The organism is Dyella nitratireducens (assembly GCF_014642835.1).
GTDB classification, from domain to species: domain Bacteria; phylum Pseudomonadota; class Gammaproteobacteria; order Xanthomonadales; family Rhodanobacteraceae; genus Dyella_B; species Dyella_B nitratireducens.
Window position 1 is genome coordinate 622,211 of record NZ_BMJA01000001.1, and the last position, 164,904, is coordinate 787,114.

Below are 164,904 nucleotides of genomic sequence, written 5' to 3' on the forward strand. Positions count from 1 at the left end.
GTCGCGTTTCCGTTCCACCAAGGAAGTCAACGAAGCGCTCAAACGCCTGGCAGACGGCCAGATCGACGTGATCATCGGCACGCACAAGCTGCTGCAGTCGGATATCAAGTTCAAGAATCTGGGATTGGTGATCGTCGACGAGGAACAGCGCTTTGGCGTACGGCAAAAAGAGCAGCTGAAAAAGCTGCGTGCGGAAGTGGACCTGCTCACCATGACCGCCACGCCGATTCCCCGCACGTTGAACATGGCGATGAGCGGTCTGCGCGATCTCTCGCTGATCACCACGCCACCCGCGCATCGCATGGCGGTGCGCACCTTCGTATCCACCTGGGAGCCTGCGCTGATCCGCGAAGCCTTCCAGCGCGAGCTGCAGCGCGGCGGCCAGGTGTATTTCCTGCACAACGAAGTGGAAAGCATCGAGCGCACCGCGCGTGAAGTGCAGGAACTGGTTCCTGATGCGCGCATCGGCATCGCGCACGGCCAGATGCCGGAGCGCGAACTGGAACAGGTGATGGCGGATTTCCATCGCCAGCGCTTCAACGTGCTGATATGCACCACCATCATTGAAACCGGTATCGATATTCCGACCGCGAATACGATCATCATCGATCGCGCGGATCGTTTCGGTCTGGCGCAGTTGCATCAGTTGCGCGGTCGCGTAGGGCGTTCGCATCATCGTGCCTATGCGTATCTGATTGTGCCGGATCGCCGTGCCATCACTGCCGACGCGGAGAAACGCCTGGAGGCACTCGCTTCGCTGGAAGAACTCGGCGCCGGCTTTACGCTGGCCACGCATGACCTGGAAATCCGCGGTGCTGGCGAACTGCTCGGCGACGAGCAATCCGGCCAGATCCAGGAAATCGGCTTCGGTCTCTATACCGAATTGCTGGAACGTGCGGTACGCGCATTGAAATCCGGCAAGGTGCCCGACTTCGATCTTTCCAGCGAGCACGAAACTGAAGTGGAATTGCATCTGCCCGCGCTGATTCCCGACGACTATCTGCCCGACGTGCATGCACGTTTGACCCTGTACAAGCGCATCGCCAGCGCGCGTGATGACGAAAGGCTGCGCGAACTCCAAGTGGAAATGATCGATCGCTTCGGCTTGCTGCCCGATGTCGTGAAGAACCTGTTTGCCGTCGCCGGCCTGAAATTGATGGCCACGCCGCTGGGCATCCGCAAACTGGATCTTGGCGCCAGTGGTGGGCGCATCACTTTCCGTGACAAGCCCGACATCGATCCGATGGCGATCATTCGCCTGGTGCAGAACTACCCGCGCGTGTACAAGCTGGATGGGCAGGACAAGTTGAAGATCAATCTGGAGTTGCCCGGGGTCAGTGAGCGGGTTCGGGCGGCGCAGGATCTGCTTGGAAGACTTGGGGCTCGCAAGGCCGCGTAGGTTGGGGTGAAAACCCCAACATCGTTATTCAAACTGGCATGGCAATGTTGGGGTTTTCACCCCAACCTACGCGGCACGTGTGAGGTATTGGAGGCTGAACATCCGCTCCGGATCAAACCACACGTGCTGCACGGCCAACCCGGCTGTCGCCGCCATCGCTGCGAAATCCTGCAACGAATACTTGCAGCTGTATTCCACCAGCATGGCCTCTTCCTCGCGAAACAGCACCTGCAAGCGGCCTACGCGAACACGTTGATCGCGTTCGCTGAGAATGTGCGTCTCGATCCTTCCCGCCATCGCGTTGTAGCGCGCACGATGGCGGAAAGCGCTTAGATCAAAATTGCAGCCAAGTTCACGGTTCAGGCGCACCAGCATGTTGAGCGTGAATGCTGCGGTGACACCGGCGCGATCGTTGTACGCCGCCTCGATCGTTGCGCGATCTTTCTTCAAGTCCACGCCGACCAGGATGCCGCCGTTGTCGCCCATTTCTCCACGCATCTTGCGCAGCAACTGCGCGGCTTCGCGATCTTCGAAGTTGCCGATGGTGGAGCCGGGGAAGTACACCACGGTGCGGCGCGGCGCACGCGGCGGTACCGGCAACCGCAACGGGCGGGTGAAGTCCACCGCCAGTGGCTGGATCGGCAGGTGCGGAAAATAGCCGGCCATGCGTTCCATGCTGTGTCGCAAGGGTTCGGAGGACAGCTCGATCGGCACCCATGCCACCGGTGTGGCCAGATGCTCCAACAGCGAACGCGTTTTGATCGCATGGCCGCTGCCGTATTCGACCAGGCGCACGTCGGGGCCGAGCACCTCGGCAATGTCACCGGCGTGCTGATTCAGCAGTGCGATCTCGGCGCGGGTCAGGTAATACTCGGGTTGCTCGCAGATCTGTTCAAACAGGGCGGAGCCCCGTTCGTCATAGAACAACCAGGAAGGCAGGCGTTTGGGCTGCGAGCGCAGGCCACGCTGCACGACTTGCAGTAGCAAGTTATCGGGTGGGCGTTGTTCGTCACGTACTGCATAAGCTTGAACACTCATCGGTCCTGTCCCAGTCGAATGCCCGCGAATTGCCAGCGGGCATGGGGCGGAAAAAAATTGCGGTAACTGGCCCGAATGTGATCACGCGGCGTCGCACACGAGCCACCACGCAAGACCCATTGGCCATTCATGAATTTGCCGTTGTATTCGCCAAGCGCACCGGGCAAAGGCTTGAATCCTGGATAGCTGACGTAGGGTGAAGCGGTCCACTCCCACACATCGCCATACATCTGCAAGAGACCCTCGCCCAGCGGCACGGCGTTGGGTTGAAAACGGAGGCTTTCCTGGAAATTGCCGTGGATCGGCAACTGCGCCGCGGCGTCTTCCCACTCGGCTTCGGTAGGCAGGCGCGCACCGGCCCAGCGGGCAAACGCGTCCGCTTCGAAATAGCTGATGTGGCACACCGGCGCATGCGGGTCCAGCGGGTGTACACCGGCCAGCGTGAATTCGCTGGCCAGGTCTTCCTGCCAATACAGCGGCCGCTGCCAGCCTTCGCGCTGCACCTGCGCCCAGCCATCAGACAGCCACAAGCCTGCTTCTTGATAACCGCCGTCGCGCACGAAGGCGAGGTATTCGGCATTGGTTACCAGGCGATTGGCGAGCGCGTGTGAGGAAAGCCAGGTGGTATGACGCGGCGTTTCGTTGTCGTAGGCAAAACCATGGCCTTCGTGACCCATGTCGACCGGCCCTTCCCGCCCAGGCAAGAAACGCAGGGGCGAGGTTTTGCTTTGGTTTGGCGCCGACATGTTGCGATATGCCGGCAGCAGCGGATTACAGGACAACATGTGCTTGATGTCGGTAAGCAGCAGTTCCTGATGCTGTTGTTCGTGATGCAAACCAAGTTCGATGCGTGCGGCAAGTTCCGTCGTGACGCCACGCAGCAGGAGTTCGCCTACTGCTTCGTCGATGTTTGCGCGGTAATCGAAAATCTCATCGAGCGTCGGCCGCGACAACAGACCGCGCTGCGGACGCGCATGCATCGGCCCGACCGATTCGTAGTAGGAGTTGAACAGGTAATACCACTCAGGATTGAGTGACCGGTAGGCCAGGTCGTGACCCAGCACGAATTGCTCGAAGAACCAGGTGGTATGGGCCAGATGCCATTTGCCGGGACTGGCATCCGGCATCGATTGCACTTGCAGGTCTTCGCCGCTCAATCCCGTGCATAGCGCCAGCGTCTGCCGCCGTATGCGCATGAACCGCGCAACGGCATCCTCGGTATACACGGTGAATGTAGGCACATTCATGACGCATGCTCGATAGGGGCGAACGTGCTGCGAGACACCTTGTGGAGCGCGGTATAGCGGGCGATCATACAACCACCATGCCGCAGCGATTGTTCATATTCTGTGATGTGGACATGGCAGGAATATGGCTTGCACTCGGGCATCCCAGACAGCGTGAGGTGACTTCCATGAAAATCGTCATGTCTGCAGCAATGGCTTTGACGCTTGCCGCCATCGCAACGTCCGCATGGGCGCAATCGATGCCCGCACGCAACTCCCTACCCTATAAGGATTGCATTCGCACCGACCAGATCAACGAATGGCACGTCGTGGATCCGCAAACGGCGATCGTGCGTACCGGCCCATATCAGCGCTATCTGGTGAAATTGACCGCGAGCTGCGACAAATTGGGCATCGGCAATCCGGGCCTGATGTTTGTGCCCAGCCAATCCGACAAAGCCACGGCGCCGTTTCGCATCTGCGGCGGTGTAGGCGAAAAAGTGAGATCAAGATATCAGCCCGGCTGTGCGATCCAATCGGTCAGCCTGATCGATGAAGCAACCTTTGATGGTTATCGCAATCACGCCAAGTACCACAGCGTGACAACGCAACAGCCAAGCAAAAATCCGTGAGGCGCACAAAACAAAAAAGAGCCCGGCAGTGCCGGGCTCTTTAGTCTTCGCCTTGAGTCACATCACGATCACTGGGCCGGACCGACGTAGCGTGTCTGGTACGGATCCGTCGTAATCACTGTGGTGGTCACCACCGGCGGCGGCGCGGCCTGGTAAACCACCGTACCCGGCGTATAGACCACGGTCGGCGGGGGTGCGTAATACACCGGCGGGCCTGCTACGGCGCCAGCGACAACACCCGCTACCGCACCACCGATGATAGCGCCGGCAATCCAGCGGCCACCGCTCCAATAACCACCGCGATAGCAGCAGCCGCCACGGTAGTAGCCGCCACCGTGCCAACCATAACCACCATGCCAACCCGGGCCGCCCCAGGGATGCGCCGAAGCGCTGAGCGGCAATGCAGCCCCGGCTGCCGCCAAGGCCAAGCCAACCGCAACGAACTTGCCGACACTACGTTTGAACATGGCACACCTCCGTCTGTATGGTGTGAATGGTGGTCTTGAGGCGCTTAATCTGTACTGAAGGGTTTCATTTCTTAACGCGTGCGTTTTCCCACGGATTTACCTGCTCCTCAGCCGCGTGCGGACGCAACAGCCAGCAATCGTGAATATTTGCGCGCCGCGAAAAATCAAACGGAATGCTGCCTGCTCCCCACGCCTCAATCGCAAGGTGTGGCGACAGTGCTTCGTGATCGAGCGAGAAGCGGCGGAAGTTGTTGGAAAACAGAATCACGCCATCGTGCGTGAGACGATCCGCGCAAGCCAAGAGCAGCTTGACATGATCGCGTTGCACGTCGAAATCGTCGGCGCGCTTAGAGTTGGAGAAAGTCGGCGGATCGACATAGATCAAGCCGTAACGCTCGTGCGTGCGCTGCAGAAAACTGGTGGCATCCGCTTGCATCAAGCGATGTTTTTCGCCAGTGAACCCATTCAGCGCAAGATTGCGCGATGCCCATTCCAGATAAGTGCCCGACAGATCGACGCTGGTCGTATCACGCGCGCCACCGGCTGCTGCGTAGACACTGGCTGTGGCGGTATAGGCAAACAGATTGAGAAAACGCTTGCCTGCCGCCAGTTCGTGCACTTTCGCGCGAACCAGCCGATGGTCGAGAAACAGGCCGGTATCCAGGTAATCGTAGAGATTCACCAGGAATGTCAGGCCACCTTCTTCGACCTCGATGAATTCGCCGCGCTGATCGAACTGGCCGTACTTGGAACCACCTTTACCACGCTCGCGTGTCTTGATGGCGATGCGCGCGCGCGGTGTGTCGAAGACTTCGCCGGCCACGCGCGCAATCTCGCGTAGACGCATACGCGCCAGCTCGGCCGGCACATCCGCGGGTGCGCGGTATTCCTGGATATGCAAGTGCGTGCTGCCGGAGGTATCGGCATACACGTCGATCGCCGCTGCATATTCCGGCAGATCCTGATCGTACGCGCGCCAGGCATGAACGCCTTCGCGTTCCAGCCGTTTGCGCAGGTGCTTGACGTTCTTTTCCAGTCGGTTCTTCAGCATCTCTGCGCCAGGTGAAAGCGGCGGCCTTTCGCGCAACGTTTCGTTGCGTGGATGCAGTTCGAAGATCAACAGCACGGTTTCCAACGCGCCGTTGTAAAGCGCGTATTTCTTTTCCGCACGCAACGTCATGGTGCGGCCCAGCTCGGCATCGCCGGCAAGCACGGCCGCGCGCCAGCCGGTGAAATGATCGCGCAGGGTTTCGCCCAGGCTGCGGTATAGCTTAGGCAGGCTTTCGCGCTCACCCAATCGCTCGCCATACGGCGGATTGGTGATCACCAGCCCTTGCGCGAAGCCGGATGGCGGGCGCACGTGCTGCGCGTCATGGCGATCGAGCGTAAAGAACCCGGCCACACCGGCTTCCTGCGCGTTGCGCTTGGCCATCTGCACCATGCGCGCATCCGTGTCGGAACCGAAGAAGCAACTGCGCAGCGCAGGCAAGCCGGTTTCCGCGCGCTTGTTCGCTTCGTCGAGCAAGCTTCGCCACAGGGCGATGTCATGCTGCTTCCAGCCGAGAAAACCGTAATAGTCGCGGCGCAGGCCCGGCGCAACATCGGCCGCCATCAGCGCGCCTTCGATCAACAACGTGCCCGAGCCGCACATCGGATCAAGCAGCGCACCGCCTTGTGCGTAGATGGCCGGCCAGTCCGCACGCAACAGCATCGCTGCCGCGAGGTTTTCCTTGAGCGGCGCTTCGCCCTGGGTTTCCCGCCAGCCACGGCGGTGCAAAGGTGCGCCGGCGAGATCGATCGACACCGTTGCGCGATCACGCCGCAGGCGCAAATTGATGCGCACGTCGGGCTCTTCGGTATCCACGTCGGGACGCGCGTGGCCGCGCTGGCGAAACTGGTCGACCACCGCGTCCTTGACGCGTTGTGCCAGGTACTGGCTATGCGTCAGCTTGCTTTGTGCTGTATTGGCATCCACGGCCAGCGTTGCGTGCGGTGCGAGATGCTCTGGCCACTCGATGGCTTGCACACCGGCGTACAGCGCATCATCGGATGGTGCGTCGAATTCCGTCACTGGCAACAGAATGCGACTGGCCAGGCGCGACCACAGGCAGGCGCGATAGGCCGTTTCCAAACTGCCGGAAAAACGCACGCCAGCCAGCGCTTCGTGCACGTCAACGGCGCCGAGCGACATCAATTCGTCGCGCAGCAAGTATTCGAGCCCTTTCGGGCAAGTTGCAAAGAACTGCTTCAAGCTTGATTCGCCAACTGTTCCAAAAAGAAGCCGAACTGGCGGCTGATCGTATCGATGTGCGCGCTCAACCGATGGTCGTCATCCACGATCAGCAACGGCAATTCGCGCCTACCGGCGAACTCGTAGATTTCATCCAGCGGGCAGACGTCATCCCGCCAGCCGTGCATGATCAGTGTCGGCACGTCCAAGCGAACGTCAAAAGCGAGATCGTTACCGGGAATCAATGCCGGCGTGGCTAGCAGGAACAGCCCTGCCACCGGGACCTCCAGCGAGGCCAGGCCGGAGATGAAAGCCCCCATGCTGGACCCGACCAGCACCGGCGGAGCCTGGCAGGCGGCAATGCGTTGGTGCAAGCGAGCGATGCGCGGCTCGATCGACTCGGCGTGACCCAGTTTGTCGTCCTCGCGGTAGTCCGGTCGCTCGGTGGTCCAGCCCATCGATTCGGCGACCTTCGCCAGTACGCTGACCTTGATGGCATCCGGACCGGTGTCCGAACCATGGGAGAGGATGACGTGGCCGGGCATGGCGATCTCCGTATTTGCTCAGCGGGACGTGCATGATAGCTGCTTGGTGATGTGCCAGATGCGGCACGGTTGCAGGTTGGGTCACCCCAGACTTGATCCAGGGGCAACCCAACACTTCCACGCGACGTTGTTGGGTTACGCTGCGCCAACCCAACCTACGGCTCATGCCGATGCTGACCATCCATGACCAGCCCCTGCCCTATGTGGCCAAGCTGCCGGAACGCCCGGCGAGCCATGTCACATTGGTTGTTATTCATTGCACCGAATTGCCCGACTTGGCGACCGCGCGCGAATACGGGGAACGCGTGCTGTATGAAACCGGCACGGGCAATAGCGGCCACTACTACATCGATCGCGATGGCTCGGTATATCGCTATGTACCCGGCACCCGGGTGGCGCATCACGTACGCGGCTACAACCCGCAGTCGATCGGCATCGAGCTGGTAAATCGGGGGCGTTATCCAACCTGGTTCGACTCGCGTCACCAAACCATGACCGAGCCCTACACCGCGGCGCAGATCACCGCACTACGCGCGCTGCTGGCACAGTTGCGCACCGAATATCCCAACCTGCACGAGATCGCCGGGCATGAGGACTTGGACACCGCCCGCGTACCCGCGAGTAACGATCCTGGCCGGGAAGTACCACGCAAGCTCGATCCCGGTCCGCTGTTTCCATGGCCGGAAGTGCTCGTCGGCAGCGGTCTGCGACGGATCTACGCCGATCACTGAGGTTGCAGGACCACCCCGCTATAATTCCCGGCTGTTTACTTCAGGGGCCAAGCGCGATGTCGGATACACACGTCAAGGAACTGGTCGAGCTGCTGCAGCTCGAACGGCTGGAAGACAACCTCTTCCGCGGCCAGAGCCGTGATATCGGCACGCGCTTCGTGTTCGGCGGCCAGGTGCTTGGCCAGGCGTTGTCTGCTGCGCAGCAAACGGTGGATGCCTCGCGCGAGGCGCATTCGCTGCACGCGTATTTCCTGCGTGCAGGCGACATCGACGCACCGATCGTTTACAGCGTGGAACGCGCGCGCGACGGCGGCACGTTTTCCGCTCGCCGCATCGTGGCGATCCAGCACGGCCAGCCCATTCTCAACTGCGCGATCTCGTTCCAAGTACCGGAAAAAGGACTCGAACATCAATCCAGCATGCCGGAAGTACCGGACCCGGAGGATGTGGAGCCGATGCACCGCGTGCCGCCGGAAGAACTGGCCCGTCTGCCGGTGAAGCTGCAGCGCTGGCTCGGCAGCGATGGTCCGTTCGAATTCCGTCAGGTGTGGCCGCGTGATGAACTGCATCCGGCCAAACGGCCGCCGATCCAGCATATCTGGCTGCGACTCACCTCGCCAGTCGACGATTCGCCGGCGCTGCATCGGGCGCTGCTGGCCTATGCATCGGATTTCCACCTGATCGGCACCAGCACCTTGCCGCACGGCATTTCCTATCTCACCCCCAATCTGCAGATGGCCAGTCTGGACCACGCCATGTGGTTCCACCGCCCGTTCAGGGCGGACGAATGGCTGCTGTATTCGTTCGACAGCCCTACGGCGCAGGGCGCGCGTGGGCTGGCACGCGGGCAGATCTTCAGCCGTGACGGCGCGCTGGTGGCCTCTACCGCCCAAGAGGGCCTGATCCGGTTGCGCGACGAGTAAACTGACCCCATGCGTCTGCTCTACACCTCTCCCCGTCAAGAAAATATCGATCGCGTGGCGGCCCTCCTGGCCGAAAACGGCATCGAAACCACCATCACCAATCGTTCCAATTGGAACCGTCCCAGCTATCAGCGCTTCAGCTACTCCCAGCGCAACGAAAACCGGGATGCGTGGCCCCAGGTATGGGTCAGCAAAGCTGATGACTACACCAAGGCTCGCGAGCTGATGCGCGGGCTGGGCATCGAGCCGCAAGTGCGCCACGCCGAGGAGCTCAGGATTTCGCGCGATCCGGTGGCGTCCTTGTATGCGCGCCGTGAACATACCGTGGCAAGGGCGCGGCGCATCGTGCTGCTGGCGATCGTCGGCGTGTTCATGGTGCTGGCGCTGCATTACCTGCACGTCATTTAGCAGGTAGGTCGGGTTAGCGCAGCGTAACCCAACCATGTCGCCTCGAAGTGTTGGGTTACGCTGCGCCAACCCAACCTGCGACTCTGGCTAGACTCGCCAGTACATCTATTAAAAACCTTGCCAAAGCGGTCGGCGGCGGTCATAGAATCAGGCCATGCGCTCCGATCATGTCCGCCTGTTCCAGACGCTGCCGCACGCCTGCGGTTATTACCCAGGGCGCACGGCACAGAATCTGGTGATCGATCCAGCTGCCCCGCAGTTGGACCGTCTGTATGGCGCAGCGCTGGATCACGGCTTCCGTCGCGCCGGCGGGCATCTGTACTTTCCGCATTGCCCGAGCTGTCATGCATGCACGCCGTGCCGCATCGACGTGGCGAACTTCAAGCCGGACCGTTCGCAACGCCGTTGCTTGAAGCGCAACGACGACCTGATCGTGCGCGAGTGCATGGCCGGCTACAACAGCGAGCGCCATGCGCTGTATTCACGCTACCTGCGCACCCGCCATCCTGGCGGCGGCATGGATGAAGCCGAAGCAAGCGATTTCCGCCGCTTCCTCACTGCGCCGTGGAGCCCCACGGTGTTCCTGGAATTACACGAGGGCGAGCGTCTGCTGGCCGTGGCGGTGACGGATGTGTGCATCACCGGTATTTCAGCCGTCTATACGTTCTACGATCCTGACGAACACGAGCGCGGCTTGGGTACTTTCGCCATTCTGCAACAGATCGAGTTGGCCAAGCGCCGTGGCATTCCGTGGGTGTATCTAGGCTTCTGGATCGAGAACCACCCGAAGATGGATTACAAGCGGCGATTCAAGCCGCTGCAGGTACGCACAGCGGAAGGCTGGGTGGATTTGAAGCGGGATTGAACTATCTCGGCCCACATGATCGGAGCGCTCGTCATTCCGGCGAACGCCGGAATCCAATTAAACCCTTCGTGCGAAGCACACAAAACCTTTTTATGTTGAGTGCTGCGCACAGCATGTTTGTGCTGGATTCCGGCGTTCGCCGGCATGACGTTGGGGCAAGCTCAAGCTTTCTCGACAGTTGCCGCCTGCGGATACGGAAACAGCTTGACCAACGGCACCGACACCCCATCGTCACCCATCACACGGCAATGCGTGCGATCCAGTTCACGCGGGTCATCCACGCCACAGCTATGCGCAATGATGCCGACTTCATGCATCACATTGCGCGCGTAATTCGCCACGCGCTCGCTCTTGTCCATCACCACCAGACCACGCTGCAAACGTGGATTCTGCGTGGTGATGCCGGTGGGACACGTATTGCGATTGCACTGCAGCGACTGGATACACCCCAACGCCAGCATGAAGCCACGCGCCGAGTTCACGAAATCCGCGCCCATCGACAGCGCCCACGCGACATCGTACGCGGCGATGCACTTGCCCGAGCAGATCACCTTGATGCGATCGCGCAGACCGCGCTCGATCAGGAGATTCACCAGTTCCGGCAAAGCCTCGCGCAATGGCAGGCCGACACCTTCCATCAGCGTTTGCGGTGCGGCGCCAGTGCCGCCTTCTGAACCGTCGACGATAATGAAATCCGGTGCACTTTCGATGCCGCGCTTGGCCACTTCATCGCACAACTCGTCAATCCATCCCATGTCGCCAAACACCGCTTTGAAGCCGGTGGGCTTGCCGGTGAGATCGCGGATATGCCGGATCGAATCCATCAGCTCGCGTACGTTGCCGATATCCAGGTGGCGATTAGGGCTTTGCGAATCCGTACCCACCGGAATACCGCGAATCGCAGCGATTTCCGGCGTGACCTTGGCCGCGGGCAGCAAGCCGCCCATGCCGGGCTTGGCGCCTTGTCCCAGCTTGATGCTGACCATCTTCACCTGCTTGTGAGCGCAAATCGCCAGCAGCTTGTCATCGTCCAGCTTGCCATCTGGTGTGCGCACGCCGTATTTGGCCGTGCCGATTTCGAACACGATGTCGCAACCGCCTTCGAGGTGATACGGCGCCAGACCGCCCTCGCCCGTGTCCATCCAGATGCCGGCCTTGGCAGCGCCGATCGACAACGCACGCACGGCCGGTGCAGATAGCGCACCGAAACTCATCGCCGAGATATTGAAGAACGCCGCATGATCATAAGGCTCGCGCGCATACGGCCCGATGCGCACGGGCTGCGGTTTCACATGCGTCTGGCCCAATGCGGGAAACGCGGCATTGACGAAGAACGGCACACCTTCCAGATGCAGATCGCGTGTGGAACCGAAGGCATTGGTGTTCTCCGTGTTCTTCGCCGCGCGATACACCCACATGCGTTGTGCGCGATTGAACGGCATTTCTTCGCGATCACTGGAATACAGGTACTGGCGGAAGAATTCGCCCAGATGCAGAAACCAATAACGGAAGTGCCCAATCACCGGGTAATTGCGCAACACGGAGTTGTGCGTCTGGTGGCGGTCGACGAACCAGGTCACCAGCACCACCAGGATGGCGATCACCACCAGCAGCATGAATAGCACGGCAAAGGTTTCTACCAGCACGACCAGCCAATGCGAGAAGCCTGACGATTCCATCCCTTTTCTCCCAACTCGTTGCTATCGATACACCCTCCCTCGCAAGCGAGGGAGGACGCAAATCCCCTATAACTCGATCCGAATGGCTTTTGCCGCGCGAATCGCCTTGGCCGTGGCCGCGTCGATATCGTTATCGCGCGCCAGTGTGACCGCCATGCGGCGGCGGCCTTTCACTTCCGGCTTGCCGAAGATGCGCAGTTGCGTATCCGGTTCTGCCAGCGCCTCGTCAATACCGTGATAGCGCGGCGCACGGCCTTCGCCCTCCATCAATACCGCACACGAGGCCGAAGGCCCCAGCTGGCGGATGGCCGGAATGGGCAAGCCCAGAATCGCGCGCGCATGCAGCGCGAATTCCGATAGATCCTGGGAGATCAGCGTGACCAGCCCGGTGTCGTGCGGTCGCGGGCTGACTTCCGAAAAGATCACGCTATCGCCCTTGACGAAGAACTCCACGCCGAACACGCCCCAGCCGCCTAGCGCGCTGGTAATGGCTTCGGCCTGGCGCTGTGCGTCGGCCAGGGCAGCCTCGTTCATCGGTTGCGGTTGCCAGGATTCGCGGTAATCACCGTCTTCCTGCCGATGGCCGATCGGCGCGCAGAAGCAGGTACCGTCCCGGTGCCGCACGGTCAGCAACGTGATTTCGTAATCGAAGGGAACAAAACCCTCCACAATCACGCGCCCCTTGCCGGCACGACCGCCGGATTGGGCGTAATCCCAGGCCTGCTGCACACCTGCCACATCGCGCACCGTGCTCTGCCCTTTGCCGGATGAACTCATCACCGGCTTGATCACGAAGGGGTAGCCGATGGCAGCCACTGCCTCGCGATAGTCAGCATCGGTGTCGCAGAACCGGTAAGGTGACGTTGGCAAACCCAGCTGTTCGGCGGCAAGGCGGCGAATACCCTCGCGATCCATGGTCAGCCAGGCAGCGCGCGCGGTCGGAATGACTTTCAAGCCACCTTTCTCCAGCTCCACCAGGGTTGGCGTGTGGATGGCTTCGATTTCAGGGACGACCAAATCCGGCCTTTCCTGCTCGATCAGGCCGCGGAGGGCGTTGCCATCCAGCATATCGATCACGTGACTGCGGTGCGCCACCTGCATTGCCGGCGCATGCGCATAGCGATCCACCGCAATCACCTCCACGCCTAACCGCTGCAACTCAATCGCGACTTCCTTGCCAAGCTCGCCCGCACCCAGCAAAAGCACCTTCAAGGCATGATCGGAATAGGGCGTGCCGAAAGGCTTCATTTACGGTCTCCGGATAAAACGCCATTGTACGTGGATCGCCTTGCCGCACCGCAGATTGACAAGGTCCTGCCGCAGGTATTCAGTAGCTTCGACTCCGCTCCCCAACGGATCGCATATGCGCAGCAGGATCGCCCCGCTTTTGCTGGTGTCGATGTTGTGCCTTGCCCCTAGCCCTGCCAAGGCCGCTGTGGATGCTGCGTCCTCTGAAACCACCTGGATGACCGTACTGCTCAATGGCCACAAGATCGGTCACGAGGAAATCCAGCGCGAACAAGTCGGCAATACCGTTACCACTACCCAGACGCTGGTGATGACTATCGAGCGCAGCCACAAGGCGGTGCCGTACATCAACGTCAGCCGCAGCGTGGAAACCGCTGCCGGGGTGCCGATCAGCTTCACGATGACCAGCATGATGTCTGCCACCCAGACCAAGATGGAAGGCACGCGTCTGTCCGACGGCAGTCTTCAATTGGTCAATACCGCCGGTGGACAGACCCTCCGCTCGGTAACCACCTGGCCGGAGGGTGCGGTGCTGGTGGAAGGTCAACGCATGGCCATGCAAGCCGCGATCGCCCATCCCGGCAAGCAATACCACCTGGTGGTGTACAACCAGGCAAGCCAGGAACCAATGGACCTGCAAATGCAGGTGATCGGTAACGAACGCGTGGATCTGAGAAACCACGTGGAAACACTGAGCCACCAGCGCGAAATGCTGCGCGGAGCCGAAAACACTCAGACCGTCGATCTATGGTTGGATGCAGAAGGCAATATCCGCAAAGGCTCGCTGTTCATGTTGGGCAGGCCCATGGACATGATCGTCTGCAGCGAGGCTTGCGCCGAGGAACCCACGCAAAGCCTGGACATGATGAACTCGTCCGTGGTCGATTCTCCGCGCTACATCACACCGGACATGCTGTCGGATTTCCTCAGCTATCGCGTGCATGTCGCCAATCACGCCATCGCCATGCCGTTCGCCAGGACGGATGAGCAAACGGTTATCGATTTGGGCAATGGCGAATGGCGGATCAATGTGTATCGCGCCAAGCTCGATGGACAGAACCCGCCGACCCCCGCCGACACGCAACCCAATGCATGGCTGCAGTCAGATGCATCCGAAATCAGGCAGCTTGCCGCCATTGCTGCCGGCAATGCGCAGAGCAAACGCCACATCATGGGCAACCTCAGCGCCTTCGTCAGTCGCTATCTCTCGCAGAGTGGGCTGGATATCGGTTATGCCTCCGCCGTGGAAGTCGCACGGGATCGTCGCGGCGACTGCGCCGAATACGCCGTGCTGTTGGCTGCACTGGCACGCGCGGAAGATATTCCCGCCCGCGTCGTGGTGGGCATGCTCTACACCGACCGCTACGACAACAAGGACCGTGTATTCGTGCCGCATGCCTGGGTCACCGCCTGGATCGACGGTCGCTGGCGCAGTTTCGACCCTGCCACCACGCATTTCGACACCGGCCACATCGCCCTGGAGATCGGCGACGGCAATCCGTGGCATTACTTCAATGCCGCCGATGAGTTTGGCAGCATCCAGATCGACGCAGTGCAGACCTTCCCCGAAATTTATGATGCGCGCGGGATCAACGCCGCCGCGGGTAGCGGGGATGGTGGAACCCTCACTGGGACGCGATAAATCCCCTCACGCGGCCTGGACGAAGAACACAAGGCCACGGTGGACGGCATAGTGGTTCAGTGCGGAGAACGCGCAGATCGAATACGCATTGCGCCAAGCCTTGCATGCCAACGGCCAACTCAGGCTGGGCAAGGTAAAGCCGATGATGGACCACGAATCACACCGAATCCGGTTGCGTCTTCAGACCTGCCCCCAACGCCAACCAGCCAACGATAAACGCCACACCCCCGAACGGGGTCACGATGCCAGTCCATCGTGGCGCCCCTAGTGCCAAGGCATACAAGCTCCCGCTGAACATCACGATGCCAACCGCGAAAGCCCACGTTGCCACGCGGCGTGCCCTGCCTGGCCGACTCAGGGCGGCAGCGGCCAGCGCCAAGGCATGCCAGAAGTGGTATTGCACCGCTGTATGCCAGAGTTCGCGTTGTACTACATCCAACACGTCCTTCAGCGCATGCGCGCCGAAAGCACCCAGCAATACGGCGCTTGCTCCGGCAAGGCCAACAAGCATTCCGTCACGGGATCGGGCAAGTTGTCGCATCGACGCAGTTTCCAATGGCAAGGGAAGCGCTGAAACGGTGGCGCGTGGCGTATCCTGACCGGATTCCAGCGAAGGAATTCTTGCATGAAGCTCTCGCGTTTCGCCCGCCTGGCCTGCCTGCTTGTCGCCGGGATGCTGCTTGCGGCATGCCAGCACGAAGCTGCAACACCATGGCAGCTCACCGATATCTCCGGACACATGCCGGATCTCGCATTCCAGCTCACCGATGACCAGGGCAAGACCGTTACGGCAACGGATTATCAAGGGAAAGTCGCTCTGCTCTACTTTGGTTATACGCATTGCCCGGACGTGTGCCCGCTGACCCTTGCACATCTGCACGTGGTGATGCAGCGCCTTGGCAAAGTAGCGGATGGTGCGCAGATTCTGTTCGTGAGCGTGGATCCCGCACGCGACACGCCCGCGGCACTGCATGCGTACGCCACGGCATTTGATCCTCATGTGATAGGCCTGACCGGATCGCCTGCGGATATCGAAGCGCTTACCAAGCGCTATCGCGCAGCCTTCAGCCGCGAGCCCGGCAAAGAGGGCGGCAGCTACGACGTCAGCCATAGTTCGGGCATCTATATCTTCGACGCCCATGGCAAGGCTCGTCTGCTTGCCACGCCGACCGATTCGCAGGACAAGCTCGTGCATGATCTGCATCTGTTGCTAAGCCCTGGAGGCGCAACATGAAACGCTACCTGCTGTGGCTGGGGCTGACGGCATTGCTTGCGCCAGCAGTACAGGCAACGCAGGCCGATCAGATCAAGGCCAGCCATGCATGGATTCGCCTGTTGCCCGCCGATCTGCCGGCAGGCGGGTATGTGACGTTGGATAACCAAGGCTCATCCGCCGCCACACTGGTTTCCGTGCACAGCGCTGCGTACGCATCGGCCATGTTGCATCAGAGCACCACCGATCCGGCAGGCAATAGCGACATGCATATGCTCGACCGGCTGATTGTTCCCGCCCATGGACAAGTGTCGCTGGCGCCCGCCGGATACCATTTGATGCTGCAGCAGGCAACGCATGCCTTGAAGCCGGGCGATACAGTCGACATCACACTGGACTTCGCCGACGGTAGCCACCAGCGCGTACCCTTTCAGGTCCGTCCGGCCAACGCGACCGATTGAATGTCATGCGCGTCTTTGCAATTTCCGACCTGCATCTGGACTATGCGGCCAATCGCGAATGGCTGCAGCAATTGCCACAGCACGAATACAACGGTGATGTGCTGATTCTCGCCGGCGACGTGTCCGACCGCCTTAACCTGCTCGAGGATGCATTCAAGGCGTTGACCAAGCGTTTTGCCGCCGTATTGTTCGTGCCGGGCAACCACGACCTGTGGATCAATCGCGAGCGGCTGCCTGACTCTTTCGCAAAACTGGATGCCGTACTGGCGGCAACCCGGCAGCACGGTGTGCGCACGGACATTTATCGCGACGGCGAACTTGCCATCGTGCCACTGCTAGGCTGGTATGACTATTCCTTCGGTACAGCCGATGACTACCTCAAGGCCGCCTGGGCCGATTACCGCAATTGCCAGTGGCCTGGACACGATGACATCAGCTTGACGCGCTTCTTTACCGAACAGAATCCGTCGATGTCGTCATCCGCGTTGCAAGACGCGCAACAGATCATCACGTTTTCGCATTTTCTGCCGCGCATTGATGTGATGCCCGGGCGCATTCCGGAAAAACACAGGAAGATCTATCCGGTGCTAGGCACGACCATCCTGGAGTCGCAGCTTCGCGAGCTCGGCTCGCGTGTGCACGTCTATGGACACAGCCATGTGAACCGTCACGTGACGATCGATGGCGTTACCTATATCAACAATGCGTTTGGTTATCCCTCGGAAGCGCACTTTACGGCACGCCAGCTCGTGCACGTAAGCTGAGTCAGCTGCTCGCACCGCGCGTCGCAACATGTGCCAACGCCTGTGCTCGTGCCTGGCGGCGGATACGTCCACTACGCGATAGCCGCAGCCATTGCCGCATCGCCAGCAAGCCACCGATGGTTTCGATCGTTGCCGCTGGCACCCAGATAATGATGCCGCCGATCAGTTGCCCGGTGAATACATTGAAATTGAAAGCGCGGCCGCAGATTTCGAAGATCGGATAAAGATCGGATTTGGAGAAGGTGATGATGGCGCCGGCCAGAATCTGCGGCGCCATGGTGATGCCGGGCGACAGTACGCGTAGTCCTGGAATCATGCGCCCTGGTGGACGCGGCCGGTGATCGAGCACCAGCCACCAGTACACGAAGCCGCTGACGATCATTGACCAGTTCATGAAGCGATAGACGCGCCAATCGAGCATGGCCAGGGTCTGTGCCGAAGGAATCAGCCACACCAGCACGAAAGCCACGAACAAGACGGTGGCGACGGCAGGATTGAGCAGCACGGCACTAACCAATCGCCACGGCCACGTCTGCAAGGCTGGGCGCAGTGCATGGATACGCCACGGCATCGGCAAGCCGGCGCGCAGCACGGAGCCTGGGTAAGAGGCCATGATCATCAGCGGCGCGATGTGATGCAGCAGCAACTGCTGGATGCGATGCATGAAGAACTCATGCTCGGCATAGAAATCGAAATAGGTCTGCAGGCTGAGGTAGACGATTGCCATGCCGGTCCAGAACGCCAGCTTGCGTCCCGTGCTCACCGTCAGCTTGCGGCAACCTCGCCAATACAGCACGCAAGCGCACAGGAACGTGGCAAGGAAGACCCAGGAGAATTCCCAGGGAATGATCCATTTGAGCAAGCTGGCGATCATCGATTTTTACGTCACTCCCCGCCATGGTTGCCGCAAATGCTTTCGTTCCTCGGAGGCCGTCATTCCCGCGAAAGCGGGCGTGGCGGAACATGTGCTCACATCACAGCCTGATCCACCTAAAGCGTACTCGCGCCATGGGCGCCGCTACGCTGCGGCATATCCCCTCACCCCGTGCGCTGCCGCCGATTCCGTCGCGTGCGCTTCCAGCCATACAGCAATCCCACCAGCGTAATCAGCGCCGGCAGCATCACGATGTTGATCACCTTCAGCCGCGTGCCCAGCGCGTCGATTTCTGCGTTGAGCTGATGCTGAACGTCTCGCAGTTCCTTGCTGATCTCCAGCTGGCGCTGCAGGAATTGCTCAATTTCCTGCTTCTGCTCGGCACTAGTGGAGGTATCGCGCGTACCCTTGGCTGGCTGCAACTCTTCCAGGCGGCGCTTGGTGTCGGCCAATTCGCCTTCCAGCTCCCGCTCCTTCTGCAGAAATTTGCGGTCGGCTGCGCGCCGCAAGGCCTGTACGCGCGTAAACGGGCGCTGCGAGGTGGAACGGCCACGGATGGATAGCAGTGCAGACGAGCCGGTCAGGTTATCCACCATGTTGCTGATGAAATCACCGTTGTTCGCGAAGGCGCTAGGCATCGGCTGACCGAGACCGAAAAGGTTTTGCGCCTCCACCCACAAGCGATCCGTCAGCAGATCGGTATCGGCCACCAGGATCACCTCGGCGTTCGGCGCTGACTTGGCAATATGTCCAGGCTGCTTAGCTAATTCTGGAAACGCGCTAACGAATTGCCCGCGCAGGCGCGCGGTAATCACGTAGTTCTGGTTTTGTGGCTGATAGCCGTCCAGCAGGCTGGAGGGATTGGTGGTGGCTTCGATGACACGCTGCGTGGGCACCACTTCCGCATCCGAGGTGCTTTGCATCAATGGAATGAGGCGCGCATTCGCATCCGGCAACAGATCGAAGTGCCCGGAGCTGGAGACGTTGACGCGCTGCAGGCTGGCAGTGATCACGTCATCGCGGTTGAGTTCCGATGCTCCTAGACCAAGCATCGCCGGATGAGCCAGGTTCACTCCGGCCAGCTCGATCGGCAGGGCTCGCGCACGATCGAGCACCACCTGATCCGCATTGAACGACACACCCCAATCGGCAAACAATCGCGGCAAGTTGGAGCTGTGATTGTTGGTGGCGCTGGTCGGATCGTCCACCAGCGGCGTGGGATCGGATTCCGAAAAGGGATCGACGAACACTACCAGATGCCCACCGCCCAGCACGTACTGGTCGAGCGCGTACTGTACGTCGGCAGGCAAATTCTTGGGGTGGATCAGCAGTAGCACCTGGATGCTTTTGTCGATCCGCTTGAGCTTGTCTGTATGAATCATCTGCACGTCAAACAGCCGCTGCAGCTGGCTCATCACCTCCCAGGGCTGCGTACCCTGCGCAGGGTCACCCATGACCGGCAGATCGGTCATGACGCCAATACGCGGTTTTTCCGGTTCGCTCAACTGATACAGCAGCTTGGCAACATCGTATTCAAGGAACGTTTCACGATTCAGATCGAAGAAGGGAATCGAGAGGGTGCGGTCGATCTGCTTTCCCTGCTTCGTCTGGGGGTAATCAGCCAGGTAATCGGCCGCCGCCTCATTGGTGGGCGGACGCGTGGTGCCAACCACGCCGAAGAAAATGCGCTCGCCATTACTGCCACCGTTGACGGGGGTAAGGCCGTTGCCCTCCGCGCTGGCTTCGTCATCCGAATAAGGCACCGGATCGGCGATCTGTAGGCGGATGCGCCCGTGCGAACGAGCCACCATCTCCTGCAACATCTCCGCCACGCGCTGCTCGTAGCTGCGCAACTGCGGCATATCCTTGGTCGCGTGTTGCGAGAAGTACAAGGTGAGCCACAACGGGTGATGCACGTTATCGACAATCTGCCGCGTTCCCGGCGAGAGCGTGTACAAGCCATCCTGGGTGAGATCGAAGCGCTCCGGTGCCAGCCAGCGGCTGGTGACCAACGCAACACTGCAATACGCCACGATCAGTGCGACCAGCCCGCTGATCAGTACGGTGCGTCGACGTAAGGGAAGCCCCCGCATGTCAGTGGCTCCGCTTCATATCAAGCACCAGTACGCCGGCAGTCAGCCATGCTGCGATGGTAAGGATGAAATACAAGAGATCGCGTACGTCGAGCACGCCGCGCGCTATCGCTTCGTAATGCCGCAGCATCGACAAGTGCGCCACGCCATTTACCAACCTGCGCGGCAACGTGCCCTGGAAGAAATCCAATACCTGCGACTGTCCAGCAAGGATCAGCAGCACGCAAACGACGGCAGTAAGGATGAAAGCGACGACCTGGCTGCTGGTTACCGTTGACAGACACGCGCCAATCGCCAGGAACGCTCCCGCCATCAGCCAGCTGCCGATGTAACCGGCGATGATGATGCCGTTGTCCGGCGACCCCAGATAATTGACGGTGATCCAGATCGGGAACGTCAGCAGCAGGGCGAGGCCGATAAACAGCCATGCGGCCAGGAATTTACCCAGCATGGCCTGCCACAGATTGATCGGTAACGTGAGCAGCAACTCCAGTGTGCCGGACTTCGCCTCTTCAGCCCAAAGACGCATTGATACGGCCGGCACCAGAATCAGGTAGAGCCAGGGATGCATCACGAAAAACGGCTGCAGATCGGCAACGCTGCGGTCGTAGAAATCGCCGACGTAGAACGTGAGGATGCCCGAGAGCACCAAGAAGATCACCAGGAACACGTACGCTACTGGCGTTACGAAGTAGCTGCGCAATTCGCGGCGCGTTACCGCCATGAGCGGATTCATGGCGATGCTCCGGTTTCGGTGCCTAACGTGATCTGGCGGAAGACTTCATCCAGACGCCCACGTTCGAGCTGGATTTCGGAAATCTCCAGCCCTTGCTGGCGCAGCAAGGTTTCGACCGGTTCCAGAATCCGCTCGCCGGGCTTCGGAAAAACCGTGATACGGCCATCCAAAGCATCTACCTCAATACCTGCCACCTGAGGTAGGCGCCCGAGCATTTCTTGCGATACGCCGCTGCCCGGCGCACTGAAGGAGACCGCGCCGTGATAACGCGAACGCGCTTCCAGCTCGGCGGGCGTAGCATCGGCGCGCAGTTGCCCACCTGCGATGATCACCACGCGATTGCATAGCGCATGCACTTCCTCGAGCAAGTGCGTGGAAATCAAAATGGTGCGCTCTCGCGCCATCGCGTCGATCAGCCGGCGCACCGCATGTTTCTGGTTAGGGTCGAGGCCGTCGGTGGGTTCGTCCAGCATCAACACCGGCGGATCGTGCAGGATGGCCTGCGCAAGGCCCACGCGGCGGCGCAAGCCCTTGGACAAGGTATCCACGCTGACGCTCAACGCATCTTCCAGTTGCAAGTGACTGACCACTTCGTCGAAACGACGCCGCCCAACATCGGAGCGCAACCCGCGCATGCGCATGATGAACACCAGGAATTCGCGCACTGTCATCTCACCGTAGCTGGGCGCACCTTCCGGCAAATAGCCGAGGGCGCGCTTGGCTTTCAGCGGTTCCTTGATCACATCGTGGCCACAGACACGCGCGGTACCTGCACTGGGCGCAAGGAAGCCGGCGATCATGCGCATCGCCGTGGTCTTGCCTGCACCATTCGGACCCAAAAGGCCCAGCACCTGTCCAGGTTCGGCATAGATGCTGAGCGCATCTACCGCAGTCAAATGGCCATAGCGCTTGGTGAGCTTATCGGTCTCGATCATGTTTGCTCGCGAAAGGAACCGCAACGCAATGTACCGCAAGCGCGTCACAAAGTTCGCCGACTCATACAAAGCGGCGTGACCGAAACGAAAAAGCCCTCCGCAAGGGAGGGCTTTTTCTGCATCGTGGAATGCGCTGCTTACTTCGCCGCGCTGCTTGCCGGAGCCGGTGCAGTGCTGCTCGAAGCCGGCTGCGGATTGTTACTCAGCACGCCTGGCTGCTTCATGCCGCCCTGCTGTTCCGGAGTCTGCGCCGGCGCGGCGCCACCGGTTACACCTTCGATGTCGCCCACCGGCAGGTAGACTTCGTACTGGGCGTAGGTGGTGATGTTGCCGGAATTGTCCTTCACCTCAGGCTGCGCTTCGATGTCGTAGCTGCGATCGGTGATTTCGTTGAACTTCAGGCCGTGCGTCTGCGCATAAGCCTCCAGCTGCTCGCGGGTGTTCTTCACGCCGACGATGGTGCCGTTCCACTTCGCCATCAGCGTGGGCTTGCCGAAGGCCAGCATGGCGCGCACGTTGCTGTCGATCACCAGGCGGCCATTGCGATCCTTATCACCAGGATTCAGCGCAGGCGCATTGGCCGGAGTGGCGCTGGTGCTGGCGGAAGCCACCTGGCTTGCCAGCGACGGCGGGGTTTCCGGTGCCAGCTGGTAGCTCTGGCCATTGACGTTGAGGTTGGCGTTGTCGATCGGCATCGCCACGTCAAACGAATAGGTCTGATCGCCGAAGTTCGTGGTGTAGACGATGCGTGGACCCGTAATGTTCACGCCCAGCTTCTTAGCCGCCGCCTTGATCTCGTTCTCGGCAGCCGGCACGGCATCGTTCATGGCGTCGATCAGGCCACCCTTGAGGTTGATCTGGGTGGACACCAGCAGCACTGGCGTGGCCTTGGGCTGCTCCATGTACGGAATCAGATCGCTGTAGTCGACATTCGGCACGCTGGCCAACGCGTTCTGCAGGTTGTTCAAGCTGTACTGGATGAAGGCGTCGGGCTGGCCGTGGATGTACAGATTGGAGTAGCGATCCAACAGGTTGAAACCGTAGCCCACGTCATACGACCAGGTGATCTTGGTCAGCTTGCCGGTGTTGCCCTGGCGTAGCAGATCGAGGGTGAAGTGCTTGTCGCTACCGCGCCAAGCGTTGTCCACATTCCAGGTGATCTCGGCGCTGTTGACGGTGCTGTCGATCTTGTTGAATGCCGGCGTGGCGTTGGCAATGGTCAGCTTGCCGTCGCCCACCTTCAGATCCTGGCTGCTCCAGCTGATTTCGGAACCCGGGCCGAAGGCGCTGCCGGAAAGGGTGTACTGGGTCCTCGGATCGTACGCACGCAACACGCCGTAGTCCGGGAAAGTACGGAAGTTGGACACCATGTCGTAGACCTGGCGCAAGTCCTTGCTCACCACCAATGATCGTTCAACGTGGCCACTGCCGGGCATGATGATGCCCACCACGACGCCGACAACGACGACGATGATGAGGGCAACGATGAATTCCAGAACACGCGTCATTCCAGGTTTCTCCGAGACGTCTCTCTAAGCTGCGGTGGAAACGCAGGTCGGAACGGACCGCCTTCGGGTGGTCTTCCAACGAGGGAAACCGCATCAGGACGGGGGATCGACCAGCGCCAGGATGCTCTGATTGATTCAGCGTAGGCATCACCGGCCCTGTCTGTTCGCAGGCCACAGGGCCGTTGCGAAGGCAGACTGTCTGTCGAGCCGGCGGACCGAAGGCATGCGAACAGACAGGGGGTGGTGATGCCTGCGTGGAATCAATCAGAGCATCCTTAAGCTGCCGATGGTACTTGCTCGCGCGAAGGAACGCTACGGGCCGACACGGCCCGTATCCGCGTTGCGAAGCAGCATTTTCCGACGGCCTAAAGTCATCGGCAGATCAGACGATACCCAGTTCCAATGCCTTGAGTACCGCGCGTGTGCGATCGCGCACGCCAAGCTTAGAAAGAATGTTGGAGACGTGATTCTTCACGGTGCCCTCCGCCACCTTGAGCGAATTGGCAATTTCCTTATTGCTGTAGCCGCCGGACAGCAGGCGCAGAATCTCCGTTTCGCGTTCGGTCAACGGGTCGGGCTGCTCCAGGCTGGTGAACTGATTGTGGATGCGCCCCACACCGGCCAGGAGCCGCTGGGTAACCATCGGCGCGACCAGTGAGCCACCGCTGGCAACGGTGCGCACGGCTTCTACCAGCTGTTCCAGCGACACATCCTTCAGCAGATAGCCGCGCGCGCCGGCCTTCAAGCCCTGGAGCACAAGCTGATCATCATCGAAGGTGGTGAGGATGATGGTGGGCGGCAATTCGTTGCGTGCCGAAAGCGCCTGCAACACTTCCAGGCCGCTCATGTTGGGCATGCGCAGGTCTAGCAGCACGACGTCAGGCTTGATGCGCGGAATATCCTGCACGGCCTGCACGCCATCCGCACACTCGGCCACCACGCGAATGTCCTCGGCCAGATCGAGCAGGGAACGCACACCCTGGCGCACCAGGTTCTGGTCGTCGACGAGACAAACGGAAATCATTGCGGATCCTCGCAGCAGAGATGGCTTGTCAGAGCCTGTTTACGATCCATGCGTAGTGCGCGTTGCCTCTGCGCGGTCGTCAGGTGGCGGTGCGTGGCGCAGCGCCAGACTGGCTGTCTGGTCAAGCCGCGCGTCGCTGCCTGACGACCGCGCAGAGGCAACCCTTGGGCCGGCAGTTCTCGGCGCGTGCTGCGCAGGGATCGTAAACAGGCTCTAAGCCTTATGAAATTCTGGCAAGTCATCAGGTAAGGCTCAATGCAGGGGGTTCGAACCGGGACGGCGTGTGGGCGAGCACCGAGGGTTCCCCCAGTGGAAGACGGATGCTGAGGGCAAAACCCTGCCCCACCCCGCTCTCCATGGTGACGTTGCCGCCAAATTCGGCCAGGCGCTCGCGCATGCCCGACAACCCATTGCCTGGCGTGATGTCGCCGGCGCCGCGGCCATCGTCCCGCGCGCACAGGCTGAGCAGGGTCTCGTCCTCATAAGTAAAGGTGAGCCACAAGTTGCGGGCACCGGCATGGCGTGCCGTGTTGGTGATGATCTCCTGCACACAGCGCAGCAGCACCTGCGCACGGCGCGGATCCTCCACGCTGAAGCGTGGCGGGATGGTCAGGTGAACGTGCAGGCTTGGCACGCCGTCGATCAGGCTTTGCAGGGCCTGGGTCAGGTCAATGGCATCGTCCTGACGCAACTCGCTCACCGCCTCACGCACGTCGGTCAGCAGCAGGCGCGCCGTGCTTTGCGCCTTGCGCACGTGCACGGCAGCCGATTCATTGCTGAGATGGCTGGCCACTTCCAGATTGAGACTCAGCGCAGTGAGGTGATGGCCGATCAGGTCGTGCAGCTCGCGCGCAATGCGCATGCGCTCGGCGATGCGTGTGGATTCGGCCAGCAATGCGCGGGTGGCGCGCAACTCGGAGTTGAGCCGCCGCTGCACTTCGCGCTCTTCCGCCTGCTGGCTGGCCACGGTTGACACCACGAACACCAGGCCGGAAAACGCCGTATAGATGCAAGCCTGCAGAAATGCGAGGGTAAGGCTGTACTTCTGCAATTCGGGGAAGGTGGAGAACAACGCCGTCAGACAAAGCGCCTGCAGCACCATCCACGCCACGCTGATCCAGAACGGTACCACCCACGGCAGGATCACCGACACCACCACCAGCAGGATCGCCGAGAGGCCGCTATGACTGTACCAGCCCACCAGCAGCGCCGCCGCGGTCATGAGCAACAGGCCGCATAAGCGCGCGCCGACATGCGTACGCGAGCCGAGGTTGTTCGTGACCAGCAAATAGAGCATGCCGAACACCAAATAGAAGAGCAGGCAAAGCAACAAGGCGAAATTCGGGCGATGCAACAAATCCAACCGCTCCGTAGCCCAGCGGGTGAACAGCGGCGTGCCGTCGCATAGGTAGGCGACGAGCCCCGTGATGCGCAAAAGCCGTATGTGATTGAAATTGGTCATGGCCATGGTGAGCATCATAGGCCCGCGCAGGGGCACGGTGTCATGCGCGGGAAGTCACGTGTGGGGCGGCGTAAACCGGACATCGCAAAAACCGGACGCGGTGCGCTTGCGGGTCATCGCTCTTCCCTACTCATGATGCCCCATTCCTTGTTTTTACAAACCTTTTACATGCCGCAATACGGGATGTGCCGCCCGATGTCGCATGCCATAATGCGCCAGAGCTGGGCCGTCAGTCGGTCTTGACTAGCCACTATTTACTGCGGAGCAACGAATGGCCCTTGCCATCCGCGACGTGCGCGAGCACGACCTGGATGCCGTCCTGGCACTCAACAACACTGCCGGTCGCTCCATCCTCGCCCTGGATGCAGAACGGTTGCGCTACTTCTACGAGCACGCCGATTACTTCCGTGTGGCAGAAATCGATGGCCATCTCGCCGGCTTCCTGATCGCCCTGCGCGACAGCCGCGATTACGCCAGCCCCAACTATCTGTGGTTCAGCGAGCACTATCCGTCGTTCGTCTACATCGACCGCATCGTGATCGCCAATGCGTATCGGCGACACGGCCTGGGTCGCATTTTCTATTGCGACGTGAACAGCTACGCCGAAGTGCGGGTGCCGCTGCTTACCTGCGAAGTATTCCTGGAACCGGCCGACGACGTGGTCGTGCTGTTCCATGGCACCTACGGCTTCCAGGAAGTAGGCCAGCAACGCATGGGCGAACGCGGGCCACAGGTGAGCCTGCTCGCCAAAGACCTACCCAGCTACGCCTACGTACGCGATACCTACCTGGAACATGCCGGCCTGCCCGACCTTCCCTGGCTGGCGGGCCGCGATCTCCCTTTGGCTAACCAAGACTCCCAAGCACGCCGCCTCGCCGGAGAGCGGCGTTCATGAATGCAAAAATGGAAACATCTGATGCCTGCGATCTGCGTTTCGGGCAGGTCGGTATTGCCTGTGTGCGTGTGCGGCGCCTCGACGCCGCAGCCTTGTGCGAAGAACTGGAACGCCGCGTGCGTTCTGCGCCACAGCTGTTTTCGCGCGCTGCGGTGGTGCTGGATCTAAGCCACCTGCTCAACTTGCCGGATGACGGCACCGTCGACGCGTTGCTCGAAGCGGTGCGCAGCGCCGGCATGCTGCCGGTCGGCCTGGCCTACGGCACCAGCGCCACCGAAGCACTGGCCCAGCGTATGGGCCTGCCGCTGATTGCCAAGTTCCGCGCCGCCTACGAACCCGCCGACGGCGGCAGCATCGCACCGCCTGCTCCGTCTGCCGCGCCCTCCGCCGCTGAGCCCGCACCAGCCTCAGTGCCAGTGCGCGAACCGGTGCTGTCCCAACCGGCCAATACGGTCGGTGCGCAACGCCATGATGGCACGTTGCGTTCCGGCCAGCAGGTCTATGCGCGCGATCGTGACCTGATCGTGGTCGGCACCGTCGCCAATGCCGCCGAAGTGATCGCCGATGGCAGCATCCATGTTTACGGCAGCCTGAAGGGCCGTGCGATGGCAGGCGCGCAAGGCGACACGAAAGCGCGTATTTTCATCTCGGATTTCCGCGCCGAACTGGTGGCCATCGCCGGCCACTACCGCGTGTTCGAGCAGATACCGAAAGACCTGGAGGGCCAGTCCGTGCAATGCTGGCTCGATGGCGAAAAACTGCTGATTGCACCGCTGAAGTAATCGATGCTCTGATTCATTCAGAGCACCAACTATTAGAAGAACATATTTTCGGAGATGAGCCTTGAGTGCTGAGATTATCGTTGTGACGTCCGGCAAGGGCGGCGTGGGCAAGACCACCACCAGCGCGTCGCTTGCCACGGGCCTGGCGATGAGCGGCAAAAAAGTGGCCGTGATCGATTTCGACGTCGGCCTGCGCAACCTCGATCTGATCATGGGCTGCGAGCGCCGCGTGGTGTATGACTTCGTCAACGTGATCCAGGGCGAAGCCACCATCAAGCAGGCGCTGATCAAGGACAAGCGCCACGAAAATCTCTATGTGCTCGCCGCCAGCCAGACGCGCGACAAGGATGCGCTCACGCAGGAAGGCGTGGAGAAAGTGCTCGAAGAGTTGAGCAAAGACGGCTTCGACTACGTCATCTGCGATTCGCCTGCCGGCATCGAGAAGGGCGCGCACCTGGCGATGTATTTCGCCGATCACGCCATGGTGGTGGTGAATCCGGAAGTTTCTTCGGTGCGCGACTCCGATCGCATCCTGGGTCTGCTCGCCAGCAAGACCCGCCGCGCCGAACGTGGCGACGGTACCGTCACCCAGCACCTGCTATTGACGCGCTACAACCCCTCGCGTGTCGAACAAGGTGAAATGCTCAGCGTGAAAGATGTGGAAGAAATTCTCGGCATCAACGTGATCGGTGTGATTCCGGAATCGGAAAATGTGCTGGCCGCCTCCAACTCCGGCGTGCCGGTGATCCTGGACGAAAACTCCAACGCCGGTCACGCCTACCGCGACACCGTCGCCCGCCTGCTCGGCGAAACCCGCCCGATGCGCTTTCTCGATGCACCCAAGAAGGGCTTCTTCCAGCGCGTATTCGGAGGCTGACCGCCATGGGTATTCTCGATTTTCTAAAGCGGAAACCCGAACCGACCGCTGTCGTGGCGAAGGAGCGGCTGCGCATCATCGTGGCACAGGAGCGCTCCACGCGCGGCGCCCCCGATTATTTGCCGCTGCTGCGCAACGAACTGCTCGAAGTCATCAAGAAATACGTCAATGTCGACCTCGATGCGATCAACATCAATGTCGAGCGCGACAGCGGGCATGAGGTGCTGGAGCTGTCGGTGGCGTTACCGGATGGCAAGGCGGCGGAGAATCCGGCGACTTGATGCACTCTCCCCACGGCGAGGAGCGAATCTCGCGCAACGGGTAGGTTGGGTTAGCGCAGCGTAACCCAACAATCCAGCCATTTACGCGGATCCTGTTGGGTTACGCTGCGCTAACCCAACCTACGGAAACCACGTGCCGTCATCAGTCCTCCGCGTCGCCGACATCGACGGCACTGCCGTCGAAGCCCTGCTCGCTCATCATGGCCTGAGCCTCTCGCTCGTCGCCGATGGTGAAGCGATTCCCGGCAGCTTCTGGGGTGACGACGAAGCCGGCATCATCGGCCACACCGTTTATGCGCGCGGCGACACCCCCGTGCATTCGGTGCTGCACGAAGCCGGTCACCTGATCGTGCTACCGCCAGCGCGCCGCGGCGACGTACATACCGACGCCACCGATTCGATCGAGGAAGAAGATGCAGTCTGCTACCTGCAGATCGTGCTGGGCGACGTACTGCCTGGCGTAGGGCGCGAACGCATCATGGCCGATATGGATGCCTGGGGTTACACCTTCCGGCTTGGCTCGGCCCGCGCCTGGTTCGAGCACGATGCCGAGAACGCAAAAACTTGGCTGATTGAACACGGGCTCCTAACGCCGGCCGGCGAACCGGTATAGTGCGCGACGCCTGATTGCCACGAAGCCCACCGTGCTGAAAAACACGCGCTACTACGACCCGATCAACGATTTTCGCCGCAGCATCGCGCGCCGGCTGATGCGGCTGGTGTTCGGCAGCCATGGGCAGCCGACCTCGGAACCACTGCCGGCCAAGGGCATCTACCGCATCCTGGTCTGCCATGTAAGCCACAGCCTTGGCAACACGCTACTGCTGACGCCGCTGTTGTCGGAGCTGGAAAAGGTCTATCCCGCGGCAGAGATCGACATCCTCACACGCAGTCCGATCGCCGAGACCGTCTACGGTCATTTCTTCAACGTGCTGCGCATCTTCCGCTTGCCGGCACATGGTGTGGGGCATCCATTCCAGTTCTTCGGCACGCTGCGGCGCATGCGCAAGATCCGCTACGACCTGGCGATCGATGCCGATCCCCTGTCGCAAACCGGTCGCCTGCTGACGCTGTTGTCGAACTCCACGTATACGCTGGGCTTCAGCAGTCCGAAAAAGCATGGCGAGATCACCCATGCAGTACCGCTCCCCGACACGATGGAAAGCAAGGGACGGCGCCCGGTCTATCTCCTGCGCCATGCCATGGGGCGCGACGTTGCCGCCGAGTATCCCGTGCCGGACATCCGCCTCAGCACCGACGAGCGCACGCAAGGGAAAGACGCGCTGATGCGTTCGCTCGCCGCCAGCGGCATCACATCGCCAGGACGCGGCATCATTGGCATCTTTGGCAATGCGACCGGTAACAAGCTGCTGGGCGAAGCGTGGTGGACACGCTTCATGCAGGTACTGGAAGCGGCGCATCCCGAGCATCGCTTCGTGGAAATTCTGCCGCACTCGGGCGAGACGATGCTCGGTTCGCGCTATCCCGCGTACTACTCCACCGACCTGCGCAAACTTGCCTGCGTGCTATCGGGTTTGGACGTCTATATCAGCGCCGACTGCGGCGTGATGCATCTGGCCTGTGCTTCGGATGTCCCCACGATGGGCATCTTCACCGTGACCAATGCTGCCGAGTGGGGGCCATACGGCCCCAACCGGCATGTGATTCACGCGCAGGGCAAGGAGCCCGAAGATGTAGCACGGATCATCGCCGCCATGCCGGAGTTCAACTCGTAGGTTGGAGTGCAAACCCCAACGTGGCGCGATGACATGCATGGCGATGTTGGGGTTTGCCCTCCCAACCTACCCACGATCATCCGCATCCGCTAGCATGCGGCGCATGAGGGAGATGGCATGCCTCCCGTTCCCTTGGGGCTTTTCCCGTGGAACGAACCACCGCAAGGTTGATGATGCCTGCACCACCGGATTCCGGCGGCGCAGGCGTGCCTGTGTTGCCGGACCTCTACCCATGGGAGACGACACAGTATGAGTTGGAGTGGTTTTCTTGCCGTCGGCATAGGCGGCGCCCTCGGATGCTGGATGCGCTGGATCCTCGGCATCCTGTTCAATCCCATTTTCCCCACCGTGCCGCTGGGCACCCTGGCGGCCAATCTCAGCGGCGGCCTGATGATGGGCTGCATGTTGGGCATCATCGAACACTTCCAGGCGCTGCCGCCGGAAGTTCGGCTATTCGTGATGACCGGCTTCCTGGGCGGCCTGACTACTTTCTCCACCTTTTCCGCCGAAGCGGACACCTTGCTGCTACGCGGGCAGCTGCTATGGTTTGGCGTACACGTCACGGTGCATTTGATCGGCAGCCTGACCATGACGATCCTGGGCATTTTTCTTACGCGCGGTCTGCTGCGCCATTGATACGGAGTCGGCAGCGTCATGAGCATCGATGTCTCATTTCGTAACTCCCCGGCCAACGGCATCTTCCTGCGCTTTTACACTCACGTGCACGCCAGGCACGATGGACTGTTGATGTCCGAGTGGCTGCTGGAACTGGCCAAGCGCAACAAGCTGGGTGGTGGCTCGGTGTTTCGCGCCACCGCGGGATTCGGCCGGCACGGTGTGCTGCATCACGAAGCCTTCTTCGAACTCGCCGACGACCTGCCGTTGAAGGTGGAATTCCTGCTCAGTGAAGCGAATGCGCAGACCTTGTTGCGTCTGGTGCGGGAGGCAGGCGTTGATCTGGTGTACGCGTGGTCGCCAGTACATTTCGGTGTCCTGGGTCAGGAAGGGGCAACATGAGTCAAGACTCCCTGCGCCAACGCGCCGCCGAACTGCTTGAACTGGCGGGCGTGCAGATCAACGGCCCCACGCCCACCGATCTGCACGTCCATAACGAACAACTCTACGCACGCGTATTTGCCCACGGCTCGCTAGGCCTGGGCGAAGCCTATATGGATGGCTGGTGGGACGCCGAGGATCTGCCCGGCATGTTCACCATGATCCTTCGCAGTCATCTGGATGAACACCTCAAGACGCTCGATACGCTGATCGTGCATCTGCGCGCGCGCTTCATCAACATGCAGCGCGGCCAGCATGCGTTCGAGATCGGCAAGGCGCATTACGACCGTGGCAATGATCTGTTCAAGGCCATGCTTGGCAAGTACATGATGTATTCCTGCGGCTATTGGGCAAACGCGAATAATCTGGACGAAGCACAGGAAGCCAAGCTCGACCTGATCTGCCGCAAGTTGCAGTTGAAGCCCGGCATGCGCGTGCTCGACATCGGTTGTGGCTGGGGCGAGGCGCTGAAGTTCGCGGCGGAGCGCTACGGTGTGGAAGGTGTCGGCGTTACCGTTTCCAACGAGCAGGCCGAGTTGGCGCGCGAGTTATGCCAGGGTCTACCGATCGAAATCCGCCTGCAGGATTACCGCGACGTCGACGAACCGTTCGATGCGATCATGTCGATCGGCATGTTCGAGCACGTGGGTGGCAGGAATTATCGCGAATACTTCGAAGTCTCACGCCGCTGCCTGAAAGACGACGGCCTGTTCCTCCTGCACTGCATCGGCACCCATCAGGCGCCGGGGCTGACCGATCCGTGGATCGAGAAATACATCTTTCCCAACTCCATGATTCCCGCTGCCAGTCAAGTGGCGACTACGCTGGAAGGCCTGTTCGTCGTGGAAGATTGGCATAATTTCGGCGCGGACTACGATCGCACGCTGAGCGCCTGGCGCGCGAATTTCGACGCGGCATGGTCTACGCTTTGCAACCACTACGATGAACGCTTCCGCCGCATGTGGCATTTCTACTTATCGGTATCCACCGCTGTTTTCCGCAGCCGGCGCGACCAGCTCTGGCAGCTCACCCTGAGTCCGTACGGCGTGCCCGGCGGCTATCGCGTTCCGCGCTGAGTTTTCCTATGACTCTTTATCGACGCCTGCTTGCGCTGTTCTCGCTACTACTCCTGCTATGCGGTAGTGCAGTCGCCCACCCTGCGCTATGGCACGCAAAAAGTGGCGATAGCACGGTGTATCTGTTTGGCACCGTGCACTTGCTACCGAACGACACGGATTGGCATTTTCCCGCGCTGGATCAAGCCCTCTCGAAAAGCCAGGTGCTCTACATCGAGCTGACCGACGACGATCAAGGCACCATGACTTCGCTGGTGCTGCACTATGGCATGGACACCGAGCACCCGCTCTCTTCGCTGCTGAGCGAAAGCGATAACGCCGCCCTGGCGAAAGCCGCACAGCTTGCCGGATTGCCCGGCGGCACCATCGCGTTGGAACCGATGAGACCCTGGCTGGCCGCCTTGACGTTGACGGTCGCGCCCTTGATGAAAGCCGGGCTTGATCCTGCTGCAGGCGTGGACAAGCAATTGCAGGCGCAGATGACACGTGCCGGCAAGCCGGTGCGTGGTTTGGAAACGGCAGAACAGCAGATTCGTTTCCTCGCCGATCTACCCGATGCATTGCAGATCGCTTTTCTGCGCGACACCTTGCGCGACGTCGAAAAAAACAAAGAAGAACTGCTATCCCTGGTCGATGCCTGGAAACGCGGCGATGTCGCCGCCATCGCCAAACTCGAGAACGACGAGTTGAAAACGCAAGAGCCCGCGCTTTACCAGAAGCTGCTCGTACAGCGGAATCAGAATTGGGCAGCCAAGATCAAGGACCTGCTGAGGCAGCCCGGCACGACCGTCTTCGTGGCGGTTGGCGCGGCGCATCTGGCCGGGCCGGATAGCGTGCAGGCGCAGTTGGCAAAGATCGGCGTTACCGCTCAGCAGGATTGAACGCTCCATGCCGCCTGTAGGTTGGGGTGCAAACCCCAACCTAGTCATGCCGATCAGGGCGATGAAGTCGGGGTTTGCACCCCAGCGGCGACTTAGAACGACGCCGTAATCGCCTTCGGCTGCAGCGGAAACCGCGGCATATGGATGGTGTACGAATCCATCTTGCCCAGATCCTTATAGTCCGCCGTCAGCAGCGCACCGTTGTAGCCCACGTCGATGCGATACACATGCCCTGCCTCGACGTTGTCGATCGTGACGTCCTGGCGGTTGAGCATGTGCGTATTGGACAGCGTGAGCTTGATCACCTGCTTGCCCGGCAGCACGCGCACCCAGGGTGTCTTGCCACCGTTGAACTTCTCCCAGGTAGCGACCTGGTTCACGCCGGTGATACCGCAGATGTATTGCGACGGTTGGCCACACACCACCAGGGCGGTATCCGCTTTTGGATGATCCTTGTCCTTGTAACCCAGCAACGGATGCCGACCCGCAAAATGCGCGCAGCCAGCCATGAACGTGCAGGCCATGACCGCGGCGGCGGTGCGTAGATAGTGCATGACTCACCCGGAGCGAATGGATCGGGCCATTTTAGCAGCCTGTCGGACTTGAGTGGTCAAGGCAGGCTGCTATCCCAAGCGCCTCGGCATCTGGCACCATTCCCAGGTTGTAGCACCCCGCCGCTCTCGGCGTTGCCCCCGGCAGTCCTATCTCCATGACCCTGCAAGCCAATTACGAACAGATCCCGCTCAAGGAATACGCCGAGCGGGCTTATCTCGATTATTCCATGTACGTGGTGCTGGACCGCGCCCTGCCCTACGTGGGCGACGGTCTCAAGCCCGTGCAGCGGCGCATCATCTACGCGATGAGCGAGCTAGGCCTCGCCGCCAGCGCCAAGCCGAAGAAATCCGCGCGCACCGTCGGTGACGTCATCGGTAAATTCCATCCGCACGGCGACAGCGCCTGTTACGAGGCGATGGTGTTGATGGCGCAGCCGTTCTCGTATCGCTATCCGCTGATCGACGGCCAGGGCAACTTCGGTTCGCCTGACGATCCGAAGAGCTTCGCGGCGATGCGTTACACCGAATCCAAGCTCAATCCGCTCGCCGAAGTGCTGCTGGCCGAACTCGGCCAGGGCACGGTGGATTGGGTGCCGAACTTCGACGGCACACTGGAAGAACCGAGCTGGCTGCCCGCGCGCCTGCCGCACGTACTGCTGAACGGTTCGATGGGTATCGCCGTGGGCATGGCCACGGATATTCCGCCGCACAACCTGCGCGAAATCGCCAGCGCGTGCATTCGTTTGCTGGATGATCCTGACGCCACCGTCGCCGATCTGTGCGAACACGTGCGCGGTCCGGACTACCCGACCAAGGCAGAAATCATCACGCCGCGCAACGAGCTGGTCCAGATGTATCAGACCGGCGTCGGCTCGATTCGGGCACGCGCCGTGTACACGCAAGAAGACGGCAACATCGTGATCACCGCGCTGCCGCACCAGGTCAGCCCGTCAAAGATTCTCGAGCAGATCGCAGCGCAAATGCGCGCGAAGAAGCTGCCGATGATCGAGGACCTGCGCGATGAATCCGATCACGAAAACCCGATCCGCCTGGTGATCGTGCCGCGCTCCAACCGCGTGGACGTGGACGAGGTGATGCAACACTTGTTCGCCACCACCGACCTGGAAAAGAGCTTCCGCGTCAATCTCAACATGATCGGCCTGGACCTCCGGCCGCAGGTGAAGAATCTCAAGCGCATCCTCTCCGAGTGGCTGACCTTCCGTGTCGACACGGTTACGCGCCGCCTCAATCATCGGCTTGCCAAAGTCGAGCGCCGCCTGCACTTGCTGGAAGGCTTGCGCATTGCCTACCTCAACCTGGATGAAGTGATCCGCATCATCCGCACCGAGGAAGAACCCAAGCCGGTGCTGATGGCGCGCTTCAAGCTCAGTGAAGAGCAGACCGACTACATTCTCGAAACCCGGTTGCGCCAGCTGGCACGCCTGGAAGAAATGAAGATCAACGCCGAGCGCGACCAGCTTGAGGAAGAACGCGCCAAGATCAACGTGCTCCTGAAATCCCCCGCCAAGCTCAAGGGTTTGATCAAGGAAGAACTGCGCGCCGACGCGGCCAAATACGGTGATGACCGCCGCTCGCCGCTGATCGAGCGCGAAGCCGCGCAGGCACTGGACGAAAGCGCATTGGTCGCGAGCGAGCCGGTCACTGTGGTGCTAAGCCAGAAGGGTTGGATTCGCGCTGCTAAAGGCCATGACGTCGATGCCGATGGCCTGTCGTATCGCGAAGGCGACAGCCTGCTCGCCACGGTGAAGGCGCGCACGACGCAGCAAATCGCAGTGATCGACTCCACCGGCCGCAGCTATTCCACGCCGGCACATACGCTGCCTTCCGCACGCGGCAACGGCGAGCCGCTCACCGGTCGCTTCACACCGCCAGCCGGCGCGCGTTTTGATGCAGTGGCCGCGGGCGACAACGACACGCGCCTGGTGCTTGCCACCGACTTCGGTTACGGCTTCGTCACCCGCTTCGAGGCGCTCACTGGCCGCAACAAGGCCGGCAAGCAGATCATCACGCTGGGGGATGGCGCGCGCGTGCTGGCGCCACAAGTGAGTGCCGATCCGGCACGTGACCGCATCGTGGTCGCTACCACGGATGGCCATCTGCTGATGTTCTCGGTGGCCGAACTGCCCGAACTCGACAAGGGCAAGGGCAACAAGCTGATCGAGATTCCAAAGACCAAACTCAGCAGCGGCGACGAACGCGTGGCTGGTATTGCCGTAGTCACCGAAGGCAAGGGTGAAATCACGCTATATGCAGGACAGCGCAAGCTCACCCTGCGCTGGGCCGATCTGGTCGAATACGGCGGCAATCGCGCCACACGTGGCAATGTGCTGCCGCGTGGCTTGCGCCGGGTGGAGCGGATCGAGACAACCGGTTAACGAACGTGATGCCATGGAGGTCACTCCACCGTGATGACCTCCATGGAGATTTCACGCTTGAACGGAACTCCATCCGCCCGCAAGTCGTCTTAAAGCCATGTGCACGGTCGGGAGCGGCTGTGCGTTATGTGCGTGAAGACCCCCGGAGCACCCTCATGAAACGCCGTGTCATTGCCGCCCTGACTATTGCTCTCTTGACTACCGCTGCATGGGCGCAGACGGGCAATCAGCCGCTGAACCTGAAGCTGCCCTCCGGCGGCTATCAGGGCTACCCGGCGTCGGGCTCCACCGCCGCGCAACCGGCCTCTTCCAGCACCTCCGCCAACAACAAAGGCGGAGTGACTGTGAACGGCCACCCTGCCGCCACCAGCCCCGCACCGGGTGTTTACTACGGCGATACCAGTGGCGTGCGCGGCAATCACGATGCCGCCGTGCCGGTCTGTGACGATTCCACCTACAACAAAGCGCAAGTGCACGGTTCGGTTGGCATGGGCGTGGTCAGCGGCAGCCATATCGGTACCGGCAGTTACCAGTCCGGCGCCGTCAGCGTGGTGCAAAACACCGGCAGTTGCGACCATCCGACGGGTTCGGTGGGCATTTCCATTGGTGTCAGCCGAATGGGTGGATTCAACGGGCATTGATAGCGCAGGCTGGGGGCGCCCGACCTGCGAAAGCACCTAGAAAGCCACTCCCCACACACTGCAGGACCGTCCCGCCCGTACGTCTGCAGCCGAGCCCCCTAGTGATTCAAAACGTCGAATTCCGCTTCGAAGGTGGCCGTTGTGGCGTGCTGCTGATTCATGGCCTTACCGGCACGCCCACCGAAATGCGCCTGGTAGGCAAAGGGCTGAGCCGTGCCGGTTTCAGTGTCTATGGCATGCAGCTGGCCGGCCATTGCGGCGACGTGCAAGACCTGCTCGCTACCGGGTGGAAAGACTGGTACGCCAGCGTGGAAGCTGCGGCAGAAACATTCAGGCACGAGGTGGATCATCTCTTCGTGGCAGGTCTGTCGATGGGTGCCATCCTCGCGCTGAAACTCGCCGCAGAGCGTCCGGAATGGGTACGCGGCGTGGGCGTGTACGGTGCTACCTTCCGCTACGACGGCTGGGCGATTCCGTGGTACGGCCGCCTCTCCTTCACGCTACCGTGGCTGCATCGCTTCGGTATCGGCAAGCATCGCATGGTGCACGAAAACGAACCCTACGGCCTGCGCGATGAGCGCCTGCGCGCGCAGATCAGCGGCTTGATGCTCGGTGGCGATAGCGCCGCAGCGGGCTTGCCCGGGAATCCGTGGCCGTCGCTGGCCGAGATGTACAACATGGCCGCAGTGGTCCGCGGCGAACTGCCGAAAGTAGCCGCGCCGTGTCTGATCGCGCACGCGACCGAAGACGATGTAGCCAGCCTGGAAAATGCCTATCTGGTCGCGCGCTCGGTGTCCGGTCCGGTGGAAATGCTGTTGCTGGAAGACAGCTATCACATGATCACCATCGATCGCGAACGCCGCGTGCTGATCGATCGCTCCGCCGACTTTTTCTCCAAGGTCGCCGCGAGCTGCACGCCCAGCGCGCTCGCCGCCGCCTGAGGCGAGGCTCCAACATGTCGCCGCTCATTGCCACGCTGTGGCTGGTCAACGTGACGCTGGATACCTGCGGCCAGCTTGCCTTCAAAGCCGCCGCCAGCGATGCCGGCGACGGCGCGGCACGCTGGCGCCACATGGCCAGCCGTCCCTGGTTGTGGCTGGGGCTTTCGGCGTATGCGCTGCACCTCGCGTCGTGGATTGCTTTCCTGTCTTTGGTGGATCTCTCCAAGGGCATGCTGCTGGCATCCATCAACATGGTGGCGATCATGCTTGGCGGCCGATTTCTTTTCCGGGAGACGTTCACGCCGCTGCGCGTCGCGGGCATCCTGTTGGTAAGCGCCGGCGTGGCGATCGTGGGAGCAGCCGGATGAGCACCACTGCACGTACCTGGCGCTTCTACCTGAGCGGCTTTGCCCTGCTGCTGGTGTTCGACACCCTGGTGCAAGTGAGTTTCAAATTAACCGGCACGCATGCGTTCCCGCCCGAAGCAAGCTGGGCGTGGGTGTGGCGCATCGTCGGGCATCCGTGGATCTACATCGCCCTGATTGGCTACGTCGGCAATTTCTTCACCTGGATGAGTCTGCTCAAACACGCGCCCATCGGGCCGGCCTTTGCCGCCTCGCATCTGGATGTGGTGAGCGTGATGTTGGCGTCTGCATGGTTGTTCCATGAGGCCCTGACGCCCATGCGACTCCTCGGTGCGGGTGTGATCATGCTAGGCATCGTGTGCCTGGCCTTTGCTGAAAGCGGCGAGCAAGCCGCGCACGATGCGCCTGCCAAGGCTGCCCTGGACGCCATGGCTAACGACTGAGCCATTGTCGTACTGCAAGGTTTAGCTATCTCACGCGACGATGCAGTTCACGCAAGCTATGCTGTTGCCTGGCTCAAGAAGTTACGTTCTGCTCATATGGACAACACGCAGCCTCTTCGTCAGGCTTGCACTCAGGGGATTACCGGGGATATTTCATGAGTAATGTGCAGCAAGAAGTTTTCGAGATCATCAGCAAGCAGGCAAAGGTCGGCATCGATACCATCAAATCCGAATCGACCTTGAAAGATCTCGGTGTGGCTTCGCTGGATGCTATCGAGGTGATCTTCGATATCGAGGAACACTTCAACATCAACCTTCCCAATGAGGAAGTCGACTTCGAAAGCGGCACCGTCGGCCATCTGATCGAGGCGGTGGAACGCCAGCTGGCACAGAAAACCGGTTGAGTACATGCGTCGTATCGTGATTACCGGCATGGGCGGCATCTGCGCGCTCGGCCACAATACTTCCGACATCTGGCAAGCCATGACCGAGGGCCGCAGCGGCATCGGTCCCGTGCATCACATCGACGCCAAATATCTGCGCAACAATGCGATTGCCGCGGAAATCAGCGATTTCGATCCGCTCGCGTACATCGATGAAGCGCGCGTACCATTCCTCGACCCGCTAAGCCAGTACGCGCTGGTGGCTGCCGGCGAAGCCATCCGTCAATCAGGTCTGGATTTCCGCGGCGAACGCACCACGCGCACGGCTATCGTGGTGGGTGTCGGCTCCGCCGGCGAGGAAACCCGCGAGGGGCTGTACCGGCAGCTCTACGCCGAACAGGCCAGTCGTTTCCATCCGCTTGGCATCGTGCGCATCATGAGCAACGCGCCGGCCAGCCATATCAGCATGGTGCACGGCATTACCGGCCCCACGTTTGTGGTGTCGAGCGCATGCGCATCTTCCAATCACGCGTTTGCGCAGGCCGCGATGATGATTCGCGCCGGGCTGGTGGACGCGGCGATCACGGGCGGTACGGAAGCCTGCATCACATTAGGCGTGTTGCGCGCCTGGGAAGCCATGCGCGTGCTGGCGCCCGATACGTGCCGGCCTTTCAGCGCCAATCGCCGCGGCATGGTGCTGGGTGAAGGCTCGGGCATGTTCGTGCTGGAAACACTGGAGAGTGCACAGGCACGCGGTGCGACCATCCTGGCGGAGCTGGCCGGTGTCGGCATGAGCGCCGACGCGGGCGATATCGCCGCGCCTTCCGACGTAGGTGCCGCTGCCGCCATGCGCATGGCATTGCAAGATGCCGGCATGCAACCCGACGACGTCGACTACATCAATGCGCATGGCACCGGTACCGTTGCCAACGATTGCACTGAAACGCGCGCCATCCATCAGGTATTCGGTGAGCATGCGCGTCGCCTGGCGGTCACTTCCACCAAGCCGATGCACGGCCATGCACTGGGTGCAGCAGGCGCGCTGGAAATGATCGCCGTGCTGGGCGCGCTGCGCGATGGTGTCGTGCCACCGACGCTCAATTACCTTGGCCCCGATCCGGCCTGCGATCTTGACTACGTGCCACATGAAGCACGCGCCATGAAAGTACGTGCGGCGCTGAGCAATTCGTTTGCGTTTGGCGGACTCAACGCAGTGGTAGCGCTGCGTCAGGCACCGTAGGTTGGGTTAGCGCAGCGTAACCCAACATATCCCCCACGAAGCGGTATTGTTGTTGGGTTACGCTGCGCTAACCCAACCTACGCGTGTGTCGAGCAGTCCTCAGATCAATGAGGAGCAGAGCTGACGCACGTGTTGCGTCACCTGCTGCACCCAATGCGGCGACAGGCCCATCGGTTCGCTGGAAAGAAGCATTTTTGAATAAAGCCGGATCAGCTGCCGCTTGTTCTTGGCGTCGTTCTTCTTCAACTGACGCGTCTTGGAATCGTCCATGATGCGATAGCCGCCCAAGAGATCCGGAATAAATTGGAATCGGGCCTGCCGAATCCAGTTCAACCGGATCCATAAATCCCAATCTTCCAGATAGTCAAAATTCTCGTCGAACGGATTGTCCAGCAACACGGACCGCCTCACCAGAGAGAAGTTGTCCATGAAGTTGTCCTGCAACAGCGGAATCGACTTCGGCAGCAGATTGGCTGCCACATCCACTTGCACGACATCCCGGTAAAACACACCCGCAGGCGCCCCATGGCCATCGATCAGGCTCATACCCAAGACGAATACATCCGTCTCGGGGTTGGCTACCGCCTCTTCATCCAAGCGGTCGAAAATGTTTTCGCCCACGATGTTGTCGGCATCCAGCAACAATACGTAGTCCCCTTGCGCATGCCGGATGCCCGTATTCTTCGCAGCTGACGAACCACGGTTCACGGTGTGCGTGAGCACATGGACTGCAAACCCTGATCCTCTCTGGAACGCAGCCAGAACCTTGCTCGTATCGTCCGTGGAAGCATCGTCCACGATCACGACTTCCAATACCGCCTCATGCCCCTTCACGGCTTTGGACACACTCTGAAGAGAGGCCGCCAGAAACGGTGACATGTTGTAGGTGGGGATGACGATGGAGTACTTCATCCGTTCGCCCTTAAAAACAGAATGGAGCGGTACATGTCCAGGCTGGTCTCAGCCTGATGAAGGCGATTGATGTGATGGATGTCGTTCAAGAACCTGAGCTTCATCCGCCCACCCACAAACAACCCCATGCATCCTAGGTAATGCATCAGCCTATGCGTATTTTTTACGTGGTTGATGAGTTGAAACCCGTGCTTGTTGGCGAGATCCAAAATGGCTTCGACTCGCGGATGATCCATGGCCATGTGCTCCAGCAACCAATCTGGCAGAGTGCCGCCCGGATTGAGAAACGTCGCCGTCTCCACATCGAATTGGTATCCCGCTCCTTCCGTAGGAAACGCCAGGATGAGGTAACGGCGCGCAATTCTGCGCATGGCCACAAAGAAATCTTCGCGCAGATCCACCGGCACGTGTTCCATCACGTCCATCGCGCAGACCACGTCAAAGGAGTCTTGCAGCGCAAAAGGGTGAACGCCGTTGATCGGCTTGAGATTGGGTACTTCAGGCTGGATGGGCATCAGGTCGATGCCGAAATACTCACCCGCAAAAACACTGCCAAGGCCCACGTTGCCGCAGCCGTAGTCGAGTATTCTGGAACGCGTCAGCTGGTTTTCCAGCAAGAAATCCAGCACGGGTTCATAGCGGTAGATCCAGTCGATAGAGGCTTGCTGCCCGCTAATAAGCGGGTTATCTGCGTCGTACTTCACCCGATCCTCCCTCACAGTCTGGTAAAGGCCCACGACTGCATGCGGCCGTCCTTGTACGGCATCACGCCATGAAACGGGCGCGGATCACGGTCGAATACCAGTGGCAGGAAATGGCGATCGCCCTCCCACATCGGCAGTTCCATGAGGCGGTCGATGTCGATCCACTCGAGCGTGCCTTCCGGGTTCTGCGTGTAAGGCTCGCCGCTGAAGCTGTCGATGACGAAGATGAAACCCAGCCAATCCTCGCCCTGCTTGCCAAAGCCGGGCCAGTTGAGGGTGCCGCGCAGATGCATCGACTCGCATTCGATACCGGCCTCTTCGTGGATCTCGCGGCGCATGCAGGCGGCGATGTCCTCACCAGGTTCCATCTTGCCGCCTAGGCCGTTGTATTTGCCCAGATGCTGATCGTCGGGCCGCGCGTTGCGGTGGATCATCAGGACCTTGCGCCGATCCGGCGAAAGCACGTAACCGAGCGTCGCGACGATGGGGGTGTAGGGCATAGCTATCCCTTCCGATCCAAAAGCTGAAGTTTACGCCCTGCCCTTGTGTAGGTGCTCTTGCATCCATCACAGCTGGGCAGCGACCATCTGCAGATGCGCTCGTCCACCCACACCCGACGGTTGCGTCGCAGCCTGCCGCCTCGCCTGCTCGCCCTGCTGGGGGTGCCTGTGTTGTTGGCCGCATGCGGCAGTCAGTTGCAGCCCATGGAAAGTCGCGAGGTCAACTTCCAGGGCCAGGATTTCACCGTGGTCAGTTTGGATCTGCATCGCGAAGCCCTCACGCTGCACTGGAAGAATCCCGATAACGGACAGCCCTACGGCGATATTCAGAGCTTGCGCGAATGGGGTGCAGCCAACGGCAAGCGGCTGATGTTCGCAGCCAACGCCGGCATCTACGATCAGGCCAACGCGCCGCTCGGGCTGTACGTGGAAAACGGCAAGACCCTGGTGCCGCTGAATCTGTTCCACGGCAATCCGGCCGCCGGCAATTTCTCGATCCGCCCCAACGGCGTGTTCGTCGTCTACCGGGACGGCCATGCCGCCGTACGCACCAGCACCGACTTCAAGGCCGACGCCAAGCCGGCGGACTGGGCTACGCAGTCGGGACCGATGCTGGTGATCGACGGCAAGATCAACGACCAGTTCGTACACGACTCCGCCAGCAACAAATGGCGCAGCGGCGTCTGCGCGCGCACGCCCTACCAGGTGGTATTCGCGGTGAGCGAGTCGCCGGTGAATTTCCATACCTTTGCGCAGTTGTTCCGTGACAAGCTCGACTGCAAGGATGCGCTGTACCTGGACGGCACCATTTCGCAGTTCTACATCGACGGCACCGGCTATGCCGGCGCTCCCACCTTCATGGTCAAGCCCTACGCGGGCATCTTCGCGGTGTTTGCCGAACAATGAAACCTCGCTTCCGTTGGTTCCGCGCGCTGTTGATCCTTGTCCTTATCGTGGCGATCGGCCTGTTCGCGACCGGTTGGTGGTTGCTGGCCTGTGGCCGCGCACAGCTCGACGGCCAACAGCGGGTGATCGGGCCACAGCATGCGGTCACCATTGCCCGCGATGCGCTCGGCACCGTCACCATCACCGGCCAGTCGCGTGACGATGTCGCTTACGCCCTGGGCTACGTGCACGGGCAGGAACGGTTCTTTCCGATGGACCTGATGCGACGCGTGGCCGCAGGCGAGTTGTCGGAACTGGTTGGAGGCGCGGCGCTCGATACCGACCTCAATCATCGCCGCCATCGTCTGCGCGCCGTGGCGGAAGCCGCTTATGCGGCACTCACGCCCGAACAGAAGCACACGCTGGATATCTATCGCGACGGCGTGAACGCCGGCCTTGCAAACCTGCGCGAGAAACCCTGGGAGTACCTGCTGCTCAAGGCCAAGCCGGAACCCTGGCGCTCGGAAGACACGATGCTGGTGATCGCTGCGATGTATCTAGATCTCAATGGCGATGGCCGCAACGAGCGCGAACAGCACATCGCGCAAATGCGCGCCGTGCTGCCGGGGCCCCTGGTGGACTTCCTGATCTCACCCGATCCAAACTGGGAAGCGCCGCTGCAAGGCGGTGCCTCGCCCTCTCCGGTTATTCCCGGTGCGGATGTATTCGATCTGCGCCATGCCGGCACGCCGGGCGGCCAAGTGAAGCTGGCTGAAACATCGATCCTTTCGGTGGATCGCTTCTATCCTGGCAGCAACAGCTTCGCGGTGACGGGCAATATCTCGCGTTCCGGCGCAGCGATGCTCGCCAACGACATGCATCTTAGTCTGCGTGTACCGGACATCTGGTTTCGCGCGCGGCTGCGCTATCCCGATCCCACTGCGCCGAAAGGGCAGCGCGATGTCGTTGGCGTGACCCTGCCCGGCACACCTGCACTGGTGGCAGGTTCGAACGGGCAGATCGCCTGGGGCTTCACCAACAGCTACGGCGACTGGATGGATTGGGTGCGCGTCCAGCGCGATCCGCATGATCCCAACCGTTACAAAGTGCCGGAAGGCTGGGCGACGATCGAATCGCACGATGAGATTATCGGCGTCAAAGGTGCGGCACCGCACACCTTGCACGTGGAAGACACGCGTTGGGGACCGATCCTTGCGAAGGATACCGACGGCACGCCGCTGGCACTCTCCTGGATCGGCGATCTGCCCCGCGCCTACAACCTCGCCTTGATGCAGCTCGAGCACACCACCAGCGCTCCCGCTGCGCTGGATCTGGCGACGACCTTCGGCATGCCGCCGCAGAATTTCCTGGTTGCCGACAGCGCGGGCCATATCGGCTGGACCATTGCGGGCAACAGCATTCCGCTACGCACCGGTTTCGATCCGCAACTACCCGCCGACTGGTCGCAGCCGAACACCGGCTGGACCGGCTGGGCCACGCCGTCGCAATACCCGCGTATCGAAGATCCGGCGGATGGCCGGCTGTGGACAGCCAACAACCGCACCATCGGCGGCGATGAAAACGCTTTGCTCGGCGAAGGCGGACACGACATTGGCGCGCGTGCGCAGCAGATTCGCGATGACTTGCGCGGCCGCGCGGATTTCGGCCCTGGCAATCTGCTCGATATCCAGCTCGACGATCACGCGCAGTTCCTTTCCCGCTGGCAGCAGTTGCTGCAAGCCACGCTAGCCGGTACGCACGATCCCTCGCTCGGCCAGTTGCGTCAGCTCACCGCCGCGTGGCGCAACCAGGCCGCGCCGGATAGCGTGGATTACCGATTGGTGCACGCATTCCGCGATGAAGTGCATAAGTTGGTGCTCGCGCCATTCGTCGCACAAATCCAGCGGCGGTTTCCGGATTTTGAGTGGCCCGGCCCCGGCAACCAGGAAGCAGCCGTGTGGATGCTGATCCAGCAACAGCCGGTACAACTGCTTGATCCCACCTACCATGATTGGCATGGCCTGCTGTTGCAGGCAGCGCGCGATGTCGTCGATACGCTAGGCAAACAACAAGGCGGTCTCGCTGCCCGCACCTGGGGCGAAGTGAATCACGCCGGCATTCGCCACCCGCTATCACGCGCCCTGCCCGGCTTTATCGGCCAGTGGCTCGACATGCCGGAAGACGAACTGCCTGGGGATAACAATATGCCGCGCGTTGCACGGCCAGCATCCGGCGCATCCGAACGCCTGGACGTATCGCCCGGACACGAAGACGAAGGCATTCTGGAAATGCCAGGCGGACAAAGCGACAACCCGTTGTCGCCGTTCTACGGTGCAGGTCACGAAGACTGGGTGCATGGACGGCCTACACCGCTGCTGCCAGGTGCGACAAAGTACACGTTGGTACTTGAGCCGTCGCCGCAATAACGATGCCGGTGCGGCATTGCTCCATATGCACATCAATGCTATTTCGAAGCGGATCGTCATTCCGGCGAAGGCCGGAATCCATGGCAAGTACGAAGCATGGATTCCGGCCTTCGCCGGAATGACGATCCGCTAAAGATCAAACCTCAGAGCAGCCTTCCAGGCCGTCTCACATCAACAAAGCGGCCGTATCAACATCCGCTCGCAAATCGCCGTATACAGATCCGGCAGCCGCTCCAGTTCCTCCACATCGATGCACTCGTCCACCTTGTGAATGGTGGCGTTGACCGGACCTAGCTCCACGACTTCTGCGCCCATGGGCGCGATGAAGCGGCCATCCGATGTGCCACCGCCCGTACTTTGTTCCGGCTCCGTGCCGCATAGCTCGCGGCATACCTGCACCACGGTATCGCGCAAGCGTCCCCCTGAGGGACACAGAAACGGTTCACCCGACAACGTCCACTCAAGCGTGTAATCCAGACCGTGTTTGGCGAGAATCGCTTCGGCGCGTTTGCGCAAATTCTCTGCGGTGCTCGCGGTGCTGTAGCGGAAGTTGATCAGTGCGATAAGCGAACCGGGAATGACATTGGTCGCACCGGTACCGGCCTTAATATTGGAAACCTGGAATGAGGTGGGCGGAAAATCGGCATTGCCACCATCCCAACGTTCTGCTGCCAGCTCAGCCAATGCCGGTGCAAACGCATGAATGGGATTGAGCGCCTTGTCCGGATACGCCACATGGCCTTGCACACCGCGCACGGTCAAGGTTCCCGACAAGGAACCGCGTCGACCGACACGAATCAGATCGCCGAGTTTTTCCTTGGACGAAGGCTCACCCACCACACACCAGTCGATGTGCTCACCGATCTCGCGCAAGTACGCCGCAATACGCCGCACGCCGTCGACATTGGTCGGCCCTTCTTCATCACTGGTGAGCAACAGCCCCACGCGGCCGGGGTGGTCCGGATGCGTCGTGACGAAGCGCTCCAGCGCCACCGTCATCGCTGCCACCCCGCCTTTCATGTCAGCCGCACCGCGGCCGTATAGACGTCCATCGCGCACGGTCGGCTCGAACGGCGGACTCTGCCAGGCTTCTTCCGGACCACTGGGCACCACATCGGTATGCCCGAGAAACATCAGCAATGGCCCCTGCCCTGGCGCATTGTTTGCGCCATGCACCGCCCAGAAGTTGTCCACCTCGCCATAACGCAGATGCTCGATACGGAAACCGAGACGCGCCAAGCGTGCGCCGATTTCCGGCAGGCAACCCGCATCCTCCGGCGTGATGGAGCGGCGGCGAATAAGGTCGACAGCGAGATCGAATACCTCAGACATAGCTCAACGCCCGAACAGTTTCTTGAAACCGTTATCCGTGAATCCTACGCTCATCGCCCCATCCGGCTGTACCACGACGGGACGACGGACAAGTGCCGGATATTCCTTCAACAGCAAGGTCCACTCTGAATCCGTGCCGGGATTCTTGCGTTGCGGCAGCAGGTTGCGCCAGGTGGTGCCTGATTTGTTGACCAGCTTTTCCCAGCCGCCCAATTGCTGTGCCCATGCCTTCAACGTGGCTGGCGGTACGGGATTGGCGCGGTAGTCCACGAACTCATGCGCAACGTCGAAGCGTGTGAGCCAGTTGCGCGCCTTCTTGCAGGTGTCGCAGTTGGAGAGGCCATAGAGTGTGAGGTTTGACTGGGTCATCACTCGCCGCTCCGCAGCAGTTCGTTGATGCCAGTCTTGCTGCGCGTTTTCTCGTCAACCTGCTTGACGATGATCGCGGCGTACAAACTGTGGCTACCATCTTTCGCCGGCAAATTACCGGCAACCACCACGCTGCCTGCAGGTACGCGGCCGTAGCTGACTTCACCCGTGGCGCGGTTGTAGATGCGTGTGGATTGGCCAAGAAACACGCCCATGCCGATCACACTGCCACGCTCCACGACGACGCCTTCCACCACTTCGGAACGCGCACCGATGAAGCAGTTGTCTTCGATGATGGTGGGATTGGCCTGGAGCGGCTCCAGTACGCCACCAATACCGACACCACCGGAAAGATGTACGCCCGCACCGATCTGCGCGCATGAACCGACGGTAGCCCAGGTATCGACCATCGTGCCAGAGCCGACGTAAGCACCAATGTTCACGTAACTGGGCATCAGCACCGCGTCCTTGGCGATGTGCGCGCCACGGCGCACCAGCGCACCGGGCACTACACGAGCACCAAGCGTTTCCAGTTCCGAATCGTTGCCATGCTGGAAACGCAGCGGCACTTTGTCGAAGGCCATGGCCGGACCGCCATCCACCACGCGATTGCCATTGATGCGGAAATACAGCAGCACCGCTTTCTTCAACCACTGGTTGACGGCCCAGCCGCCTTGGCCATCGGGTGCGGCAACGCGCTGCTCACCCGATTCGAGCAGATCCATCACTTGCGTGAGTGCAGGGCGCAGGTGGGCCTCGATCTCGGTCTGAGTGAGGTCGTTGCGGCGTTCGAAGGCGTCGTTGATAAGGTTTTCGATGAACTGCATGAGCAAGACTCGTGTTCGGGTCGACCATGAAGATTACAACTACTTGCCCGTGGATGACGCGCAAGACCTCAAATTAGCGCAAGTACGATCGGGCATATCACGCCCGCCGCCAGCAGCACGCTTATCACGACATGCTTTCGTGTATAGCGATAGGCCATATAGAGGCCAAGCAAGGTCGACACAAACAAGCCCAGCGATACGAAGGCCGAGAAAATCTTCAACGGCAGCGGATGCCGAACGGGTGCCGCCGGTTTGTTCGGCTGTGCCGCAACCGCCACCGGCATGGGTGATGCAGCAGACTGACCACCCTCCATCGGACGCGCGCGCCGCTGAGGCAACACGTCCGTTTGCTTCTTGTGCAATTGCGCGGCCACCGCCAGCCATGCCGGTGGCTTGTAGTCGCTGTCGTGGGAGGCTTCGTGCAGGCCGAATACCTGCAAGCCGCCGGTGAATGCAAAGAACAGCACGGCAGGGGCGATGAACACGCCGATGTAGAGATGAAGTTGCCGGGCAAGTTTGAGAAAGGTATGAGATGCAGACATGAGGGCACAGCCTTATGTGGCAGGTTTTAGCCAAATGAGAAAAAGGTGATTGACGATGGCCGCTGATGCGGCCTGGCGGAAAATCATCCCTTGCGAGCTTGCATAGCGTTGGGTGGTACGGCTGTGCCTGGGCTATGCGGACAAGCTCTGTGGTCCGATCCGCTCCCGCAAAGCCTGCCACAAACGCTGTTGCTGTGTCTCGCTCAGCGGCGCATTGCGGCGATCGGTAAGCTGAAAAAAGTCTTCCACGCGCTCGCCGAAGGTGGCGATGCGGGCGTCATGGACGCGCACCTCGCAGGCCATCAGCACTTGCGTGACGGCGGCAAGCAAACCAGGGCGGTCGCTGCAGACAAGTGCCATCTGCGTACGGCCGTCCGACTGCTTGAAGTCGATGCGCGGCGTCATCTGGAAATGCTTCAGATGCCGCGACATGCTACGCCGTGACGGCATGATCGGTGCCGACTGCGACAAGGCGCGGTGCAGCCGCTGCTGCAATTCTTCCGCGCGCTCAGAGCTCGCAGGCTTTTGCGTTTCCGCTTCCAACAGCAGGAAAGTATCCATCGCCTTGCCATCCGGCGAGCTGAGCACGCGGGCTTCCATCACCGAGAAATGCAGGCGATCGAGCATGGCAGTCACGTTCGCGAACAGTCCATCGCGATCGGGCGCATAGACGAACAGTTCGGTACCACCACGCACCGACAGCGGATTCACCGCAATCAGCGGCAGTTTGCCCTGCCCCTCGAGAATCTGCGACGTCTGCCAGGCGATCTGCTCCGGCCGGTGGCGCAGGAAGCTCACCATCGGGAAGCTGTCCCAAAGCTGCGCCACCGTGGTCTGATCGTTGCCATCCGCAACCAGCATGGCCATGGCCTGCTCGCGGCATGCCTGTGCACGCGCGGCGGCGCCGGACGACGGCTTGGCATCGCGGCGCAAGGCATAGCGTGTGGCGGTATAGAGGTCCGCGAGCAGGCGGTCCTTCCAGGCGTTCCACAACCGCGGACTGGTGCCGATGATGTCGGCAATGGTGAGCAGATAAAGCTGCCCTAGTCGCTCGCGTCCACCGACGGTCTCGGCAAAACGGTGCACCACGTCGGGGTCGGTGATGTCCTGGCGCTGCGCGGTGGTGCTCATCAACAGATGCCAGCGCACCAGCCACGCGACACGTTCAATGTCCTCATCCGGCAAACCCAGCTTCTTGCCGAACGCGCGCGCGTCCTCCTCGCCCAATACCGAATGATCGCCGCCACGCCCCTTGGCGATGTCATGAAACAGCGCAGCCAGCAGCAGCACTTCGGGCTTGGGTAGCGTCGACCATACTTCGCATGCCAGCGGAAATTCCGCTTGTGTCGCCGGATCAGCAAAGCGCGCGACGTTGCGCAGGACGCGCAGCGTGTGCTCGTCCACCGTGTACACATGGAACAGGTCGTATTGCATACGGCCGAATACTTTGCCGAACGCAGGCAGGATCGCCGCCAGCAGACCGTGGCGATTCATGCGCCACAACGCATCCACCGCCGGCGCGCCATGCCGCAGCAATTGCAGGAAGGAAGCGAGCACTTTCGGATCGTCGGCGAGTTGCGCACCCATCGCCGCCGTGGCCTGATGGATGCGACGCATCGCGTCAGCGGTAAAGCCGATCACACCCTTCTGATCGAGCCGCGCGATGAAGATGTCCACCAGCGCCGCCGGGCGATGCGTGAACAGGTCCGGATCGCGCACCGCCATGCGCGCGCCGTAGCGAATGAAATCCTCGCCCACCGCTTGTGGCTCGCTCGGCGGCTCCAGCATTTCCACGAAACGTTCAGCGATCTGCATCCCTAAGCGCTCCACCTGACTGGCGGCGCGGTAGTAGCCCTGCATGAATTGTTCGACGCCGAGGTTTTTTTCGTGCTCGTCTTCAAAGCCGAGGCGCGCCGCCAGGGCGCGCTGATAATCGAACAGAAGGCGTTCTTCCGGCCGCCCTGCCTCCAGATGCAAAGCAAAGCGATAGCGTCGCAGCGTGGCCTCGGCATGCAGCAAGGTGTCGCATTCGGCGGGATCGAGCAGACCTTCGGTGACCATGTCCGGAAAGTCCGGCGCATGCGCCAGGCGCATGCCAAGCCAGCGCAACGAATCCAGCGTGCGCAATCCGCCGGGACCATCTTTGAGATTGGGTTCGAGGTTGTAGGCGGTGTCGTCGAAGCGCGCGTGGCGCGCATTGCGCTCGGCTAGGCGCGCTTGCAGATAAGCCCGCGGCGGCCACATGTCAGGCGCTTCGACGATGGCGCGCAGGCTTGTGTCGAGCGAGGGATCGCCGGCCAGGCGGCGTGCGTCGAGCAAACTGGTGAACACGCTGGCTTCCGCCGCAGCCAGCGTCTTGCATTGCGCAGGGTCGCGCACGGCATGGCCGACTTTCAGGCCAATGTCCCAGAACGTTGCGAAGCATTGCTCCAGCGCGCGCAAGCGTGATGAATCGGCGTGCTGCACCAGCGCCAGCAGATCGATGTCCGAGTAGGGAAACAACAGGCCGCGCCCGAAACCGCCGATGGCGAACAACGCTGCATCGTTTACTTCGCCCAGGCAGGCCATCCACACATGCGCCACGATGCGTGTCACCGATTCGCCACGCCGCTGTGCGAGTGCGGTGGCATCGGCACCATCGCGGAAGGCGATGGTGATGGTGCGATCGAGGTCGCCGAGCAGTTGACGCAGCGCACTGCGTGCCTCGGTGGAGACGCCTGAGCGGGGGACTGCGACCGGGAGTCGCGGTAAGGGAGGAAGAGGAACAGCGGACGAGGTCATGGTTCGCCGAAGTGATGATTCTGTGTGTAAGTTGGTGCAAACCCCTACATCATCATCCAGATCGGCATGGCAATGTTGGGGTTTGCACCCCAACCTGCGACTTCAATCAGGCATCCGGCCAGGGGGTCAGAATCTCAAACCCGTCGTCCGTCACCGCAATGGTGTGCTCCCATTGCGCCGACAGCGAATGATCCTTGGTGACCACCGTCCAGCCGTCGGGCAGCTGTTTGGTCTGTGGCTTGCCAGCATTGATCATCGGCTCGACCGTGAATGTCATGCCCTTCTGCAGCACCACGCCCGTACCGGGCTTGCCGTAATGCAACACCTGCGGTTCGTCGTGATAGACCTTGCCGATGCCGTGGCCGCAATATTCACGCACCACCGAGAAGCCCGCGGCCTCTGCATGCTTCTGGATCGCATGCCCCACGTCACCCAAGGTGGCGCCGGGCCGCACGGCCTGGATGCCGCGCATCATCGACTCATAAGTGTTCTCCACCAGGCGCTTGGCCAGCACACCGGGCGCACCTACGTAGTACATGCGGCTGGTGTCGCCGTGCCAGCCGTCCTTGATGACGGTGACGTCCAGATTGATGATGTCGCCGTCCTTCAGCACCTTGCCGGGGGTGGGGATGCCGTGGCAGATCACGTGGTTGACCGAGGTGCACAGCGTCTTGGGAAAGCCGTGGTAGCCCACGTTGGCCGGGATCGCCTTCTGCACGTTAACAATGTGCTCGTACGCAAGCCGATCCAGGTCCTCGGTGGTGACACCGGGTTTCACGTGCTCTTTGAGCATGGCCAGCACTTCGGCCGCCAGTTGGCCGGCAACGCGCATGCCTGCGAGGTCTTGGGCAGATTTGAGGGTGATTGCCATAGGTCCGTTGTGAATGTGGCGGCAAGCTGGCCAAAAACCAGTCCAACTTGCCGCGAAGCGATGGTCCCGGCTACAATTTCCGGGTTTTGCAGACCGCTTCCGGCCCATTCAGGCCCACACGGCGCAAAGCGAAGCGGGATTGTAACCGTCATGCGGTACAAGCCCAACCAATGCCACACACGTATCGGCACCGCCTTCGGGGTGCTGTAGCTGCCCTTCTCCAAGCCGCGGGCACTACGGTCGAAGCTGGGGATACGTGGAGGTCCCAACCCCCGGGCCACTCGAAAAAGGCCCACTGCAGGAGTACTACCATGGCTCAAGTCACCATGCGCCAGATGTTGGAAGCTGGCGTGCATTTTGGTCACCAGACCCGCTACTGGAACCCGAAGATGGCCCCGTACATCTTTGGCGCCCGCGGCAAGATCCACATCATCAACCTCGAAAAGACCCTGCCGCTGTTCACCGACGCGATGAACTTCCTGTCGGGTCTGGCCCAGAAGCGCGGCACCGTGCTGTTCGTGGGCACCAAGCGCTCCGCCCGCGAAGCCCTGGCCGAAGAAGCTGCCCGTGCCGGCATGCCCTTCGTCACCGCCCGCTGGCTCGGCGGCATGCTCACCAACTTCCGCACCGTCAAGCAGTCCGTTGGCCGCTTGAAGGAGCTGGAAGCCGCCGAAACCGACGGCAGCTTCGAGAAACTGGTCAAGCACGAAGTACTGGCCCTGCGCCGCGAGCGCGCCAAGCTGGAAAACTCGCTCGGCGGCATCAAGAACATGAACCGCCTGCCCGACGCGCTGTTCGTGGTCGATATCGGCCATGAAAACATCGCCGTGCAGGAAGCCAAGAAGCTCGGCATCCCGGTGATCGCCGTGGTCGACACCAACTACAACCCCGAACTGGTGGACTACCCCATCCCGGGCAACGATGACGCCATCCGCGCCATCCAGCTTTACGCGCGTGCCGCCGCCGATTCGATCCTGGAAGGCAAGGCCGCCGCTCCGGCAGCCGCCCAGGGCGACGCCAACGAGTTCGTCGAACTGGACGAGCAAGGCAACCCGGTAGCCAAGGAAGAGGACGATCGCCGTGCCGCTCCGCCACGCCGCAATGCACCGGCCAAGAAGGGCTCGGGCCGCGGTGACCGTGACGGCGGCCGTGGTGGTCGTAATGACCGCGGTGGTCGTGGCGGCCGCACGCAGCACGATGCTGCCGACGCCGACTAAGTCTTAAACATGCCGGACGCACCCGCGTCCGGCATCCCAAGTTTCCGAGGATCCCATGAGCACTATTTCCGCCCAACTGGTCAAGGAACTCCGCGAGCGTTCCGGTGCCGGCATGATGGAATGCAAGAAGGCGCTGGTCGAAAACAATGGCGACATCGAAGTCGCCATGGAATGGCTGCGCAAGTCGGGCCTCGCCAAGGCCGACAAGAAGGCTGGCCGCGTCGCTGCCGAAGGCCGCATCGTCGCCGCCCAGGCCAACGGCAATGCCGTGCTGGTTGAAGTGAACTGCGAAACCGACTTCGTCACCAAGAACCCCGACTTCGTGAAGTTCAGCGACAACGTCGCCGAGATCGCGCTGAAGTCCGGTGCAAAGGACGTTGACGCACTGAAGGCGGCCGCCTATCCGGACGGTGGCACGATCGAAGAAGCCTCCAAGGCACTGGTCGCCACCATCGGCGAGAACATCCAGGTTCGCCGCATGGCGCACGTAGCCAACAACGGCGTGATCGCCAGCTACCTGCACGGCGGCCGCATCGGCGTGCTAGTGGCGTTGAAGGGTGGCTCTGACGAGCTGGCCAAGGGCATCGCCATGCATGTGGCTGCGATGAATCCGCAGTTCGTGCGTGCCGACGACGTGCCGGCCGATTTCCTGGCGAAGGAAAAGGACATCGCGCTGAGCCAGATGTCTGACAAGGAAAAGAACAAGCCGGCCGACATCCTGGAAAAGATCGTCAGCGGCAAGGTCGCCAAGATCATTTCCGAAGTCACCCTGCTTGGTCAGGCCTACGTGCTGGACACCAATGTCACCGTCGCCGATGCGCTGAAGAAGGAAGGCGCTGACGTAGTGTCGGTGGCACGCCTGGCCGTTGGCGAAGGCATCGAGAAGGTGGAAGAGGACTTCGCCGCTGAAGTGATGAAGCAGGCGGGCCTGGCGTAAATCGCCACACTTCGTCTGAATGAAAAGGCCGCGGGGAACCGCGGCCTTTTTGTTGCGACCCTCGCCTCAACCCGCAACGTCTAACTCGCTCCCCGCCATGGAGCAGGCGCTGGTTTGACGCGCGGCTGCAGCAGATCCCACTTGTTGCCGTATAAATCTTCGAACACCGCCACGATGCCGTACGGTTCTTCGCGCGGCAGTTCCAGAAAACGCACGCCACGCGAACGCATCGCTTCATAGCGCGCATAGAAATCGTCAACGTGCAGGAACAGAAACACACGCCCACCACCCTGTTCTCCCACATAAGCGTCCTGGCCACCCGTACTCGCCCGTGCCAGCAGCAGACGCGTTTCGTGCGAGCCAGGCGGCGCAACCAGCACCCAGCGCTTGCCGCCACCCAGTGGCGTGTCCTCGATCAATTCGAAATCCAGGCAGCCGGTATAGAACGCAATGGCCTCGTCGTAGTCGTGCACTAGCAATGCAACGGCGGCAATGGTGTGGTGCATGGCGAACCCCGGCTGTGAGTGCAATGTGAAACCTCGTGAGGCTTGCGAAGCATAAAAGCATGACGCGCTGACGTCTGCGTCGACCTCCGCTACAATGCGGCCGTTTTGCTTGAGGCATTTGTACGCAATGCCCGACAGCGCTCCGGAAACGTCCTCAGCGTTTTCCGGCCTTCACCCCACAACCGGAGCCATCATGAGCGACCCGCTAAAGTACCCACGCATTCTGCTCAAACTCTCTGGTGAAGCGTTGATGGGCGAGGCAGATTACGGCATCGACCCCAAGGTGATCGGACGGCTGGCCGACGAAATCATCGAAGTGCAAAAAATTGGCGTACAGATCGGCGTGGTGATCGGCGGCGGCAACATCTTCCGCGGCGCGGGCTTGGCGGCAGCCGGCATGGATCGCGTTACCGGCGATCATATGGGCATGCTGGCAACTGTAATGAATGCACTGGCGATGCAAGATGCCATCGAGAAGCGCGGCGGCTTCGCCCGCGTGATGAGTGCCATCCAGATCCATGACGTGGCCGAAGACTTCATCCGCCGCCGCGCCATCCGACACATTGAAAAAGGCCGCATCGTGCTGTTCGCCGCCGGCACCGGCAATCCCTTCTTCACTACCGACTCGGCCGCCGCGCTACGCTCCATCGAAGTAAGTGCCGATCTGCTGCTCAAGGCCACCAAGGTCGACGGCGTCTACACGGCTGACCCGGCCAAACACAGCGACGCCAAACGGTTTGAACAGCTCACCTACGACCAGGTCATCGAACGCAAACTGGCAGTGATGGACACTGCTGCCATCGCCCTATGCCGTGACCATCGCATGCCATTGCGCATCTATGACATGACCGTACCGGGCAACCTGATGCGCATCATGCACGGCGAGCCGGTCGGCACGCTGGTTGACGCAAGCTGACTACCTGCCATGCTCCCCCGCCCCCTTCGGAAGAGGGGCGGGAAGTTACTGTTATACTTGCCGGCTCGCACGCCATCGGGTGATTTCACATGCTCAACGACATCAAACGCGACGCCCAGACCCGCATGGGCAAGAGCATCGATGCCCTCAAGCACGACTTGTCTCGCCTGCGCACCGGTCGCGCAAGCACGACGCTGGTTGATGGCATCAAAGTGCCTTACTACGGCTCGGACATGCCGCTGAACCAGGTGGCGACGGTTGCCCTGGCCGATGGGCGATCGATTGTCATTACACCGTTCGAAAAGAACATGGTCGCGCCGATCGAGAAGGCCCTGCTGGCTTCGGACCTCGGCATCACGCCCACCACCGCCGGTACAGTCATCCGCCTGAACATGCCGCCGCTTACCGAAGAGCGCCGCCGCGAGCTGGCCAAGCACGTGTCGCACGAAGGCGAGAATGCGAAGATTGCCATCCGCAACGTGCGCCGCGATGCCTTACAGCATGTAAAAGACTTGCTCAAGGAAAAGAAGATCACCGAGGACGAGGAGCGCAAGGCGGACGAAGAAGTCCAAAAGCTCACCGACCAATTCGTCAAGGAAGTCGACAAGCTGGCCAAAGCAAAAGAAGAAGAGTTGATGTCCATGTAAGGCCATCGACGCACGCCGGACCTGTCAAACGACCGGCACGCGCCGTCCAAACCGCCTGACGGAGGAGCAAAGAAGGGTGAGGGGTCCATCTTGCACAGCCGCTGTCCTGACACGGGCTTTGGGCCAACTAGGCGCGTGAACTGCGCTTCCGCCATCATTCTCGCTGCGACAGGGCAGAAAGGCGCCGGTATCTGGCCTTTCCCTGACGAATGCGGTTTCTGCATGGCTCACGGCGCAGTAGGCGTAGCCGCCACCGTTACTCTCCATCCATGACGACGACCACCCTCAAACACATACCTCGCCATATCGGCATCGTGATGGATGGCAACGGGCGCTGGGCGAAGACCCGCCACCGTCCGCGTAGCTTCGGCCACAACGCCGGTCGCAAAGCCGTGCGCGAGGTTGTGGAAGGTTGTATTCGCCATGGCGTGGAAGCACTGACGCTGTTCGCCTTCTCCAGCGAAAACTGGCAACGCCCACCGGATGAAGTCAACGCGCTGCTGGATCTCTTTATGCGTGCGCTGGACAAGGAAGTGGACGAGCTGGATGAAAACGGTGTGCGTTTGCGCTTCATCGGTGATTTGAGCGCGTTCGACAAGCCGCTGCGCCAGCGCATGGTCGATGCGATGGAACGCACTGCCGGCAATATCAAGCTGCATTTGAATATCGCCGTGAATTACGGCGGCCGCTGGGACGTCGTGCAAGCTGCACGCAAGGTGGCCATGGCGGTAGCCCAAGGCGAACTGTCGGTGGATGCCATCGACGAAGCCGCGTTCGATCGCTGGACCAGCCTGTCCGAAGTGCCGCCACTGGACCTGTTCATCCGCACCGGCGGCGACCATCGCATCAGCAATTTCTTGCTGTGGCAGTTAGCCTATGCAGAGCTCTATTTCACTGAGACGCTGTGGCCAGACTTCAACCAGGCTTCGCTGCAACTTGCGATCAACGACTTTGCCCGTCGCGAACGCCGCTTCGGCCGTACTGGCGATCAGGTCGCCCAGGCAGCGGTGCGTTGAGCCGGCTTGCAGTCACCCAGCAGCTCGGCCTGAATCCTTCTACTCAAGGGGCGAGGAGTAACCACGGCATGCATGCCAAGAGCCAACTGAATGAGAATCCAGCCGGCAGGGGTACGCACTGCCGCGCCCGTCCCTGCGCAGCCGCCGCGGACCGCTAGGACATTCCATGCTGCGACAGCGTGTCATTACCGCTTTGCTCCTCGCTCCCTTGGCGATCCTGCTGATTCTGCTGCCTCCGACCAGCGTGTTTGCTTGCCTGCTGGCTGCAGCCTTCCTGGCCGGCGCCTGGGAATGGTCGCGACTGGCCGGCATGAAAAGCCGTGTTACGCGTGGCGTGCTGCTTGGCTTCGTCTTGTTGGTGTTCATAGCGCTGTGGGTACTGCGAAGCTCGCAGTGGCTATGGCCTGCACTGATCGTGGCCGGTGTGGCGTGGTGGCTGGTGGCGTGCGTATGGCTGCGCCACTTCGCGTTTGCGGCGGCACCGACGTCCGAAAATCGTAATCTGAAGTTGTTGGCTGGTGCCTTCGTCGTGTTTCCGGCCTGGGTGGCCGCCCTGAGCATTCACGGCAGCCCATCGCACGGCCACGTGTGGACGTTTCTGGCGATGTTGCTGGTGTGGGCCGCCGATACTGGCGCCTATTTTGCCGGCAGCTGGTTCGGCAAGGGCAAGCGCAAGCTGGCGCCGCAAATCAGCCCTGGCAAGACCTGGGTGGGGGTGTACGGTGCCTTCACCACCAGCTCCCTGGTAGCCGCCGTGGCCGGGTGGCTGCTGGGCGTGCACGACTTGCGTTTGCTGGGCCTGATCGTCGTCACCATCGTGACGGTTGCCAGCTCGATCATCGGCGACCTGCTGGAAAGCCTGATGAAACGCCATGCAAACGTGAAAGACTCCGGTGCCCTTTTCCCGGGCCATGGAGGGCTGCTGGATCGCCTGGACAGCGTATTCGCGGCCTTGCCGGTGTTTGCGTTGGGGAAGCTCTTGCTGGGGCTTTGAGGCATGCCACACCCGCCTCCCTTCCCGGCAAGCAGAGGAAGGCGTAAAGAACGGAACTGCTGCTGCAGGCCGCGGTCGATATCCCAATCCCGAGCGTACGCCGCCGTGCAGCCTTCCTGGCCGTCCGGCGGGTACTTCGCAACGCTTGCTGATAAGCTTTGAGTTCCTAAGAAGACGTACCTGCTTTGATGAATCCCTTTTTCGGCTCGGTGTTCTGGTTACTGGTCACGCTCGGCGTGCTGGTGACCTTTCACGAATTCGGACACTACTGGGTCGCTCGCCGCTGTGGTGTGAAAGTGCTGCGCTTCTCGGTCGGCTTCGGCCGCGCGATATGGAAACGCATCGGCCGCGACGGCACCGAATACCAAATCGCCGCCATCCCGCTGGGCGGCTACGTCAAAATGCTCGACGCCCGCGAGGGTGACGTCGATCCCGCGGAACGTCATCAGGAATTTACCGCCCAGTCGCTGTGGAAGCGCATTGCCATCGTGGCCGCGGGCCCGGGCTTCAATATCATCTTCACTGTCGCCGCGTTCTGGTTGATGTTCGTGCTGGGACGCACGGACTACGCGCCGATCGTCACCGCCGCGCCGCAAAGCCTGGCCGCCGAGGCGGGCATCCATGCGGGTGATCGCTTGTTGACGGTGGGTGGAGAACCCGTCACGACCTGGAGCGGCTCGTACGACGTCATCGCCAACGCACTGCTAGGCCGGACACCGCTGGCGGTTACCGTGCTCGGTGCGGACGGTGCGCAGCGTTCGCTGGTGCTGCCGCTCAATCGCCTGCCGCCTGGCGAAGACGTGGGGCAATACCTGGACAAGCTGGGTCTGGAACTGGCACCGGCACCGCCAGTCGCGGCCACCGTGGAACCCGGTGATCCTGCCGCGCTGGCCGGCTTGCAGGCCGGTGATCGCATCCTGCGCATCAACGGCACGGCAGTGAAGGACGATTTCAACGACATCGGTACGCTGGTCAAGGCCGCCGCGGTGAAATCACCGCGTCTCTCTGTGGACATCGAACGTGATGGCAAGCCTATGAGCTTCACCGTCACGGCACAGATGAAATCGGAACGGGGTCAGCCGCCGCAGTGGATCATCGGCATCACCAGCCCGGCCGCTAAAATCGCCGTCCAGCATTACGGTCCGGCCAAGGCCCTGGTCGAGTCGCTCGCCCTCACCTGGCAGCGCACCACCGACACCTTCAGCATGGTCGGCAAGATGATCACCGGCGAGGCGTCGACGAAAAACATTTCCGGCGTCATCGGCATCGCGCAGGTCGCCAACGCGGCAGCGCAGATGGGGCTGGATCGCTTCCTGGAATTCCTCGGCCTGGTGTCGCTTAGCCTGGCCATCATCAACTTGCTGCCCATCCCGGTCTTGGATGGCGGCCATCTGCTGTATTACCTTATCGAGCTGATCAAAGGCAGCCCGGTCAGCGAACGGACCATGATCGCGGGCCAGTACGTGGGCATCGCCTTGCTGTTCACGCTGATGGGGTTGGCGTTCTACAACGACATCCATCGCATCATCCTGCCCTCGTGAGACGGATGCGCGCCGCCTGCAACCTCTGGTTGAGTGGCTGGCCGCGATTGTCCTATCGCGTGGCAAACCTCGCGTCCTGCGCGGCACCCGGTGTTTTTTCGCCGGCCATGCCCGCGCAAGTGGGGAACAACATGGGGCCGGGATGATGCCGGCTTTGGAAAAAATGCAGCGGGGCGGCCGCATGACCGCCCCGTCCGAATAACACAACGGAATCGACGATGAAGCGTATCGCCGCCCTGATCCTGCTTGCCAGCCTATCCACCAGCGCATTCGCGCTGGAACCCTTTGTCGTTTCCGACATCCGAATTGAGGGCCTGAACCGCATTTCTGCGGGTACCGTGTTCAATTACCTGCAGATCAACAAGGGGGATCGCCTTACCACCGAGGAAGCCCAGCAGGCGATCCGTGCGTTGTATGGCACCAAGTTCTTCAGCGACGTGGAACTGGAGCGCGATGGCAGCATCCTGGTGATCAAGGTCACCGAACGTCCGTCGATCGCCAAGCTGTCGATCCGCGGCAACAGCGATATCAAGACTGACGACCTGAAGAAGGGCCTGAAGGAAATCGGCTTGTCCGAAGGCGAAACCTTCGACCGCCTGGCGCTGGACCGCGTGCAGCAGGAGCTGATCCGCCAGTACTACAACCGCGGCAAGTACAACGTTTCGGTAATCCCGCACGTGACGACGCTCGATCGCAACCGCGTGTCCATCGACATCGAGATCCGCGAGGGCAAGGTCGCCAAGGTCAAGGAAGTGAACATCGTCGGCAACACGGCGTTCACCGACAAGGAAATCGAGCAGAACTTCGAAACCGGCACGACCAACTTGCTGTCGTGGTATTCGAAGAACGACCAGTACTCCCAGGACAAGCTCTCGGGTGACCTGAAGAAGCTGCAGTCCTACTACATGGATCGCGGCTATGCCGACTTCGGCATCGATTCCACCCAGGTCACCATTGCACCCGACAAGCGCGCGATGTACATCGCTGCCGACGTGATCCAGGGCGACATCTACCACATCTCCGGCACGCACCTGCTCGGCCAGCTCATCCTGCCCGAAGACACGCTGCGCAAGCTGGTATTCGTGAAGGACGGCGACCTGTTCAACCGCCGCGCCATCGAAGCGACCTCCGACTCGATCAAGGCATTGCTGGCCAACATTGGCTACGCCTTTGCCAAGGTCAACTCGGTGCCCAAGCTCGATAAAGACAAGAAGACCGTGGACGTGACCTGGTACATCCAGCCGGGTCCGCGTGTGTATGTGCGCCGTGTGATCTTCCAGGGCAACACCCGCACGGAAGACGATGTGCTGCGCCGTGAAATGCGCCAGCTCGAAGGCGCGTGGTATTCGCAGGCGGCGATCGACCGCTCGAAGATCCGCCTGCAGCAGCTGGGCTACTTCAAGACCGTTACCATCGACAAGCAAACCGTGCCCGGCAGCGATGACGAAGTCGACCTGACGGTGAAGGTGGAAGAACAGTCCGCCGGCAGCCTCACCTTCGGCGTGGGTTATTCGCAGTACTCGGGCATCATCCTGTCCTCCTCGGTGTCGCAGAAGAACTTCCTCGGCACCGGCGACCAGTTCTCCATCGGCGCAGAGCGCAGCGATTACCTCACCTCGATCAACGCGGGTTATGTAAACCCGTACCTGACCGAAAACGGCGTCAGTATCGGCTACAACGCCACCTTCTCGAAGGCCGACTACAGCAGCCTGGGTAGCCAGTACGCCAGCTATTCCAACAGCACCAAGTCGTTCTCCACGACCATTGGCATTCCGATCACCGACTTCGATCGCCTGAGCGGCAGCCTCGGTATCGGCAGCACCAAGATCAACACCTACGAGGGCTATACCCCGCAGGTACTGATCGACTACATCAACGCGCTGGGCCATGAGACGATCCACACCTGGACGGGCTCGGTGGGCTGGATCCACGACACGCGCAACTCGTACTGGGCGCCTACACACGGTGGCCAGATCACAGCGGGCGTGAACGTGGCACTGCCTGGCTCCACCGTGCAGTACTGGACCTTCAACGGCGAAGCCAACCACTACTGGCCGCTCTGGAAAGGCTTCGTGCTGTACCTGGACGGCAAGGTGGCCTACGGCGATACCTACGGCACGCAGAAATTCCAGAACACGACGGCCGACTACACCGCCTCCAATGGCCAGTACGGCTACAAGGCCGGCGACAAGGTCACCTTCCCGTTCTGGATGAACTTCTACGCCGGCGGCGTGACCGACTTGCGCGGCTTCCAGGACAACACCCTTGGTCCGCGTGCCTGCGCTGGCGACACCTCCACTGGCTTGCCCATCAAGCCGTACAACACCGGCTACTGCCCCAACAGTACCTACAGCTATGCGCAGCCAATCGGCGGCGCGTTCAAGGTATTGGGCACGGCGGAGATTTACCTGCCGCTGCCGTTCCTCAAGGACATCAATACCGCACGCGTATCGTTGTTCATGGACGTGGGTCAGGCCTATCAGAACATCCAGAGCTTCAGCACCAAGACGCTGGACGCGTCGGCCGGTGTCTCGCTGCACTGGCAGGCACCGATCGGCCCGCTGATCATCAGCCTGGGCATGCCCTTCCGCACACAACCCGGCGACAGCCAGTACGAGGAACGTATCCAGTTCACCTTCGGCAGCCAGTTCTAAGGCAGCCCGCAAGGGAATATCCAAAGAAAGCGCGGCCTGGCCGCGCTTTCTTTTATAGCCCGCGGATTCCCCCGAATCGCAAAATGATGCATGCCGCGGGGACCGCCCCCTACAATGCGGCGGTTGCCTGGAGCCCTAGATGAGCACGACCCACTACAGCGTCGCCCAACTTGCCGAACGCTTCGCCCTGGAATTTCGCGGTGACGGCGCGCGCATCATCGATGGCGTCGGCACGCTAGCCGGTGCGGGGCCAAGCCAGCTCAGCTTTCTGTCCAACAGCAAATACACCGCTCAACTGGCCACCACGCGCGCAGGTGTCGTGGTACTCAGTCAAGAGGCGACCGAGGGCTGCCCCTCGGCAGTACTGATCGCGCGCGATCCCTATGTGGCCTACGCCCACATCGCGGCATTGTTCGAGCGCCTTCCCGCTGCAGCGCCAGGCATACACCCTACGGCCGTGGTAGCACCCGGCGCACGTGTCAGCGCATCGGCGAGCATCGGCCCGTGTTGCGTTGTTGACGAGGGTGCCGTAGTCGACGACGGCGTGGTGCTCGGCCCTCATTGCATCATCGGCCCGGAGTGCACGGTCGGCGCACAATCGCGGCTGGTCGCCCGTGTGACCTTGGTAACACGCGTGACATTGGGCAAGCGCGTATTGGTGCATCCCGGCGCGGTCATCGGCTCGGATGGCTTTGGCCTCGCGTTTGATCGCGATCATTGGGTGAAGCTGCCGCAACTGGGCGGTGTACGCATCGGCGACGACTGTGAGATCGGCGCCAACACCACCATCGACCGCGGCACGCTGGACGACACCGTGCTGGAAGAAGATGTGCGCCTGGACAATCAGATCCAGATCGCCCACAACGTTTACATCGGCGCACATACCGCCATGGCAGGCTGCGCGGCCGTAGCCGGCAGCGCAAAAATCGGCCGTTATTGCATGATCGGCGGCAATGCCGGCGTGCTTGGCCATCTCGAATTGGCCGACCGGGTTACCATAACGGCCAAGAGTCTGGTGACGCATTCGATTCGGGAGGCTGGCGAGTATTCCTCCGGAGTGCCGCTGCAGGAAAACCGACAGTGGCGCCGTAATGCTGCGCGCTTCAAGCACCTGGACGAATACGCGCGCCGATTGTCGGCGCTGGAAAAGGATAAGAACGATGACTGACAACACCACCCCGATCACGCTACCCGTAGGCGTGGAGCAGATTCAGCAGTTGCTGCCGCACCGCTATCCGTTCCTGCTGGTGGATCGCGTCATCGAGATCGTGCCGGATCAAAGCGTGGTGACGCTGAAAAACGTCACCATCAACGAACCGTTTTTCAACGGCCATTTCCCCGGCCATCCCGTGATGCCCGGCGTGCTGATCGTGGAGGCCATGGCGCAATCCGCCGGCCTGCTCACGCAGATCAGCGCGCGCTTGAAAGGCAACCCGGCCAGCCCGCTGTTCTACCTCGCCAAGGTCGACAATGCGCGCTTCAACGCACCCGTGGTGCCGGGCGATCAGCTGCGCATGGAAGTGAAGCTCAAGCGCCTGCTGCGCAGCATGGGCCTGTTCGAGGCACGCACGCTGGTGGATGGCCGCGAAGTGGCGAGCTGCGAATTGATGTGCGCAGCGAGGTCGGAGAAATGATCCACCCCACCGCGCAAATCGATCCATCTGCTGTCATTGGCAAGGACGTCAGCATCGGTGCCTTCACCGTCATTGGCGCCGATGTCGACATCGGCGACAACACGGTGATTGGGCCGCACGTGGTGATCCAAGGCCCCACCAAGATCGGCCGCGACAATCGCATTGCGCAATTCGCCTCGATCGGTGGCGATCCGCAAGATATGAAATACGGCGGCGAACGCACACAGCTGGTGATTGGCGACCGCAACCTGATCCGCGAATTCGTCACCATCAACCGCGGCACGGGCGAAGGCGGCGGTGTCACCCGCGTCGGCAACGACAACTGGCTGCTCGCCTACGTGCACATCGCGCACGATTGCAACGTTGGCAACCACACCATCTTCTCCAACTACTCGGCATTGGCCGGCCACGTGGAAGTGGGTGATTGGACGGTTTTCGCCGGTTATTCCGGTGCGCACCAATTCTGCAAAGTCGGTGCTCACGCTTTTATCGCCATGGGCTGCCTGCTCGGCGCTGACGTACCGCCGTTCCTGATGATGGCCAACGACCAAGCTGGTCGTCCACGCGGGCTCAACACCACCGGCCTCAAGCGCCGCGGCTTCGAGCCAGAACGCATCACCGCGATCAAACGCGCCTACCGCACGCTCTACACCTCCGGCCTGTCGCTGGCCGAGGCGCGCGAGCAGCTCGCCGCGCAGGCACAGGAAAGCGAAGACGTGCGGGCGATGTTGGAATTTCTGGAACGCAGCGAGCGTGGGTTGGCGCGCTGACCGCCATGTGCCGCACAGACCATGTCCGCTGAGGCCGAAGCTCCGCTGATTGCGCTGATTGCCGGCGAAGACTCCGGCGATCAGCTCGGCGCGGATCTCATCGCTGCACTACGCCGGCACTACCCTCAAGCACGCTTCGTCGGCATCGGCGGTCGCCGCATGCAGGAGCATGGCTTCGAATCGTGGTACGACATCCGCGAACTGTCGCTGTTCGGTTTTGCAGAAGTAATCAGCCATCTGCCGCGGCTCTTGAAGCTGCGCAAAGCGCTGATTGCACGTTTGCTCGCAGCCAAGCCAGCCATCGTTGTCGGCATTGATGCACCCGACTTCAATCTCGGTCTCGAACGGCGACTGAAACAGGCGGGGTTGCGCACCGTCCATTACGTAAGCCCCTCGATCTGGGCCTGGCGCGAAAAGCGCGCCGACAAGATCGGCCAGAGCGTGCATCGCGTACTGTGTCTGTTCCCGATGGAACCGCCGATCTATGCACGCCACGGTATCGACGCGCGTTTCGTCGGCCATCCGCTGGCTGATCGTTTTCCGCTGGTATCCGATCGCGTGCCGGCTCGCCGCACTCTGCAGTTGCCGCTCGACGTGCCGGTGCTGGCGTTGCTGCCTGGCAGCCGCCATTCCGAACTGGAACGCATGGGTGCGATCTTCCTGGAAGCTGGGCGACGCGTCGCTGCCGCCGTACCCGGTTTGCGCGTGGTGATTCCCGCCGCGAATTCGCGCGCACTCGCCACGCTCAAGGCCATGCTTGCGCATGGGCCGCATGATGATGCTTCACCCATTCTGCTTGACGGTCACGCGCACGAAGCCATGCTCGCCGCCGACGTCGTGCTGCTCGCGTCAGGCACGGCAACGCTGGAAACCATGCTCGCCAAGCGACCGATGGTGGTGGGCTATCGCGTGTCGCCCTTGAGCTATCGCATCGCGCGCCTGTTCAACATGCTCAAGACCGATGTGTACGCCCTGCCCAACATCCTTGCTCGCGCTTGCGGCATGGGCAAAGACGCCTTGCTCGCGCCCGAACTGATGCAGGACGACTTCACGGCAGAAAAGCTGACGCATGCCACGCTGCAATTGTTCCGTGACAGCGAACGGCGCGGCGCCATCGTCGCAGCGTTCGAGCAACTGCATGAAGCCCTGCGTGGCCATCTGCCCGGCCATGCCGGCGACCACGCAGCCGCGTCGATCGTTGAATTGATCGACGACACGGCTACGATAAAACGCTGAGACTTGGATCGCTCGAGATGGAACTTGTCGAAGCCGCAAACGAAACAGTCATCCAGCAAGCACTCGTCGCAGGCGTGGACGAAGCCGGCCGCGGCCCGCTGGCTGGGCCCGTGGTTGTCGCTGCTGTCATCCTCAACAAGCGCCGCCGCATCAAGGGCCTGGACGATTCCAAGAAACTCAGCGAGGCAAAACGCGAAGCGCTCTTCCCGCTGATCGTGGAGCGCGCGCTGGCGTATAGCGTGATCGTGGTCGAGCGAGAAGAAATCGATCGTATCAACATCTTCCAAGCCACCATGGTGGGCATGACGCGCGCATTGCGCGGCCTGACCCCGGCCGCCACCGAAGCGCTGATCGACGGCAACCAATTGCCCAAGGACCTGCCCTGCCCAGCGCGCGCCATCATCGGCGGCGACGCACTGGAGCCGTCGATCAGTGCAGCATCGATCCTGGCCAAGGTCAGCCGGGATCGCTTGATGGTGGCGATGGATGCGCACTACCCCGGTTATGGCTTCGCCGAGCACAAGGGCTATTCCACGCCCGGCCATCTCGCCGCACTGCAGCGGCTAGGCCCTTGCACTGAACATCGACGCAGCTTTGCACCGGTCAAGCTGTTGCTGGATCAAGGACAATTGTTCTAAGCGGGAAGCAAGAATCGTAAGGGCGCGATACCGATTCAAGCCACCTGTCAATGCTTGCCCGCACCCGGCAGGCTCGCTAGGCTGAGCCATTGCTTCGCGTGCGAGCCATGTCCGTCCGTTTCGCTCATCTGCATCTGCACAGCGAATATTCGCTGGTCGACTCGACCATCCGCATCAAAGCGCTGGTGGCTGCTTCCGTGCAGGCCGGTGCGCCTGCTGTCGCACTCACCGATGAGTGCAACATGTTCGCGCTGGTGAAGTTCTACAAGGCATGCAGCGCGGCGGGCATCAAGCCGATCGGCGGATGCGACCTGTGGATCAGTTCCCCGGACGATCCCCGCCCCTGGCGCATGACTGTGCTGTGCCAGAACCGCGACGGCTATCTCAACCTCTCCCGCCTGGTTTCCCGCGCTTGGCGCGAAGGCCAGCAAGGTGGCCGTGCGCTGGTTGACGCAGCGTGGCTCACGCCAACTGCGACAGATGGCCTGATCGCTTTGCTGGGGCGCGAAAGCGAAGCGGCCCGCATCGCCGTCAACCAGGGTACGGATACGGCCGCGCCACGCTTGCAAACACTGACGCAACTGTTTCCCGATCGCCTGTACCTGGAACTCACCCGTTGCGGCCGCGAAGGCGAGGAAACGTGGAACAACGCCGCGTTAACCCTGGCCACCGGACTCGATCTGCCAGTGGTCGCCAGCAACGACGTACGCTTCGTAAAACAGGACGACTTCGAGGCGCACGAAGCGCGCGTCTGCATTCACCAAGGCCGCGTGCTGGCCGATCCAAAGCGCCCGCGCGACTACAGCGACCAGCAATATCTAAAAACGCCGGAGCAGATGGCCGAGTTGTTCGCGGACATCCCCGAAGCACTGGAAAACACGATCGAGCTGGCCAAGCGTTGCAACCTGGAACTCTCGTTCGGCACCTATTACCTGCCGAACTTCCCGGTGCCAGAGGGCCACGATCTCGACAGCTACATCCGCGAAACCGCACGCGAAGGGTTGAAGGAACGCCTCGCCCAAGCACCTTTGGCAGATGGCTACACACTTGCCGATTACGAAGCGCGCCTGGAGCGCGAGCTGGACGTGATCAACAAGATGGGCTTCCCCGGCTACTTCCTGATCGTGGCGGACTTCATCAACTGGGGGAAGCAGAACGGCATCCCGGTCGGTCCTGGCCGCGGTTCGGGCGCCGGCTCGCTGGTAGCGTGGGTGCTGAAGATCACCGACCTCGATCCGCTGCAGTTCAACCTGCTGTTCGAGCGATTCTTGAATCCCGAACGCGTATCGATGCCGGACTTCGACATCGACTTCTGCATGGATCGCCGCGACGAGGTGATCGACTACGTCGCGCGCAAATACGGCCGCGACCACGTCAGCCAGATCATCACCTACGGCTCGATGGCCGCGAAGGCGGTGCTGCGCGACTCCGGCCGCGTGCTCGGCATGGGCTACAACGCGGTCGACAAGATCGCCAAGCTGATTCCTGCACGCCCACTTGATCTCACTCTCTCCTGCGCACTCGGCCGCTCGGAGAAAGCGCAGAAAGAACCCGACCGCGTGGTGAAGGAGTTCTGCGATCTGTACGAGCAGGACGAAGAAGCCAAGACACTGATCGACCTGGCGCTGAAACTGGAAAGCCTCACGCGCAACGCCGGCAAGCACGCCGGTGGCGTGGTGATCGGCCCGAAACCGCTTACCGAATTCGCACCGCTGTACTGTGAACCGGGCGGCACCGGCGTGGTGACGCAGTACGACAAGGACGACGTCGAAGCCGTCGGCTTGGTGAAGTTCGACTTCCTTGGCCTGCGCACGCTCACCATCATCGATTGGGCGGTGAAGGCGATCAACGCGCGCCGTGCGCAAAGCGGCGAAGAGCCGCTGGACATTGCCGCCCTGCCGCTCGATGACGTACCGACCTACGAGCTGTTGAAACGCGCGCAGACTGTCGCGGTATTCCAGCTCGAATCCTCCGGCATGCAACGCATGCTCAAGGATGCAAAGCCCGACCGCTTCGAAGACATCATCGCGCTGGTGGCGTTGTATCGCCCGGGTCCGATGGACCTGATTCCCAGCTTCGTCGCACGCAAGCACGGCCGCGAGGACGTGATCTATCCCGATCCACGCGTCGAGCCGATCCTGAAAGAGACCTACGGCATCATGGTCTACCAGGAACAGGTGATGCAGATGGCGCAGATCGTCGGCGGCTACTCGCTGGGCGGCGCCGACCTGCTGCGCCGCGCGATGGGCAAGAAGAAAGTCGAGGAAATGGCGAAGGAGCGCGCCAAGTTCCGCGAAGGCGCGGCCAAGGACGGGCTGAGTGGCGAGAAAGCCGATGCCATCTTCGACGACATGGAAAAGTTCGCCGGCTACGGCTTCAACAAGTCACATGCTGCCGCCTATGCCGTGGTGTCGTACCAGACGGCGTGGCTGAAGGCGCACTACCCCGCCGAATTCATGGCCGCGACCATCTCGTCGGACATGGACAATACCGACAAGGTGGTGATCTTCCTCGACGAATCGCGTGCGATCGGCTTGAAGGTCCTGCCGCCGGACGTCAACGCTTCGGAATTCATGTTCGAAGCGGTGGAACCCGACGAGCCTTCTTCGTCCGGACGCCAAGGCGTTCGGACGATCCGCTACGGCCTCGGCGCGATCAAAGGCGTGGGCCAAGGCGCTTGCGAAGCCATCGCCGAGGAACGCAAGAAAGGCGGCGCGTACAAGGATCTGGCGGACTTCTGCCGCCGCGTCGATCCCACCAAGCTCAATCGCCGCGTACTGGAAGCCCTGATTCTCTCCGGTTCACTGGACGCCCTGGCACCTACCCGCGCCAGCCTGATGGTGCAACTGCCGGATGCCATCAAGGCAGCAGAACAGCATCTGCGTGATCGCCAGTCCGGCCAGAACGACATGTTCGGCGCAATGATGGGCGCCGTCGCGCCAGTGGTACAGATCAACCTGCCCACCGCGCCCGAATGGCCGCTGGAGCAAAAACTGCAAGGTGAGCGCGACACGCTCGGGCATTACCTCTCCGGCCATCCCACCGACCCCTGGCGCGAAGAACTGGCCCAGCTCTCCACCTGCCCGCTCGGTGAGATCGTCGACCGCTACCAGCCGCCGCGCCCACGCAAGAACGACGGCGACGACAACCGTTTCCGTCGTGGTCCCGATACGCCCTGGACCGTCGCCGGCATGGTGGTAGCCGTGCGCAAGCGCGGCGATAGCGATGCTTTCGTGCGCCTGGAAGACAGCACCGGCAGCATCGAAGTGAGCTTCTTCGGCGAGCTGTACCAGCAAGTCGCCCCCCTACTGACCCGCGACGAGCTGATCGTGGTCGAAGGTGGTCTGCGCATCGACGAATTCTCCGGCGGCGGCTTCCAGGTGCGTGCCCGCAGCGCCATGTCCATGGCCGATGCCTGCCGCCGCTACGCGCGCTTGCTGCGCGTCAAGGTCAACGGCATCGGCCCCGATTTCATCAACCAGTTCCGCCAAGCCCTCGCCGGCCATCGCGGTGGCAATGCGAGCGTACTGCTCAGCGGCTACCACAACGCCATTGCGCAGGCGGACTTCGAGTTCGGGCAGGAGTGGAAGGTGCACGCCATCCCCGAGTTGCTGCGCGCCATACGTGGGATGCCCGGTGTACTGGGGGCAGGCGTGCGCATCATTAGGGCCGAATAGGCATGCAAGGCTGTACTGACAATGTCAGTACAAAATGTTAGGATAGCCTCTGCCACAGGAGGTTACGATCATGGCTGTGCGTCACGCCACGCGCGAAACTCTGAACATTCGCATCAAACCCGAGGAGCGGAGCCTGATCGACCGTGCTGCCAAGGTGCGCGGTAAAAATCGCACGGATTTCGTGCTGGAAGCGGCCCGTGCAGCGGCAGAAGAAGCGTTGCTGGATCAAGCCATTATTGCGGCCTCCCCAGAGGCTTATGCCGCTTTCCTTGCCCGCCTTGACCAGCAACCTCAGCCCAACGAGCGCCTGCGCAAAACACTGCAAACGCCGGCACCTTGGGACAAGGCATGACGATTGCGGCCCCTGAGCCCCTTACGTCCCATCACGAACTGGCAACCTTCGACTCGGGCGTGGAAAGTCTGGATCGATGGCTCAAGACGCGCGCCCTGAAGAATCAGGCCAGCGGCGCCTCCCGCACTTTCGTCGCGTGCCAGGAGCGTCGCGTATATGCGTATTACGCATTGGCTTCCAGTGCCGTCACCGTGAACGCAGCCACGAGCCGCCTCCGCCGCAATATGCCAGACCCGGTTCCTGTCGTCGTGCTTGGCCGACTGGCCGTAGACCGCTCGTTGCAAGGCCGAGGCATCGGCCGCGCCTTGGTGCGTGACGCTTGCTTACGCATGCTGCAAGCTGCGGATGCGATCGGCATACGTGGCATGCTGGTACACGCGCTTTCTGACGACGCCAAAATCTTTTACGAGCATATCGGCTTCGAATCCCCACCACTGGACCCAATGATGTTGATGGTGACACTGGCTGATCTGAAAGCCGGCCTCTGAAGAATCGGCGCATCCAAGCCCCGTTGGTCACCCCATACGCCCCCGTTCCCGCCCCGTCACGCACCCCGGGTATACTGCCCCGCTTCTGTGCCACGTAAGTGACCGAATGAACCCGAATTTCCTCGATTTCGAACAACCGATTGCTGAGCTGGAGGCCAAGATCGAGGAGCTGCGGCATGCCAGCTCCGGCCAGGCGTTCAACATCGACGAGGAAGTCGCCCGGCTGCGCGAGAAGCTCAAGCTGAAGACGGCGGATATCTTCCGCACCCTCACGCCCTGGCAGGTCACGCAGCTGTCGCGCCACCCCGCTCGCCCTTACACGCTCGATTACATCGGCGTGATGTGCGAGGAATTCCATGAGCTGGCAGGCGATCGTGCCTATGCCGATGATGCAGCCATCGTAGGCGGAATCGGGCGCATCAACGGCCGCCCGGTGGTGATCATTGGTCATCAGAAGGCACGCGACACCAAGGGCAAGATCCGCCGCAATTTCGGCATGCCTCGCCCCGAGGGTTACCGCAAGGCATTGCGCCTGATGAAGATGGCGGAGCGATTCAAGATTCCGCTGCTGACCTTGATCGATACGGCCGGTGCCTATCCCGGCGTCGGCGCCGAAGAGCGCGGCCAGAGCGAAGCCATCGCGCGCAACCTGCTGGAGATGGCCGAGCTGAAGGTGCCGATCATCTGCACCATTATCGGCGAAGGTGGCTCAGGCGGTGCGCTGGCGATCGGCGTGGGTGACCGCACGGTCATGCTGCAATACTCCACCTACTCCGTCATCACGCCGGAAGGTTGTGCATCGATTCTATGGAAGAGCGCCGAGCGCGCCAAAGATGCCGCCGAGGCGCTGGGCATGACCGCGCCCCGCCTGCTGGAACTCGGCCTGATCGACAAGATGGTGCGTGAACCGCTGGGCGGTGCTCATCGCAATCCGCATTCCATGGCGGTGCGCCTGAAAGCAGTGCTGCTCAACGAGCTGGACAAACTCGAAAGCATTCCGACACCGGAATTGCTCGAGCAGCGTTACCGCCGCCTGCGCAGTTACGGCGCGTATAGCGAGTAAGTGACTGTGCCATGGCAGGTGTGCAGGGCATCGATCACGTCAATCTCAGCGCACCCGCCGAGCTGCTGGAGCGGGTGCGCCAGTTCTACGTAGACATCATCGGCCTGCACGAAGGACCGCGTCCCACGTTCCGCTCCGGTTCGCGCGGCTACTGGCTTTATGCCGGCGCCGAACCAGTCATGCATCTCACCTCACGCGGTGGCGGCGAGGCGGCTGCGCAAGCCACGGGATGGCTGGATCATATTGCCTTTGCCTGCGCAGGCCTTCCTGCCATGCGGGCCAAGCTTGATGCAGCCGGCGTTCCCTATCGCATCGATGTCGTGGACATGCCGCCGCAGGTGCAACTGTTTCTCACTGATCCGGCCGGCGTCGGGGTGGAATTGAATTTCCGCGGCTAGGAATGACTGGCAGCCTTTCGTTTTTTGCTGAAGAATCGCGTTGGGGTTCCATCAAAGCGATTCGTCCATGCAGGCTCATGCTCTTTTGCGCCGCGCCATCGTGGCAGCGGCAATCATCTTTGCGGCCCAGGTTTCGGCACAGGCCGTACCATTGCGAGCGAATACCGCCGAAGCACACACCGCCAAAGCTTTTGAAACCGCACGCCAGCAAGGTCCGCTGGCCCTGCATGCATTTCTAGCCGAAATGCCTAAAGGCGGCGACCTGCATAACCATCTCAGCGGCGCGGTGTATGCCGAATCATGGATCGCCGACGCCGCCACCGATGGGCTATGCGTGGACATCTCCACATCAAGCCTGATCGACAAACACGATGCCAGCGCTCCGAACTGCGGAACCGGCCGCCGCCCTGCTGCCGATGCACTGAGCGACCAGCACTTCTACGACACGCTGGTAGACGCCTTCTCCATGCGCAGCTTCGTGCCTGCCAACGGCCACTCCGGCCACGACCAGTTCTTCGATAGCTTCCGTCGCTTCGATGCGGTGACACCGCAGTTGCATATGGGCGACTGGCTCAACGAAGTCAGCACACGCGCTGCCGCACAGAACGAGCAATACCTAGAACTGATGGTGACGCCCCCCTTTGCGCATGCCAGGGAACTCGCCCGCACCTTGGGCTGGCACGACGACTTCGATGTCATGCGCAAGCAATTGCTCGCGCATGGCCTGAAAGACGAAATCGCTACGGACGAGCAACTGCTTACGCAAGCGCTGGCCGAACGTAAACGCCAGCAACACTGTGACAGCGCCCAGGCCGATGCTGCTTGCACCATGCAGATCCGTTTCCTCTACCAGGTACTGCGTGGCGCGCCACCCGAGCGCGTGTTTGCGCAAACCCTGCTTGGCTTCGAGCTGGCGTCTGTCGATCCGCGTTGGGTCGGCATCAACTTCGTCATGCCCGAAGACGGCTACTTGTCGATGCGCGACTACACGCTGCAGATGCGCATGCTCGACTACCTCCATCGCCTGTATCCGACGGTGCATATCAGCCTGCATGCCGGCGAACTGGCGCCTGGCCTGGTGCCGCCGGATGGCCTGCGCTTCCATATCCGCCAGGCGGTGGAAATCGGTCACGCCGAACGCATTGGCCACGGTGTCGACGTGATGTACGAAGATCGCCCCGAACAACTGCTGGAAGAAATGGCCAAACGCCACGTGATGGTGGAGATCAACCTCACCAGCAACGACGTGATCCTCGGCGTACGCGGCGCCGACCATCCCTTGCCGATCTACCTCAAGCATGGCGTGCCGGTGGCGCTGTCCACCGACGACGAAGGCGTTTCGCGCATCGATCTCACCCACGAATACGTGCGCGCCGCCGAAGACTTCAGCCTGGACTATCCCACGCTGAAACAGATGGCGCGCAACAGCCTTACCTACAGTTTCCTCCCTGGCGAAAGCCTGTGGACGTCCAAAGGCTGCCAAGGGCAGCCGCTCGGCAGTGACCACCCCAACGCCATTTGCCGGCAATTGCTCAGCGATAGCGAGAAAGCCGCTGCGCAATGGGAACTGGAGCGACGCCTGAGCGCCTTTGAGAGGGCGCACTGAACTCGCAGGTTGGGGGGCAAACCCCAACATCGCGATCTGCAACGGCATGGCAATGTTGGGGTTTGCGCCCCAACCTACCCTGAGCTGTGATGAAAGAGACGGCTAAGGAAAAACGGCACGCCACACCGTGCGCTCACCGTAACAGCGCGAAACGATAACCCGCTCCTTCTCCAGCAACGCCAGAGCCCGCTCGATCAACTCTCGGGAGGGTGTCACCCCTTGGGGCCGCAGCCACCATTGCTCGATACCCTCCACGGTATCGGCGCACTCCGGATGGTCGGCCAGAAAGGCCGCAATCGCGTCGGCAACGGCACGCTCGGAATAACCGGTCACAAAACGCCCCGCCTCAAGGACCAGTTGAATCTTGCTCTCGTTCGGCCTGATTGGCGAGATGATACTTATGTACCAGTTTGCTGAATGCGCTACGGTCCTGTCCGGCCATGCGTGCAGCGCGGGAAATATTACCCTGCGCCCGGTCCAGCATCGTCTGTACAAAACGGCGTTCGAACTCCGCGATCGTTTTCGCCTTGGCCTGCTTGAACCCCCCGCCTTGCGTGACAACCGCATCCTGCGCCAGCTTTCGGTCACAAGGCAGGAAGGCGTTCAATACCTCATCGTCGCACAGCAGGTATTCGCGCTGGATGAAATGCTCCAACTCCCGCACATTGCCCGGCCAGGTGTAGCGCTCAAGCCCTGCCAATAGATCTGGATGAAAGCATTTCCTTGGCGTGTCGCCGTGATATTGCTGATTGAGCCGCTCCAGAAACACCCTGGCCAGCTCGACCACGTCTCGGCCACGTTCGCGCAAAGGCGGCATGACCAACGGCATCACCATCAATCGATAGAGCAGATCGCGCCGAAAGTGCCGTGTTTCGACCAATTGTTCCAGGTTCGCATTGCTGGCCGCGATCAGACGCACGTTGGTTCGCCGCGTCTGCGTACCGCCCACACGGCGGTACGTGCCATCCTGCAAAAAACGCAACAGCGCAGCCTGCGCTTTCAGTGACAAGGTATCCACCTCATCCAGGAACAAAGTGCCGCCTTCGGCCTCGCTGATCAATCCGGGCGCCGACTGCCGCGCATCGGTAAATGCGCCACGCTCGTGACCAAACAATTCGCTCTCCACCAGTGACTCAGCCAACGCGCCACAGTTCACAGGGATAAAAGGACGATTAGCACGACCACTCAGGTAATGCACTGCGCGCGCGCCAAGCTCCTTGCCGGTACCAGTCTCGCCGCCAATCAGCACGGTGACGTCGAATCTCGCAATACGACGGATCTGCGCTCGCACATGAGCGAACTGCGGTGAAGAACCAAGCAGGTTTAACTCCAATGCATCGCCCATGAGCACCTCCAACTGTGAAGGGCAAAGCCGAAGCAACGGAGACACACGCACTTGCCATGCGCAAACATGGCGCTGACATGACAACTGATGTGCACTACCCCCGTTCCTAGGAGAGGGAATGTAGTCCCGTTTCCATGCCCATCGCAATATCCCTGCGAAGTATTACTCTAAGCAAAGATTTATATCGCGCAACATCACGCTAAATAGACATCCATTGTGATAATGGGCCGCGTCGCATGCTCAAACGATTGGGTTATTTGCTGCTGATTGCACTGGCCTTTGCGGTCGGCACGCAGGCACCCGCGGATTGGCGTCAATTCATTGGCATGCAAGCCACGCAGATTCAACGCTTGTCCAGTGTAACGTGGTCGAAATATGCATCGAAATATGTGCGTACACCTGCGAGCCAAGACAGCCTGGTTGTTGCCACGCAAGTAGCATCGCCCAAGATCCCCGAAGGACAACCCATCTACGCGCTACAACTAGGCGAATTCATTGATGACATCCAGGCGTCGGTTGCCATGCAGCGCTACGCTGCTGCAGCACGCACTCTGGATCTGCCCATGACTACGCTGGCCGTGATCGACTCCAACAAGGATCCATGGACCGTGCTGGCGATCGGTCAATTTCCCAGCCAAGATGCCGCCGAACAGGCCGCAGCACGCGTGCAGGCAGCAGTGGGCCTGGAAAGCACGCCGGTCATCAAACTACCCGCCAAACCCGCGTCGTAGGAACAGGCCGCGCTTTGCACGCTCAGGATCACGCCAACCCGCTTCGCCGTAATCATCGACGAAACACACCAAAACTTGCGCCATGCCGATGCTGCAAAAATAAACCCAGCTTGTTGCATCAAAGCGATTGCGCGTGATGAACCAAAGCGCATCGCCCCGTGCCAGACCCCAGCTGCTGACACGGTGTATCCATAAATCGGCTTGGCCGCGATCGTTGACCAGGGCCACGCGGATATCCGCCTCGCCCATGGTCTGTGTTTGATAGATGCGCGCCATGCAATGCTCCGAAAAAGATCGGCCGATGCAGCCTATCACTGGCCGGCGTATGATCCCGTCACCGCCAGCTATTCGCGCCATGTCTTATCGGATATGAAAACGCCAAAGCAACCCAGCGGACGTTCCCCCTACGAGCGCGTTTCAGTACTCAAGCTATCAGGCTCCAGCCGTCCCGTGCTCGGGCTATCGCGACCCGAACGAGATGAACGCCGCGCACGCGCCGTGCTGCGTTGGGGACACCCAAAGAACCCGGCGCAACCCAAGCCGCCCGCCACTATCGACACACCTCTGCCACCACGCCTGCAGACCCTGCTGTCATATAGCGTTGATCAAACCCTGCGGCAGCAGCTCAACAGCGGCCTTGGCCCTATGCCGGCTTCGCGCAAGCAGTCGATGGAAATCATTCAAGCAACAGTGGATATTGATGCATCAGGGTGTATATGCATCAAGATAATAAGTATTAACGAAGACGAATAAGCCTCGCAAAATAGTCTTTCTGATTAACGCCGCCTACTTCGCGTAAGCGAGTCGATCACGGGACGTCATAAGCATCACACACTCAAGTAAGTACGACTCCTACCGGAACTCGGCTTCGCTATTTGTTCGTCTTTTTAAAATCACTTACGACCTTTCTTTTATTAGAAAAACTAGAAAGATGTTCACGCAAAATTGGTTTGGACATCTTCACTACCCCGCTCTTCTTTCGGTAGAGAAACTGCACTGAGTCGGCTGGAAAATCCCCCCTTTCAGCCGCAAATTCTGCAAGCGCACTCCTGCTTGTTTTGTAATCGTGCCCTCCGCTGATCAAATCAAACACAAGACGCTGCTCAGTACCTTCCGGCATCTGCTGCCGGCGCTTGGCGATCTCGTGCTTGATGTCATCGTAGTAGGTGGTCGAAACCGTCCCTTGGATAGTCTTTTCCAGATATGCAACCGGCGCCATACGGGGAACCTTGAGATCAAACGCGATCAACTTTCCATCGTCGCGCCGCTGGGCCACCCAGTCCGGGAACGTTCCACCCTGCCATTCCACAGGGGAGTCTCTTTCTTTCTTCAGAGGCTGCTGTTCAACGACCTTGCCATCAATATTTCGCTTCAGCAGTCGTCCCTTATACAGAGGTTCAAGCGCGACACCCCGGGACTGGTAACCGTGCATGTTGGTCCGAATCAAGGCCGGACTGAACGATGTTCCATCATCAGGATCACGCTCGCGTTGAAGAAACGCCAAGTTTTCCCTGTTCGCATGCCCCTGGCTCTGCGCGTTGGCACTGAGTTTGCGAGTGTCCAACTCGCTGAGCGCCTTGATGGAAAACCGTGACGCATCGCGGGTACGTCTTTCCACGCTACCGGGTTTATGTGTGCGCTTGTTCTCATCGCCGTATATCTCATGCTCGTCGTTTTCCCTGTAAAACAACCCGGTACCGAAGCGCGGTTGCTTGGCGAACCACGACAGCGGCCGGGAGAAACGATGCGTGCTAGCGATGCTGCTGTCGGGATCGCTCAAGCGCTTCGACTTGTTGAGCCGTTCCCATGCGACCCTATCCAGGTCTGCTCCCGAATGCGGCGCCGATGTCGATGCCGAGGAGGTAGTGGCTATGTGCTGCGGTACGGCATAGGAAGACGGCGTGACGAGGTCCAATGGAATCGAAGCTGCGGTAAAAGATGCCGAGCGGCTCCGGGAGCTTGCTCCCTGGTCCTGCAGCGGCAAAAAGAGTGTGTGTGACGGAAGCGGATGAGGTTCATCTTGATGCTGCAACGATGAAAACGCCTGAAAATGCTGTGCCGTCGACGATCGTCCGAGGGAAAGTGAGCGCTCGTCAGATGGCGAGGACGAAAAATCAGGAGCATGGACGCTCTGCAACGAACTGGACGGAGGCCGGTGCTGTTGGGAAAAGGACAGCGGCCCATGCGGCGATGGGTGAGACGCTGGACCGGGTAGATCCGAAAGCGCATCGGAGGCGTGCTCACGCTTCAGCGACTTTCGTTCGTCGGCCAAAGATGGCGGCGACTCGACCACCGGGTTTGTTGAAATAAGGGGAGGATACCGGCTTGTACTTGTCATGGAAGAGGAAGCCGTTCCTCTCGTAAAACTTAGCCTTGCCGGCTGGCGCGGGCGATGCGCAAGCGAATCGTCGACATCCTCGATCGGATCGTCCACAAGCTCGCCGCGCACCACGTGCTGAGAGTGATTGCCTCTGCGCTGACGAGTTGTAGCCGGCTCCCAGACATCTTCGATCGGATCCTCCGCAAGCTCACGACTTGCACCGGATGACAGTCGATTTTGGCGCTTTCGCGAATTATTGAAACTTGCCATGGGCCATGATTCCTGAAACTGGTCTTGTAAGGTCCAACATGGACTGACACGACATGAGACTGACAATCAAGATCAACACCGCCGGGGGAACCCAAAAAAAGCCCGGGATTAGAGCGCAGCAGCCTCAAGGGCAACGTGTACTTTTCCCAAGAAAATCAACATAACTTTATCCTGGCGCACAGATCCTCGACGATCGATGGTCCAGAAAAACATCACTCGATGGACGCTTACTTCGACCCTGGTTTGCATTTATGCCACGCCAACTATTTGTATCGGGTGTGCGGATTACTGCGAAGATCACGATAAATTTGATTAACCCTTCCACGCAGTCCGTGCAATGCGCCTGCACCCACGACCGTACCAGCACTGGGATGCGTCAAGTACGCTTTTCCTTGGGGAGCATGCGCATCAAAAGTGGCTTCAAAATGATGATAGCCTTCGATCGGCCTACGCGTTCCGCCGAGCTGCCTCCTCAGATCGCGGAACTCCTGTCGGGTCATACCTTTTGTAAATTGGCTTCGAAAGCTGCGCTGGGCAGCTTTTGTCGAGAAAAACGCATGCGACGTATGTTTTTTAATTTTCTGGATCAGAGGTCCCTTTTTATGGACCTGCCGCAACCTTCCAGAACCGTGTGAGGTTCTGAAATACAAAGTGGGCGAGCCGCGCTTAGGGTCCAAGGTTGCGAAGCGCAGATTATCAGCGGTGTACACGCGATCCGGATGGTGTGGCATTGCAGCTCTCCTCATTCGCCTGGTTCGATGATGGAATCCAACCGCTCGTGCGGCAGGACCTGATACCGTCTGCATTGAATGTGCACGGTAACTTAGGCAGTAACTCAAAATGAAAATTTACGCGGCATAAGTCATCAACGCCTTTACAACGCCTTGAACTTGGCGGCCCAACCTCCTGGAACAGGTCCTAGGCCATGCTTGGCGAACTTGCGCTGTACATATTTATTGATACTTTTCAGGTCAGACTTTCCTTTCGCCTCGGCTCGCTTCGCTGCCATCACGGCAGCACTCATACGAGAATCCGCGATCTGCTTGAGCAGTGCAGGTTTTCCTTTCTTGCGCATCTTTTCGGTGGTATCCAGCTGCGGGAACTTGTCCGTCAAATGCGCACCAACGCTCTTCATGTTCAAATTTTTACCTTGATTCTTAGCCTTCCATTTGAGCGCAAGCGCTTCAGCCACAATGCCTGTTCCAGCGTCGTATTTGGGCAAGCCCATCGACTCCTTGCCAAGTGCAGTGAAACTTTCGTTCACCCGCAGCAATGTGGCCGTGAGTTGTGCATGGAAGGTATAGCTCTTGTGATGCTGCCAGCGTCCCTTTCCGGGTTTCGGGCGCGGCGCATTCCTTCCACCGGTTACCAGTGCCTTATTGGCCCGGCTGAGGTCGGAATCGCTGCTCAACGCCGGGAATAGCTCTGTGTACTTGGTACTCATTACCTCGGAAGGTTTGGCGACGATCTGCTGCCAATAGGTGTCCTGTTTGGGCGCAATCTGTGTATTGAAGCCCTCGTAAACACCAAAGTTGCTTCCGCCCGGTTGCACCAGGAACGGTTGCGATTCCTGTGAAGCCTGCCGAGCCGCCTCCAGGGTCAGCACACGCTTTGGCTTGATGGGATGAAAGGCACCACTTAAGTCCGGCTCGATGGCACTGGCTTTGCGCTTCTTGCTGGTTGACATGATTTATCCCTCGTGCAACACGTAGAAAACCGGGTCCAGGATCACTTTTCATTGGAAGATCAACACGACTTTGAGAAAGATCCAGCGACAGTCGTTAGCCCAAGAAAATCCGCATTGATCGTCAAACGTGCGATCCGACCCTAATTTCGAATCGCATCTTTATTCAGGTTTAGGAAATTCAGCACGTCATCGCAGGATGATGTTGGTGCCCACTCCTCGCACGGCAGCTCAGCGAGCGCGATGGGTGATTTATTGGCGACAAGCAAAGCTTTCAGACCTTCACGCCATATGTCCCAAGATCTCGAACAGGACGTCTCATCTCGTACAAAGAAGAGCAAATCATCATCGGGCGACATCGCCCGCAGAGGCAGCGGTCTAAACCCCAGTGCACGCAAAGCGTCCATCGAACGATGGTTGGCTTGATAGACAGAGGTGAATAGCCGCCGCAATCCAAGCCGCTCCGCCTGCCGACTTAGAAGACGCCCGGCGCGCCTGCCGAAGCCTTCACCCTGATGCGCGCCACCGATCCAGAAATAGAAATAGCCGTCCTCGCCGTGGATTTGTACGCTGACCACCCCGATCAATCCTGTCTCGATGTGCATCAATGCGTAGGTGGCGCGTCCAGCCTCCTGCGACTGCTCCACAATCCACTCACGTGCCGCCTCGGGTGTCTCCATGTCTGGCAATCGCGTCAGCTCACCGATTTGCGGATCGCGGTATTGCTCGTACAGCTCTTGCGCATGGCTTTCGTCCAGCGGCACCAAGCAAAGCTCGACGTCACATGCGCTTTCGGTGTGATACCAGCCGAGCGAATCCCAGCGCGCCATCCGCCACTGCAAATCACTACGCAATACATCGGCGTTCGGATCGTCGAGACCCTCCAGACATGACAGCGCGAGATCGAGTCGGCCACCCCGGGCGTAACACCGTGCCACGCAGACCCAGTTTCGTTCATGCTCGAATATGGTTCTGGCAATATCCAACCGCCCAAGCTGGACGGCAAATACAGCCATGTTGTGTCGGAGGTCGGCCTCATCATCACCATGCGGGCAGACCCGCCAGGCATATTCGATGGCATCACCCCAATAGCTGCGTTCTGCATCGGTAAATTCAGGAGGATGTTCCTGCCAGGCGGCTAGCGTCGCATACAGCACGCGCGGATCGTGATAGCTGCTGCGTAGCAAAGCGAGATGCAGCGAAGCAGGGCTTGCTGGCGTCAAGGCGCAGGCCAGTGTTTCCAGTTGCATGGCATCGTCAGGCTGAAAAAGCCGTAGATGATCGACGACTTTCAAGTGGTCATCGTGCGCGACTCGAATAGCGTCGTGGCGCCAAATCGCCTGCACGACCATGCCATCCTCGTGTGGTTGTCCATGCCAGCACCATGCGCCTTGCCTAGCCTGATCGTAAGCGATGGCATGAAAATTCACGGGAATAGGTTGTGCTTCATACGACCATGTGGATGGTGGCGACATGGCGCCGAAGCGCAGTTGCTTTTCGTCGATGACCCCTTGATCCACGGCGAGCCAAAGGAAACGGCCGCGGGTCAGCTCTGCGATGTGTTGCAGTGCACGAAGACCGATATCTGGGATCAGCACACAGCTATTGCTTAGCGTGCGTAGATAGCGTTGCCGTAACAGGGCTGGGCAATGGGGATCGTCGTCGGTAATGGCTTGCCAGTCGTATTCGAGTTCGCAGCCGCTCTCATCTTCCACAGTGACATGCATGCAGCCTTCCAGCCATTGGCCGTCGTGCACCGCACGCAGTTGCCCCGGAAAGGCTTGCAGGTAGTTCAACGCAAGGACGATGACGGGGTTGGCGGTTTCATGCCAGCGATAAGCGTGATGGTTACTCGGACGCGGGACGTGATCGTCCAGGGGAGACCACGAGATGGTGTCGAAGTGTTCGTCGTCGACTTGAAGCTCACTGCTGCCTGGTGCGATGCAGGCGAGATAACGAATTGTCCATGGCCGCATGGAGGCACTCGAAGCTGGCCTGTCATCATTCGCGTCGAACGGCCCCTCATCCCGCTCCTCTCCCTGGACAGGAGCGCGAGTTAGGAAGCTGGCCAGATGATGGCGCAGCGCACGTAGAAGCAGACGTGCGAGATGACCGCCATCGGGCGCAAGGTCGATGACATAAAGCGGCTGAGATGGGTCGAGTTGACCCACGGCATAAGCAGCCCGCCAACTCGTGATGATGGCTTGCGCCCAGGCGTCCGCGAGGCCGGGGCTCGCATATCTGTCCGCGCAACATATCGGCGCTCGCGTACTGGCGGCGAAACTGGCAAAGGATTCCGACGTGACACGATCGATGGCAACGAACTCGGATGCGGCCAAAGCTTGTTGGCTAGCTAGATCTTGCATGAAAGCACCTCCTTATACCGTTTACGTTTTTGCGTGTGACGGTGCATGCCCTACGCCCTATACGTCGTTTGCTGTGCCAGACGATGAATCCCCAAACAGATCCGCCACGCTGATCTGCCCGTTGTTCTTCGCATACAACTCTTTGTACAGTTCTGCCGCATCCATGCCGCCCCACGCTACCGCGCGGCGCAACAGATACGGCACAGGACTATGCGGTTCGATGCGTGCAAGAAATTCGGCGATGTCGGCCAGTACGCGATAGGCACGATCGCGATCGTTTAAATCGTTTTCGACGTCGGACGCTTCCGCATCATCGTCATCGGCCTGTCCGGCGATCGGCGGCCTGGGCAATGACGCCTCACGCCTGCTCAGTTCCGCACGTATAGGCGCGTGCACGCTGGTCAACAGTGCGTCGAGCTTGCTCAGCGTGGGGGCTTCCTGCGCAAGCTGCCGGCGCAAGCATTGCTCGAAAGCTTCGATGGCACGATGTGCCGCCATCAATTCGGCATGGCGTTCGCGCAATTCGCTCGAGCGCGCCGATGCCAGCAACTTGTGCAGATCGTCCAGCGTGGCGGCTTCTTCCGCTTCGGGCGGCAGTTCGCCGTTGGCGGCGCTCAGTCGTTCGTAGTGATGGGCCAGCTCCCAATCCGACCAGCTGGCGGATTGCTCGTCCTCGCCGACCAGGGGTACCAGCGACAGCGTGCGTAGCAGTTTTTCATTGACCCAACGCACGATGTTGATGCGCGCGTCGAAATCACCATGATCGCCTTGCGGATGCAGACCATCCCAGCAGGTTTCGCACAGGCCTTGCATCAGTGCGATGCATGGCGCAATGGCGGCATAGCCGCGCTGCTGAATTTCCGCCTCCAGCAGCCACGAAGCCAATTGCAGATCTTTCGCGCTACCGGCCAGGATGTCGCCGATCAACCTCGAGACTTTGGGCCAGTTGGCACGTTTCAGTTCGACGGCCCATGAGCCCATCGGCAGACTGGCGTCGTCGCCTCTCCGCGCTTGTTCCACCATGCGATACATCATGCTGCCGCGCACCGGCAGGCCCGCAGGGGCAACGGCGTCGATGGGGGCGAGCAAGCGCGCCAGCGATGTGCCCAGATGTGCTTCGAAATAGCCGTTGTCGTCGAAGACCATGGCGGTCTCCGGCGGCGCGGTATCGTTTTGCATGACGGCCGGCTTGTTCATGCGTCACTGCTCCGTGGGCGCCAAGCGTGGAAAATCCGGCACGGTCAGGGCCACCATTGCCTTGCTGGCGGGATCGCGCGCAGACGCTTTCAACGTCAGATAGAACTGCGCCTTGCCGGTACCAGACGGCGCGCCGGCACCTGCGGGTTGCTGCACAGGCACTTGGAACTGCAACAGCTGCTGTGCGGGATCGAGTGCGTTCGTACTCGCACTGGATTTATGCAGATCACACAAACGCAACAGCGCCCATGCGCCACTGACCTGGAACTCGCTGTGATAGCCGCTTACATGCAGATCGGATTGATTGGCATCGGGCAATGGCTTGTAGCGCGACAGATCCGCCCATTGCAGATCCAGCGCGACCGGATCACCAACATTCCAGTTCACCGTGGTGGCAGTACCCGGCCAGCTGGCGCTGCTGTTGCCTGCTTGCAAGGTCCAGTGAATCATTTGGTTGCTATAAGGCGAATCAGCCGGCAAGGCACGGAAGCCTACGTCCAGCGATATCGGCGCACTTTGTGGTGCAGCAAGCAGGTTGCCGGCGAAGAAAGCCTGCACTGCATCCAGCTGATTGATGAAGCTTCTAATGCGCGACGCCTCCGCGCTCTTGGTGCTGGCGAGCCAGTTCTCCAGGGTGGGTTTTTCATTGGCGTAGTAGACAAAAAAAGCTTTCACTACCGCCGGGGATACATCCAGCGCATCGGGTGGACCAAACGGATAGCGTCCAGCCAGCTGGCTGTTGAACAAGGTGGAGATGCGCACGAAGTGCAGCGCGGCGTCGCTGTCGCTATTGCCCATGCATGCCATCTGCGCCGTGCGCAGCGTCGCCATGCGGCGCTCGGAAAACAGATCATTGCCCGCTTGCGCGGGCACGTAAGCATTCAAGGCACTGGCGCAATTGTCGTAACTCATCGCCCCCAACTGCTTCAGGAAGAAGTCGTTGATCTGCGCTACCTGCCCCGCCGGATCGGCGAACTGCAACTGACGGTTGAGTTCAGCGATCGTGTTGGCCCAATACACGCCGGACTGCGAGTTGCTGCGGCGACTGTCGTCGACACCATCCGAATTCTTCAGCAAGGTCACGAATGGCGCCGCGTAGCCTGCCAACACTTGCGCACGCGACAGCTGCCGGTTGAGATATGACTGCAAGACCGGCGCGCTACCCAGGTCGAACACCGGCGTGCCGCCGTCTTGCTGAGTCAGTATCGACGGATCGTACAGATGGCTTGATGCTGCCAGCCCCGAAATATCCAGCAGCATGTCGGCAGCGTAGTTACGCCCACACTGGTCCATCTCGCCGGCCAAATCATTCATGCCAAGCTGGCGCATGCGCCGCAGAGATTCCAGGTAAGGCCCAATCGCTTGCGCAAAGTTGGCGCTTTCGGTGGCGAGCATCTGCTCCAGTGGCGATGTCGCGTCCAGGCCAGTATCAAGACTGACATCCATGTGCGTGCGCTGATTGCGTGCCAGGCTGTCGGCCAATGCCAGCTTCAACTGGCTGCGCGCCAACCGGTCAAATAGTGGCCGATTATCCGCGGAAGTATTCAAGGGGCTGATATTGCGTTCGGCCGCGAACACCAGGTACTGGCGCATTTGCGTGGACAGCTCGCCAAAGGTGTCGCTGCGCCAGCCACTGGCACCGCCGTTGCAGTGATACGGCTGCGGCGAAGACAACTGCATATAGCCCAGATTGACCAGCGCCGTGAGTCCGCTGGCTTCTGCGGACAACCCGGGATCGATGCCCTCCAACTGCTGCGTGTCTGAATTCACCACGAACAGGGCTCCATAGGGTGGCAGCGATGCGCTGCGCAAGATATTCACCGCAGGCAGGTAGCACTCTTGCGTGCTGAAGCGATCCAGACCGGCGCGCAGGCTGGGATCGTAATGATGCGTATTGATCAGTACATCCAGCTCCGACTTCAAGGTGCGCGCGACGAATGAGCAGGGGTTCAAGGTGGGCGTGGAGGTCAGCCACGAGCCGCGTATCCAATCCATCCATGCATTGAACCGGTGCAGCTGCGGAAGTATCGGTGGCTTGTCTTCCTGTAACGCAGCCAATAGCGGAATGCCAGCCTTCAGCCGTTGCAGCAGCAGTTGCCGTGACTGCAGGGCCAACATGTTCAATTCGCGGATCACCCGCGCACGACGCTCCGCCGTCATCCGCGGCGGATCAGGGTAGCTGGCTTTCACCAAAGCATCAGCAAGGATGTTATTGCTGGTAAGCAGAGGCGAAGGCAAAGGCTTGCCGTAGATGTAGTCGGCCAGCTCGCTGAAATCCTCCAGCATGCGCTGGCGGTCGAGCTCCGAACCCGTGCGTGACACATATGCGAAGCGATCCAGCTGGTCTTCCAGATTGACCAGATCAGCCAGCAATTGCCTTACCTGGTTCAGCAACCGCAGGTCCGCCGTGGCCGGCGCCTCATCATCACTGCCGGTCTGCAACGTCACCGACGACAACGCATCGATCTGCTTTTCCAGGCTACATGCCATCGATGGCAGGATCACCTTCCGCAGCGCCTGCGCAGCAACTACATCGCGAATGCCCTGGTTGACCCTGCGATCCACCCATGACAGTGGAATCGCCAGATAGCGCGTGCGCGTGTCCAGCGAGGCTACCTCTTCCATCAACGGATAGACATCGTCCTTGCTCAGGCAGCCAAGCTGCGCCAGGCGCCTGCTGCTCACCGACACGTCGACGATAGTGTCATGCAAGACCTGGGCTTGTGCATTCACCCGCGCCGCGGTCCAGGGCAAGGCAATCGCCAGTACGGCAGCAGTCCCGATCAGGCCCAGTTGCAAACGGCGGATCAGCTGGTTGCGCAACAACAACCCTTTTTGCGTGCGCTGTGCGAGTCGCTGCTCGGCAAACACTTTCTGCGCCATCAGTTGTTCGACGAAGGCGACATCCTTGCGCGCTGCCGGCACCTGACTCTCGGTGGCGTGAAGGCCGACGACGCCGGTGAAATAGATACCGCGGCAAAACGCGCGCGTTTCATAGGCGTCCGTGCGAAACAGCTCGCCCAGAAAAGTATTCAGTGGCGGTAACAGTCCGCGCATATACAGCGGGAACAGAAAGAAATTGTCCGCATCGTCGATGGTGTCGCGCTGCGTGGCTGCCTCCAGCACTAAGGCACGGAACCCATCGATGAGCCGGTCGAACGCCTTGCCCACCCATTCGGCGGGGGTGCCGTTGTCATCGATGGTGGGGCTGGACCAGCCCACGATCTCGCGATAACGCGACTCCGGCTGCGCCCGCCAGAACGCATCGAAACCCTGCACGGCATCGCAATGGCTGACCACCACATACACCGGCAACGCGAACGCATAGGCATCCTGTAATTCGCACAGACGTGCAAAGGCGTGCTGCCCCATCGCTTTCCACTGCGCCTGACCGGCGGCAAGCAGCCGCGCAACGGAGATCACCCAGACCACGCCATCCAGGGCGCGGTCGGGACGCAGGCTGTCGATATCGGCCAGCAGGTTGGGCCAGCGCGCATCGCTGGCCGCGCCGGGTTCGCCGATCGTGCCTTGTGGATCGATCAGGATGCCGCGTTGAAGAAAATGGCATGTCGCATCGGGCAAGACGGCACGCAACCAATCTTCTTGCTTGGTATTGCGCTGCAGGCGTGCGTGCTGCAGGGATTCAGGAATCGATGCGGCGAGACTGCTTTTGCCATCGCCGGGAAAGCCCATCAGCAATAGCCAAGAGCTTTGGTAGCGCCAGTCGCGGCGGGCGATCAGATAACGCCAGCCACGGTCGATCAGGCGCCAGGCGTTATGGATGATGGTGCGCAGCCGCTGCCAGAAGTCACTCACGTCCTTGGCGGTGGGACGCGGGAGCCGTTTGATGCCGTCGCGGAGCAGCTTGAGGCTGCGCTGGGGCAGCACCGGCACCAGGACAATGGTAGCGAGCAACAGCAATGTCAGCGCAAGAATGATCATGGCGCTAGGTGGCGTGCCGGCAGAAAGGCGCGCTCATGTCGTGCTCCCGATCACGTTGAGCAGCGACCACGTCAGCATCAGCCACAACAGCGACGACAGGATCAGGTAGGCCACCGTGCCATAGGCCGCCCAGCGCAGCCACGGCGTCAATGCCGTGCGGGTGTTGTCGCGGTCATTCACTACGGTGTACTGGTAAGCCTGCGCGAACATGCGGCCGGTGTCGCCATCCAGCTTGCGTCCGCTGGCAAGCGGATACAGCTTGGTACGACAAGCGCGCAGCGCCGCCTGCCCTTCCATACCGCGATACATGCCCTGGAACCCAAGCTGCAGGGCCAGCAGATAGACCGCAGCCAGATCAGCGTCCAACGACGTGCGTTCGCGAATGCCCAGTTGCTCCCGCACATAATCGAAAAATTTCCGTCCCGCGATGCGCGTACCGGCGACCGCATGCTCCAGCAAATATTCGGGCCAGTATTCCGCCGATGGCCAGGACAGGTTGAGAATGAAAATCTCGTCCGCCAATGCCACCATCGCATAACGCGTGCGGCGATAGATCTCCATCTCCGCATCAGTGGCCTGCGCGGCGATGTCGTGCGAAAGTTTGTCGATGATCGCCCTCAACCGTTGCGAAATGCGCTCGGCAAGCTCCTGCGGTTCGATCGTCGCGTAGGGTTCACCCGGTTGCAGCAGGCGCACCACATCCTTGTTCTTGATCGCCAGCTTCAGCCGCGCCACCTCTTCGTAGAACGTGCCAAAACAGGTCAGAACGCGCGGCGATTCCGTCCCGGCCATCACGCGCTCCCCTGGGTGCGCTGCTGCGTGCGCGGCAAATACAGCGTGATGCCGGCTGGAACGTTGTCGTCAGGTTCACCCAGGATCACCAGCATGGCGCCGTCCATGATCAATGGGCGCTTGGTCTGCGCATCCACCTCGATGCTGCCGTTCTCGATTTCGTATACATAGGCGCCGGGCCGCAGGTTGAGCGCCGTCACCGTGGCGGCATTGGCCGCCTGCGGTGTGGCACCAGGGAAGCGGCGGCGCACCAGCAGATAGATCAAATCCTCGGTGGCGGTGCGTGCGCCGCTCAGCCATTGGTTCAAATGGCTGCCGTTCTGTCCTTGGCGCGGACGCAGCTCGATCAGCAGTTTGTCGGTTGCTATACCGGATGGGAGCTGGCAGCGGAAACCTGCGGCGCCCACCTGCTCGAAATCGATCGCGGTGTAGCCGGCATTCAAGCGCGCCAACTGCTTCTGCACATAGTCGATGCCGATACGGAATGCCGGCATGCATTGCTCGTGCGCATAGGCAGCCAGCGCGGGCGGCGGCTCGGCGCTGGCGACGGCGGCGGTCAACCCCACCAACTGCGCCAACGCCTTGTACAAATCATAAGGATGCGTGATGTCGGCCTGCAGCAGCACGTCGAACAGCGGCATGCCCGCTACCAGCTGACGCGCCGCCATGACTTGCGGATTGGCATCGCCCGTGAAACGCGCATCACTGCGGTCGGTGAGACGAAGCCCCAGCAATTCGCGGTATTTGATCCAGACCGCTTCGGAAAGCTTTTTCAGCAAGACGTGCAAACCGCTTTCGCCTTGAAAGGCACAGGCAGCCATGCGCAGCATGGGCGGGTGATAATCCGTCAGATGCACGCCGCGCGCGTCACCTTGCAGTTCCAGTAGCGGCATGGCGCAGTAGCTGCGCGCCACTGCTTCACCTGCAACCAGGCTGATGCACGGACGCAAGCGGTCCACCGCGATATCGTCGCCACCGGTCGTTTCGTCCGCCTCCAGTTGCCCCTGCTCAACGGTGTAACGCTGCATATCGCCGATATTGCTGGCCGCGCCTTTGCCGCGCACCGGAACGCGCAGTTGCACGAATACCTTCTTCTCGGTATTCCAATCGTGCCTGGACAAATCCAACGTCAACGGCTGCGGCGCGTAATGGCCGGGATATTCCACCAGCAAGCCGTCCGGCATCACGCAACGCAGGCGATCGATGATCACCTTGCCCTTCACCAGTTCCGTGGCATCCACCGCCATGTCCAGCACGCCCCAGCACCAGGGCTGCAACACCGACATGTAGTGATGCAGCAACCGTCCCCAGTAAATATCGTTTTGCTGGAAATGTTGCGGCGACAGCAACATGCCTTCCGACCACGAAATCGCTTCGGGAAACAAAGGCGGATTGTCGGGCAACATGTTCATGGCGCTACCTGCCCTCGCTGATTTGAATTTGCGCGGCGGCCAGCCAGATCACCGCATGGCGGTATTGGGTGATGTCGAACCGCGCCTGGCCGTCGGCGGATAGATAGTCAGCAAAGCCATACACCGCCGCAGCGTCGCCGGCACGCTTTGGCAACGACACCGGCACGACGACGGTGGCGGGTGGCACCTGCAAGGACACCACGTCGACCGATTTCCCCAGGCCATTGAGCAGCGCCGCTTTTTGCGCAAACCATTCCGGCCCCGTCTTGGGCAATAACGCGATGCTGTTTTTGTCATAGACGAAAACCAGATCCAGCGCCGTCGCCGAATCGAGATTGGCACCGGGTGGCGCGGCCACACGCACGCTGGACAGGCTGGTAGTGGGTGCGCGCCATGGATTCAATTTCTTGACCATGCTGCACGACGTCGCGAGCGCGAGCGCCATCAGCAATACAAAGCCGGCGCGCAAGCCGGACATCAACGCATCACCAGTACCGTCGGCTGCGCTGGGGTGAGCGCAACACCAACGATATTCGGCAACAAACCATTCTGGCCAAACACGCTGGCCAGGTGCGTGGCCGGCATGCCGCCCACGAAAACCGCAAAGCTGCCCAGGATGCCGCGAAACGGCCCCATCACCAGATGCGATACCACCCCGCCCTCCACGCCGGCGTTGTCGCCATTGCTCATGCTGCCGATGGTGACGATGTTTTCCGCCAGGCCGCCGCAGATGATCACCTGGAATTGCGCGGGAATGTCCATGGTGGACAACGCGATGTTGGGGAAAGGCATGGGCACCGGTACACCGAGCACAGGCACAAAGCAGACGTCGGGGAAGGCGAAGATGAGCACGGCCAGGATGGTGTTGATGGGCATGAGTGGTTGTCCGTTTTTCAATCAGGTGTGTGTTGCCTGCCTCTTCGCTCGAAAGCGAAGACAGTGCGCATTTGCTATCCCAAACTCACCCGCTCTGCATCAATCTTGGCGTCCTGCCTTGCGGTTACGATGGCGTGCTCCCCATGTAGCCGCAGCAATTGCCGCGCATCGAGCAGAAACCGATCCACCTGCCCCACGCAGTTTCGCGCGGTGTGCACCAGCGATTCGACTGCACTGGTGAACACATCACGTGCGCGCAAGGACAGCGCACCTTGCGCGGCGGTGATCTCCACCTCATGCGCTGCACGCAAGGCAATCGTCTGCGTTGCCGCGACATCGACCCGGCTCTGGCGGATCGACAAGCTGTCCGCGCCCGGCACTGTCAGCGTGGCGTTGTGCCGTTCGGTACGCGCAAGCACATGCAGCACGTAATGGCTTTCATCGGCCATGCACACCAGCAGCACGCGGTCGCCAGGCTGGGGTGTGATCAAACACGACGTGGCCTGCCGCGCGGAACGTCCGTCATCAAGGCGCCAATGATCATCACTCAGCGCTTCGTGGATCACGGCTTCAGATAGTTGCGGGCTGTTGCGCTGGCGCGTCAGGCTGCGGCGAGAGGTGGCAAACATAGTCATATCTCCTTGAATTCAAGAAAGAGCGAGGGCTCGGCGCTCGGCCAGCAACCGTGCAGATGAAGTGCCGCGCAAACGTTTTCGCCGCGACAGAAACAAATTCACCCAACGGAAACGGGTGTTATGCCAGCTGCCATAAGCCAGATCGGCGCGACCGAAATTGACGCGGTGCCCGCTGGCATGATCGAAGTGCGCATAGCGCAACAAGGCGCGCGAAAAATCCACCTTGCTGAAACGTGCGTGGCTCCACACGCTTTGATTGGCCAGCGCACCTGACAAGTCGACGTTTTTCAGCGTCACCGATGACGCATTCAGGTTTTCGCAACGCAGGCTGCGCGCGTCAACGTGCTCCAACGTTGCTTCCAACAACAAGGCACTCGACAGATCGGCACCACGCAATTGCGTGTGCAGAAAGCGGGCCTGGCGGCAATTGCTTTCGCGTAAATCCGCATCGCGCAGGTCGGTAGCGACAAAGCTCGCCCCATCGAGCTGGCAGCGGCGCAAGTTCAGCGCACGCAGATCCATGCCGTCGAAACAGGCTTTATGCAGCACGCAGGCTTCGGCGCTGAAGCCGTTTAGACGCAAGCCGCGGAAATCTACCCCAGGCAAGGCCGATTGCGACAGTTTGGCGTCTTCCAGGTTGACGCCGCCGAGCTGGCAGGAGCCGATCATGCATCGATGCCAGCTGCTGCGCGCCAGCGTGGCTGCACTGAGGTCGCAGCTGTGCAGGATGGTCATCGACAGGGCTGCATCCTGCCAGGCGCTATGCGTGAGCTTGCATTCGGCCAGTGCGGATCGCTCGACACGTGCGCCATGCCAGCGAGTACCACTGAGATCGCAACGGGTAAAGGTACAGCTGTCGAGGTTTGCGCCATCCAGATTCGCACCGCTCAGGTCGCAATCGATAAAGCTCAAGGCCTGCAACTGGCTGCCGCGCAAAACGGCGCCACGCCATACGACGTTGCAGAACACCAATGGCTCAATGGTGCGACCGCTGCCGTCCAGTGCAGCCAGATCTACATCCTGCACCGGGCGACGGAGGCGCCGCAGGTGTTCGATGTCGGCCCAGCTACCGATCGAGTGCCGATCACACGTCATGCTCATGACCGCAACCTCCTGCCCGGCTCGATCCGGATGCCATCCAGTCGTGCCCGCTCGAAACGCGCGTCGCCGCATTCGGCTTGCACAAAGTTGGCGCGCCGCAAGTCCGCGCCACGAAAATCGGCACGATGGCAACTGGCCTGAAAAAAGTCGGCGGACTCCGCATGGCAACCGCTCAACACACCGCCCATGAACAGTGAGCGGTAGAACAACGTGCGCTCCAACACGGCATCCGTCAGACGCGTGCCACTGAAGTCACATGAACGGAATTCGCCATGACTGAGATTCGCCTCGCTCAGCGTGGCGTCGCGCCAGCTGCTGTGTTCGGCATTCATGTGACTGAGATCGGCGCGGCGCCAGTCGGCGCTGCCGCCCGCCTGCACACGGTTCAACACCGCACCGCTCCAAACACTGCCGGCGAGGCAGCTTTCCATCAGCACGCTGCGCGTCAAGGCGGCTTCCTGCCACTCGCTGGCGCCGAAAGCCGAACCCAATGCGATCGTTTGCCGCCATACGGTGTTCGACCAACGGCTGCCATCGGCCTTGGCGTGCAGCAATACGCTGTCGGTCAAGGTGGTGCGACTCAGATTCGCGCCAGTCAGCTGGATGTTCGGCGCGATCCATTGCTCGAAGCGCGCGCCACTCAGATCGGCCTGGTTCCAGTCGGCATCGGACGCTTGCACACGGTGAAAACTCGCGCCACAAAATACTGCGCGACGTGCGCGTGTTCCGCACAGATTGGCGCCGTCAAGGCGCGCGGAAGCACCATGCACATCATCGAGCGTTGCGCCGGTCAAGGCCACTTCGCTGAGGTCGGCACCATCGAGCCTGGCGCCGCTCAAGTCGGAGGATTCCAGCAACGCACCGCGCAGATCCGCACCGGATAGTTCCGCGCCACGCAAATTGGCACCGGCCAGATCACAACCATGCAGGGATGCGCCTTCGCGCACGCGCGACAGCACCCATTGGCCGATCGCTGCCGCCGCTTCCGGCGACAATGGTGCTACGGGCGCCGTGGGTTGCGGCGCGGCCAGTCGCGCACGGCGCTGCAAGTCGTGCAGGGATTCGATGGTGGCAGCAGGTACCGCATGCTTCGCACTGAATTCAGCGAGGCTGGCGATGTGCGGATTACGGCCACTGGCACGCGCGAGTGCTTCTTCTACCGTGGCGGTGGAGGCCGATGCCGGAACCTGCAGGTGAACAAGCTTGGCCTTGGCTTCTTCCTGATGCTTTTCCGCCATGGCCTTGGCATGCGCGATGATGGCGTCGGCGCTGTCGAGCATGGCGCCCAGGTCAAAATCTCCGCGCTGCATGGCCGCGTTCGATGGCACGGCCAGTTCCGGCATATCCGATACAGGTGCGCTGGGCAGTTCCATGCCGGTGCTGGCTTTGAAGTCCTCTGCCAGCGCCGCGTTGAAATCGGCGTGCTCGGCGTCGCGCTGCGCACGCTCCTGCTGATCTTCTTGTGCACGAGCCGCGCGCAAGGCGGCATTGGGTTCCGGCGTCAACTGCGCTTCGTTGAACACATGCCGGATCGCGGTATCGCGATTGGAGCGCAAAGCCAGCACTTCACCGTAATGTTTGAGCGAGCGCGGCGGGTCGGCAGGATGTTCGTAACCGACCATCAGCGCATCCACATCCAATGCCAGGCTGTCTTCCACATCCACTTCGCCTCGATGGATGGCGATGCCCAGTTCGACGTCGGGGAAAAACCACACGGTATCGAATGCGAGTGGCACTTCGTCAATCGCATCAGCTGCCATGCCTTGCCGATGCACGAAGGCACGCGCACGAATTTCCGGTAAATGACCGTCGATCACCGGCTGGCTTGGATGCATGCCTTCCAGGCGATAGGCCTCGCCACCGTGAAAATGACCGGCAATGCGTTGATCGCAGGGCGCGGCACCAAAAAACTCCGGATTCGTGTCATTCGCAAGACCGGAACATCCTTCCATGCGCCAGCGCCATCCGTACGTACCCGCCCAGCGGCGCCTCGGTTGCCAGCTCACGTCCACCGAACCGAAGCCTGCCGGGGTGTAACGACGCAGGCGGCTACGCACGGGATGAGCTGGATCTTCCACATTTGGCATCATCAGGGGCCTGCGTGAAAACAAGCCCGCGAAAGGATTGCGCGTATAACCAATGCCCTCCGGGTTGCCCGGATGGTGCGGCCCACCAAAGGCGCGGTTCCACACCAGCGGCATGCTGGTGAACGGCGCAGCTCTGGCATTGCGGAACCACGGTAAAAAACCATCGAACCATCGACGATCGCCGATGACACGCAAGCGCTTGTCGATACTGCCCAGTTTCAGTCGTACGTCTTGTTGCGTCGCGGCCAGACCACCCTTGGCGTAAGCGCTGCCTGCCAGCAACACCTCGCCACGTGCCTTGGGCATCAGCTCATCCAGCGCACGGCCATGGGGCAAGGCCGCCATCACCTTGCGCCATTGCAAGCTGTCGCGCAGCAAGGTTTCGGCACGCCCGCCCAGTTGGAAGAACGCTGCGGTGATCACCAACAGGCGATGGCGCCCTTGCCAGCGATAGGGGCGATGCATCAGCCCAAGCGTCATGGGTTTGATGATCTTCATGCGTGCCTCATAAGAAAATGCGAAGCGCAGGAATGACGACCGCCAGTTCCTCGAGCGTCATCTTTCCGCGAGCTGGCGAAATATCGATATCCCCACCGGCAGCGCGGTAGGTCAGGCTGATGCCGGCACCAACAACCGAGATCTTGCTGTCAGCGCCTGTAATGCTTATTTCCGAACTCGCGCCGCTCACCGAAATCGAGCTGTTTACCCCGGTGATATTCGTGCGCTGCGTGGCACCGGTAATGCTCGTATCGACACTCGCCCCGACGATATTGGTCTGCGCCACTGCGCCGGTGATCGACGTAACGGCGCTGGTGCCAGTGATAGTCGTCTGAGTGTTGCTGCCATAAGTAGCGGTGGTGGTTTCCGAGCCGACGTTGGTGGTATTGCTGACGGTGCCTTGCGTGGTGGTGTTGGTCACGCTGGTCGCGTTGGTGGTCGTCGTCACCGTCCCTTGCGTGATGTCATTGGTTTCGCTGTCCACCTTGGTGGTGTTGTTCACCGTACCTTGCGTGGTGGTATTGGTGACCGTGCCCTGTTGGGTGACATTGGTCTCGGTGCTCACCGTCGTGGTGTTGCTCACCGTGCCCTGCGTAGTGGTGTTGGTAACGGTGTCTGCCGTCGTCGTGGTGGTGACAGCACCCTGGTTCACCACATTGGTCTCAGTACCCACCGTCGTGGTGTTGTTCACCACACCCTGGGTGGTGATATTGGTAACGGCGCCCTGCGTCGTGGTAGAGGTCACCGTGCCCTGTTGCACCACGTTCGTTTCGATATCGGTGGTGGTGGTATTGCTCACCGTACCTTGCGTGGTGACGTTGGTGACGGTGCCTTGCGTGGTGGTAGTGGTCACCGTGCCCTGCTGCACCAGATTGGTTTCGGTACCTACCGTCGTGGTGTTGCTGACGATGCCCTGCGTCGTGACATTGGCCACCACGTTGTCAGTCGATGTGCTGTTGACGATATTGCGGGTGGAGATGGATGTAGCGGTGCCACTGACGGTTTCCTCGCTGAAACTGTCGACGATGGTCGAGTAATTGGTGCTTTGGGTCAGCGTGCTCTTGCTCCAGGAAATTTCGCCCTGGTGCGTGCTGTAGGTCTTGCCGATGGTTTCGCTGGTGCTGAGCATGCCGCCATAGCCCGCGACCGCGGAGGCATAGCTGTAATTGCCGCCCAGGGTGTAACTGCAATCGATGAACTGGCCGGTGTCGTAGGCATCGCTCACCTTGGCGATGGCCGCATCCAGGTCGAACGGCGTCGTGCGGCCGAAGCGGATGTTCTTGGTATCGGCGTAAGTGGTGGAATAACTGCTACCGACATGGGTGTTCGCCGTCCATCCCGAAGGTGTGACCGTCATCGTGCCGTTGGCTTGCACGATCTGCTGGATTTCCGGCAGTTCTGATTCGTCCTGCGCGCGCGCCACCAACACGGTGACGCCGATTTCCGGCACGGTCTGCATGCCCGCACCTAGCTTCACCCATACCGGCTTGCTGCTGCCGCCTGGCGTGGAGAACTGCACGTACACGCCTTTGGCATGCAGGTCGCGCGGGTTGGCAGTACTGTCGCTGTAGACACTGGACTCGGGATCGAAATTGCTGGGTTCGTAGTAGCGCCAATCAGCCGGGCGCTGCCCTTCGATATCCACCACCCGGGCCAGGATCACACCTTGTTGCGTATCGGAGACCGAAAACGGCGTAAGCATGCCGGCCGCATCGGTGGCTTCGAAGGTATTGGTGTAGCCGCCATCCGCGCTGGCTTTGTGTTGCACCTTGCTCAGCACGAAGGGTTTGCCCTCCAGGCTGGGACGCACCGGCGAAGGCTGCATGCCGGCACCCATTTCGCCGCTGAGCGTGAACTGATAACCGACGCGAAAGCCCGTGCAGGTGCTGCTGCCGGAGAGCTGCCGCGCCGACGTGGCCAGGCAGGACGCGGTGCGCTTCATGTAGTCCTGCGTCTCCGCACTGTCCATGCCGTATTGGTAGGTGCGATACAGGTTGAACGGCAGCTCGCCAGTATCGGTAGGGATCAGCGCGCCATACGTCTGGAAACTTGGCACCGGATCCATGTTCCAGGCGCTTTCCTGATACACGAACGAGGTGTTGATGCCGCTGCTGGTCATCGACTGCTGATAGCTGTACTGGAACACCACGTCGTTCTGGTGCTGGCCCAGTTCTTCCAGCGTGGTGTGGGTATAGCGTAGCGGTCGGTTGCCGAATGCCTTCGGATACGCGGGCCGGTTGGCGAACACCACGGTATGGCGATTGCCGGTGTGCGTGACGTAGTAATAGATGTGCGCCTTGGACATCATGCGCTGCAGGAACTCGTAATCGCTCTCGCCAGCCTGCAGCCAATCCTGCACCCGCGTCACGGCCAAGTCGTCGCTGCCGGAAACCGCATCCAGCGAACAGGCGATGTAATGCTCGCGCATCAGGTTGGCGATCACGTCGCACACGCTCATCTGCGCGTGCACGCAGTAGCGATTGGTGAGCGTGAGCTTCCACAGTGCGGGTTTCATGCCGAGGCGGTACACGCCCGGCTCATCCATGGCAAACGAACTGACGATGCCGTTGTAGAGCGTCATATCGGGTGCAGCGCCGGTACGCAGTGCCTGCATGAAGCGTGCAGCGGCATCGGGTTGGCTGACCTTGGTGGGATCGTTGACGCCAACGGTGACCGGCCGGCCGATCACCTGTTCAAAACTCAGCGGGCGTCCACTCTGTGGTGCAGTATTGCCGCGCAACTGCAATTGATAGTCAAAAGGCTGCGATACGTTCTCCTCGCCTTCGAAGGAAAGCAGGCGGAACGTTTCATCGCCAAGCCAGGTATTGCTGCTGATGCAGATGCCGCAATGCAGGTAGAGCAAGGGCGAATCAGATTTGCCCGCCTGACCGATGGGCGCAATCGCGGTGCGGCCGACCGTATCGGGGACGATGGCGCTCATGCTGCCTCCACCATCGCATCCGCCGTGATCGTGAAACGCACCTGCCGCAGCGCCTGTGGCCGGCCACGCAGCCACGCCGTCTGCCCTAATCGCAAGCCATGGCTGCCAAAGCCCGCAACGGGACGTGGACGCCACAATGCGGACGCAGGAATACCCGCTTCGTCCACGCCGATCGTCACCACGACGTCGACTTGACGATCGAACAGGTAGTGCAGCATCGCGGCGAAATTCCGGTAGGCGCGGCCAAATCGGCTGCCAGCATTCAGGCCGTGCGTGCGATCGGGCAGCAGGCTGCACAAGCGCTCATACGGCACCGGGCCGATCGCCAGCCCCACCGCAGCATGATTGACCCATACGCGGCGCCCCAAGGGCGCCGTACGCAGATGGCGCCGTCCCAGCAAAGTGCAGTCACGCGCATCGATCGTGCGCCATGCACCCAACAACGGTTCGATCGTCACCGCCATGCCCAGATAAATACGCAACACGATCAAGGCTTGCGTCACACTGCGGCGTTTGTCGGCCATCAAACCGCACAACGCCAGCAAGGCGCGCCTTGGCATGGGCACACGTTGGGCCAGGATGCGCGCACCCTCTCCCTCGAACGCGGCCAGGCCCATCAACGCACCGGCCGCCTCGGCACAGCGCGTGTATTCGGGACGCAAGGCATCGAAGGCGGGCACACTGCCCGCTTTCAATTCGTAGCGCAGGACGCCGAGACGATGATTGAAGAGGTCGAGAAACTCGGCCATGGCCGTTTCACGCACGCCAAGCTGCCGCCGCACCCATTCCGTATAACTGTCCGGCAAGGGACCGAGCACACCGGCCAAAGTGAAATTGGTGACGTACAAGTCGGTGCGCTGCCTGGACTGCTCGCGTCCGGGACGCACCGGCAAACGCATGCGTCCTGCAGAAATTTCACTGCCGGGAAAAGCCGGTGACAACTCGCCGCGAAAACGCAGTTGCGGGCTGACTTCGCGCACGCCATGCTCGATGGTGTAAGGCGTCACACCCGAGCCGGATGGCCAGGACTGCAAGCGCACCCATTGGAAGAAATCGAAGCTCGCTGGACGCCGCGCGAGCCGTTGGCTTAAAGCTTCGCCCGTGCGCCAGTCAGCGGTGGCCATGATTTCAGCTCCCCTTGTTGATCGGAGGATTCGAGCGTCAGTTCAACGACGGTATGGGTCTCCGCATACAAAGACAGGAAACGATGCAGCACGCTGCCGAACAACACGGCGCTGCCACCCTCGAAATGCCCAAGATCCACCTGCGCGCGCACCTCGATGCAATCGGCAAAGCCTCGCCATGCCTCGCGGCGCGGCATGCGCCGCTGTACGCGACGGCTGGTCAGTGCGCGCAATCCGTCGATCTGGCGGTAACCCGTGGTACTGGCTGGTCCCACATGCAGTCGCAGCATGTTCTTCAACACCGGAGGGCCGCGTTCGCCATCGATCAGCGACAGGTGATTCAGGCACAACTGCGATACCAGCGCCCAGGGACGATCGCCCACCATCTGCGGCGGCTGGTTCGGCGTGGGCTTGCTCGCCGCAATCAGCATCGACACGGGGCCTGCGCCTTCCAGATACAAGGTGCTGCCCAGCTGCAGCTGGGAAGGCAGGCGCCGATTGGTGCACAAGGCACTGCCGCCAATCATTTCCTCGGCCGGCAAGCTGAGGTCGAAATTCGGATCGAGAAACGACACATACGTTTCGGTGCCGTGCACCGCGCCGGTCTGGTTGACCTCGCGACGCGTAGCGTAGAAGTAATCCAGCTTTTCCATCTGCTGCATGTCATCCAGCGAAAAATACGGCGCGATTGGACGCGGACTGCGATCCGGGCGGATCGAGACCAGTTCCTCCAGGCTGTGGATTTCGCAATAGCGATGGTTTACCTGATCACCGGCAAGCCGATATTCGTAATGTTGCTGATCGAGCACGAAAGGCTCGATGCGCTGCGGATACAGGTTGATCAACGGCACGCAATTCAAGCGCAACAGCTCGCGGTCAAGCGGATTCTGCTTCGGTGCCGGCGTATCCAGCAGAAACAGCAATTCGAATTGTTTGCCTACGCCCGACCAGTCCAATCCGTCCACTTCGAAGAACAGGAACTTCTGCGGAAAAACGAAATATTCCTGCACCAGGCGGTAGCCAGGATGGGTCAAGGGATGCGTGCCCAGCATCGCCTCGTCATCTTCGAACCCACACCAGCGCAGCCGGTCGGCATCGATGTAGCGCAATTCGCCGCTTTCCGGCACGCGCAAGGCCATGCGCACCAGATGTGTCGACAAGGCGTCATAGAATGCATAGGCGTGTTTGTGCTCGGCATGAATGCAGAAACGCAGAGAAGGCATTTTCATCGCATGCGCCGGATCCTTGCCCTGGCATTCGATGACCGCTCGCGCGATGGACAAGGTGCGCGTATCGCTACGCTGCAAGGGAAAGGTATTGGCACCAACCATCGTCAGCTCGGTCAGCTTCAAGGGCCACAGCGGCGTATCGCAGCTGGTGCGAAAGCGGCAACGCATCTGTTGTCCGAGATCATTGGTGGCCATCGCGTAAACGTGGCGCCCACGCTCCAGGGTCACGCCGTGCATGAAATTTGCACCTTCCGGACGCACTTCGATCTCGGCCAGCAGCATCGATGGCAATGGCGCTTCCAGATGCGGATACAACAAGCCAAGCAGCGCATTGGGCAATACCGCTTGATCCATTTCCAATTGATAGCGCAAACGTCCGGCCATCCACGCGAACGATTGCAGCAGCATATCCACCTGTGGATCGCTGCTGCGTCCGCCGCTCAGTTCCAGGTTCTTCGCCACCGCGGGATACGCTTGGCCAAACTCCACCGCCTCGGTGCGCAGCGCAGCCATCTCCTGTTCGAACCACATTTTCAAGCGTGGCGCAGCGGCGTTGTTCATGCGACGGCCCCCTGCATCGGCAATTCAAAGCGGAATGCGTGATTTTCGGCCTCTTGCTGCAGGCGTCCGGTAACCACCAAGGTACGTCCGCTCGGCTGCCATTCCAATTTCAGATCACTCAAACGGGGTTCGTATTGGGCAATCGCACTGGCCAAAGCCGCGCCATAGCGCTCCTGATCACGCAGGCCGGTGCCGAAATCGACGATCGCAGGCATGCCGAAGTCGCACACATGCACACCGCCACGCGCGACATAAGGACGGCATTCCACCAAGCGCTGGATCTGCGCGGCAACATGATCGGCCAATGTGATCTGCGGGCTTTGAAGTCGTTCTAACAGAAAGGGCATGGGATCACCGATATGTCACTGCTCGCTCCAGGATGGGGGAGCCAAAGCCAAGCGTTACGACGTGAACTGCCCGATCGGCCGGTTTCTCGCCACGCTCCAACCCGCGAGCATGTTGCCGGCAGAATCGGTTTGCGCGTTCTGCACGGTGTAGGTCCACAACACTTCCGTGAAGTTGAGCTTGAACTGCTCGGTGGGCATATCGTCGGCGTTGGTCTGGAATTGGATTTCGCTGATGATCGCGTCACGCAATTCCATGGTGAGGATATTGGCGGTGTTCTTGCCGGAGTTGCGCGCGATATAGATCTTGGTGGGTTTGTCCTTGCCCTTGCCCAACGGTTCGGCACGCAAGCAGTAGTCGTACAGCTTGACCGAGGTCTTATCCACGTATTTGACGCAGGTGAATTCGGTAATGATCGGGCGGCCCGACGTACGCGCCGAATTGCTGACATCGGTGGTTATCTGCTGTTGCATGCCCTGGTGCACGGACAACAGCTCCATGCATTGACCCAGTTTCAATATCTGATCACGCCATTGGTCGTCGATCAGGCTGCCGCCCGACTGCCAGTTATTGGGCGAACCAAAAATCGCAGGGTCGCCGGGTTGCAAAAGTATCAGGTCCATATTCGCTCCTGTGATCTGTTAGCCGTGGCCGATGCGTGCTCAGGCCGCTGGCAGATCCGCCACAAGGCGAATCGAGGTGGTGAGTTCTTCGAGCTGAAAATGCGGTTTGATGAATACTGTCGCTTTGTACGCGCCGGGGGAGCCTGGCACCTCGGTAACGTTGATTTGCGCAGCGCGCAGCGGATAGCTGGCCTTGACCTCCTGCGATGCGTTGTCGTCCAGCAGGATGTACTGGGCGATCCAGGTGTTGAGATACGCTTCGATATTGCCGCGCGTGAGAAACGCGCCGATCTTCTTGCGCATGATCACCTTGATGTAATGCGCAAAGCGCGACGCGGCGAGGATGTAAGGCAGCATCGCCGACAGCTTGGCATTGGCATTGGCTTCGTCGCTGATGTACTGGCGCGGCTGGTTGGTGGTCTGCCCGCCAAAGAACGCCGCCTGGCCGGTACCCTTGCAATTGCACAGCGAGATAAAGCCGAGATCGTTCAGTTCTTTCTCGCGGCGATCGGTGATCGAAACCTCCGTGGGGCAGATCATGTTCACCATGTCTGCATCGTCCCGATAGGTGTACACCGGCAGGCCGTCGACCAGGCCACCACCTTCTACACCGCGGATGGCCGCGGTCCAGTGATAGAGCGCGAACGCATGGGTGATGCGTTCGGCCAGCACATAGGCAGCATTGCCCCACAGGAAATTATTGTGCTCGGGGCCGTTGTCGCCCGTCACGGTTTCCTCGTATTTCACGCCTTCTGCGGGCCGCGAATCCTTGCCGTAGGGGAGGCGCATCAACGCATGCGGCAAGGTCAGCGCCACATAGCGCGAATCCTCGCTGCCGCGGAATTCCGTCCATTGCGCCAGTTCCGGCGATTCGAACAGCTGGCCCAGATCGCGCGGCTTGGCCAGCTTGTCGAAACTATCCAGGCCAAACAAACCCGGCGAGGCCGCTGCGATAAACGGCGCATGAGCTGATGCCGCCACCTGAGTCATCTTGCTGAGCAGCGACATATGGTTGGGCGAATGATCGAATTCGTAGCCACCTACCAGCAGGCTGTAGGGGGAACCGCCATAAGTGCCGAACTCAGCCTCGTAAATCATTTTGAAAATGCAGCTTTGATCAAAATCCGCTGCTTTTTCCAGTTCCTTGCGCAAATCGTCCATGGTCGTGTTGAACACGCGCAGCTTCAGCAGCTTGCCGCTTTCTGTACGCGACACCAGGTAAAACAAACCGCGCCAGGTCGCCTCCAAATCCTTGAATGCTGATGCATGCATGATCGCGTCGAGCTGCACCCCGATCTGCACGTCGATGCCGCCAGCGCGCTCGTCGATCATGCCGCTCACGCCCAGCGCAACACTGTCGAGTTCCTTGGCGCCCATCGGCACGATGATTTCATTGGTGAAGCGCCCCACCAGACGGCGTGCCTTGGACAAGGGATCGATCGCGATATACGCCTGCATGCGATCCGTGGCCGCCTGGGCAGTGCTGTCCATCAGCTTCTTGGCCGCATCGGCTTGCGATTGCGCCAACAACAACGCCGTGTCCGCATCGTTCTTGGCTTTCTGTGCCGCGACCAGCGCTTTATTTGCATCGGCGATCGCCTGGTCTCCCGAAGCGCTCTTCGCGTTGTCGCCAGCGGAAGTCAGTGCTGTGGCTGCACTCTGCACAGTTTGCTTCGCCGTATCTAAGGCGCTTGCCGCGGCATCGTTATCTTTCTTGGCCTTGTCGGCGGCCTGTGCGGCAGCATCGGCAACGTCCTTGGCCGCGCTCGCCATCGCAGCGTTGCCCGCCATTTGCGCGGCCAACAAAGTCACCAAGGCAACGGATACATCCTTGCCGGCGCTCGGCAATGGCGCCACCGCGCTGGGATCGAGCGAGACCTTGACCCAGTCGGACGGCATCTGCGTGGAAAACGCGCTCTTCAACGCGCCGATCGCCTCAGCATCGAGCAAGGAACCGTCCAGCACGGATGCCAGCGAATCATTGCATTCGGCCATCGATTGCAAGGCACGCAGATCAGCGCGTGCGTCGTAACGCTGCTTGAGGCTGTCGACCTTGTTGACGATGGCCAACGGCTCGAAATCGGAAAGGCTGCCAAACTGCATCGGCCCATTGAGCTTTTTGCCGCCGCCGGCGATCAGGTCGGGGATGCCGTCGAGCTTCATCGTCGGCGTGCATTCGGCGAGCACTTTGTCGAACGACTCGCTGTCTATGTCGCGCATGCGGCGATCCTTCATCGCCGGCAGCACACCTGCATCCACCTGCCCCGAAAGATCGGCAAAGATGCCCACGATGAAAGCCAGCTCCACTTTCTCGATCGCATCACCGGTTTCGACATCGTAGGTAATGCGTACGCGCGGCGGCCTTACGCGCAGCAGCTTTTTCTGGATGCTTTCGACGGTCATGGACGAGCCTCGCTGAGATGGCGGCAACCTGGATTCGATCGAACAATGTGCACGCGTTGCGGAATAGACGAATCAAGAGCCGTGCCAAGTCGACAACTCATTGAATTCCGGTACATTCGCGATCAAAAGGCCAGCTTGAACTCGCAGCGAGTGAGTGGTTTTCCACCCGCTTCGCGGGCTAGCCAAATGCAACGGACCGCAAGCAGCGGCCATTTCCTTCAACCGTGTGTATGGCCACACGGGGCGGGAAGAAAATCACACGGCTGGGCGGAGGCCGGGCCGCCGTTCCGACACCCCTGCGCACACATACGCCGCACTGCCGGGATTTGCCCTCCAACCTACGACCTGAGGCACACTTATCCGGTCCTTTCAATCGCAGGAGGCCATCATGGCCAGCGACAGCACCAAGCTCGCCGTCTTGATCGATGCCGACAACACCCAGCCGGCCATCGCAGACGGTCTGCTGGCCGAGGTGGCCAAGTACGGCACCGCCCATGTGAAGCGCGCTTACGGCGATTGGACCGGCAATCAGCTGAAGAGCTGGAAAGAACAACTGCTCACGCAGTCGATCCAGCCGATCCAACAATTCAGTTACACCAGCGGCAAGAACGCCACCGACTCGGCGATGATCATCGATGCGATGGATTTGCTCTATTCCGGCCGCTTCGATGGCTTTTGTATTGTCTCCAGCGACAGCGACTTCACCCGGCTGGCGGCGCGCATTCGCGAATCGGGCCTGATCGTGTACGGCTTTGGTGCACGCAAAACGCCCGAGCCATTCGTTGCTGCGTGCGACAAGTTCATTTACACCGAAATCCTCACGTCCAAGCCGGACGAAGAACAGCCATTGCAACCGCGCTCGCCGGCACAGTTGAAGAAGGATGCCGGCCTGATCAACCTGCTGCGCAACGCCATCGACGCCGCATCCGACGACGAAGGCTGGGCAGGGCTGGGCGGCGTAGGTTCGATCATCACCAAGCAGCGGCCGAATTTCGACTCCCGTAGTCATGGTTATGGAAAGCTGAGCGACCTGATCGCTGCGATCGACCTGTTCGAGTTGGATCGGCGCAGTCCAGGCGAAGGTCGTCCCAAGGCCATCTACGTGCGCAATAAACGGAAACCGGTGGCTCGTGGCTAGCGAATCAACTCTGCCCAGCATCTTGCAACACGCGCTGCGTATGCAGCCGGAAGGAGCACTTTGCATCGCCTACAGCGGCGGCCCCGATTCCACTGCCCTGCTGCATGCCCTGGCGCATCTGCCCGAAGCGCGCCTCCGCGGCGTGCGCGCCACGCATGTGGATCACGGCCTGCATGCAGACAGCGCACGTTGGGCTGCGCATTGCCGTGCGTTCTGCGCAGCGCTGGGGCTTGCATGCGACGTGCACGTAGCGAAAGTAGATCGTTCCGGCGGTATCGGCCTGGAAGCGGCTGCACGGCACGCGCGCTATGCCATCTTCGCCGAGTACTTACATGCGAATGAGCGACTAGTCTTCGGCCATCATCAGGATGATCAGGCGGAAACCGTACTGCTGAAACTGCTTCGCGGCGCAGGGCCGGAAGGATTGGGCGGCATGCGTGCAGAACGCCCGCTCGGACGTGGCATGGTATGGCGGCCGCTACTCGACATGCCGCGACAGGTGCTACGTGATTACGTCGAAGCACACGACCTGCCCTGCATCCACGATCCATCGAATGATGATCGGCAGCTCGCACGCAATCATCTTCGCCATGAAGTCATGCCATTGCTAAAAACACATTGGCCGCAAGCGACAATCTCCATCACACACAGCGCGATGCTCTGCCGTGCCGCCGCCGATACGCTGCAACAGGATTGGCTGGCTGCCTTTGAAGAACTGCGCGACGACACTACCAATAGTCTCGACGCTCGCGGCTGGCTCGCCTTGCCTTCTGCGCTGCGCGATCCGCTACTTGCACATTGGCTGCACGCGCAAGGACTCACCGCGCCTACAACAGCGCAGCGTCAACAGATTGAAAGACAGTGCACAGCACAGGATGGCCAACTGCCATGCATCCAATGGCCCGGTACCGAAGTGCACGTGTGGAAGCATCGCCTGTGGGCGGTGGCGCCGCGCAAGCTGCCTGAGGCGCAAACGGAACTGTCTTGGCAAGGCGAACCGCTGGCGCTGCCCGATGGCGGCACGCTGACGCTGGAACCTGCCTCGCAGCTTCCGGTTTCCCTGATGGTGCGCTGGCGGCGCGGCGGCGAGCGCATCAAGCCCGCAGGGGACCGTCATACACGCGATCTGCGCGCGCTATTCCAAAGCGGGGCGATTCCGCCATGGCAGCGGGACTGCTGTCCGCTGTTGTACGAGGATGATCAACTCATCGCCGTTGCAGATCGCTGGTTGAGTGCGCGCGCCGTAGCAGTCTTCAACGAAGCGGGAGCAAGGCCGCGTTGGCGACCTGGACCCTAACGTCAGGAACGTGATTCGATAGAAAACATGGGACGGTACGACGGCCGCGTCGACAAACGTCCTACGGGCAACGGTATGTCATCGTCGATCGGCAAAATCCAGTTGTCCCGCAGCAACCGCTGCCAGCACGATCGACGCTTCCGTCATTGCGAGTTGCGCGCCGATGCAAACGTGTGGCCCAATCCCGAAAGGCTGACAATCGAACTGTTCGGGTTTGGGACCGCGGATAAAATGCCACGGATCAAGGCGGTACGGGGTCACAGTTTTTGCCCTATGCCGCAAAATGGCAACACGCGCCTGATACGTTTATTCATTCACTGAGGCCATCGACAACCGTTCCTGTGCAACTCGTCTACCGTCATTTCATTTGGCGCTATGCGTTGGCTCATTACGGGAAGAGTTTGTTCTGGTATACGAGCGAGTTGCTCTTTCCTTTTTATCTGACGGAAATCGGCCTGTTCAGCGGATGGGCCATGGGCCTGGTGATCGGCGCCAGCCTGGTATTCAGCGTTCTGGCGGATCTTGTCGTGGGGTGGCTGGGCAGGCGCTGCTTGTCCAGCGCGCGTCGCGCCGGACAGTGTCAGATCATCGGCGCTTCGTTGAGTGTTATCTCGATCTTGAGCTTCTTTGCTTGCGTGTGGACGCCATCGGCAGAGCGTGTCGCCTATGCCTTGGTGGCATTGTTATGTTTCCGCTTCACTTATGCGCTGTATGACATTGCGCAAGATGTGCTGGTCAATCTGGCGACAAACGGACGTAACCAGCGCTCGCATCTGACCGGCGTGCATTTCAGCTTCAGCGGTATCGCATCCATCACGGTGGCGACGCTGGTGACACCGATGGTCGCCATGCATGACGGCAAGGCGCATAGCGGATTTTTCATGCTGGCGGCGCTGCTTTCCGTCGGCGCATTGGCGTCGTCCTTGCAGCTTGGCCGCTATCTGAGGTGGTCCGACGCGGCACGAAGCGAACCTGCGCGGGTATCGAGTCCGCATCAAGACACGACACCGCCGATGTTCTACTTCGTAATGACGTTCCTGTTGTCGCTATGCGGTCCGATGTTTGCGAAAGTTGCGCCGTACTATGGCGCCTATGCCATGCATCACCGGTTTGCGGGAACCATCATGATCTCCCTCTACTCGCTGGGTGTTGTGCTGGCTTTTCCGCTGTTCGCCAGCCTTGTGCACCGGATGCACCGCATGCTGATCATGGTTCGCGCTGCGCTTTGCATGGTGGCTGTAAGCATCGTCATCATGAGCGCGGCGCAACTTGACGCATACGTACTTTACGGCGCTGCATTCGCATTGGGCATATCGTGGGGCATGCTCGGCATTCTGTGTTGGTCAGGATTTGCCGATGCGGTGTCGCGCAAGCAGACACGCGCCGTGAGTTTCGACTATGCGCAATTCCTGGCGTCGGCCAAGGCTGGGCTGCTGCTCGCAGTGATCCTGATCGGCGCGACGCTTTCGTCGCTGGATTACAAATCCACCCAGGCGCAGGACCTGCTGCCCTTGATGGCCACGCCGTCAATCGTGGCCGGCGTGGCCCTGTTGCTGATGTGCTGGAACCGTCGCCTGGCAACGCGCGCCACCGGATCGATCGGCATGGCACATCACCAGGCGCGGCTCGTCAACGCGAGTTACGACTCCTGACTGACCTTGTTTTCCATGGACTGCGCAGACGCTGCAGCGGCCGCACCCATCACCCTGCGATTAACGAAATACATCAGCACGAACGACGCCAGCGTGGTGCACACCAGGATGTCGCCCAGCACGTCGAAATGCCGCAGCCTGCCGTCACCCAACTGCACCACCACCATGCCGCCGAGCATGGCAGCAAGTCCCCCAGACATCTGCTGCAGCGACGAACTGATCGACATATAGGCGCCGCGATCAGCTGGCTTTGGCAAAGCGGACATCAAGGCCGATGACGAAATGATGCGCGAGAAGATACCGATCTGCAGCAACGCACTGATCGTGATCAAGGTCCACAGCGGCACGTTGGACAACCGCGTATAGATCAGCACCATGATGATCGTCACCACGCAACCGAAGGCGAACACACGAAACTTGCCGAAAGCATCGCTTGCCTTGCCAAGCAATGGCCCCATCACCGCCGACACCAAACCCGTTATCAGATACACCACCGACAACATCTCGATCGGAATGCCGACGTTGTGCACCACGAACAAGGTGGAATACGGCATCAGCAAAAAGCCGCCCATGGTCAGCAGCGCCGTAGTGATGAAGCCGATCAGATAGGAACGGGTGCTCAAGGTATGCAGCAGGTGATGCAGCGGTTTCTTGTCCGGACGCAGCGCCAGATGTGCATTGACCGGGCGCAGGCGCCCGATGATGGTGCCACCGACCACCGTGCATACCACCACGATCAGGAAAAACGGCGAGTTCCAACCCCAATGGGCAGACAGCCACAAACTCAGCGGTAGGCCGAGCACTGTGCTGGCCGCGAATGCCGATTGGATGAAACCCATCACGCGTCCACGCATGGCCAGCGGGAACAGATCGGTAACGATGGCCATGGACGCCGCACCCACCACGCCGGCGAACAAGCCGGTGAACATGCGCGCCAGCAGCAGCAACACGTAGGTGTGAGCGAGCGCGCAAAACAAGGTGCCGAGCATGAAGCCGGCATAGAAAACCAGCAGGAGTTTTTTACGGTCGAACCGGTCGGCAAAGCCTGCCGCCAGAATGCCCGACACCGCTGCGGCAAATGCATAAGCCGAAACCACGTCGCCGAATTGTGCCGGCGTGATGTGCAGGGCCGGCACGACCAGCGCACCCAACGGCGCCAGCAACATGAAGTCCAGCACGATGGTGAACTGCAGGAAAGCCAGCACGGCCACCACGAATTTTTGGTAACCGGAAAAGCCCATGCCGCCTGATTCGGCGGCACGCGAGGGCGAGGCAGTAGTCACAGAAGACTCCTAGGGCGAACCTTCCCAAGGTTCACGCGGATGCGGGGATGTCGCAGGATACGATTTCGATATATCGAAATCAAGCCTTTTCTGGCAGGTCGAACCAACAAACTTCTGCATCGAGCGTCATGTGCTCGACACAATTGTCCTGTTGCATCACGAGAGCCCGCTGCGGCGATTGATTCCGCCTTTGCGCTGCGTTAGCGTTGCCCGCCATGGTCAAGCCCACTTCTGCTCCCGCTGAAACGCCTCCGGTTGCCGACTTCGAGCATTCACTGGATGAGCTCGAACAACTGGTGGCACGTATGGAAGGGGGCGAGATGAGCCTGGATGAATCGCTCAGCGCTTTCGAACGCGGTATCGGCCTCTATCGCCACTGCCAGCAGGCGCTCGACCAAGCCGAATTGCGCGTACGCCTGCTGCTTGATCCGGATGCGCCGGATAAAGCCGAGCCGTTCGAGCCGGAAGCCTGAATCACATGTCTTCGTAGGTTGGGGTGCAAACCCCAACGTTTGCCTGTCCCGCTGTTGGGGTTTGCACCCCAACCTACGATCGCGATAGCTGGCTTACTTGATCAACCGAAGCGTGAACGGATAACGGTAACGCACGCCTTCATTGGCCTTCACGCCAGCGATGATCGTCAGCACCAGCCATCCGATGCCGATAATCACCCAAAGTGGAATCGCGATGATCAGGCCAATCCCGAACGTAATGGCCGACAGCACCAACAACACCAGGGTGGCGATCGCCACGGAGATGTTGAAATTCAAGGCTTCCTTGGCCTGATCGGCGACGAAAGGCATGGTGTCTTTCTTCACCAGCCAGATCACCAGCGGGCCGATGAAACAGCCCCAGCCGGCACCCAGCGAGGCGGTGAGCAAAGCACCCAGCAAGGCTGAGAGATGCGCAAACATCGCCCAGGTACGCTCTTCGGCAGGAATGTCGCCACCGATGTGCTCGCTCGGTGGAGGCGGTACAACGGACTCGGGCGGAACGCTCATAAGCATCTCCTTTCAAGTCGTGCAAACGCCGGCCCATGCCGGTGAAAACATCCTAGCAGGGTGCGCAGGAACTTGCTGCGCAGCTTTTGGCCTACTCGCCCGCGATCGTCATGCGGTCGATCAGAATCGAACCAGTGAGCAAATGTGATCGCTTGTCCACGTCGCCACCCACGGCCACGATGCCCGTGTACATATCGCGCAAGTTGGCAGCGATAGTGATTTCTTCTACCGGATAGGCGATTTCGCCGTTTTCCACCCAGAAGCCCGCCGCACCGCGCGAATAGTCGCCAGTGATGGTGTTGACGCCCTGCCCCATCACTTCAGTGACAAGCAAACCGGTACCAAGCCGGCGCAACATGCTGTTGAAGTCGTCCGCCGCGCCGCCATCGGCGTGTCCTGGTTCGACTATCAGGTTGTGAATGCCACCGGCATTCCCGGTGGATTCCAACCCGAGCTTGCGTGCCGAGTAGCTACCCAGGACATAGCGTGCGAGCACGCCGTTTTCGATTAGCGTGCTATCGCGCGTCGCAACGCCTTCGGCATCGAACGCGCCCGAGCCCTGTCCGCGCTGCAGATGCGGATACTCCACGATATTCAACCATGTGGGCATGATTTGCTTGCCGGCATGATCCAGCAGAAAGCTTGCGCGACGATACAGCGCGCCACCGCTTACCGCGCCGATCAGGTGACCGATCAGCCCTCGCGCGATCTCCGGTGAGAACAGCACCGCCGATTGCCGCGTCGACAAACGCCGCGCGCCCAGGCGGGCAAGCGTACGTTCGGCGGCCTTGTCACCCAGCACCCGCGCGCTCATGAAATCGCCAGCGCTACGCACACTGTCGTACCAGTAATCGCGCTGCATGCCTGCTTCGTCCCCCGCGATCAGCGCTACCGACAGCGAATGCCGCGTACCGCGCTCACGCCCTACGAAGCCATGCGAGTTGGCGTAAACGGACACGCTCTCGCCCATCTGTACGCTGGCGCCATCGGAATTGGTGATACCGGCATGGGCGCGTCCAGCCGCTTCAATCTCCTGGCCCAATGCAATGGCCTGCGGCGTGTCGATGGCCCACGGATGCCATAGGTCGAGATCGGGAAACTGCGTGGCCATACGCGCAGCATCGGCAAGGCCGGACGCTTCGTCTTCTTCCGTGTACTGCGCAATGGCGCAAGCCTGATCCAGGGTCGCCTGGATGGAATCCGCATTCAGGTCGGCGGTGCTGGCCGAACCCTTGCGCTTGCCGAAATAGACGGTGAGGCCAAAGCCGCGGTCGCGCGTGTGTTCGACCGTTTCCACCTCGCCCAGGCGCACGTTGATGTTGAGGCCGGTATCGATGCTGGCCGACACCTCCGCCTGGCTGGCGCCAGCGGCGCGGGCGCGGCGGATCACATCTTCGGCCAGCTCGGCCAACCGGTCGAGTTCACGCTGGCTTGCGTCCTGGCTGATGGCAACATCGCTCACTTAGGGCTTCCTATGGGGCTCGTGGATACAATGGGCAAAGGTGGGGCCGCCTGGACCCATTGCCAATACCAGACATCAAACACCGAAGGTTGCCATAGGAGCGGCCCATGTCCATAGCCACCGGCATCTATCGTCACTACAAAGGCCAGAGTTACCGCGTGATCGGCACCGCCCGGCACAGCGAAACCATGGAGGAGCTGGTCGTCTACCAGGCGCTGTACGGCGACCACAGCCTGTGGGTACGGCCGGCCGCCATGTTCGCCGAAACGGTAGAGCTGGAGGGCGAACCCATTCCCCGCTTCGCCCTGGTCGAAGCCACGCCGCCCGAATTTCCCCAGTCTGACCGGAATACGCTGTGAACCGCACTTACACTGACGATCCCGACCACGACTACGGCCCTACCCGCACGCAACAGCGGCGCGACGCCTTGGCCGTGCTGTCGCTCGCCTCGCAACTGGCGGATATGCCGCCGGCCAAGCTTGTCCGCGCAAACCTGCCGGACGACGTGCTGCGCGAAATCGACAACCTGCGACGCATCACTTCGCATATCGCCCGCAAACGCCAGCTTGGTTTTCTTGCCAAGGTGATGCGGCGCCACGACGACGAGGCGTTTGATGGCGCCCGCGCATTGCTCGGCGAAAATCGCGAACAGCAACGTAAAGAAACCGCTGCCATGCATCGCGTGGAAGCGCTGCGTGAGCGCTTGCTGGACAGTGACGACGCACTGCAGGAATTGATCGACCAGCATCCCGACATCGATCGTCAGCACTTGCGTTCGTTGATTCGCCAGGCGCGCATCGAGCGCGATGCGAACAAATCACCGCGAGCGTATCGAGAGATTTTTCAGTTGCTGAAGATGCTAAACGAAGACGATGCGTAGGTTGGGGTGAGCGAACGCGAACCCCAACATCGCCATGTGCATCACCAGGCGCACAACCTGTTCATGACGCCGTACCACCCACCGTCATGCTTTCTACGCGCAGCGTCGGCTGTCCCACACCTACCGGCACACTTTGACCGTCCTTACCGCACACGCCGATGCCTTCATCGAGTGCGAGATCGTTACCGATCATCGATACGCGCGTGAGCACATCCGGGCCGCTGCCGATCAGGGTGGCGCCTTTTACCGGGGTGGTGACCTTGCCATCTTCGATCAGGTAGGCCTCGCTGGCGGAGAACACGAACTTGCCGTTGGTGATGTCCACCTGGCCACCGCCGAAATTCACGGCATACAAGCCTTTCTTCACCGAACGGATGATTTCCTGCGGATCATGCTGGCCGGCCAGCATGTAGGTGTTGGTCATGCGCGGCATCGGCAATTGCGCGAAGGATTCGCGGCGACCGTTACCGGTGGGCGCCATGCCCATCAGGCGCGCGTTGAGCTTGTCTTGCATGTAGCCCCTTAGGATGCCGTCCTCGATCAGCGTGGTGCACGAGGTAGGCGTACCCTCGTCGTCCACGGTCAGCGAACCACGGCGGCCGGGCAAGGTGCCGTCATCGACCACAGTGACACCGGGTGCCGCGACGCGCTGGCCGATGCGACCGGCGAAAGCAGAGCTGCCCTTGCGATTGAAGTCGCCCTCCAGGCCATGGCCAATCGCCTCGTGCAACAGCACGCCAGGCCAGCCGGGACCGAGCACCACCGTCATCATGCCAGCGGGCGCATCGACGGCATCCAGGTTTACCAATGCCTGGCGCACGGCTTCATCCGCAAACGCCTTGGCACGCCCATTTTCGAGCAATTCGCGATAACCGTAGCGACCACCGCCACCGGCATAACCCTGCTCACGGCGACCGTTCTGCTCGACGATCACCTGCACGGACAGCCGCACCAGTGGACGTACATCGGCGGCCAAGGTGCCGTCGGAACCGGCGATCAGCACGGTATCGAGCGTGGCGTTGATGCTTACGATCACCTGCTTTACGCGCGGATCGCGTGAACGCGCATAGGCGTCCACTTCGCGCAGCACGGCAATCTTGTCCGGGTTGGGCAGGCTTTCTACCGGATCGATCGCGGGATAAAGCGGCTTCACCCCATGTAACGCCAGCGGCTTGCCCGCGCCGTTGCCGCCTTGCGCGATGGCGCGCGCAGCCTTGGATGCCTCCAGCAACTGCGGCAGGACGATTTCATCGGAATAGGCAAAGCCGGTCTTTTCGCCACTGATCGCGCGTACACCTACGCCTTGCTCGATAGAGTGGGTACCGTCCTTGACGATACCTTCTTCCAGCGCCCAGGACTCGCTGCGTGAATGCTGAAAATAAAGATCAGCGGCATCGATGGCCGGTCCCATCAGCTGCGTGAACACGCGTTCGAGATCGCCGGTGGCCAGGCCGCCGGGAGTGAGCAAGCGGCGTTCGGCCTGGGCGATAAGGGTGCTCATGCGATGACTACCGTGATGGTGAGTGAATAACCGAAGTATGGGCGATTCCCGGCGCTTAAAGAGCAGCCAGGCGTTAGGGATGCTGCAGCGCGCTGGGTGTGGAGGAAGCAGGCGCCGGCGCAGGTTTTGTGTCAGCTGGCGCATCCGATGCTGAACTGGCCGGTGCCGGCGCGCTTGGCTGACTGTCGCCGGCCGAGGTGAACACCGGTTTATCCCAGCTGCCGGTGATGTGATAGCGCTTGATGGCGACGTGATTGAGCCCCTTGCCCAGCACGGTCTGTACGGCCAGACCTGCGGCCGCCCCGATCGGTCCGGCCACCACTGCGCCCACCACCGGCAGGCTGTTGCCAATATGGGGAATCACCACCATCTGCTGGTCGTAATCCCGACGACGCAGACCGGTACGGCCTTTGACGCTGATCTCCGCGGCAGATCCATGGATTTTCAGGTTATCGGTGTAAGCATTGCCGTTGCTCAGCTTGAAGTCGCCCTTGATCAAGTCGAAGCCGAAGCCCTTGCCGAACACGTCGTTGAAATCAAATGACAAGCGGCGCGGCAATTCCGCGATGGATGCCAGTCCAAACAGACGCCCGACACCGGGCGATGCCTTTGGAATGCTGCCGTTGGTGACGTCCACAGCGAGCGTGCCGTCCATGTTGCCCAGCTCGAAGGCCCATGGGCCGCCGGGCCAGGTGGCATTGAGCTGCGCGCGCGTCTTGCCGCCATCGAAAATGCCGGCAAAACCGAACGCAGTCAGCATCTCGCCCAGATTATTCGCATTGAAATCCACCTGCAGATGCGTGCTGCTCTTGGTCGGCGCACCGTTCCAATCGCCACTGCCGCTGACCTGCACGCTGTGCGATTGCGTGGAAAGCTGATCGATGTGCATGCCATCGGGCGTGGGCCAGGTTTCCAAACGCGCTTCGCCGAGCTTGGCATCATCCAGGCGCAAGTCGTGCACCCAGAAATGCAGCGGCGCGATGGTACGTGGATCGATGCCCGTATTGCCCGGATCGGTCACTGGTGGCGTCGCTTCACCCGGCTTGTTGGCGAGCGTCGGTTCCTTGGGCCAGTACATGCGCTGCAGGCGTGCGGTGATGCCGCGTTTGTTCAGATCCACCGTCGGCACACTGAAGTGACCGGCGGCGGAAGCGCTATCGACGTCAAGCTCCAGCGTGTCCGCCTTGGGCGCGGCAGTGACATGCATATGTGCAAAATCGCGGCCGAACACTTCGGCGTGCTCGGTATTTACGTCGATACTTTCCAGACTCAGGCCGTTGCCGCTGGCGCCGCCGGCGATCGATTGCTTCACCCAGCCCGTGACATCCAACTCCGGCGCATCACCGCGAATGCGCATGCCCTTGGCTGGCAACGTGTCGACGTCAGGCATTTGATCGCCGAAGGCAAACGTCGCCGCCAACGGCGACGCCTCACCGTTCGGCAAGCGCAGCCGCCCCCGCGCGACCGATCCGAGCTCCACCTGCATTTGCGTGCCTGCTGTCGGCAAACCCAGCGTGACATGCATGGGCAGCGTGCTGTCCGCAGGCTTGTTCAACGGCACCGGAAAATTCAGCGCGACGCCAGATAGCGGCGAATCGATGCTGATCGTTTGGACGTCCGAACTGCCGTTGTCGCCGTGCGCAAGCTGATAGGCAATGGCGAACTGGCTGCGTCCGTCGGCGATGTCACCCAGCCATTTCAGCTGCGGATAATCTCGCAGCAATTCCGGCACGGTGTAGTTGCCGTCGAGCTTGGCGGCCAAGACGACATTGGGGTCGCCAGTAGCGCCTGCGATCGCAAGATCCACTTGCGTCGGCTCTCCGTGGAAACCGCCGGAAAGCGGTCCGGCATGAAATCCGTGCCCGTCGAACGTGGCTGGGCCATTGAGCTTGTCGAGCTGCAACTTCCACTCCGGCGCATTCAAATCAACGTCTTTGAATTGCGCGGTGCCATCGAGCAGGAAGTTGTGCATCTCGTGGGTCGGCAGCGACAGGTGGAAATCGAAGTTGCCCGTACCACCCAGTTGGAGTTTGGCAAGCACGTCAGCATGCTTGTTCCCGATCGGGCTGTTGCTGACGAAGTTAAGCAAATCGGAGGCATTCCCCTCGCCACTGACATTGAGATCGAGCGTGGTGTGCGCAAGCTCCGGAATCACCGCCACTGCACGCGTCACCTTGGTGCTCATCGATTCGCCGGTGGCTTCCACCAGCATGCCTGCGTCGATGAAATTGGCGGTGGCCTGCACGTGTTCGGCCGCCGGCCAGCTCTTGCCGTACTGCAGTGTGAGGTCGCTGATATCGGCGCGCGCCTCGAAGCGGCCTTCATTGTGATGGAACGGCCAGTTCGCAAGACTGCCGCGCACCAGCACGGCCGCATCATCGATATGGCCGGACACGAATGCCTGATCCAGCCACGCAATGGCATGCGGGTTCAAGGAATCGATCGGCCAGAACAACTTGGCCGCCGTGATGTCGGCGTGTGTGAGCGCGAGATAGACATCGAGAAACGGCCGACCGCCCGCACTCGGCAGATCAATTTCTCCCTGCGCGTTTCCGCCGTAGCCTTGGCCTTCGAAGTCCATGCCCGCGATGCCGATATGCGTGGCGTCTTCATCACGCCACGCTGCCATCGTGCCGCCCAATCGGCTCATGACAAAGGGCGTGCGGAACGTGTGTGGATAGTTGATGGTGGTGCTCTGCGTCGGCAATTCCAGCGACACGGCTTCCGCATCGCCACGCACTTCACCTTGCAGATGGTCCAAACCCGGCAGCTTGCCGACGGTCGTGATGCCGAGATTGTCGAACACGGCGTCCAAGGTATTCAGCCCTGCCGCAGCGCTCCAGTGGAAGTCGGCGTGTTCGATCTGGCCATGCGGCGCGCCTGCACCCAGCCATTGGGCCAGCCCCGGCGACAGGCCCGGCTTCAAGCCGAGCCATGGCATCAGCGGCGCCAGCTGCAACTTGCTGGCCACGGCACGGATATCGGATTGCGGCGTGCCGAAGTGATTCACGTCCACACGCATCGCACCGCCGTCATGATCAGCCCAACGCACGGCATAACCACTGTCGCGGCGGTTGAGTTCGGCCACTCCATTCAATTGTGCGACGTTCACCTTGACGCCAGCTGGATTGCTGACGACAAGATTTTGCAGATTGAGTTGAAACAGATCGCGCACGATCTGGTTCTCATGCCAATCCATCCACACGGCGATATCGCCACGGCCGCTGTCGATGGTGTAGCCGCCCATGTCGAACCCGGCAACCAGGCCGTGCAGATCGGCGTTCTGCGTGGCCATCCAGAACTTGCCGCTCGCACCATCATCGCGGAACAAGCCGGCGGCGCTCAGCACACCGGTCGCACCGATCCTGTGGACGCGCGCGCCTACGCGAATATGGCTGCCTTGATGCGTGAGGCGAAGCTGTTCGGCCAGCAGCGTGTAGCGTTCATTGATGAGCTGGTCATCAATATTGACACGCAAATTGTCCAGCCATAGCTCGACGGATAGATGGCCAAACGAAATATGCTGCTGCTCTGCACTGCCAGCTTTGCCGAAGCCGTTGACATGCCAGCGTCCATCGGCATCGCGTGTGATGTCCAGTTCCAGATTGCTGGCCTGCATGTTCAACAAATGTCGCGAAGGAAACAGCCAGCCGCCAAAATCCAGTTTCAGATCCACCTCCGGCACCTGAAACGGGGTACTGCCCGCCTCGCCGGGACCGAAGGTGACGTTGTGCATGATGAAGCGCGGGCCAGAAGGTTCCCAGCGGCCTTGCATCGACACGAAGGTTACCGGCCGCTGCAACTTGGCGCTCAGCTCCTGCGCCACCCATTCCGGATGTTTCGCCAGCAGCGGCAGCAGCACCTGTGCCAAGGCGGCCGTAAGGGCGAGCGCGATCACCGCTACGCCAACCGTCCAACCGAGCGCACGCGTCACGCGATGTGTCCAAGCTTGCGACTGCATGCTTACCGAGCACCTAGTGCAGGTTCTGCGCCTGCTTCAAAGAAGTACAACATCGAACTGTTCCTGCGAGTAATGCTCCTCGGCTTGAAAACGTATGCTCTTGGAGATGAATTCTTCCAGCTCGGCCACGGCTGCCGATTCTTCCTCGAGAATACGGCCGACCACCTTGGGGCTGGCCATCACCAGCAGCTTCTGTGCGTTGAACTGTCGCACGGCGCGGGTGATCTCGCGGAAAATTTCGTAGGTGACAGTTTCGGCGGTTTTCACGGTGCCGCGCCCCATGCATGCAGGACAGGGTTCACACAGTTGGCGCTCCAGGCTTTCGGTGGTGCGCTTGCGCGTCATCTCAACCAGGCCAAGCGGCGACATCGGGTACACGGTGGTCTTGGCATGATCACGGGCGAGGCCTTTCTCGAGCATGCGGATGACCTGACGCTTGTGCTCTTCATCGGTCATGTCGATGAAATCGATGATAATGATGCCGCCAAGGTTGCGCAGCCGCAGCTGACGCGCGGCCGCTTGTGCGGCTTCCAGATTGGTTCGATAAACGGTCTCCTCCAGATTCCGTGTACCGAGATAGCCGCCGGTGTTGACGTCGATGGTGGTCATCGCCTCCGTCTGGTCGACGATCAGATAGCCACCTGATTTCAGCGGTACTTCCTTGCGCAATGCACGCTGGATTTCGTCTTCCACGCCGTACAGGTCGAAGATCGGCCGCTCGCCGGAGTAATGTTCGATACGATCGTCCAGGCTCGGCATGAACTTGTGCACGAACTTGGCGACCTTTTCGTAAGTTTCGCGCGAGTCCACGCGCACCTTTTCGATGTCGTCATTGAGCAGGTCGCGCAAGGCACGCAGCGGCAGCGCGAGTTCTTCGTAAACACGATCGCCTACCTTGGCCTTCGCAATATTTTCCTGCACGACGCGCCAGACCTTGCCGAGGTAGGTGACGTCGAACGCCAGCGATTCGGCGGACTGACCTTCCGCGTTGGTGCGCACGATGTAACCGAGGCGGGGAGGGCTGGATGCGTCTTCACCGATCAGGGAGGTCAACACCTCTTTAAGTCGTTGCCGCTCGTTGTCGTCCTCAATGCGGGTAGAGATGCCCAGCGTGCGCGCGTGCGGCAGCAACACCAGGTAGCGGGAAGGAATCGACAAGTGCGTGGACAGCCGCGCGCCTTTGGTGCCGATAGGGTCCTTTACCACCTGCACGACGATTTCCTGGCCCTCGTGCACCAGCTCGCTGATCGACGGCATATGGCCGTTGCTGGCGCCGTTGCCGGTGCTCACTTCCGCCGCCTCCGGCAGCGGTGGGCGCACGATGTCCGAAGCGTGCAGGAAAGCCGCCCGCTCCAGGCCGATGTCCACGAACACCGCCTGCATGCCCGGCATGACTCGCTGTACCCGTCCCTTGTAGACATTGCCGACGTACCCGCGACGGGACGCCCGCTCGACATGCAGTTCCTGCAGCATGCCGTTCTCCACCACGCCGACCCGGGTCTCGCGTGGGGTCATATTGATCAGGATTTCTTCGCTCACGGAATTCCCCAAAGCATCCAGGCATTTATAGCGGTTACTTGTGAGAACTGTCGATGTGCAGCGCACGTCTCCTGCTGTACTGCCGAGTTCGGTAAAGTGGCCGCCATGCGCCTGTCCAAAGCCATTCCGACCCCCTCTGACAGCCCGATCCTTCCCGATGTTCTGCGCCCCGGTCTGCGGTTGGTGTTCTGCGGCACCGCGGCCGGCAAACGGTCTGCCCAGGAAAGGGCCTACTACGCCCATCCGGGCAACATGTTCTGGCGCGCGCTGTTTCAGGCCGGGCTCACACCGCGGCGGCTGACGCCCCAGGAATTTCCCCTGCTGCCCGAATTTGGCATCGGCCTGACCGATCTGGCCAAGCGCCACATGGGCAACGACGACGAATTGCCTCGGGACGCGTTTGACGTTCCCGGGCTGCTGGTCAAGATCGAGCAGTACGCTCCGGAGGTGTTGGCCTTCACCAGCAAGCATGCGGCGCGCGCGGTGCTCGGTGCCGGTATCGGCTATGGATTGCAGCATCGTGCATTCGGCACGACCAAGGTGTTTGTGTTGCCATCGCCATCCGGACAGGCGCGCGGACATTGGGACCTTGCTCCATGGATCACGTTGGCTGCACACGTCACGCGGACACGTGAACCGTAATGATCCGCGAATCGTGCAAATGCATGCCTGACATCGCCACGCGCTTGTAAGCAAACGTTTCGCGATTCGCCACGCATCAGCGCAATTACGTGCGGAAACATGCATTGCCTCCGGCATATGGTTGCCATCAGGAAAATTGTCTAGGCTACTATTTTCCTGGCAACCTCTTATAGTCAGTCGATACAAACGGACGTCCGTTTGGCGAGGCTGATGGAAAGCATCGGTTATGTGGATCGTCAAAATCGCGCTCGAGCGGCCGCTTACCTTTATCGTTCTGGCGCTGCTGCTGCTGATCCTTGGCCCGCTGGCGATCTTGCGCACGCCGGTGGATATCTTTCCCAATATCGATATCCCCGTGGTTTCCGTGGTGTGGAATTACACCGGCCTGCCCGCGGATGACATGAATAACCGCATCATCACCGGTTACGAGCGCGCGCTGACCACCACCGTCAACGATATCGAACACACCGAAACGCAATCGCTCAATGGCGTTGGCCTGGTGAAGGTGTATTTCCAGCCCAACGTGAAGATCGACATGGCCGTGGCGCAGGTCACCGCGATTTCGCAGACGGTGCTGCGTTCAATGCCACAGGGCACCAATCCACCGCTGATCCTGGTGTACAACGCATCCACTGTGCCGGTGCTGCAGTTCGCGCTGTCGTCGAAGGAGCTGTCGGAAACCACGATCTTCGACGATGCCAACCAGATCGTACGCACCTTCATTACCTCAGTACGCGGCGCCGCCACGCCCTACCCTTATGGCGGCAAGCAGCGACAGGTGCAGGTCGATCTCAATCCACAGGCGTTGCTGGCGCATGGTTTGTCGCCCAGCGATGTCGTGGCGGCGATCGGCGCGCAGAACCTGATCTTGCCAGCCGGTACGGAAAAGATCGGCGAGACCGAATACAGCGTCAAGTTGAACGGCAGTCCGCAGCAGATTGATGAACTGAACAACGCACCGATTCGCACCGCCAACGGCATCACCACCTATGTCCGCGACGTGGCGCACGTGCACGACGGCTCGCCGCCACAGACCAATATCGTGCGCGTGAACGGCCAGCGCGCCGTGCTCATGTCGATCCTGAAAATCGGCGATGCGTCGACGCTGGATATCGTGGATACGCTCAAGGCCTCGCTGCCGGCGATCCGCGCCGCCGTTCCGCAAAGTCTGGAAATCAACGCACTTTCCGATCAGTCGCTGTTCGTACGCGCGGCTATCTCCGGCGTGATTCGCGAAGGTGTTATCGCCGCCGGTCTGACTGGCTTGATGATCTTGCTGTTCCTGGGCTCATGGCGCTCGACGCTGATCATTGCGATCTCGATTCCGCTATCGATTCTGGCCTCGATCATCGCGCTGTCGGCCCTGGGCCAGACGATCAACATCATGACGCTGGGCGGTCTGGCGCTGGCCGTGGGTATTCTGGTCGACGATGCCACCGTGACGATCGAGAACATCAACTCACATCTGGAGGAAGGCAAAGAGGTCTACGACGCCATCATGGAAGGCGCGCACCAGATTGCGGTGCCGGCGTTCGTGTCGACCTTGTCCATCTGCATTGTGTTCGTGCCAATTTTCTTCCTGGGTGGTGTAGCGAAGTATCTGTTCGCACCGCTGGCCGAGGCGGTGGTGTTCGCCATGCTGGCGTCGTACGTGCTGTCGCGAACGCTGGTGCCGACGCTGTCGCTGTTCTGGTTGAAGAAGCACGATCACAACAAGCAGGCGAATGGCCCGTTGAGTGGCTTCCAGCTCGCCTTCGAGCGCCGCTTCGAACGCTTGCGCGAAGGTTATCGCGGTGCGCTGGAAACGACAGAGCGCCATCGCGGGTTGTTTGCCATTCTGTTCTTCGCCAGCTGTGCGTTGTCTGTCGGCCTGCTGGTGCCATGGCTTGGCCGCGACTTTTTCCCCTACGTGGATGGTGGACAGATCAAGCTGCATTTTCGTGCGCCGGTTGGCCTGCGTATTGAGGAGACGGCACGCCTTGCCGACGGCATCGAGGACGTGATCCGCGACACGATCCCGAAGCAAGAACTGGCTAGCATCGTCGATACCTTGGGCATTCCTTACAGCGGCATCAACCTTTCCTATAGCAATACGGGCGTGGTGGGTACCTCGGACGGCGACATCTTTGTAACGCTCAACGAAGATCATCACCCCACCATCGATTACGTGCGCAGCCTGCGGCGACAGCTTGCACAGAAATATCCGGGCGTGATCTTTTCGTTCCTGCCGGCAGATATGGTCGGGCAGATTCTGAATTTCGGCGCACCGGCGCCGATCGACGTGGAGGTGTCCAGCCATGACGCGAACGCCTCAGCGAAAGTCGCCAAGGAGCTTTACGGTGATTTGCTGACGGTTCCCGGTTTGGTCGACTTGCGCATCCAGCAGGCGTTGAACCTGCCGCAGATCAACGTGAATGTGGATCGCACGCGCGCCAGCCTGGTCGGCCTGACCACGCAGGACGTGGCGAGCAATCTGCTAACCGCGCTGGCTGGCTCCTCGCAAGTCAATCCTACCTTCTGGGTCGACCCGAAAACCGGCATCAGTTACAGCATTGCCACGCAAACACCGCAATATCGCATCGATACGTTGCAGGAGTTGAAAAACCTGCCGATCCGAAGCACCAGCGGCAGCGTGGCGAGTAGCAGCTCGTCGGGTGGCTCGACGGTCAGCCAGACGTTGCAGAATCTCGCTGATTTCTCGCGCAGCGATGGGCCGGCGATCGTTACGCATTACAGCACGCGGCCGACCATGGATTTGTATGCTTCGGTCGATCGCACTGACCTCGGCAGCGTGGCCAGTGACGTGCAACGCGTGGTGGCCGAGCATTCCAAGCATTTGCCGCGCGACGTGAACATCGATATACGCGGCCAGGTGCAGACCATGCAATCTTCCTACAAAGGTTTGCTTGGCGGACTGCTGTTTGCGATCGTGCTGGTGTATTTGCTGATCGTGGTGAATTTCCAAAGCTGGCTGGATCCGCTGATCATCATCGCGGCGCTGCCGGCGGCCTTGGCGGGCTTGGTGTGGATGCTATTCCTCACGGGCACCCCGCTGTCGGTGCCGGCGCTGATGGGCGCGATCATGTGCATGGGTGTGGCAACGGCCAACTCGATTCTCGTGATCAGCTTTGCGCGCGAGCGGCTGGCGCATCATGACGATCCGGTACAAGCAGCCATCGAGGCAGGTTTCCAGCGCTTTCGCCCGGTGTTGATGACGGCGCTGGCGATGATCATCGGCATGGTGCCGATGGCGCTGGGCCTGGGTGAAGGCGGCGAGCAGAACGCGCCGCTGGGCCGCGCCGTGATCGGCGGCCTGCTGCTCGCTACGGCTGCCACTTTGTTCTTCGTACCTACTTTTTTCAGCTTGATGCATCGCAGCCACAAGGCCGACCGTGATGCAGCAACCGCGTGAGAGCACGAACATGTCTAGTGCAAATGTTTCGCACCGCCCCAGTCAGCCGTCACATGGCGCACGGCTCGTGCTTATCGGGCTCGGGGTCGTGCTGGTCGTGCTGGGTGCTATTGGCATCGTCAAGCGCGTGCATGCGCGACATGAACTGACCGAAGACACGGACCGCAATGCCGTCGCCACCGTAGCCACGATCACGCCCAACGCCTCACCCAAGGATCAAGGCCTGACCTTGCCAGGCACCGTCGCTTCCTGGCAGGACGCGCAGGTATATGCACGCACGACCGGCTACGTGGCCAAGTGGTATGTCGATATCGGCGCCAACGTGAAGAAGGGCCAGCGTTTGGCCGACTTGGATACGCCGGACGTCGACAATCAGCTGTTGCAAGGCAAGGCGCAGATGCGTACCGATCAGGCCAATGAGGCGTTTGCGAAAGTGACCGCCGACCGCTATGCGAAACTGGCGACGCAAGGGTTGATCGCGCAGCAGACGGCTGATCAGTATCTGGCGCAGTACAAGGCGGATGTCGCGACCGTGCAGGCAGATCAGGCGAACGTGGCGCGCTTGCAGAACCTGGAAGATTTCAAATACATCGACGCGCCCTACGATGGCATCGTTACGCAGCGCAATCTCAACATCGGCGCATTGGTGGATGCGGGTTCCACCGGCAGCAATCTATTTGTGATTGCCGACACCAGCAAGCTGCGCGTCTATGTGGATGTACCGGAAACGTATGCCGCCAGCGTGCATGTCGGCATGCCTGCCGACGTCAGCTTGAATACTTACGGCGCCAAGCCGATCACCGGGACGGTGGCACGCACCGCTGATGCGCTTGATCCGAGCACTCGCACGCTGCGTACGGAAATCGATGTTGATAACAACGAGCTGCAACTGGTGCCAGGTGTTTATGCCAACGTGAAATTGCAGGTATCCACGGCCACGCGCAACTACGTCGTTCCCGCGAACGTGCTGCTGTTCCGCTCCGAAGGTTTGCGTGTTGCATTGATCGACGGGCAGCAGCGTGTGCATCTGCAGCCGGTAACGCTGGGGCGTGATTTCGGCAGCACAGTGGAGATCACCGAGGGACTGACCGATGGCGATCGCATCGTACTAAGCCCGCCGGATTCGTTGTACGAAGACCAGCAGGTGAAGGTCGTCGAGCCGAATAAAGCGCAGAAGCAGCGCATGCCTTGAGAATTCAATCGATCGGCGTATGCCGATACGTGGCCACATCGCGCTCCTGCACTGCCGAAGCATGATTCGACCAGGCATGGCGAATGTAGGTGACCACGGCAGCCACATCCGCATCACTTAACTGCTGCGCATACGGCGGCATGGAATAGGGCCGGGGATTGCAGACAGTCACCGGCGGAAATCCGCCCAGCAATACCACGCGCGTCGCATTGATGCCGGTGGGCTCTACAACGGATGCATTGCCATCCAAAGGGGGATAGACGCCCGGCACACCCGCGCCATCCTTGCCATGGCAATTCGCACAGCGCTCGGTGTAGACGGCATTGCCGCGATCGATGAGCGACTGGCTGTCGAAACTTGCCGGCATCGGTGCCGGCGTGGCGCGCGCCGGCAGGGATAGCAAATAGTCGGCGATGGCTTGCAGATCATCATCGCGCAGGTATTGCGTGCTGCTGGCCACCACGTCCGCCATGGGGCCAACCGCCGCGCTTTTTAATGACTGCCCTTTCTTCAGCACGTCGATAATGTCCTGCCGGCCCCAGCCTTGCAGGCCACCGTTGGTCTTCGTGCTCAAGTCTGGCGCATACCAGTCCTGCTCCGGAATCTGTCCACCCGACAAGGTTGCACGAGCCTCCAGGCCGCCCCATGCGCCACGCGCGGCGTGGCATTCGTTACAGTGCCCAAGCCCCTGCACCAGATACGCGCCACGATTCCAGGATGCCGATTGCGAAGCATTGGGCTGATAGACACCCGCTTTGAAATACACCGCGCGCCATGCGGCGAGTGTGCTGCGTACGTTGTAGGGGAAACGCAGTTCCAGTGCGGCATTCGCTTCGTGCACAGGTGGTAGCGAACGCAGGTAAGCGAAGATGGCGATGGCATCGTCACGCGTAACGTTGGTGAACGAGGTATACGAAAATGCTGGATAGAGCGGCTCGCCGCTGCGCCCGATGCCATCGTGCAGAGCACGCCAGAAATCGTTGAAGTTCCAATTACCGATGCCTGTTTGCGTATCCGGCGTGATATTGGGCGCGGGGATATTGCCGAACGGCGTGGGCAGCATGCGGCCGCCCGCATACGCGTGGCCAGCGCGTGCGGTGTGGCAGGAGCCACAATCGCCGGCCGTGGCCAGATAGCGGCCCTTGGCAATCACGCCTGGATCCTTGAGCATGGCCGCGATCGCCGGATCTTCCTGAGAGGCCGTCGCCGGCGAATGCCGCTGCGACAGCCACCATCCACCGGCCAGCACAATTACCAGCAACACGATGGGGATCCATAACCAACGCAATGGCTTCATGCGCCGTCCCCCTGTGCTTGCAACACCCCGCAACGCAAGGGCGGTGTGATCGAACCTGCGGGTTGCGGATGCGTGTCAGCGGGTACCTCCTGGTTCGCCAGCCATGCCGAGACGGCCGTGATGTCGGCAGGTGCGAGGCGATTGGCGATCTGCGCCATGCAATCGGGGGCAGCGGAGGCACGTGTACCCGTTCGCCACGAACCTAGCTGCGAACTGATGTAGTCGTAAGGCAGGCCGACCAGCCCCGGTACCGAAGGCTCGGTGCCGGTCAGCTGCTTACCGTGGCAAGCCTGGCATGGCGGCACCTGGCGCGCGGGATCGCCGGCAGTAACCAGTTGCTCGCCCCGCTGCAGCATCGATGGGGCCAAGGCGGGTACCGGTTTGCGTTCGTACGGCACTTGCTGTGCGGCGAAGTACGCCGCGATCTCATGCATGTATTCCGGGGTCAGCAAACGCACGGTGTATTCCATCGGCGCGTATTTGCGCACTCCGCGCTGGAAGTTCTGGATCTGCAGGGCGAGATAGCCGGCGGGCTTGCCGGCCAAGCGTGGAAAGAAACCGCTGCCTGAAGAGCCCTCGCCATGCACACCGTGGCAGGTGGTACATGCTGCGATGCGTTGCTGCAGCGTGTCAGGCACCGAAGCCTGATCGGCATGTGCAAGCACACTGCAAAGCAGCAAGGCGAACGGGATTGTCCATCGCATACACATCGACCGGCCCCTGGCACCCATGCCAGAAGTATAGGAGCAGCGCGTGCGCCATCCGTGACGCCTGCGGTTATGCTGCGGCATCACGCCACGCCCGGAGGTTGTCGCCATGCTTCACCCATCGCTGTTGTGTGCCGCACTCACGCTTGTCGTTCTGCCCTCCGCGCCACTTTTTGCCCAGGACAACGATATAGCTTGGCAAAGCGTGACCGAACTGCAGCAACAGATGGATGCCGGCAAGCTCACCAGCAAGATCCTGGTGCAGGACGATATGGCGCGCATCCACACGATCGATCAGGCTGGCCCCAGCTTGCGCTCGGTATTGCAGTTGAATCCGGATGCCACGCAGATCGCGGCAAAGCTGGATACAAAACGCACGTCTTCGCATGGTCCGCTATATGGCATTCCGGTGCTGCTGAAGGACAACATCGATACCGGCGACCACACGCTGACCACCGCCGGTTCACTGGCATTGGTGAGCGCGCCGGCACCACGGGACGCTGCACTGGTGACCCGCCTGCGCAAGGCTGGCGCGGTGATTCTGGGCAAGACCAATTTGAGCGAGTGGGCGGATTTTCGCTCCGCCCATGCCAGCAGTGGATGGACGGGTCGTGGCGGGCAAACGCGCAATCCGTATGCGCTGGATCGCAATCCTTGCGGTTCGAGTTCGGGTTCCGCCGTAGCTGTGGCGGCGGGTCTGGTGCCGGTCGCCGTGGGCACGGAAACGGATGGATCGATCATCTGCCCGGCTTCGATGAATGGCATCGTCGGTATCAAGCCGACGCTAGGGCTGGTCAGCCGCAGCGGCATTATTCCGATCAGCCACAACCAGGACACGGCCGGCCCGATGGCGCGCAACGTTACCGATGCAGCGATCTTGCTCACGGCGTTGGCAGGCAGCGATCCACGCGATCCCGCTACTGCGGATGCGGATAAACACGCCACCGACTACACGCGCTTCCTCGATCCCAACGGCTTGCGCGGCAAGCGTATCGGCGTGGTGCGGCAGTTGGCGGGCAATGAACCCAATGCCGATCGCGTGCTGGATGAAGCGATTGCGGCGATGAAGGCACAAGGCGCCATCATCGTGGATCCGGTCACGCTGCCGCATCTGGCTGAACTTGGCGATCCGGAAATGACCGTGATGCTGTATGACTTCAAACATGATCTCAACGCGTACTTGGCTGGACGCACAGGGCTGCAGGTGAAAACGCTCGCAGACTTGATTGCCTTCGACAAACAGGAAGCTGCGCGTGAGATGCCCTGGTTCGGCCAAGACCTGTTCGAACAAGCGCAAGCCAAGGGACCACGGACCGACCAGGCCTATGTGGATGCATTGAACAAGGCGAAGCAGTTGTCGGGACCGCAAGGTATTGATGCGGCGCTGCAGGCCAATCATCTGGATGCCTTGCTCTCACCGTCGTGGGGACCGGCGTATCTCACGGATTTGGTGCTTGGCGATCACATTGTGAGCGGCAATCCGACCATTGGTGGCGCATCGCAGCCGGCTGCGGTGGCGGGGTATCCGTCGATAACCGTACCTGCAGGATGGGCGCATGGTTTGCCGGTCGGCATCGTGTTTTTCGGCGCCCAATGGAGCGAGCCGACGTTGATTTCGATCGCGTATGGTTTTGAGCAGCACACGCACGCATGGCAACCACCCAGGTTTTTGCCGACAGTAGACGCCGATTCGTATGCGCCGGTGCCTGCGCAGAGTCATTGAATGAGCATCGGGTTGGCCGAAAGCTGCTCGCTTCGGCCAGCCTCATCGCATAACGTGGCGCCTCCTTCTCGGCACGGAGGTTTCCATGAAGCCTTGGTTTGCTCTCTGCGCGACGCTGTTGGCATGCGCGATGGCTCATGCCTCCACGGCTGCCGACGCTGATTTTCGCGCGACCTGGACCCAGCCGCAAAAGCCGTTTCGCATCTACGGCAATACCTATTACGTCGGCTCGCATGGCCTTAGCGCCATCCTGATCACTTCGCCCAAAGGCCATGTGCTGATCGATGGCACACTGCCGGAAAACGCCGCAATGATCGAATCGAACATTCGCGCGCTCGGTTTTCACGTGCAGGACATCAAACTGATTCTCAACAGCCATGCGCATGGCGATCACGCAGGCGCCATTGCTGCATTAGCGCACGACAGCGGGGCACCGGTCGCAGCGAGTGCAAAGTCGGCAAAGATGATGGAACGTGGCGGAGACGACCCTGATGATCCGCAGCACGGCATGGCGCCGTTCTATCCCAAAGTCGCCAAGATTCGTGTCCTGGCCAATGGAGAAACGGTGCATGTCGGCCCACTGGCTTTGCAAATGCACGCCATGCCTGGACACACGCCCGGCAGCACCGGCTGGACTTGGCGTTCTTGTGAAGGGAAGCGTTGCCTGTCGATCGTTTATGCCGACAGCATTTCGCTGCTCAGCACGAATGACTACCGCTATACCGACTCAACCCACCCGGAACGCCTTGCTGGCTATCGGCATGCGCTTGCCATGCTGGCAGCACTGCCGTGCGACATCATGCTTACGCCACATCCGCGCGATGGCTTTTTCGAGAAAGCTGCAGGCATCGCGCCAGGCAAGCCCAATCCCTTGATCGACATGCAGGCATGCAAAGCCTATGCAGGCGAAGGAAAACAGAATCTCGAAGAACGCATACAGCAGGAAACTGGGGCACAAAAAGCCACGCACTGAGGCGTGGCTTGCGTGATCAGCCGATGCGCCCGGATTTGCGCACGATCAGCATCGCCAGTTCCAGCGATTGCTCGTAATTGAGGCGAGGATCGACCATCGACTTGTAGGCACGCTGCAGATCGGCCTCGCTCAAGTCACGTGCGCCGCCCATGCATTCGGTGACATCCTCTCCCGTCAGTTCCAGATGCACGCCGCCAAGGTGGGTGCCCGCGGCAGCATGGATATCGAATGCTTGGTCCAACTCGCTGCGAATGTTGTCGAAGCGGCGAGTCTTGTAACCGTTGGACGTGCTTTCGGTGTTGCCGTGCATGGGATCGGCCACCCACAGCACGCGGCGTCCTGTGTGTTTCACGGCATCGAGCAGCGGCGGCAGCTTCTCGGCAATTTGCGCGTGACCCATACGGTGGATCAGCGTGAGGCGGCCGGGCTCATCTTCAGGATTCAATGCATCGATGAGCGGCAGCAATTGCTCGGGCGTGACCGACGGGCCGACTTTCACGGCGATCGGATTGCGAATGCCGCGGAAATATTCCACATGCGCGCCATCGAGAGCGGCAGTGCGCATGCCGATCCATGGGAAATGCGTGGACAGATTGAACCAGCCGCGATGACGCGGCACTTGGCGGGTGACTGCCTGCTCGTAGTGCAGCAACAGTGCCTCATGCGAGGTGAAAAAATCCACGCGTGTGAAGCCAGCGATGGGGCCGGCCAGGGTTTCCATGAAGCGTAGCGAATCGCCGATGCCCGTTACCATGCGGCGGTAATCGGCCGCCAACGGCGAGTGTTCCACCCAGGCGAGGTCCCAGTATTCGGGATGATGCAGATCGGCAAAGCCACCATCGATCAGCGCACGCACGAAATTCATGGTGAGTGCGGAATGCGCATGCGCGCGGATCAGGCGCTGCGGATCGGGACGGCGGGCTTCCGCAGTGAACTCAGGGCCATTGATCACATCACCACGGAAGCTGGGCAGCGTGATGCCATCGCGCGTCTCGGTATCCGCTGAGCGTGGCTTGGCGTACTGCCCGGCAAAGCGGCCCACTCGCAGCACCGGCTGCTTGAGGCCATGGACCAGCACCAAGCTCATCTGCAGCAGCACCTTGAGGCGATTGGAGATGATCGGGCTGGTGCAATCGGCAAAGCTTTCGGCGCAATCACCACCCTGCAAGAGAAAGCGCTGTCCTTCCTGCGCTTCCGCCAGCGCCTGTTTCAGCGCCAGCACTTCCCACGACGTGACTAGCGGAGGCAGATGCGATAACTCGCTGAGCGCGCGATTGAGTTCGGTCAGGTCTTCGTAGTGGGGCTGTTGCAGGGCCACATGCTGTTGCCAGGATGTGGGTGTCCAGTTCAATTGTTCGACAGAGCGTACGGTCTGACTCATAAGCGCAACCTCGGCGTAGCGCGCTGCAAGGCCGCGCGAATCGCCAGTATCGAGAGGAAAACGAACCACAACAAAGACCACAGGGGGATCGGCAGGCCCAGGATCGGCTGAATCTTGGCGCATTCGCCCGAGCCGGTGAACACCATTTTCAAGACCTTCGAAAAGGGGAAGGCATCGAACATGTAAGCCAGATTGGGGCCACATGCCGGTATCTGGTCTGGCGGCAACGACATGATCCACAGATGGCGCCCGGCGGTGACGATACCGAACAGAGCGCCAAGCAGTACCAGACCTGTGTAGAACCAACGTCCTCCCGCGCGCGGCCCGTGGATGGCGCCGATCAGAAAGAAAACCGCCATGATCATGAAGCCGATACGCTGGAAAATGCACAGCGGACAGGGCTCCAGGCCCCATTGATACTCGGCGAACAGCGCAAATCCGAGCAGGCCGACGCAGATCAGAAAGCCGACAAAGAAGCTGATGCGGTAGGACCAGCGGAAGGGGTTCATGAGGACCATGTCGTGTGGGTGGGGATGCTGACATTACCCGCTCCCCGTCACGCTGTCAGCAGGCGTTTGACGCGACCCTCCTAACGCACAAACCCCGCCTGGTTGCTCAGGCGGGGTTCGCATTTGGACGTCCAAACAGGGTTTGGAATTATTCGGCAGCCGCTTCGGTACGCGGGCGGTCCACCAGCTCGACATACGCCAGCGGAGCGTTGTCGCCCGGACGGAAGCCGCACTTGAGAATGCGCAGGTAGCCGCCGGGACGCTCGCGATAACGCGGCCCCAGCTCAACGAACAGCTTACCCACAGCCTGCTTGTCGCGCAGACGCGAGAAGGCAAGACGGCGGTTGGCCACGCTGTCAGTCTTGGCCAACGTGATCAGCGGTTCGGCGACACGGCGCAGTTCCTTCGCCTTGGGCAGGGTGGTACGGATCAGCTCGTGCTTGATCAGCGACGACGCCATGTTCTTGAACATTGCTTCGCGATGCGAGCTGGTGCGATTAAGTTTGCGTCCGGATTTTTGGTGGCGCATGGTGAATATCTCTTAGTGTCTGTTGTTATGAAAAGCCGACCATTGTTTCGGCTTCCCGCGGTTGTCCGCTGTTAAAGCCCTTGGTGAAACGGGCTCTTTTAAGAGCGCGGTCATGAAGACCGCTTCGGATGCATGGCGTCAGCAAACCAACATGCGCCAAGCTTTTTTGCGGCGATCAAATAGGATCGCTAAAACTTCTTTTGCGCAGCCATGGAGGCTGTCTTTGTGTTGCGGCGGTCTAATGACCGCCTCGGATATCCGGCGAGGCGCTTTACACACTCGCCGATACCTGGTTGTTGGGGCGACCAAGATGATCGCCCGAACGAACCATCAACCCAGCTGCATGCCGTGCGACAAGCCCGGCGGCGGCCAGTTTTCCAACTTCATGCCAAGAGCGAGACCACGTACACCCAGGACATCCTTGATCTCGGTGAGCGACTTCTTGCCGAGGTTCGGGGTCTTGAGCAGCTCCACTTCGGTCTTCTGAACCAGATCGCCGATGTAGTAGATGCTCTCGGCTTTCAGGCAGTTTGCCGAGCGGACGGTAAGCTCCAAGTCGTCGATCGGACGCAGCAGCAGCGGATCGAAACCGCCCTTCTCCGCCTTGTCCGTCGCGCTCTCGCGGCGCGAGAAATCACCAAACACCGACAGCTGGTCGTTGAGGATTTCGGCGGCCTTGCGTACCGCGTCTTCCGCACCGATGGTGCCGTTCGTCTCGATGTCGAGGATCAGCTTATCGAGGTTGGTACGCTGCTCAACGCGAGCGGCATCCACTTCGTAAGCCACACGCAGCACCGGCGCGAACGAGGCGTCGAGCTGCAGGCGGCCGATCGGACGCGCCTCGTCATCTGGATGCTGACGTGAACTGGCCGGCTGATAGCCGACGCCACGACGCACCTTCAGACGCATGTTCAGCGTGATGTCCTTGGTAAGGTGGCAGATCACGTGTTCCGGATTGATGATCTCTACCGAGTGGTCGACGACGATGTCGCCAGCCGTGACCACGCCCTTGCCCTTTTTGGACAGGGTGAGGGTGACTTCATCACCCGTGTGTTGGCGAATGGCCACTTCCTTGAGGTTGAGCAGGACTTCAATGACGTCCTCCTGCAGACCTTCCAAAGTGGTGTACTCGTGCAGCACGCCATCGATTTCGACCTCGACGATGGCGCTGCCGGGAATCGATGAGAGCAGCACGCGACGCAACGCGTTGCCCAGGGTGTGGCCGAAACCGCGTTCAAGCGGCTCAACCACCACCTTGGCGCGATTCGGTCCGAGCTGTTCAACGCTGAGGCCACGAGGCCGCAGTACGCTGGTTGACGAAACTGCCATGCAGGGCTCCGGTTGATTACTTCGAATAAAGCTCGACGATCAGCGCTTCGTTGATGTCGGTCGGCAGATCTCCACGATCCGGAACCGACTTGAACGTGCCGGCGAACTTCTTGGCGTCCACTTCAATCCACTGCGGGCGCAGGTCCATCGTGTCAAACACGGTGGCGGCTTCCTGCACGCGCAACTGGTTGCGCGCGCGCTCGGTCAGTGCGATTTCATCGCCCGGGCGCACCTGGTAGGACGGAATGTTGACCTTCTTGCCATTCACCAGCACCGCCTTGTGCGACACAAGCTGGCGAGCCTGGGCGCGGGTAACCGCGAAACCCATGCGGTAGACGACATTGTCCAAGCGGCTCTCAAGCAGACGTAGCAGGTTCTCACCTGTATTGCCCTTGAGGGTCGACGCTTTGGTGTAGTAGTTGCTGAACTGGCGCTCAAGCACACCGTAGATGCGCTTGACCTTCTGCTTCTCACGCAGCTGTACGGCGTAATCGGACATGCGCATGCGCTTGTTGGCGCCATGCTGGCCGGGCTTATTCTCAAGCTTGCACTTGGAATCGATAGCGCGCGCAGGACTCTTAAGGCTCAGATCCGAACCTTCGCGACGCGCCAGTTTACAGGTAGCTCCACGATAACGTGCCATGGTTGTGCTCCTTAGACGCGACGCTTCTTGGGGGGACGGCAGCCGTTATGCGGAATCGGCGTGACATCGATAATGTTCAGAACCTTGTAGCCGAGCGCGTTCAGCGAACGCACCGCGGACTCGCGGCCCGGGCCCGGGCCCTTGATTCGCACTTCCACCGTCTTCACGCCGTACTCGCCAGCGGCGCGCCCAGCCTTTTCGGCGGCGACCTGGGCAGCGAACGGGGTGGACTTACGCGAACCACGGAAACCCGCGCCACCAGCGGTCGCCCACGAGAGCGCATTGCCCTGGCGATCGGTGATGGTGACGATGGTGTTGTTGAAGGAGGCCTGCACGTGAGCCACCGCATCGGTGACAACACGCTTGACTTTCTTCTTGGTCTTAACTGCTGGCTTTGCCATGACTTATTCCAATTATTTCTTGATCGCGCGACGCGGGCCCTTGCGGGTGCGCGCATTGGTACGCGTGCGCTGGCCGCGCACCGGCAGACCGCGGCGATGGCGCAGGCCGCGGTAGCAACCCAGATCCATCAGACGCTTGATGGCAATGCCGACTTCGCGGCGCAGATCGCCTTCCACAACATACTTGGCGATTTCGTGGCGAATCTTCTCCACCTCGCCTTCGCTTAGCGACTTGATCTGAACGTTCGGGTTTACACCCGCGTCCGTGCAGACCTTCTTGGCCCGGCTGCGGCCGATCCCATAGATGCTCTGCAGGCCAACCCAGACGTGTTTCTGGACCGGCAAATTGACACCCGCAATGCGCGCCATGATGTACTTTCTCCGATGCTTTCTTGCGCGGTAAACGCGCAATTCTAACCTTAATCAAACTGTCAGGAAAGTCCTGCGGCACTTGCGCACCGCCGCCTTTCCACCGGGACCCACCCTACGCCTCAGCCGCGGCGCAGATTGGCCTTCTTGAGCAAACCTTCATACTGGTGACTGACCAAATGCGCCTGTACCTGCGCGGTAAAGTCCATCACCACCACCACCACGATCAGCAGCGAGGTACCGCCGAAGTAGAACGGAACGTGCCAAGCGTTCTGCATGAACGTTGGCACCAGGCAAACCAGCACCAGATAGATGGCGCCGACGCCGGTCAAACGAGTCATTACTGAATCGATGTAATCCGCCGTCGAACGACCCGGACGGATACCCGGTATCAAAGCGCCAGAGCGCTTCAGGTTGTCCGCTGTATCTTGCGAGTTGAAAACGATCGCCGTGTAGAAGAAGGCGAACGTAATCACCAGAACTGCATAAATGATGTCGTAGAGCGGCTCACCAGGAGTCAGCGCCTGCACCAAATCCTGCAGCCAGCGGGACTGATGACTAGCGTTGCCCCAGGTAGCAGCCATCGCCGGGAACATCAGGATACTGTTCGCGAAGATAGGTGGAATCACACCCGACATATTGATCTTGAGCGGCAAGTGCGAGGTCTGGTTCATGTACGAGCGTTGCCCGCCCGACCGTCGCGCATAGTTCACGGTAATGCGACGCTGCGCACGCTCCATGAACACCACAAAGGCCGTCACCACCAGCACCAATGCAACCACCATGATCAGCTTGATCGTGCTTAGCTCTCCGTTGCTCGACATCGACAACGTATGTGCTACCGCATTGGGCAGACCCGCCACGATACCTGCAAAAATCAGCAGCGAAATACCGTTGCCGATACCCCGCTCGGTCATCTGCTCACCCAGCCACATAAGGAACAGCGAGCCAGCAGTCAAGCCAACTACGGACGACAGGATGAAACCAAAACCTGGCATGTAGACCACAGGCACTCCGCCGGCGGTCTGCTGCTTCATCAAGGCCACCGCAATACCGAAAGCCTGGAAGGCAGACAGGCCAACCGTGCCGATACGGGTATACATGGTCAGTTGACGCTGACCCGACTGCCCCTCTTTGCGCAGCGCCTGCAGGCTGGGAATAACCGACCCCATCATCTGCACCACGATCGAGGCGGAGATATATGGCACTACGCCCAGCGCAAAAACCGAGAAACGACCCAGCGAACCACCCGAGAACATGTTGAACATGTCCAGGATGCCGCCACTCTGACCAATCAGATTAGCCATGGCGTCCGGGTTGACACCGGGCACCGGGATAAATGAGCCGAGGCGAAACACGATCAGCGCACCGATCACAAAGAAGATGCGCTGACGCAGCTCGGTCAACTTGCCGAGCGATCCGACCGATGGACCCTTGGCTGCAGCCACGAGTTACTCCACGCTGCCGCCGGCAGCTTCGATGGCAGCCTTGGCGCCAACCGTTGCCAGCAAGCCCGACAGCTTCACCGCACGGCCAATCTCGCCTTTCGCAACGACCTTGACTTTCTTAGCGCGGCTGTCAATCAAGCCAGCCTGATGCAGCACGACCGCATCGATCACATTAGCCTTCAGGCCTGCGAGCTGGTACAGAAAGACCTGCTGACTCTCGGCCTTCTTCTTCGAGCGGAAACCCACCTTCGGCAGGCGACGCTGCAACGGCATCTGGCCACCCTCGAAACCTAGGCGATGAGTGCGACCGGTGCGAGCATGCTGACCCTTGTGGCCGCGGCCAGCAGTCTTGCCGAGGCCCGAACCAATGCCGCGACCAACGCGCAGACGCGTCTTACGCGAACCAGCAGCCGGCTTAATGTCATTCAGACGCATGATGCTTACTCCTCAACCCGCACCAGGTAGTAAACCGTGTTGATCAGGCCGCGGACTTGCGGGCTGTCCCTCAATTCACGGACGTCGTTCGTCTTGTTCAGGCCCAAAGCCTTCACGCTCAAGCGGTGGCGAGCCTGTACACCGCGCAGGCCCTTCACCAGGCGCACACGAATGGTTTTTTCGGTATTAGCCATTGCCCAGCACCTCTTCCACGGTCTTGCCGCGCTTGGCAGCAATCTGCTTCGGCGAAGCGACAGCCTGCAGACCCTTGATGGTGGCGCGCACCAGATTGATCGGATTGCGCGATCCAACGGCCTTTGCCAGCACGTTCTTCACACCGACCACTTCCAACACGGCACGCATGGCACCACCAGCGATCACGCCAGTACCTTCGGAAGCCGGCTGCATGTACACGCGCGCGGCGCCATGGTTGGCCTTGATGGCATACCAAAGCGTGCCGTTGTTCAGATCGATGCTCACCATGTTGCGGCGAGCACGATCCATAGCCTTGGAAATGGCTACCGGCACTTCACGCGCCTTGCCATAGCCGAAGCCGACCTTGCCCTCGCCGTCGCCAACCACGGTCAGCGCGGTAAAGCTCATCTGACGGCCGCCCTTCACGGTCTTGGCCACGCGGTTGACGGCGATCAGCTTTTCGAGCAGGCCGTCTGTGTTTTCGCGATCAGTAGAAGACATTTATCTTTTTTCCGTATGCCCGGACCATCCGGGACTTTTACTTGCGGCTGGGCCGCTTGGAGTTGTTGTTGTTACTGCTTAGAACTTGAGGCCGGCTTCGCGAGCGGCATCGGCGAGCGCCTTGATGCGACCGTGATAGCGGAAACCGGAGCGGTCGAACGCCACACTTTCGATACCAGCTGCCTTGGCGCGTTCGGCAATCGCCTTGCCTACAGCAGCAGCAGCTTCGATGTTCTTGGTGCCCTTCAGGCCCTCGGCTACCGACTTTTGTACGGTAGAGGCGGCCGCCACGACGTTCACGCCCGAAGCGTCAAACACCTGGGCATAAAGGTGCTGGCCAGTGCGATGCACGGACAGGCGGGCCACACCGAGCTTGCGAATGTGGGAACGTGTGGACTTAGCGCGACGCAGGCGAGCTTCTTTCTTATTCATCGTGTGTCTCCAGGAAACGGATCGGCTATTTAGCGGAGCAACCCGCCATTAGGCCTTCTTGGCTTCCTTCAGGGTGATCTTCTCGCCTGCATAACGCACGCCTTTACCCTTATAGGGCTCCGGCGGACGATAGCCACGAATCTTGGCAGCGACCTCGCCGACCAGTTGCTTATCCGAACCCTTGATCAGGATTTCGGTTTGCGACGGGGTCTCGAGTGTGATGCCTTCCGGTGCATTGAACACGATCGGATGGGAGAAGCCGAGGCTCAGATTTAGCGCCTTGCCGGCCATCGAAGCGCGGTAACCCACGCCGACCAGCTCCAACTTACGCTCATAACCTTCGGAAACACCCTTGACCATGTTGGCCAGCAGCGCACGGACAGTTCCACCGAACTTGTCTTCTGCACCCTCGGCAACCTGGACGCTCACCACGCCGTTTTCGACGGACACAGAAGCACCCGGGAGCGCGTGAACCGACAAGGTGCCCTTCGGGCCTTTCACGGCAATGCTGTCGTCGGCAACCTTGAGCTCGACGCCCTTGGGCAGGGTAATGGGTTTCTTGGCAACACGAGACATCGGAAACTCCTTACGCGACCAGACCGATGACTTCGCCACCCACGCCCTTGGCGCGAGCCTGCGCGTCGGTCAGCAGACCGCCGGACGTCGAAATGATCGAAATGCCCAAGCCGCCGAGTACCTTCGGCAACTCGTCCTTGCCGCGGTATACACGTAGACCCGAACGGCTAACGCGCTCGATACGTTCGATCGCGGGACGGCCTTCGAAATACTTGAGCTTTATCTCGAGCACCGGCTTGCCCTCCGCTTCGGAGGTCTTGACGTCGAGGATGTAGCCCTCGTTCTTGAGAAGGTTGGCCAGCGCCACCTTCAGTTTCGACGACGGTACGCTGACAACCTGCTTGCCCGTAGCCTGGGCATTGCGGATGCGCGTAAACAGATCGGCGATGGGATCAGTCATGCTCATGAAAACATCCTTCAGAGTGCACCGATATCCGATAAAACCGGAGATCAATTCTAGATTGTGAGCCGATGGAAAGACCGGCCTGCGATGCGCAGACCGTCAATCATATCAGCTTTTTCCGGTTTTTGCGAATACTGATGCGACAAAGTAATCGTTACCCTGCCCCGTATTTCCCGAGGGAGATCAAGGTGGGCTTTTGGTAGATACCCTTAAGTGCCTGGCATCTTCCTATTTTTGGCGAGGCTGACCCTCACCGCAGCCCCTCCCCAGAAGGGAAAGGGCGGGATTATTGCGTTGGTTACCAGCTTGCCTTGCGCAAACCCGGCACATCACCGCGCATGGTGGCTTCGCGTAGCTTGTTACGGCCCAGGCCGAACTTGCGATACACACCACGCGGGCGACCGGATAATTCGCAGCGGTTGCGCAGACGGCTAGCGCTGGAATCCCGCGGCAGCTTCTGCAGCTTGGTCTGGGCGTCCATCTTCTCCTCATAGGAGGATTTGGGGTTCGCCACGATGGCCTTCAGTTCGGCGCGCTTGGCGGCGTACTTTTTGATGAGCTTGGACCGCTTGATATCGCGGTTAACCATGGAGGTTTTTGCCATAAATTTCTCGCGACTCTCTTAGTTGCGGAACGGGAAGCTGAAAGCCTCCAGCAGCGCCTTGGCTTCTTCGTCAGTCTTTGCCGTAGTGGTGATAGAGATATCCATACCACGCATGGCATCGACCGTGTCGAAGTCAATTTCCGGGAAGATGATCTGTTCCTTGATGCCGAAGTTGTAGTTACCACGGCCATCGAAGGCGCGTCCCGACACTCCACGGAAGTCGCGGACGCGGGGCAACGAGATGTTGATCAGGCGATCCAGAAATTCCCACATGGTCGCGCGGCGCAGCGTGACCTTGCAGCCGATCGGCCAACCATCGCGGATCTTGAACGAGGCCACGGAAACGCGCGCCTTGGTCGTGATCGGCTTCTGGCCGGCGATCTTGGCCATGTCGGCCACTGCGTTCTCGAGCACTTTCTTGTTGCCCGCAGCTTCGCCCACGCCCATGTTCAGCGTGATCTTGGTGATGCGGGGAACCTGCATCACATTCTGGTATCCGAAGCGCTCGGTGAGCTTCTGGATGACCTGTTCTTTGTAGAAGTTTTCAAGGCGCGTCATGTTCGTGTTCCTCACGCGTCCACGACCTCGCCGGACGAACGGTACACGCGGACCTTGCGCCCATCAGCGAGCGTTTTGGCACCGACGCGTTCACCCTTGTTCGTGGCGGGGTTGAACAGCTGCACATTGGAGATATGGATCGAGGCCTCACGCTCCACAATGCCGCCGGCCTGGCCAGCCTGCGGGTTGGGTTTGGTATGGCGCTTGACCAGATTGACGTTGGAGACGAACACACGGTCGCCATCAACGCGCAGCACGTCACCGCGCTGACCTTTGTTTTTGCCGGTGATCACGATGACTTGATCACCCTTGCGGATACGGTTCATGGTTCTTCTCCGCCTCAGAGCACTTCGGGTGCGAGCGAGACGATCTTCATGAACTTCTCGCCACGCAGCTCACGAGTCACGGGCCCAAAGATACGGGTACCGATCGGCTCGAGTTTGTTGTTGAGGAGCACGGCCGCATTACCGTCGAAACGGATCAGCGAACCGTCGGCGCGGCGCACGCCCTTGGCGGTACGAACCACCACGGCGTTGTAGACTTCGCCCTTCTTCACCTTGCCACGCGGGATGGCATCTTTCACGGTGACTTTGATCACATCACCGATTGCGGCGTAGCGGCGCTTGGAGCCGCCGAGCACCTTGATGCACATCAATTCCTTGGCGCCGCTGTTGTCGGCAGCAGAAAGCGTGCTTTGCATCTGGATCATGGCTGCACCCTCCCCTTACGCTTCGGCGCGCGTGACGATTTCGACCACGCGGTGATGTTTGGTCTTGGAAAGCGGACGGCATTCCGCGATGCGCACCACGTCGCCCTCATTTGCGCCGAGATCGTTCTGCGCGTGGAGCTTGGTGGAACGACGTACGATCTTACCGAGCAGCGGGTGCTGCACTTGGCGCTCGATCAGTACGGTGACCGTCTTTTCCATTTTGTTGCTGATCACGCGACCCTCGAGGGTGCGTACCTGTTTCTGGTTGTCGCTCATGTCGGCCGCCTCTTACTTCTTGCCGCCGAGCACGAACTTCGTGCGGGCGATATCACGCCGAACACGGCGCAGTTGATGCGGCTGGCTGAGCTGACCGGTGCCCTTCTGCATGCGCAGATTGAACTGCTCCTTGCGCAGGTCCAGCAGGTGCTGCTTCAGCTCTTCGGCCGACTTGGTGGTTAGGTCTTTGATGTCCATTACATCACCGCCCTGGTCACAAACTGGGTCTGCACCGACAACTTGGCAGCGGCCAGGCGGAACGCCTCACGCGCGGTAGCCTCGTCGACACCCTCGATTTCATAAAGCATGCGGCCCGGCTGGATCGGTGCGACCCAGAACTCCACGCCACCCTTACCGGCGCCCATTCGGACTTCGATTGGCTTCTTGGTGATCGGCTTGTCGGGGAACACGCGGATCCACAACTTGCCGCCGCGCTTCACAAAACGCGTGATGCAACGACGAGCCGCTTCGATCTGACGCGCGGTCAGTGCCCCGTGCGTGGTGGCTTTGAGGCCATACTCGCCAAAGCTGACGAGATTGGCACTGAAAGCCAAGCCGTCATTGCGGCCCTTGAATTGCTTGCGGTATTTGGTTCGCTTGGGTTGCAACATGGCAACTCTCCTTACTTCGCAGTCCGCTCGCGACGGCCTTCACCGCCCTCGCGATCGCGACGCCCTTCACGACGCCCTTCGCCACCCTCGCGCTCACGGCGCGGTTGAGCGGCCTGCTCTTCCTTCGGCTCCTGGCCGATCTGGGACAGGTCGAAGATTTCGCCCTTGTAGATCCAAATCTTGATGCCGATGATGCCGTAGGTAGTCTTCGCTTCGGCGGTGCCGTAATCGATGTCCGCACGCAAGGTATGCAGCGGCACACGACCTTCACGGCTCCACTCAGAGCGCGCAATCTCGGCACCGTTCAGACGGCCGGAGACATTGATCTTGATGCCCAGTGCGCCCAGACGCATCGCATTGCCCACAGCACGCTTCATGGCGCGACGGAACATGATGCGGCGCTCAAGCTGCTGCGCGATCGACTCGGCTACCAACTGTGCATCGAGTTCTGGCTTGCGCACTTCGTTGACATTGATGTGCGCCGGAACGCCCATCATGTCGCTGACTTCCTTGCGCAGCTTTTCGATGTCTTCACCCTTCTTGCCGATCACCACGCCCGGACGGGCGGTGTGGATCGTCACGCGAGCGGTCTTGGCTGGGCGCTCGATCTGAATCTTCGAGATACCAGCAGCGGCCAGCTTCTTGCGCAGCATTTCGCGGACCTTGAGGTCGGCAGCGAGATACTGGGCGTATTCGCCCTTATTGGCGTACCACTTCGAGTTCCAGTCCTTGGCGATGCCGAGGCGGATACCGGTGGGATGAACTTTATGACCCATCGTCTACGTCCTCTCAGTTACCAACGACCACAGTGATGTGGCTGGTGCGCTTCAGGATGCGCGAACCGCGACCCTTGGCGCGGGCATACATACGCTTCATCGCCGGACCTTCGTCCACGAAGATGCGCGAGACCTTCAGCTCGTCGACATCGGCGCCGAGGTTGTTCTCAGCATTGGCGACGGCCGACAGCAGCACCTTGCGAACAATGTGCGCGGCCTTCTTGTTGGTGAACTGGAGCACGTCGCTGGCACGGCCCACGGGCATACCGCGGACCAGGTCAGCCACCAGGCGTGCCTTCTGCGCTGAAATGCGAGCGCTGCGCAGGATCGCTTTGGCTTCGGTGCTCATCACTTGCCCTTCTTATCGCCGCCATGGCCCTTGAAGGTACGCGTCACCGCGAACTCGCCGAGCTTGTGCCCGACCATGTTCTCGTTGACTAGTACCGGTACGTGCTGGCGACCGTTGTGGATGGCGATGGTCAATCCAACCATTTCTGGCAGGATCATGGAGCGACGCGACCAGGTCTTGATCGGGCGCTTGGAGTTGGTGGAAACCGCAGTTTCCACTTTCTTGATGAGGTGAAGGTCGACAAAGGGACCTTTCTTCAAAGAACGCGGCATGACGGTTTCCTATTACTTGCGACGACGCACGATGAACTGCTGCGTGCGCTTGTTGTTACGGGTCTTGTAGCCCTTGGTCGGCGTGCCCCACGGACTGACCGGGTGACGGCCGCCGGAGGTACGGCCTTCACCACCGCCGTGCGGGTGGTCAACCGGGTTCATCACCACGCCGCGAACGGTCGGGCGGATGCCCTTCCAGCGGGTGGCCCCGGCCTTGCCCAGCTTGCGCAGGCTATGCTCGGAGTTACCCACTTCACCGATGGTGGCGCGACAGTCGACCGGCACTTTGCGCATTTCACCGGAGCGCAGACGCAGGGTCGCGTAACCGGATTCGCGTGCGATCAGCTGCACCGAAGCGCCGGCCGAACGAGCAATCTGCGCGCCTTTGCCGGGCTTCATTTCCACGCAATGCACCGTCGAACCGACCGGGATATTGCGCAGCGGCAGGCTATTACCCACCTTGATCGGCGCATCGTGACCAGAGACCACGCGATCACCCACCGCCACGCCAGCCGGCGCGATGATGTAGCGACGCTCGCCATCGGCGTAGCACAGCAGCGCGATGTGCGCCGTACGGTTCGGATCGTATTCCAGGCGCTCGACCTTGGCGGCAATGCCTTCCTTGTCGCGCTTGAAGTCGATGATGCGGTACGCCTGTTTGTGACCACCGCCGCGATGACGCGTAGTGATGCGACCAAAATGGTTACGACCACCCGTCTTGTTCTGACTCTCGGTCAGCGGCGCGTACGGTGCACCCTTATGCAGCCCCTCGGTGCGGACGCTGACGGCGTCACGACGACCCGGCGAGGTTGGCTTGTGATTGATTAGTGCCATCTGTCAGAACTCCTGGCTTAGGCCTTGGCCGACACGTCGATCGTCTGGCCTTCGGCAAGACGGACGTACGCCTTGCGCTTGCCCTGACGGTTGCCCGCGCGGAAACGGAAGGACTTAGTCTTGCCCTTGGCATTGACGAGGTTCACCTGCTCGACCTTAACGTCGAACATCTTCTCGACAGCTGCCTGGACGTCAGCCTTGGTTGCCTCGGGAGCAACCACGAAAACGTACTGGTTATGCTCGGCCAGACGGGCCGCCTTCTCGGAAATGTGCGGCGCGCGCAGCGTATTCAGAATGCGTTCGTTGCTCATGCCAGCCACTCCTCGACCTTCTTGACCGCTTCGATGGTCATCACCACGTAGTCGGAACCGACGAGGCTGACCGGGTTCAGCGCGAGCACATCCAAAACATGCAAATAGGGGATGTTGCGCGAAGCCAGGTACAACGCTTCGTTCGCGTCCTCCGACACCAGCAGCACGCGACCGGACACTTCGAGCTCGGCCATCTTGGCGATCATCGTCTTGGTCTTCGGGGCGTCGATGCCGAAGCCCTCGACCACCTTCAGACGACCCTGACGATTCAGCTCTGACAAAATGGAGCGGATCGCCACACGATAGGCCTTACGGTTGACCTTCTGCTCGTAGCTGCGGGGCTTGGCCGCGAAAGTGACACCGCCGCCCACGAAAATCGGAGCGCGATAGTCACCGTGACGGGCGCCGCCGCCCTTCTGCTTCTTAAACTTCTTGGTGGTGCCGGACACGTCGCTGCGCGAAAGCTGCGACTGCGTACCGGCGCGACCACCGGCCTGATAAGCCACCACGACCTGGTGGATCAGAGCCTGCTTGAACTCACCGCCGAACACTTCGTCCGACACGCTGAGCGGCTTGGCGCCAATAACATTCAGTTCCATGCCGTCTCTCCTCAACCTTTGGTGGTCGGACGGATGATGACGTCGCCACCGGTAGCACCCGGCACAGCGCCCTTCACCGCGATCAGGTGGCGCTCACCGTCGACCTTGACCACTTCCAGACCCTGCACGGTGCGATTGACTGCACCCATGTGGCCCGACATTTTCTTGCCCGGAAACACGCGACCCGGTGTCTGACGCTGGCCGATAGAACCCGGCGCGCGATGCGACAGCGAGTTACCGTGAGTGGCATCGCCCATCGTGAAGCCATGGCGCTTGATCGTGCCCTGGAAGCCCTTACCCTTGCTGACGCCAGCCACGTCGACGACCTGGCCGACCTGGAATACTTCGTCTGCCTTGATTTCGGCACCGACGGTATATTTACCGGCGTCGGCAGCATTCAGGCGGAACTCCCACAAACCACGACCCGGCTCAACCTTCGCCTTAGCGTAGTGGCCCTTTTCCGGGTGGGTCAGCAGACTGGCGCGCTTGACGCCTGCGGTGACCTGCACCGCACTGTAACCATCGTTATCTTCCGTCTTCACCTGTGTGACGCGGTTCGGGGTCGCCTCAATCAGCGTCACCGGAATCGAGCGTCCGTCTTCGGTAAAGAGTCGGCTCATGCCGCATTTGCGGCCAACCAGTCCGATACTCATGTTCGTATCCTGTCTATCGCTCAACCAAGCTTGATCTGAACGTCAACACCAGCGGCGAGATCGAGCTTCATGAGCGCGTCCACGGTCTTGTCGTTGGGATCGACGATGTCCAGCACGCGCTTATGGGTGCGGGTTTCGTACTGATCGCGAGCGTCTTTGTCGACGTGCGGCGACACCAGAATGGTGTAACGCTCGATCTTGGTCGGGAGCGGAATCGGACCGAGAACCGTAGCGCCGGTGCGCTTGGCCGTCTCGACGATTTCGCTGGCCGAACGGTCGATCAGACGATGATCGAACGCCTTGAGTCGAATGCGAATCTTTTGGTTCGCCATAACCGTGTCCTGTTATCTAAAGAACAAAACTGTGAATCGAAGTAGCTTCTCGCTACTTCGCACAACCCAAATTGCATTGCAGACCTTGCAGAAGACTTCCCAAATTCTTTTGACACCCGGAAGACTTCAAAACGCCGGGCAGGCCGTTTTGCGGCCTGCCCAGACAGATAGCGCATGCGGGAACTCCTTTTGGCGATAGGAACTAGATCCTAGGCCGGGAACCCGCAACATCCTTATTAGCGAACTCGAAGCACTTCCTGTACCTCATTTCGCGGTATGTCGCCAACATTTCCAGCGACGAGAACTTGGCGACTATAGCCTACTTACAGACATATGACAAGCGTCGAAGAACACCACCTGCGCAGCAGGCGGTTGTCTTCTATTTCATTACTTGGTGATCTTGGCCACGACGCCAGCACCCACCGTGCGGCCACCTTCGCGGATCGCGAAGCGCAGACCTTCGGTCATCGCGATCGGCGAGATCAGCGTGACCTTCATCTTCACGTTGTCGCCCGGCATCACCATCTCCACGCCTTCCGGCAACTCCACCGCACCGGTCACGTCCGTCGTACGGAAGTAGAACTGTGGACGGTAGCCCTTGAAGAACGGGGTATGACGGCCACCCTCTTCCTTCGACAGCACATACACCTCAGCCTCGAAGTCGGTGTGCGGGGTGATCGAACCCGGCTTGGCCAACACCTGACCACGCTCCACGTCTTCACGCTTCGTGCCGCGCAGCAGCAGACCCACGTTGTCGCCCGCCTGGCCCTGGTCCAGCAGCTTGCGGAACATTTCTACGCCCGTCACCGTGGTCTTCGTTGTCGGACGCAGACCCACGATTTCCACTTCGTCACCGACCTTGATGATGCCTGTCTCCACACGACCGGTCACCACCGTGCCGCGGCCAGAGATCGAGAACACGTCTTCCACCGGCATCAGGAACGCCTTGTCCAGCACGCGCACCGGCTCAGGGATGTAGCTGTCCAGCGCATCCACCAGCGCAATGATCGCCGGCACGCCGATGTCCGACTGGTCGCCTTCCAGCGCCAGCTTGGCCGAACCCTTGATGATCGGGGTGTCGTCGCCCGGGAATTCGTACTTGCTGAGCAGTTCGCGTACTTCCATCTCCACCAGCTCGAGCAGTTCAGCGTCGTCCACCATGTCGGCCTTGTTCAGGAACACGACGATGTACGGTACGCCCACCTGACGGCTCAGCAGAATGTGTTCGCGCGTCTGCGGCATCGGGCCGTCCGCGGCCGAGCACACCAGGATCGCACCGTCCATCTGCGCTGCACCCGTGATCATGTTCTTCACGTAGTCGGCGTGGCCCGGGCAGTCCACATGCGCGTAGTGGCGGTTCGGCGATTCGTATTCCACGTGCGCCGTCGAGATCGTGATACCGCGCGCCTTCTCTTCCGGCGCCGCATCGATCTGGTCGTAGCCCTTGAACTCACCGCCAAAACGATCCGCTCCCACCTTCGTCAGCGCCGCCGTCAGCGTCGTCTTGCCGTGGTCCACGTGGCCAATCGTCCCCACGTTTACGTGCGGCTTGGTGCGTTCGAATTTACCCTTTGCCATGGTTTGAACCTCTGAAAAAGAACTGTGTTGTTTAGCGAAGACGGCCTTATCAGGCCTTCTTCATGACCTGTTCGGCGATATTGTTCGGCGCCGGCTCGTAATGATCGAATTCCATTGTGAAGGTGGCACGACCTTGCGTCTGAGAGCGAAGCGAGGTGGCGTAACCGAACATCTCGCCCAGCGGAATCATCGCATTGATGGTCTTGCCCGACGGTGTATCGTCAGAGCCCTGCAGCACACCACGACGCCGGCTTACGTCACCCATCACGTCGCCGAGGTAATCCTCCGGCGTCACGACTTCGACCTTCATGATCGGCTCCAGCAGGATCGGCTGCGACTGCTTCGCGCCTTCCTTGAAGAGCTCTCTGAACGCGCCATGGGCGGCGATCTTGAAGGCCATTTCCGACGAGTCAACGTCGTGGTACGAACCGAACACCAGCTTCGCCTTGACGCCCACCACCGGGAAGCCAGCAAGCTGACCGCTAGTGATGGATTCGCGCAAACCTTTTTCGACCGACGGGATGTATTCCTTCGGAACCACGCCGCCCGTAATATCGTTGACGAACAGAAAGTCGTTCTTTACGTCGGGGTTCTTACGATCCTCGTCGGTCATCTTTGAGAACTCGATGACCACGTGACCGTACTGACCCTTACCACCCGACTGCTTGGCGTGCTTGAAGTCCGCCTTGTATGCACCCTGGATGGTTTCGCGATAGGCCACCTGCGGCTTGCCAACATTGGCCTCCACATTGAACTCGCGACGCATGCGGTCGACGATGATGTCCAGATGCAGTTCGCCCATGCCAGCGATGATTGTCTGACCGGATTCCTCGTCGGTGCGCACGCGGAACGATGGATCTTCCGCAGCCAAACGGCTGAGTGCGATACCCATCTTTTCCTGGTCTGACTTGGTCTTTGGCTCGACGGCCATCGAGATCACTGGCTCTGGGAACGTCATGCGCTCGAGAGTGATGATGTGATCCTGCGAGCACAACGTGTCACCGGTGGTTACGTCCTTCAGGCCGACCGCAGCAGCGATGTCGCCTGCGCGAACCTCCTTGATTTCCTGACGCTCATTGGCGTGCATCTGCAGGATACGGCCGATGCGCTCTTTCTTCGACTTCACCGGGTTGTACACGGCGTCGCCAGCATTCAACGTGCCCGAGTAGACGCGGAAAAAGGTCAAAGAACCCACAAACGGATCGGTCATGATCTTGAACGCGAGCGAAGAGAACGGCGCATTATCATCTGCAGCGCGCATGTCTTCCTTTTCATTCTCGTCAATGCCTTTGACCGGCGGACGGTCGGCCGGCGATGGCAGCAACTGAATCACTGCGTCGAGCATGGCCTGCACGCCCTTGTTCTTGAAGGCGGTACCGCAGAACACGGGAATCAGCTTATTGGCGAGCGTGCCCGCACGAAGACCGCCAATGATGTCGTCCTCGGAGAGGTCACCCTCTTCCAGGTACTTATTCATCAGATCTTCGGAGGTTTCCGCCGCGGACTCGACCATGAAGTTGCGCGCATCGTCCGCTGCATCCTTCAAATTGGCCGGGATGTCCTTGTACTCGAATTTCATGCCCTGGGATTCCATATCCCAGTAGATCGCCTTCATCTTGACCAGGTCGATCACGCCCTCGAAATTGTCTTCGGCGCCGATCGGCACCTGCATCGGCACCGGATGGGCACCCAGGCGCGACTTCAACTGCTCCACTACCTTGCCGAAATTGGCACCGGTGCGGTCCATCTTGTTGACGAACGCGAGGCGCGGCACGTTGTACTTGTTAGCCTGACGCCACACCGTTTCGGACTGCGGTTGCACGCCACCGACGGCGCATAGCACGAACACCGCACCATCGAGCACTCGCAGTGAACGTTCCACTTCGATGGTGAAGTCTACGTGCCCTGGGGTGTCGATGATGTTGAAGCGGTGCTCAGGCAACGAACGATCCATTCCCTTCCAAAACGCCGTTGTTGCCGCCGACGTAATGGTGATGCCGCGCTCCTGCTCCTGCTCCATCCAATCCATCGTCGCTGCACCGTCATGCACCTCGCCAATCTTATGACTGACGCCGGTATAGAACAGGATTCGCTCCGTGGTCGTGGTCTTACCGGCATCGATGTGAGCCATGATGCCGAAGTTGCGATAGCGCTCGATGGGAGTGGTGCGTGCCACGGTACTAACCTCGAATCCGTACGATACTGCTTACCAGCGATAGTGCGAGAAGGCCTTGTTGGCTTCTGCCATGCGGTGCGTTTCCTCACGCTTCTTGATGGCGCCACCGCGATTTTCGGAGGCTTCCAGCAGCTCGGCAGCCAGCTTACGCGGCATAGACGTTTCGCCACGCTTGCGCGCTGCCTCAATCGCCCAGCGCATAGCCAAAGCCATACGACGCCCGGGGCGCACTTCAACGGGTACCTGGTAAGTAGCACCGCCAACGCGGCGAGACTTCACCTCGACCGCCGGGGCGATGTTGCCGAGAGCCTTTTCGACCAGTTGCACTGCCTCAGCATGCTTTTCGCCGATGTGATCCAGCGCGCCATATACGATGGATTCGGCCACAGACTTCTTGCCGCTCTTCATCACCATGTTGATGAAACGGGCGATGAGCTGGCTGCCGTGCTTGGGATCAGGCAGCACCAGACGGGCGGGATGGGAACCTTTACGCGACATAGTTACTGTCCTTCAATTAGCTCTTCGGGCGCTTGGCGCCGTACTTCGAACGACTCTGGCGGCGCTTAGTAACGCCCGCGCAGTCGAGACTGCCGCGCCTAATGACCTCGTAGCCGTTGGTCAGGCGCACCTTGGCAACCTTACGCAAGGCCGAGTTCGGCTTTTTGGGGGTAGTGGTGTAAACGCGCGTGCAGACGCCGCGACGCTGCGGGCTGCTTTGCAGGGCCGGCGAAGCGCTCTTATAGCTCTTCGGGCTGCGGGATTTGCGCACCAGCTGATTGACTGTCGTCATGCGAAGCTATTCCTGGGAAACATAAAGGCAGACCGACAAAACCGGTCTGCCAAGAAGCGGGAATTTAACATGGGCGCCTTACCTCAAGCAAGGAAACACCCGCCGTCCTAGACTCGAACACGAGGCGCATTCCATGCGCCTCATTTCGTATGTCGGCGAGCAAGCCGGGGGGGGCTTACTCGATACCTGCATCAGTGCCTACCGGCGCCTCCGCAAAGGAGACCTGGGAGGAACCAGAAAGGGTTTCCAGTTCCGAGGCGGTCAACCCGCCTTGGCGATGACGCTGCGCGTGATACGCCAGACCCGTACCTGCCGGAATCAGACGGCCGACAATAACATTTTCCTTCAGACCACGCAAGGTATCACGCGTACCACGAACCGCCGCTTCGGTAAGAACGCGAGTGGTTTCCTGGAACGATGCGGCCGAAATAAACGACTCGGTCGCCAGCGATGCCTTGGTGATACCCAGCAGCACCGACTGGAATTCAGCCGGACGCTCGTTACGGGTCACCGCGCGATCGTTTTCGCCATTGATCCGCACGCGCTCCACCTGTTCGCCACGCAGATAGTGGCTCTCACCCGGCTCGGTGATCTCGACTTTGCGCAGCATCTGACGAATGATCGTTTCGATGTGCTTGTCGTTGATCTTCACACCTTGCAGGCGGTAGACGTCCTGGATTTCCTTGACCAGGTACGCAGCGAGCGGCTCCACACCCAGCAAACGCAGGATGTCGTGCGGATTGGGCTCGCCGTCCACGACGGTTTCACCCTTCTCCACGTGCTCGCCTTCAAACACGATGACCTGACGCCACTTCGGAATCAGCTCTTCGTGCTCGTTGCCATCGCTGTCCTTGATGATCAGGCGCTGCTTGCCCTTGGTGTCCTTACCAAAGCTGACCACGCCCGAACGCTCGGCAAGAATGGCCGGTTCTTTCGGCTTGCGGGCTTCGAACAAGTCGGCAACGCGCGGCAGACCACCGGTGATGTCGCGGGTCTTGGAGGTTTCCTGCGGGATACGGGCAACCACGTCACCCACGCCCACTTCGGCGCCGTTCTGGATCGACACGATCGCACCGGCCGGGAGGAAGTACTGCGCCGGCACATCGGTGCCCGGCAACTTGAGCTCGCGGCCCTTGTTGTCTTCCAGGCGCACGATCGGACGCAGATCCTTGGCCGCGGTACCGCGACGCTTCGGATCGGTCACCACCGCCGACTCCAGGCCGGTGAGTTCGTCGGTCTGGCTCTGCACGGTGACGCCATCGATGAAGTCGATGAAGCGCACCACACCGGCCACTTCCGACACGATCGGATGGGTATGCGGATCCCAGTTGGCGATGGTCTGGCCAGCCTTGACCGGCGCACCATCTTTCACCGTGATGGTGGCGCCGTAGGGCACCTTGTAGCGCTCACGCTCGCGACCGTTGGCGTCGATCACCGACACTTCGCCCGAGCGCGACACGGCTACCAGATGACCCTGGGCGTGTTGCACGGTCTTCAAGTTGTTGAACTTCACCGCGCCGGTGGTTTTCACCGACACGTTGTCGACTGCCGCCGCACGCGACGCCGCACCACCGATGTGGAACGTACGCATCGTAAGCTGCGTGCCGGGCTCACCGATCGACTGTGCAGCGACCACGCCCACCGCTTCACCCATGTTCACCAGGTGACCGCGAGCAAGATCGCGGCCGTAGCACAGCGCGCAAACACCGTGGCTGGCTGCACAGGTAATGGACGAACGCACCTTGATCGACTGCACGCCCGCCTTGTCGAGCTTTTCGACCAGCGCTTCGTCCAGCAGGGTGTCGCGGGTGACGATCGGCTCGTCGCCCTCCCCCGGGCCGTACACATCTTCGGCCACCACGCGGCCGAGCACGCGCTCGCGCAGCGGTTCGACCACGTCGCCACCTTCCACGATCGGCTGCATGATCAGGCCTTCCTCGGTACCGCAATCGGTCGAGGTGATGACCACGTCCTGCGCCACGTCGACGAGACGACGGGTGAGGTAACCGGAGTTCGCCGTCTTCAACGCCGTATCCGCAAGACCCTTACGAGCACCGTGCGTCGAGTTGAAGTACTGCAGAACGTTCAGGCCTTCGCGGAAGTTCGCCTTAATGGGCGTCTCGATGATCGAGCCGTCCGGGCGCGCCATCAGGCCACGCATACCGGCAAGCTGACGAATCTGCGCCACCGAACCACGCGCGCCGGAGTCGGCCATGATGTACAGCGAGTTCATGGACTTCTGCGCGACGGTTTTACCTTCGGCATCAGCAACCTTTTCGGTACCGATACCGTCGATCATCGCCTTGGCGACCTGCTCGTTGGTGCGTGACCAGATGTCGACCACCTTGTTGTAGCGCTCGCCGGCGGTGACCAGACCCGACTGGTATTGCTCCTGGATCTCGACCACTTCCTTCTCGGCTTCTTCCAGAATGCCCTTCTTCTCGGCCGGAATGATCATGTCGTCGATGCCGATGGAGATACCGGCGCGCGTCGCGAAACGGAAGCCGGTGTACATCAGTTGGTCGGCGAAGATCACCGTGTCCTTTAGACCCAGGCGGCGATAGCACTGGTTAATCAGGCGCGAGATGTTCTTCTTGGTGAGCTCGGTGTTGGCCAGCTCGAACGGCAGGCCTTCGGGCATGATTTCAGCCAGCAGCGCACGGCCCACGGTGGTTTCCATCAGCGAAATGCTGCTGGTACGCTCACCGCTGTCATGCACGTGCACCTGCTTGAGGCGCACCTTGATCTTGGCGTGCAGCTCGATCACGCGATTTTCGTACGCACGGCGCACTTCAGTGATGCTAGAGAACACCATGCCGGTGCCCTTCGCATTCACCAGTTCGCGCGTCATGTAATACAGGCCCAACACCACGTCCTGCGTCGGCACGATGATCGGTTCACCGTTCGCCGGCGACAGGATGTTGTTGGTCGACATCATCAGCGCGCGCGCTTCGAGCTGCGCTTCGATCGACAGCGGCACGTGCACGGCCATCTGGTCACCGTCGAAGTCCGCGTTGAACGCGGTACAGACGAGCGGATGCAGCTGGATGGCCTTGCCTTCGATCAGCTTTGGCTCGAACGCCTGGATGCCGAGACGGTGCAGCGTCGGTGCACGGTTCAGCAGTACCGGATGCTCGCGGATCACCTCTTCGAGGATGTCCCACACCATCGGCTCTTCGCGCTCGACCAGCTTCTTGGCCGCCTTGATGGTGGTGGCCTCGCCGCGTGCCTGCAGTTTGGCGAAGATGAAGGGCTTGAACAACTCAAGCGCCATCTTCTTCGGCAGACCGCATTGGTGCAGGCGCAGCGTCGGACCAACCACGATCACCGAACGACCGGAGTAGTCCACGCGCTTGCCGAGCAGGTTCTGACGGAAACGCCCCTGCTTGCCCTTGATCATGTCGGCGAGCGACTTCAGAGCGCGCTTGTTGGTGCCGGTGATGGCACGGCCGCGACGGCCGTTATCCATCAGCGCGTCGACCGATTCCTGCAGCATGCGCTTTTCGTTGCGCACGATGATGTCGGGCGCATTGAGTTCAAGCAGGCGCTTCAGGCGGTTGTTGCGGTTGATGACGCGGCGATACAGATCATTCAGATCGGACGTCGCGAAACGGCCACCGTCAAGCGGCACCAGCGGACGCAGGTCCGGCGGCAGCACGGGCAACACGGTCATGACCATCCATTCCGGACGGTTGCCGGATTCAAGGAAGGCCTCGATCAGCTTGACGCGCTTGGTGAGGCGCTTGAGCTTGGTTTCCGAGTTAGTGGAAGCGATCTCTTCCTTGAGGCGAATCACTTCACCCGGAAGATCCAGCGACTTCAGCAACTCGTACACGGCTTCCGCACCCATGCGGGCGTCGAATTCATCACCGTGTTCTTCTACGGCTTCGAGGTACTGATCTTCGCTGAGCAGCTGACCACGCTCAAGCGCCGTCAAACCTGGATCGATCACCACGAAGGCTTCGAAGTACAGGATGCGCTCGATGTCGCGCAGGGTCATATCCAGCATCAGACCGATGCGGGACGGCAGCGACTTCAGGAACCAGATGTGCGCGACCGGGCTGGCCAGCTCGATGTGGCCCATGCGTTCACGACGCACCTTGGCGAGCGTGACTTCGGTGCCGCACTTTTCGCAAACCACGCCGCGATGCTTCATGCGTTTGTACTTGCCGCACAAGCACTCGTAGTCCTTCACCGGACCGAAAATGGCGGCACAAAACAGGCCGTCACGCTCCGGCTTGAAGGTACGATAGTTGATCGTTTCGGGCTTCTTCACCTCGCCGTACGACCAAGAACGGATCAGCTCCGGCGACGCCAGTGCGATCTTGATCGAATCGAACTCCGGCGTGGTGCGCTGCTGATTGAACAGATTGAGCAAATCTTTCATTGCATAAGCTCCTGTAACCCGCGGGTTACTTGATCTCTTCCAGGTCGATGTCGATGCCGAGCGAGCGGATTTCCTTCACAAGCACGTTGAAGGATTCCGGCATGCCCGCCGCCATCTCGTGGTTACCGTCGACGATGTTCTTGTACATCTGGTTGCGGCCCTGTACGTCGTCGGACTTCACCGTGAGCATTTCCTGCAGGGTGTAAGCCGCGCCGTAGGCCTCGAGCGCCCAGACTTCCATTTCGCCGAAACGCTGACCGCCGAACTGCGCCTTACCGCCCAGCGGCTGCTGGGTGACGAGCGAGTACGGACCCGTCGAACGCGCGTGCATCTTGTCGTCGACCAAGTGGTTGAGTTTCAGGTAGTGCATGTAGCCAACGGTGACCGGACGATCAAACGCTTCGCCGGTGCGACCGTCGAACAGCGTGGTCTGGCCCGACTCCGGCAGTTCCGCCAGCCTCAGCATCGCCTTCAGCTCCGCTTCCTCGGCACCGTCGAACACCGGCGTGGCCATTGGCACACCATCCTGAAGGTTGTTCGCCAAGGTGAGGATTTCCTCATCGCTAAGCGACTTCAGGTCGACGTGCTGCACGGCACCGGCGACGTGGTGGTTGTAGATCTGATCGAGGAACTCACGGATCTTCGCCACCTTCTCCTGCGCTTCGAGCATCTGCTGGATCTTCTTGCCCAGACCTTTCGCGGCCCAGCCCAAGTGCACTTCCAGAATCTGACCGATGTTCATACGCGAAGGCACGCCCAGCGGGTTCAGGCAGATGTCGATCGACGTACCGTCAGCCATGTACGGCATGTCTTCCACCGGCACCACGTTCGATACCACACCCTTGTTACCGTGACGACCCGCCATCTTGTCGCCCGGCTGGATGCGGCGCTTCACGGCCAGGAACACCTTGACCATCTTCAGCACGCCCGGCGCGAGGTCATCGCCCTGGGTGATCTTCGCCTGCTTCTCCTTGAAACGCTTGTCGAACTCTTCCTTGTGGCGCTTGACCTGTTCGGATGCGCGCTCGAGGAATTCGACCGTGGCTTCGTCCTTCGGATTGACCTTGAACCAATCGTCCTTCTTCAGGCCATCGAGATACTCGTTGGTGATCTCAGCGCCGCGCTTGAGGCCAGCCGGACCGCTGTTGGCGACCTTGCCAACAAGCTGCGCACGCATACGGTTGTAGATCGCGCCTTCGAGGATGCGGAACTGGTCGTCGAAGTCCTTACGGATTCGCTTGATTTCCATTTCCTCGATCTGGCGGGCGCGCTTGTCCTTCTCGATACCATCGCGCGTGAACACCTGCACGTCGATAACGGTGCCATCCATGCCCGGCGGAACACGCAGCGAGCTGTCCTTCACATCGGACGCCTTTTCGCCAAAGATCGCGCGGAGCAGTTTCTCTTCTGGCGTGAGCTGGCTCTCGCCCTTCGGCGTGACCTTGCCGACCATGATGTCGCCGGCCTTCACTTCCGCACCGATGTACACAATGCCGGATTCGTCCAGACGTGCCAGCGCCTGTTCACCCACGTTCGGGATGTCGGCGGTGATTTCTTCGGCACCCAGCTTCGTATCACGCGCGATACAGGACAGCTCCTCAATGTGGATCGAGGTGTAGCGGTCTTCTTGCACGACGCGCTCGGAGAGCAGAATCGAGTCTTCGAAGTTGTAGCCGTTCCACGGCATGAAGGCGATCAGCATGTTCTGGCCGAGCGCAAGTTCGCCCAGATCCGTCGAGGAGCCGTCGGCCAGCGTGTCGCCCTTCGCCACGACGTCACCGACGTTCACCAGCGGACGCTGATTGAGGTTGGTGTTCTGGTTGGAGCGGGTGTACTTGGTCAGCGTGTAGATATCGACGCCAGCGTCGTTCTCGCCAACTTCGGCCTCGTTCACGCGCACCACGATACGTGCGGCATCGACCTGGTCGATCACGCCACCGCGCTTGGCGGTGACGATGACGCCCGAGTCACGCGCCACAGCGCGCTCGATGCCGGTACCAACCAGCGGAGTCTGCGAGCGCAGGGTCGGCACGGCCTGACGCTGCATGTTCGCGCCCATCAGCGCGCGGTTCGCATCGTCGTGCTCCAGGAATGGCACGAGCGCCGCCGCGACCGACACGGTCTGCATCGGCGAAACGTCCATGTAGTTGATCTCGGCCGACGGGCGCAACTCGGATTCACCGCGGAAACGGCAGGACACGAAGTCTTCGACGAAGCGTCCGTCCTTGAGCGGCGAGTTCGCCTGCGCGATCACGTGGTCGCCCTCTTCGATCGCCGACAGATATTCCACCTGGTTGGTGACCTTGCCGTCCACGACTTTGCGGTACGGCGTCTCGAGGAAGCCGTACTGGTTGGTACGCGCGTACACGGCGAGCGAGTTGATCAGGCCGATGTTCGGACCTTCCGGCGTTTCGATGGTGCAGACGCGGCCATAGTGAGTCGGATGCACGTCGCGCACTTCGAAGCCTGCGCGCTCGCGCGTCAGACCGCCTGGACCCAGTGCAGATACGCGACGCTTATGCGTCACTTCCGACAGCGGGTTGTTCTGGTCCATGAACTGCGAGAGCTGCGAGGAACCAAAGAACTCCTTCACCGCTGCCGCGACTGGCTTGGCGTTGATCAGATCCTGCGGGGTCAGGCCATCGGCTTCGGCGAGCGACAGGCGCTCGCGCACGGCGCGCTCCACGCGCACCAAGCCGATGCGGAAGGTGTTTTCCGCCATTTCACCCACCGAGCGAACGCGACGGTTGCCGAGATGGTCGATGTCGTCCACCGTGCCATGACCGTTCTTGATGTCGATCAGCACTTTCAGCACATCGAGGATGTCGGACTGATCACCCTGCGAGGCCACCAGCGTCTGTGCCTCTTCACTCTTCAGCTCGCCGAAGTACTTTTGGTCGAACAACACACCCGGGCCGAGGATGTCCTTGCGGCCGACGCGGCGGTTGAACTTCATGCGACCCACGGCCGACAGGTCGTAACGATCGAAGGTAAAGAACAGATTGAAGAACAGGTTCTGCGCTGCTTCCTTGGTCGGCGGCTCGCCCGGGCGCATCATGCGATAGATTTCCACCAGCGCTTCAAGCTGCGTCTTGGTGTTGTCTATGCGCAGGGTGTGCGAGATGTACGCGCCACGATCGAGATCGTTCACGTACAGCGTAGGCAACGTTTCAATACCGGCCTTGCGGAAGTTTTCCAGCTGCTCAGCAGTGATTTCGTCGTTCGCCGACGCCAACAGTTCGCCGGTCTTCGGATCAACGATGTCGATGGCCAGAATGCGACCAACCGGGTAGTCATCCGGCACTTCCAGCGCAGTGATGTTCTCCGCGGCAAGCTGGCGCACGTGACGCGCCGTGATGCGCTTGCCGGCTTCCACCAGCACCTTCTCACCGATCATCAGATCGAAGCTCAGCGTTTCACCGCGCAAACGCTCGGCGACCAGCTCCAACGTGGTGCCACCCTTCTTGCCCAGGTGGAACACGTTGTGCTCGAAGAAGATGGTGAGCATCTCTTCATTGCTGTAGCCAAGCGCGCGCAACAACACTGTCACCGGTAACTTGCGGCGACGGTCGATACGGGTGAACAGGGCGTCCTTCGGGTCGAATTCGAAATCCAACCACGAGCCGCGGTAAGGAATCACGCGTGCAGAGAACAGCAGCTTGCCAGAGCTGTGCGTCTTGCCACGATCGTGGTCGAAGAACACACCCGGCGAGCGATGCAGCTGCGACACGATCACGCGTTCGGTGCCGTTGATGATGAAGGTACCGGTATCGGTCATGAGCGGAATTTCGCCCATGTAGACTTCTTGCTCCTTCACGTATTTGACGGCCTTCTTCGAGGCCGGACTGTCCTTGTCATAGATCACCAGACGCACGGTTACGCGCAGTGGGGCACCGAACGTCATGCCACGGTTACGGCATTCACGCTCGTCGAACGGCGGCTCACCGAGACGGTAATCAACGTATTCAAGGGCCGCGTTGCCCGAATAGCTGACGATCGGGAACACGGACTTCAAGGCGGCGTGCAGACCTTTGTCTTCGCGCTGCTTGGGAGCAATGTCCTCTTGCAGGAATTCACGGTAGGAATCGGTCTGGATTGTCAGCAGGTTGGGCACGCCCAGTACGGGCGGACGCTTGCCGAAATCCTTGCGGATACGCTTCTTCTCGGTAAACGAGTAGGTCATGGTCGGTGACGCCTCGGTTCGCTGTGGCGCCGGTGGTGCACACACCGGCAAAATGAAAAAAATTTTGGAGGGGGAATCGAGGATGAAGAGTCGTAACCCGTTCATCCTCCATGCCCCGACTCCGGCACTTCCTTCGCCGCGCTGAAAAGGCCCATGCCTGTTTCAGCTTGGATGAGCTGAACACCAGAGTGTCCAGTTCATTGACGACAGGCCTTCCTGCCCTGCGTAGGTCGCTTCGGGCGAGCATTTCGCCGAAGCGGGCAAAGCCCGGGGACTTACGCCCCCAGGCTTGCGTGACGCTGGATCAAACTGACGGCGCGCAAGGGCGCCAATTACTTCAGTTCGACCTTGGCGCCGGCGGCTTCGAGGTCCTTCTTGAACTTCTCGGCGTCTTCCTTCGACACGGCTTCCTTCAGGACGCCACCCGACTCGGTCAGGTCCTTGGCTTCCTTCAGGCCGAGGCCGGTGATCGCGCGAACGGCCTTGATCACGTCGACCTTCTTGTCGCCGGCGTTCACGAGAACGACGTCGAATTCAGTCTTCTCTTCGACAGCCGGAGCTGCAGCACCACCACCACCAGCCATGACGACCGGGGCGGCAGCAGACACACCAAACTTTTCTTCGATGGCCTTCACCAGCTCCATCACTTCCATGAGCGACTTGGCGGCTACGGCTTCAACGATCTGTTCGTTGGTAAGGGACATTGTTGTTTCCTCTGGAAATTGTATTCAGTTGAATCGCGTCGAACTTAGGCAGACGCGGCTTCGGCTGGAGCTTCGCCACCACCCTGCTTGTCAGCCACGGCCTTGACGGCGCGCGCAAACATTGCTGCGGGTTCGGCCAGCACACGGGCCAGCATGGCAAGGGCTTCTTCACGGGTCGGCAGCGAGGCCAGCACATCGACGTGCGCAGCTGGCAACAGCTTGCCTTCCACCGAGACGACCTTCGCCTTCAGCTTGTCGTTGCTCTTGGCAAATTCCTTGATCAGACGACCGGCAGCGCCGGGTTCTTCCGTCGAGAATGCGTACAGGAGCGGGCCGGTCAGGGCGTCTTTGACGACCTCAAACTCGGTGCCCACCACGGCGCGCGAAGCGAGCGTATTCTTGACGACTTTCAAGAACACACCGGACTCGCGGGCCTTCTTGCGCATCGCGGTCATTTGTTCGACCGTGGTGCCCGCATACTCGGCAGCGACCAAGGAGTGAGCCTTCGCGGCCACGGCGGCCAGTTCGGCGACTACTTCTTGCTTCTGAGAGAGATTCAGAGCCATATCACTCCTCCAAATTAAATCCGCTTACGGCTCCTGCCGCTTGCGGTCCTGAGCGATGCCTTCCTTGACATCGGGGACGTGAGAGTCCCGGGTGGTGGCCTTTCCAGAGAAATTCCAGAAGGGGCAGCACCATCTACGCAGGCCTGGCCAGAGCCGGATTAAGCGACCTCGTTGGCGGCGACGGCGATTCCTTTGCCAATTCGAGCTCCATGCCCGTCGTCGTCGCGCGCTGGTCGCGCCTGCGGTCTTTGACGGCGGCTCCGGCTACTGCCAGGGCTGCCCTCAAAAACTTGCCTGCGCGAAATAGCTTCCACGCAGGACTTGAATGTCTTACTTGGCCGAGGCAGCACTCAGGGTCGACGTATCGACCGGCACACCCACGCCCATCGTGCTGGACAGCGCAACCTTCTGCAGGTACTGGCCCTTGGCCGTGGCCGGCTTCGCCTTCATCAGATCGGCGATCAGTGCATTCAGGTTGTCAGCAAGCTGTGCTGCTTCGAAGTTGGCCTTGCCGATGGTGGCGTGGATGATGCCCGCCTTGTCGTTGCGGAACTTCACCTGGCCAGCCTTGGCGTTCTTCACGGCCGTGACGACGTCAGCGGTGACCGAGCCGTCCTTCGGGTTCGGCATCAAGCCGCGGGGGCCGAGCAACTGACCCAATTTACCGACCACGCGCATGGCGTCCGGCGTAGCAATCACGCGACCGAAATCGAGATCACCCGCCTGCATGCGCTCGGCCAAGTCGTCCATGCCGACAGCGTCGGCACCAGCGGCCTTGGCAGCCTCAGCCTTTTCACCGGCCGGGCAAAACACGGCGACTTTGATGGTCTTGCCGGTGCCGTGCGGCAGCAACGACGAGCCGCGCACACCTTGATCGGACTTCTTGGCGTCAATGCCGAGGCGCACAGCGACGTCGACGGATTCGACGAACTTCGCCTTGGCGTTGTTCTTGACGATATTGAGAGCTTCATCCAGGCCATAGACCTTGCCCGGCTGCACTGCGGCCTGAGCGGCCTTCAAACGCTTCGTAAGCTTTGCCATGTCTTAACCCTCCACCACCAGGCCCATGCTACGCGCGCTACCGGCGATGGTGCGCACTGCGGCATCCAGATCAGCAGCCGTGAGATCCGGCTCCTTCTGCTTGGCAACGTCTTCCAGTTGCTTGCGCGTGATCTTGCCAACCTTGTCGGTGTTCGGCTTGGACGATCCCTTGGCGACGCCCGTGACCTTCTTGATCAGTACCGATGCCGGAGGTGTCTTGGTGATAAAGGTAAAAGTACGGTCCGAGTAGGCCGTGATGATGACCGGGATCGGAAGACCCGGCTCCATCTTCTGCGTGGCGGCGTTGAACGCCTTGCAGAACTCCATAATGTTCAGGCCGCGCTGACCGAGGGCCGGTCCCACGGGAGGCGACGGGTTAGCCTGACCGGCCTTGACCTGCAGCTTGATATAACCGACAACTTTCTTTGCCATTTGAGGTTTCCTCGCGAGTTCTAGCGCCCTGCGGCTCCTCGCCGTATACATTCCCTGTTGAGAGGAGAGCCCACGATCCCGCGGACTCCAGAAATACGGACACGCCGAGTCAAAAGACTCCGGCGTGAACCGAATAGTTTAGAGATGATCCGGGCTTTAAGCAAGCCCTGTGCCGAATGGGTAGATCAGGCCTTCTCGACCTGCCCGAACTCCAGCTCGACCGGTGTGGAGCGCCCAAAAATCAGCACCGCCACGCGCAACCGACTCTTCTCGTAATTGACTTCTTCGACTACACCGTTGAAGTCGTTGAACGGGCCATCGATGACGCGAACCATTTCGCCCGGCTCGAACAGCACCTTGGGCTTGGGCTTGTCCACACCTTCACGGACGCGGCTGAGAATCGTATCGGCTTCGCTATCGCGGATTGGCATGGGACGATCGGCCGTACCGCCGATAAAGCCCATCACCTTGGGCGTTTCCTTCACCAAATGCCAGCATTCGTCATCGATGCGCGGCGCCTTGCCTTCGGTATCGGTTTCGATCTGCACCAGCACATAGCCAGGGAAGAACTTGCGCTCGCTGCGGCGCTTCTGGCCGCTGCGCATTTCCACGACTTCCTCGGTGGGCACCAGCACTTCGCCGAACTTCTCTTCCATGCCGGCACGATGGATGCGCTCGATCAGCGATTTCTTAACCTGGTTCTCGAACCCGGAATAAGCATGGACGACATACCAACGCTTGCTCATTGCGGTCTCCTCAAGAACCCAGCTTCAGTAACCAGTCGAGCACGACCGACTTCAGGATCAGGTCAATCAACCCCAACAGCAGAGAGAGTACGACGACCACAAGAATAATGATGCCGGTGGTCTTGATCGTCTCGTCCCGTGTGGGCCAGACCACCTTGCGCATTTCGAACTGCGACTCGGCAAGGAAGTGACGCGTGCGGCGACCTGGCGCCGTAAAGGCAGCAATCGCCAGGGCGATGATCACGGCAACCAGGATGGTAATCAGACGCAGCGGGGAGGCCGCACCGATATTTCCGAGATAGGTATAGCCGACGATACCGGCCGCCAGCACCAGCACGGCCAGCACCAGCTTGCCGATATCGGCACCGCTCGTGCCTTTGGACTGTTCAGCCTTGGTATTCATGCGCGTCATGCGGGTGACTCGAATCTCAGCCATACAGGCTTCGCGATGCACCCGCCATCATTCCTATAGAGAAGATGGCACGCCAGGAGGGACTCGAACCCCCAACCTGCGGTTTTGGAGACCGCTGCTCTGCCAATTGAGCTACTGGCGTACGGAGTTAAAACTTACGGGACCCGGTACTGGAGCCAGGCACTCGAAAGACATTGGGGCAGTGCCCAATCTTTCCGAGTCCCGAGTTCCAGTCTCGAGTCCCGCCGATGATATTACTTGGTGATCTTGGCGACGACGCCAGCACCCACCGTGCGGCCACCTTCGCGGATCGCGAAGCGCAGACCTTCGGTCATCGCGATCGGCGAGATCAGCGTGACCTTCATCTTCACGTTGTCGCCCGGCATCACCATCTCCACGCCTTCCGGCAGCTCCACCGCGCCGGTCACGTCCGTCGTACGGAAGTAGAACTGCGGACGGTAGCCCTTGAAGAACGGGGTATGACGGCCACCCTCTTCCTTCGACAGTACATACACCTCGGCCTCGAAGTCGGTGTGCGGGGTGATCGAACCCGGCTTGGCCAACACCTGACCACGCTCCACGTCTTCACGCTTCGTGCCGCGCAGCAGCAGACCCACGTTGTC

The 164,904-nt window shown here is 60.5% G+C and carries 160 protein-coding genes, 1 tRNA gene and 1 riboswitch (1 of these 162 running past the window's edge); of the genes, 61 read left to right on the plus strand and 100 right to left on the minus strand.

Features of this window, described 5'->3' with window-relative positions; genetic code table 11:
* A protein-coding gene (gene mfd, locus IEX75_RS02800; RefSeq protein WP_188792728.1) for a transcription-repair coupling factor crosses the window boundary here: on the plus strand, nucleotides 1-1,399 show its final stretch. 2,051 nt of this gene lie to the left of the window's left edge; 1,399 of the gene's 3,450 nt are visible here — the last part of the coding sequence; its start codon lies beyond the left edge, outside the window; its stop codon occupies nucleotides 1,397-1,399.
* Between the two features lie 66 nt (nucleotides 1,400-1,465).
* Here mfd and egtD read toward each other — a convergent pair whose 3' ends face one another.
* Complete coding sequence (gene egtD, locus IEX75_RS02805) at nucleotides 1,466-2,437, minus strand: L-histidine N(alpha)-methyltransferase (RefSeq protein WP_188792729.1); 972 nt, start codon at nucleotides 2,435-2,437, stop codon at nucleotides 1,466-1,468.
* Nucleotides 2,434-3,684, minus strand: a complete 1,251-nt coding sequence (egtB, locus tag IEX75_RS02810; RefSeq protein WP_188792730.1) for an ergothioneine biosynthesis protein EgtB — start codon at nucleotides 3,682-3,684, stop codon at nucleotides 2,434-2,436. Before egtB ends, egtD begins: the two co-directional genes overlap by 4 nt.
* Nucleotides 3,685-3,851: 167 nt before the next feature.
* On the opposite strand from egtB, the gene IEX75_RS02815 reads away from it, so the two are divergent.
* Nucleotides 3,852-4,295 carry a DUF6491 family protein gene (locus IEX75_RS02815; RefSeq protein ID WP_188792731.1) on the plus strand — a complete coding sequence of 148 codons (444 nt, stop codon included), beginning with the start codon at nucleotides 3,852-3,854 and terminating at the stop codon, nucleotides 4,293-4,295.
* Between the two features lie 68 nt (nucleotides 4,296-4,363).
* Here IEX75_RS02815 and IEX75_RS02820 read toward each other — a convergent pair whose 3' ends face one another.
* From IEX75_RS02820 to IEX75_RS02830, 3 genes are all read right to left on the minus strand, one after another.
* The gene (locus IEX75_RS02820) at nucleotides 4,364-4,762 is read right to left on the minus strand and encodes a hypothetical protein (RefSeq protein WP_188792732.1); all 399 of its coding nucleotides are present in this window, start codon (nucleotides 4,760-4,762) and stop codon (nucleotides 4,364-4,366) included.
* A gap of 64 nt (nucleotides 4,763-4,826) precedes the next feature.
* Nucleotides 4,827-7,013: a bifunctional 23S rRNA (guanine(2069)-N(7))-methyltransferase RlmK/23S rRNA (guanine(2445)-N(2))-methyltransferase RlmL gene (gene rlmKL / locus IEX75_RS02825; protein WP_188792733.1), complete on the minus strand. Its 2,187-nt coding sequence runs from the start codon at nucleotides 7,011-7,013 to the stop codon at nucleotides 4,827-4,829.
* A complete protein-coding gene (locus IEX75_RS02830) occupies nucleotides 7,010-7,537 on the minus strand; it encodes an alpha/beta hydrolase (protein ID WP_188792734.1) in 528 nt (175 codons plus the stop codon). Before IEX75_RS02830 ends, rlmKL begins: the two co-directional genes overlap by 4 nt.
* 170 nt (nucleotides 7,538-7,707) lie before the next feature.
* Between IEX75_RS02830 and IEX75_RS02835 the strand changes: the two genes are divergently transcribed.
* From IEX75_RS02835 to IEX75_RS02850, 4 genes are all read left to right on the plus strand, one after another.
* Nucleotides 7,708-8,268 carry an N-acetylmuramoyl-L-alanine amidase gene (locus IEX75_RS02835; RefSeq protein ID WP_423373144.1) on the plus strand — a complete coding sequence of 187 codons (561 nt, stop codon included), beginning with the start codon at nucleotides 7,708-7,710 and terminating at the stop codon, nucleotides 8,266-8,268.
* Nucleotides 8,269-8,324: 56 nt separating this feature from the next.
* Nucleotides 8,325-9,191, plus strand: coding sequence for an acyl-CoA thioesterase II (tesB, locus tag IEX75_RS02840; protein WP_188792736.1), 867 nt, complete (start codon nucleotides 8,325-8,327; stop codon nucleotides 9,189-9,191).
* Between the two features lie 9 nt (nucleotides 9,192-9,200).
* The gene (locus IEX75_RS02845) at nucleotides 9,201-9,599 is read left to right on the plus strand and encodes a putative signal transducing protein (RefSeq protein WP_188792737.1); all 399 of its coding nucleotides are present in this window, start codon (nucleotides 9,201-9,203) and stop codon (nucleotides 9,597-9,599) included.
* Nucleotides 9,600-9,753: 154 nt separating this feature from the next.
* A complete protein-coding gene (locus IEX75_RS02850; RefSeq protein ID WP_188792738.1) occupies nucleotides 9,754-10,464 on the plus strand; it encodes an arginyltransferase in 711 nt (236 codons plus the stop codon).
* Nucleotides 10,465-10,625: 161 nt separating this feature from the next.
* On the opposite strand, the gene IEX75_RS02855 is transcribed toward IEX75_RS02850, so the two are convergent.
* Both IEX75_RS02855 and purT read right to left on the minus strand, forming a co-directional pair.
* Nucleotides 10,626-12,143, minus strand: a complete 1,518-nt coding sequence (locus tag IEX75_RS02855; RefSeq protein ID WP_188792739.1) for an FMN-binding glutamate synthase family protein — start codon at nucleotides 12,141-12,143, stop codon at nucleotides 10,626-10,628.
* A 66-nt stretch (nucleotides 12,144-12,209) separates the two neighbouring features.
* Nucleotides 12,210-13,391, minus strand: a complete 1,182-nt coding sequence (gene purT, locus IEX75_RS02860; protein ID WP_188792740.1) for a formate-dependent phosphoribosylglycinamide formyltransferase — start codon at nucleotides 13,389-13,391, stop codon at nucleotides 12,210-12,212.
* A 115-nt stretch (nucleotides 13,392-13,506) separates the two neighbouring features.
* Here purT and IEX75_RS02865 point away from each other — a divergent pair, with 115 nt between their 5' ends.
* Nucleotides 13,507-15,033, plus strand: a complete 1,527-nt coding sequence (locus tag IEX75_RS02865) for a transglutaminase-like domain-containing protein (protein ID WP_188792741.1) — start codon at nucleotides 13,507-13,509, stop codon at nucleotides 15,031-15,033.
* A 157-nt stretch (nucleotides 15,034-15,190) separates the two neighbouring features.
* On the opposite strand, the gene IEX75_RS02870 is transcribed toward IEX75_RS02865, so the two are convergent.
* Nucleotides 15,191-15,574 carry a DUF423 domain-containing protein gene (locus IEX75_RS02870; RefSeq protein WP_188792742.1) on the minus strand — a complete coding sequence of 128 codons (384 nt, stop codon included), beginning with the start codon at nucleotides 15,572-15,574 and terminating at the stop codon, nucleotides 15,191-15,193.
* 84 nt (nucleotides 15,575-15,658) lie between these two features.
* Between IEX75_RS02870 and IEX75_RS02875 the strand changes: the two genes are divergently transcribed.
* Genes IEX75_RS02875 through IEX75_RS02885 form a run of 3 tightly spaced genes read left to right on the plus strand, consistent with a single transcriptional unit; the run spans nucleotide 15,659 to nucleotide 17,471 of the window.
* Entirely contained in the window at nucleotides 15,659-16,267 is a 609-nt protein-coding gene (locus IEX75_RS02875) for an SCO family protein (protein WP_188792743.1), read from the plus strand.
* Nucleotides 16,264-16,707, plus strand: a complete 444-nt coding sequence (locus tag IEX75_RS02880) for a copper chaperone PCu(A)C (RefSeq protein WP_188792744.1) — start codon at nucleotides 16,264-16,266, stop codon at nucleotides 16,705-16,707. Before IEX75_RS02875 ends, IEX75_RS02880 begins: the two co-directional genes overlap by 4 nt.
* Before the next feature lie 5 nt (nucleotides 16,708-16,712).
* Nucleotides 16,713-17,471: a metallophosphoesterase gene (locus IEX75_RS02885; RefSeq protein WP_188792745.1), complete on the plus strand. Its 759-nt coding sequence runs from the start codon at nucleotides 16,713-16,715 to the stop codon at nucleotides 17,469-17,471.
* Nucleotide 17,472: 1 nt separating this feature from the next.
* On the opposite strand, the gene IEX75_RS02890 is transcribed toward IEX75_RS02885, so the two are convergent.
* The 7 genes from IEX75_RS02890 to IEX75_RS02920 all read right to left on the minus strand — a co-directional run bounded on the left by IEX75_RS02890 (nucleotide 17,473) and on the right by IEX75_RS02920 (nucleotide 26,109).
* Nucleotides 17,473-18,345: a cytochrome c oxidase assembly protein gene (locus IEX75_RS02890; RefSeq protein WP_188792746.1), complete on the minus strand. Its 873-nt coding sequence runs from the start codon at nucleotides 18,343-18,345 to the stop codon at nucleotides 17,473-17,475.
* Between the two features lie 164 nt (nucleotides 18,346-18,509).
* Nucleotides 18,510-20,438: a GldG family protein gene (locus IEX75_RS02895; protein ID WP_188792747.1), complete on the minus strand. Its 1,929-nt coding sequence runs from the start codon at nucleotides 20,436-20,438 to the stop codon at nucleotides 18,510-18,512.
* A gap of 1 nt (nucleotide 20,439) precedes the next feature.
* Nucleotides 20,440-21,174: an ABC transporter permease subunit gene (locus IEX75_RS02900; protein ID WP_188792748.1), complete on the minus strand. Its 735-nt coding sequence runs from the start codon at nucleotides 21,172-21,174 to the stop codon at nucleotides 20,440-20,442.
* Nucleotides 21,171-22,109, minus strand: a complete 939-nt coding sequence (locus IEX75_RS02905; RefSeq protein ID WP_188792749.1) for an ABC transporter ATP-binding protein — start codon at nucleotides 22,107-22,109, stop codon at nucleotides 21,171-21,173. The genes IEX75_RS02900 and IEX75_RS02905 overlap by 4 nt, the downstream gene beginning before the upstream one ends.
* A gap of 137 nt (nucleotides 22,110-22,246) precedes the next feature.
* Nucleotides 22,247-23,617 (minus strand): SRPBCC family protein, encoded by a 1,371-nt coding sequence (locus IEX75_RS02910; protein WP_188792750.1) that lies wholly within the window; start codon nucleotides 23,615-23,617, stop codon nucleotides 22,247-22,249.
* 382 nt (nucleotides 23,618-23,999) lie between these two features.
* On the minus strand, nucleotides 24,000-24,641 hold the full coding sequence (locus IEX75_RS02915) for a response regulator (protein WP_115477024.1): 642 nt from the start codon (nucleotides 24,639-24,641) through the stop codon (nucleotides 24,000-24,002).
* A 241-nt stretch (nucleotides 24,642-24,882) separates the two neighbouring features.
* Nucleotides 24,883-26,109: a sensor histidine kinase gene (locus IEX75_RS02920; protein ID WP_188792751.1), complete on the minus strand. Its 1,227-nt coding sequence runs from the start codon at nucleotides 26,107-26,109 to the stop codon at nucleotides 24,883-24,885.
* A 265-nt stretch (nucleotides 26,110-26,374) separates the two neighbouring features.
* On the opposite strand from IEX75_RS02920, the gene IEX75_RS02925 reads away from it, so the two are divergent.
* The 10 genes from IEX75_RS02925 (at nucleotide 26,375) to IEX75_RS02970 (ending at nucleotide 33,687) form a co-directional block, all read left to right on the plus strand.
* A complete protein-coding gene (locus IEX75_RS02925; protein WP_188792752.1) occupies nucleotides 26,375-26,998 on the plus strand; it encodes a GNAT family N-acetyltransferase in 624 nt (207 codons plus the stop codon).
* Nucleotides 26,995-27,780, plus strand: a complete 786-nt coding sequence (minC, locus tag IEX75_RS02930) for a septum site-determining protein MinC (RefSeq protein ID WP_188792753.1) — start codon at nucleotides 26,995-26,997, stop codon at nucleotides 27,778-27,780. The genes IEX75_RS02925 and minC overlap by 4 nt, the downstream gene beginning before the upstream one ends.
* A 61-nt stretch (nucleotides 27,781-27,841) precedes the next feature.
* The gene (minD, locus tag IEX75_RS02935; protein ID WP_188792754.1) at nucleotides 27,842-28,657 is read left to right on the plus strand and encodes a septum site-determining protein MinD; all 816 of its coding nucleotides are present in this window, start codon (nucleotides 27,842-27,844) and stop codon (nucleotides 28,655-28,657) included.
* Between the two features lie 5 nt (nucleotides 28,658-28,662).
* The gene (minE, locus tag IEX75_RS02940) at nucleotides 28,663-28,938 is read left to right on the plus strand and encodes a cell division topological specificity factor MinE (protein ID WP_188792755.1); all 276 of its coding nucleotides are present in this window, start codon (nucleotides 28,663-28,665) and stop codon (nucleotides 28,936-28,938) included.
* 133 nt (nucleotides 28,939-29,071) lie between these two features.
* A complete protein-coding gene (locus tag IEX75_RS02945) occupies nucleotides 29,072-29,551 on the plus strand; it encodes a hypothetical protein (protein WP_188792756.1) in 480 nt (159 codons plus the stop codon).
* Nucleotides 29,552-29,582: 31 nt separating this feature from the next.
* On the plus strand, nucleotides 29,583-30,674 hold the full coding sequence (locus IEX75_RS02950) for a glycosyltransferase family 9 protein (protein WP_188792757.1): 1,092 nt from the start codon (nucleotides 29,583-29,585) through the stop codon (nucleotides 30,672-30,674).
* Between the two features lie 99 nt (nucleotides 30,675-30,773).
* Nucleotides 30,774-30,861, plus strand: a riboswitch (Fluoride riboswitch).
* Between the two features lie 62 nt (nucleotides 30,862-30,923).
* Nucleotides 30,924-31,310, plus strand: a complete 387-nt coding sequence (crcB, locus tag IEX75_RS02955; protein ID WP_188792758.1) for a fluoride efflux transporter CrcB — start codon at nucleotides 30,924-30,926, stop codon at nucleotides 31,308-31,310.
* Between the two features lie 18 nt (nucleotides 31,311-31,328).
* Complete coding sequence (locus IEX75_RS02960; protein WP_188792759.1) at nucleotides 31,329-31,691, plus strand: DUF190 domain-containing protein; 363 nt, start codon at nucleotides 31,329-31,331, stop codon at nucleotides 31,689-31,691.
* Nucleotides 31,688-32,806: a cyclopropane fatty acyl phospholipid synthase gene (gene cfa, locus IEX75_RS02965; protein WP_188792760.1), complete on the plus strand. Its 1,119-nt coding sequence runs from the start codon at nucleotides 31,688-31,690 to the stop codon at nucleotides 32,804-32,806. The genes IEX75_RS02960 and cfa overlap by 4 nt, the downstream gene beginning before the upstream one ends.
* A gap of 8 nt (nucleotides 32,807-32,814) precedes the next feature.
* Nucleotides 32,815-33,687 (plus strand): TraB/GumN family protein, encoded by an 873-nt coding sequence (locus tag IEX75_RS02970; protein ID WP_188792761.1) that lies wholly within the window; start codon nucleotides 32,815-32,817, stop codon nucleotides 33,685-33,687.
* A gap of 92 nt (nucleotides 33,688-33,779) precedes the next feature.
* On the opposite strand, the gene IEX75_RS02975 is transcribed toward IEX75_RS02970, so the two are convergent.
* On the minus strand, nucleotides 33,780-34,241 hold the full coding sequence (locus IEX75_RS02975; protein ID WP_188792762.1) for a hypothetical protein: 462 nt from the start codon (nucleotides 34,239-34,241) through the stop codon (nucleotides 33,780-33,782).
* Nucleotides 34,242-34,396: 155 nt separating this feature from the next.
* Here IEX75_RS02975 and parC point away from each other — a divergent pair, with 155 nt between their 5' ends.
* The 7 genes from parC (at nucleotide 34,397) to IEX75_RS03010 (ending at nucleotide 40,650) form a co-directional block, all read left to right on the plus strand.
* Nucleotides 34,397-36,637, plus strand: coding sequence for a DNA topoisomerase IV subunit A (gene parC / locus IEX75_RS02980; RefSeq protein WP_188792763.1), 2,241 nt, complete (start codon nucleotides 34,397-34,399; stop codon nucleotides 36,635-36,637).
* 155 nt (nucleotides 36,638-36,792) lie between these two features.
* On the plus strand, nucleotides 36,793-37,278 hold the full coding sequence (locus IEX75_RS02985; protein ID WP_188792764.1) for a hypothetical protein: 486 nt from the start codon (nucleotides 36,793-36,795) through the stop codon (nucleotides 37,276-37,278).
* Between the two features lie 101 nt (nucleotides 37,279-37,379).
* Nucleotides 37,380-38,219: an alpha/beta hydrolase gene (locus tag IEX75_RS02990; RefSeq protein ID WP_188792765.1), complete on the plus strand. Its 840-nt coding sequence runs from the start codon at nucleotides 37,380-37,382 to the stop codon at nucleotides 38,217-38,219.
* A 14-nt stretch (nucleotides 38,220-38,233) separates the two neighbouring features.
* Nucleotides 38,234-38,587, plus strand: coding sequence for a hypothetical protein (locus tag IEX75_RS02995; RefSeq protein WP_188792766.1), 354 nt, complete (start codon nucleotides 38,234-38,236; stop codon nucleotides 38,585-38,587).
* The gene (locus IEX75_RS03000; protein WP_188792767.1) at nucleotides 38,584-39,027 is read left to right on the plus strand and encodes a DMT family transporter; all 444 of its coding nucleotides are present in this window, start codon (nucleotides 38,584-38,586) and stop codon (nucleotides 39,025-39,027) included. The genes IEX75_RS02995 and IEX75_RS03000 overlap by 4 nt, the downstream gene beginning before the upstream one ends.
* 155 nt (nucleotides 39,028-39,182) lie before the next feature.
* Nucleotides 39,183-39,431 carry an acyl carrier protein gene (locus IEX75_RS03005; RefSeq protein WP_188792768.1) on the plus strand — a complete coding sequence of 83 codons (249 nt, stop codon included), beginning with the start codon at nucleotides 39,183-39,185 and terminating at the stop codon, nucleotides 39,429-39,431.
* A gap of 4 nt (nucleotides 39,432-39,435) precedes the next feature.
* Entirely contained in the window at nucleotides 39,436-40,650 is a 1,215-nt protein-coding gene (locus IEX75_RS03010) for a beta-ketoacyl-[acyl-carrier-protein] synthase family protein (protein WP_188792769.1), read from the plus strand.
* A gap of 99 nt (nucleotides 40,651-40,749) precedes the next feature.
* On the opposite strand, the gene IEX75_RS03015 is transcribed toward IEX75_RS03010, so the two are convergent.
* From IEX75_RS03015 to IEX75_RS03025, 3 genes are read right to left on the minus strand one after another with little or no spacing between them, the layout of a single operon-like run.
* A complete protein-coding gene (locus tag IEX75_RS03015) occupies nucleotides 40,750-41,562 on the minus strand; it encodes a glycosyltransferase family 2 protein (RefSeq protein WP_188792770.1) in 813 nt (270 codons plus the stop codon).
* Nucleotides 41,559-42,299 carry a methyltransferase domain-containing protein gene (locus IEX75_RS03020; protein ID WP_188792771.1) on the minus strand — a complete coding sequence of 247 codons (741 nt, stop codon included), beginning with the start codon at nucleotides 42,297-42,299 and terminating at the stop codon, nucleotides 41,559-41,561. The genes IEX75_RS03015 and IEX75_RS03020 overlap by 4 nt, the downstream gene beginning before the upstream one ends.
* Nucleotides 42,278-42,766 carry an NUDIX hydrolase gene (locus IEX75_RS03025; RefSeq protein WP_188792772.1) on the minus strand — a complete coding sequence of 163 codons (489 nt, stop codon included), beginning with the start codon at nucleotides 42,764-42,766 and terminating at the stop codon, nucleotides 42,278-42,280. Before IEX75_RS03025 ends, IEX75_RS03020 begins: the two co-directional genes overlap by 22 nt.
* Nucleotides 42,767-42,859: 93 nt before the next feature.
* On the opposite strand from IEX75_RS03025, the gene IEX75_RS03030 reads away from it, so the two are divergent.
* Genes IEX75_RS03030 through IEX75_RS03040 form a run of 3 tightly spaced genes read left to right on the plus strand, consistent with a single transcriptional unit; the run spans nucleotide 42,860 to nucleotide 46,210 of the window.
* Nucleotides 42,860-43,672 carry a phosphodiester glycosidase family protein gene (locus IEX75_RS03030; RefSeq protein ID WP_188794299.1) on the plus strand — a complete coding sequence of 271 codons (813 nt, stop codon included), beginning with the start codon at nucleotides 42,860-42,862 and terminating at the stop codon, nucleotides 43,670-43,672.
* Complete coding sequence (locus tag IEX75_RS03035; protein WP_188792773.1) at nucleotides 43,669-46,077, plus strand: penicillin acylase family protein; 2,409 nt, start codon at nucleotides 43,669-43,671, stop codon at nucleotides 46,075-46,077. Before IEX75_RS03030 ends, IEX75_RS03035 begins: the two co-directional genes overlap by 4 nt.
* Nucleotides 46,058-46,210, plus strand: a complete 153-nt coding sequence (locus IEX75_RS03040) for a hypothetical protein (RefSeq protein ID WP_188792774.1) — start codon at nucleotides 46,058-46,060, stop codon at nucleotides 46,208-46,210. Before IEX75_RS03035 ends, IEX75_RS03040 begins: the two co-directional genes overlap by 20 nt.
* A gap of 38 nt (nucleotides 46,211-46,248) precedes the next feature.
* Here the strand turns inward: IEX75_RS03040 and dapE are convergent, their stop codons facing one another.
* The 6 genes from dapE to map all read right to left on the minus strand — a co-directional run bounded on the left by dapE (nucleotide 46,249) and on the right by map (nucleotide 52,799).
* Complete coding sequence (gene dapE / locus IEX75_RS03045; protein WP_188792775.1) at nucleotides 46,249-47,409, minus strand: succinyl-diaminopimelate desuccinylase; 1,161 nt, start codon at nucleotides 47,407-47,409, stop codon at nucleotides 46,249-46,251.
* Between the two features lie 3 nt (nucleotides 47,410-47,412).
* Nucleotides 47,413-47,778: a Spx/MgsR family RNA polymerase-binding regulatory protein gene (locus IEX75_RS03050; RefSeq protein WP_188792776.1), complete on the minus strand. Its 366-nt coding sequence runs from the start codon at nucleotides 47,776-47,778 to the stop codon at nucleotides 47,413-47,415.
* On the minus strand, nucleotides 47,778-48,605 hold the full coding sequence (gene dapD, locus IEX75_RS03055; RefSeq protein ID WP_188792777.1) for a 2,3,4,5-tetrahydropyridine-2,6-dicarboxylate N-succinyltransferase: 828 nt from the start codon (nucleotides 48,603-48,605) through the stop codon (nucleotides 47,778-47,780). The genes IEX75_RS03050 and dapD overlap by 1 nt, the downstream gene beginning before the upstream one ends.
* Nucleotides 48,606-48,673: 68 nt before the next feature.
* A complete protein-coding gene (locus tag IEX75_RS03060; RefSeq protein ID WP_188792778.1) occupies nucleotides 48,674-49,147 on the minus strand; it encodes a PepSY domain-containing protein in 474 nt (157 codons plus the stop codon).
* 132 nt (nucleotides 49,148-49,279) lie between these two features.
* On the minus strand, nucleotides 49,280-51,928 hold the full coding sequence (gene glnD / locus IEX75_RS03065) for a [protein-PII] uridylyltransferase (protein WP_188792779.1): 2,649 nt from the start codon (nucleotides 51,926-51,928) through the stop codon (nucleotides 49,280-49,282).
* Between the two features lie 106 nt (nucleotides 51,929-52,034).
* Entirely contained in the window at nucleotides 52,035-52,799 is a 765-nt protein-coding gene (map, locus tag IEX75_RS03070; RefSeq protein ID WP_188792780.1) for a type I methionyl aminopeptidase, read from the minus strand.
* 311 nt (nucleotides 52,800-53,110) lie between these two features.
* Between map and rpsB the strand changes: the two genes are divergently transcribed.
* The gene (gene rpsB, locus IEX75_RS03075) at nucleotides 53,111-54,016 is read left to right on the plus strand and encodes a 30S ribosomal protein S2 (protein ID WP_188792781.1); all 906 of its coding nucleotides are present in this window, start codon (nucleotides 53,111-53,113) and stop codon (nucleotides 54,014-54,016) included.
* A 55-nt stretch (nucleotides 54,017-54,071) separates the two neighbouring features.
* Complete coding sequence (tsf, locus tag IEX75_RS03080) at nucleotides 54,072-54,953, plus strand: translation elongation factor Ts (protein WP_188792782.1); 882 nt, start codon at nucleotides 54,072-54,074, stop codon at nucleotides 54,951-54,953.
* An 80-nt stretch (nucleotides 54,954-55,033) separates the two neighbouring features.
* On the opposite strand, the gene IEX75_RS03085 is transcribed toward tsf, so the two are convergent.
* Nucleotides 55,034-55,459 carry a VOC family protein gene (locus IEX75_RS03085; RefSeq protein ID WP_188792783.1) on the minus strand — a complete coding sequence of 142 codons (426 nt, stop codon included), beginning with the start codon at nucleotides 55,457-55,459 and terminating at the stop codon, nucleotides 55,034-55,036.
* A gap of 193 nt (nucleotides 55,460-55,652) precedes the next feature.
* Between IEX75_RS03085 and pyrH the strand changes: the two genes are divergently transcribed.
* From pyrH to IEX75_RS03170, 17 genes are all read left to right on the plus strand, one after another.
* On the plus strand, nucleotides 55,653-56,375 hold the full coding sequence (gene pyrH, locus IEX75_RS03090) for a UMP kinase (protein ID WP_188792784.1): 723 nt from the start codon (nucleotides 55,653-55,655) through the stop codon (nucleotides 56,373-56,375).
* Nucleotides 56,376-56,464: 89 nt separating this feature from the next.
* Nucleotides 56,465-57,022, plus strand: coding sequence for a ribosome recycling factor (gene frr, locus IEX75_RS03095; RefSeq protein ID WP_188792785.1), 558 nt, complete (start codon nucleotides 56,465-56,467; stop codon nucleotides 57,020-57,022).
* Nucleotides 57,023-57,291: 269 nt separating this feature from the next.
* Complete coding sequence (uppS, locus tag IEX75_RS03100) at nucleotides 57,292-58,038, plus strand: polyprenyl diphosphate synthase (protein ID WP_188792786.1); 747 nt, start codon at nucleotides 57,292-57,294, stop codon at nucleotides 58,036-58,038.
* A 166-nt stretch (nucleotides 58,039-58,204) separates the two neighbouring features.
* Nucleotides 58,205-59,032 carry a phosphatidate cytidylyltransferase gene (locus IEX75_RS03105; protein ID WP_188792787.1) on the plus strand — a complete coding sequence of 276 codons (828 nt, stop codon included), beginning with the start codon at nucleotides 58,205-58,207 and terminating at the stop codon, nucleotides 59,030-59,032.
* A 188-nt stretch (nucleotides 59,033-59,220) separates the two neighbouring features.
* Complete coding sequence (rseP, locus tag IEX75_RS03110) at nucleotides 59,221-60,573, plus strand: RIP metalloprotease RseP (RefSeq protein ID WP_188792788.1); 1,353 nt, start codon at nucleotides 59,221-59,223, stop codon at nucleotides 60,571-60,573.
* A gap of 218 nt (nucleotides 60,574-60,791) precedes the next feature.
* A complete protein-coding gene (gene bamA / locus IEX75_RS03115) occupies nucleotides 60,792-63,227 on the plus strand; it encodes an outer membrane protein assembly factor BamA (protein WP_188792789.1) in 2,436 nt (811 codons plus the stop codon).
* 139 nt (nucleotides 63,228-63,366) lie between these two features.
* Entirely contained in the window at nucleotides 63,367-64,395 is a 1,029-nt protein-coding gene (gene lpxD / locus IEX75_RS03120; RefSeq protein ID WP_188792790.1) for a UDP-3-O-(3-hydroxymyristoyl)glucosamine N-acyltransferase, read from the plus strand.
* Complete coding sequence (gene fabZ / locus IEX75_RS03125) at nucleotides 64,388-64,861, plus strand: 3-hydroxyacyl-ACP dehydratase FabZ (protein WP_188792791.1); 474 nt, start codon at nucleotides 64,388-64,390, stop codon at nucleotides 64,859-64,861. Before lpxD ends, fabZ begins: the two co-directional genes overlap by 8 nt.
* Nucleotides 64,858-65,631, plus strand: coding sequence for an acyl-ACP--UDP-N-acetylglucosamine O-acyltransferase (gene lpxA / locus IEX75_RS03130; protein WP_188792792.1), 774 nt, complete (start codon nucleotides 64,858-64,860; stop codon nucleotides 65,629-65,631). The genes fabZ and lpxA overlap by 4 nt, the downstream gene beginning before the upstream one ends.
* 21 nt (nucleotides 65,632-65,652) lie before the next feature.
* Complete coding sequence (gene lpxB / locus IEX75_RS03135) at nucleotides 65,653-66,867, plus strand: lipid-A-disaccharide synthase (protein WP_188792793.1); 1,215 nt, start codon at nucleotides 65,653-65,655, stop codon at nucleotides 66,865-66,867.
* A 17-nt stretch (nucleotides 66,868-66,884) separates the two neighbouring features.
* The gene (gene rnhB / locus IEX75_RS03140) at nucleotides 66,885-67,505 is read left to right on the plus strand and encodes a ribonuclease HII (protein ID WP_188792794.1); all 621 of its coding nucleotides are present in this window, start codon (nucleotides 66,885-66,887) and stop codon (nucleotides 67,503-67,505) included.
* A gap of 107 nt (nucleotides 67,506-67,612) precedes the next feature.
* Complete coding sequence (gene dnaE / locus IEX75_RS03145) at nucleotides 67,613-71,182, plus strand: DNA polymerase III subunit alpha (protein ID WP_188792795.1); 3,570 nt, start codon at nucleotides 67,613-67,615, stop codon at nucleotides 71,180-71,182.
* Between the two features lie 70 nt (nucleotides 71,183-71,252).
* The gene (locus tag IEX75_RS03150; protein ID WP_188792796.1) at nucleotides 71,253-71,534 is read left to right on the plus strand and encodes a type II toxin-antitoxin system TacA family antitoxin; all 282 of its coding nucleotides are present in this window, start codon (nucleotides 71,253-71,255) and stop codon (nucleotides 71,532-71,534) included.
* The gene (locus IEX75_RS03155; RefSeq protein ID WP_188792797.1) at nucleotides 71,531-72,022 is read left to right on the plus strand and encodes a GNAT family N-acetyltransferase; all 492 of its coding nucleotides are present in this window, start codon (nucleotides 71,531-71,533) and stop codon (nucleotides 72,020-72,022) included. Before IEX75_RS03150 ends, IEX75_RS03155 begins: the two co-directional genes overlap by 4 nt.
* 106 nt (nucleotides 72,023-72,128) lie before the next feature.
* Nucleotides 72,129-73,085, plus strand: a complete 957-nt coding sequence (gene accA, locus IEX75_RS03160; RefSeq protein ID WP_188792798.1) for an acetyl-CoA carboxylase carboxyl transferase subunit alpha — start codon at nucleotides 72,129-72,131, stop codon at nucleotides 73,083-73,085.
* A gap of 11 nt (nucleotides 73,086-73,096) precedes the next feature.
* Entirely contained in the window at nucleotides 73,097-73,483 is a 387-nt protein-coding gene (locus IEX75_RS03165) for a VOC family protein (RefSeq protein WP_188792799.1), read from the plus strand.
* A gap of 67 nt (nucleotides 73,484-73,550) precedes the next feature.
* Nucleotides 73,551-75,089, plus strand: coding sequence for an adenosine deaminase family protein (locus tag IEX75_RS03170; RefSeq protein ID WP_188792800.1), 1,539 nt, complete (start codon nucleotides 73,551-73,553; stop codon nucleotides 75,087-75,089).
* Between the two features lie 102 nt (nucleotides 75,090-75,191).
* On the opposite strand, the gene IEX75_RS03175 is transcribed toward IEX75_RS03170, so the two are convergent.
* Both IEX75_RS03175 and IEX75_RS03180 read right to left on the minus strand, forming a co-directional pair.
* The gene (locus IEX75_RS03175) at nucleotides 75,192-75,422 is read right to left on the minus strand and encodes a hypothetical protein (protein ID WP_188792801.1); all 231 of its coding nucleotides are present in this window, start codon (nucleotides 75,420-75,422) and stop codon (nucleotides 75,192-75,194) included.
* A gap of 13 nt (nucleotides 75,423-75,435) precedes the next feature.
* Entirely contained in the window at nucleotides 75,436-76,434 is a 999-nt protein-coding gene (locus IEX75_RS03180) for a sigma-54 interaction domain-containing protein (protein ID WP_188792802.1), read from the minus strand.
* Nucleotides 76,435-76,670: 236 nt separating this feature from the next.
* On the opposite strand from IEX75_RS03180, the gene IEX75_RS03185 reads away from it, so the two are divergent.
* Nucleotides 76,671-77,165 (plus strand): SPOR domain-containing protein, encoded by a 495-nt coding sequence (locus IEX75_RS03185; protein WP_188792803.1) that lies wholly within the window; start codon nucleotides 76,671-76,673, stop codon nucleotides 77,163-77,165.
* Here IEX75_RS03185 and IEX75_RS03190 read toward each other — a convergent pair.
* From IEX75_RS03190 to tssC, 20 genes are all read right to left on the minus strand, one after another.
* Nucleotides 77,142-77,441 carry a 7(1) septoil knot domain-containing protein gene (locus tag IEX75_RS03190; RefSeq protein WP_188792804.1) on the minus strand — a complete coding sequence of 100 codons (300 nt, stop codon included), beginning with the start codon at nucleotides 77,439-77,441 and terminating at the stop codon, nucleotides 77,142-77,144. The two genes, IEX75_RS03185 and IEX75_RS03190, sit on opposite strands and share 24 nt — an antisense overlap.
* Before the next feature lie 595 nt (nucleotides 77,442-78,036).
* Nucleotides 78,037-79,755 carry a hypothetical protein gene (locus tag IEX75_RS03200; RefSeq protein WP_188792806.1) on the minus strand — a complete coding sequence of 573 codons (1,719 nt, stop codon included), beginning with the start codon at nucleotides 79,753-79,755 and terminating at the stop codon, nucleotides 78,037-78,039.
* A 263-nt stretch (nucleotides 79,756-80,018) separates the two neighbouring features.
* On the minus strand, nucleotides 80,019-80,486 hold the full coding sequence (locus IEX75_RS03205; protein ID WP_188792807.1) for a hypothetical protein: 468 nt from the start codon (nucleotides 80,484-80,486) through the stop codon (nucleotides 80,019-80,021).
* A gap of 143 nt (nucleotides 80,487-80,629) precedes the next feature.
* Complete coding sequence (locus IEX75_RS03210) at nucleotides 80,630-81,442, minus strand: hypothetical protein (protein WP_188792808.1); 813 nt, start codon at nucleotides 81,440-81,442, stop codon at nucleotides 80,630-80,632.
* 140 nt (nucleotides 81,443-81,582) lie between these two features.
* A complete protein-coding gene (locus IEX75_RS03215) occupies nucleotides 81,583-83,805 on the minus strand; it encodes a GNAT family N-acetyltransferase (RefSeq protein WP_188792809.1) in 2,223 nt (740 codons plus the stop codon).
* Between the two features lie 57 nt (nucleotides 83,806-83,862).
* Nucleotides 83,863-85,002 carry a type VI secretion system protein TssA gene (gene tssA / locus IEX75_RS03220; RefSeq protein ID WP_188792810.1) on the minus strand — a complete coding sequence of 380 codons (1,140 nt, stop codon included), beginning with the start codon at nucleotides 85,000-85,002 and terminating at the stop codon, nucleotides 83,863-83,865.
* A gap of 3 nt (nucleotides 85,003-85,005) precedes the next feature.
* On the minus strand, nucleotides 85,006-88,944 hold the full coding sequence (locus IEX75_RS03225) for a type VI secretion system protein (RefSeq protein ID WP_188792811.1): 3,939 nt from the start codon (nucleotides 88,942-88,944) through the stop codon (nucleotides 85,006-85,008).
* A gap of 33 nt (nucleotides 88,945-88,977) precedes the next feature.
* Entirely contained in the window at nucleotides 88,978-89,736 is a 759-nt protein-coding gene (locus IEX75_RS03230; protein ID WP_188792812.1) for a DotU family type IV/VI secretion system protein, read from the minus strand.
* Nucleotides 89,736-91,148: a type VI secretion system baseplate subunit TssK gene (tssK, locus tag IEX75_RS03235; protein WP_188792813.1), complete on the minus strand. Its 1,413-nt coding sequence runs from the start codon at nucleotides 91,146-91,148 to the stop codon at nucleotides 89,736-89,738. The genes IEX75_RS03230 and tssK overlap by 1 nt, the downstream gene beginning before the upstream one ends.
* A gap of 4 nt (nucleotides 91,149-91,152) precedes the next feature.
* The gene (locus IEX75_RS03240) at nucleotides 91,153-91,626 is read right to left on the minus strand and encodes a hypothetical protein (protein ID WP_188792814.1); all 474 of its coding nucleotides are present in this window, start codon (nucleotides 91,624-91,626) and stop codon (nucleotides 91,153-91,155) included.
* Nucleotides 91,626-92,024, minus strand: coding sequence for a DUF4150 domain-containing protein (locus tag IEX75_RS03245; RefSeq protein ID WP_188792815.1), 399 nt, complete (start codon nucleotides 92,022-92,024; stop codon nucleotides 91,626-91,628). Before IEX75_RS03245 ends, IEX75_RS03240 begins: the two co-directional genes overlap by 1 nt.
* A 74-nt stretch (nucleotides 92,025-92,098) precedes the next feature.
* Nucleotides 92,099-92,653: a DUF3540 domain-containing protein gene (locus tag IEX75_RS03250; protein ID WP_188792816.1), complete on the minus strand. Its 555-nt coding sequence runs from the start codon at nucleotides 92,651-92,653 to the stop codon at nucleotides 92,099-92,101.
* A gap of 18 nt (nucleotides 92,654-92,671) precedes the next feature.
* Nucleotides 92,672-93,760, minus strand: coding sequence for a pentapeptide repeat-containing protein (locus tag IEX75_RS03255; RefSeq protein ID WP_188792817.1), 1,089 nt, complete (start codon nucleotides 93,758-93,760; stop codon nucleotides 92,672-92,674).
* A complete protein-coding gene (locus IEX75_RS03260; protein ID WP_188792818.1) occupies nucleotides 93,757-96,345 on the minus strand; it encodes a DUF2169 family type VI secretion system accessory protein in 2,589 nt (862 codons plus the stop codon). Before IEX75_RS03260 ends, IEX75_RS03255 begins: the two co-directional genes overlap by 4 nt.
* 7 nt (nucleotides 96,346-96,352) lie before the next feature.
* Entirely contained in the window at nucleotides 96,353-99,286 is a 2,934-nt protein-coding gene (locus IEX75_RS03265; protein ID WP_188792819.1) for a contractile injection system protein, VgrG/Pvc8 family, read from the minus strand.
* Nucleotides 99,283-100,410 carry a type VI secretion system baseplate subunit TssG gene (tssG, locus tag IEX75_RS03270; protein WP_188792820.1) on the minus strand — a complete coding sequence of 376 codons (1,128 nt, stop codon included), beginning with the start codon at nucleotides 100,408-100,410 and terminating at the stop codon, nucleotides 99,283-99,285. Before tssG ends, IEX75_RS03265 begins: the two co-directional genes overlap by 4 nt.
* On the minus strand, nucleotides 100,374-102,200 hold the full coding sequence (gene tssF / locus IEX75_RS03275; RefSeq protein ID WP_188792821.1) for a type VI secretion system baseplate subunit TssF: 1,827 nt from the start codon (nucleotides 102,198-102,200) through the stop codon (nucleotides 100,374-100,376). The genes tssG and tssF overlap by 37 nt, the downstream gene beginning before the upstream one ends.
* Nucleotides 102,197-102,547 carry a GPW/gp25 family protein gene (locus IEX75_RS03280; RefSeq protein ID WP_188792822.1) on the minus strand — a complete coding sequence of 117 codons (351 nt, stop codon included), beginning with the start codon at nucleotides 102,545-102,547 and terminating at the stop codon, nucleotides 102,197-102,199. Before IEX75_RS03280 ends, tssF begins: the two co-directional genes overlap by 4 nt.
* Before the next feature lie 54 nt (nucleotides 102,548-102,601).
* Nucleotides 102,602-103,168, minus strand: coding sequence for an Hcp family type VI secretion system effector (locus IEX75_RS03285; RefSeq protein WP_188792823.1), 567 nt, complete (start codon nucleotides 103,166-103,168; stop codon nucleotides 102,602-102,604).
* Between the two features lie 39 nt (nucleotides 103,169-103,207).
* Nucleotides 103,208-105,571, minus strand: coding sequence for a type VI secretion system contractile sheath large subunit (tssC, locus tag IEX75_RS03290; protein ID WP_188792824.1), 2,364 nt, complete (start codon nucleotides 105,569-105,571; stop codon nucleotides 103,208-103,210).
* A gap of 388 nt (nucleotides 105,572-105,959) precedes the next feature.
* Between tssC and IEX75_RS03295 the strand changes: the two genes are divergently transcribed.
* Nucleotides 105,960-106,709, plus strand: coding sequence for an NYN domain-containing protein (locus IEX75_RS03295; RefSeq protein ID WP_188792825.1), 750 nt, complete (start codon nucleotides 105,960-105,962; stop codon nucleotides 106,707-106,709).
* A complete protein-coding gene (tilS, locus tag IEX75_RS03300; protein ID WP_308422101.1) occupies nucleotides 106,702-108,006 on the plus strand; it encodes a tRNA lysidine(34) synthetase TilS in 1,305 nt (434 codons plus the stop codon). Before IEX75_RS03295 ends, tilS begins: the two co-directional genes overlap by 8 nt.
* 78 nt (nucleotides 108,007-108,084) lie before the next feature.
* On the opposite strand, the gene IEX75_RS24405 is transcribed toward tilS, so the two are convergent.
* Nucleotides 108,085-108,267: a cytochrome P450 gene (locus IEX75_RS24405; RefSeq protein WP_188792826.1), complete on the minus strand. Its 183-nt coding sequence runs from the start codon at nucleotides 108,265-108,267 to the stop codon at nucleotides 108,085-108,087.
* An 80-nt stretch (nucleotides 108,268-108,347) separates the two neighbouring features.
* Between IEX75_RS24405 and IEX75_RS03310 the strand changes: the two genes are divergently transcribed.
* Nucleotides 108,348-109,658: an MFS transporter gene (locus tag IEX75_RS03310; RefSeq protein WP_188792827.1), complete on the plus strand. Its 1,311-nt coding sequence runs from the start codon at nucleotides 108,348-108,350 to the stop codon at nucleotides 109,656-109,658.
* On the opposite strand, the gene IEX75_RS03315 is transcribed toward IEX75_RS03310, so the two are convergent.
* Entirely contained in the window at nucleotides 109,646-110,941 is a 1,296-nt protein-coding gene (locus IEX75_RS03315) for an MFS transporter (RefSeq protein ID WP_229720615.1), read from the minus strand. The two genes, IEX75_RS03310 and IEX75_RS03315, sit on opposite strands and share 13 nt — an antisense overlap.
* A gap of 215 nt (nucleotides 110,942-111,156) precedes the next feature.
* Here IEX75_RS03315 and IEX75_RS03320 point away from each other — a divergent pair, with 215 nt between their 5' ends.
* A complete protein-coding gene (locus IEX75_RS03320) occupies nucleotides 111,157-111,414 on the plus strand; it encodes an exodeoxyribonuclease VII small subunit (protein WP_188792828.1) in 258 nt (85 codons plus the stop codon).
* Nucleotides 111,415-111,507: 93 nt separating this feature from the next.
* Here the strand turns inward: IEX75_RS03320 and IEX75_RS03325 are convergent, their stop codons facing one another.
* Both IEX75_RS03325 and pmbA read right to left on the minus strand, forming a co-directional pair.
* Nucleotides 111,508-111,942 carry a DUF4870 domain-containing protein gene (locus IEX75_RS03325; RefSeq protein WP_188792829.1) on the minus strand — a complete coding sequence of 145 codons (435 nt, stop codon included), beginning with the start codon at nucleotides 111,940-111,942 and terminating at the stop codon, nucleotides 111,508-111,510.
* Nucleotides 111,943-112,033: 91 nt separating this feature from the next.
* The gene (gene pmbA, locus IEX75_RS03330) at nucleotides 112,034-113,404 is read right to left on the minus strand and encodes a metalloprotease PmbA (protein ID WP_188792830.1); all 1,371 of its coding nucleotides are present in this window, start codon (nucleotides 113,402-113,404) and stop codon (nucleotides 112,034-112,036) included.
* Between the two features lie 107 nt (nucleotides 113,405-113,511).
* Between pmbA and IEX75_RS03335 the strand changes: the two genes are divergently transcribed.
* Both IEX75_RS03335 and yjgA read left to right on the plus strand, forming a co-directional pair.
* Entirely contained in the window at nucleotides 113,512-113,763 is a 252-nt protein-coding gene (locus tag IEX75_RS03335) for a DUF1653 domain-containing protein (protein WP_188792831.1), read from the plus strand.
* Complete coding sequence (gene yjgA, locus IEX75_RS03340; protein ID WP_188792832.1) at nucleotides 113,760-114,284, plus strand: ribosome biogenesis factor YjgA; 525 nt, start codon at nucleotides 113,760-113,762, stop codon at nucleotides 114,282-114,284. Before IEX75_RS03335 ends, yjgA begins: the two co-directional genes overlap by 4 nt.
* A gap of 61 nt (nucleotides 114,285-114,345) precedes the next feature.
* On the opposite strand, the gene tldD is transcribed toward yjgA, so the two are convergent.
* From tldD to rng, 3 genes are all read right to left on the minus strand, one after another.
* Entirely contained in the window at nucleotides 114,346-115,785 is a 1,440-nt protein-coding gene (tldD, locus tag IEX75_RS03345) for a metalloprotease TldD (protein WP_188792833.1), read from the minus strand.
* A gap of 73 nt (nucleotides 115,786-115,858) precedes the next feature.
* On the minus strand, nucleotides 115,859-119,746 hold the full coding sequence (locus IEX75_RS03350) for a YhdP family protein (protein ID WP_188792834.1): 3,888 nt from the start codon (nucleotides 119,744-119,746) through the stop codon (nucleotides 115,859-115,861).
* Between the two features lie 36 nt (nucleotides 119,747-119,782).
* On the minus strand, nucleotides 119,783-121,285 hold the full coding sequence (rng, locus tag IEX75_RS03355) for a ribonuclease G (RefSeq protein ID WP_188792835.1): 1,503 nt from the start codon (nucleotides 121,283-121,285) through the stop codon (nucleotides 119,783-119,785).
* Nucleotides 121,286-121,390: 105 nt separating this feature from the next.
* Between rng and IEX75_RS03360 the strand changes: the two genes are divergently transcribed.
* From IEX75_RS03360 to IEX75_RS03370, 3 genes are all read left to right on the plus strand, one after another.
* Nucleotides 121,391-121,927 (plus strand): mismatch-specific DNA-glycosylase, encoded by a 537-nt coding sequence (locus IEX75_RS03360; protein ID WP_188792836.1) that lies wholly within the window; start codon nucleotides 121,391-121,393, stop codon nucleotides 121,925-121,927.
* Nucleotides 121,928-122,153: 226 nt separating this feature from the next.
* Nucleotides 122,154-125,339 (plus strand): efflux RND transporter permease subunit, encoded by a 3,186-nt coding sequence (locus IEX75_RS03365; protein ID WP_188792837.1) that lies wholly within the window; start codon nucleotides 122,154-122,156, stop codon nucleotides 125,337-125,339.
* Between the two features lie 67 nt (nucleotides 125,340-125,406).
* Entirely contained in the window at nucleotides 125,407-126,531 is a 1,125-nt protein-coding gene (locus IEX75_RS03370; protein WP_188792838.1) for an efflux RND transporter periplasmic adaptor subunit, read from the plus strand.
* A 4-nt stretch (nucleotides 126,532-126,535) separates the two neighbouring features.
* Here the strand turns inward: IEX75_RS03370 and IEX75_RS03375 are convergent, their stop codons facing one another.
* Together IEX75_RS03375 and IEX75_RS03380 are read right to left on the minus strand one after the other, a co-directional pair.
* Nucleotides 126,536-127,828: a c-type cytochrome gene (locus IEX75_RS03375; RefSeq protein ID WP_188792839.1), complete on the minus strand. Its 1,293-nt coding sequence runs from the start codon at nucleotides 127,826-127,828 to the stop codon at nucleotides 126,536-126,538.
* The gene (locus IEX75_RS03380) at nucleotides 127,825-128,532 is read right to left on the minus strand and encodes a c-type cytochrome (RefSeq protein WP_229720616.1); all 708 of its coding nucleotides are present in this window, start codon (nucleotides 128,530-128,532) and stop codon (nucleotides 127,825-127,827) included. Before IEX75_RS03380 ends, IEX75_RS03375 begins: the two co-directional genes overlap by 4 nt.
* A 112-nt stretch (nucleotides 128,533-128,644) precedes the next feature.
* Between IEX75_RS03380 and IEX75_RS03385 the strand changes: the two genes are divergently transcribed.
* Together IEX75_RS03385 and bla are read left to right on the plus strand one after the other, a co-directional pair.
* Nucleotides 128,645-130,258, plus strand: coding sequence for an amidase (locus IEX75_RS03385; protein WP_188792840.1), 1,614 nt, complete (start codon nucleotides 128,645-128,647; stop codon nucleotides 130,256-130,258).
* Nucleotides 130,259-130,343: 85 nt separating this feature from the next.
* Complete coding sequence (gene bla / locus IEX75_RS03390) at nucleotides 130,344-131,231, plus strand: subclass B3 metallo-beta-lactamase (protein WP_188792841.1); 888 nt, start codon at nucleotides 130,344-130,346, stop codon at nucleotides 131,229-131,231.
* Between the two features lie 16 nt (nucleotides 131,232-131,247).
* On the opposite strand, the gene IEX75_RS03395 is transcribed toward bla, so the two are convergent.
* From IEX75_RS03395 to IEX75_RS03605, 43 genes are all read right to left on the minus strand, one after another.
* On the minus strand, nucleotides 131,248-132,612 hold the full coding sequence (locus IEX75_RS03395; RefSeq protein WP_188792842.1) for a class II 3-deoxy-7-phosphoheptulonate synthase: 1,365 nt from the start codon (nucleotides 132,610-132,612) through the stop codon (nucleotides 131,248-131,250).
* Nucleotides 132,609-133,121: a disulfide bond formation protein B gene (locus IEX75_RS03400; RefSeq protein WP_188792843.1), complete on the minus strand. Its 513-nt coding sequence runs from the start codon at nucleotides 133,119-133,121 to the stop codon at nucleotides 132,609-132,611. The genes IEX75_RS03395 and IEX75_RS03400 overlap by 4 nt, the downstream gene beginning before the upstream one ends.
* Before the next feature lie 148 nt (nucleotides 133,122-133,269).
* Nucleotides 133,270-133,650 (minus strand): 50S ribosomal protein L17, encoded by a 381-nt coding sequence (gene rplQ, locus IEX75_RS03405; protein WP_188792844.1) that lies wholly within the window; start codon nucleotides 133,648-133,650, stop codon nucleotides 133,270-133,272.
* A gap of 330 nt (nucleotides 133,651-133,980) precedes the next feature.
* Nucleotides 133,981-134,979, minus strand: a complete 999-nt coding sequence (locus IEX75_RS03410) for a DNA-directed RNA polymerase subunit alpha (protein WP_188792845.1) — start codon at nucleotides 134,977-134,979, stop codon at nucleotides 133,981-133,983.
* 16 nt (nucleotides 134,980-134,995) lie between these two features.
* Entirely contained in the window at nucleotides 134,996-135,622 is a 627-nt protein-coding gene (gene rpsD, locus IEX75_RS03415; RefSeq protein WP_188792846.1) for a 30S ribosomal protein S4, read from the minus strand.
* An 11-nt stretch (nucleotides 135,623-135,633) separates the two neighbouring features.
* Complete coding sequence (gene rpsK / locus IEX75_RS03420) at nucleotides 135,634-136,023, minus strand: 30S ribosomal protein S11 (protein WP_126683159.1); 390 nt, start codon at nucleotides 136,021-136,023, stop codon at nucleotides 135,634-135,636.
* A gap of 12 nt (nucleotides 136,024-136,035) precedes the next feature.
* Nucleotides 136,036-136,392: a 30S ribosomal protein S13 gene (gene rpsM / locus IEX75_RS03425; RefSeq protein ID WP_188792847.1), complete on the minus strand. Its 357-nt coding sequence runs from the start codon at nucleotides 136,390-136,392 to the stop codon at nucleotides 136,036-136,038.
* A gap of 122 nt (nucleotides 136,393-136,514) precedes the next feature.
* Nucleotides 136,515-137,840, minus strand: a complete 1,326-nt coding sequence (gene secY, locus IEX75_RS03430; RefSeq protein WP_188792848.1) for a preprotein translocase subunit SecY — start codon at nucleotides 137,838-137,840, stop codon at nucleotides 136,515-136,517.
* Nucleotides 137,841-137,843: 3 nt separating this feature from the next.
* Nucleotides 137,844-138,275, minus strand: coding sequence for a 50S ribosomal protein L15 (gene rplO / locus IEX75_RS03435; protein WP_188792849.1), 432 nt, complete (start codon nucleotides 138,273-138,275; stop codon nucleotides 137,844-137,846).
* Between the two features lie 5 nt (nucleotides 138,276-138,280).
* Nucleotides 138,281-138,469 (minus strand): 50S ribosomal protein L30, encoded by a 189-nt coding sequence (gene rpmD / locus IEX75_RS03440; RefSeq protein ID WP_188792850.1) that lies wholly within the window; start codon nucleotides 138,467-138,469, stop codon nucleotides 138,281-138,283.
* Nucleotides 138,462-138,971: a 30S ribosomal protein S5 gene (gene rpsE, locus IEX75_RS03445; RefSeq protein ID WP_188792851.1), complete on the minus strand. Its 510-nt coding sequence runs from the start codon at nucleotides 138,969-138,971 to the stop codon at nucleotides 138,462-138,464. Before rpsE ends, rpmD begins: the two co-directional genes overlap by 8 nt.
* A gap of 78 nt (nucleotides 138,972-139,049) precedes the next feature.
* A complete protein-coding gene (rplR, locus tag IEX75_RS03450; RefSeq protein ID WP_188792852.1) occupies nucleotides 139,050-139,403 on the minus strand; it encodes a 50S ribosomal protein L18 in 354 nt (117 codons plus the stop codon).
* Between the two features lie 48 nt (nucleotides 139,404-139,451).
* On the minus strand, nucleotides 139,452-139,979 hold the full coding sequence (gene rplF / locus IEX75_RS03455; RefSeq protein ID WP_188792853.1) for a 50S ribosomal protein L6: 528 nt from the start codon (nucleotides 139,977-139,979) through the stop codon (nucleotides 139,452-139,454).
* 10 nt (nucleotides 139,980-139,989) lie between these two features.
* Nucleotides 139,990-140,385, minus strand: coding sequence for a 30S ribosomal protein S8 (gene rpsH / locus IEX75_RS03460; RefSeq protein ID WP_188792854.1), 396 nt, complete (start codon nucleotides 140,383-140,385; stop codon nucleotides 139,990-139,992).
* Between the two features lie 295 nt (nucleotides 140,386-140,680).
* Nucleotides 140,681-140,986 carry a 30S ribosomal protein S14 gene (gene rpsN, locus IEX75_RS03465; protein ID WP_188792855.1) on the minus strand — a complete coding sequence of 102 codons (306 nt, stop codon included), beginning with the start codon at nucleotides 140,984-140,986 and terminating at the stop codon, nucleotides 140,681-140,683.
* An 18-nt stretch (nucleotides 140,987-141,004) separates the two neighbouring features.
* On the minus strand, nucleotides 141,005-141,544 hold the full coding sequence (rplE, locus tag IEX75_RS03470; protein WP_188792856.1) for a 50S ribosomal protein L5: 540 nt from the start codon (nucleotides 141,542-141,544) through the stop codon (nucleotides 141,005-141,007).
* 11 nt (nucleotides 141,545-141,555) lie between these two features.
* Nucleotides 141,556-141,870 carry a 50S ribosomal protein L24 gene (gene rplX, locus IEX75_RS03475; protein ID WP_188792857.1) on the minus strand — a complete coding sequence of 105 codons (315 nt, stop codon included), beginning with the start codon at nucleotides 141,868-141,870 and terminating at the stop codon, nucleotides 141,556-141,558.
* Nucleotides 141,871-141,884: 14 nt separating this feature from the next.
* On the minus strand, nucleotides 141,885-142,253 hold the full coding sequence (gene rplN / locus IEX75_RS03480) for a 50S ribosomal protein L14 (RefSeq protein ID WP_115477106.1): 369 nt from the start codon (nucleotides 142,251-142,253) through the stop codon (nucleotides 141,885-141,887).
* A gap of 15 nt (nucleotides 142,254-142,268) precedes the next feature.
* Nucleotides 142,269-142,529 (minus strand): 30S ribosomal protein S17, encoded by a 261-nt coding sequence (rpsQ, locus tag IEX75_RS03485; RefSeq protein ID WP_126683171.1) that lies wholly within the window; start codon nucleotides 142,527-142,529, stop codon nucleotides 142,269-142,271.
* Between the two features lie 12 nt (nucleotides 142,530-142,541).
* Nucleotides 142,542-142,727, minus strand: coding sequence for a 50S ribosomal protein L29 (rpmC, locus tag IEX75_RS03490; protein WP_188792858.1), 186 nt, complete (start codon nucleotides 142,725-142,727; stop codon nucleotides 142,542-142,544).
* Nucleotides 142,727-143,140: a 50S ribosomal protein L16 gene (rplP, locus tag IEX75_RS03495; RefSeq protein WP_126683172.1), complete on the minus strand. Its 414-nt coding sequence runs from the start codon at nucleotides 143,138-143,140 to the stop codon at nucleotides 142,727-142,729. Before rplP ends, rpmC begins: the two co-directional genes overlap by 1 nt.
* A gap of 11 nt (nucleotides 143,141-143,151) precedes the next feature.
* A complete protein-coding gene (rpsC, locus tag IEX75_RS03500; protein ID WP_188792859.1) occupies nucleotides 143,152-143,916 on the minus strand; it encodes a 30S ribosomal protein S3 in 765 nt (254 codons plus the stop codon).
* A 13-nt stretch (nucleotides 143,917-143,929) separates the two neighbouring features.
* Entirely contained in the window at nucleotides 143,930-144,265 is a 336-nt protein-coding gene (gene rplV / locus IEX75_RS03505) for a 50S ribosomal protein L22 (protein WP_074547432.1), read from the minus strand.
* Nucleotides 144,265-144,537 (minus strand): 30S ribosomal protein S19, encoded by a 273-nt coding sequence (rpsS, locus tag IEX75_RS03510; RefSeq protein ID WP_188792860.1) that lies wholly within the window; start codon nucleotides 144,535-144,537, stop codon nucleotides 144,265-144,267. The genes rplV and rpsS overlap by 1 nt, the downstream gene beginning before the upstream one ends.
* 12 nt (nucleotides 144,538-144,549) lie before the next feature.
* A complete protein-coding gene (gene rplB, locus IEX75_RS03515) occupies nucleotides 144,550-145,371 on the minus strand; it encodes a 50S ribosomal protein L2 (protein ID WP_188792861.1) in 822 nt (273 codons plus the stop codon).
* Between the two features lie 17 nt (nucleotides 145,372-145,388).
* Nucleotides 145,389-145,682: a 50S ribosomal protein L23 gene (rplW, locus tag IEX75_RS03520; RefSeq protein WP_188792862.1), complete on the minus strand. Its 294-nt coding sequence runs from the start codon at nucleotides 145,680-145,682 to the stop codon at nucleotides 145,389-145,391.
* A complete protein-coding gene (gene rplD / locus IEX75_RS03525; RefSeq protein WP_188792863.1) occupies nucleotides 145,679-146,281 on the minus strand; it encodes a 50S ribosomal protein L4 in 603 nt (200 codons plus the stop codon). The genes rplW and rplD overlap by 4 nt, the downstream gene beginning before the upstream one ends.
* 11 nt (nucleotides 146,282-146,292) lie before the next feature.
* Nucleotides 146,293-146,934 (minus strand): 50S ribosomal protein L3, encoded by a 642-nt coding sequence (rplC, locus tag IEX75_RS03530; RefSeq protein ID WP_188792864.1) that lies wholly within the window; start codon nucleotides 146,932-146,934, stop codon nucleotides 146,293-146,295.
* Nucleotides 146,935-146,954: 20 nt separating this feature from the next.
* Nucleotides 146,955-147,266, minus strand: a complete 312-nt coding sequence (gene rpsJ, locus IEX75_RS03535; RefSeq protein WP_014402136.1) for a 30S ribosomal protein S10 — start codon at nucleotides 147,264-147,266, stop codon at nucleotides 146,955-146,957.
* A 387-nt stretch (nucleotides 147,267-147,653) separates the two neighbouring features.
* Complete coding sequence (gene tuf / locus IEX75_RS03540; protein ID WP_188792865.1) at nucleotides 147,654-148,844, minus strand: elongation factor Tu; 1,191 nt, start codon at nucleotides 148,842-148,844, stop codon at nucleotides 147,654-147,656.
* A gap of 49 nt (nucleotides 148,845-148,893) precedes the next feature.
* Entirely contained in the window at nucleotides 148,894-151,020 is a 2,127-nt protein-coding gene (gene fusA, locus IEX75_RS03545) for an elongation factor G (RefSeq protein ID WP_188792866.1), read from the minus strand.
* A gap of 30 nt (nucleotides 151,021-151,050) precedes the next feature.
* Complete coding sequence (rpsG, locus tag IEX75_RS03550; protein WP_188792867.1) at nucleotides 151,051-151,518, minus strand: 30S ribosomal protein S7; 468 nt, start codon at nucleotides 151,516-151,518, stop codon at nucleotides 151,051-151,053.
* A 16-nt stretch (nucleotides 151,519-151,534) separates the two neighbouring features.
* Nucleotides 151,535-151,810 (minus strand): 30S ribosomal protein S12, encoded by a 276-nt coding sequence (rpsL, locus tag IEX75_RS03555; protein ID WP_188792868.1) that lies wholly within the window; start codon nucleotides 151,808-151,810, stop codon nucleotides 151,535-151,537.
* A gap of 175 nt (nucleotides 151,811-151,985) precedes the next feature.
* Nucleotides 151,986-156,197, minus strand: coding sequence for a DNA-directed RNA polymerase subunit beta' (gene rpoC, locus IEX75_RS03560; RefSeq protein ID WP_188792869.1), 4,212 nt, complete (start codon nucleotides 156,195-156,197; stop codon nucleotides 151,986-151,988).
* A 25-nt stretch (nucleotides 156,198-156,222) separates the two neighbouring features.
* Nucleotides 156,223-160,380 (minus strand): DNA-directed RNA polymerase subunit beta, encoded by a 4,158-nt coding sequence (gene rpoB / locus IEX75_RS03565; protein WP_188792870.1) that lies wholly within the window; start codon nucleotides 160,378-160,380, stop codon nucleotides 156,223-156,225.
* Nucleotides 160,381-160,712: 332 nt separating this feature from the next.
* A complete protein-coding gene (gene rplL / locus IEX75_RS03570; RefSeq protein WP_188792871.1) occupies nucleotides 160,713-161,084 on the minus strand; it encodes a 50S ribosomal protein L7/L12 in 372 nt (123 codons plus the stop codon).
* A 44-nt stretch (nucleotides 161,085-161,128) separates the two neighbouring features.
* Complete coding sequence (gene rplJ, locus IEX75_RS03575; protein WP_188792872.1) at nucleotides 161,129-161,650, minus strand: 50S ribosomal protein L10; 522 nt, start codon at nucleotides 161,648-161,650, stop codon at nucleotides 161,129-161,131.
* A gap of 330 nt (nucleotides 161,651-161,980) precedes the next feature.
* Nucleotides 161,981-162,691 carry a 50S ribosomal protein L1 gene (gene rplA / locus IEX75_RS03580; protein WP_188792873.1) on the minus strand — a complete coding sequence of 237 codons (711 nt, stop codon included), beginning with the start codon at nucleotides 162,689-162,691 and terminating at the stop codon, nucleotides 161,981-161,983.
* Between the two features lie 3 nt (nucleotides 162,692-162,694).
* Nucleotides 162,695-163,123, minus strand: a complete 429-nt coding sequence (gene rplK, locus IEX75_RS03585; RefSeq protein ID WP_115497596.1) for a 50S ribosomal protein L11 — start codon at nucleotides 163,121-163,123, stop codon at nucleotides 162,695-162,697.
* 185 nt (nucleotides 163,124-163,308) lie between these two features.
* The gene (gene nusG / locus IEX75_RS03590) at nucleotides 163,309-163,869 is read right to left on the minus strand and encodes a transcription termination/antitermination protein NusG (protein ID WP_188792874.1); all 561 of its coding nucleotides are present in this window, start codon (nucleotides 163,867-163,869) and stop codon (nucleotides 163,309-163,311) included.
* A gap of 10 nt (nucleotides 163,870-163,879) precedes the next feature.
* Nucleotides 163,880-164,272: a preprotein translocase subunit SecE gene (gene secE, locus IEX75_RS03595; RefSeq protein WP_188792875.1), complete on the minus strand. Its 393-nt coding sequence runs from the start codon at nucleotides 164,270-164,272 to the stop codon at nucleotides 163,880-163,882.
* A gap of 75 nt (nucleotides 164,273-164,347) precedes the next feature.
* A tRNA-Trp gene (locus tag IEX75_RS03600) sits at nucleotides 164,348-164,423 on the minus strand.
* 112 nt (nucleotides 164,424-164,535) lie between these two features.
* Nucleotides 164,536-164,904 (minus strand): EF-Tu C-terminal domain-related protein (locus IEX75_RS03605; protein ID WP_484489055.1); only part of this gene is annotated, 369 nt, incomplete at its 5' end.

Bases quoted from the DNA above. Each gene is read 5' to 3' on its own strand.
- egtD (WP_188792729.1), bottom strand. From the start codon at position 2,437: ATGAGTGTTCAAGCTTATGCAGTACGTGACGAACAACGCCCACCCGAT.
- egtB (WP_188792730.1), bottom strand. From the start codon at position 3,684: ATGAATGTGCCTACATTCACCGTGTATACCGAGGATGCCGTTGCGCGG.
- IEX75_RS02815 (WP_188792731.1), top strand. From the start codon at position 3,852: ATGAAAATCGTCATGTCTGCAGCAATGGCTTTGACGCTTGCCGCCATC.
- IEX75_RS02820 (WP_188792732.1), bottom strand. From the start codon at position 4,762: ATGTTCAAACGTAGTGTCGGCAAGTTCGTTGCGGTTGGCTTGGCCTTG.
- IEX75_RS02830 (WP_188792734.1), bottom strand. From the start codon at position 7,537: ATGCCCGGCCACGTCATCCTCTCCCATGGTTCGGACACCGGTCCGGAT.
- IEX75_RS02835 (WP_423373144.1), top strand. From the start codon at position 7,708: ATGCTGACCATCCATGACCAGCCCCTGCCCTATGTGGCCAAGCTGCCG.
- tesB (WP_188792736.1), top strand. From the start codon at position 8,325: ATGTCGGATACACACGTCAAGGAACTGGTCGAGCTGCTGCAGCTCGAA.
- IEX75_RS02845 (WP_188792737.1), top strand. From the start codon at position 9,201: ATGCGTCTGCTCTACACCTCTCCCCGTCAAGAAAATATCGATCGCGTG.
- IEX75_RS02850 (WP_188792738.1), top strand. From the start codon at position 9,754: ATGCGCTCCGATCATGTCCGCCTGTTCCAGACGCTGCCGCACGCCTGC.
- IEX75_RS02855 (WP_188792739.1), bottom strand. From the start codon at position 12,143: ATGGAATCGTCAGGCTTCTCGCATTGGCTGGTCGTGCTGGTAGAAACC.
- purT (WP_188792740.1), bottom strand. From the start codon at position 13,391: ATGAAGCCTTTCGGCACGCCCTATTCCGATCATGCCTTGAAGGTGCTT.
- IEX75_RS02865 (WP_188792741.1), top strand. From the start codon at position 13,507: ATGCGCAGCAGGATCGCCCCGCTTTTGCTGGTGTCGATGTTGTGCCTT.
- IEX75_RS02870 (WP_188792742.1), bottom strand. From the start codon at position 15,574: ATGCGACAACTTGCCCGATCCCGTGACGGAATGCTTGTTGGCCTTGCC.
- IEX75_RS02875 (WP_188792743.1), top strand. From the start codon at position 15,659: ATGAAGCTCTCGCGTTTCGCCCGCCTGGCCTGCCTGCTTGTCGCCGGG.
- IEX75_RS02880 (WP_188792744.1), top strand. From the start codon at position 16,264: ATGAAACGCTACCTGCTGTGGCTGGGGCTGACGGCATTGCTTGCGCCA.
- IEX75_RS02885 (WP_188792745.1), top strand. From the start codon at position 16,713: ATGCGCGTCTTTGCAATTTCCGACCTGCATCTGGACTATGCGGCCAAT.
- IEX75_RS02890 (WP_188792746.1), bottom strand. From the start codon at position 18,345: ATGATCGCCAGCTTGCTCAAATGGATCATTCCCTGGGAATTCTCCTGG.
- IEX75_RS02895 (WP_188792747.1), bottom strand. From the start codon at position 20,438: ATGCGGGGGCTTCCCTTACGTCGACGCACCGTACTGATCAGCGGGCTG.
- IEX75_RS02900 (WP_188792748.1), bottom strand. From the start codon at position 21,174: ATGAATCCGCTCATGGCGGTAACGCGCCGCGAATTGCGCAGCTACTTC.
- IEX75_RS02905 (WP_188792749.1), bottom strand. From the start codon at position 22,109: ATGATCGAGACCGATAAGCTCACCAAGCGCTATGGCCATTTGACTGCG.
- IEX75_RS02910 (WP_188792750.1), bottom strand. From the start codon at position 23,617: ATGACGCGTGTTCTGGAATTCATCGTTGCCCTCATCATCGTCGTCGTT.
- IEX75_RS02915 (WP_115477024.1), bottom strand. From the start codon at position 24,641: ATGATTTCCGTTTGTCTCGTCGACGACCAGAACCTGGTGCGCCAGGGT.
- IEX75_RS02920 (WP_188792751.1), bottom strand. From the start codon at position 26,109: ATGGCCATGACCAATTTCAATCACATACGGCTTTTGCGCATCACGGGG.
- IEX75_RS02925 (WP_188792752.1), top strand. From the start codon at position 26,375: ATGGCCCTTGCCATCCGCGACGTGCGCGAGCACGACCTGGATGCCGTC.
- minC (WP_188792753.1), top strand. From the start codon at position 26,995: ATGAATGCAAAAATGGAAACATCTGATGCCTGCGATCTGCGTTTCGGG.
- minE (WP_188792755.1), top strand. From the start codon at position 28,663: ATGGGTATTCTCGATTTTCTAAAGCGGAAACCCGAACCGACCGCTGTC.
- crcB (WP_188792758.1), top strand. From the start codon at position 30,924: ATGAGTTGGAGTGGTTTTCTTGCCGTCGGCATAGGCGGCGCCCTCGGA.
- IEX75_RS02960 (WP_188792759.1), top strand. From the start codon at position 31,329: ATGAGCATCGATGTCTCATTTCGTAACTCCCCGGCCAACGGCATCTTC.
- cfa (WP_188792760.1), top strand. From the start codon at position 31,688: ATGAGTCAAGACTCCCTGCGCCAACGCGCCGCCGAACTGCTTGAACTG.
- IEX75_RS02970 (WP_188792761.1), top strand. From the start codon at position 32,815: ATGACTCTTTATCGACGCCTGCTTGCGCTGTTCTCGCTACTACTCCTG.
- IEX75_RS02975 (WP_188792762.1), bottom strand. From the start codon at position 34,241: ATGCACTATCTACGCACCGCCGCCGCGGTCATGGCCTGCACGTTCATG.
- parC (WP_188792763.1), top strand. From the start codon at position 34,397: ATGACCCTGCAAGCCAATTACGAACAGATCCCGCTCAAGGAATACGCC.
- IEX75_RS02985 (WP_188792764.1), top strand. From the start codon at position 36,793: ATGAAACGCCGTGTCATTGCCGCCCTGACTATTGCTCTCTTGACTACC.
- IEX75_RS02995 (WP_188792766.1), top strand. From the start codon at position 38,234: ATGTCGCCGCTCATTGCCACGCTGTGGCTGGTCAACGTGACGCTGGAT.
- IEX75_RS03000 (WP_188792767.1), top strand. From the start codon at position 38,584: ATGAGCACCACTGCACGTACCTGGCGCTTCTACCTGAGCGGCTTTGCC.
- IEX75_RS03005 (WP_188792768.1), top strand. From the start codon at position 39,183: ATGAGTAATGTGCAGCAAGAAGTTTTCGAGATCATCAGCAAGCAGGCA.
- IEX75_RS03010 (WP_188792769.1), top strand. From the start codon at position 39,436: ATGCGTCGTATCGTGATTACCGGCATGGGCGGCATCTGCGCGCTCGGC.
- IEX75_RS03015 (WP_188792770.1), bottom strand. From the start codon at position 41,562: ATGAAGTACTCCATCGTCATCCCCACCTACAACATGTCACCGTTTCTG.
- IEX75_RS03025 (WP_188792772.1), bottom strand. From the start codon at position 42,766: ATGCCCTACACCCCCATCGTCGCGACGCTCGGTTACGTGCTTTCGCCG.
- IEX75_RS03030 (WP_188794299.1), top strand. From the start codon at position 42,860: ATGCGCTCGTCCACCCACACCCGACGGTTGCGTCGCAGCCTGCCGCCT.
- IEX75_RS03035 (WP_188792773.1), top strand. From the start codon at position 43,669: ATGAAACCTCGCTTCCGTTGGTTCCGCGCGCTGTTGATCCTTGTCCTT.
- dapE (WP_188792775.1), bottom strand. From the start codon at position 47,409: ATGTCTGAGGTATTCGATCTCGCTGTCGACCTTATTCGCCGCCGCTCC.
- IEX75_RS03050 (WP_188792776.1), bottom strand. From the start codon at position 47,778: ATGACCCAGTCAAACCTCACACTCTATGGCCTCTCCAACTGCGACACC.
- dapD (WP_188792777.1), bottom strand. From the start codon at position 48,605: ATGCAGTTCATCGAAAACCTTATCAACGACGCCTTCGAACGCCGCAAC.
- IEX75_RS03060 (WP_188792778.1), bottom strand. From the start codon at position 49,147: ATGTCTGCATCTCATACCTTTCTCAAACTTGCCCGGCAACTTCATCTC.
- glnD (WP_188792779.1), bottom strand. From the start codon at position 51,928: ATGACCTCGTCCGCTGTTCCTCTTCCTCCCTTACCGCGACTCCCGGTC.
- map (WP_188792780.1), bottom strand. From the start codon at position 52,799: ATGGCAATCACCCTCAAATCTGCCCAAGACCTCGCAGGCATGCGCGTT.
- rpsB (WP_188792781.1), top strand. From the start codon at position 53,111: ATGGCTCAAGTCACCATGCGCCAGATGTTGGAAGCTGGCGTGCATTTT.
- tsf (WP_188792782.1), top strand. From the start codon at position 54,072: ATGAGCACTATTTCCGCCCAACTGGTCAAGGAACTCCGCGAGCGTTCC.
- IEX75_RS03085 (WP_188792783.1), bottom strand. From the start codon at position 55,459: ATGCACCACACCATTGCCGCCGTTGCATTGCTAGTGCACGACTACGAC.
- pyrH (WP_188792784.1), top strand. From the start codon at position 55,653: ATGAGCGACCCGCTAAAGTACCCACGCATTCTGCTCAAACTCTCTGGT.
- frr (WP_188792785.1), top strand. From the start codon at position 56,465: ATGCTCAACGACATCAAACGCGACGCCCAGACCCGCATGGGCAAGAGC.
- uppS (WP_188792786.1), top strand. From the start codon at position 57,292: ATGACGACGACCACCCTCAAACACATACCTCGCCATATCGGCATCGTG.
- IEX75_RS03105 (WP_188792787.1), top strand. From the start codon at position 58,205: ATGCTGCGACAGCGTGTCATTACCGCTTTGCTCCTCGCTCCCTTGGCG.
- rseP (WP_188792788.1), top strand. From the start codon at position 59,221: ATGAATCCCTTTTTCGGCTCGGTGTTCTGGTTACTGGTCACGCTCGGC.
- bamA (WP_188792789.1), top strand. From the start codon at position 60,792: ATGAAGCGTATCGCCGCCCTGATCCTGCTTGCCAGCCTATCCACCAGC.
- lpxD (WP_188792790.1), top strand. From the start codon at position 63,367: ATGAGCACGACCCACTACAGCGTCGCCCAACTTGCCGAACGCTTCGCC.
- fabZ (WP_188792791.1), top strand. From the start codon at position 64,388: ATGACTGACAACACCACCCCGATCACGCTACCCGTAGGCGTGGAGCAG.
- lpxA (WP_188792792.1), top strand. From the start codon at position 64,858: ATGATCCACCCCACCGCGCAAATCGATCCATCTGCTGTCATTGGCAAG.
- lpxB (WP_188792793.1), top strand. From the start codon at position 65,653: ATGTCCGCTGAGGCCGAAGCTCCGCTGATTGCGCTGATTGCCGGCGAA.
- rnhB (WP_188792794.1), top strand. From the start codon at position 66,885: ATGGAACTTGTCGAAGCCGCAAACGAAACAGTCATCCAGCAAGCACTC.
- dnaE (WP_188792795.1), top strand. From the start codon at position 67,613: ATGTCCGTCCGTTTCGCTCATCTGCATCTGCACAGCGAATATTCGCTG.
- IEX75_RS03150 (WP_188792796.1), top strand. From the start codon at position 71,253: ATGGCTGTGCGTCACGCCACGCGCGAAACTCTGAACATTCGCATCAAA.
- IEX75_RS03155 (WP_188792797.1), top strand. From the start codon at position 71,531: ATGACGATTGCGGCCCCTGAGCCCCTTACGTCCCATCACGAACTGGCA.
- accA (WP_188792798.1), top strand. From the start codon at position 72,129: ATGAACCCGAATTTCCTCGATTTCGAACAACCGATTGCTGAGCTGGAG.
- IEX75_RS03165 (WP_188792799.1), top strand. From the start codon at position 73,097: ATGGCAGGTGTGCAGGGCATCGATCACGTCAATCTCAGCGCACCCGCC.
- IEX75_RS03170 (WP_188792800.1), top strand. From the start codon at position 73,551: ATGCAGGCTCATGCTCTTTTGCGCCGCGCCATCGTGGCAGCGGCAATC.
- IEX75_RS03180 (WP_188792802.1), bottom strand. From the start codon at position 76,434: ATGGGCGATGCATTGGAGTTAAACCTGCTTGGTTCTTCACCGCAGTTC.
- IEX75_RS03185 (WP_188792803.1), top strand. From the start codon at position 76,671: ATGCTCAAACGATTGGGTTATTTGCTGCTGATTGCACTGGCCTTTGCG.
- IEX75_RS03190 (WP_188792804.1), bottom strand. From the start codon at position 77,441: ATGGCGCGCATCTATCAAACACAGACCATGGGCGAGGCGGATATCCGC.
- IEX75_RS03200 (WP_188792806.1), bottom strand. From the start codon at position 79,755: ATGGCAAGTTTCAATAATTCGCGAAAGCGCCAAAATCGACTGTCATCC.
- IEX75_RS03205 (WP_188792807.1), bottom strand. From the start codon at position 80,486: ATGCCACACCATCCGGATCGCGTGTACACCGCTGATAATCTGCGCTTC.
- IEX75_RS03210 (WP_188792808.1), bottom strand. From the start codon at position 81,442: ATGTCAACCAGCAAGAAGCGCAAAGCCAGTGCCATCGAGCCGGACTTA.
- IEX75_RS03215 (WP_188792809.1), bottom strand. From the start codon at position 83,805: ATGCAAGATCTAGCTAGCCAACAAGCTTTGGCCGCATCCGAGTTCGTT.
- tssA (WP_188792810.1), bottom strand. From the start codon at position 85,002: ATGAACAAGCCGGCCGTCATGCAAAACGATACCGCGCCGCCGGAGACC.
- IEX75_RS03225 (WP_188792811.1), bottom strand. From the start codon at position 88,944: ATGATCATTCTTGCGCTGACATTGCTGTTGCTCGCTACCATTGTCCTG.
- IEX75_RS03230 (WP_188792812.1), bottom strand. From the start codon at position 89,736: ATGGCCGGGACGGAATCGCCGCGCGTTCTGACCTGTTTTGGCACGTTC.
- tssK (WP_188792813.1), bottom strand. From the start codon at position 91,148: ATGAACATGTTGCCCGACAATCCGCCTTTGTTTCCCGAAGCGATTTCG.
- IEX75_RS03240 (WP_188792814.1), bottom strand. From the start codon at position 91,626: ATGTCCGGCTTGCGCGCCGGCTTTGTATTGCTGATGGCGCTCGCGCTC.
- IEX75_RS03245 (WP_188792815.1), bottom strand. From the start codon at position 92,024: ATGCCCATCAACACCATCCTGGCCGTGCTCATCTTCGCCTTCCCCGAC.
- IEX75_RS03250 (WP_188792816.1), bottom strand. From the start codon at position 92,653: ATGTTTGCCACCTCTCGCCGCAGCCTGACGCGCCAGCGCAACAGCCCG.
- IEX75_RS03255 (WP_188792817.1), bottom strand. From the start codon at position 93,760: ATGAGCATGACGTGTGATCGGCACTCGATCGGTAGCTGGGCCGACATC.
- IEX75_RS03260 (WP_188792818.1), bottom strand. From the start codon at position 96,345: ATGAAGATCATCAAACCCATGACGCTTGGGCTGATGCATCGCCCCTAT.
- IEX75_RS03265 (WP_188792819.1), bottom strand. From the start codon at position 99,286: ATGAGCGCCATCGTCCCCGATACGGTCGGCCGCACCGCGATTGCGCCC.
- tssG (WP_188792820.1), bottom strand. From the start codon at position 100,410: ATGGCCACCGCTGACTGGCGCACGGGCGAAGCTTTAAGCCAACGGCTC.
- tssF (WP_188792821.1), bottom strand. From the start codon at position 102,200: ATGAACAACGCCGCTGCGCCACGCTTGAAAATGTGGTTCGAACAGGAG.
- IEX75_RS03280 (WP_188792822.1), bottom strand. From the start codon at position 102,547: ATGCCCTTTCTGTTAGAACGACTTCAAAGCCCGCAGATCACATTGGCC.
- IEX75_RS03285 (WP_188792823.1), bottom strand. From the start codon at position 103,168: ATGGACCTGATACTTTTGCAACCCGGCGACCCTGCGATTTTTGGTTCG.
- tssC (WP_188792824.1), bottom strand. From the start codon at position 105,571: ATGACCGTCGAAAGCATCCAGAAAAAGCTGCTGCGCGTAAGGCCGCCG.
- IEX75_RS03295 (WP_188792825.1), top strand. From the start codon at position 105,960: ATGGCCAGCGACAGCACCAAGCTCGCCGTCTTGATCGATGCCGACAAC.
- IEX75_RS03320 (WP_188792828.1), top strand. From the start codon at position 111,157: ATGGTCAAGCCCACTTCTGCTCCCGCTGAAACGCCTCCGGTTGCCGAC.
- IEX75_RS03325 (WP_188792829.1), bottom strand. From the start codon at position 111,942: ATGAGCGTTCCGCCCGAGTCCGTTGTACCGCCTCCACCGAGCGAGCAC.
- IEX75_RS03335 (WP_188792831.1), top strand. From the start codon at position 113,512: ATGTCCATAGCCACCGGCATCTATCGTCACTACAAAGGCCAGAGTTAC.
- tldD (WP_188792833.1), bottom strand. From the start codon at position 115,785: ATGAGCACCCTTATCGCCCAGGCCGAACGCCGCTTGCTCACTCCCGGC.
- IEX75_RS03350 (WP_188792834.1), bottom strand. From the start codon at position 119,746: ATGCAGTCGCAAGCTTGGACACATCGCGTGACGCGTGCGCTCGGTTGG.
- IEX75_RS03360 (WP_188792836.1), top strand. From the start codon at position 121,391: ATGCGCCTGTCCAAAGCCATTCCGACCCCCTCTGACAGCCCGATCCTT.
- IEX75_RS03365 (WP_188792837.1), top strand. From the start codon at position 122,154: ATGTGGATCGTCAAAATCGCGCTCGAGCGGCCGCTTACCTTTATCGTT.
- IEX75_RS03375 (WP_188792839.1), bottom strand. From the start codon at position 127,828: ATGAAGCCATTGCGTTGGTTATGGATCCCCATCGTGTTGCTGGTAATT.
- IEX75_RS03380 (WP_229720616.1), bottom strand. From the start codon at position 128,532: ATGCGATGGACAATCCCGTTCGCCTTGCTGCTTTGCAGTGTGCTTGCA.
- IEX75_RS03385 (WP_188792840.1), top strand. From the start codon at position 128,645: ATGCTTCACCCATCGCTGTTGTGTGCCGCACTCACGCTTGTCGTTCTG.
- bla (WP_188792841.1), top strand. From the start codon at position 130,344: ATGAAGCCTTGGTTTGCTCTCTGCGCGACGCTGTTGGCATGCGCGATG.
- IEX75_RS03395 (WP_188792842.1), bottom strand. From the start codon at position 132,612: ATGAGTCAGACCGTACGCTCTGTCGAACAATTGAACTGGACACCCACA.
- IEX75_RS03400 (WP_188792843.1), bottom strand. From the start codon at position 133,121: ATGAACCCCTTCCGCTGGTCCTACCGCATCAGCTTCTTTGTCGGCTTT.
- rplQ (WP_188792844.1), bottom strand. From the start codon at position 133,650: ATGCGCCACCAAAAATCCGGACGCAAACTTAATCGCACCAGCTCGCAT.
- IEX75_RS03410 (WP_188792845.1), bottom strand. From the start codon at position 134,979: ATGGCAGTTTCGTCAACCAGCGTACTGCGGCCTCGTGGCCTCAGCGTT.
- rpsD (WP_188792846.1), bottom strand. From the start codon at position 135,622: ATGGCACGTTATCGTGGAGCTACCTGTAAACTGGCGCGTCGCGAAGGT.
- rpsK (WP_126683159.1), bottom strand. From the start codon at position 136,023: ATGGCAAAGCCAGCAGTTAAGACCAAGAAGAAAGTCAAGCGTGTTGTC.
- rpsM (WP_188792847.1), bottom strand. From the start codon at position 136,392: ATGGCGCGCATTGCGGGTGTCAATTTGCCGGTCCAGAAACACGTCTGG.
- rplO (WP_188792849.1), bottom strand. From the start codon at position 138,275: ATGCGTCTGAATGACATTAAGCCGGCTGCTGGTTCGCGTAAGACGCGT.
- rpmD (WP_188792850.1), bottom strand. From the start codon at position 138,469: ATGGCTAATACCGAAAAAACCATTCGTGTGCGCCTGGTGAAGGGCCTG.
- rpsE (WP_188792851.1), bottom strand. From the start codon at position 138,971: ATGTCTTCTACTGATCGCGAAAACACAGACGGCCTGCTCGAAAAGCTG.
- rplR (WP_188792852.1), bottom strand. From the start codon at position 139,403: ATGAATAAGAAAGAAGCTCGCCTGCGTCGCGCTAAGTCCACACGTTCC.
- rplF (WP_188792853.1), bottom strand. From the start codon at position 139,979: ATGTCTCGTGTTGCCAAGAAACCCATTACCCTGCCCAAGGGCGTCGAG.
- rpsH (WP_188792854.1), bottom strand. From the start codon at position 140,385: ATGAGCATGACTGATCCCATCGCCGATCTGTTTACGCGCATCCGCAAT.
- rpsN (WP_188792855.1), bottom strand. From the start codon at position 140,986: ATGGCAAAAACCTCCATGGTTAACCGCGATATCAAGCGGTCCAAGCTC.
- rplE (WP_188792856.1), bottom strand. From the start codon at position 141,544: ATGACGCGCCTTGAAAACTTCTACAAAGAACAGGTCATCCAGAAGCTC.
- rplX (WP_188792857.1), bottom strand. From the start codon at position 141,870: ATGAACCGTATCCGCAAGGGTGATCAAGTCATCGTGATCACCGGCAAA.
- rplN (WP_115477106.1), bottom strand. From the start codon at position 142,253: ATGATCCAGATGCAAAGCACGCTTTCTGCTGCCGACAACAGCGGCGCC.
- rpsQ (WP_126683171.1), bottom strand. From the start codon at position 142,529: ATGAGCGACAACCAGAAACAGGTACGCACCCTCGAGGGTCGCGTGATC.
- rpmC (WP_188792858.1), bottom strand. From the start codon at position 142,727: ATGGACATCAAAGACCTAACCACCAAGTCGGCCGAAGAGCTGAAGCAG.
- rplP (WP_126683172.1), bottom strand. From the start codon at position 143,140: ATGTTGCAACCCAAGCGAACCAAATACCGCAAGCAATTCAAGGGCCGC.
- rpsC (WP_188792859.1), bottom strand. From the start codon at position 143,916: ATGGGTCATAAAGTTCATCCCACCGGTATCCGCCTCGGCATCGCCAAG.
- rplV (WP_074547432.1), bottom strand. From the start codon at position 144,265: ATGAGCACCGAAGCCAAAGCGATCCTGCGCAGCGCTCGCATTTCAGCG.
- rpsS (WP_188792860.1), bottom strand. From the start codon at position 144,537: ATGCCGCGTTCTTTGAAGAAAGGTCCCTTTGTCGACCTTCACCTCATC.
- rplB (WP_188792861.1), bottom strand. From the start codon at position 145,371: ATGGCACTAATCAATCACAAGCCAACCTCGCCGGGTCGTCGTGACGCC.
- rplW (WP_188792862.1), bottom strand. From the start codon at position 145,682: ATGAGCAACGAACGCATTCTGAATACGCTGCGCGCGCCGCACATTTCC.
- rplD (WP_188792863.1), bottom strand. From the start codon at position 146,281: ATGGAACTGAATGTTATTGGCGCCAAGCCGCTCAGCGTGTCGGACGAA.
- rplC (WP_188792864.1), bottom strand. From the start codon at position 146,934: ATGAGTATCGGACTGGTTGGCCGCAAATGCGGCATGAGCCGACTCTTT.
- rpsJ (WP_014402136.1), bottom strand. From the start codon at position 147,266: ATGGCGAACCAAAAGATTCGCATTCGACTCAAGGCGTTCGATCATCGT.
- tuf (WP_188792865.1), bottom strand. From the start codon at position 148,844: ATGGCAAAGGGTAAATTCGAACGCACCAAGCCGCACGTAAACGTGGGG.
- rpsG (WP_188792867.1), bottom strand. From the start codon at position 151,518: ATGTCGCGTAAAGGTTCCCATCCCGCCCGTCTGGTGCTGCCTGATCCC.
- rpsL (WP_188792868.1), bottom strand. From the start codon at position 151,810: ATGACGACAGTCAATCAGCTGGTGCGCAAATCCCGCAGCCCGAAGAGC.
- rpoC (WP_188792869.1), bottom strand. From the start codon at position 156,197: ATGAAAGATTTGCTCAATCTGTTCAATCAGCAGCGCACCACGCCGGAG.
- rpoB (WP_188792870.1), bottom strand. From the start codon at position 160,380: ATGACCTACTCGTTTACCGAGAAGAAGCGTATCCGCAAGGATTTCGGC.
- rplL (WP_188792871.1), bottom strand. From the start codon at position 161,084: ATGTCCCTTACCAACGAACAGATCGTTGAAGCCGTAGCCGCCAAGTCG.
- rplJ (WP_188792872.1), bottom strand. From the start codon at position 161,650: ATGGCTCTGAATCTCTCTCAGAAGCAAGAAGTAGTCGCCGAACTGGCC.
- rplA (WP_188792873.1), bottom strand. From the start codon at position 162,691: ATGGCAAAGCTTACGAAGCGTTTGAAGGCCGCTCAGGCCGCAGTGCAG.
- rplK (WP_115497596.1), bottom strand. From the start codon at position 163,123: ATGGCAAAGAAAGTTGTCGGTTATATCAAGCTGCAGGTCAAGGCCGGT.
- nusG (WP_188792874.1), bottom strand. From the start codon at position 163,869: ATGAGCAAGCGTTGGTATGTCGTCCATGCTTATTCCGGGTTCGAGAAC.
- secE (WP_188792875.1), bottom strand. From the start codon at position 164,272: ATGAATACCAAGGCTGAACAGTCCAAAGGCACGAGCGGTGCCGATATC.